The organism is Hydrogenophaga sp. SL48 (assembly GCF_021729865.1).
GTDB lineage: Bacteria > Pseudomonadota > Gammaproteobacteria > Burkholderiales > Burkholderiaceae_C > Hydrogenophaga.
Window position 1 is genome coordinate 4,016,171 of record NZ_CP063400.1, and the last position, 224,386, is coordinate 4,240,556.

Consider the following 224,386-nt stretch of genomic DNA (forward strand, 5'->3'; position numbering starts at 1 on the left):
CCATGCGCGCCGCGTGGCCCGCCGACAAGCCCATGAGCGTGCGCATCTCGGCGCACGACTGGGCGCCCGGTGGCAACACGCCCGACGACGCGGTGGCCATGGCGCGGCTGTTCAAGGCCGCCGGCTGCGACGTGATCGACGTGTCTTCGGGCCAGACCACGCGCCAGGCCAAACCCGTCTATGGCCGCATGTACCAGACACCCTTCGCCGACCGCGTGCGCAACGAGGTGGGCATCCTGACCATGGCGGTGGGCGCCATCAGCGAGGCCGACCACGCCAACAGCATCATCGGCGCTGGCCGCGCCGACCTCTGCGCCGTGGCCCGTCCGCACCTGGCCGACCCGGCCTGGACGCTGCACGAAGCGGCCAGGTTGCAGACCCGTGCGGTGGACTGGCCGCTGCCTTACCTGAGCGGGCGCGACCAGCTCTACCGCGAGATCGCGCGCCAGCAGGCGCTGCAGGGCACCGTCGCCACGCAAGACCCCGCCGAGGCCCAGTGACATGAGCGCAGCACCGGGCCGCCCCCAGCCAGCTCGCACCGCAGCCCGATAGGGCGAAGGAATTTCCATGCTCACCGACACCCTCGATCTCGAAGCCCGCGCCCACAGCGAACACGCGCAGGAGCTGCGCCTCTGGTTGCGCCTGCTCACCTGTTCACAACTGATCGAAAAGCGCGTGCGCGTGGGCCTGCGCGAACAGTTCGACACCACACTGCCCCGCTTCGACCTGATGGCCCAGCTGGAACGCCACCCCGAGGGCCTGAAGATGAAGGAGCTGTCGCACCGGCTCATGGTCACCGGCGGCAACGTCACCGGCATCACCGACCAGCTGGTGGCTGAAGGGCTGGTGGAACGCATGGCGGTCGAAGGCGACCGCCGCGCCTTCCTCGTGCGCCTCACCCCCGAGGGTCGCAGCGCCTTCGAGCGCATGGCGGCGCAGCACGAGCAGTGGATCGTCGAAGCCTTCGACGGCCTGTCACCGCGCGATCTCGACCAGCTGCACAAGCTGCTGGGCAAAGTGAAACAACACCAACGGGACCTGAACCAGCGCACCGTCACAGAAGCAGAGTAAACACGCCATGAAACACCCCATCCCAGATCACAACCCCATGCGTGCGCAGTACAGCGCGATGGCCGGCGCCACCCCCAGGCACTTCGCCCTCAGCGTCGCCGACGGCGTGGCCACCCTCACGCTGAACCGGCCCGAACGCAAGAACCCGCTCACCTTCGACTCCTACGCCGAACTGCGCGACTGGTTCCTCGGCCTGCAGCGCGCCACCGACATCAAGGCGGTGGTGCTCACCGGCGCGGGCGGCAACTTCTGCTCGGGCGGGGACGTGCACGAGATCATCGGCCCGCTCACGAAGATGACGATGCCCGAGCTGCTGGCCTTCACCCGCATGACGGGCGCCCTGGTCAGCGCCATGCGCGCCTGCCCGCAGCCCATCGTGGCCGCGCTCGACGGCGTGTGCGCCGGGGCCGGCGCGATGATGGCGCTGGCCTCGGACCTGCGCCTGGGCACCCCCGGGGCCACGGTCGCTTTCCTGTTCACCCGCGTGGGCCTGGCCGGCGCCGACATGGGCGCCTGTGCCCTGCTGCCACGCATGATCGGCCAAGGCCGTGCGAGCGAGCTGCTCTTCACCGGCCGCGCCATGACCGCAGCGGAAGGCCACGCCTGGGGCTTCTTCAACGCGCTGCATGAGAGCGATGCGCTGCTGCCTGCCGCGCACAAGCTGGCATCCCAACTGGCGCAGGGCCCGACCTTCGCGCACGGCATGACCAAGACGATGCTGCACCAGGAGTGGGCCATGACGCTGGACCAGGCCATCGAGGCCGAGGCGCAGGCCCAGGCCATCTGCATGCAGACGCAGGATTTCACCCGTGCCTACGAGGCGTTCGCCGCCAAGCAGCGCCCGGTCTTCGAAGGCGATTGAGGACAACAACATGCACCCCCACGCTCATCACTTCGTGTATTCGCTGCCCCCCAAAGGGGCGCTGGCCACCCTTGGGGCGGCCCGGCGGGAGTCCTGACATGGTCGCCTTCGAACACCCCCACCCACACGGCGCGCTGGCGCCGACCGCACACCTCGAACTGCCCTTCTTCGATGACGCCCACCGCGCGCTCGCCAATGGTCTCGTGACCTGGGCGCGCGAGCAGCACGTCGACGAGTCCGACGACCGGGCCGCCTGCCGTGAATGGGTGCAACGCCTGGGCGCCGCCGGCTGGCTGCGTTACTGCGTGCCCGAAGCCCACGGCGGCGCGCTGCCCACGCTGGACTCGCGCGCGCTGGTGATCCTGCGTGAGACCCTGGCCTTTCATTCACCGCTGGCCGACTTCGCCTTCGCCATGCAAGGCCTGGGCAGCGGTGCCATCACGCTGGCCGGCACGCCCGCCCAGCAGTCGCGCTACCTGCGCGCCGTGGCCAGCGGCGAGAAGATCGCGGCCTTTGCCTTGAGCGAACCCGATGCCGGCTCCGACGTCGCCGCGATGGCGTTGAGCGCCACGCAGACAGCGACCGGCTGGCAACTGAACGGCCAGAAAACCTGGATCAGCAATGGCGGCATGGCGGACTTCTACGTGGTGTTCGCCAAGACCGATCCGGGCGCAGGCGCGCGCGGCATCAGCGCCTTCATCGTCGACGCTGATGCGCCGGGCCTGGACAGCAGCGCCCACATCCAGGTGATGGCGCCTCACCCGCTGGCCACATTGGCTTTCAGCGACTGCACCATCGCCCATGACGCACTGGTCGGCAGCGTGAACGGCGGTTTCAAGCTCGCCATGCAGACGCTGGACATCTTCCGCGCCTCGGTCGCCGCCGCTGCGCTGGGCATGGCGCGCCGCGCCTTTGCCGAGGCGGTGGCCCACGCCAAGAGCCGCAAGATGTTCGGGCAGACCCTGGCCGACTTCCAGCTCACGCAGGCCAGGCTGGGCGAGATGAGCGCGCTGATCGACGCCGCCGCCCTGCTCACCTACCGCGCCGCCTGGCAACGCGACTGCAGCAGCACCAGCGGCGCCGGCACACCGGCCTACACCGCCGCGGCCGCCAGCGCCAAGCTCACCGCCACCGAGAACGCACAAAAGGTCATCGACATGGCGCTGCAGATGTTCGGCGGCCGCGGCGTGCAGGTCGGCCAGACCATCGAACACCTCTACCGCGACATCCGCTCGCTGCGCATCTACGAAGGTGCGAGCGAGGTGCAGCTGCTCATCCTGGGCAAGAACGCCCTGAAAGCCTGAGTCTGGAGAACAGCATGGAAACCCACCCTTCTGCCCAACCCGACCGTTTCGTCCATGAGCGCCTGCCGTCGCGTGAACAATGGCCCGAGCTGTGCTACGACCTGCCCGAGCTGCAACAGCTGCCCGCGCAGCTCAACGTGGTGCAAAGGCTGTTTGACCGGGCCACGGGGCACGGCCACGCGGACCGACCCTTCCTGCGCAGCGACGAGCGCACACTGAGCTACGCGCAAGCCCGGGCCGAGGTGAACCGACTCTCGAACGTGCTGGCCCAGATGGGCCTGCAACCCGGCAACCGTGTGCTGCTGCGAGGCGGCAACTCGGTCGCGATGGCGCTGGCCTGGCTGGCCGTGGTGCAGAGCGGGCTGATCGCGGTGGCCACCATGCCGCTGCTGCGCGCCACGGAGCTCAAGGCCATCATCGACAAGTCGAAGCCTTCAGTGGCGCTGTGCGACGTGAAGCTGCAGGACGAGCTCAAGGCGGCCCTGGCCCTGAGTCCGGACACGGCAGGCCTGCCGCTGCGCCTGTTCAACACCGGCGACGCGGCCGTGGTGCTCGGCGATTCGCTCGAAGCGCTGGCCCGCCACGCCAGTGACCAAGCCTCCCCCTGCCCCACCAGCGCCGACGACATCGCGCTGCTGGCCTTCACCTCCGGCACCACCGGCAGCCCGAAGGCGGCGGTGCACACGCACCGCGACGTGCTGGCAGCCTGCGAAACCTGGCCGCGCCACGTGCTGCGCGCCACGCCGGACGACATCGTCATGGGCTCACCCCCGCTGGCCTTCACCTTCGGCCTGGGTGGCCTGCTGGTGTTCCCCATGTGGGCGGGCGCCTCGGTCTACTTCCCGGGCATTCCCTACACGCCCGAGGCCATGGTCAAGCTCATCGGCCAGGTGGGCGCCACCATCTGCTACACGGCGCCCACCTTCTACCGCCAGATGGCCGCGTTCGCGAAACAGCACGGCATCGGCCGTTTGCGCATCAGCGTCAGCGCCGGCGAGGGCTTGCCCGACGCCACGCGCCAGCTCTGGAAGGAGGCCAGCGGCCTGGAGATGCTCGACGGCATCGGCGCCACCGAGATGTTCCACATCTTCATCTCATCCCCACCTGAGTCCGTGAAGCGCGGTGCGATCGGGCAAGTGGTGCCTGGCTACCAGGCGAAGATCGTCAACGAGCAGGGGGAAGAGCTGCCGCGTGGCCAGGTCGGCCGCCTGGCCGTGAAAGGCGCGACAGGCTGCAAGTACCTCGACGACGCGCGCCAGGCGGTGTATGTGCAGGACGGCTGGAACTTCCCGGGCGATGCCTTCAGTCAGGACGACGACGGCTATTTCGTCTATCAGGCCCGCACCGACGACATGATCATCACCGCCGGCTACAACGTGGCCGGTCCCGAAGTGGAGGCGGCCCTGATGCAACATCCGGCGGTGGCCGAATGCGGCGTGGTCGGGCGTCCCGACGACGAGCGCGGCATGGTGATCCTGGCCTACGTGGTGCTCAAGCAAGGACAGACCGGCGACGACGCCCAGATCAAGCTCCTTCAGGACCATGTCAAGCACTCGCTGGCCCCCTACAAGTACCCGCGGGAGGTGCGTTTTGTCACCGCCCTGCCGCGCACCGAGACCGGCAAGCTCCAGCGCTTTGCGCTGCGCAAGATGGCCATCGACACCAACGCCTGACGGCACAGAGAAAGCACCCCATGCAAAAACTGCAACCGCCCGGCTGGGCCACCCCCAAGGGCTATGCCAACGGCGTCTCCGCCCGCGGAACACTGGTTTTCGTCGGCGGCCAGATCGGCTGGAACGCCGCTCAGGAGTTCGAAAGCGACGACTTCATTCACCAGACCAAGCAGGCGCTGCAGAACGTGCATGCCGTGCTGACCAGCGCCGGTGCCGGCCCCGAGCACATGGCGCGCATGACCTGGTACATCACCGACCGCGACGAATACAACACCCGTCTGCGCGAACTGGGATCGGCCTACCGGGACGTGATGGGCAAACACTTCCCGGCGATGACCTGCGTGGAGGTCAGTCGCCTGGTGGAAGCGCGCGCCAAGGTGGAGATCGAAGTGACGGCGGTGCTGCCAGATTGAGGCACCGCTCCATTGGGAGCACCACGGGGCAGATCACAGGCCCCATCTGCCATCTCGCAGAAACAACAAAGCCCGCTGAAAGCGGGCTTTGTTGAGGAACTCTGGTCAGTTCCGGATTGGTTGCGGAGGCAAGATTTGAACTTGCGACCTTTGGGTTATGAGCCCAACGAGCTACCAGGCTGCTCCACTCCGCGTCAAGCCTTGTATTCTATCACGCTTTCGCGTCATCTGCCGCCGGAGCAGCTTCTTCTGCGCGATCCACCAGTTCGACGAGCGCCATCGGAGCGTTGTCGCCCACGCGGTAACCCATCTTCAGAATGCGGGTGTAGCCACCAGGACGAGCGGCAAAGCGCGGGCCCAGTTCGTTGAACAGCTTCACGACCACATCGCGGTCACGCAGGCGGTCAAATGCCAGGCGGCGGTTGGCCACGGTGGCCACTTTGGCCAGGGTGATCATGGGTTCGACCACACGGCGCAGCTCTTTGGCCTTGGGCACCGTGGTCTTGATGACTTCGTGCGTGAGCAGCGAGTTCATCATGTTGCGCAGCATGGCGAGGCGGTGCTCGCTCGTGCGGTTGAGTTTGCGAAGTCCGTGTCCGTGACGCATTTCATGTTCCTTTCAGTGTTTTGCCCCCAGCCGGATCAGGTACTGGGAGTTCGTCCGACGTTGATCGACGGGATCAGTGTTTGTCGAGACCGGCCGGCGGCCAGTTTTCGAGCTTCATACCCAAGGTGAGACCGCGAGAAGCGAGCACTTCCTTGATTTCGTTGAGCGACTTTCGACCCAGGTTGGGGGTCTTGAGCAGCTCGTTCTCGGTGCGCTGGATCAGGTCACCGATGTAATAGATGTTCTCGGCCTTGAGGCAGTTGGCCGAACGAACCGTAAGTTCCAACTCGTCCACCGGACGCAGCAAGATCGGGTCAAACTGCTGCGAGCTGCGCTGGGCCGGTGCGTCGAAAGCGGAGAGCTCCACACCTTCGAGTTGTGCAAACACCGCGAGTTGCTCCACCAGAATCTTGGCTGATGCCCGCACGGCTTCTTCAGGACCAATGGAACCGTTGGTCTCGATCTCCAGCACGAGCTTGTCCAGGTCGGTGCGCTGCTCGACGCGAGCGCTCTCAACGGTGTAGCTCACGCGCTTGATCGGCGAGAACGATGCGTCGAGCACGATGCGACCCAGCGAGCGCGACTGGTCGTCGTTGCGACGCAGGCTGCCCGGCACGTAACCACGGCCTTTTTCGACCTTGATCTGCATATCCAGCTTGGCACCGGCCGACAACGTGGCGATCACGTGACCCGGGTTGACAATTTCCACGTCGTGCGGGGTCTGGATGTCGGCAGCAGTGACCAAGCCTTCGCCATCTTTACGCAAGCTCAGGGTGACTTCATCGCGGTTGTGCAGTTTGAAGACCACGCCCTTGAGGTTCAGAAGCATGTTGACCACGTCTTCCTGGACGCCGTCAATGGAAGAGTACTCGTGCACCACGCCAGCGATGGTGACCTCGGTCGGCGCATGGCCGGTCATGGAGGAGAGCAACACGCGACGCAGGGCATTGCCCAGGGTGTGACCATAGCCACGCTCGAAAGGCTCCAGGGTCACCTTGGCGCGGTTGGTCGAGAGTTGCTCGACGTTGATGGTTTTGGGCTTGAGCAGATTGTTCAACATTCAGACTTCCTTCAGTACCCTCGGCTCGTTACACCGATAAGGCAGACGGAGCATGGCCCGGCCACCACCCTCAGGTGGAAACCGGGAACGAAATTAACGGGAATACAGTTCGACGATCAGCGATTCGTTGATGTCGGAACCAAACTCGTCGCGGTCGGGCGATTTCTTGAACACGCCCTCAGCCTTGTCGGAGGCCACGTCCACCCAAGCAGGGAAGCCAATCTGTTTGGCCAGCTCCAGGGCTTCGATCACACGAGCCTGCTTCTTGGATTTCTCGCGCACGGCGATCACATCGCCTGCCTTGACCGAGTAGGACGGAATGTTCACGGACTTGCCGTTGACTGTGATCGCCTTGTGCGACACGATCTGACGCGCTTCAGCGCGGGTCGAGGCGAAGCCCATGCGGAACACGACGTTGTCCAGACGCGCTTCCAGCAGGAACAGCAGGTTGGCACCGGTGTTGCCACGACGGCGATCGGCTTCGGCGAAGTAGCGGCGGAACTGGCGCTCCAGCACGCCGTAGGTGCGCTTGACCTTCTGCTTCTCGCGCAGCTGCAGGCCGAAATCGGAGGTGCGCTGACCCGAGGTGCGGCCATGCTGACCTGGTTTGGAGTCGAACTTGGCCTTGTCGCTGATGGAGCGGCGAGCGCTCTTGAGCAATAGGTCGGAGCCTTCACGGCGGGAAAGTTTGGCCTTGGGGCCGAGGTAACGTGCCACGTTGATGTCCTATGGTTTCTACCGCAACCGAGATGTCGCGGGAGCCGTCCTTCGCAAAGGATGGCGGTGGGCTTAGCAAAAAATGCCACCGCAGGCGACTGCGGTGGCGCTCAAAAAAGCTTTTGATTGTACCGCGTGAGCGGCAGCACCGTAAAACGGTGGGTCAGATGCGGCGACGCTTCTGAGGGCGGCAACCGTTGTGAGGCACCGGGGTCACGTCAGCAATCGAGTTGATGCGGATGCCCAGCGCGCCGAGAGCGCGCACCGAGGACTCGCGACCTGGGCCGGGGCCCTTGATCTCGACGTCCAGATTCTTGATGCCCTGCTCAATGGCGGCACGGCCAGCAACTTCCGAGGCCACCTGGGCAGCGAACGGGGTGGACTTGCGCGAGCCCTTGAAGCCCTGACCACCCGACGATGCCCACGACAAAGCATTGCCTTGGCGGTCGGTGATGGTAATGATGGTGTTGTTGAACGACGCGTGCACGTGCGCGATGCCGTCAGCAACGTTCTTGCGAACCTTCTTGCGAACGCGAGCGGATGCGGCGCTGGAGGGAGACTTGGCCATAAGGGTCCTTCAATCCGATTATTTCTTCAGCGACTGGGCGGCCTTGCGGGGACCCTTGCGCGTACGTGCGTTGGTCTTGGTGCGCTGACCGCGAACCGGCAGACCACGGCGGTGACGGAAACCACGGTAGCAACCGATGTCCATCAAACGCTTGATGTTCATCGTGGTTTCCCGGCGCAGATCGCCTTCGATCGTGTACACGCCGACCTGATCACGGACTTTTTCCAGTTCCGCGTCGTTCAGATCCTTGATCTTTTTGGTGTAGTCGATACCGCAAGCCTCGCAAATCTTGCGAGCGCGTGTACGGCCGATGCCAAAAATTGCCGTCAAGCCGATTTCGGCGTGCTTGTGCGGCGGAATGTTGATGCCTGCAATACGAGCCATGTTGGGTCCTCTGAACTTCCGAATCAGCCTTGACGCTGTTTGTGGCGCGGGTCTGTGCAAATGACTCGCACGACGCCTTTGCGCTTGATGATCTTACAGTTGCGGCACATTTTCTTGACCGACGCCGAAACTCTCATAGTCTTCTCCTAGATATTCAAAAACATTCAACCTCTGACCTGTCACTCCGCGCAGAACCAGATCCGCGCCCTGGTCAGGCCGTAGGGCGTGAGCTCCACTTTGACCTTGTCATCCGGCAGGATCCGGATGGAATGCATCCGCATCTTGCCGGACATGTGGCCCAGAACCACATATCCATCTCATTTTTCAGCTTGACCCCGCCGGTTGGGTTGGGCAGGTTTTCAACCACCACCACCCCTTGCATCTCAATCACATTGTCTCTAGACACATGATCAAAAGCAGGATCAATTTTTAAAGCTGGCCTTCTTCAACAACGATTCGTATTGCTGAGACATCATGTAGTTCTGCACTTGGGCCATGAAGTCCATGGTAACCACCACAATGATCAACAGCGACGTACCACCGAAGTAGAAAGGCACGTTGTATTTCAGAATCAGGAACTCGGGCAACAAACAGACTGCAGTGATGTAAATGGCACCAGCCAGCGTCAGTCTCAGCAAAATCTTGTCGATGTAGCGCGCCGTCTGGTCACCGGGACGAATCCCGGGAATGAAGGCTCCGCTCTTCTTCAGGTTGTCCGCGGTTTCACGGCTGTTGAACACCAGCGCTGTATAGAAGAAACAGAAGAAAACAATGGCAGCAGCGTACAGAGCGACGTAGATCGGCTGGCCCGGCGACAGGGCCGAAGCAATGTCACGCAACCAACGGGTCGAATCACCCGTGCTCACCCAGCTGACCACCGTGGTCGGCAGCAGGATGATGCTGGACGCGAAAATCGGTGGGATCACACCTGCCATGTTCAGCTTGAGCGGCAGGTGCGACGATTGCCCGCCATACACCTTGTTCCCCACCTGACGGCGAGCGTAGTTGACCAAGATCTTGCGCTGACCACGCTCGACAAACACCACGAAGTAGGTCACCAGGACCACCAACGCGATGATGAAAATCGACACCAAGATGTTCATGGCGCCGGTGCGGACCAACTCCAACAACCCGCCGATGGCGCTGGGAAGACCCGCAGCAATACCCGCAAAGATCAGGATCGAAATGCCATTGCCCAAGCCACGCTCGGTGATCTGCTCACCCAGCCACATCAGGAACATCGTTCCAGCCACCAGACTGACCACAGCGGTCAGTCGGAAACCCATCCCCGGGTCAATCACCAGACCGGCTTGACCTTCCAGCGCAAGGGCAATGCCCGTCGCCTGAAAGATGGCCAATGCCAAGGTGCCATAACGGGTGTACGAAGTGATCTTGCGGCGACCTGCTTCGCCCTCCTTCTTCATTTGCTCAAACGTGGGCACCACGTAGGTCATGAGCTGCATGATGATCGAGGCCGAGATGTAAGGCATGATCCCCAGAGCGAACACGGTGAACCGTGAGAGAGCGCCGCCGGAGAACATGTTGAACAAGCTCAGGATGCCGCCCGCCTGGCCCTTGAACAATTGTTCGAGCTGCGCGGGGTCGATGCCAGGCACGGGAATGTGCGCACCGATGCGATACACCACCAGCGCCAGCAGCAGGAACACAAGCCGGCGACGCAGGTCACCGAACTTGCCTGTCTTGGCCAGGGTAGGGGAGGCAGTTGCCACAGCGTTCTTCCGCTCGTGTCCGATCAGGCCAGCGTGCCGCCAGCGGCTTCGATCGAGGCCTTGGCACCGGCAGTGGCGCCAATGTTCTTGAGCGTGACGGCGCGCGTGATCTCACCGGTCTTGATGACCTTGACGCGTTTGGCCAGGTGGGCCACGAGGCCAGCCTGCTTCAGCACCAGAATGTCCACTTCTGCAACATTCAGGGCATTGATGTCGGCCAACGTCACTTCAGCGCTGAACTGCAGTTGCGCAGATTTGAAACCGCGCTTGGGCAGGCGACGCTGCAAAGGCATCTGACCGCCTTCAAAACCCACCTTGTGGTAGCCACCCGAACGCGACTTCTGACCTTTGTGACCGCGGCCGGCTGTCTTGCCCAGGCCAGAGCCGATGCCGCGGCCCACGCGACGCTTGGCGTGTTTGGCGCCTTCTTGGGGCTTGATGCTATTGAGTTCCATGTCTTGCGACTCCGGTTCAGAGTACCTTGACCAGGTAGCTGATCTTGTTGATCATGCCGCGGACGGCAGGCGTGTCCTGCAGCTCACTGGTGCTGTTGAGCTTGCGCAGGCCGAGGCCCCGCACGGTGTCGCGGTGCGACTGCTTGGTTCCAATGGGGCTGCGCACCAGTTGGACCTTGACGGTGTTTTGAGTAGGGGTGGTCATGGTCGCTCCGATCAGCCCAGGATGTCTTCAACCGACTTGCCGCGCTTGGCAGCAACGCTGGCCGGCGTGGTCGAGTTCTGCAGTGCGTCCAGCGTGGCGCGCACCAGGTTGTAGGGGTTGCTCGAGCCATGGCTCTTCGCCACGACGTCGGTGATGCCCAGCACTTCAAAGACAGCGCGCATCGGGCCGCCAGCGATGATGCCGGTACCTTTGGCCGCAGGCAGCATCATGACGTTGGAAGCACCGTGTTCGCCATGCACGCTGTGGTGCAGCGAACCGTTCTTCAGCGACACCTTGATCATGTTGCGACGGGCTTTTTCCATGGCTTTCTGCACAGCCACCGGAACTTCCTTGGCTTTGCCCTTGCCCATGCCGACGCGACCGTCGCCATCACCGACCACGGTCAGTGCAGCGAAGCCGAGAATGCGACCGCCCTTGACCACCTTGGTCACGCGGTTGATCGCGATCATCTTCTCGCGCAGACCGTCGTCGCTCGCTTCGTTTTTTACATTAGCCGTAAATTTAGCCATTTTGTGTATTCCGTTTGATCAGAACTGCAGACCGGCTTCACGGGCCGCGTCTGCCAGGGCTTTCACCCGGCCGTGGTAAGCAAAACCGGAGCGGTCAAACGCCACTTTCTCGATACCTGCGGCTTTGGCCTTTTCAGCGATGCGCTTGCCCACCAGGGCGGCAGCAACGGCGTTGCCGCCCTTGCCAGCGCCGCCGATCTGGGCACGCACTTCCGCTTCGGCCGTCGAAGCCGAAGCCAGCACCTTGGAACCGTCGTCGGAGATGACGCTGGCGTAGATGTGCAGGTTGGTGCGGTTCACGGTCAGGCGGACAGCGCCCTGCTGCGCAATGCGGATGCGCGTCTGGCGGGCACGACGGAGACGTTGCTCTTTTTTGGTCAACATGATCCTGATCCTTATTTCTTCTTGGTTTCCTTGATCGTGATCTTCTCATCCGCATAACGGATGCCCTTGCCCTTGTAGGGTTCGGGGGGGCGCACTGCACGCACCTCAGAAGCGATCTGGCCCACGCGCTGACGGTCCGATCCCTTGATCAGGATTTCGGTCGGCGTCGGGGTTTCCACCTTGATGCCGGCCGGCATATCCATCACCACAGGGTGCGAATAGCCGACCGTGAGGTTGAGCTTGGCGCCTTGGGCCTGGGCTTTGTAGCCCACACCGATCAGCGTCAGCTTCTTTTCGAAGCCTTTGCTCACACCATTGACCATGTTGTTCACCAGCTGACGCATGGTGCCGGACATGGCATTGGCTTCGCGTGATTCGTTCACCGGGGTGAACGACAGCGAACCCGCGTTGTTTTCCACCTTGACCAGCGCGTTCTGCGCCAGCGCCAAGGCACCGAGGGCACCCTTGACGTTGATCAGGTTGTCTTTGACGGCCACTTCCACCCCAGCCGGGACAGAAACGGGCAACTTTCCAATACGTGACATTTCAGTAGCTCCTCAATGCCCGCATCAGGCGACGTAACACAGGACTTCACCACCGACACCGGTGGCGCGCGCCTTGCGGTCGGTCATCACACCCTGTGGCGTGGTGACGATCGCCACACCCAGGCCGTTTTGAACCTGGGGGATGGCATTGCGACCACGATAGACGCGCAGGCCTGGACGGCTGACACGCTCAATGCGCTCGATCACAGGACGGCCAGCGTAGTACTTGAGGGAAATCTCAAGTTCGTTCTTGCCATCATTGCTCTTGACCTGGAATCCGTCGATGTAACCCTCGTCCTTCAGGACCTGGGCAATCGCGGTTTTGACCTTGGAGGCCGGCATCGTCACACTGGCTTTTTCAACCATTTGTGCATTGCGGATGCGGGTCAACATGTCAGCGATAGGATCACTCATGCTCATTTGTGGTTCTCCTAGTGCTTACCAGCTGGCTTTGGTGATGCCGGGAATTTCACCGGCAAAAGCCATTTCACGGACCTTGGCACGGGCCAGGCCGAAGTGGGCGAACGTGCCACGCGGACGACCGGTGATCTCGCAGCGGTTGCGCTGGCGGGTCGGGTTCGCGTTGCGAGGCAGCTTCTGCAGCGCCAGACGGGCCGCATCGCGCTCTTCGTCGGAATGCTTGGCACTGGTCGAAACCGACTTGAGCTCAGCGTATTTCTTGGCGAACTTGGCTGCGAGTTTTTCGCGCTTGATTTCGCGTTGGAGTAGTGCTTGTTTAGCCACGCGCCACCTCAGTTCTTGAACGGGAAACGGAAACCAACCAGCAGAGCCTTGCACTCTGCGTCGTTTTTGGCGGTCGTCGTGATGCTGATGTTGAGGCCGCGCAAGGCATCCACCTTGTCGTACTCGATCTCAGGGAAAATGATCTGCTCTTTGACGCCGATGTTGTAATTGCCACGGCCATCAAACGCCTTGCCCGAAATACCACGAAAGTCGCGCACACGGGGCAATGCCACCGTGACAAAACGGTCGAGGAATTCGTACATGCGGGCACCGCGCAGGGTCACCATGCAGCCGATGGGCTGCTGCTCACGAATCTTGAAACCCGCAATGGCTTTGCGGGCCTTGGTCACCACCGGCTTTTGACCAGCGATCTTGGTCAGGTCGCCCACGGCGCTGTCCATGACTTTCTTGTCGGCAACCGCCTCGCTCACACCCATGTTGAGCGTGATCTTGGTGATGCGCGGGACTTCCATGGCCGACTTGTAGCCAAACTGCTCAATCAGACCAGGGGCGATCTTGTCGCGGTAAATTTCTTGCAAGCGTGTCATGTTCAGGCCGCCTTGATTTCGTCGCCGCTGGACTTGAAGACGCGCACTTTCTTGCCGTCCGCCAGAAGCTTGATGCCCACACGATCAGCCTTGCCCGTGGCGCCATTGAAGATGGCCACATTGGACTGGTGGATCGGCATGGTTTTTTCCACGATGCCGCCGGTCACACCCTTCATGGGGTTCGGCTTGGCATGCTTTTTCACGATGTTGACACCTTCGACAACCAGCTTGCTGTCGTCGGCGCGCAGCACCACTTTGCCGCGCTTGCCTTTGTCGCGGCCGGCAATCACGATGACTTCATCGCCACTACGGATTTTGTTCATGGTGATTCCTCAAAGAACCTCGGGCGCCAGCGACACGATCTTCATGAACTTTTCGGTGCGCAGCTCGCGCGTCACCGGTCCGAAGATGCGGGTGCCAATGGGCTCCAGCTTGGCGTTGAGCAACACGGCTGCGTTGCCATCGAATTTGATCAGAGCACCGTCTTGACGACGAATGCCCTTGGCGGTACGAACGACCACAGCGTTATAGACCTCGCCTTTTTTGACGCGGCCACGGGGCGCTGCTTCTTTGATGGTGACTTTGATGACGTCGCCCACGCTGGCATACCGGCGCTTAGAGCCACCGAGCACCTTGATGCACATCACGGACTTGGCGCCCGTGTTGTCAGCAACATCGAGTCGAGATTGCGTTTGGATCATTTGATTTAAGTCCCAACTTGAATCCCTTCAGCCACCACGGCCGAAAGTGATCAGTCTTGGGCCCGTCGTTGCAAGTCGCGATCGGCCTGCAGACTGACTGCTTACCGAATCACAACCAGCGTCGCTGGGCGGATACCTTCACTTTTTTAGAGCGAAGCCGCAAATTATCGCACTGCGTTATCGACTTGTCAACTAACTCTTGTGTTTTGCACTCACAAATGTGTGGCTGGAGGCAGGTAGTGGGCACACAGTGCCTCAAAACGGTCCAAGGCCGGCGCGGCGCAGCGCTCGTCTTCCAGGATTTCCGCCACAGCAGGGGCCATCGCTGCGGCTCTTCTTGCATCGAGGAACAGGGCGCGCCAGCGTCGGGCCAGGACGTCTTCCACCGTGTGTGCGTGCTCACATCGAACCGCATGCCGGACCATGGCCTCGGTCAGACCCAGTCCCAGGTCGCGCGCGCCACCCGGGCACCGGGCGACCTGGGGCGCCTGGGCACCATACATATGTGGTCCAGGCGCCTGGTGCAAGGGCGTGGTGGGGGTCGACGCATCGGTTGCGCCGACCAGGGTGTGGTGTTCGCTCAATCCGCCTGCGCGCGCTGGCAAGAGCCCACCGGCAAAACAACGCGCGAGCACGTCCTCGGCCATGGCACGGTAGGTGGTCCATTTGCCACCGGTGACCGTGACCAGTCCGTTGCCGTCGACCACGATGGTGTGCTCGCGCGACAGCACCTTGGTGCCACCTTCGGCGGTGGACGGTGGCGCCACCAGGGGGCGCAGCCCCACCCAGATGCTGCGAATGTCCTCGGTGCGAACCGGGCGGCTCAGCACCCTGCCCGCTTCGCCCAGGATGAAATCGAGCTCCTCGGAAAACGCCTGGGGCTCACGCGGCAGATCCTGGCGCGGCGTGTCGGTGGTGCCGAGGATCAGCTTGCCCAGCCACGGCACAGCAAACAGCACGCGACCGTCGCGGGTCTTGGGCACCAGCAGGGCGTGATCGCCCGGCATGAATTCGCGGTCCACCACGACGTGCACGCCCTGACTGGGGCTGACCATGCGCTCGGGCAGCGGGTCCTGCCCCACCCGGCAGGCCTTGGCGCGCAGATCGTCCACCCAGACCCCGGTGGCATTCACCACGCACCGGGCCCTGACGCGATGGAGATCGCCGGTGAACACGTCACGCACGTCGAGTTCGGTCAGGGAGGGAGAGGCATCGGCAAGGCGCTGGATGCCGGTGACCTGCGCGTAGTTGATCACCCGAGCGCCTGCGGCCTCTGCGGTGAGCGCCAGCGCCAGCGCCAGGCGGGCGTCGTCAAACTGTCCGTCCCAATAGCGCACCCCGCCACGCAGACCTTGCGGGTTGACGCCGGGCAGCGCGGCCAAGGTCTCGGCCCGCGACAGGAAGGCGGTGCGGCCCAGGCCCGCACGACCGGCCATGAGGTCGTACAGCTTGAGTCCGGCGCCATAGAACGGTGTCTGCCACCAGCCGTAGGACGGCATGACAAAGGGAAGTGGCTGGGCCAGGTGGGGCGCGATGCGCAGCACCGTGGCGCGCTCGGCCAGGGCTTCGCGCACCAAGGCCACATTGCCCTGGGCCAGGTAACGCACGCCGCCGTGCAGCAGCTTGGTGGAGCGGGAAGAGGTGCCACCGGCGAAATCCTGGGACTCCAGCAAGGCAACAGAAAACCCACGCAGCGCTGCATCGAGCGCGACGCCCAAGCCTGTCGCGCCGCCGCCGACCACCACCAGGTCGAAAACGGGCTGCCGGGCCAGCGATTGGAGCAGTTCTGCGCGTGTCATGAATCAGAAGGTGACCGCATGCGCCCCAAGGCGCATGCGGTGGGTTGCTACAACTCAGTTCAAAGGAGGCACATCAACGCGCCTTGCCGGCCTTCCAGGCGTCCAGCAGCGACTGGTAGGCGATGGTTTCGCCCTTGGGCTTCTCGTTGGCCAGCTTCTTCCAGGGGGCCGCCGCGTCGGTGAGGTACTTCGCAGGGTCGCCCTTGGGGTTGAGCTTGGGCGGGCAGTTGGTCATGCCCGCGCGCTCGAGGCGCGACATCACGTCGTCCATCTCGTCGGCCAGCGTGTCCATGGCCTTCTGTGGCGTCTTTTCACCCGTCACGGCCTGGGCCACGTTTTTCCACCACAGTTGCGCCAGCTTGGGGTAGTCGGGCACGTTGGTGCCGGTCGGGCTCCAGGCGACCCGGGCCGGGCTGCGGTAGAACTCGACCAGACCACCGAGCTTGGGCGCCATGTCGGTCATGGCCTGGCTCTGAATGTCGGACTCGCGGATCGGGGTCAGGCCGACGATGGTCTTCTTGAGCGACACCGTCTTGCTGGTCACGAACTGGGCGTACAGCCAGGCGGCGGCCGTCTTGTTGGCATCGTGGTCCTTGAAGAAGGTCCACGAACCCACGTCCTGGTAGCCGTTCTGCATGCCCTGCTTCCAGTACGGACCGTTCGGGCCGGGGGCCATGCGCCACTTCGGCGTGCCGTCTTCGTTCACCACCGGCAGGCCAGGCTTGACCATGTCGGCGGTGAATGCGGTGTACCAGAAGATCTGCTGCGCGATCTGGCCCTGCGCGGGCACCGGGCCGGCTTCGCCGAAGGTCATGCCGGTGGCTTCCTTGGGCGCGTACTTCTTCATCCAGTCCACGTACTTGGTGAGCGCGTAGACGGCGGCCGGCGAGTTGGTGGCGCCGCCCCGGGCCACACTGGCGCCCACGGGGGTGCACTTGTCGTCGGCCACCCGGATGCCCCATTCGTCGATCGGCAGGCCGTTCGGCGCGCCGATGTCTGCGGTGCCGGCCATCGACAGCCAGGCGTCGGTGAAGCGCCAGCCGAGCGATGGGTCCTTCTTGCCGTAGTCCATGTGGCCGTAGATCGGCTTGCCGTCGATTTCCTTCACGTCTTTGCTGAAGAACTCGGCGATGTCTTCATAGGCGCTCCAGTTCAGCGGCACGCCCAGGTCGTAGCCGTACTTGGCCTTGAACTTCTCCTTGAGGTCGTCCCGGGCGAACAGATCGGCGCGGAACCAGTACAGGTTGGCGAACTGCTGGTCGGGCAGCTGGTAGAGCTTGCCGTCGGGTGCGGTGGTGAACTTGGTGCCGATGAAGTCGGCCAGGTCCAGGCCGGGGTTGGTGTACTCCTTGCCGGCGCCGGTCATGTAGTCGGTCAGGTTGAGCACCTTGCCGTAGCGGTAGTGGGTGCCGATCAGGTCAGAGTCGCTGATCCAGCCGTCGTAGATCGACTTGCCGGACTGCATCGAGGTCTGCAGCTTTTCGACCACATCACCTTCCTGGATCAGGTCGTGCTTGACGGTGATGCCCGTGATCTCACTGAAGGCTTTGGCCAGGGTCTTGGATTCGTACTCGTGCGTGGTGATGGTTTCCGACACGACGGAGATGTCATTCACCCCGGCGGCCTTCAGCTTGGCGGCCGCGTCCACGAACCACTTCATCTCGGTGGCCTGGGCTTCCTTGCTCAGCGTGCTGGGCTGGAATTCCTCGTTGACCCACTTGTCGGCTGGGCCGGCCGCTGCAGGTGCGGCGGCCGTGGGTGCCGGCGCAGCGGCGGGTGCCGGCGCAGGGGCCGGGGCCTCTTCCTTCTTGCCGCAGGCCGCCACGGCCAGTGCGGCCGCCAGCGCAAGCGCGGTGTAGCGAATCTTCATGTGTGTCTCCTCATGGTGTGCTTCCCCGGTGTGAACGCTGAATGCTCGGCCCCGGGGAAGCAATGGGCCGAATTCACGGGAAACCGCCTCAGCCTTTGCGCATGACCCAGGCCAGCCAGGCCATGGACCCGATAAAGCTGATCCAGATGCTGGGCTCCTGCTCCAGCGAAAGCCATTCGGTCACGTGGCCCGCCATGCCGACAAAGGCCAGATTGATGTACGCAGCGCCCAGCAAGCCGATGAAGAGCCGGTCGCCGCGCGTGGTGGCGATCGGCAGAAAGCCCTTGCGCATCGTGGTGGGCGACTTGATCTCCCAGAACGTCATGCCCGCGAGCATGCACACGATGCAGGTGAAGAAAACCGCGACCGGCAATGTCCAGGCCATCCATTCAAACATTTGAAATCTCCAATCCATGTCGAGTGCAGGCCCGCCCAACCCAGGCCGCCGCGGAACCGGCTTTGCCGGGCCGCCAGCGGCGCCCCCTGGAGGGTCGCGCGGAGCGCGGCGGGGGGGACGTCATACCCGTCCCATGGCAAAGCCCTTGGCGATGTAGTGCCGGACGAACCAGATCACGATCGCGCCGGGAACGATGGTCAACACGCCCGCCGCGGCCAGCGTGGCCCAGTCCATGCCACTGGCACTGACCGTGCGCGTCATGGTGGCCACGATGGGCTTGGCGTTGACGCTGGTGAGCGTGCGCGCCATCAACAACTCGACCCAGCTGAACATGAAGCAGAAGAAAGCCGCCACGCCCACACCGGCCTTGATCAGCGGCAGGAAGATGGTGAGAAAGAAGCGCGGAAAGCTGTAGCCGTCGATGTAGGCCGTCTCGTCGATTTCGCGCGGGATGCCCGACATGAAGCCTTCGAGAATCCACACCGCCAGCGGCACATTGAACAGCAGGTGCGCCAGCGCCACCGCGATGTGCGTGTCCATCAGCCCCACGGTGGTGTAGAGCTGGAAGAACGGCAGCAGAAACACGGCCGGCGGCGTCATGCGGTTGGTGAGCAGCCAGAAGAACACATGCTTGTCGCCAAGGAAGCTGTAGCGCGAGAACGCGTAGGCGGCTGGCAGCGCCACGGTGAGCGAAATCACCGTGTTGATGGCCACGTAGATCAGGCTGTTGATGTAACCCGAGTACCAGCTCTCGTCGGTAAAGATCAGCTGGTAGTTGTCCCAGGTGAAGGCCTGCGGCCACAGGCTGAAGCTGGAAACGATCTCTTCGTTGGTCTTGAAGCTCATGTTGACCATCCAGTAGATGGGCAACAAGGCGAAGACCAGGTAGGCGATGAGGAACAGCGTCCTCTTTTTGAATCGACGCTCGTTCACGATTGCACCTCTTTTTCGACTTCGCCGAGGCGTTGCATCCAGTTGTAGAGCACGAAGCAGAACAGCAGGATGATGAGGAAATAGATCAGCGAGAACGCTGCGGCGGGGCCGAGATCGAACTGGCCCACGGCCTTCTGCGTCAGGTACTGACTGAGGAAGGTGGTGGCGTTGCCGGGGCCGCCGCCGGTGAGCACGAAGGGCTCGGTGTAGATCATGAAGCTGTCCATGAAGCGCAGCAGCACGGCGATCATCAGCACGCCGCGCATCTTGGGCAGCTGGATGTAGCGGAACACCGCGAGCTTGCTGGCGCCGTCGATGCGCGCGGCCTGGTAGTAGGCGTCGGGGATGCTGCGCAAACCCGCGTAGGCCAGCAGCGCCACCAAGGGCGTCCAGTGCCACACGTCCATCAGCAGCACGGTGAGCCAGGCGTGGGTCGCGTCGCCGGTGTAGCTGTACTCGATGCCGAGGGTCTGCAGCGTGTGGCCCATGAGGCCGATGTCGGCGCGGCCGAAGATCTGCCAGATCGTGCCCACCACGTTCCACGGGATCAGCAGCGACAGCGCCACGATCACCAGCGTGGCCGAGGCTTTCCAGCCGTCGGCCGGCATGGACAGCGCCAGCGCGATGCCCAGCGGGATCTCCACCAGCAGCACGGCGCCCGAGAACTTCAGCTGGTTCCAGAGCGCGGCGTGCAGGTCTTCGTCGCGCATCACGGCAGCGAACCATTCGGTGCCGACGAAGACGCGGCGCTCGGGCGAGATGATGTCCTGCACCGAGTAGTTCACCACCGTCATCAGCGGCAGGATGGCCGAGAAGGCCACGCAGACCAGGACCGGCAGGATCAGGAACCAGGCTTTCTGGTTGACGGGTTTGGTTGTCACGCTCATGCGACGAGCTCCTCATTCTTGTAGTAGCAGGTGTGCTCGCCCACCACCTGCAAGCCCACGGCGGCGCCGACGGCGGGCAGGGCCGCGTCGGGCGCCAGCCGGGCCTTCACCGCCTGGCCTGCCGCCTCCAGCGTCACCAGGAAGTAGGTGCCGATGTCCTGCACCTGGCGCACGGTGGCGGGCAGCGTTCCGGGCGCGCCCTGGGGGCCGATCACCAGGTACTCGGGGCGGATGCCCAGGCGCAAATCGCCGTCGGGCAGCAGGCGACCGCTCTCGCTCAGGGAGCGGTCGCCCACGTGCACCTGACCACCGCGCACACTCGCCGGCAGGAAGTTCATGCCCGGCGAGCCGATGAAGTGGCCGACGAAGGTGTGGGCCGGGCGCTCGAACAGCGCGTCGGGCGTGCCCAGCTGCACCACCTTGCCGCGCGTCATGACCACCACCTGGTCGGCGAAGGTCAGGGCTTCGACCTGGTCGTGGGTGACATAGATCAGCGTGAGCTTCAGCTCATGGTGGATCTGCTTGAGCTTGCGCCGCAGCTGCCATTTCAGGTGCGGGTCGATCACGGTCAGCGGCTCGTCGAACAGCACCGCCGACACGTCGGGCCGCACCAGGCCACGGCCGAGCGAGATCTTCTGTTTCTGGTCGGCGCTGAGTCCCGCGGCGCGCATGTCGAGCTGGTGGCTCATCTCCAGCATCTCGGCGATCTGCCCCACGCGGGTCTTGATCTGCTCGGCCGGCACCTGACGGTTCTTCAGCGGAAAGGCCAGGTTCTCGGCCACGGTCATGGTGTCGTAGATCACCGGGAACTGGAACACCTGGGCGATGTTGCGCTGCTGCGGCGTGGCGCGGGTCATGTCCTGGCCGTCGAACTTCACCGTGCCGTGCGAGGGCACGAGCAGGCCCGACATGATGTTGAGCATGGTCGTCTTGCCGCAGCCCGAGGGGCCGAGCAAGGCGTAGGCGCCACCGTCTTCGAAGCTCATCTTCAACGGCAGCAGCGCGTAGTCGCCGTCGGCCTTCGGATTGGGCTTGTATGAGTGGGCGAGGTCGAGGTCGATGCGGCTCATTTCGTGACCTCCCGGCGCTCTGGTGCAAACAGCAGATTGCCCGCGTCATCGAAGGCGTAGACCTGCGCGGGATTCACGTGCAACGTGATCGCGCTGCCCAGCGCGAAGTCGTGCACGCCGGTGAGCTGCGCCACGATCTCGCCGACCGCCGTGTGCACGTGCACAAAAGTGTCGGAGCCGGAGATTTCGGCCAGCTCCACGGTGCCGGGCACGGCCACGTCGCCGGGGCGCGCCGCCACGCGCACGGCGCTGGCACGGATGCCCAGGGTCAGCGCGCGGCTGGCGTGGGCGGGCAGCTTCACGGCCAGCAGCAGGCCATCGCTGAGACGCGCGCCGCCCTCTGCGACCTCGGCCGACAGCAGGTTCATCGGCGGGTCGCTGAAGGCGCGCGCCACGCGCAGCGAGTTGGGGCGGTGGAAGACCTCGGCCGTCGGGCCGTACTGCAGCAGCTCGCCCGCGTCCATCACGGCGGTGTACCCGCCCAGCAGCAGGGCCTCGCCCGGCTCGGTGGTGGCGTAGATGACGGTGGAGTCGCCGGCGGCGAAGAGCTGGGTCAGCTCCTCGCGCAGCTCTTCGCGCAGCTTGTAGTCCAGGTTCACCAGGGGTTCGTCGAGCAGCATCAGCGGCGCGTTCTTGGCCAGCGCGCGCGCCAGGGCCACGCGCTGCTGCTGCCCGCCCGAGAGCTCGGCGGGCAGGCGGTCGAGAAAGATGTCGATGTGCAGCCGGTCGGCCAGCTCGCGCACCCGACGCTGGATGTCGGCCCGGGACTGACCACTCAGCTTGAGCGGCGAGGCGATGTTGTCGAACACCGTCATCGAGGGGTAGTTGATGAACTGCTGGTAGACCATGGCCACGTTGCGCTCGCGCACCGGCATGCCGGTCACGTCGCGCCCGTCGACCAGCACGCGGCCCGTGGTCGGCACATCGAGGCCGGCCATGATGCGCATCAGGCTGGTCTTGCCCGCCTGCGTTGCGCCCAGCAACACCGTGACCGCGTCCGGCGCGGGAATCAGGCTCATGGGATAGAGGTGGACCGAGGGCCCGACCGTCTTGCCCACTTGCTCCAGGGATAACTGCATGGATCGTCCAGAAAAGGGCCCAGGGCCGTTGTTTTGTTTTCGTTTCGGCGATTCTATTGTTCGTTTATGTTCTTCTTGTTTCGGTATTTACCCTTAACTGGCGATTTTCCTTTTCCGTTATGTTCGGGTCACAGCATTTCTGACCGCCCTCCCTCCACATGAACCTGGCCCCCCGACACACCCTGCTGCTGGACGTGGTGCGCGCCCACGGCCCGCAAACCATTGAATCCCTGGCCGAGCGCTTCGGCGTGACCCTGCAGACGGTGCGCCGCGACGTGCAGCGCCTGGCCGATGCCGGGCTGCTCTCGCGCTTTCACGGCGGCGTGCGCCTGCCGGGCTCGACCACCGAAAACATCGCCTACCGGCAGCGGCAGGCGATGGAGTCCGAGGCCAAGGCGCGCATCGCCCGGGCCATCGCACAGCGCGTGCCCAACGGCTGCTCGCTGATCCTCAACATCGGCACGACCATCGAGGCCGTGGCCCACGAGCTGCTGCACCACCGGGGGCTGCGCGTGATCACCAACAACCTGCACGTGGCCGCGCTGCTGAGCACCAACCCGGACTGCGAGGTGATCGTGGCCGGCGGCCTGGTGCGCGGCGCCGACCAGGGCATCGTGGGCGAGGCGACGGTGGATTTCATGCGCCAGTTCAAGGTCGACATCGGCCTGATCGGCATCAGCGCGATCGAGGCCGACGGCACGCTGCGCGACTTCGACTACCGAGAGGTCAAGGTGGCCCGCACCATCATCGAGCAGTCACGCGAGGTCTGGCTCGCCGCCGACCGCAGCAAGTTCAACCGCCCGGCCATGGTGGAACTGGCGCGGATGAACGAAGTGGACGTGCTGTTCACCGACGCGCCGCCGCCGGCGCCGTTTGACACCCTGCTGGCCCAGGGCGACGTGGAATGCGTGGTGGCCGGCGGCGACGCCGCCTGAAATGAAACACCCCCCGCGCCGCTTCGCGTCACCCCCCAAGGGGGGCGGCACTGGCCGTCTGGCAGAGCCAGCCCGGCTGTGCCTCTGGGTTGGGCCGCTTCATGCGGCGCGGGTGGCGCTCCGGCGCCATGGAAAGCGCATCCTTTCGACAAAAGAGAAACGAGACATCCCATGACCTATCTGCTGGCCCTGGACCAGGGCACCTCCAGTTCGCGCAGCATCGTGTTCGACCAGGCCGGCCGCGTGGTCGCGATGGCGCAGCGCGAGTTCCGCCAGATCTACCCGCAGCCCGGCTGGGTCGAACACGACCCGCGCGACCTCTGGACCACGCAGCTGGAGACCGCGCGCGAGGCGCTGGCCAAGGCCGGGCTGAAGGCGGCCGACATCCGCGCCGTGGGCATCACCAACCAGCGCGAGACCACGGTGGTGTGGAACCGCAGCACGGGCGAGCCCGTCTACAACGCCATCGTCTGGCAGGACCGCCGCGCCGAGAGCACCTGCGTGGCGCTGCGCGAGCGTGGGCTCTCCGACACGGTTCTGCAGAAAACCGGCCTGCGCATCGACGCCTATTTCTCTGGCACCAAGCTGCAGTGGATCCTCGACCACGTGCCCGGCGCGCGCGCCCAGGCCGAGGCCGGTGAGCTGGCCTTCGGCACGGTGGACAGCTGGCTGATCTGGCAGCTCACCGGCGGCGCGGCCCACGTGACCGACCACAGCAACGCCGCGCGCACCATGCTGTTCAACGTGCACACGCAGCGCTGGGACGAGGAGCTGCTCGCCGCCATGACCATCCCGGTGGCCATGATGCCGACCGCCCTGCCCTCCAGCGCCCACTTCGGCGAGGTGCGCAGCGAATGGCTGGGCGCGCCGCTGGTGATCGGCGGCGTGGCCGGCGACCAGCAGAGCGCGCTGTTCGGCCAGGCCTGCTTCTCCGCCGGCATGGCCAAGAACACCTACGGCACCGGCTGCTTCATGCTGATGCACAACGGCGAGCGTTTCCAGACCAGCCAGAACGGCCTGATCACCACCGCCGCCGCACAGCCGCCCGGCAAACCGCAGTACGCCTTTGAGGGCAGCGTGTTCATCGGCGGCGCGGTCGTGCAGTGGCTGCGCGACGGCCTGCGCGCCATCCAGTCCAGCAGCGAGGTGCAGGCACTGGCCGAGAGCGTGCCCGACGCCGGCGGCGTGGTGCTGGTGCCCGCCTTCACCGGCCTGGGCGCGCCCTACTGGCAGCCCGACAGCCGGGGCAGCATCACCGGCCTCACGCGCGGCAGCACCATCGCCCACATCGCACGCGCCGCGCTGGAGAGCATCGCCTTCCAGAGCGCCGCCCTGCTCGACGCCATGAGCCGCGACGCCGTGGCCAGCGGCGGCGTGCCGGTGAACGAGCTGCGGGTGGACGGCGGCGCCTGCGTCAACGACCTGCTGATGCAGATCCAGGCCGACCTGCTGGGCATCCCGGTGGTGCGGCCCGCCGTGATCGAGACCACCGCGCTGGGCGCGGCCTACCTCGCGGGCCTGCACACCGGCGTGTACGCCGGGCTGGACGAGCTGTCCAAGCAGTGGCGCGCCGAGCGCACGTTTCATCCCACGCTGTCGCGCGAACGGGCGGCGGAAAAGATGGCCGAGTGGGAACACGCGGTGAGGCAGACGACGGCGGCATAGCCGCCTCCCCCGCGCCGCTTCGCGTCACCCCCAGAGGGGGCGGCACCAGAGGCCCGGCAAAGCCGGTTCCTCGGTGCCCTCGGACGCAGGCACCTCGCGCCGAACACATGGTTCTTGGTTTGCCTCGGGCGACAATCCATAGATGAACACCTCCACCCACCCCATCATCACCTTCATCGGCGGCGGCAACATGGCCAGCGCCATCATCGGCGGCCTGGTCCGCCAGGGCCACACCGCCAGCGCCTTGCAGGTGGTCGAGCCTTGGGACGAGCAGCGCGCGAAGCTGGCGCAGCAGTTCCCGGGCATGAGCGTGCTGCCGGCGGCCAGCGCCGATCTGCAACCCTCCGACCTCGTGGTCTGGGCCGTGAAGCCCCAGACCTTCAAAGACGCCGCGCTGGCCGCCGGCCCCTTCCTCGGCCAGGCCCTGCACCTCAGCGTGGCCGCCGGCATCACCAGCGAGAGCATGGCCGCCTGGCTGGGCACGCAGCGCATCGTGCGCGCCATGCCCAACACGCCCGCGCTCGTGGGCCTGGGCATGACCGGCCTGATGGCCCGCGCCGCAGTCTCGGCCGACGACCGCGCGCTGGTCGAGCGCGTGGTCCGCACCACGGGCGAGCTGGTCTGGGTGAACGTGGAGAGCGACCTCGACGCGGTGACCGCGATCTCCGGCTCCGGCCCGGCCTACGTGTTCTATTTCCTCGAAGCCATGCGCGACGCCGGCGCGAAGATGGGCCTCGCGCCCGAGGTCGCGCAGCAGCTCGCCATCGGTACCTTTCTGGGCGCCGCCACGCTGGCGCAACGCTCCAGCGATCCGCTGCAGACCCTGCGCGAGCGGGTCACGTCCAAGGGGGGCACGACCTACGCGGCCATCACATCGATGGAATCGGCGGGTGTGAAGACCAAGTTTGAAGAGGCGCTGTTCGCTGCGCAAAAACGAGCTGCCGAGTTGGGTCAGGAATTCGGCAAATAGTCTTCGCTCGGCTCTCGGATGCGGTGCGCTCTGCTCCGCGGCTGTCCCCCGGCGGCTGGAGCCGCCTCCTCCTTTGTGCCGCTGCGCAGAGCACATCGCATCCGCGAACATTAGTGGTGGGCGAGGACCGGAATGGGCCCGTTGCGGAAGTTGGCTTGGTCGACCCACTTCTGCAAAGCAGACAGTCACAATTGCTAACACAGTCCGACTGGGCGTCCATCCTCATAGGAAAATCGGTATGACCGTTGGTTGAAGTCGACGGCTTCGATGAACTCCGGACGCAGTGCGAAGGCTTCGGAGAATATGTCGGTGCCAGACGTCTGCCACAGAATCGATCCATCTTCGGCGAGCCTGGCGATCTCCAGCTCTCCATGGGAAATCAAGGCATTCCTAGCATCGTCGAAGTAGATGCCGAAGCAAGTGGCCGAATCGACTTGGACTGACCAAACCATTCTGGGAGCTTGCACATCTAAGCAGACCACGCTGTCCCCTATCGCCAAGTAGAGAAGGCCATCCTTGCACAGGGCTGAATGCTCGTGCACTCCACTCGCCCCACCACTATTCGAAAGCACGGCCACCGGCGCATCGTCCAGCAGAACGCCATGAATCGACGAGGGTCGCGATCCGGGTGCGAGTTCTATTTCGAGTGGATAGGTACGAACATTGTCGCGCGACCCGATTGAGTGCGACGGTTCGTCAACGACTCGGATGATTCCAATCGGGCTCGCAAGGTGCATGATCTCGAAGACTTGCTGTCAGAGGTTGAGGGCAACTGTGAACATAGCAGACGCTCATCGAAGGTAGCTCTAGGCCGATAACCGCCATCGCAATGCGCCAAAACCCATGGGACGCCCACCCACCTGCCTGCCCACGGACGCGGTGTGCCCTGCGCAGCGGCATCAAGGAGGAGGGGCCGCAGGCCCCGGGGGACAGCCGCGGAGCAGGGCACGCCGCGTCCGTGGGCCAGCGAGGATCCAAGACCGAAACGCAGCGCACGTCAAACCAAGCCGAGCACCACGCCCACAAACACCGAGAACCCCAACCAGTGATTCAGGCGGAAGGCCTTGAAGCAGCCGTCGCGCGTGCGGTCTTTGATGAGGCGGAAGTGCCAGACCACCTGGCCCAGCGCCACCAGCAGCATGGCGCCCCAGACCACCGGGTTCACCAAGGCCCACAGCGCGGCGGTCCAGATGCCCAGGAAGACCAGGTAGAACGCCGTCACGGCGGGCACGTCGGCGTCGCCCAGCGTGATGGCCGAGGTCTTCATGCCGATGCGCAAATCGTCGTCGCGGTCGACCATGGCGTACTCGGTGTCGTAGGCCAGCACCCAGAACAGGTTGCCCGCCATCAACACCCAGGCCAGCGGCGGCACGCTGTGCCAGACGCCGCTCCAGAAGCCGGGTGACGCCCACGGCGTCGTACCACTGAACAGCTCCAGCGCCGGCCCACCGTCCACCGCCGCAAACGCCATCGGGATGCCAAAGCTGAACGCCACGCCCAGCACCGCCTGCGGCATGGACACATGTCGCTTGGCGTAGGGGTAGATCAGCGCCAGCACCAGCCCCAGAAACGACCACGCGATGGTGGCGACGTTGGTGGTGAGCACCAGCAGGAAGGCGGCGAGAGCGAGCGCCGCACCGACGATCAAGGCCTCCTTCACACCCACGCGCCCGCTGGTCACCGGGCGCTGCGCGGTGCGTTTGACATGCTTATCGAACTCGCGGTCGGCCACGTCGTTGACGCAACAGCCCGCGCTGCGCATGAGGATGGTGCCGAGCACAAACACCGCCAGCAGGTGCACGCCGGGGAAACCACCCGCCGCCACCCACAGCGCAGACAGCGAGGGCCACAGGAGCAACAGCCAGCCCGCCGGGCGGTTCCAGCGGATCAGATCAAGGTAGAGGTTCAGACGATCAAACACAGTCAGCATTCCGGAGGCAAGTGAGCGCACGACAGACCCGCACACACCGCAGAACCGGCTTTGCCGGTCGGCTGGTGTGGTCCCCCTGGGGGGAAGACGCGTAGCGGCGCAGGGGGGAATTCACATCAAGACAACCTTTTCACGCCGGGCAGCTCGCACCCGTAGATCGCGTTGCGCAGTTCGGCGATCGCCTGGTAACGCGTGAAGCTGCGCCGCCAGGCCAGCACCACGCGGCGCGTGGGCGGATCGCCCTCGAACGGCAGGTAATGCACAAAAGACGCGTCGCCCAGGTCCTGCGAGTTGTCGGCCGTGCCGTCGAGCGCCGAACGCGGCACCGACAGGCGCGGCACCAGCGTCACCCCCATGCCGGCGGCCACCATGTGCTTGATGGTCTCCAGCGACGAACCCTCGAAGCTCTTGCGGATGCCTTCGGTCTCGTTGGAGAAGCGCGCGAACTCGGGGCAGACCTCCAGCACGTGGTCGCGGAAGCAGTGCCCGGTGCCCAGCAGCAGCATGGTCTCGCTTTTGATCTCGTCGGTGGTGATGTGTTTGCGCTGGGCCAGCGGGTGGTTGGCGGGCACGGCGGCCATGAAGGGCTCGTCGTAGAGTGGCGCGATGGCGAGGTTGGTGTCAGGGAAGGGCTCGGCCAGGATGGCGCAATCGATCTCGCCCAGGCGCAGCTGCTCCAGCAGCTTGACGGTGAAGTTTTCCTGCAGCATCAGCGGCATCTGCGGCGTGCGCTCGATCACCTGACGCACGAGGTTGGGCAGCAGGTAGGGGCTGATGGTGTAGATCACGCCCAGTTTGAGCGGCCCGGCCAGCGGGTCCTTGCCGCGCTTGGCGATCTCCTTGATGGCCGCGGCCTGCTCCAGCACCGTCTGCGCCTGCCGCACGATCTCTTCACCCAGGGGCGTGACGGCGATCTCGCTCGCGTTGCGCTCGAAGATCTTGAGTTCGAGCTCTTCTTCGAGCTTCTTGATCGCGACAGACAGCGTGGGCTGCGACACGAAGCAGGCCTCGGCGGCCTTGCCGAAGTGCCTCTCGCGCGCCACGGCCACGATGTATTTGAGTTCGGTGAGCGTCATAGGGGAATGGTACCCCCCGCGCCGCCTGCGGCGTCACCCCCCAGGGGGCGGCACTGGCGGCCCGGCAAAGCCGGTTCCGCGGTGCCCTGGGATCAACGCCTCCTCCGGCGAGAGGTGTCCTCCCCAAGGATGCGGTGGAACCGGCTTCGCCGGGCCACTCGCATCGCCCCCTTGAGGGGGTCGCGCGCAGCGCGGCAGGGGTGGATCTCGCCTGCGGCGCGGGGGGTCAGGCTTTCAGGTATTCGGCCTTGCTGCCCAGCCAGCGGGCGATGTGTTTTTCGGCGGCGGCCGGGTGCTGGGCCAGCATCTGGGCAGCGGCCTGGCGTGCCCAGTCGAGCAGGTGGCCGTCGGTGGCCAGGTCGGCGAAGCGCAGCAGCGCGGCGCCCGACTGGCGGGCACCCAGGAACTCGCCGGGGCCCCGGATCTCCAGATCACGGCGCGCGATCTCGAAACCGTCGTTCGTTTCCGCCATCGCCTTCAAACGTTCGCGCGCGGTTTCGCCGAGGCGCCCGCCTTCAGGCGGCGTGTAGAGCAGCACGCAGGCCGAAGCCGCTGCGCCGCGACCGACCCGTCCACGCAGCTGGTGCAATTGGCTCAGACCGAAACGTTCGGCGTGTTCGATCACCATGAGCGACGCGTTGGGTACGTCCACGCCGACCTCGATCACGGTGGTGGACACGAGCACGCTCATGTGGCCGCTGGTGAAGAGCGACATCACGGCCTTCTTTTCCGCGACCGGCATGCGTGAATGCAGCAGCCCGACGAGCACGCCCTGAAGGGACTGGCTCAACTCCGCGTGCGTCTCGGTGGCGTTGGACAGGTCCAGCGCCTCGCTCTCTTCGATCAGCGGGCAGACCCAGTAGACCTGCCGCCCTTCGGCCACCTGGGCGCGGATGCGCTGAATCACCTCGTGGCGGCGCTGGTCGGACACGACCTTGGTGACGATGGGCGTGCGACCGGGCGGCAGCTCGTCGATGGTGGAGACATCGAGGTCGGCGTAGTAGCTCATGGCGAGCGTGCGCGGGATGGGCGTGGCGCTCATCATCAGCAGGTGCGGCTCGCGCGATTGCCCGTCGTCGCCCTCGGTCATCTTGGATCTGAGTGCCAGCCGCTGCGCCACCCCAAACCGGTGCTGCTCATCAATGATGGCCAGCGCCAGGTTCTGGAACACCACCTGGTCCTGGATCACCGCGTGCGTGCCCACCACCAGGGCGGCCTCGCCGCTGGCGATCAGGGCCAGCATCTCGGTGCGCTGCTTTTTCTTCTGGCTGCCGGTGAGCCAGGCCACGCGTTTGCCCAGGGGCGCGAGCAGCGGCTCCAGCCAGCCGATGAGCTTGGCGAAATGCTGCTCGGCCAGGATTTCGGTGGGCGCCATCAGCGCGCACTGCCAGCCCGAGTCGATGGCGATGGCCGCAGCCAGCGCGGCCACCACCGTCTTGCCCGAACCCACATCGCCCTGCAGCAGGCGGTGCATGGGCACGTGGCGCGCCAGATCGCGCGCGATCTCCTCAATCACGCGGCGCTGCGCACCGGTCAAGGCGAACGGCAACACGCCGAGCAATTGTTCATGCAGGCCGCCGGGCAACGTGCGCAAGACGGGAGCGCGCAGGGCATCGCGTTCGCGCTTGGCGGTCAGCTGCGAAAGCTGCTGCGCCAGCAGCTCCTCGGCCTTCAGGCGCTGCCAGGCCGGGTGGCTGCGGTCTTCGAGCGCGTCGAGCGACACGTCCGGCCCCGGGTGGTGCAGGTAACGCAGCGCGTCGCGCAGGGACCAGGTGCCGTGCACCACGCGCTGCAGGCTGCCCAGCAGTTCGGGCGGGATGGTTTCGGACAGGTCGGCACGCCCCAGCCCGCTGGCCACCACCTTGCGCAGGTAGGCCTGGGGCAGCTGGGCGCTGGTGGGGTAGACGGGGGTGAGGGCATCGGGCAGCTCGCCGCCGGCCGCGTGAAAGGCCGGGTGCATCATGGTGCGGCCCATGAAACCGCCGCGGATTTCACCCCGCACCCGCACGCGCGCGCCCACCGCCAGCGCCTTCTGGTGCGAGGGGTAGAAGCTGAAGAAGCGCAAGGTGCAGGTGTCCGAGCCGTCGTCCAGCGTCACCAGCAGCTGGCGGCGCGGGCGCAGGGTGATCTCGCTCGCGGTGACGGTGCCCTCCACCTGCGCGGTCTGACCCTCGCGCGCATCGCTCAGGCGCACGACGCGGGTTTCGTCCTCGTAGCGCAGCGGCAGGTGCAGGGCCAGGTCGATGTCGCGCGTGAGCCCCAGTTTGTGCAGGGCTTTCTGCGGCGCAGAGAGTTCCTTGCGAGGGGCGGGCTTGGCGTCGGGCATGGGACAATTCTGCCTGTAGTTTTATCCACCCCTCTCCCTACTTTCACTTGGAACGGGCCTCGTCCGGCCCTCAAGCAGCATGTCTCACTCTGCCCCCCTGTCGGCTCACGAATTCACCGTCGCCGACTTCGATTTCGCCCTGCCCAACGAACTGATCGCCCAGCACCCCGCCGCCGAACGCAGCGCCTCGCGCCTGCTCGACGGCACCGGGCCACAACCGGTGGACCGCATCTTCCGCGAGCTGCCGGGCCTGCTGCGCAGCGGCGACCTGCTGGTGTTCAACGACACTCAGGTGGTCAAGGCCCGGCTGTTTGGCGAGAAAGCCAGCGGCGGCAAGTTCGAGGTCCTGATCGAGCGCGTGCTGCTGCCGCACGAGGCGCTGGACGGCTCGGGGCAGGAGGTGGTGGCCCACATCCGCGTGAGCAAGAAGCCGCAGCCGGGCGGCCTGCTGCACCTGGCGGGCGGGCTGAAAAGCGGCGGGTTCGATGCGGTGTTCCTAGGGCGCTGGCCCGATCAACAGGGGCAGCTGTTCCGCCTGCGCCTGCAGGGCCCGGCGAGCGAAACACCTTACGAGCTGATGGCACGCCACGGCCACGTGCCGCTGCCGCCCTACATCACACACACGGACGACGCCGACGACGAGCGCCGCTACCAGACCGTGTTCGCGCGCGTGCCCGGCGCCGTGGCCGCGCCCACCGCTGCGCTGCACTTTGACGAAGGCGTGCTGGCCGCGCTGGAAGCACGCGGCGTTCAGCGCGCGAACGTGACGCTGCACGTGGGCGCGGGCACCTTCGCGCCGATGAAGACCGAGCGCATCGAAGAACACGTGATGCACCACGAGCGCTATGCGATCCCACCCGAAACCATCCAGGCGATTGCCGACTGCCGCGCGCGCGGCGGCCGCGTGGTGGCGGTGGGCACGACCAGCGTGCGCACGCTGGAGAGCTGGGCGCGCAGCGGCGAGACACAGGGCGACACCAACATCTTCATCACCCCGGGTTTTAAGTTCCAGGTGGTGGACGTGCTGGTGACCAACTTCCACCTGCCCAAAAGCACGCTGATGATGCTGGTCAGCGCCTTCGCCGGCCACGACCACGTGATGGCGCTGTACCGCCACGCGGTGGCGCAGGGCTACCGCTTCTTCAGCTACGGGGATGCGATGCTGCTGGAGCGGCGTCGAGCCTGACGACAGGGCCTCAAACGATTCCGTTTCAACGCTGCGCAGACATAGAATCGATTTGAGCGCCCGCCCTCCACCAACGCACTGTCCCTTCCATCCGAGCATTTCATCCGTGACTTGACTCTCCATGTTCAGCTCCGCAACGCCGTCAAGGATCGTGCTTTGTCTGACATCCGGCGTGCGCAGAGTTGCTGGCTGCTTGGTGACGCTCGTTGTGTTGTTGTGGCCCATGGCCACGCGGGCCGACCTCGCGCAGTGGTCGTACCTGACGTTCCCGTTCGCCCAGGCGCTGAACGTGAACGCGGTGTATGAGGTGACGCACAGCCCACCGGAGCGCCTGCTCGAGACCATCCACCGCTGGGGGGGCGACGTCAGGCTGGTACGCAGCGAGGCATCCGTCCTGCCCGTGAATCCGCTGCTGGCGGGACTGCCGATGGCAGCGCCGGAACTGCTCCGGCAGGCGGGTTTTCTCGAATCCTACGAAGGCCAGGTGCTTCACGGGAGCTCAAGTTTTTGTGAGGCGGGTCGCAGCTTGATCCTTATCCGAGACACCGCGCAAAGCTACACGCTGATTCACGAATTCGTGCAGTCACTCCTGCGCCCCGTGTGTGCCGCAGAGCCTGATGACCTGCTGGAGACCCGCTTTGGCACCGCCTTCAGGCGGCTCGTGATCTACCAGCGCCGTCTCTATGACGACCCCTACCGGCTGCTGAATCCCCTGTGGCGCAGGGACATCCTCACAGCCCAGGCCGACGTCGCCAAGGACCTCTTCGACCGGATCCGGATCGGTCAAAGCCAGGAAGCCATTGTCGAGAAGTTGCTCAGTCTCTACATCGACGAGCGCAGCCCTTTTTTCGATGCAGTCCGCCGCACGCAAGGGTTGCACTATGGCGAGATCATGATCAACAACGCCATCGACATCTGCGAGGTGCTGGACGGGTCAGCGGTCTTCGTCGACGAGTCTGTTCGCAACCTGCGCCAGTCGATGCGCGATGGTCATATCCAGCCGGGCGATGGCGTGGCATTGACCGACGACGACGAGGCCATCGTTGTCGGCGCTGTCTGGGAAGTTCAGACCCATCTGGCGGTCGTGCGCGCCGAACTGGAGGTGCTCAAGCGGTTCTATCGCCGGTGACGGCGAAGACCCTTGCTTCTGGCCAGCATCCATCCCGGGTGAGCGCCCCGCAGCGCTATGCCAGGCTTTGCTAGGGGCGGGCAGTGCGGCAGAGCGCCGTCATCCCAGATCCAGCCAGACCCGTCCACCCTCGACCTTCACCGGCCAGACCTTGATGGCCTCTTTGCAGGGTGCGAACGTTGGCGCACCGCTGCGCAGATCGAAGCGGCCTTGGTGAAATGGGCACTCGATCTCGTGCCCTTCCACAAAGCCGTCGCACAGCCGGGCGTTGCCGTGGGTGCAGAGGTTGTCCGTGGCAAACACCTCACCGTCCACCGCGAACAGCGCGATGTCACGCCCGCCCGGCGCCACCGGAATGCCCGCGCCTTCAAACAGATCGGCCTCGGCGGCCACGTCGGTCCAGTTGCTCATGAAATCTGCTCCTTTGTTTTGACCATGTCTCCGGCGCGAAACGCCCGAGCCAAGGATGCGGTGGAACCGGCTTCGCCGGGCCACTCGCATCGCCCCCTCAAGGGGGTGACGCCGCAGGCGGCGCGGGGGTGATTCCTACACCGGATAGATGATCGAATTGGGGATCATTTCGCTGTCGTAGACGCAGTGACGTTGAGCGAACTTGAACCCTTGAGCTGTGTTCACCACGACATCGAGGTAGCGGCCCACGTTGAACACGCTGCTCGCGCCATCCAGCTTGGTGCGGAACACGGCGTAGTTCGCTTCGCAATGCCAGCGACCCTGCGCGTCCACCTCGCGCACCACCGGCGCGCCGACCACGTGGCGCTGGTAATACGGGTCGTGGAACAGGGTTTCCTTGATGCCATACACCCGGTCGCGCAGCATGGCCTGGCTGTCGAACGCCAGCGTGGACAAAGGAAAGCCGCGCTCATGGTTCTCGCGCGGTTGCAGCTTGTAGATGCCGTCGGTGGTGAAGAAGTCGGGCCAGAGTTCCCACTGGCCGCTGTCCACGGCAGCCGCGTAGTCGCTGTAGAGCTGCTGCAGCGCCTGCCAGGTGTCGAAGTTCACTTTGACCAGCGCGCTCATGCGACACCTCCTTCGGACGGGGAACCCTCCCGCCGGGCCGCCCCAAGGGAGGGTGACGCCCCCTCGGAGGGCAGTGAGCCACACGCAGTGGGCGAACGTGGGGGCTCGGGACGTTCCATCACTTTCCGCCAGTATTCGTACATGCCGCGGATCAGGGTCTCCGTCACCATGTGATCGGTCTCACCGACCTCGCGCCCGCCCAGCTCGGCCAGGGTGCGGTGCTGCGGCTTGCTCTCGAAAGCCTGCTGCGAGAACTCGATCACCTCGCCGTCGTCGGCGCTCACGAAACCGGCGGGGCCGAACAGGTTGGCCTGGCGCAGGCGGCGCTCGGTCATCTCGGGCGTGTCGTCCTCGAAGCCGAAGTGTGTCCAGACGAAGTCGAAGGCGCCGTGGCCGTCGGGCTGGATGTGGCGCGTGCTCACGCTGTTGACCTGCTGTTGGAAGATGACGCTGGGAAACAGCGTGGTCATCACCGCCGTCGGCATCTGCTCGCCCAGTTGCCACCACGGCTCGGGCACGATGTCCAGGAAACGCGGGTCTTCGAGCTGCATGCTTTCCTTGAAGCTCGACACCTGCGTCACCTGCGAGGCCTGGCCGCTGGCCTGGCCCATGCTGCCGCGCGTGGACACCATGGCGGCGTGACGGTGGTGCGCGTCCATGCGCAGCTCGCTCTTGTTGTCGGCGCGCCAGAGCCCGAAGGTGACGAACCAGGTGTGCAGCAGACCGGGGTGGTAGGGGTCCTTGATGTTCTCCTGCATCAGCTTCCAGTTGCCCGGTATGCGCTGGCGGTTGTAGCCCAGGATCGTGAGCTGGCGGCCGTTGAACAGGCGGTCGAAGTACCGCAGGATGGTCGGCCCCATGTAGTCTTCGAGCGACTCCACGTCGTGGTCGAACGACGCGAACACCACGCCGCCGCGCACCGCCACCTTCAGCTTGGTGAGCGCGTGGTCCTTGGGGTTGAAGTCGGCCGGCATGCCGCCGTTGACCTTGCCGTCCTGCCGCACGCCGCGCCGGAACGGCACGCCCTGCAGGTCGCCGTTGGAGGCGTAGCTCCACTGGTGGTAGGGGCAGACGAATTCGGTCTGGTTGCCGTGGCGCTTGCGGCAGAAGCGCATGCCACGGTGGGCGCAGAGGTTCTCCACCACATGGATCTGGCCGTCGGCCGCGCGGGTCATGATGACCGAGCGCTCGCCGACCACGGTGCGCTTGAAGTCGCCGGCGTTGGGGATCTCGGCCTCCAGGCCCACGTAACACCAGTGGCCTTGGTAGAAGAAGCGATCGAGTTCGCGCTGGTGGCGCTGTTCATCGGTGTAGACGGCGAAGGGGATGCGGCTGGTGCCGCCGCCTTCCCAATGCAGGACGTCCGGCTGGGCTTCGGTGGTCATGTTGTCTCCGGTTCTGGGGGATGCCGGCGCCGATGATGGCGAAGCCACCGCCATCCGGCAATGGAATCCGGGTGATACGCGGTATTCACCAGTGAAATAATGGCCCCCATGGAACTGGCCCAACTGGATCTCAACCTGCTCGTCGTGTTTCAGCAACTGCTGCGCGAACGGCGCGTCTCGCGCGTGGCCGTCACGCTGGGCCTGAGCCAGCCGGCGGTGAGCAACGCGCTGCGCCGCCTGCGCGGCCTCTTGGACGACGAGCTGTTCCTGCGCACGCCCGCCGGCATGGAACCCACGCCCTATGCGCAGCAGCTCGCCGGGCCGGTGGCGCAGGCGCTGGACACGCTGCGCGACGCGCTCAACGTGCGAGCCTCGTTCGACCCGGCCACCAGCTCGCGCTGCTTCAGCCTGGCCATGACCGACGTGGGCGAGACCTATTTCCTGCCGGTGCTGATGGGCGCCTTGTCGCAGCAGGCGCCGGGGGTCACGCTGCGTTGCGTGCCCGTGGCCGACGCCACCCTGCGCGACGACATGGCGGCCGGCCGGGTGGACTTGGCCCTGGGCTCGCTGCCCCAGCTGCAGGCGGGTTTTTTCCAGCAGGCGCTGTTTCGCCAGCGCTACGTGGCGCTGATGCGCGAAGGCCACCCGCTGGCCGCGCGCGGCACCATCACGGCCGCGGCCTACCGCCAGGCCGCCCATGTGCGTGTGGTCTCCACCGGCACCGGCCATGGCCAGGTGGAGGCCGCGCTGGACCGGCTGGGCATCGCGCGCAGCGTCCAGCTCACCCTGCCGCACTACGTGGCGCTCGGCCATGTGCTGGGCAGCACCGACCTGCTGGCCACCGTGCCCGAGCGCTTCGCCGAGCGGGCCTGCGAGCCCTTCGGCCTGGTCGCCCGCCCGCTCACGCTCAAGCTGCCGAGCAGCACCATCGCCCAGCTCTGGCACGCCCACCTGCACCGCGACCCCGGCCACCAGTGGCTGCGCGGCCTGGTGGCGCGGCGCTTTGGCACGGCGGACGCAGGCGCCGCCGGCACCCCCGGCAGGTAGCACAGACCTCGCGCGGCGGCGGGTCACACCGCGTCACAAAAAGGAAGACCTGCATCGGCTGGTGTCAAAACAACGCCAACGTGGCAACCCATCACCTTTGACCCCCGAATTTGAGGCTTAGGGGCAACGAACCCAGGCCCAACGCCAGGGCGCGACGGGCACAATGGCGCCTGTCCTCAACCTCCGCCGAGAGTGCCTCTGTGATTGAAATGCTGTTCCGCCTGGGTGTCGCGCTGCTGCTGTCCCTGAGTCTGGCGCTGTTGCTCGCTTGGGGTTGGGATCGCTCCGACACGGCCCCGCCCCAGCAGCCCACCCCCACCAGCGCGCCGAACAGCCAGCCCGCCCCCTTGCGCTGACCCCACAGCGCCAGGCCACTGCCTAGAATCGGGCGATGCCGTCGCCCCGTGTCCTTCCCCCCCGTCTGATCCCTTGCCTCGCTGCGTTCGGCCTGCTGCTGGGCAGCGCCTGGACGGCCCAGGCCCACGCCGCCGGCGCTTCGGCCTACGCCACCCGGGGCGAATGCGCCGGCTACCCGCGCGTGGCGCTGACCGCGCCCAAAGGCTGGTGCGTGGGCCTCGTGGCCGACGCGCGCGACGGCCTGCTGATGCCGCGGCGCCTGCTCGAGGTGTCGCCAGGGCGTTTCTGGATCACCGACATGGGCACCTGGGACGCGCACCGGGGCCGCCTGCTGGAACTCAACACCGCCGGACAACCCGGCGACAAGGGCCGCGTGCGCGTGCTGGCCAGGGGCCTGGACCGGCCGCACGGCCTGGTCCGGGGCCCCGACGGGCGCATCTACATCGCCGAAGCCGGCACCATCTGGCGCACGCCACTGGCCAACATCGAACGCGAAGACGTGCTGCGCGACCTGCCCAGCGACGGCGCGCACCCGCTCAAGGAACTGGTGTTCGGGCGGAGGGGGCGGTTTTTCCTGAACATGGGATCGGCCACCGACGCCTGCCGCGACGAACAGCAGCAGCAAGCCATGCCCTGCCCCGAAGCCACCGGCCCGCGCCCGCGTGCCGCCGTGTACGAGGTGCACCTGGGCGGCCCCGATTTCAAGCTGCAGGTGTTCCGCCCGTTCTCGCTGGGCTTGCGCAATTCGCTGGGCCTGGCGCTGACGCAGGACACCACCAACGGTGCCGAGCGCCTCTGGCAGGCGGAAAACTCGGTGGACTACATCGACAACCAGTTGCCCGGCGAGGAGCTCAACGAACTGCGTCGCGGCACCCACCACGGCTGGCCCTACTGCGTGAGCATCGAGGCAGGCCGCGGCGTGCCGGCCCGCGGCTACGAAGCGCGCGCGCGCTGCGACACCCCCGATCACCAGGCCCCGTACGACACCTGGCCGGCCCATGTGGCACCGCTGCAACTGCTGGCCGTGCCACCCGTCGCGGCGGGCCAGCCGGAGCTGCCCTGGAGCGGCCGGCTGCTCGCGGTCTGGCACGGCCACCGGGCACCGGGGCACCGCATCGTGGCCTGGCGGCTCGGCCCGGACGGCCGCCCCGCCGGCGAACGCGAGAACATCGTCTCGGGCTGGCTCGCCATGCCCGGGCTGCGCCCCCTGGGCAACCCCGCCGGCATCACGCTCGACAGCCAGGGGCGGCTCTGGGTGGTCGAAGACCGCAACCGCACGGTGCTGGTGGTGGCCCCCGACAGCGCGCCCGGCGCCCCGTAAGCCGGGGGCGTGGCGTGCGGGCCACCGCATGTCTCAAGTTGCGACGGAGGTGGCGCGCCTTGACAAGGATCAATCCAGTGCAGGAACGGGCTGATAGCCTGAGGTCATTCCCTCAAAAACCACTGGAGTTCCCCATGAAACGCAGCCTGCTTTCACTGTCCCTCGTTCTCCTGACCGCGCCCGCCTGGGCCGCCCCCGCCGACGACGAGGCCGCCCTCAAACTCGCCACCGGCAGCGGCTGCATGGCCTGTCACCACATCGAGCCGGGCGCCAAAGGCCCCAACGGTCTGCCACCCATCGGCCCGGCCTGGCGCGACGTGTCGGCCAAATACAAGAGCGTGAAGGGCGCGCAGCAGCAGCTGACCGCCACCGTGCTCGCCGGCTCCAGCCCCTACGAGAGCCACTGGAAAGACAAGGTGAGCGGCCTGGCGATGCCGCCGAACAAGGTCGCCATCTCGTCGGCCGACGCGGCCCAGCTGGTGTCCTGGATCCTCGCGCTGGACGTCAAGAAGTAAAAGACGGCCTCAGCCCGCCGCTCCCTGCGCCGTCTCCATGGCCAGGCACAGGTCTGCCCAGGCCTTGGCCTTGTCGGCCGGGGTGCGCAGCAGGTAGGCGGGGTGGTAGGTGACGATGACCGACACGCCCTCGTAGCGGTGCACGCGCCCGCGCAGGCGACCGATGGGTTCGTCGGTGCGCAGCAGCGACTGCACCGCAAAACGCCCCATGGCGACGATGATCTTCGGCCGCACCAGCGCCACCTGCCGCGCAAGATAGGGCTCGCACTGCGCGACCTCGGCCGGCTGCGGGTTGCGGTTGGCCGGTGGGCGGCACTTGAGCACGTTGGCGATGTAGGCGCCCTGGGCGCCCTCGCCCGAGCGGCCGCGGCCCACGGCGCGCAGCATGTTGTCGAGCAGCTGGCCGGCCGCTCCCACAAAGGGCTCGCCCTGCAGGTCCTCGTTTTCACCCGGCGCCTCACCGACGATCATCCAGTCGGCCTGCCTGTCGCCCACGCCGAACACGGTGTTGCGCCGGCTCTTGCACAGGCCGCAGGCCTCGCAACCAGCGACGGTGGATTGCAGCGTGGCCCAGTCCATGGCGGCGACGTCGGCCGGGCGCTGGCGCTCGGCCGGTGCCACCACGGGTGCGGCGGCGGGTGCGGGCACCACCGGCGGCGCCACGGGTGCTCGCACCGGCGCTGCGACGGCCGCCACCGGCGGGCGAGCGGGTGCTGGCGGCGCGGCATCCGGCCCGGCGACCGGGGCGGCCTCGACGCTGGCCTCCGGCGCCACGGCGCGGGGCGCCCAGACCTTGACGCCCATCTCGGCCAGCATGGCGCGCTGGCGCGCGTCGAGCCGGGGCACGAAGGAGGTGGCGGCCTGATCGTCGTCGGTGGGGGTGTTCATGTCGGTCATCGGGATTCTCCTGCGCCACCGGCGACCAGGTTCAGGCTCATCACCACCGCGTCTTCGCGCTGCAGTTGCCCCGCGGGGTAGTAGGCGCGGCGCAGGCCAACCTGCTGGAAACCGTAGCGCTGGTACAGCGACCGGGCCGGCGCGTTGCTGGCACGCACCTCCAGCCACAGCCACTGCGCCCGCTGGCCGCGCGACCACAGGGCGAGCGCGTCCAGCATGAAGCGGGCCCAGCCCTGGCGCTGCTGCGACGGCGCGACGGTGATGTTGAGCAGGTGCACCTCGTCCACGCCCGGCATGGCCACCAGGTAGCCCAGCAGCACGCGCCCGTCGACGCGACGCGGGTGCGGCGTCTCGCCGGGCAGCGCCTCGCCGAGCAACAGCACGGCCGGGTACCCCGAGGCGAGCGAGTCGGCGAAGTGCCGGCGCGACCAGGGGTGGGTGTAGGCCAGTTTTTCGACCTCGTGCACCGTGTCCAGATCGGCCTCGGTCATCGGTTCGAAGGCCACGCGGCGCTGGGGGTGGGCGTCGGGCGCGGCCGGCCAGCCGCGCAGGGCGGCACCGGGCATGACAACCCCTGAGGAACCGGCGGCCTGGGACTGCGACATCACCTGCGCCTCAAGCACCTAACGGCGCGGGCCGCTGGGCGGCCTGTTCCAGGCGCAGCCGTTCGCGCTCGGCCGTGGTCCGCGCGACCTGGTCGCGCACGTACAGCGGCAAGGCGTCCTGCGCGGCCACGGCCCGGCCGGCGGCCAGCAGCGCTGGCGCGAGTGCCAGCAGGGCCGCCGCCGTGGGCAGCGCGCGCTCGCGCGGCCCGGGCAGGTCGGCCAGCCCGGCGGCGTAGGGCTCGAACACATTGCCCGCCAGCAGGCAGTCGCCCGCCTCCAGCGACACCCCCGCCGGCAGGCTCTGGCGCAGGTGCGCGCCGAGCAGGGCGGGCGCACACAGGCGCGGCGGCTGCAGCGGCGTGGCTTCCAGGCCCAGCGGGCCGCAGGCGTGGAGCGCCACATACATCTCGTCCATGCGGGCGTCGAGCAGGGCCGCGATCACGGTCGGCAGTGGCAGGCCGGCCATCACGCGCTGTTCGCGCGCCGCTTCGGCCAGGGCCAGCAAGGTGTCCACCGGCAGCACCGGCAGACCACCCGCGCCGTACGCCAGCCCCTGGGCCACCGCGCAAGCGGTGCGCAGGCCGGTGAACGAGCCCGGGCCGCGACCGAACACGATCGCGTCCAGGCTGTGCAAGGCCCAGCCGGCCTGGGCCAGCAGGGACTGCACCGTGGGCAGCAGCGTGGCCGAGGACTGCGCCGCACCCGGCCCGCTGTAGCGCCAGACCGGCTCGCCCGGCGCGCCGCTGCCCAGCGCCACCGAGAGGATGTCGGTGCTGGAGTCGATGGCGAGCAGGCGCGGTAAAGAAGGCATGAGGGGCATTATCGGCGAGGGTCCGCGCCCATAATCGCGGCTCCATGACCTGCCTCCCCCCTCTGCGCTTCGCTGCGATCGCCTTGTTCGCCGCCCTCTCCCTGCCCCTGCTCGCGCAGGACAGCGATCTGGGCGCGGGCGAACCGAGGCCGGCACCCGAGGTTGACCTGACGGTGCCGCCGGCCGCGCCCGCGCCCGTGGTCGCCCTCCCCCGCCCGGTCGCGCCGCCCGAGGTCCGGGCGCTGGGAAACACCGGCCTGCCCGGCACCGTGCTCGCGGCGCTGCGGCGGGCGCAGGTGCCGGCCAGCGCCCTGTCGGCCCTGGTGCTCCCGGTCTCGGGCGAGGGGCCCGAACGCATCCGCCACCGCGCCGAGGTGCCGATCAACCCGGCCTCGGTGATGAAGCTGGTGACCACCTACGCGGCCATGGACCTGCTGGGGCCCGACTTCACCTGGTCCACGCGTTTTGCCACCGACGGCGTGGTCGACAAAGGCACGCTGCGCGGCAACCTCTACATCCAGGGCGGTGGCGACCCCAAGCTGGTGCTCGAACGCATCCAGGCGGCCTTTCAGTCGCTGCAGGACAAGGGGGTCGTGGTGGTGCTGGGCGACATGGTGCTCGACCACAGCGCCTTCGAGATCACGCCGCGCGACCCTGGCGCCTTCGACGGCGAGGCGCTGCGCCCCTACAACGCCAGCCCCGACGCGCTGCTGGTCAACTTCAAGTCGGTGGTGCTCAGGTTCATGCCCGACCCGGCGGCCGGCGTGGCCCGCGTGTTCAGCGAGCCGCCCATGGCCGGCCTGGCCATCGACGCCACGCTGCCACTCTCGCGCGGCGGCTGCGGCGACTGGCGCGGCGCCATCGCCGCACGTTTTGACGACGTGAACGCGATCCGCTTCGAGGGCCGCTACCCCCTGAGCTGCGGCGACAAGGAATGGCCGGTGGCCTACCAGGACCCGGCCAGCTACGCCGCGCGTGCGCTCGAAGGCCTGTGGCGCAACAGCGGCGGCGCGCTCACCGGCCAGGTGCGCACCGGCGCCACGCCGGCCCGTGCGCGGTTGCTGCACGAGGCCCGCTCGCTGCCGCTGTCCGAGATCATCGCGGACGTCAACCAGTGGAGCAACAACGTGATGGCCCAGCAGGTGTTCCTCACGCTGGGGCAGCTGGCGCCGGCCCGGGTGAATTCGATGACCGTGCCGCGCGGGCGCCTCACGCCGGTGCGGCCCGGTCGACTGGAGCGCTCGCGCGAGATCCTGGGCCGCTGGTGGAAAACCACTTTCGGCATCCGCCACGCCACGCCGGTGATGGAGAACGGCTCGGGCCTGTCGCGGATCGAGCGCATCACGCCCGACGCCCTGGGCGCGTTGCTGCGCCACGCGGCACGCCACCCGCAGGGCGAGAAATTCGTGCAGTCGCTCTCGGTGGCGGGCATCAAGGGCACGGCCGCGCGCATCGGGCGTTCACCCGACAGCCTGGTGCACGGCAACGCCTGGCTGAAAACCGGCACGCTGCGCGACGTGACCGGCATCGCCGGGTACGTGAACGCGGGCCACGGCGCGCGCTACGCGGTGGTGGGCTTCATCAACCACCCCAACGCGGTGGCGGCCCGCCCGGCGCTGGACGCGCTGGTGGAGTGGACGGCGAATCTGCCTGACTGAGTCCCCCCCCGCAGCGCTGCGCGCTACCCCCCAGGGGGCGGCACTGGCCGTCTGGCAAAGCCAGCCCGGCGGTGCCCTGGGCTGGGCTGCTTCACTCGTTGCGGGTGGTGCTCCGGCAACGTGAAAAACCGAGACGGGATTGCCGTCTGTTTCCGGTTCAGTACAGCCAGAGCGCCAGCGCCACCGCGCCGCACGCCCCCAGCACCCAGAACCCCCGGTGCCTCTGCTGCTGTTTTTCCAGCATGGCGCGGGCCCTGCGGCGGTTCATCGCATCGTCCAGCACATCTTCGTCACACGCCTCGGCCTGCATGGTGCAGTAGTACTGGTGGCGCGTGGTCTCGTTGATGGCAAAGTCATCGTCGGAGGCGCTTCGGACGGTGAGGAAGGAGGGTTTCACGGTGGGCTCGGCGGTGTGCGGGCAGGGTCCGGAGCAACGCCCGGTGCGGCGGACGCTCGACGGTGTCTCCTGCTCCATCGGCCGCGACTGGCGTTTCTTGAACCTTTTTTGCAGCGCGCGTTGCGCCGCGTGCGCCCGCCGGGTCAGGCCGCGGCGCGCTGCAGCCGGTCGCGCACGCCGTCCCACTCCGCGCCTTCGGGCGGTGTTTCCACCCAGATCAGCTTCACGCCGGTGGCGTCCAGCTCGCGCAGCACCGCAAACAGCGCCTGCGCGGCGGCGGCGGCATCGTCGGGCATGCGGCGCTGGGGCACGCTGCGGGCGGCGCGCAGCGTGGCGCGCGCGTACACGGCGATGTGTTTCGCGTCGGCACCGAGCACATCGAGCGCCGCCTGCAGTTGCTGCGCGGGCATGAGCCGCAACCTGGCGCGCGGCGCGTAGTGCGATTCGAGCGTGCCCGACGCGCGCGGAGCGGCCTCGTCACGCTCGCGCACCGGCTCGCCACAGGCGGCTTCGATCTGCGCGGGCGTGATCGCGCCGGGGCGCAGGAGCACCGGTGTGCCACGCGAACAATCGACGATGGTGGACTCGATGCCCACCGGGCAGGGGCCCCCGTCGAGGATGAGCAGCGCCTCGTCGGGCAAGGCCGCGAACTCGTCGGCCACGTGCGCGGCGGTGGTCGGGCTCACGCGCCCGAAGCGGTTGGCGCTGGGCGCGGCCACGCCGTGCACGCCGTGCGCCCGCGCCGCGACCAGCAGGGCCTGCGCCGCCGGGTGCGAGGGACAGCGCAGCCCCACCGAGTCCTGCCCGCCGGCCGCCACCGCCGCCACCTCGGGCCGGCGCGGCAGGATGAGGGTGAGCGGGCCGGGCCAGAAGGCCTGCATGAGCGCGACCGCAAAGTCGGGCGCCTCGCGCGCGAACGGCGCCACGGCGGCGCGCCAGCCGTCCGCGGCGGCGGGCGGCAGGTGCACGATCAGCGGGTGGTCGCTCGGCCGGCCCTTGGCCTCGAAGATGCGCTGCACGGCGCTGGCGTTGCCCGCGTCGGCCGCCAGGCCGTAGACCGTTTCGGTCGGCATGCCCACCAGCGAGCCGGCGGCGAGGCGCCGGGCGGCGGCTTCAATGGCTGCCGGGTCGCTGGCGTTCAGGGTCAGGGGCATGGCAAGGGATCAGGCGAGAGGGGGCAGACCCAGGAGCACCAGCACCTTCGCCGCCGTCTCGCGCACCTGCGCCACCGAGCCGCCGGTGATGTTCAGGTGGCCCATCTTGCGGCCCGGGCGGGCGCTGAGCTTGCCGTAGAGGTGCAGGTGGGTGCCCGGCAGCGCCAGCACCTGCGCCCAGGGCGGCGACACCGGCTGCTCACTGGCCTGGGCGCGCACGCCGTTGGCGTTGAACCACAGGTCGCCCAGCAGGTTGACCATGATGGCCGGGCTGTGCTGGCGCGGGGTGGGCAGCGGCAGGCCGGCGAGCGCGCGCACCTGGGCCTCGAACTGCGACAGGTCGCAGGCGTTCTGCGTGTAGTGGCCGCTGTTGTGCGGACGCGGCGCCATCTCGTTGACGATCAGGTCGCTGCCGCCCGTGCCGTTGTCCACCACGAAGTACTCGACGCACAACACGCCCACGTAGTTCAGGTGGTTCGCGATGGCGACCGTGCTGGCCTGTGCGCGCGCCGCCAGATCGGCCGGAACGGCGCCTTCATGGACTTCGGTGATCGCGAGGATGCCGTCGTGGTGGGTGTTTTTTTGCACCGGGAAGGCGACCACCTGGCCGTCGGCGCCGCGCGCCACCAGCACAGAACATTCGCTCTGCAACGGCATCAGCTTTTCCAGCACGCAGGGCACGCGGCCCAGCTGCTCCCAGGCGGCGGCGAGTTCTTCGCGGGTCTTCACGCGGATCTGGCCCTTGCCGTCGTAACCCAGGCGCGCGGTCTTCACGATGCCGGGCAACAGATCGGCCGGCACCGCCGCCAGCAGCTCGGGCGTTTCAATGGCCGCGTAGGGCGCGGGGTAGACACCGCTGATCGGGCCGCAGGCCACGAAGTGCGCCTTCTCCTGGATGCGGTCCTGCGCCACCGCCACGCACGCCGACGACGGCGCCACCGGGCGGTGCGCACCCAGCGTGAGCAGCGCGGGCGCGGGCACGTTCTCGAACTCGGTGGTGATCGCGTCGCAGCGCTGCATCAGCTGCGCCAGGCCCTGCTCGTCGTCGTAGGGCGTGTCGATGTGGTAGTGGCTGATCAGCCCGGCCGGGCTGGCGGGATCGGGATCGAGCACCGCCGTGAAATAGCCCATGGCCTGCGCGGCCTGCACGAACATGCGGCCGAGCTGGCCGCCGCCCATGACACCCAGGGTCATCTGCTGGCCACGGTCGGAGAGAGCGCCGGGCAAGAGGGGTTTGAGGCTCATGGGATCAGGTCGGCAGGGTCATGTTGCGCGCAGCTTCGGTCTGCGCGGTGCGGAAGGCTTCGAGCTGCGCGCGCAAAGCCGGGTTCTCGCTCGCCAGCATTGCCACGGCAAACAGCGCCGCGTTGGCCGCACCGGCGGCGCCGATGGCGAACGTGGCCACCGGCACGCCCTTGGGCATCTGCACGATGCTGTGCAGCGAATCGACACCCGACAACGCCTTGGACTGCACCGGCACGCCCAGCACCGGCACCACCGTCTTGGCGGCGATCATGCCCGGCAGGTGGGCGGCGCCACCCGCGCCCGCGATGATGGCTTTGAGCCCCCGGCCCACGGCCGCTTCGGCGTAGGCAAACATGTCGTCGGGCATGCGGTGCGCCGAGACCACGCGCGCCTCGTGCGATATGCCGAAGTCTTTGAGGATCTGCACGGCGTGCTGCATGGTGTCCCAGTCGCTGCTGGAACCCATGACCACGCCCACCTGGATGGAACTCATGGGAAGGGGCTTTCTGCCGGGCTCGGACGGGCCGGCGGGTGCGGACGCGGTCGGGAAATCGGCCGCGCTCCGGTAAAGTGTCGATTTTACGTTTGCGCCCCTCCCGCCCCACAACAAGAACACCCACGCCATGATCAACGTCACCATTGAAAACTTTGAAACCGAGGTCATCGAAGCCTCCATGCACACCCCCGTGCTGGTGGATTTCTGGGCGCCGTGGTGCGGTCCCTGCAAGGTGATCGGCCCGCTGCTGGAGAAGGTGGAGATCGACTACGCCGGCCGCTTCAAGCTGGTCAAGATCGATTCCGACCAGGAACAGCAGCTGGCCCAGGCCTTCGGCATCAAGAGCATCCCCACCTGCGTGCTGCTGATGAACGGGCAGCCGGTGGACGGCTTCATGGGCGCGCTGCCCGAGGGCCAGATCAAGGCCTTTCTGGACAAACATGTGCCCGCGGCCGAAGAAGTCGAGGCCGCCGCTGAAGAAGCCGAAGCGCTCGACGCGCTGGCCGAAGGCGATGTGGAGGGTGCGCTCGCCAAGCTGCAGCAAGCGGTGGAGACCGACCCCAACAACGACGACGCGCGCTTCGATCTGGTGAAGTTGCTGCTGGAGCTGGAGCGCGACGACGACGCCAAGGTGGCGTTCGCGCCGGTGATCGCCAAGTCCGCCGCGGTGCGCCGGCTCGACTCACTCAACCGCTGGATGAAGGCACGCGACGCGCAGGACATGGTGACCGACCCCGAGGCCCGCGCCGCCGAGCTCCAGGCGAAGATCGCCGCCAACAAGCGCGACTTCGACAGCCGCTTTGCGCTGGCCCAGTTGCTGCTGGCGCACAGCCAGTTCGTGCCCGCGATGGACGAGCTGCTGGAGATCCTGATGCGCGACAAGGCCTGGAACGAAGAGCTGGCCCGCAAGACCTTCATCGCCGTCCTCGACATCATCGAGCCGCCCAAGCCCAAGGTCGCCGAAGGCCAGGTGCCGCCCGAAGACCCGACGGTGGCGACCTACCGCCGCCGGCTCTCCAGCGTGGTGCTGAGCTGAGCCTCGCCGGTCGTGCACCCACCGGCGCACGACCGGACCGCGGGTCCCACCCCCAGCCCACCGACCGGAGCCCGCATGTCCCGACCCGAACCCTTTTTCCGCGAAGCGGGTGCTGGCCCGGGTGTCGTGTGCCTGCACTCGAACGCCAGCCATTCGGGCCAGTGGCGCGAGCTCATGGACCGGCTGGCGCCCGATTTCCATGTGCTGGCGCCCGATGGTTATGACGCAGGCAAAAGTCCGGCATGGCCGGCGGACCAGCCCATGTGCCTGGACGACGAGGTCGCGCTGCTGGAGCCGGTGCTGGCACGGGCCGGTTCACCGCTGGTGCTGGTGGGCCACTCCTACGGCGCGGCGGTCGCGCTGACCGCGGCACTGCGGCACCCTGGCCGGGTGCGCGCCCTGGCCGTGTACGAACCCACGCTGTTTTCGCTGCTGGAACAGGAAGCTCCTGCGCCCAACGACGCCGACGGCATCCGCCACGCCGTGACCGCTGCGGGCGAGGCGCTGGACCGTGACGACACAGACAGCGCTGCGAGGCACTTCATCGACTACTGGATGGGACCCGGCAGCTGGGCCGCCACGCCCGCACCGCGCAAGCCCGCCATGGCCGAGTCGGTGCGACAGGTGCGGCGCTGGGGCGACGCCTTGTTCAACGAACCCACGCCACTGGCGGCCTTTCGCACGCTCGACGTGCCCGTGCTGTACATGGTCGGCGAGCGCTCGCCCACCTCGGCGCGGGGGGTGGCCCGGCTGCTGTGCGCCACCTTGCCGCAGGTGCAGCCGCTGACGTTCGCGGACCTGGGCCACATGGGGCCCATCACCCACGCCGAGCCGGTGAACGCGGCCATCGCCCGATTTCTGGCCGGGCTCTGACACCCAGATCCGCCGTTCCTTGACGGCCCAAGCGGCCATGGCGTGCCTTGCGCCGGGCGCGGAGACGCGGCACAGCCACCCCGAGCCGGTCACCTGGCGCAACCCCGTGTGCATGGGGGCGTGCTCACCGGGGAAGGGTCTTCCAGTGGCGCAACAGGGTGCGCAAGGCCTCGGGTTTGTTGGTGGGCGCAAGTCCGCCCGCCTGGTTCCGTTCGTTCACGCCGTGGCACGACGCGCACACCCGCACCTCGCCCGGCTGGAAGGTGATCCAGACCCGCTCGCGCACCACCGCGTTTCCGCCGCCGTCGGTGGTCTGCCAGGTCATGGCACGGCGGGCCGGCACGAAGGCGGCGGTCGATCCGTCGGCCGCGATCGGCACGCTGCTGACCGGGCCGGTCGGGTTGGCCGGATGGCTGGCGCGGGGTTCGTGCATCGGCGTGGCAATGGGGCGGCGCCCGGGAAAGCGGTAGCCGCGCACCTGGTCGGCCTGGAAGAGCTGGAAGTGGGCGATGTCGTACACGCGGCCGCCGCCGGGCGCCACGGTGCTGACGCCGCCCGGCACCCGCAGGTTGAACGGCTGTTGCTGGTCGGCGCGGTCGCGCGAGGTCTGGTTGCGGGTGACGATCAGGGCCAGGTCGTTGGCCCGGAGCCAGCTGCGCAGTTCGGCCTCGCTCACGGCCTCTTCGCTGAACACGCTCAGCTCGGGGGTGGCCAGGGCCGGCGCCTGGCGGGTGGCCGGGCGCGCACGCGCCACCACCTCCACCGCCTCCAGCTCCCAGAGCAGTCCGTCAAAGCTGCGTTGGGTGTCCGGGTCCCACCAGGTCACGGCCTCGCGCACGCCACCGGTCAGCGAGATGCCGGCCTGCTGCAGCCCGCCCGCCCCCACCGTCAGCGGCTTGATCAGGAACTGCGTCATCTGCGCGGCCGTCGCGGCGGCGGTGGGCGTGTGCGTGGCCACCAGCGCCCCGGTGCTCAGCGGCAAAGGGTTGCGGTAGCGCCCGCCGGTGATGGAGCCGTCGGGGTTGGAGGGGGCGGTCACGTCGGTCACGGCCATCTGCTCCGGGTTGACGCCGATGCCGCCGTTGAAACGCACGATCTGGTTGGTGGAGAGTGACCCGAACTCGCGCGCGTAGATGCCCAGAAAACTGCCGGGGCGCGCCGGGTCTTCGCGCAGCTGCATCAGCCCACCGTCGCCGCGCAGGTACTTGGTGTTGGCGCGGAAGGCCGGATTGGACGAGTAGGTCAGCGCCGGGTCGTCGGTGAACGACTCGCCGATGAAGCCGAAGGACAGCTCGTGCCGGCCCACGTGGTTCAGCGTTTCTTCGTCGGTGCCGTCTTCGTTGATCTGCCAGGGGGCGAAGAAGTTGTTGGTGTAGCCCGCCACGGCGCCGAAGGCACCGGTGTGATTGGCCCGTCTTTCAGGGAACACCTCGGGCGTCAGGCCCAGCGAAGCCGCTCCGGCCGCTTCGCTGGCGTAGGTCGTGGCGCCGTAGTCGGTGCCGCCGGCGCGCTGCGCATCGGCCTGCTGGTCCTGCTGCAGGTGGTCCCATCGGGTGAAGACCACCCGGCCGGCGCTGTCGATGCTGGGCGAGAAGGCGCCGCTGACGGTGTGGTTGAGCAGGCGCAGGTCGCCGTTGGCCGGGTTCAGGCTCCAGATGCCGGTGACGATGGCCGTGCTCTCGTACTCGTCGAGCTGCGGGTAGAGGTGCGCTTCGCCGCCCCGGGGGCGGTCGGAGGTGAACAGCACGCGGTCGTCGGTGCCGTAGAACGGCGACACGTTGTTGTAGGTCAGCGGCTGGTTCGCCACCTTGGTGATCGAGACCGTCTCGCCCTTCGCCAGGCCGTTCACTTCATAGATCTGCCAGTAGAAGGTCTTGACCTGGTAGCGCACCGCCGGCGCGCCGACGATCATGCTGAACAGCGCCTTGTTGCCGCTCCAGTGCACCGAGGGCTCGCGCACCGCGATGGCCTGCGCGCCCTGGAACCCGTCCATGCCGAAGCCGGCCTCGCGGGTCAGGTTGCGCAGGCTGCCGTCGGGGTAGCGGACATACAGGTCGCCACCGCGCGGCACGTGGTCGGGCCGCGCGAGGTGGTTGGCGAAGGTCGACATGCGTGCGGCGAAGTCGGCGGTGTGGGGCACCTGGGTGACGAACAGGATCGGGTTGATCACCCCCGCCACCGGCTCGACCGTGCCGGGCACGTGATAGGCCACGCCCTCATAGACGTACTGCGGCAGCGTGGTCTTGATGTACGCGGCCTCGGTGGGCGAGGCGCTGTAGAAATGAAAGCCCCTGGTCGCCAGGTAGAAGCGGTGGAGCGGGATCAGCCCGGCCCCGGCCACCTTGCTCGCGTGATACGCCACACCCTCGTAGCGGAACTGCGGCAGCGTGGCCTGGATGTGGTTCTTCTCGTCGTCGCTGATCGTGTAGAAGTGCACCCCGGTCTGCGAGTTGAAGAAGCGGTGCACCGGGCTCAGCCCCGCGCCCGCCGCGCCCATGGCCGAGAAGGCCTCGCCCTCGTACTGGAACTGCGGCAGGGTGTTGCGGATCTGGTCCCGCTCGGTCGCGCTGGTGGTGTAGAAGTGCGCTTGGGTCCGTGTGTTGAAAAACCGGTAGACCGGCACCACGCCGGCCACGGCCTTGGAAGTGGCCTTGGAAGTGGCATTGAAAGAGGCCTTGGGCGGGGCCTTGGCCGACGACACCGTTGAAGCGATGGCCTCCGCCGCCTCCAGCTCAACGGTGTTGAGACGGGCGCCCTCGGCCTGCAACGCGGCCGTCCGCTCGTCGACGGGAACCACGGCGGATGCGGTTGCAATGGACGTTGCATCGGCGGCTTTGCCCTCGCCGCCGCTGGCCCCCGACGAACCCCCACCACAGGCCGACAGCAGCGCCAGGGCCGCAAAGGCCAACACGGCCGCGGGCGCCTTGCGCACCCAGCCAGACGCACCGCGACCGAAAAATGAAGGGGTGACGGAAGCCATGCCGGCTTATAGCCGACACCCCGGCAGGGAAACCTCACCAGCCGTCGGGCGGCGCTGGCGGCGGCGCGAGTGGACGGCCGGCCCGCGCCAGTCTCAGAGCCGCTGATCGGTGGACGGCTTTTTCCAGAGGTTGAGGCCGCCGTCCACCGCATGGCCGTCGATGGCGGCCAGCTCGTCGGCGCTGAAGCTCAGGTTGTCCAGCGCGCCCACCAGTTCCTTGATCTGCTCGGGCTTGCTGGCACCGATCAGCGCGGAGCTCATGCCCGGCTGGCGCAGCACCCAGGCCACCGCCATCTGAGCCAGGCTCTGCCCGCGCGCCTGGGCGATCTGGTTCAAGGCGCGCACATGGGTCAGGTTCTGCTCGCTCAGGTGCTCGGCCTTGAAGGAACCGCCACCGGGGCGGTTCATGCGCGCGTCGGCCGGCACGCCCTGGAGGTACTTGTTCGTCAACAGGCCCTGGGCCAGCGGGCTGAAGGCGATGCAGCCCATGCCCTCGGCCACCAGGGTGTCGAGCAGGTCGGCCTCGACCCAGCGGTTGAGCAGGCTGTACGACGGCTGGTGGATCAGCAGCGGCACGCCCATCTGCCGCAGGATCGCAGCGGCCTCGCGGGTCTTGCCCGCGGAGTAGCTGGAAATGCCCACGTACAGCGCCTTGCCCTGCTGCACGGCGGTGGCCAGCGCGCCCATGGTTTCTTCCAGCGGTGTGTCAGGGTCGAAGCGGTGGGAATAGAAGATGTCGACGTAGTCCAGCCCCATGCGTTTCAGGCTCTGGTCGAGGCTGGCGAGCACGTACTTGCGCGAGCCGCCACCCTGGCCGTAGGGACCGGGCCACATGTCGTAGCCGGCCTTGCTGGAGATGATCAGCTCGTCGCGGTAGGGCTTGAAATCGCGGCGCAGGTGTTCGCCGAAGTTGGTCTCGGCGCTGCCGTGCGGCGGGCCGTAGTTGTTGGCCAGGTCGAAGTGGGTGATGCCCAGGTCGAAGGCGGTGCGCAGCATGTCGCGCTGGTTCTCCATGGGGGTGGAGGCGCCGAAGTTGTGCCACAGGCCGAGGGTGATGCTGGGCAGCTTGAGGCCGCTTTTGCCAACGGTGCGGTAGGGCATGCGCTCGTAGCGCTGGAGGTGGGCGGTGTACATGTTTCGTCTCCATTCAGTCGAAACAGCCACTCTACCCAGTAACCCGGCTGTAACTTTGATCGGCGGGGAAACAACCCCTTCGCTCGCTGGCCCGGTGCGCCGGTCTGCGGACCATCGGCATGGATTGATCAATGTGTTTGAGGCTCTTGCGAACATGCCGAGCCGGACATCCGAACGGCAATCCAATGCCTGGCCAACCTGACCGACCGCCAAAAGGCTGAGGGGCGCGAGCGCCACGGCCACGGCCGCGGCTACTGGCCCGCTCGCATCATGGCGGCCGCTTTCTCGGCAATCATGATCGTGGGCGCATTGGTGTTGCCGGACGTGATCTGTGGCATGACCGAGGCATCGACCACCCGCAGCGAACGCGTCCCTCGAACGCGCAGCTGTGCATCGACGACCGCATCGGCGCCAACCCCCATTCGACAAGTGCCCACCGGATGGTAGATGCAGCTGCTCGTCGCGCGGATTGCGGACTCGATCGATGCGTCGTCGATGGCACCGGGACCTGGAGACAGTTCCCGCACGATGTGCTCCCTCAGGGGAAGTGCTGCGGCGATCTTTCTTGCTGCGCGCAACCCCTCGATCTGCAACGTCATGTCGTCACGATGCGTCAGATAGCCAGGGTCGATCACGGGCGCATCGAGTGGGTCGTCCGAGCGCAGTGTGAGTCGCCCTCTGCTCTTGGGCCGGCACGCTTGCACGGTGATGGCCATAGCCCGAGTCTGTCCTTGCGCCGCCGCGTGGGGCGGCGCAAAGGGCACCGCCAAAAACTGGATGTCCGCAGCGAAACCATCGTTCAGCGCCTCGCTTTTCATGAAAAGACCGGCCTCGGCATGGATGCTCGTCGGTGGCGCCTGATCAGCCTGCCGAAGCGCGAGCACCAGGGGAGAGCCCGGGTGGTCGCATAGGTTCGCACCGACGCCGGGCAGCGCATTGCGCACCACAAGTCCGTGCGACTCCAACTGCAATGGATCGCCGATGCCCGAGAGCATCAGCAGCTTGGGTGAATCGACGGTGCCGGCGCTGAGGATGACCTCGCGCCTGGCCTCGATCCGGCGGACCTGGGCGCCGTCAAAGTAGTCGACGCCGATGGCGCGATCGCCGTCCATCACGATACGCAGCGCACGTGCGCGCGTGATCGTTCGAAGGTTCGGACGTTCGCGCGAAGGGTCCAGGTACGCCTTTGCGGTGCTGCACCGCTCACCATCGCGAATCGTCACCTGGTACAGCCCCGCTCCATCGCGATACGCTCCGTTGAAGTCGGGGTTTCTCCGGTGGCCACAGGCGACCGCCGCGTCAACGAAAGCGTGCGCGAGCGGGCTGGGTGAGGCTTGGTCCGAGACGGCCAGTGGCCCTCCCACGCCATGAAGGCTGGAGGCCCCGCGCGCCTGGTCCTCCGCCTTGATGAAATACGGCAACACGTCAGACCAGCCCCAGCCTTCGTTGCCCAGATCCCTCCAGTGATCGAAGTCACGCGGATCGCCGCGGATGTAGATCATGATGTTGATCGAACTCGTACCGCCAAGCACCTTGCCGCGCGGACACGGGATGCTGCGCAGGTTGTAGCCGGCCTGAAGCGTTGTCGAGTAGCCCCAGTTCTCGGCGCCGTCCCAAAGCAAGGGCCACCGGCTTGGTTGGCGAACACTGTGCGAGCGATCTTCGCCGCCGGCTTCTAGCAGCGCCACTTCACAAGAAGCATCCTCGGAAAGCCTCGCCGCTAGGACACAGCCAGCGGAGCCGGCACCCACGATGACATAGTCTGCGCTTGGCATCAGCATCCCCCAAAATCTCTGTTCGGGATTCTGGCGAAGACATTGCTGCGTCGCAAGACGTCTGGTCGCGAGCGCGGAATCTCATCCTGGTCCGCCGACCGCTTCCACTGACTGCGACCAGCGACCGGAAGGTTGCTGGTGTCCGCAAAGAGTCGCAGCGAGTCCCTTGCGCTGAAGCCAGTGCCACCGCAGAACCGGCTTCGCCGGGCCGCCAGTGGCGCCCCCTGGGGGGGTGACGCCGCAGGCGGCGCGGGGGGTACTTATTTCGCCGTCGGCATCACAAACTCGGCACCCTTGCCAATCGACTCCGGCCAGCGCTGCATGATCGACTTCTGCTTGGTGTAGAAGCGCACGCCCTCTTCGCCGTAGGCGTGCATGTCGCCGAACAGGCTCTTCTTCCAGCCGCCAAAACCCTGCCAGGCCATGGGCACGGGGATCGGCACGTTGATGCCGACCATGCCCACCTGGATGCGCCGAGCGAACTCGCGTGCCACGTTGCCGTCGCGGGTGAAGCAGCTCGTGCCGTTGCCGAACTCGTGGTCGTTGATGATCTTCACCGCTTCGCCAAAGTCGGCCACGCGCACGCAGCTCAGCACCGGGCCGAAGATCTCTTCCTTGTAGATGCGCATGTCGGTGCTCACGTTGTCGAACAGCGTGCCGCCCATCCAGAAACCGCCTTCGCAACCGTCGCCCGTCTGCTTCGCATCGAACTGGCGGCCGTCCACCAGCAGGTCCGCGCCCTGCATCACGCCGGCGTCGATGTAGCCGGTGATGCGCTCGTAGGCCGCGCGGGTCACGATGGGGCCCATTTCGGCGGCGAGGTTGGTGCCGTTGAGCACCTTCAGCGCCTTGGTGCGCTCGATCAGCTTGGGCATGATCTTCTCAGCCACGTCACCGACCAGCACCGCCACGCTGATCGCCATGCAGCGCTCGCCGGCCGAACCATAGGCCGCGCCGATCAGCGCGTCCACCGCCTGGTCAAGGTCGGCGTCGGGCATCACCACCATGTGGTTCTTCGCGCCGCCCAGGGCCTGCACGCGCTTGCCATGGTGGGCGCCGGTCTCGTAGATGTAATTCGCAATCGGCGTGGAGCCGACGAAGCTGATGGCCTTCACGTCCGGGTGCACCAGCAGCGCGTCCACGGCTTCCTTGTCGCCCTGCACCACGTTGAACACGCCGTCGGGCAGGCCGGCCTGCTTGAGCAGATCGGCCATGAACAGGCTGGCGCTGGGGTCGATGGGGCTGGGCTTCAACACAAAGGTGTTGCCTGCGGCAATCGCCACCGGGAACATCCACATGGGCACCATGACCGGGAAGTTGAACGGCGTGATGCCGGCCACCACGCCCAGCGGCTGGCGCAGGGTCCAGTTGTCCATGCCGGTGGACACCTGGTCGGTGAAATCGCCCTTCAAGAGCTGCGGGATGCCGCAGGCGAACTCGATGATGTCGATGCCGCGCGCCACCTCGCCCTGTGCGTCGGTGAAGACCTTGCCGTGTTCGGCCGTGATCAGCTGGGCCAGCTCGTCTTTGTGCAGGTTCACCAGTTCGAGGAACTTGAACATCACGCGGGCGCGGCGGATCGGCGGCGTGTCGGACCAGGCGGGGAACGCGGCCTGGGCCGCTGCCACCGCCGTGTTCACGTCGGCGGCGCTGGCCAGCGAGACGCGGCCGGTGACGGCGCCAGTGGCGGGGTTGAACACGTCCTGCGCGCGGGTGGAGGTGCCGGCCGCGCGGGCGCCAGCGATGTAGTGGGTGATGGCGGTGGTCATGGTGGGTGTCTCGTTGGGATGGGAGGAGCGGCTCTGAGGTACCCAGGCAGTGTAGGAACGGCACCCCGGCGATACAAGGCCAGAAACCTGAATTGATTGTTCAGTTTGGTGAACAATATGCCCCATGAATCAACAGAAAATCCACGAGCTCTGGGGCCACTTCCACTGGCTCAACGTGCTGGCCCAGCAGGGCAGCTACACGGCGGCGGCGGCGCGCCTGGGCGTGAGCAAGGCGGCGGTGAGCCAGCGTTTGGCCGAGCTGGAGCGGCTGGCGGGCGTGGCGCTGGTGCAGCGCACCACGCGCAGCGTGCGCCTGACCGAAGCCGGCCAGCGCCTGGTGGACGACACGCGGGCCTCGTTCGAGCACATCGCCCAGTGTTTTGCCCAGGTGCGCGACGCGGCCGGCGCGCCGCGCGGCCTGTTGCGCGTGACGGCGCCGGTGGCCTTTGCGCGCCAGCAGCTGGTGCCGCGCCTGCCCGACTTCCTGCGCCAGTACCCCGAGGTGCGGCTGGAGCTGGACATGGCCGACCGGCTGTCGTCGCTGGCGACCGAGGGCTTTGACCTCGCCATCCGCCACACGGCCCACCCGCCCGACACGCACGTGGCCTGGACGCTGTGCGCCACGCGTTCGGTGCTGGTGGCCAGCCGCGCCTACCTGCGCAAGCACGGCACGCCCGAAGCGCCCGCCGAACTGGCACGGCACAACTGCCTGCACTACCCGCGTTCGCAGGACACACCGGCCTGGACGCTGGAACCCTTGAAACCCGCAGCGGGCAGCGAGCGGGTGACGGTGCAGGTCTCGGGCTCGCTGGCCGCCAACAACAGCGAGGCCCTGCGCGACGCGGCCCTGGGCGGCCTGGGCATCGCGCTGCTGCCCGACTTCACCGCCCAGGCCAGCCTGCTCGCGGGCAAGCTGGTGCAGGTCTTGCCGGAGTGGAAACCGGTGGGCGCGTTCGCGGAACAGCTCTACGCGATCCGCCCGTATTCGGCCCACGTGCCGCGCGCGGTGACGGCCTTTGTGGCCCACCTGCGGGAGGCGCTGGCGCCGGGGTTTTCGGACGGCCTGTGACCCGTCGCGGGCCCGTCCGGTGTGACTTTTGACGACAGATCGTCAGGAAATAGGCAGAGCACCCCAGCACAAAAACTAGGGTTAACCCTATACTGCAGTGCAACATAGCTGTTACCCGTTTTGAGGAGTGTTCACATGACCACCGCAACCGCCACCTACCCGTCGTCCGGCCACCTTCTGGCCACCCTCCGCGAGCTGTTCGGCACCTGGTTCAGCGCCAGGACCCCCATCCCGGCACGCCCGCTGACCCGCTTCGAAGAAGCCGAACAGCTGCGCGCCATGGCCAACGACCTGCTGTCGTCGGACCCGGCCTTCGCCCAGGATCTGTACGCCGCAGCCGACCGGCATGAATTGGCGTAACCCCCCTGCGCCGCTGACGCGGCTTCCCCCCTGAAGGGGGGACGGCATCTGGGCCCGGCCAAGCCGGTTCCGCGATGCCCCTGGGGTTAGGACACGCACGCCGGTCAAAGCACGGACGCATGCGTGAGGGGAGGTCTTTCAGAGACTCCGTGGAACCGGCTTTGCCGGGCCACTGGAGTCGTCCCCCCTTCAGGGGGGAAGCCGCGTCAGCGGCGCAGGGGGGCTACTCCAGCATCCACTCGTGTGCCGGGTCGTTCTTGAAGACCCAGAAGCGGTTCGGCCCCGCCATCACGTTCAGGTAGTACAGGTCGTAGCCGTGCGGCGCCACCACGGGGTGGTAACCGCGCGGCACCATCACCACGTCGTGGTCTTCCACCGCGCAGGCCTCGTCCAGGCTGCGGTCGTCGGTGTAGACCCGCTGGAAGGCAAAGCCTTGCGGCGGGTTGAGGCGGTGGTAATAGGTCTCTTCCAGCAGGGTTTCCGTGGGCGGCGTTTCCTGGTCGTGCTTGTGCGGCGGGTAGCTGCTCGAATGGCTGGCGGGGGTCATCACCTCCACCACCAGCAGGTGCGCCGCCGTCGGGTCGTCGTGCGGCAGGATGTCGCAGACATACCGCGTGTTGGTGCCCTTGCCGCGCACGCTGCGCTTCATCTTCGCCGGGTCCAGCACGCTGACCTTGCGGTTGCGCGCATCGGCCGGCGCGCTGCACAGCGCCACCTCGGCCGCCCGCACCGCGCGGATGTGCACCACCTTGCCCGGTGGCACATACACCGCGGCCGGCGACACCTCGTCGAACACGCTGTTGCGGATGCCCAGGTTGGCGTGGGTTTCACCGTCGATGGTCACGTCCACCGTGCCGGTGAGCACCACCAGACACAGCTCGCGCTCACCGGATTCCACCGCTTCGGATTCGCCGGACGCCAGGCGCAGGGCGCGAAAGCCCACGTGCGTCCAGCCGGCGCGCTCGGGGGTGACGTTGACGATCTCGCGCCCGGCGGGCGCGGCTTTGGCAAGCAAAGGACTGACCATGTGAAGCTCCTCGTGTTCAGTTCAGCGAGTCCACCAGGCCGCGCAGGGTCCGGTAGCCCTTCTGCGCGTATTCGTAGCTCGGCGCCACGGCCGGGTCCTGCTCGGCCTCGACCACCAGCCAGCCTTGGTAGCCGTTGTCCTTCAGCGTCTTGAGCGTGGCGGCGTAGTCGATGCTGCCATCGCCCGGCACGGTGAAGGTGCCGTTGATCACGCCGTTCAAGAAGCTCCAGCCGTCGTTGCGCGCCTGCGCGATCACGGGCGTGCGCACGTCCTTGCAGTGCACGTGCACCACACGCTTGACGTGCTTGTTCAGCAGGTCCACTGGGTTGGCCGCGCCGCCGAAGTAGGCGTGACCGGTGTCGAACAGCAGGAACACCTTGGCCGGGTCGGTCAGCGCCATCAGCTTGTCCACGTCGGCCGGCGACTCCACATACGCGCCCATGTGGTGGTGGTAGGCGAGCTGGATGCCGTAGGTCTTGAGCAGGTGCTCGCCGAAGGCGTTCAGGCGTTCGGCGTAGGCCTGCCAGAGCGCGTCGCTCGCAAACTGCGGGCGCTTGGACACGGGCGTGTCGATCTGGCCCTGCACGGTGCCGGCGCATTCGCCGTACACCACGACCTTCACACCGTTGAACTGCAGCTTGCTCATGTGGGCTTTGCAGCGTTCGACTTCGGCGGCCACGGCCTGGGCGTTGTCCTGGCCCGGCTCCAGCTCGGCCAGGAAGCCGGAGTACCAGCCCGACACGCAGGCCAGGCCGAACTGATCGAGCTTGGCCTTGAGGCCCGGGCCGTCTTTCGGGAACTTGTTGCCCAGCTCGAAGCCTTCGTAGCCGATCTCCTTGCCTTCCTTCAGCGCGGTCTCCAGCGGGGTTTCGCCGCCCAGGGACGGCAGGTCGTCGTTCATCCACGACAGGGGGTTGATGCCAATGCGGACGTTCCAGCTCATGTGAAGGGTGCTTTCTTGAAAGGGTTGAAGGGTGAAGGGGTGGGCGACAGGCGCCCGGACGGTGGGGCCAGCGGGCGTGTTCAGGGCTTGGGGGGCCGTGGATTCAGGCTCGCCGGCGTGACCAGCTCGAACGGCACATCCACGAAACGGGGAACCGGTTGTTTCTTGATCAGCTGGAGCGCGGTGGCCACCGCGCTGGCGCCCTGCCCCGCCGCGTTCTGCAGCACGGTCACTTTCAGCTCCCCCGCCTTCATGGAGGCCAGCGCGTCGGGGGTGGCGTCGATGCCCGCCACGATGAACCCGGGTGTCCACACCTTGGCCGCCTTGAGGGCTTCGATCGCGCCGAGGGCCATCTCGTCGTTGTTGGCCACCACGGCGTCGAATGTCTTGCCGGTCGTGGCGCTGGTGGCCACGAGGTTGAGGGTGATGTTCCGGGCGCGCACGCGGTCCCAGCTGCCCAGGCGCCTGTCGAGAACCTTGATGCCACGGCAGGCGGGTGTGGCCAGCACGTCGTCAACGTCCTGGGTGCGGGTGCGGGCGGCCTCGTTGGACAGCAGGCCCATCAAGACCACGATGCGGCCCTTGCCGTTCAGCAGGCGGCAAACCTCCTCGGCCTGCAGGGTGCCCGACACCTTTTCGTCGGACGCCACCAGCGCCACACCTGGGGGCCATTGCTCAAAATCGGCCGGCTTCCGGTTCACGTACACCAGCGGAATCCGGGCCTCGTTGACCATGTGGGTGATCACCCGGGTGGCCTCGGTGTCCACCGGAACCACCACGATGGCGTCGACCCGCTGGGCGACCCAGCTGCGGATCTGGTCGAGCTGCCGGCTCTTGCTGCCCTTGGCGTCTTCGATCAGGATGCTCGCGCCGGATTTCTTGCCCGCGTCCACCACGCCGTCCTTCAACAGGCTCAGGAACGTGTCCTGTTCCGACACGGCAAACCCGATCTTCTGGGCCTGCGCGGCCAGCGGCGTCAGCAGGGCGCCGCAGACTACGGCCGTCCACATCGCGCGCCGGGCCCTGCCCCGCCCGGGAAGAAGCTGGTCGGTCATCACAGGCGCTGCCCGTTCTGCGCGATCAGGTGGTTCGCGTGCGCCGCGTTGACCCCGGGGCGCTGAGACACCTCGGGAATCGCCACCTCCCACCAGCAGCCACCGTCGGTGATGCGGGTGTGGGTGGTGTCGATCACGATGACCTGGGTCCGCTTCGCCTGACGGGCTTTGACCATGGCGGCCTTGAGCTCGGCCACGTCTTTCACATGCACCGCGTCGGCCCCCATGGACCGCGCGTGCATCGCGAAGTCGATGGTGCTGCGCTCGCCACCTTCGGGCACGCAGTCGTCGAGCATGTTGTTGAAGCTCGGGCTGCCGGTCTTGAGCTGCAGGCGCTCGATGCAGCCGTAGCCCCGGTTGTCGAGGATCACGACGATCATTTTCTGGCCCAGCATGACCGAGGTCGCCAGCTCGGAGTTGGCCATCATGTAGGAGCCGTCGCCCACCATGACGATGGACTCCTGCCCGGGCCGGGCCATCTTCACGCCCAGGCCGCCGGCCACTTCGTAGCCCATGCACGAGTAGCCGTACTCCATGTGGTAGTTGCCCGGCAAACTGGCGCGCCAGAGCTTGTGCAGCTCGGCCGGCAGCGTGCCGGCGGCACACAGCACCACGTCGCGAGTGCCGCTGTCCAGGCCCAGCTCGGTGGCCGAGTCGCGCACCGCACCGATCACCTCGGCGTCGTAGGGCAGCATGTCCTTGGGCACGTTCGTGGTGAGCTCGGTGATGCGGGCGTTGGCGGCAGCGGCCTGCTGTTTGGCGCGCGCCGTCCAGGCGGCGTCAGCGGTCCAGCCGGCCAGGCCCGTTCCGAGTTGGCCCAGGCCCACGCGGGCGTCGGCCACCAGCGCGGCGCCGCTCCACTTGCCGGCGTCGTAGGGCTGCACGTTCAGGCTCAGCAGCTTCGCCTGTGGGAACAGCGCGTGTGATCCGGTGGTGAAGTCCTGCAGGCGGGTGCCGACGGCGAACACCACGTCGGCCTCGCGCGCCATGTCGTTGGCCCAGGACACGCCGTCGACACCGATGGCGCCCAGGTTGAGCGGGTGGTCCCAGGGCAGGCTGCTCTTGCCACCGTGCGACTCGACCACCGGCACGCCGTGCGCCTCGGCGAAGGCGCGCAGCGCGGCCCAGGCCTGGCTGTAGAGCACGCCACCGCCGGCCACGATGAGCGGGCGTTGGGCGGTGCGCAGCAGCGCGATGGCGTTGGCCAGTTCACGTTCATCCGCGGGCGGGCGGCGGAAGCGCAGCACGCCTGGGTTCAGGAAGTCCTCGGGGCAGTCGAAGGCCATGGCTTGCACGTCCTGCGGCAGCGAGAGGCAGGCCGGGCCGCAGTGGGCCGGGTCCGTCATGGTCTGGATCGCGCGCGGCAGCGCGGTCAGGATGTGTTCGGGGCGCGTGAGGCGGTCGAAGTAACGCGTGACCGGGCGGAAGCAATCGCTCGCGCTCACGTCGCCCTGGCCGAAGCTTTCGATCTGCTGCAGCACCGGGTCGGGGCGGCGGGTGGCGAACACGTCGCCGGGCAGCAGCAGCACCGGCAGGCGGTTCACATGCGCCACCGCCGCCGCCGTGACCAGGTTGGTCGCGCCCGGGCCGATGCTGGTGGACACGGCCATGATGCGCTGGCGGAACTGGGCCTTGGCAAATGCGATGGCCGCGTGCGCCATGGTCTGTTCGTTGTGGGCGCGGTAGGTGGTCAGGCGCTCGCGCTCGGCCACCAGGGCCTCGCCCATGCCGGCCACGTTGCCGTGGCCGAAGATGGTGAACACGCCACCGCAGTAGGGTTCGATCGAGGCGCGGCCGTCAAGGTGTTCCACCTCCATCCGCAGGGCGGCCAGGTGCTTCACCAGCGCCTGCGCCATCGTGAGTCGTTGGGTTTTCATGTCGTCAATCAGGGTATTCAGGCTGCGGCGCGCTGGGCCGTGTGGCGGGTCTTCCAGGCATCAACAAGCACCGCAAAGTTGCGGGCCACTTCGTCCACAAAAGCCGCATCATCCATCTCACCCTTGAACCATTTCATCGAAGCGTCCACCCACAGCGTGCGCCCGACCATGAAGCCTTTGACGATGGGGTTGGTGGCGTTGGCGAAGCTCGCCGCCAGGAAGTCCAGCGGCTGGTTCAGGCCCAGGATCACGGCGCCTCGGCAGTGGCGGTCGCGTTCGCTGATGAGGGCCTCCAGGTCGCGCCAGCCCTGTTCCTGCATGGGCGCGAGTTTCCACCACTCGGGCTTCACGCCCAGGTTGTAGAAGCGCTTGACCGCGCGCAGCACGGCGGCATCGGCGGTGCCGTCGGGCGTCATCGCTTTCGGCGGAATGATTTCCAGCAGCAGCTCGTTGCCGCTCTCGCGCGTGGCTTCCCACAGCTCCAGCACGGTCTGTTCCTGCTGCAGGCGCAATTCAAAGTGATCGTCCGGGTGGTAGTGCACCAGGCACTTGACGACCTGCTCGGTCGGCCAGTGGATCAGCGCGCTGCCCACCGAGCGCGTGCCGTCGAAGCGCAGCGGACGCGAGCCCGGCAGTTCGACCGGGCGGCCGACCCACCAGCCCCGGCCGGTGGCGCTGGCCAGCGCGTCGCGGCCGTAGTCGCCGCCGTCGATCAGCACGCCGGTGTGGCCCTGCAGCTGGCGGCTGCGCTCGACCTGTTCGGCGGCTTGCACCAGCAGTTTTTTCAGCGCGGGGATGCGCGATTCGGCGGCCCCGGCGGCGCGCGCGATGTCGTAGAACTGGCTGCGGTGGTCAAAGGCCATCACGCACAGGTCTTCCCAGCTCGGGCGCGCGGCGGTCACTCGATGCAGGTGCGCCAGCTGCTCATCGGCGTCCACCTGGGGGTTCCGGCTGCCGCCGAACCAGTGGGCCAGCTCGGCCGGCGTGGGCATGGCGGCGGAGCAGGCGTGGCGCGAGACCACGATGGCGCCGCAGGCGTTGGCGACCTGGGTGGACTCGGCCCAGTCCTTGCCCTGCAGCAGGCTGGCCATCAGGCCCGACAGGAAAGCGTCGCCCGCGCCCAGCACGTTGAGCACCTCCACGCGCTCGCCGCGGTAGGTGGGCGCGGCATCGATGTCGTCGGGCACGTCGCCTTCGATCACGCAGCAGCCCAGCGCGCCGCGTTTGACCACCAGCGCGGCCGTGGGGCACAGGGCGCGCACGGCGCGCAGGCTGGCGATGAGTTCGTCGGCCACGCCCCCGGCGATGAAGAACTCTTCTTCGGTGCCGACCAGCAGGTCGAACAGCGGCAGCGAGGCCTGCAGCTGGCGCGTCACGCCGGCGTCGTCCACGAAACGGTTTTCACCGGCGCCCCGGCCGGTCAGGCCCCAGAGCACCGGGCGGTAGTCGATATCCAGCACGGTCACCGTGCCGCTGCGGCGCGCGGCCTGCAGCGCCTTGTGGGCGGCGGCGCGGGTGCCGGGGGTCGAGAGGTGGGTGCCGGTGATGGCCAGCGCGCGGCACTGGGCGATGAAAGCTTCGTCAATGGCGGCGGCGTCGATCGCCATGTCGGCGCAGTTCTCGCGCACGAACAGCAGCGGGAAGGTGTCGCGGTCCTTCAGGCCCAGCAGCACCAGGGCCGTGAGGCGCTCCGGGTCCACCTGCACCTGGCTGGTGTCGCAGCCTTCGGCGCGCAGGCTCTCGGTGAGGAAGCGGCCCATCTGCTCGTCGCCGACGCGCGAGATCATGGCGCTCCTGCAGCCCAGGCGCGCCACGCCGAAGGCCAGGTTGGCCGAGCTGCCACCCAGGTACATGGCCAGGCTGCGCGCATCTTCGAGGCGGCTGCCGAACTGCTGGGCGTAGAGGTCCACGGCCAGCCGGCCCAGGCAGGCCAGGTCGTGGCGGCGACCTTGTGGAAATGGTAGTTGGCTCATCGGCGTTTCGGCCTCCGGCGGGAGGCGTCGGTCAGGGTTTGAAAAAGAGGGCGATGTCGGGCGACTGGCGCAACGGAGGCAGGACCACAGAAGCCATGGCAAAGCCCGCGTGGTGCTGAGTCTATGGTTTTGAGAAAATATTTTCTCTTGGTGTAAACACTTAGAAAATATTTTTCTAATTTGCCTATAGTCCATCCTGCCAACCGAAGAGTCGCCCCCATGCCGGCACAGCCCGACCGAGAGGCGACCCAGGCAATCCACTTCAATCCACCGGAGACATTCATGAAGAAACTTCTCGTCGCAGCCGCCGTGTCCACCACCCTGCTGGCCCCGCTGGCCGCCCACGCCCAGAAAGTCGGCCTGGCCATGGCCGAGCTGGACACCTTCCTGACCCTGCTCAAGAACGGCACGCTGGACGCCGCCAAAAAATCAGGCGCGACCGTGCAGGTGGAAGATGCCCAGGCCGACGTGGGCAAGCAGCTGAGCCAGATCCAGAACTTCATCGCCCAGAAGGTGGACGCGATCATCGTCAACCCGGTGGACACCGACGTGACGCCCAAGATCACCAAGATGGTGACCGACGCCAAGATCCCCCTGGTCTACGTGAACCGCAAGCCGGTGGACTTCGCCAAGCTGCCGGCCGGCGTGGCCTTCGTGGCATCGGACGAAACAGTCTCCGGCACACTGCAGACGCAACAGGTCTGCAAGCTGCTCAAAGGCAAGGGCGACGTGCTGGTGCTGATGGGCGATCTCTCCAACGAAGCCGCTCGCACCCGCACGCAGGACATCGAGGACGTGGTCAAGACCAAGGAGTGCTCGGGCCTCAAGATCGCCGACAAGCGCGAAGGCAAGTGGAGCCGCACCAACGGCCAGGATCTGACCACCAACTGGCTGTCCTCGGGCGTGAAGTTCGATGCCATCATCGCCAACAACGACGAGATGGCCCTGGGCGCGATCAACGCGCTGAAGGCGTCCAAGAAGTGGACCCCCGCTTCCATCGTCGCCGGCATCGACGCCACACCCGACGCGCTGGCCTCGATGAAGGCCGGCGACCTGAAGGTCACCGTGTTCCAGAACGCCGCCGGACAGGGCGCGGGCGCCGTCGAGTCGGCCCTCAAGCTGATCAAGAAGCAGCCCGTGGACCGTTTCGTGAACGTGCCGTTCGAGCTGGTCACGCCCGAGAACCTGAGCAAGTACAGCGGCAAGAACTGAGCGTTCTTCGCCACAGGGCGGCCCGACAGGGCCGCCCTGTTGTCCCTTTCGAGTCCGGAGACCGCTCCATGTCTGATACAGCCACCCTCGAACGACCGGCCCCGGCCGGTCAGGTCGCCCCCCCGCCACTGCTGGAAATACGCGGCATCCGCAAGGCCTTCCCCGGCGTGGTCGCGCTGGACAACGTGGGCTTCCAGCTGCGCGCCGGCACCGTGCACGCCCTGATGGGCGAAAACGGCGCGGGCAAGTCCACGCTGATGAAGATCATTGCCGGCGTCTACACGCCGGACAAGGGCGAGATCCGCCTCAAGGGCCAGCCCGTCACACTCAAGTCGCCCATCGATGCGCTGAGCCAGGGCATCGCCATGATCCACCAGGAACTCAACCTGATGCCGCACATGACGGTGGCCGAGAACGTGTGGATCACCCGCGAACCCAAGAACCGTTTCGGCTTCGTGGACCACACCGAACTCCGGCGCCGCACCGAAGCGCTGTTCGCGCGCCTGAACATCCACATCGATCCGCTGGCCGAGGTCCAGACCCTGTCGGTGGCGAGCCGCCAGATGGTGGAGATCGCCAAGGCCGTGTCCTACAACTCGGACGTGCTGATCATGGACGAGCCCACCTCGGCGCTGACCGAGACCGAAGTGGCGCACCTGTTCGACATCATCCGCACGCTGCGCGCGCAGGGCAAAGGCATCATCTACATCACCCACAAGATGAACGAGCTGTTCGAGATCGCCGACGAGTTCTCGGTGTTCCGCGACGGCCAGTACATCGCCACCCACGCCTCCAGCGATGTGACCCGCGACGACATCATCAAGATGATGGTGGGCCGCGAGATCACGCAGATGTTCCCCAAGGAGACCGTGCCCATCGGCGAGGTCGTGCTCTCGGTCAGGAACCTGAGCCTCAAGGGCGTGTTCGACGACGTGAGCTTCGACATCCGCGCGGGCGAGATCCTGGGCCTGGCCGGCCTGGTGGGCTCGGGCCGCTCCAACGTGGCCGAAACGCTGTTCGGCGTGACGCCGGCCACCAGCGGCAGCATCACCATCAACGGACAAGCCATGGTGATGGACACCCCGGCCAAGGCCATGGGCGCCGGCATGGCCTTCCTGACCGAAGACCGCAAGGACACCGGCTGCTTCCTGTGCCTGGACATCCAGACCAACGCCGAGATGGCCGTGCTCAACCAGCGCTACGTGAACAAGCTGGGCTTTGTGCAGAGCTCGCAGCTGACCAAGGACAGCATCGAGATGGCGCGGCGCCTGCGCGTCAAGACGCCCGACATGCAGGAGATCATCCAGAACCTCTCGGGCGGCAACCAGCAGAAGGTGCTGGTGGCGCGCTGGCTGCTGACCCACCCCAAGATCCTGATCCTGGACGAACCCACGCGCGGCATCGACGTCGGTGCCAAGGCCGAGATCCACAAACTGGTGAGCGAGCTCGCTGGCCAGGGCGTGGCGATCCTGATGATCTCTTCCGAAATGCCCGAGGTGCTGGGCATGAGCGACCGCGTCGCGGTCATGCACCAGGGCCGCATCACCGGCATCCTCGACCGTTCTGAAGCCACCCAGGTCAGCGTGATGGACCTGGCCGCCAAGTGAACCCCGGAGTCCCCATGAACACCACCACCGCGAAGACCACCATGTCCTCCCTCGCCACCCCCGCCAAATTCAAGCTCCCGCAGGAAGCGAGCATCTTCCTCGTGCTGGCCGGCATCTGCCTGCTGTTCGAGTTGCTCGGCTGGGTGATCAACGACCAGAGCTTCCTGTTCAACCTCGACCGCCTGCAGATCATCATCCTGCAAATGGCGGTGATCGGCATCATCGCCATCGGCGTCAACCTGGTGATCATCACCAGCGGCATCGACCTCTCGTCAGGCTCGGTGGTGGCTGCCTCGGCCGTGGTCGCGGCCAGCCTGGCCCAGGTGTCGGACTTCCCGCGCGCCGTGTTCCCGGCGCTGGTGGACCTGCCCATCGTCTGGCCCATCCTGGCGGGCGCGTTCACCGGACTGGTCATCGGCTGCATCAACGGCTCGCTGATCGCCTACACCATGATCCCGCCCTTCATCGCGACGCTGGGCACCATGGTGGCCGCGCGCGGTTTCGCCAAGTGGTTCACCGGCGGCATGCCGGTGTCGATGCTGACCGACGACTTCGCCTGGATCGGCTCGGGCGCCAACCCGGTGTACCTGTTCCTGATCATTGCGGCGATCTTCCACGTCGTGCTGCGCTACACGCGGTTTGGCAAGTTCACCTACGCCATCGGCGCCAACCGCCAGGCCGCCATCGTCTCGGGCATCAACGTCAACCGCCACCTGATCTGGGTCTACACCATCGCCGGTACGCTGGCGGGCATCGCCGGCACCGTGACCGCGGCCCGCGCCATCTCCGGCCAGTCCAGCATGGGCGTGATGTACGAGCTCGACGCCATCGCCGCGGTCGTGATCGGCGGTACCTCGCTGGTGGGAGGCAAAGGCCGCATCACCGGCACCGTGATCGGCGTGCTGATCCTCGGCGTCATGACCTCGGGCTTCACCTTCATCCGCATCGACGCCTACTACCAGGAGATGGTCAAGGGCGCGATCATCGTGGCCGCCGTGGTGGCCGACCAGTACCGCAACCGCAAGCGCCGCGCCTGAGTTTCATTGGTTGTCTTCACAGACTTTATGAGCCACCTTCGGGTGGCTCTTTTTTTCACAGTCCGCTCACACGTTCTCTGCGGTGTACAGCTCAAACGGCAACACAAACGGCTGGCCAAAGGCCACCGGCGCGCCGGGCTCCAGCGCGCGCAGCAGCACCGACACGGCGGTCTCGGCCACCGGGCCGACAGGCGTCTGGATCACCAGGTCGATCACGCCGTCGATGAGCGCCAGCCGGTGCTCGGGCGTGAGGCCGTGGGCCACCACCACGATCCCGCGACCCGCGCCCTCTTCGCGCAACGCCCGCACGATGCCGCGCATGGCGCCGCCCCCGGTGTCGTACAGGCCCACCAGCTGCGGGTGGCGCGCCAACAGGCCGAGCGTGGCTTCGTAGCCCAGTCGCTCGTCTTCCAGGTTCACCCGCGCATCCAGCACGCGCAGCCCCGGGGCCTGTTCGCGCAGCGCGGCGCGGAACGCCATTTCGCTGAGTTCCTGCCCGAGGTAGCGGTGGCTACCGATGAACACCGCCACCTCGCCCTCACCGCGCGAGAGGCGGCGCACGGCCCAGGCTGCCGTGCGCCCGCGCTGACGGTCGTCGATGCTCACGCAGCCCAGGCGCAGTGGTGAACTCAGGTCGCTGAGCAGGGCCAGGCAGGGATGGCCTTCTTCATGCAACTGGCCCACCGCAGCGTTGACATGCGGATGGTCCAGCGCCACCACGCCCAGCGCGTCGCAGCGGCGCCCGAGTTCCAGCAGCTTCTCGCCGATGACCGCCGGCTCCAGGTCGTCCACGAACTCGACCACGGCCGTGCCACGCCCGTCGGTCTGGCGTGCGACAGCGTCGCGCAGGGCCTGCGCGAAGGCCTGGTAGAAGGGCGACGAACGCTTCTGCAGGCAAAAGCCCAGGCGCCGGTGGGCAGCCCGCGCGGGCAGGCGCTGGCGCATCAGGTGCACCGCGTGGTAGCCCAGCCTGTCGGCCGCTTCGATCACGCGCAGGGCCGTGCCTTCGCGCACCGGCAGGCGGCTGTTGAGCACGCGGTCCACCGTGGCGATGCTCACGCCCGCCGCCTCGGCGATGGCCTGGATGGTGACCTTGGGTTTCATGCCGGCTCCTGCCAGAAATGCAAGTTGGAGTGGTGTCATTCTGATAGCTTTTGATGTCATTTGATAGCGAATGATTGGAAAACTTTTTCGAATCAATGACACTCCTGAAAACCATTCAGGAGACCGCTCCCCATGACCACCGCCAGTGCCGCTGCCGCATCGCCAAACCCGTCCACCCGCTCCCGGGACGACTACCGCCTGATCGGCGGCGCTGGCGAGCGCGCCGAGGCCGCTGGCCTGGTGAACGCCCAGTGGTACCAGTGCCCGGTGCCACGCGCCGAACTCAAGGCGCTGATGAAGCGCGACGATGCCCATGCGATCCGCGACACCCTGCTCTGGTATGGCCTGATCCTGGGCTGCGGCGCTCTGTTCGTGCACGGATGGACGGCCGGCTGGAACGGCTGGGCGCTGGCACTCGCCTACCTGGCCTACGCCACGCTCTACAGCAGCCCGGCCGACAGCCGCTGGCACGAGTGCGGCCACGGCACCGCCTTCAAAACGCGCTGGATGAACGACGTGGTCTACCAGCTGGCGTGTTTCCAGCTCACGCGTCGGCCCACCCGCTGGCGCTGGAGCCACGCGCGCCACCACACCGACACGCTGGTGACCGGCCGCGACCCGGAGTTCAACGTCACGCTGCCGCCCGACGTGCCCGCGCTGCTGCTGAACCTCTTCGCGCTCAAGAACGTGCCGACCGAGCTGTGGACCACGCTGCGCCACGCGGTGGGCCACATCAGCGCCGAAGAGAAGACCTACATCCCCGAGATGGCGTGGCCGTCGGCGGTGCGCACGGCACGGGCCTGGGTGCTGGCCGACGGGCTGATCATCGGCGCGGCGCTGGTCACGCAGAGCTGGCTGCCGTTGCTGCTGCTGGGCCCGCTGCCCAGCATGGCCGGCGCCTGGCTGATGCACCTGCTGGGCCTGACGCAGCACGCCGGCCTGCCCGAAAACGTGCTGGACCACCGGCTCAACAGCCGCACCATCCTGATGGGGCCGGTGCTGCGCTTTCTTTACTGGAACATGAACTACCACGTGGAGCACCACATGTTTCCACTGGTGCCCTACCACGCACTGCCGAAGCTGCACGCGCTGATGACGGCCGACTGCCCACCGCCCTGCACCAGCACGCCGCAGGCTCTGGCCGAAGTCCTGTCCGCCATTTGGCGCCAGCGCCGAGACACCGGTTTTTTCATCGCGCGTCCGCTGCCCACCCGCCCCTGAGACCCCACAACCACAAGCTGGAGACCACCCCATGAATCACTGGACCGATGTCTGCGCGCTGGACGCGATCGACGACGAAGATGTGCTGCGCTTCGACCACGCCGGCAAGACCTACGCGGTGTACCGCGTCGAAGACCGGGTCTACGCCACCGACGGCCTGTGCACCCACGAAAAGATCCACCTGGCCGACGGCCTGGTGATGGACCACGTGATCGAATGCCCCAAGCACAACGGGCGTTTCGACATCCGCGACGGCCGCGCGCTGGGCGCGCCGGTGTGCGTGAACCTGCGCACCTGGCCGGCCCGCGTGCACGAAGGCCAGGTGCAGATCCAGCTGGAAGCGGCAGGCCCCCATGACTGACACGACCACACCTGGCATGGTCATCGTCGGCGCTGGCCACTGCGGCGGCCGCGCCGCCCAGGCCCTGCGCGAAGCCGGCTGGACCGGCACCATCCACCTGATCGGCATGGAGCGCCATTTGCCCTATGAGCGCCCGCCGCTGTCCAAGGAACTCCTGACCGGCGAGAAGACCGCTGGGGCCTGCCAGCTGCGCAGCGCACAGGCCTTGATCGACGACGGCGTGCGCCTGCACACGCAGCGCGTGTCGGCGCTGGACACCGCGCGCCGCTGCATCACGCTGGCCAACGGCCAGGTGCTGCCCTACCACCGCCTGCTGCTGGCCACCGGTGGCAGCGCGCGCTGCCTCGACATCCCCGGCGCCGACCTGCCCGAGGTGCTGACGCTGCGTACCGTGGACGACGCGCTGCTGCTGTCGCAACGCCTGGGCGCGGGCCGGCACCTGCTGGTGGTCGGCGGCGGCTTCATCGGGCTGGAGGTCGCGGCGTCCGCGCGCCGCGCTGGCATGGCCGTGACCCTGGTGGAAGGTGCACCGCGCCTGCTCGGCCGCGCCGTGCCGGCAGACATCGCCGCCCGTGCGCAGGCGCTGCACCAGGCCCATGGCGTGGACCTGCGGCTGGGCGTGCTGCCCACCGCCATCGTGCCGCGCCAGCCCGGCGGCGTGCGCGTGCAACTGAACGACGGCAGCCACGTGGACGCCGACACCGTGCTGGTCGGGATCGGCATGAAGCCAGCCACCGCCCTCGCGCACGCGGCGGGCCTGACCGTGGCGCAAGGCATCGTGGTGGACGCGGGCCTGCGCACCAGCGCGCCCGAGGTGTTCGCGGCCGGCGACGTGGCCGAGTTCCCGGGGCCGCTCTCGGGCCTGCCCATACGGCAGGAAACCTGGTTCAACGCCGAGACCCAGGCGCGCGTGGCGGCGCACAACATGGTGGGCGGCCATGAGGTGGTGCACCAGCCGCCCTGGTTCTGGAGCGACCAGTACGACCACCAGCTGCAGGTCTGCGGCGAACCTGCGATGGGCACACACACGGTGGTGCGCGAGCTGGGCGATGGTGACCGCATCGCCTTCCACCTGGACGCGCAGGAACGGCTGGTCGGCATGAGCGCCTGGGGCCTGGCCCCCCGCTGCCTGAAAGAGGTCAAGCTCGCTCGCCTGCTGGTGGAGCGGCGCATCAACGCCCGCCCGGCCGACCTGCACGACCCGGCCGTGAAGCTCAAGGCGCTGGCCGCGAGCACGGCGGTGCTGACATGAACGTTGTGCGCCCGCCGCTGCCCATCGGCATCAACCTCGACGGCGTGCTGGTGCACGACGGCCGACCCACGCCCGACACACCCACGCGACTGCGCTGGGTGCGCGAGGCCGGCGTGTTTGACTACATCGAGAAGAACATCGACCCGCGCGAGGACTTCGCGCCCTACCGCGACTGGGTGGCCGAACACGGCGTGCCCATCGGCGTGTTCGGCGGCATCTTCTGCGCCGGCCGCGACGAGGCGCTGATGCACTGGGGCCTGCGCATCGGCGGCGAGCTGGGCGCTCGGCTGTTCAACATGCAGCTGTTTGCGCGCCACGCCGATGGTCACGAACTGAACGACCGCGAGGTGGCGGACTGGTTTCTGGACGCAATGGAGCACGGCAGCGCCATCGGATGCCTGCCTTCGGTGGAGGTGCACGTGGACATGTGGAACGAGCGCTTCCACCGTGTCGAGGCGGTGGGCGAACTGCTGGCGCGTGCGAACGTGCCGCTGCGTCTGACGCTGGACCACTCGCACCTGGTGTTCAAGATCGGCAACGACGAGGAACTCGCGGCCAGCGGTCTGCAGGGCTCAGCCGATGGCGGAAGATCGCGCCTGGCGCCGAGCCAGGCAAACAGCTTCTACCGCCAGTGGCTGGCACGCGGCTGGGTGGTGCACGCGCACACACGCAGCGTGGCTCCGGGCGTGCCGGGCAACGCTGCCATGCAGCGCGCTGACGGCCGCCCGGGCCGCGCGATCCAGTACCCCTTCACCGAACCCGCACCGGGCAGCTTCCACCTCGATTGGGACGCCCAGGCGCTCACGACCTGGAAGGACGCAGTGCTGGAACTGCTCGCTGAGATGAAGGCGCACCCCGAGCGCACCCCCCAGCAGATCAGCTGCGAGTTCATCCCCTTCCCCGACTACGGCGGCGGCGGGCGCTACGACATCTGGCAGAACAACATCGCCTGCGCGCGCTGGCTGCAGGAAAAATGGCGGTGCCGCTGATCCCGGCACCCGCGCCCAAATGAAAAGGCCAGCGAACGCTGGCCTTTTCCGGGTCAGGGACTGAGCGGACTCAGGCGGCAACCTGCTCGCGCAGCCAGCCCATGCTGTCGGCCAGCGCGGTTTGCGGGTCGGCCAGTTCCTGCACTTCGGTGGCGAAGGGCTCGAAGCTGAACGGGCCGGTGTAGCCCGCCGCCTGCAGCGCGCGGATCTGCGGCACGTTGCCCAGGCGGTCGCGCTTGTCGACCAGCACGCGGTGGGCGTCGAGCATCTTGTCGACCGACACGTCAGCGTCGGCCACGCCGGAGATGTGCACCAGACCGGTCCACTCGGGGAAGAACTCGGTTTCGCTCGCCAGGTGGTGGTGGAAGGTGTCGTGCACCAGCTTGAACCGGCCTTCACCGCCGGCTTCTTTGATGGCGGCGATGGCGTCGGCCTTGCGGCGCAGCGAGGACACCGGGAAGCCCAGCGGCTCCACCAGGCCCTGGATGCCACGCGATTCCAGGATGGGTTTGATGGCCTTGAGCGCGGTCACCACGTCGGCCTGTGAGACCGGTGTGCCGTCGTTGAGCGGGCACATCACCAGGGCCTTGGCGCCCGAAGCAGCGGCGTAGTCGGCGAGCTTCTCGGTCTGCGCGCGGCGCTCGTCGTTCCACACGTTGAACGGGTACAGCGCGTTGATGGACAGCAGGTTCACGCCGGCGGCTTCTGCCGCGGCTTTCACGTCGGCCGGCAGCAGGGTGCCGACCACGTTGGGCGTGTCGTTGCGGATTTCGACGTCGGTCACGCCCAGGGCGCGGGCCATGGCGAAGAACTGGGCGGGCGATTGGCGGGGAGCCAGGATGTGGCTGAGGGAGAAACGCATGGTGTGTCTTTCAAACAATGGGGTCAGTTGTAGAGAGCCGGACGCGTTGGCAGCTCGATGGCGACGGCCTGGCCATCGCTCTCTTGCGCCTTCACGCAGGCATCGGACGTGACCGCAGCGGCATAGCCGTCCCAGGCGCTGGGGCCGGAGGCGCCGCCCTGGGATGCTGCACCGATGAAATCATTCAGCTCCACGTCGTAGCTGGCCACGAAGCGGTCTTTCCAGTCGGTCAGGATGCTGCTCTGGCGTTGGGCGCCCAGGCGCATGTCCACGGTCATGGGTTCGGGCAGCCTGGCGGTGCCCTCTTCTCCGACCACCTCGCACTGGATGTCGTAGCCGTAGGCGCAGTTGACGAAGATCTCGACGTCGATCAGCACGCCCTTCTGCGTTTCCAGCACCACGACCTGCGGGTCGCGCAGCTTGCTGTGGCTGCGCGCGGCGTTGCGCGGGTAGAGCACGCGGGCCGAAACGTAGTCGTCGTTGAGCAGCCAGCGGAACACGTCGATCTCGTGAATCATGGTGTCGTGGATCGCCATGGGCGTGACGTAGGCCTCGGGCACGGCCGGGTTGCGGTGGGCGGCGTGCACCAGGATCGGCGCGCCGGTGTGCCGCTCGATGGCCTGCTTGAGCGCGACGTAACCCGCGTCGTAGCGGCGCATGAAGCCGACCTGCACGAGGCGGCGGCCGAACTTCACTTCGGCGTCCACGATGCGACGCGCGCCTTCGGCCGTGGTGGCCAGCGGCTTCTCGCAGAACACCGGCTTGCCGGCGGCGATGGCGGCCAGCACATAGGGCTCGTGGGTCGCGCCCCAGGACGTGACCAGCACGGCCTGCACCTCGGGCGCGGCGATCAGGGCTTCGCCCGTCTCGTAGATCTTCGCGCTGGGCGCGAGGTCCTTGCGGACGGCTTCGGCGCTGGCCGCGTTCACGTCGGACAGGGCCACCACTTCAGCGCCCGCGAGCACCTGTTGAATGCGACGCGTGTGGTCGCGGCCGATCATGCCGGTGCCGATGACACCAATGTTCAAGGTCATGGAATATCTCCGTAGGGGTCAGTTGTTGGAAAACTTGTCGAGGTGGCGCTGCATCTCGGCGCGCATGAAGCGGGATGAGTGATCGGCGCGCTCTTCCCAGGCGAACACGCAGGACGAGAGCACGCCGTCGAACTTGACTTCAGCGAGCGTCTTGAAGAACAGGTCCCAGTCGATCTCGCCCTGGCCCATGTCCAGGTGCTGGTGCACCCGGACCTGCGTGGAGCCCGGCGGGTTGACGATGTAGCGCAGCTGGCTGCTCTTCTTGTGGTTGAAGGTGTCGGCCACCCGCACGTGGGCCAGCACCGGGGCGGCCTCCTTGATCATGGCGGCCATGTCGTCGCCGTAATAGAAGGTGTGCGGCGCGATGTAGCTGAGCTTCAGCGCTTTGGAGCCGATGTTCTTCACGATGTCGGCCGCGGGCTGCATGGTCTCGATCCAGTCCTCGGGGTGCGGCTCGACGCTGAGCGTGAGGCCTTCCTTCTCGAAGATCGGCAGCAGCTCGTCCATGCTGCGGAACCAGGCGGCTTCGCACATCTCCTTGGTGTTCGCGCCGGGGCGCTCGCCCACCGAACGCTCGGGCGACGAACCCCGGCCGAACTCGGAGATCATGAGTTCACAGCCCATCTCGACCGAGACTTCAATGGCCTTCTTCCAGCAGCGCACGGCCCAGGTGCGCTCGTCCTCGAAGGGGCTGGCCCAGCGGTACATGGGTTGCAGCGTGGCCAGGCCCACGCCGGCGGCGCGCATCGCGGCCTTGAAGCCGGCCATGCGCTCTTTGGTGGCGCGGGGCATGACCCACCAGTCCAGGAAGTCCGAGCGGGGCGAGAGTTCGATCTGGTCGTAGCCCAGATCGGCCACCGCGCCGGGCAGCTGCTCCAGCGACAGGTGCCGGATCATGTACGGGTCTAGGGCGATTTTCATGGCGGGTCTCCTGGTGTTGTCGTTGCGGCACCCACACGGCGCGGCCAGCGCAATGTAGGTTCGCCGTCCGCCAGCGGCGGCGGGATAATTGACGAAAAATCGTCAAATCATGGAAAACCCCAAGCGCCGAAAAAAGACCGCCCGCTTCGCTGAAATCGCCGAGCTCGCGGGCGTGAGCGTGGCCACCGTGGACCGCGTGCTCAACGAGCGCGACACGGCCTCCGTCAAGACGCGCGAGAAGGTGGTGCAGGCCGCGCGGCAGCTGGGCATCCCGCGCGTGCTGCCCGACACGCGGCACGGCCTGGTCCACATCGACATCGTGCTGCCCGACAACCCCTCGCCGTTTTTCCAGCGGCTGAACCTGGCCATGCAGCGCGGCGTGGCCATGCTCGACAAGCGGCTGGTGGTGCACCGCGTCACCACCCCCGAAGAGGACGAAGCGGCCCTGGTGCGCGCCATCGGGCCGCGCCGCTACCCGCGCCAGGCGCTGATCGTCTCGGCGCCGGACACGCCCGCCGTGCGCCAGGCGCTGCAGGCGGCGCGCGCGCGGCGAACACGTGGCGATGGTGGTGACCAACGTCGCGGGCGTGCCGCAGGCCGACTACGTGGGCATCGACAACCACGCCGCCGGCCGCACCGCGGGCTACCTGCTCGGGCGCCTGTGCCACCGCGAAGGCCGGGTGCTGATCCTCTCCAGCCGGCTGGACTACCTGGGCCACATCGAACGCAGCGGCGGCTGCCGCGAGGTGCTGGCGGCGCAGTTCCCCCACCTGCGCTGCGACGGGGACGTGGCCGAGACACACGACGACCCGGACCGTTGTTACCTCGCGCTCAAGAAGGCGCTGCAGGGCCGGGGCGACGTGGTTGGCCTCTACAACACGGGCGCCGGTTCGCCCGGCATCCACGCCGCCCTGCAGCGCTTCGCGCAAGACAAGGTGTGCTGGGTGACGCACGAGATCTCGGACGACCACCGGCAGTACCTGCAGCAGGGCGTGCTCGACGTGGTGATCGACCAGGACCCGGACACGCAGGCCATCCGCGCACTGCAGCACACGCTGGCCGCGCTGGGCATGGCACCACACGCCACCACGCCGGACACGCCGGGTGAGTTCCGGCTGTACTTCGCCGAGAACATGGACCGGCGGCCGTACTTGGCGTAAGCCCCTGCATCCGGGAACTGGGTTTTCATTCAGAATGCTCGGAGAAATCCTTTTCCACATCGCGCGGGCCCACCCACGCGGCACATGAAAGACTCGGGGCAATGGCATCCAAGGGCAACGACCAGACCAGCGTGGACCAGTTCATTGCGCGCATCTCGACCGAGTACGACACGCTGAGCAAGCAGCTCAAGGTCATTGCCAAGTACGTGGAGCAGCACCGGGACCACGTGGGCCTCGAAGGCATCCAGCAGCTGGCCACCCACTGCCAGGTGCAACCCTCGGCGGTGGTGCGGTTTGCCAAACATTTCGGGTTCTCGGGGTTCTCCGAGATGCAGGCCATCTTCCGCGAGGGGCTGACGCGCCAGCTCGCGCCCAACCGCAACTACCGCACGCGCATCCGCGACATCATCGAGTCGGGCTCGGGCAGCCTGTCCAGCGTCGAGATCGCGCGCGAGTTTCTGGCCGGCAGCCAGGCCGGCATGCACGAACTGGAGGCCAACCTGGACGAGGCTGCGTTCAAGAAGGCGGTGGACATGCTGCGCGAGACCGACTGCATCTGGATCGCGGCCTCGCGCCGCTCCTTCCCGGTGGCCGTGTACCTGGACTACGCCTTCCAGCACACCGACAAGCGGGTCTGCCTCATGTCGGGCCTGGGCAGCATGCACCAGGGGCAGATGCGTTCGGTGCGTGAGGGCGATGTGATCGTGGCGATTTCCTTCGCGCCCTATGCCGAAGAAACGCTGGCCGCGGTGGACCTGGCGGTGGAACGCGGCGCCCGCCTGATCGCCATCACCGACAGCCGCATGAGTCCGCTGGCCAAGCTGGCCAGGGCCACCCTGCTGGTGCAGGACAACTCCACCTTCGGCTTCCGCGCCCTCACCAGCACCATGGGCCTGGCGCAGAGCCTGTTCATCGCACTGGCCTACGCGCTGGAACTGCCCTACCGCCCCACGTCGCCCAAGACGGCGACCTGAAACACCTGTCGAAAATTCATTCGACGGGAAAAATATTCTGGAAAATTATTTCCAAATTCGAGAAAGCTCTTTATAGTCCCGTTGCCCGAGCGCCTCAGTGAAGTCGCGCGCGGAGCCCCACAAACGGAGACAGGACTTTCATGAAAAACGCCGCCGTGTTCGGTGCGGGTCGCATCGGCCGCATCCATGCCACCAACCTGGCCGCCCAGTCGGGTGTGCAACTCAAGTACGTCTGCGACGCCATGCCGGCCGCCGCCGCCGACCTGGCCCAGACCCTGGGTGCGCAGGTGGCCGACATCGACACCGTGTTCGCCGACCCGTCCATCGACGCGGTCGCCATCTGCTCGCCCACCAGCACCCACAGCGACCTGATCGCGCGCGCAGCCGCCGCGGGCAAACACATCTTCTGCGAGAAGCCGGTCGACCTCTCGGTGCCGCGCGCCGAAGCCGTGGCGCAGGCCGTGGCCGCGGCGGGCGTGGGCTGCATGATCGGCTTCCAGCGCCGCTTCGACCCCACCTTCAACGAAGCCCGCCGCCGCATGGACGCGGGCGAGATCGGCAACCCCGAGATGCTGGTCATCACCAGCCGCGACCCGGGCGCCCCGCCGGTGGACTACATCAAGCAGTCGGGCGGCATCTTCCGCGACATGCTGATCCACGACTTCGACGTGTTCCGCTGGATCCTCTGCGCCGACGGCGACGAAGCCGCCTGGCTGAGCGCCACCGGCTCGGTACTGACCGACCCGGCCGTGGGCGCGGCGGGCGACTTCGACTGCACCGCCGTCACCATCCGCACGGCGAAGGGCCGCCTGTGCCAGATCAACACCACGCGCCGCGCCGCCTACGGCTACGACCAGCGCTTCGAGGTGCTGGGTTCGTTGGGCCTGCTGCAATGCGGCAACCAGACACCGAGCGAGGTGGTGCAATGGGACGCGAACGGTGTGAAGGCCGACAAGCCCGAGGCCTTCTTCCTGCAACGCTACGCCGCCGCCTACCGTCTGGAGATCGAACACTTCTTCAGCTGCCTGCAATCGGGCCAGCCGTTCAAGACCACGGTGCAGGACGGCGTGCTGGCACAGAAGCTGGCCGATGCGGCCACAAAGAGCGCCACGTCCGGCCAGCCCGTGACCTTCTGAAGGCACGGACCATGAGCACCAAGATCCTCAACGTCGGCATCGCCGGCCTCGGCCGCCTCGGCAAACGCCACGCCGAACAGCTCGCCCGCCACACGCCCGGCGCGCGACTCGTGGCCGCCTGCAGCCCGGTGCCCGCCGAACTGAACTGGGCGCGCACCGAATTGGGTGTGACCCGCTGCCACGACACACTGGAAGCGATGCTGGCCGACGCCGACATTCACGCCATCGTGCTGGTGACCCCCACCACGCTGCACGCCGACCAGACCAGCGCCTGCCTGCGCGCGGGCAAACACGTCTTCGTCGAAAAGCCGCTGTCGCTGGACGTGGCCACCTGCGAGGCGGTGGAAGCCGTTGCGAAGCAGCACCCGGATCTGGTGGCCATGGTCGGCTTCGTGCGCCGCTTCGACCCGAGCTACGCCGAGGCCAAGGCCGCCATCGAACAGGGCGAACTCGGCAGGCCCTTCCTGGTGCGCTCGCAGACCTGCGACCAGAACGACCCCGACGGTTTCTTCGTGAAGTTCGCACCCAGCTCGGGCGGCATCTTCATGGACTGCAGCGTGCACGACATCGACCTCGCGCGCTGGATGCTCGGCAACCCGAAGGCGACGCGCGTGTTCGCCAGCGGCACCATCGCCATCCACGACGGACTCCAGCCCTTCGGTGATGTGGACAACGGCCTGGCCATCGTCGAGTTCGACGGCGGACAACGCGCCGTGCTCTACGCCAGCCGCACCATGCCGCACGGCCACGAAACCACCACCGAAGTCATCGGCACCACCGGCACCTTGCAGGTGGGCGTGGGCGCGCACCTGAGCCGCGTGCAGTACCGCGACGCCTGCGGCGTGGGCCACCGCGCCCTGCCCGATTTCTTCGCGCGTTTCGGTGACGCGTTCCGGCTGGAGATGGAGGCCTTCGTCTCGGCCTGCCGCGGCGAACAGCCCTCACCGCTCACGCTCAACGACGCCACCGAAGCCACACGCATCGGCCAGGCGATCACACAGTCGCTGCGCAGCGGGATGCCGGTGACGCTTTGATCGGCAGCGCTTTCAGGGTCTTTCTTCCTCCAGTGTGGGTGAGCAAGTAGGGCACAGAGCGTCTCACTCGTGGCACCTCGCGAGCCAAGGCGTGTGCGCTCAGGCCTTGGCAACAAGGGTTTGGGTAGTCCGCCGGTAGAGCGCAACACCGCTTCTTTGCTGCGGCAGGCGCTGCCCGGTGGGGGCGATTTTCCGGGGTGGCTGTGTCCGCCCGTCTGGGGCCGGGCGCGCAGGTGCGCGCATCGTTGTCTGACTCGCGGCCACTGTCTGAACGGAGAGAGCGAAGCGAACGCAGAGAGTTTGGCCGCGCCGGCCCCAGACGGGCGGACACAGCGAAGTCGGCGCAGCCGACCACCCCGGATGAGCCCCCACCGGGCAGCGCCTGCCGCAGCACGCGAGGTGCTGCACCCACCAAACGCCCCCAACCCACCCCGTCAGGCAGGATCAAAAAGAGCTTGAAGGGGCTTCGCGCTTTCGATCAACCAGCGCTGGCAGGCGCGGGCGACTGCAGCGGACCCAATCGCCACTGCACATGGAGCGCAAACGCCTCGCCCTGCGACAGCACACGCAGCCCCGGCTGGCCGGCCAAGTGGAAGGCGTCGATGGGCTGGGTGATGGGCTCGAAGCAGAAGGCCGGACCCACCGGCGGGCGGTAGATCAGGCAGTAGTGCTGCGCGACGCCGCCGTCGCGCTCGAAGTCGGGCATGGTGGCGGTGAGCTGCAGGCCGCGTTCGGGCCATTCGATGCGGGCGCTGCCGCCCCAGCCGGTGTAGCCGTTGTCGATCAGGGTGCCGTGGGCGGACACGCCTTCGTTCAGGTTCCAGCCAGGCGGGTACAAGGTGGTGTGTTCGACCGGCATCGGGTCGTCGCCACACAGCCAGACGCCCTGCACCGGCGCGCTGATGCGCGTGGCGGGCGTGCGCGGGAACCAGGGGTGCACGCCGATGCCGTAGGGCAGCGGCTGCTCGCCCAGGTGGCGCACCTCCACCCGCTGGTCCAGCCCGCCGTCCACCAGCCGGAAGGTCTGCACGGCTTCGTAGTCGTGGGGGTTGCCCTGGAAACCCTGCGAGCGCAGCGTCATGACCAGGGTGTCGTCGGCCGGTTGCGTGAGCACCCAGGGCTGCAACCAGCCGTCGCCGTGGATCGGGTAGGGCTCACCCGCGCGGTTGTTCTGCATGGGGTGGAAGCGCCCGCCGTGCGTGAAGCCGCCGCCGCTGATGCGATTGGACCAGGGCACCATGGGAAAGGAGGCGAGCCGGTAGAGGTCCGGGGTGCCATCCCAGGGGCGCCAGAGGTCCAGCGGCCCTTCCGGCCGATCGGCCTGCCAGGCGGCCACGCTGCCGCCGAGCGAGGGGACCAGCCCCAGGTGCTGATCGGCGTGGTGCAGCCAGACGATGGGGTGGGTGGTCTCGGTCATGGGTGCGCTTTCAAAAACAGGGATTGGTGGTACTCGGTGCCGGAGCGCCACAAGCAGACGCATGAAGCAGCCCAACCCAGGGCGCCGCCGGGCCGGCTTTGCCGGACGGCCAGTGCCGCCCCCTTGAGGGGGTCGCGCACTGCGCGGCAGGGGTGTTCCATCTAGCCGCCGAACAGGTTGGCGGGCAGGCCCGGGCTGTCAACGGAAACGGCGAACAGGCCGCCCGCGAGTGGTTCAGCCGCGAGCTGCTCGGGCGTGAGGCCAAAGCGGGCGGTGGTGATGAACAGGGTGTGCAGATCGGGGCCGCCGAAGCTGCAGTTGGTGACGTGGCTGGTGGGCAGTTCCACGCGGCCCAGTTCCTCGGCGGTCACCGGGTCGTGGCAGCTCACGCAGGCGCCGCCCCAGTGCGCGATCCAGACCCGGCCGAGCGCGTCGGTCGTCATGCCGTCGGGCACGCCGTCGCCGGGCGCCATGCGGTTCCACGGCTGGAGGGGCGAGAGGGCGCCGGTGGCGGGATCGCAGTCGCCGCGGTAGGTGCTGCCGTTCACCGTGTCGTTCACATACAGATGCAGGCGGCCTGCGTCCAGCGCCCAGGTGGGGCCGTTGGTCACGGCGAAGCCCAGGGGGTGGCGCGTGCAGCGGCCGTCGGGGTCGTAGCGGTAGAGCGCGCCCGTCGGCGCCTCGCAGGCGAAGTCCATGGAGCCGGCCCAGAAGCGGCCCTGCGCGTCGCACTTGCCGTCGTTGAAGCGGTTGCCTGGCGGCTCGGCCTCGGGCTGGTGCAGGTAGATCGGTTCCTGGTCGGTAGCGGGGTCGAACACGGCAAACCCCCGGCGCAGGGTCACGATCAGGCCCGGCGCCCCGGCGCGCTCGGCCAGCGCCGAGATGTTTTCGGCAAAGGTCCATTCGCGGTGGGTGCCGCTGGCCAGGTCCAGCCGGTGCAGGCGGCAGGCCAGGATGTCCACCCAGTACAGCGCCTGCTGGCGCACCGACCAGAGCAGGCCCTCGCCCAGCTCGGCGCCGCCCTCCCACACACAGTGCACCGGCCCGCACACGGGGCCGGATGGGTCAGGCACGGGCGCGCCAGCGGGTGGGGTGTCCACAGGGTTCAAGCTTGTCTCCGTCTGTTGTTTCTGTACCTGTCCGATGAATGCCACTTGACGCTGCGCATCTTATCGCCGCAAAGTGATGTCTGGAACAGATCTTAAACATATATATCGATATACATATTGCAATGACAAGTGCTTCTTCCACCCCACCGTCCGCCGTCACCGCCCCGGCAACGGCCGGGTTCTCCCGCTTCCCCAGTCTGCGCGGTCGCGCGGTGTTTGTCACTGGCGGCGGCAGCGGCATCGGGGCCGCCATCGTCGCGGCGTTTGCCGAACAGGGCGCGCGCGTCGCTTTCGTGGACGTGGCCCGGGAGGCCAGCGAGGCCCTGGCGCAGCAGGTGGTGGACGCCGGGCATGAGCGCCCGTGGTGGCGCGTGTGCGACGTGCGCGACATCGCCGCGCTGCAGGCCGCCATCGGCGACGCGGCCGCCGCGCTGGGCGACTTCTCGGCGCTGGTCAACAACGTCGCCAGCGACGACCGCCACACCCTGGAGTCGGTGACGCCGGACTACTACGACGAGCGCATGGCGATCAACGAACGCCCGGCCTTTTTTGCGATCCAGGCCGTGGTGCCGGGCATGCGCCGCCTCGGCGCGGGCTCGGTGATCAACCTCGGCTCCACCGGCTGGCAGAGCAAGAGCGGCGGCTACCCCTGCTACGCGATCGCCAAGTCGTCGGTGAACGGCCTCACGCGCGGGCTGGCCAAGCCCCTGGGGCGCGACCGCATCCGCGTCAACACCGTGTCGCCCGGCTGGGTCATGACCGAGCGCCAGATCGCCCTCTGGCTCGACGCCGAGGGCGAGCAGGAGATCCAGCGCAACCAGTGCCTGCCCGACAAGCTGCGTCCCCACGACATCGCGCGCATGGTGCTGTTCCTTGCGTCGGACGACGCCGCGATGTGCACGGCGCAGGAGTTCAAGGTCGACGCGGGCTGGGCATAGCAGGAGCCCCCACGCTCCGCCGCTGCGCGGGTCGCTGCCCCCCGAGGGGGCTGATCCGCCTTGGGGCGGCCCGGCGGCGGATCGCTTTCACCGCCCAAGCGCGGCGGGGGTGTCAATCCAATGCCCGCCCGTACTGAACCATGCTGACCTGCTTCAGCGCCTTCATCATCACCTTGGCCGCGGGCGAGAGCAGGCGGTCGGTGCGGGTGATGATGCCGAAGGCGTCCATGTGGCAGGGCATGGCCAGCGGCAGCACCGAGACGATGCCGTGTGAGGCGTAGTAGTGGGCCACGTCGGCCGCGAGCACGGCCACCATGTCGCTCTGCTGCAGCATGCGGGTGATGAACAGCAGGGCCGAGGTCTCGATGGTGTTGATCGGTGGCGCCAGGCCGTCCTGCTGGAACATCAGGTCGAAGCGGTGGCGCAGCACGCTGCCGGCCGGCGGCACGATCCAGCCCGCCGCGAGCACGTCGCGCAGGGTCAGGCCGCTGGTGCCCAGCAGCGGGTGGCCCGGGCGGGTGATGGCGCAGATCAGCTCTTCGGTCAGTGGCTCGTAGCGCAGGTGGGACTTGTCGTGCTCGGCAAACAGGCGGCCCACCACGATGTCGAGCTTGCCCTGCTCCAGCCGCTCGAGCAGCACCGGGCTGGTCTCGATGTCGAGCGAGATGCGCAGGCTGGGGTGCGCCTGCTTGACCTGGGCCACGGCCGCCGGCAGCAGGGTCAGGCCGGGCGAGGTGATGGCGCCGATGCCCACCTGCCCGTAGTGGCCGGTCTTGAGCGCGTTGAGTTCGTCGTGCGCCTGGTTCAGGCTGGCCAGCGCCATGCGCGCGTGCCGGATCATGGTCTCGCCGTACCAGGTGGGCCGCATGCCCCGGGGCAGGCGCTCGAACAACGGCACCTCCAGCACGTCCTCCAGGTCCTTCAGCAGCTTGGACGCGGCGGGCTGCGTCATGCTGAGCACCTGGGCCGCACGGTGGATGTTGCCCTCCTCGGCCAGCGCCACCAGCAGCAGCAGCTGGCGGGTCTTGAGGCGCGCACGGATGAACCAGTGGTTGTAGGTGCTCATGGGATGGGGGGGGTGAGGTGGGGTTTTCCAGAATCCGAAGACAGATATGTATTTTGTCCAAAAAACGATTGGATTGATATGAAAATCAAACCTAGACTGCAGCCCGGCACATCAGAAGGACCTCCATGAAGCTCGGCGACATGCAGCAGAACCCCCGCCACCTGATCAACGGGCGCTGGGAGATCGGCACCACCACCGGGGTGAGCACCAACCCGTCGGACACCCGCGAGGTGGTGGCCGAGTACGCCCGGGCCGACCGCAACCAGACCGAGCTGGCCATCCGCGCCGCCGCAGACGCCCTGCCCCACTGGAGCCACAGCACCCCCCAGCGCCGCGCCGACGTGCTCGACCAGATCGGCAGCGAGCTGCTGGCGCGCAAGGACGAACTGGGCGCGCTGCTGTCCCGCGAAGAGGGCAAGACGCTGCCCGAGGGCGTGGGCGAGGTGGCGCGCGCCGGCCAGATCTTCAAGTTCTTCGCTGGCGAGGCGCTGCGGGTGCAGGGCGAGCTCATGGCCTCGGTGCGCCCGGGCGTGCAGGTGGACGTGACCCGCGAACCCGTGGGCGTGGTGGGCATCATCGCGCCCTGGAACTTCCCCTTCGCGATCCCCGCCTGGAAGATCGCGCCGGCCCTGGCCTACGGCAACACCGTGGTCTTCAAGCCGGCCGAGCTGGTGCCGGCCTGTGCCTGGGCGCTGGCCGAGATCATCAACCGCTGCGGCCTGCCGGCCGGCGTGTTCAACCTGGTCATGGGCAGCGGCCGCGAGGTCGGCCAGACGCTGGTCGACCACCCGCTGGTCAACGCGCTGAGCTTCACCGGCTCGGTGTCCACTGGCGAGCGCATCCTGCAGGCCGCCACGGCGCGGCGCGCCAAGGTGCAGCTGGAGATGGGCGGCAAGAACCCGCTGGTGGTGCTGGCCGACGCCGACCTGGACCAGGCCATCGACTGCGCGCTGCAGGGCTCGTACTTCTCGACCGGCCAGCGCTGCACGGCGTCGAGCCGCCTGATCGTGGAAGCCAAGGTGCACGACGCCTTCGTGGCCCGGCTGCGCCAGCGCCTGGAGGCGCTCAAGGTGGGCCACGCGCTGGAGCGCGGCACCCAGATGGGCCCGGTGGTGGACGCCAGCCAGCTGGACCAGAACCTGGCCTACGTGGACATCGCGCGCAACGAGGGCGCCGAACACGTCTGGGGCGGCCAGCGGCTGGAGCGCCCGACGCCCGGCCACTACATGAGCCCGGCCCTGTTCCTGGCGAAACCCGAGCACCGCATCGCCCGCGAAGAGGTGTTCGGCCCGGTGGCCTGCGTGCTGCGCGCCGACGGCTACGAACACGCGCTGGCGCTCGCCAACGACACCCCCTTTGGCCTGTGCGCGGGCATCTGCACCACCTCGCTCAAGCACGCCATGCACTTCAAACGCCACGCCGAGGTCGGGATGACCATGGTCAACCTGCCCACGGCGGGCGTCGATTTCCATGTGCCGTTTGGTGGGCGCAAGGACTCGAGCCACGGCTCGCGCGAACAAGGCCGTTACGCGGCAGAGTTTTACACCACCGTCAAGACCGGCTACATGCTGGCCTGATCGCTTCGTCAGACATCGCCCTTCCCTTTCAACCAGGAGACAACACCATGAAACTGAACCGCAGAACCCTCGCCGCCGCCATCGCCTGTGCCCCCATCGCCGGTCTGCTGCCGGCCACCGCCTGGGCGCAGAAGCCCATCGTGCTGGGCTTCAGCCAGGTCGGTGCCGAGAGCGAATGGCGCACCGCCAACACCGAGTCGATCAAGTCCGCCGCCAAGGAGGCCGGCATCGAGCTCAAGTTCTCCGACGCCCAGCAGAAGCAGGAAAACCAGATCAAGGCGATCCGCGCCTTCATCGCCCAGAAGGTGGACGTGATCGCGTTCTCGCCGGTGGTCGAGTCGGGCTGGGAGCCGGTGCTGCGCGAGGCCAAGGCCGCCAAGATCCCGGTGGTGTTGACCGACCGCGCGGTGAACACCAAGGACGATTCGCTGTATGTGTCCTTCATGGGCTCGGACTTCGTCGAAGAAGGCCGCAAGGCCGGCCGCTGGCTGGTCGAGAAGATGAAAGACCAGAAGGGCGAGGTCAACATCGTCGAGCTGCAGGGCACCGTGGGCTCGGCCCCGGCCATCGACCGCAAGAAGGGCTTCGAGGAAATCATCAAGGCCGACCCGAAGTTCAAGATCATCCGCAGCCAGACCGGTGACTTCACCCGCGCCAAGGGCAAGGAAGTGATGGAAGCCTTCCTGAAGGCCGAAGGCAAGAAGATCAACGTGCTGTATGCGCACAACGACGACATGGCCATCGGCGCGATCCAGGCCATCGAAGAGGCCGGCATGAAGCCCGCCAAGGACATCACCATCATCTCGATCGACGCCGTGAAGGGCGCCTTCGAGGCCATGATCGCCGGCAAGCTCAACGTGTCGGTCGAATGCAGCCCGCTGCTTGGCCCGCAGCTGATGGCCGCCGTGAAGGACATCAAGGCCGGCAAGGCGGTGCAGAAACGCATCGTCACCGAAGAAGGCATCTTCCCGATGGAAGTCGCTGCCAAAGAGTTCCCCAAGCGCAAGTACTGATCCGGCCCACGGATCACCCCCAACCCCGCGCGCCCGCAGAGGCGCGCGGTTCAACAGAAGACCGGAGACCCCTTCATGAAACGTGCAACCCTCAAGACCCTGCTGGCCGCCCTGGCGCTGGGCGCCGTCGGCGCCTCGGCGCTGGCGCAGGACAAAGGCAGCATCGGCATCTCGATGCCGACCAAATCGTCGGCGCGCTGGATCGCCGACGGCGACAACATGGTCAAGGTGCTCAAGGAGCGCGGCTACAAGACCGACCTGCAGTACGCCGACGACGACATCCCGAACCAGCTGGCACAGATCGAGAACATGATCACCAAGGGCGCCAAGGTGCTGGTGATCGCCTCCATCGACGGCACCACGCTGTCGCGCGTGCTGCAGAGCGCGGCCGACAAGGGCGTGAAGGTCATTGCCTACGACCGCCTGATCAAGGGTTCGAAGAACGTGGACTACTACGCCACCTTCGACAACTTCCAGGTCGGCGTGCTGCAGGCCAATTCCATCGTCGACAAGCTCGGCCTCAAGCAGGGCAAGGGCCCGTTCAACATCGAACTCTTCGGTGGCTCGCCCGACGACAACAACGCCTTCTTCTTCTACGACGGCGCCATGAGCGTGCTCAAGCCCTACATCGACAGCGGCAAGCTGGTGGTGCGCAGCAAGCAGCTGGGCATGAACAAGGTCGGCACGCTGCGCTGGGACGGCGCGGTCGCGCAGGCCCGCATGGACAACCTGCTCTCGGCGTTCTATGGCAAGGACAAGGTGCACGCCGTGCTCTCGCCCTACGACGGCCTGTCGATCGGCATCCTGTCCTCGCTCAAGGGCGTGGGCTACTGCACGGCGCAACAGCCCTGCCCGGTGGTCAGCGGCCAGGACGCGGAAGTGCCCTCGGTCAAGTCCATCCTCAAGGGCGAGCAGTCCTCGACCGTGTTCAAGGACACGCGCGAGCTGGCCAAGGTCGCGGCCAACATGGTGGACGCCACGCTCTCGGGCAAGCAGCCCGAGATCAACGACACCAAGACCTACAACAACGGCGTGAAGGTCGTGCCCTCGTACCTGCTCAAGCCGGTGTCGGTGGACGCGTCCAACTGGAACAGCGTGCTGGTCGGCAGCGGTTACTACAAGGAATCGCAGATCAAGTGAGCCTCCCCGCCGGTTGACCCCCACCGCCCGCGAGCCCACCCGGCCCCGCGGGCGGCGGATCTTCCGCGCGGGATGTTCCCGGCCTCCACGGACACGTCCAGACCATGTTGCTCGAAATGCGGAACATCCGCAAAACCTTCCCCGGGGTGGTGGCGCTCAACCAGGTGAACCTGCGCGTGCGCGCGGGGGAAATCCACGCCATCGTGGGTGAAAACGGCGCCGGCAAATCGACCCTGATGAAGGTGCTCTCCGGGGTCTACCCCCACGGCAGCTACAGCGGCGAGATCGTCTTCGAAGGGCAGGAACGCCGCTTCGACGGCATCCGCGACAGCGAACACCTGGGGGTGATCATCATCCACCAGGAGCTCGCGCTGGTGCCGCTGCTGTCGATCGCGGAGAACATCTTCCTGGGCAACGAACCGGCCCGATTCGGTGTGATCGACTGGATGGTCGCGCACAGCAAGACGCAGGCGCTGCTGGCCAAAGTGGGCCTGAAGGAATCACCCGAGACCCTGATCACCCACCTCGGCGTGGGCAAGCAGCAGCTGGTGGAGATCGCCAAGGCGCTGTCGCGCCAGGTGAAGCTGCTGATCCTGGACGAACCCACCGCCAGCCTGAACGAAAACGACAGCCAGGCGCTGCTCGACCTGCTGCTCGAACTGAAAAGCCAGGGCATCACCTGCATCCTGATCTCGCACAAGCTCAACGAAATTTCCCGCGTCGCCGATTCCATCACCATCCTGCGCGACGGCAGCACGGTGGAGACGCTCGACTGCCGCGCCGGCGCCGTCAGCGAAGACCGCGTGATCCAGGCCATGGTGGGCCGCGAGATGGCCGACCGCTACCCCCGGCGCCAGCCTGACATCGGCGACACCGTGTTCGAGGTGCGCGACTGGCGCGCCTTCCACCCGCACCACAGCGAGCGCGAGTTCATCAAAGGCATCGATCTGCAGGTGAAGCGCGGCGAGATCGTGGGCATCGCCGGGCTCATGGGCGCGGGCCGCACCGAGCTGGCCATGAGCATCTTCGGCCGCTCGTGGGGCCACCGCATCAGCGGCGAAGTGCGGCTGCACGGCCAGCCCATCGACGTGAGCACGGTGGAAAAAGCCGTGCGCCACGGTCTGGCCTACGTCACCGAAGACCGCAAGGGCAACGGCCTGGTGCTGAGCGAAGACATCCAGTTCAACGTGTCGCTGGCCCACCTGGGCGGCGTGTCGACCGCCACCGTGATCGACAACGGCCGCGAGCACCGGGTGGCCGAGGGCTACCGCGAGAAGCTGCGCATCCGCTGCTCGGGCGTGGACCAGAAAACCCTCAACCTCTCGGGCGGCAACCAGCAGAAGGTGGTGCTGAGCAAGTGGCTCTTCACCAACCCCGAGGTGCTGATCCTCGACGAGCCCACGCGCGGCATCGACGTCGGCGCCAAGTACGAGATCTACACCCTCATCGCGCAGCTCGCGGCCGAGGGCAAGTGCGTGATCGTGATCTCGTCGGAAATGCCCGAGCTGCTCGGCATCACCGACCGCCTCTACGTGATGAACGAAGGCCGCTTCATCGCCGAGATGCCCACGGCAGAAGCCTCCCAGGAACGAATCATGCGAGCGATCGTGAAAGCCAGCTGAGATGAACCAGACCCCCACCCCCACCGCGGTGTCCCCCGACACCAACGCCGTTCCGGCGGCCGCTCACGGCAAGTCGCCGCTGGACCACCTGAAGCACAACTTCCGCGAGTACGGCATGTTGATCACGCTGGTGGCCATCATGGGCTTCTTCCAGTACATGACCGACGGCACGCTGATGCAGCCGCTCAACCTCACCAACCTGGTGCTGCAGAACAGCTACATCGTCATCATGGCGCTGGGCATGTTGCTGGTGATCGTGGCCGGCCACATCGACCTCTCGGTGGGCTCGGTCTGCGGCTTCATCGGCGCGCTGGCGGCGGTGCTGATGGTGGAATACGAATGGCACTTCGTGCCCGCCTCCATCGTGTGCCTGCTGTGCGGCGGCCTGATCGGCGCGGCGCAGGGCTGGTTCGTCGCCTTCTCGCGCATCCCGTCCTTCATCGTCACGCTCGCGGGCATGCTGGTGTTCAAGGGCCTGGCGCTGGCGCTGCTGGCCGGCCAGTCGGTGGGGCCGTTTCCCGATGCCTTCCAGATGCTCAGCTCGGGCTTCATCCCCGACCTGTTCGACGCCGAAGGCCTGCGCCTGACCTCGCTGCTGCTGGGCGTGGCGGTGGCCGCAGCGCTGACCGTGGCCGGCGTGCGCGCCCGCGCCAACCGGCTCAAGCACGGTGTGCACGCCGAACCCGCCGTGTTCTTCCTGATCAAGACCGCCGTGTTCGCCGCGCTGCTGATCTACTTTGCCTACCTGATGGCCTCGTACAAGGGCCTGCCCAATGTGCTGATCGTGATGGCGCTGCTGATCGTGCTGTTCGACTTCGTCACCAGCCGCACCACCATCGGCCGGCGCATCTACGCCATGGGCGGCAACGAGAAGGCCGCCAAGCTCTCGGGCATCAAGACCGAGCGCCTGTCGTTCTACGCCTTCGTCAACATGGGCGTGCTCGCCGCGCTGGCCGGGCTGGTGTTCGCCGCGCGGCTGAACACCGCCACGCCCAAGGCCGGCCTGGGCTTCGAGCTCGACGTGATCGCCGCCTGCTTCATCGGCGGGGCCTCGGCCTCGGGCGGCGTGGGCAAGGTGATGGGCGCGGTCATCGGCGCTTTCATCATGGGCGTGATGAACAACGGCATGTCCATCCTCGGCATCGGCATCGATTACCAGCAGGTCATCAAGGGCGTGGTTCTGCTCGCAGCCGTGCTGGTCGATGTCTACAACAAGAACAAGGCTTGAGGCCGTGCGCCTGTCGACCAAGCCCCCATTGACCATGAACGCGACAACGCCCACCCCCGTGCTGGAACTCACGGGCATCCACAAGCAGTTCTCGGGCATCACCGTGTTGCGCGACGTGCAGCTGCGCCTGTACCCGGGCGAGATCCACGCCCTGATGGGGCAGAACGGCGCGGGCAAGTCCACGCTGATCAAGGTGCTCACCGGCGTGCTGGAGGCCAGCGGCGGACAGATGCGGTTGGGTGACCAGTCCGTGTGGCCTGACTCCCCGCGAGCCGCCCAGCGCCTGGGCATCAGCACCGTGTACCAGGAGGTCAACCTCTGCCCCAACCTCTCGGTGGCGGAAAACATCTTCGCCGGCCGCTACCCGCGCCTCGGCCTTGCGCAGGGCTTCCGCATCGACTGGGCCACGCTGAACCGGCGCGCCCGCGAGCTGGTTCATCGCATCGGGCTGGACATCGACGTGACGCGGCTGCTCTCCGACCACCCGGTGGCGGTGCAGCAGCTGGTGGCCATTGCGCGGGCGCTCAGCATCGAATCGCGTGTGCTGATCCTCGACGAACCCACCTCCAGCCTGGACGACGACGAGGTGCAGAAGCTGTTCGAGGTGCTGCGCCGCCTGCGCGGCGAGGGCTTGGCCATCGTGTTCGTGACCCACTTCCTGAACCAGGTCTACGCCATCTCCGACCGCATCACCGTGCTGCGCAACGGCAGCTGGGTCGGCGAATGGCCGGTGGGCGATTTGCCGGCGCAGGCGCTGATCGCCGCCATGCTGGGCCGCGAGCTGGCCGCGCAGTCCACCGAGGCGCCCGTGTCGCCCGTGTTCGACGAGGCCACGCCGGCCCTGTTGCAGGCCGAGGGCCTGGGTCAGACTGGCCAGCTGCAGGCGGTGGACCTGCGGGTGCGCGCGGGCGAGGTGGTGGGCCTGGCCGGCCTGTTGGGCGCGGGCCGCACCGAGCTGGCGCGGCTGCTGTTCGGCCTGGAGACGCCCGACCGCGGCGTGCTGCGCATCGACGGAAAGACCGTGGCCTTCGCCAACCCCATGGACGCCATCCGCCACGGCCTGGCGCTGTGCCCCGAAGAGCGCAAGACCGACGGCATCGTGGCCGAGCTCTCGGTGCGCGAAAACATCGCGCTGGCACTGCAGGCGCGTTTGGGCGTGGGCAAGTTCCTCTCGCGCGCCGAGCAGACCGCCCTGGCCGAGCGCTACGTGAAGTTGCTGGGCATCAAGACCGAGAGCGTGGACAAGCCCATCGGCCTGCTCTCGGGTGGCAACCAGCAAAAGGCCATCCTGGCGCGCTGGCTCGCCATCGAGCCGCGCCTGCTGATCCTGGACGAACCCACGCGCGGCATCGATGTGGCCGCGAAGCAGGAAATCATGGAACAGATCCTGCGCCTCGCGCAGGCCGGCATGGCCGTGCTGTTCATCTCTTCCGAAATGAGTGAGGTGGTGCGCGTGGCGCACCGCATCGTGGTGCTGCGCGACCGCCGCCTGGTGGGCGAGCTGCCCGCCGGGAGCAGCGAAGACGCTGTGTACGAACTGATTGCTGCCGAACATGAATGAGACCAACCCCTTGAGCGCCGCGATGCGCCACCGCCTGGCCTGGCCGCTGATCACGCTGGCGTTGCTGCTGGTCGTGAACACGGTGTTCAACGACAGCTTCCTGCACATCGAGTGGCGCGACGGCCACCTCTACGGCAGCCTGATCGACATCCTGAACCGCGCCGCGCCGCTGGTGCTGGTGTCGCTGGGCATGACCATGGTGATCGCCACGCGCGGCATCGACATCTCGGTGGGCGCGGTGGTGGCCATCGCGGCGGCGGTGGCGGCCTGGATGATCGGCGGCTCGGTGGCGGGCACCGAGAGCCGCTTCCCGCTGCCGTTCGCCATCCTGGGCGCCATCGGCGTGGCCGCGCTGTGCGGCCTGTGGAACGGTGTGCTGGTGGCCAAGGTGGGCATGCAGCCCATCATCGCCACGCTGATCCTGATGGTGGCCGGGCGCGGCATCGCCCAGCTCATCACCGACGGGCAGATCATCACCATCTACTACAAGCCCTTCTTCTTCCTGGGCGGTGGTTACCTGTTCGGCCTGCCGTTCTCGGTGTTCATCGTGGTGGCCGTGTTCGCCGCGCTCTACCTCGCGGTCACGCGCACGGCGCTGGGCCTGTTCGTGCAGGCCGTGGGCATCAACCCCACCGCCGCGCGCGTGGCCGGCGTGCAGGCGCGGCGCCTGATCGTGGCGGCCTACGCCTTCTGCGGCGTGTGCGCGGGCATCGCCGGCCTGCTGATCAGCTCCAACGTGAAAAGCGCCGACGGCAACAACGCGGGCCAGCTGCTGGAGCTCGACGCGATCCTGGCCGTGACCCTGGGCGGCACCGCGCTCACCGGCGGGCGCTTCAGCCTGGTGGGCAGCGTGATCGGCGCGCTCATCATCCAGACCCTGACCTACGCCATCTACTCGCTGGGCGTGCCGCCCGAGATCAACCTGGTGGTCAAGGCCGTGGTGGTGTTCATCGTGATGCTGCTGCAGTCGCCCGAGTTCCGGGCCGAGATCGGCGTGCTGGTGCGCCGGCCCGGTGTGCAGGGAGCGTCGTCATGAACACGGCTTCGCTCGACACCACCGCGGCGCCCTTGCCACCGACCGTGGCCACGCGCTCGCGCCTGAACCCGAAGTTCCTGCCGCTGATCGCCACGCTCTCGCTGTTCGTGGCCATGGCCACGCTGGGCTCGCTGCTCTACACCGGCTTCTTCTCGGCCCAGGTGTTCCTCAACCTGCTGATCGACAACGCCTTCCTGATCATCGTTGCGGTGGGCATGACCTTCGTGATCCTCTCGGGCGGCATCGACCTCTCGGTGGGCTCGGTGGTGGCGCTGACCACCATGGTGCTGGCCGCGCTGGTGGAGCACCGGGGCTGGAGCCCGGCGGTGGCGATCCCGCTGGTGCTGCTCATGGGCACGGCCTTCGGCGCCTTCATGGGTTTCCTGATCCAGCGCTACCGGCTGCAGCCCTTCATCGTCACGCTGGCGGGCATGTTCCTCGCGCGCGGCCTGTGTTACCTCATCAGCATCGACTCGATCAGCATCACCAACGAGTCGTTTTCCGAGCTGTCGCAGTGGCGCCTGCCGCTGTGGGAAGACGCCTCGCTCTCGCTGGGCGCGGTGATCGCCATCGTGGTGCTGCTGGCCGCGATCTTCATCGCGCACCACACGCCGTTTGGCCGCGCGGTCTACGCCGTGGGCGGCAACGAACACTCGGCCGTGCTGATGGGCCTGCCGGTGCGCCGCACGCTGGTGGGCGTGTACACGCTCTCGGGCTTCTGCTCGGCGCTGGCCGGCGTGGTCTTCACCTTCTACATGCTCTCGGGCTACGGCCTGCACGCCACCGGCATGGAGCTCGACGCCATCGCCGCCGTGGTGATCGGCGGCACGCTGCTCACCGGCGGTGTCGGCTATGTGGCCGGCACGCTGTTTGGCGTGCTGATGCTCGGGATCATCCAGACCCTGATCGCCTTCGACGGCACGCTGAGTTCCTGGTGGACGCGCATCGTCGTCGGCATCCTGCTGTTCGTGTTCTGCCTGTTGCAACGCCTGCTGACGCACCGCACGTCGCGGCCCTCCTGACTCCCCTCTGAGCCCACCCACCATGACCACCCCCAAGCGCAAACTCCGCTCCACCGAATGGTTCGGCACGGCCGACAAAAACGGCTTCATGTACCGCAGCTGGATGAAGAACCAGGGCATCCCGGACCACGAGTTCGACGGCCGCCCCATCATCGGCATCTGCAACACCTGGAGCGAGCTCACGCCCTGCAACGCGCACTTCCGCAAGATCGCCGAACACGTCAAGCGCGGCATCTACGAGGCGGGCGGTTTCCCGGTGGAGTTCCCGGTGTTCTCCAACGGCGAATCCAACCTGCGCCCCACCGCCATGCTCACGCGCAACCTCGCCAGCATGGACGTGGAAGAAGCCATCCGCGGCAACCCCATCGACGCCGTGGTGCTGCTGGTGGGCTGCGACAAGACCACGCCCGCGCTGCTGATGGGCGCGGCCAGCTGCGACGTGCCGGCCATCGTGGTCACCGGTGGCCCCATGCTCAACGGCAAGCTCGAAGGCAAGAACATCGGCTCGGGCACGGCCGTGTGGCAGCTGCACGAATCGCTCAAGGCGGGCGAGATCAACGAACACCAGTTCTTCGCGGCCGAGGCCGGCATGTCGCGCTCGGCCGGCACCTGCAACACCATGGGCACGGCCAGCACCATGGCCTGCATGGCCGAGGCGCTGGGCACCTCCCTGCCGCACAACGCGGCGATCCCGGCGGTGGATGCGCGCCGCTACGTGCTCGCGCACATGTCGGGCCAGCGCATCGTGGAGATGGCGAAGGAAGGCCTCACGCTGTCCAAGATCCTGACCCGCGAGGCGTTTGAAAACGCGATCCGCACCAACGCCGCCATCGGCGGTTCGACCAACGCGGTGATCCACCTGAAAGCCATCGCGGGCCGCATCGGCGTGCAGCTCGACCTCGAAGACTGGACGCGCATCGGCCAGGGCACGCCCACCCTGGTGGACCTGCAGCCCTCGGGCCGGTACCTCATGGAGGAGTTCTATTACGCCGGCGGCCTGCCCGCCGTGCTGCGCCGCCTGGGCGAACACAAGCTGCTGCCGCACCCGAACGCGCTCACCGTCAACGGCAAGAGCCTGTGGGACAACGTGCGCGAGGCGCCGCAGTACAACGACGAGGTGATCCGCACGCTCGACAACCCGCTGCTGGCCGACGGCGGCATCCGCATCCTGCGCGGCAACCTGGCACCGCGCGGCGCGGTGCTCAAGCCCTCGGCCGCCACACCGGAACTGCTCAAGCACCGGGGCCGCGCGGTGGTGTTCGAGAACCTGGAGCACTACAAGGAGCGCATCGTCGATGAAGACCTGGACATCGACGCCAGCTGCGTGATGGTGCTGAAGAACTGCGGCCCGCGCGGCTACCCCGGCATGGCCGAGGTGGGCAACATGGGCCTGCCGCCCAAGCTGCTGCGCCAGGGCATCAAGGACATGGTGCGCATCTCCGACGCGCGCATGAGCGGCACCGCCTACGGCACCGTGGTGCTGCACGTGGCGCCCGAGGCCGCTGCGGGTGGCCCGCTGGCTGCGGTGCGCGACGGCGACTTCATCGAGATGGACTGCGAGCAGGGCCGCCTGCACCTGGACATCAGCGACGCCGAACTGGCCGAGCGCCTGGCCGCTCTGGGGAACACCGACATGGGTGGGCGCGGCGGCTACCAGCGCCTGTACGTGGACCACGTGCTGCAGGCCGACGACGGCTGCGACTTCGATTTTCTGGTGGGCTGCCGGGGTTCCGCAGTCCCACGCCATTCACACTAAATGAAAGCCCCCCTGCGCCGCTTCGCGTCTTCCCCCCAGGGGGACGCTCCTGGTGGCCCGGCGAAGCCGGTTCCACGGGAGCCCTGGATGGACCTGGGCAAGGGAAGCGCTTTTTCATCCTCGATTTCACAACCTTTGATCCGACCATGACTTCCCCCCGCACGCCGCGCTACAGCGGCATCTTCCCCGTCGTGCCCACCACCTTCCATGAGGACGGCACGCTCGACCTGGAAAGCCAGAAACGCTGCCTCGATTTCATGATCGACGCCGGCTCCGACGGGCTGTGCATCCTGGCCAATTTCTCCGAGCAGTTCTCGCTGTCCGACGACGAGCGCGAGACGCTCACGCGTGTCTCGCTGGAACACGTGGCCGGGCGCGTGCCGGTGATCGTCACCACCACGCACTACGGCACCGCCGTCTGCGCCGCGCGCAGCAAGCGCGCACAGGACCTGGGCGCGGCCATGGTGATGGTCATGCCGCCGTACCACGGCGCCACCTTCCGCGTGCCCGAGCCGTTGATCCATGAGTTCTATGCGCGCGTGTCCGACGCCATCGGCATTCCGATCATGGTGCAGGACGCGCCGGCCAGCGGCACCGTGCTCTCGGCCCCCTTCCTCGCGCGCATGGCGCAGGAGATCGAACAGCTGGCCTACTTCAAGATCGAGACGCCGGGCGCCGCGAGCAAGCTGCGCGAGCTGATCCGCCTCGGCGGTGACGCCATCGAAGGCCCGTGGGACGGCGAGGAGGCCATCACCCTGCTGGCCGACCTCGACGCCGGCGCCACCGGCGCCATGACCGGCGGCGGCTTCCCCGACGGCATCCGCCCCATCATCGAAGCGCACCGCAACGGCCACGTCAATCGCGCCTTCGAGCTCTACCAGCGCTGGCTGCCGCTGATCAACCATGAGAACCGCCAGGGCGGCATCCTGACCGCCAAGGCGCTGATGAAGGAAGGCGGCGTGATCGCCTGCGAGGCCGGCCGCCACCCCTTCCCGCCCATGCACCCCGAGGTGCGGCGCGGCCTGATCGACATCGCGCGGCGGCTCGACCCGTTGGTCCTCCGTTGGAGGACTTGATTCCCCCCTGCGCCGCTTCGCGTCTTCCCCCCAGGGGGACGCACCCAGTGGCCCGGCGAAGCCGGTTCCACGGTTGCCCTGGACGGCATCACTGTGCCCCGGCCGGGTCTTGGAGAAAGTGACATGAACCCATCCGACTTGCTCGAAACCCCTGCGCTGTTCGCCCTCGACTGGGGCACCAGCTCGCTGCGCGCCTACGCCATGGGCCTGGACGGCGCGGTGCTGGCCACGCGGCGCAGCGAACACGGTGTGATGCACCTGCCTGCCGGGCCCGACATTCACTCGCCGGCCGCCGCCTTCGAGCAGGCGCTGCAGTTGCTGTGCGGCGACTGGCTGGCCGGCCACCCGCAGGCTCCGCTGATCGCCTGCGGCATGGTCGGCAGCGCGCAGGGCTGGCGCGAGGCGCCCTACCGGCCGCTGCCCAGCCGCGAGGCCGATCTGGCCGGCGCGGTGACCTTGGTCGAACGCCCCGGGGGCCAGCCGCTGCACGTGGTGCCGGGCCTGTTGCAGGACGGCGAGCTGCCCAATGTGATGCGCGGCGAAGAGACCCAGATCATGGGCGTGCTGCAAAGCCGGGCGGACGAGGGCCGCACACCGGAGCGGCTGCTGGTCGGCCTGCCGGGCACGCACACCAAGTGGGCCTGGGTCGAACACGGCGCCGTGACCCATTTCGAGACCTTCATGACCGGCGAGGTGTACGCCGCGCTCACCCAGCACACCATCCTGGGCCGCACCATGGTGCTCGGTGGTGAACTCGACGAACCGGCCTTCGCGCGCGGCCTGCGCGTGGCGCGCTCGCCGCTGGGCGCGCTGGGCGTGCTCTCGACGGTGTTCAGCGTGCGCACCCTGGGCCTCACCCGCCAGCTCACCGGCGGCGCCCAGTCCGACTACCTGTCCGGGCTGCTGATCGGGCACGAGGTGGCGGCGCTGACGCCCACCCTGCGGGACGGTGCCGAGGTGGTGTTGTGCGGCGAGCCGGTGCTGTGCATGCGCTACGCGAGCGCGCTGGAAGCGCAGGGCCTGCCGACGCCCGAGATACGGTCCGGCGTGACGCCCCTGGGGCTGTGGCGCATCGCCCAGGCCGCCGGCCTGGCCTGATCTCCTGGAACACCGACATGAACATTCCACTTCGCTTTCACCAGGCCTTGCAGCAGTGCGGTCTCATCGCCATCCTGCGCGGCCTGCGGCCTGAAGAAGCCGTCGCCATCGGCCGCGCGTTGTACGACACGGGTTTCCGCCTGATCGAGGTGCCGCTGAACTCGCCCGATCCGCTGGCCAGCATCCGCGCGCTGCGCGACGCCCTGCCGGCGGACTGCCTGATCGGCGCGGGCACCGTGCTGCGGCCCGAGCAGTGCGCCGAGATCGCCGCGGCGGGCGGCCAGCTGGTGGTCATGCCGCACAGCGACCCGGCGGTGATCCGCGCGGCCAAGGCCGCCGGCCTGGCCTGCGCGCCCGGCGTGGCCACGCCCACCGAGGCCTTTGCCGCGCTGGCCGCCGGCGCCGACGTGCTCAAGATGTTCCCCGCCGAGGCCCTGGGCCCGGTCGGCCTCAAGGCCTGGCGCGCCGTGCTGACGCCGCCCATCGCCATCGTGCCGGTGGGCGGCATCACACCCGAGAGCCTCGGCGCCTACGCGGCGGCGGGCGCCTCCGGCTTCGGCCTGGGCTCGGCGCTGTACCGCCCGGGCGACACGGCGGCCGACGTGGCGGCCCACGCCGCCGCGTTCATGCAGGTCTGGCGCCTGGCGTACCCCGCAGCCTGATGCCACCCCCACCTTTGTTGTTCACACCCCCATGAAGATCACCCGCCTCACCACCTACATCGTTCCACCGCGCTGGTGTTTCCTGAAGATCGAGACCGACGAAGGTTTCGTCGGCTGGGGCGAGCCGGTGCTCGAAGGCCGCGCCCACACCGTGGCCGCCATGGTCGAGGAACTCGCCGACTACCTGGTCGGCAAGGACCCGCGCCACATCGAAGACCACTGGACGGTGATGTACCGCGCCGGCTTTTACCGCGGCGGCGGCATCCACATGAGCGCGCTCGCGGGCATCGACCAGGCGCTGTGGGACATCAAGGGCAAGGTGTTGGGCGTGCCGGTGTCCGAGCTGCTGGGCGGCAGCGTGCGCGACCGCATCCGCGTCTACAGCTGGATCGGCGGCGACCGCCCCAGCGACACCGCCGAGGCGGCCCAGGCGGCCGTGGCGCGCGGCTTCACCGCCGTCAAGATGAACGGCACCGAGGAGCTGCAGTTCATCGACAGCCACGACAAGGTCGAGCGCTGCCTCGCCAACGTGGCCGCGGTGCGCGAGGCCGTGGGGCCGAACGTGGGCATCGGCGTGGACTTCCACGGCCGGGTGCACAAGCCCATGGCCAAGGTGCTGGTGCGCGAGCTCGAACCCTATAAATTGATGTTCGTCGAGGAGCCGGTGCTGAGCGAGCACCACGAGGCGCTCAAGGAGCTGGCCCATGTGGCGACCATGCCGATCGCGCTGGGCGAGCGGCTGTACTCGCGCTGGGACTTCAAGCGCATCCTGTCCGAGGGCTACGTGGACATCATCCAGCCCGACCCCTCGCACGCGGGCGGCATCACCGAAACCCGCAAGATCGCGGCCATGGCCGAGGCCTACGACGTGGCGCTGGCGCTGCACTGCCCGCTCGGCCCGATCGCGCTGGCGGCCAACCTGCAGATCGACGCCGGTTGCTACAACGCCTTCATCCAGGAACAGAGCCTGGGCATCCACTACAACGCGGCCAACGACCTGCTGGACTACGTGAGCAACCCCGAGGTGTTCGCCTACGAAGACGGCATGGTCATGATCCCGACCGGGCCGGGCCTGGGCATCGAGGTGAACGAGGCCTACGTGCAGGAACGCGCGGCCGAGGGCCACCGCTGGCGCAACCCGGTGTGGCGGCACAAGGACGGGAGTTTTGCTGAGTGGTGAGGCACCGATCCCCCCGCGTGGGCCCATGAAAAAACCCGGGCAAGCCCGGGTTTTTTCATGGTGAATGAGCAGCGGCTCAGCCCATCAGCCGCGTCAGCGCTTCCTGGTATTTCGCCGCGGTCTTCTCGATCACTTCCTTGGGCAGGCGCGGCGAAGGGGCCGTCTTGTCCCAGGGCTTGCCGTTGACCTTGGCGGTCTCCAGCCAGTCGCGCAGGAACTGCTTGTCGTAGCTCGGCGGGTTCTGTCCCACCACGTAGCTCTCCAGCGGCCAGTAGCGCGAGGAATCGGGCGTCAGCACCTCGTCCATCAGCACCACGGTGCCGGCCTTGTCCAGGCCGAACTCGAACTTGGTGTCCGCGATGATGATGCCCTTCTTGAGGGCGATCTCGGCCGCCGCCTTGTAGAGCGCGATCGCCTTGTCGCGGATCTGCGCGGCGACGTCGGCGCCGACCATCGCCACCGTCTGTTCGTAGGTGATGTTCTCGTCGTGCTCGCCCATCTCGGCCTTGGCGGCGGGCGTGTAGATCGGCTCGGGCAGCTTGCTGGCGTTCAGCAGGCCCTCGGGCAGCGGCACGCCACAGACCGAGCGGCTTTCCTGGTATTCCTTCCAGCCGCTGCCGGCCAGGTAACCCCGCACCACGGCCTCGACCGGAATCGGCTTCAGGCGCTGGACCAGCATGGAGCGGCCCGTGACCTGCGGCGCTTCGTCGGCCGACACCACGCTCTCGGGGGCGTCACCGGTCAGGTGGATCGGGCAGATGTTCAGGCCCTTGGGGCCGAGCTGGTCGAACCAGAACAGCGAAAGCTTGGTCAGCAAGGCGCCCTTGCCGGGGATGGGCTCGCCCATGATCACGTCGAAGGCGCTGATGCGGTCAGAGGCCACCATCAGGATGCGGTCGTTGCCCACGGCGTAGTTGTCGCGCACCTTGCCGCGCGCGAGCAGGGGCAGGGAGTGGAGGGCGGAGGTGTGGAGGGCGGAGGTCATGATCGGCGCGAAAGGGTGACAGCCAAGAAAAAAGCCCGGTGACCGAACAGTCAACGGGCTCCGAACCATTCCGGGCGATTATCGCAGGTCGGTCGGGGTGCTTAAACCACCTTCTGAGCCAGCTCGCCCTGGGCGTATTTGGCGGCCATCACGCTGAGCGTGTCGCCCTTGATCTTGCTGCCCTGGCCTTCGCAGCCGAACTCGATGTAGCGCTGCTTGCAGATCGCCTTGGCGGCTTCGCGGGCGGGCTTGAGCCACTCGCGGGCGTCGAACTTCTCGGGGTTCTCGGCCAGGAACTTGCGCACCGCACCGGTCATGGCCATGCGGATGTCGGTGTCGATGTTGATCTTGCGCACGCCGTGCTTGATGGCTTCCTGGATCTCTTTCACCGGCACGCCGTAGGTCTGCTTCATCTGGCCGCCGTACTGGTTGATGATGGCCAGCAGGTCCTGCGGCACGCTGGAGCTGCCGTGCATCACGAGGTGGGTGTTGGGGATGCGGGCGTGGATCTCTTTCACGCGGCTGATCGCCAGGATGTCGCCGGTGGGCGGGCGGCTGAACTTGTAGGCGCCGTGGCTGGTGCCGATGGCGATGGCCAGCGCGTCGAGCTGCGTGGCCTTCACGAACGTGGCGGCTTCTTCGGGGTCGGTCAGCATCTGGGAATGGTCCAGCTTGCCTTCGGCGCCGATGCCGTCTTCTTCGCCCGCATCACCGGTTTCCAGGTTGCCCAGGCAGCCGAGTTCGCCCTCCACCGTGACGCCGCTCCGGTGCGCCATTTCCACCACTTTGCGGGTGACTTCCACGTTGTAGTCGAAGCTCGACGGCGTTTTGCCGTCTTCGTTGAGCGAGCCGTCCATCATGACCGAGCCGAAGCCCAGGGCGATGGCGCCTTCGCAGACCTTGACGCTGGTGCCGTGGTCCTGGTGCATGACCAGCGGGATGTGCGGGTACATCTCGGCGGCGGCCTGGATCAGGTGCTTGATGAAGGCCTCACCCGCGTACTTGCGGGCGCCGGCGCTCGCCTGCAGGATGACGGGCGCGCCGACCTCGTCGGCCGCGGCCATGACGGCCTGCACCTGTTCGAGGTTGTTGACGTTGAACGCCGGGATGCCGTAGCCGTTGGCCGCAGCGTGGTCGAGCAGTTCGCGCATGGAAACGAGAGCCATGAAATCCCCTTGGGAAAAGTTGGTAACCGGTATGTAACTCGGCCGAATTTTAGCGCCCGCGCGCTTGCACGGGCATGACGCGGCGCTCGGCGAAGTGCCGACCGGGGCACGGTGCGGGCATTCAGGCCGGGGGACGGGTGATGAATGCACTCACCCGGTCGAGCACGGGCGCCAGCCCGCGCAGCGGTGCCGCCATGGCGCCGATCAGGGTGGTGTGGCTGACGCCCTCCAGCAGCTCCAGTTCGACCGCAATCCCCCGCTGGCCCAGGGCGCTGGCCAGCGCCTGCGTGTTGCGCCGGGGGTCCACCAGGGTGTCGTTGCGCGCCGCGAGCAGCAGGGTGCGAGGCACGCGGCCCGGGCCGGAGCGCCGGGCGTGGAACAGTGGCTGGGAGTCGGCCGGGGTCTGTGGCCACTCGAACGCGACCCGCACCTCGGGCACGCCGATGGGCAGGAAGTCGTAGGGACCCGCCAGGCCCACCCAGCCGGCCAGGCGCTCGGGCGCCAGCGCCACGGCGCCCAGCCAGCGCGGATCGAGAGCGAGCATGGCGGCGTTGTAGGCGCCGGCGCTGTGGCCCACGGCGAACACGCGCTGCGGCGAAGCCCCCAGGTTCGCGGCGCGGTCCACCGCCCAGCGCAGGGCGAGCGCGCTGTCCTGCACGAACACCGGGTAGCGCACCTGCGGGCTGAGCCGGTAGTCGGCCACCAGGGTGACGATGCCGCGCGAGGCCAGGGCTTCACCCACGAAGCGGTAGTCCTGCCGGCGGCCGCTGCTCCAGGAACCACCGTAGAAAAACACCACGATGGGTGCGTCCGCCACGGGCGGATCGGGCTGGTACACGTCGAGCCGCTGGCGCGCGTCGGGGCCGTAGGCCTGGTCGGCCGTGAAACGGTGCGTGCCGGTCGGCACCAGGGCGTTGATCACGCGCAGCGGCGAGCAGGCCTGCAGCAGCGGCAGCAGGCCCAGTGCGGCCAGCCAGTGGCGGCGAGGGGTGTCCGGCGTGGGGGTCATGGACCGGGTACGCGCCAAAGCCCGGCGCGGATTCAGGCCGCGCGGATGATCTTCAGCGTGTTCGTGCCGCCGGGCGTGCCCATGGGCTCGCCCACGGTGATCGCGTAGACGTCGCCGCTGTGGATCACGCCGCGCTCCTTCAGGTCGGCTTCGGCTTCGGCCAGCGCGGTGTCGCGGTCGGCGCTGGTGTCCACCAGGATCGGACGCACGTTGCGGTAGAGCGTCATCTTGCGCTGCGAGGCGAGCTTGGAGGTGACCGCGAAGATCGGCATGTGCACGTTGTGCCGGCTCATCCACAGCGCGGTCGAGCCCGACTCGGTCAGCGCCACGATGGCCTTGGCCTTGAGGTGGTGCGCGGTGAACAGCGCGCCCATGGCGATGGCCTGGTCGATGCGGGTGAAGGTCTCGTCGATGAAATCGTCGTCCAGCGGATCGTGGTCGGTCTTCTCGGCCGCCTCGCAGATGGCGGCCATCTGTTCGACCGTCTCCAGCGGGTACTTGCCGGCGGCGGTCTCGGCGCTCAGCATCACGGCGTCGGTGCCGTCGAGCACCGCGTTGGCCACGTCGCTCACCTCGGCGCGCGTGGGCACCGGGTTGACGATCATGGACTCCATCATCTGCGTGGCGGTGATGACCACCTTGTCCATCTGGCGCGCCAGCTTGATCATGTGTTTCTGCAGGCCGGGCACGGTGGCGTTGCCGACCTCGACCGCCAGGTCACCGCGGGCGACCATGATGCCGTCGGACACCCGGAGGATGTTGGCCAGCTCGGGAATCGCCTCGGCGCGCTCGATCTTGGCGATCAGGCCCGGCTTGTGGTTGTACTGGGCCGCGGCCATGTTGCAGAGCTGGCGCGCCAGCTCCATGTCGGTGGCGTTCTTGGGAAAGCTCACGGCCACGTAGTCGGCCTTCAGGCTCATGGCGGTCTTGATGTCCTCCATGTCCTTGGCGGTCAGGGCCGGCGCGGTCAGGCCGCCGCCCTGCTTGTTGATGCCCTTGTTGTTGGACAGCTCGCCGCCGAGCTTGACGGTGGCGTGCACCGCGTCGCCGACCACCTTGTCCACCGTCATCACGATCAGGCCGTCGTTGAGCAGCAGGGTGTCGCCGGCCTTCACGTCGCGCGGCAGTTCCTTGTAGTCCAGCCCCACGCCGGAGAGGTCACCCGGCTCGGTGCGCGAGGCGTCGAGCACGAAGGGCTGGCCCGGCTCCAGCATGACCTTGCCGTCGGCGAACTTGCCGACGCGGATCTTGGGACCCTGCAGGTCGGCCATGATGCCGACCTCGCGCCCGGCGCGTTGGGCGGCGGCGCGCACGGTGTTGGCGCGGTCGATGTGGTCCTGCGCCTTGCCGTGGGAAAAGTTGAGCCGCACGACGTTGACGCCGGCGCGGATCATGGCTTCCAGCATCTCGGGCGAACTGGACGCCGGACCGAGGGTGGCGACGATTTTGGTGGCGCGTTGGGGCATGTGTGTCTCCTGTACAGATGAACGGGCAACCGGCCTCCGCACCCCAGTGCAGACGCCGGCCTTGTAATTTGGTTTCAATTATCGACGTAACAGGTTACAAGGGTGCTTCAAGCGCCGCAGCAGATCTTCCGGCGTCTCGCGCATCAAACATCCCCGGCAACATCAGCGCGGGGAACACCTCGTGCAGGTCGGCGGGGGGTTCACGGGGTCCAGCAAGGCCGTGACATCGCGGAAGTAGCCCTTGCGGCCAGAAAAGATCGACTGTTCGCTGTAGACGTGCAGCAGCACATCGGGCTGGAACAGGTCGAATGCGACATGGCGGAGCCGCCGCTTCTGTGCCGGGGACAGCCGCGGGAGGTTGTTCATGGACAGGTACCAGACCTCGGCGAAGTAAGGCGCCAGGGGCTCTGCGATGGCCTCGCCAAATGAATCGCCCAGAATGACCAGGCGCGGCCGCCGTTGCTCCGGCGGCAGTTGCGAGGCCGACCGGAACCGGGCGACCTGAAAGAGCGCGGCCGCTTCCTCGGCCAGTTCCGGGAAGCATTCGGGCGAGTTGCGGCACACCAGCATGTTCACGTTGTTGTACGCGGGCACCTGGGTGGTGTGCCAGTGGCTGAGCCCTGGCGCGAACTGCTGGAGGTCAAACGACTGCAGGACCTCCACCAGCGGCACCTCGACGCGGCGGGGCAGCGACCACCGGGTCTGTGCGAGCCAGTCGGCCACGGGCTGGGCGCCCTGGTGGTCCCAATGCAGGTTCCAGGGGTGGTAGACGGGGCGCACTTGGTCCGCGAGCCTCATCACATCGAAGGGATAGAACACCTGCGGGTCCATGCCCGGGTCCTGTCGGATCTCGGCCAGCAGCGCCTGCACCGGCGGAGCGAACCCGGCGCATTCGTCCTGCAGCCATTGCGGCAGCTTCTCCGGCTTCAGCCTCGACTTGTCCGGCACCAGAAGCAGCTGGGCGACCGGCGCCGCCGCCCGCGACACCGCCAGCAACCGGCGCAGCTGCCCATGGATCACGGCAACGGGCACGGCATCGGCACCGCACAGGGTGCGCAAGGTGTTGCGATGGGCCAGGCCTTTTGAGCCGAGGAACAGGTACCCGTCTTTTCCTGGCGCCAGTTCTCCCGACGTGAAGCTGCCGAAAACCAGGTGGTGGAGGCGGTTGTGGGCCACCAGCAGTTCGTGGCGAAAGCCGAAGTGGTCGTGCAGCCAGGCCTGAACGGCGGCGGGGAGCCCCTTCGCTTCGGCCACGCTGGCCGGCCAGGACACGGCGGGGGCCAGCCGGCGGTTTTCGGCCTGCTCGGGTGGGGGAGAGGACAGCCAGTGGCCGGCCATCGGAAGCCCGAGCAGGCTGAACCACACCACCACCACGCCGACGTTCCACCACCGGATGCTTGCCATGGCCATGCTCAGAACCGGAAGTAGAGGAAGGGGTTATGGCTGCCGGCGGCGAGCGTCATGGCACACAGCAGCAACAGGAGCGACAGGAAGGCGAACCGGGGAACCAGGAACCGGGGCCGCACGAAGTGCCCGCCACCGATCCATTCGCGCAGCGGCAGCATCGAGCAGCCGGCCAGCAACAGCACGGTCAACGCCTTGCCGTCGAGGTAGCGCAGCAGCACCGGCGCGTGGTCGGCGGTGGTGGCCAGCCCGGCCATCGCGGCATAAAAATCGACCGCCTGCGCCAGGTCCTGCGCCCTGAACATCGCCACGCCCACGACAAACACCAGCCAGGCGTACCCCTGTTGAACGACCGTCGGCCACCGCGCCGTGACCTCAGCGAGCTTCAGCCGCTCCAGCACGATGAACAGCCCGTTGTAGGCCCCCCAGAGCACGAAGGTCCAGCCGGCGCCGTGCCAGAGGCCGCACAGCGTGAAGACCAGCACCGTGTTGACCATGGTCCGTGGTGCACCCCGCCGGCTGCCCCCGAGCGGCAGGTACACGTAGTCGCGCAGCCAGGTCGCGAGGCTGATGTGCCAGCGGCGCCAGAACTCCCGCACGGACAGGGAGCGGAACGGGAAGTTGAAGTTGCGCGGGAACGAGAACCCGAGCAGCAGGGCCAGGCCCAGCGCCATGTGGGAGTAGCCGGAAAAATCCATGTAGACCTGAAAGGCGTAGCCGATCGCGCCCAGCCAGGCCACCCCCATCGACAGCGCGTTCCGGTCGAGGGCGTAGATGGCGTCGACCGTGACGGCGAGGTTGTTGGCCAGCAGCAGCTTCTGCGCCAGGCCGATGACCAGCAGCTCCAGGCCGAAACGCCAGCGCGCGGCCGTCCAGTGGCGCCGGACCAGCTGCCGCCGGATGGCGGCATACCGCACGATCGGCCCCGCCAGCAGGTGGGGGAAGAGCAGCAGGTAGTTGGCGAGCCGGAACAGGCTGCGCTCGACCCGCGTGTTCCCTCGGTAGCAGTCCACCAGGTAAGAGATCGCGTGAAAGGTGAAAAACGAAATGCCCACCGGCAAGGCGGGCACATCGTCGATCTGCAGGCCGATGCGGAGGCCGAGGGCCTCCAGCGAGTGAATCAGGAACCCCAGGTACTTGAAGGCAGCGAGCAACAACAGCTGAAACAACACCCCCAGCACCATCACCCGGCGACGAACCACCGGGCGATCCGGAAACCGGTCCAGGGCCAGGCCAGTGGCGTGGCATGCCAGCAAGGAGGCCAGCAGCACCCAGGCGTTCCTCAGTTCGCCCCAGGCGTAGAAGACCGCACTGCCCGCGAGCAGCACCGCGTTGCTGCGCCCGGTGGCCACATAGACCACCAGGAACGCCGGCAGGAAATAGAAGAGAAACTCGACCGAACTGAAATTCATGCCGCCATCGCGCCGGGCTCTTCCGGTTTGAGCACCGTCATCACCAGGAAGTCGGAGCCGATCACCCCCTCCGCCATGAGCCGGTCTTCCAGCGCGAAGAAGCGGTTCAGGTGGGCCATGTCCACCGGGTTGTCCGGGTCGAAGTTCTGCGCGATGTCGCTCAGGCCGATGTGCAGCAGGGCGCCGCCCAGATCGTGTCGCGCCAGCACCTTGAAATGCCGCTCCACGGTGGCCACGATCTGCGACGAACGCACCGCCTCGGTCGGATCGCAGGCGATCACGTCGGCCGCCAGCGGGCGCTCTCTCGGCCCGCGCACGATGCCGTCGGGCAGCCGGTGGTAGCGCTCGGGCAGGGTCAGCAGAAAGCCGTTCATGTGGGACAGCTGCGCATCGGTCCACTGGAACCGGTCGGGCCCGACGTACTCGTGCAGGTGGAAAACACCGCCCGGGCGCAGGGCGCGCCGGACCATCCGGCACAGGCGGTCCAGGTCGCTGATGTGGTGCACCGACTGAAAGCCGAAGATCAGGTCGTACGACGCCTCCGGCAGCTCCAGCCGCTCCAGGTCGGCCACGTGGTAGTGGAGGTTGTCCAGGCCCGCCGCTGCGGCCGCAGCGCGCGCGCCGGCGATCGCGCCGTCCGCGATGTCGTAGCCGTCGATGTGGCTCGCCATCTGGATGCTGGCAAAGCCGCGCTCCAGCGCACCGAATCCACAACCCAGGCTGGCCACGCGCGCCACAGGCAGGCGCCACCCCAGACCCGCGAGCGTGTCCTTGAGGTGGATGTAGACATCCTTCCCTTCGTCGCCGGTCGCCTTGTGGTTGAGGCGGGCGATCACGCGCGGGTGCGCCATCCAGTTCATGCCCTGGGTGGCCTGGCGCTGCACCGGCGACACGCTCCAGGCTTCGGCCGCCCGGGCCAGATCGGACGGTTCGCTGGCCAGGGAGGGCACGGGCGACTGCCCGGGCACCGCCTTGAACACGTCGTTCAGCACCGCCCGAACCACCCCCTGGAAGGTCGAGGGCGCACAGTCGCGGGCCACCGCCGACAGCGCGGCCTGCCGGGTCTGGTCCCACAGCGATGCGTCGAGATAGAGGCGGGCACAGGCCTCGGCAAAGGCCTCGGCGGTCGCCGCGCTCAGCAGCTCGCCCCCGGGGCCCCAGCCCAGCTGCCCGGCCACGAGTTCGCTGGCCACCACCGGCAGCCCGTGGGCGGCCGCTTCCTGCACCTTGATGGGAATGCCCGCCGAAAAGCGGGTCGGCGCGACAAACACGCGGGCACGGTCGTAGAAACCACGGATGTCTTCGATGCGCCCGTGGAAAGTGATCCGGTCACCACCCAGGTCCGACACCAGTCCCTCCGAGTGGCTGCCCACGATGTCCAGCACATAGCCGTCACCGATGCGCTGGTCGAGCCGGGGCATGACCTCGCGCACGAACCAGCGCACCGAGTCGACGTTGGGCGAATCCTCCTCGGCCACCCGCCCGACGAACAGCAGGTGACGGCGTTCGCCGTGCGCCGCCGGTGTGGGCTGCGCGGCAATGCCATGGCCCAGCACCCGGACGTCCTGGCAGCCCGCGTCGCGGAAGTGCCGCGCCTCCGCGTCGCTCACGGTCAGCACGCAGTGGGCCGCCTCGGCCATGCGCAGCTCCCTCGCCAGCTCCACCCCATGGTCCTCCAGCGACGGGGCCGTTCCCAGGACCTCGGCCTTGAGCGCCTCCCGGGTGGCGAAGATCGCCTCGGCGTCGTAGACCAGCGTGGTGGAGGCCAGAAAGGCCGGCGCCTCGTGGCAGGCGAGCAGGAACCGGTCCATGTTGTGGGGGCGGCTGACGATCACGGCGTGGTAGAAGCCGGCCCGCTCGCGCAGGAACTGGGCGAGCCCCGTGATGCCCTGCCCCGCGACGATCTCCACCTCCCGCGGCAGCACGGCATAGGCCTCGTCGAAGTCGACCACCGGACAGGCCATGGGGTAGTGGCTCACGAAGGCACCGCCCTCGTGCAGGCTGTGCACCAGCTCGCGCGCGCGCGGAAACCCCGACCCCAGGGAGGGCACGGGAATGCGGTCATCGACCACCAGGATGCGGGCCTGTTCGCCCGACCGCTGACGCGCTTCGAGGGAGCGCGTCCCTTGAGGCCGGTGCGCCGCCGCCAGCACCTCGGCGTGCCGGGCCACAAAAACCTTCCGGTTCGCCTCCATGAGCGCGGTGGCGGTCTGCTCGGTGTCGGCGCTGCCGAACTCGTAATGCAGGATCTCCACCCGCGGGTCGTACATCACGCTGTGTCCGGCCCGTCGGATGCGCATGCACAGGTCGGTCTCCTCGTAGTAGGCCGGCACGTAGGCCGTGTCCAGGCCGTCGAGGGACTCGAACAGCGAGCGACGCACCATCAGGAACGCCCCCGAGCAGAAATCGACCTCGCGCCGGAACTGGAACTCGGCCTCGCCCGGGTCGCGCCCCCGGCCATGGCCCGTGCAGCTGCCGTCGCTCCAGACGATGCTGCCGGCCTCCTGCAGGCGGCCGTCGAGCAAGACCACCTTGCCGCCGACCGCACCCACCCGGGCGCGTTCGTCCAGCAGCGCCAGCGCGGCCGACACAGCGCCGGGCTGGAGCTGCGCGTCGTTGTTGAGGAACAGCAGGTGCTCGCCGCGCGCCTGCGCCGCCCCGAGGTTGGCGGCGCGCAGGAAGTGCAGGTTCTCCGGCTGCGGCAGCAGCCGCGCACCCTGCACCCGGGCCAGCAGGTCGGCCGTCCGGTCGCTGGAGGCGTTGTCCACCAGCAGGATCTCGCACGGCGCGTCCAGCGCGCCCACCAGGGACTCCAGGCACTTGAAGGTGAGTTCGGCCTGGTTGTGCAGCACGATGACGATGGACACGCGCGGCGCCTCGACCGTCGGCAACACCAGCTGGCGCCCGCTGTCCAGGAACGCGGTCAGCTCCTGCTGGCTGCGTTCCCGGAAAGCCTGCTTCGTGTCGACCACCACCGGGGCGGCCTCCTCGGGCGCGGGGGGCACGGCGGGCGTCAGGGCCCGCATCGGGAAGGCGCGGTTTTCACGCCGACCGTGGGTCTCGTAATGGGCCAGCGCATTGAGCGCCCGCTCGGCCACGTCGGGGTTGTCCTGGAAATAGGTCCGCGTGGAAAACCAGGGACCAGGGTCGCGGTCTTCGAGGCGACCGCCGATCAGCGCGTAGTGTTCGGCGGCGTCGGCCCCGGCCGCCGCCACGTCGGCGTAGGTGGCCAGGTACCAGGCCCCGTCAAAGAAAGGCGAACCCCGCACGACATCGGTGTCCGTCGGCACCGGGGGCGTGTCCGTCGCCCCCGTCAGCCGCCGCCGCAGGCGCTGAAGAAGGCTGGGCGGCGGGCTCGCTTCGCCCGCCACCGGGGGCGCCACCAGCGCGGGGATCAGGCGGCTGGCGACGGTCTCGGTGTCCGTCAGGCTGCGGGTCAGGCGCGCGTTGCCATCGGCCAGCTGGGCGATGATCTTGTGGGCTTCCAGCAGCCCCCGTTCGAGCAACACATACCCTTGGGTCACCCGCCTCACCTCGCTTTGCAGGTGCCCCACCGAACGCAGGGCTTCGTCGCGCTCACCGAGCAGGCGCGGGTCCGGCGATTTCGGCGCCCGCTGAAGGGCCTGGACCCGCGCCAGTTCGGCCTCCGTCTGCGCGGTCATCGCGTGGGCAGCGTCGCGCTCCCCCGCCACTTGGGTGTGGTGAGCGACCAGGGCCTTGACCTGCTCGGCAAACGACCGCTCCATCTCCTGCTCGTTGGCGACGCCCTGCCAGCGGGCACCGACCGCCGCAAACCGGTCGCGAAGGGTCTCGCAACGGTCGGTCCTTGACGCCGCACACAACTGCGCGATGGCCGAGGGCACGTCCGGCCCGTGGGCGATCACGCCCAGGCCATGTCCGTGCAGGAATTCGAAGTGGGGAAACCTCGCCGCCAGCTCACCGAAGAGGCGGTGCACGCCGAAGTCGTCGCGCCGCACATTGGTGTCGTGAAACAGCACCACGGCCCGCGACGACAGCTTGGGCCGCCAGGTCTCGTAGTCGTGCCGCACGGCCTCATAGGTGTGAAAGCCGTCGATGTGCAGGAGGTCGATGGAGCCGTCGGCGAAGTGCCCGACCGCGGTGTCGAAGTCGGCGCGGATGAGTTCGGAGAACGCGCCGAAGTGGGCGTCGTTGAAGGTCTTCAGGTCGCGGTAGACCGATTCGTCGAACAGCCCCGCGTGCGCATCGCCGCGCCAGCTGTCCACCGCGAAGCAGCGGGTGGCCAACCGGCGGTGCTGGACCGCGTCGCAGAAGGCCGCGTAGGACACCCCGTGGTGCGCGCCGAGCTCCACCAGCAGGCCCGGCCGCGTGGCCTCCATCACCCAGAAAGCGAAGGGCACGTGGCCCCACCAGCCGCTGGGTTTGCCCAGTCGATGGGGTCGTCGGAAAAGGCCGTCCAGCGCGGGCGTCAGCAGCGGGTCCAGCAAGTCGGTATCGGAAATGGGCACGTCGGGGGTCCTGGGGTGACTGGGTCTGGGGAGTCTGGGATCAGGGTCTGCGCGCCACGACGGTGAACATGGGGACCATGACGCCGTCGATGTCCCGCAGCTGGTGGTGGACGCTGAGCTGCGATTGCGAGAACCCCAGCAACGCGAGCGAGCGCACGACGAACGCCGGCGTGAGGGCCCACCAGGTGTCCGCCTGCTGGACAGCGGGGTCGGGCAGCAGGCGACACACCGGCAGCTCACCGAGGTTGGCGTCGTAGGGCTCGGTGACGATGATGGTGTCGGTGACGTGACGGGCCAGGTGCTCCATGACGGAGAACGGCGAGCGGCAGTGCAGCAGCACCGAGGCCAGCACGCCCACGTCGAAGGGCCCGGTCGTGACCGGCAGGGTGTCCAGGTGGTCCACGATCAGTCGGGCCCTGGAGTTGTGGAGGTGGTGCAGGTGCTGGAAGGAGTTGCGCACCCGGGTGATGGCGTGGTGGAACGCCTGCCGCCAGGCGATCACATCGAAGCCGGGGCTCGGCGCCACGTCCCACAGGTGTTCCATCGGCGGCTCCAGCGCTGTGACCGCCGCGCCGGCGGCTTCCATGTGGAAGGTGAGAAAGCCGCTTGCTGGCCCCACTTCCAGCACGCTGCGCCCCGCAAATTCGACGTGGCCCAGGTAGGCACCCACGGTGGGTCGGAGGTCCCACTGGCCGCGCATGATCTGGCCCGTCGGCAGCTCCACGGTGTGATAGAAGTCACACCGCTCCAGCGGTGGCGGCGTGGCACCCGACGGCGCCACGGGTTCGATCTGCACCGGCACCGGCGCCACAGGCCGCGGAGGCGCCACCGGTGGGGCCGCGGCCGGGAGGGCGGGCGCGACCGGCACGTCCACCAGGCCCTGGGTCATGCTCCGGTGCTGAAGCCAGCGCTTGAACGCACTCTTGGCGTTCCACCACGGACCATGGTCGGGTTTGCGGCCGATCAGCACCGAGTCCTGCCAGGCGTCGCTGCCGTCGGCGTAGCCTTCCGGTGCCCACTGGGTGGACACCTCCAGCACGTCGAGCTGGGCGAACCGGGCCAGGGTGTCCATGCCGTCGGGGTAGAAGCGCCAGCAGTCCACCGGATAGCGGTGCTCCGGGCCGCTCGACGGCGCGATCAGGCAGCACACGCCGCCGGGCTTGAGGATGCGGGCCACCTCCAGCAGGGTGATCCACACGTAACGCACGTGCTCCAGGGCCTGCCCTGAAATCACCACGTCCACCGAGTTGCTCGCCACCTCGCGCCAGGCGTAGGGTGTCCTGAGCACCAGGTCGACGTTGTCACCGGCCACCATGTCCATGCCGACGTAGCGCCACCGGGGCGCGTCAAACAGGTCACGGTAGGAGCCGTTGACGTCCTGGCTGCCCAGGTCGTGCACCACCAGGGCCTGCTCACGGCGGTGCCCGAGGTGTTGATCGACGAAACGGCGCATCTTGTCGCGCGAACTGGCGTGCATCTCTTTCAGTCTCCGGAAGGGGTCAGGCGGCAGAGCCAGGCGTCGGGCCAGTAGGTGAGGCTGTCGAGCACCAGGTGGTCGTTGTAGCGGGCCAGGGGCCGGCGGATCTCAAACTCCGGGTGGTCGGCGGCAAAGGCCCGCGCGGCGACGGCCGGGTTGTCGTCGCGCCAGTGCGCGTGCCCCAGCGGGGTGTCGCTGAGGTCCTGCATGACACCGTCGGCCGCCACGATGTACGAGCCCGGCGTGACCAGGGGGCCATAGGCCTCCAGCTCCCGCCGCACATGGGCCGAGCTGTGGTCGCTGTCGAGAAACACCAGCACCGACTGGCCCGGCCCCACCTGCCGGCGGACCTGCCCGACCACCTCGGGGGCGGCCGAATCCCCTTCGATCAGGGTGATGAGGTCGCCCAGCGGGCAGGCGGCCACGGCATCGCGCACCTCGGCCGGAATGTGGATGTCGATCGAGATGACCCGGCCCGTTCCGAGCGCCCGGCACAGGGAGGCCAGCAGGACCGCGCTGCCCCCGCGGTTGACGCCGGTCTCGATGATGATGTCCGGGCGCAGGGTGGCCACCACCTCCTGCAGCCGCATCACGTCCTCGGGCAGCTGCCAGAGCTGAAACCCCAGCCAGGAGAACGACTGCCAGTGCAGCAGGCTCCACTCCTGCTTGAGCCAGACGCCGGTGACCAGCCTGAAGGCTTCGCGTGAATACAGGGGGTGCGTCGTCGTGGCGCCGGCGGCGGACCGCAGCGCGACGGTCTGTGTGTCGGTGTCAATGGTGATCTTCATCGTGTTGACGTGCGGTGGGCATCGCCATGCACCGGTTGAGCCGCTCCCTGATGTGTGATTCAACCCCGTCTTGCGCGGGGTGGGGCATGTTATCCCACCCCTTCGCCCCCCCGATGAGCCGAGCCGCCCCGGTTGACGCCCCCTCGGCCCAGGGGCGCCCTGGCATCGCCGCCCTGCGCTCAGCCCCTGGGCCACCAGCCCAGGCCGGCCGAGGTGCCACCGGCCACCGCGCCGCGCGCCGGCCGGTACTCGCAGCCCACCCAGCCCTGCCAGCCGCTGGCGGCGGCCACCTCGTCGATCACGCTGAACAGGTAGGGGTGGTTCAGCTCACCCAGATCGGGCTCATGGCGCATCGGCACGCCAGCGATCTGGAAGTGGCCCACCCGGCCGGTGGGCAGGTACTGGCGGATCTTCATGGCCACATCGCCCTCGACGATCTGGCAGTGGTACAGGTCGAACTGCACCTTCAGGTTGGGCGCACCGATGGCCTGCACGATCCGGTGCGCCTCGTCCTGGCGGTTGAGGAAGTAGCCAGGGATGTCGCGCGTGTTGATGGGTTCGATCAACACGTCGCGCCCGGCACCGGCGGCCTGCCCGGCGGCCCAGGCCAGGTTGGCCTCGTAGGTGGCCTGCAGCAAGGCGCGCTCGACCCCTGCGGGCGCCACCCCCGCCATCACGTGGATGCGTGGGCAGTTGAGCGCCTGCGCGTAGTCCAGGGCCTTCGCGAAGCCGGCGCGGAACCCGGCCTCGCGCCCGGGCAGGCAGGCCAGGCCGCGCTCGCCCGCCGCCATGTCGCCGGGCGGCGCGTTGAACAGCACCTGCTGCAGGCCATGGTCGGCCAGGCGCCGGGCCATGTCCTCCGGATCGAACGCGTAGGGAAACTGGCATTCGACGCCCTCGAAACCATCGGCCGCGGCGGCGGCAAAACGGTCGAGGAATTCGTGCTCGTTGTAGAGCATGGAGAGGTTGGCGGCAAAGCGGGGCATGGCGATCGTGACCGGTGGCGGTGAAATGTCTTTGAAAGAGAGGCCACCCGACCCGGGCGCCACGTGCATGATAGGGACACAACGGCTTCCATCTCACGACACCATGCAGGCACACAACGTCCTGGGCTCTGAACTTCAGGCCTGCTCCTTCGACCCGCTCACCGGCTTCTACCGCGACGGCTGTTGCCACACCGACGAACACGACCAGGGCAGCCATGTCGTGTGCGCGCGCATGACGGCCGACTTCCTCGCGTTTTCGCTGAAACAGGGCAACGACCTCAGCACGCCGCGCCCCGAGTTCCGCTTTGCCGGCCTGCGGCCCGGTGACCGCTGGTGCCTGTGCGCGCTGCGCTGGAAGGAAGCGTTCGACGCCGGCGTGGCGCCCCCCGTGCACCTGGAAGCCACCCACGCGCAGGTGCTGCGGTACGTGACGCTGGAACAGCTCCAGGCACACGCGCTGCCCACGGGCAAACGCCCGGTCTGAGACCGGCCGTTCAGCCCGCCGGCGTGGCGGGGCGCGCCTTGCTGTCGCTGGGCGCCCGGCTCAGTTCGTTGTTCTGGGTCACGAGAATCAGCAGCAGGCGCATGAATTCTTCGCGCTGGCTGGCGGTCAGCGGTGCGAGGATCTGGTCCTGAGCGCGCAACATGCCGGGCACCGCGTCGCTCAGGCCCCGCTCGCCGGCGGCGGTCAGGAACAGCAGACGGGTGCGGCGGTCGTCGGGTGACATGCGGCGCTCCAGCCAGCCCCGGGTTTCGAGCCGGTCCACCACGCCGCCGGTGGTGGACGCGTCCAGCGCGATCGCGCGCGCCAGCGTGCGCTGATCGATGCCGGGCTGGTTGGCCACCACCTGCAGCGCGGCGTATTGCACCGGCGTGACGCCCAGATCACCCAGTTCCTGCAGGAAAACGCCGACGGAGATCTGGTGAAGCCGGCGGATGGCGTGGCCGGGTTGCAGGTCGATGTCGATGGGGATGAGCTTGTTTTTCTTCATGGTCAGAGGGTCGCGGGTTGGCCCTGATGTCGACCAAATCATGTTAGCACCACACTTATCGTAAGCATACTTATAATAGGCAAGCCTTTGTTCTATGGGAGACCATCCATGAACGCTGCGCCTTCGAACCTGCCCATCCTGGTTTCCAACGGCGGCATCGGCGTCCAGGCGCCGGGTGAAGCACTGCTGCACAGCGGGAACACCTGTTGAACCGATCACCCCCGTTCGCCCCGACACACAAGGAGACACCCATGAGCCAAGAACTCGGCCGACTCGAAGACCTGCCGCAGGACTACCGCGACGACCTGAAACAGCTGAACCTGGTGCCGCTGTGGCCCAGCCTGCGCGCCGTGCTGCCGCCGGGCACGCCCACGCGCGCCACGCAGGCCATCCACTGGCCCTACGCCACGCTCAAGCCGCTGCTGCTCAAGGCCGGTGAGCTGACCCCGATCGAGAAGGCCGAGCGCCGCGTGCTGGTGCTGGCCAACCCCGGCCACGGGCTGGAGAACATGAAGGCCAGCCCCGCCATCTACCTGGGCATGCAGCTGCTGCTGCCCGGCGAATGGGCGCCCAGCCACCGCCACACGCCCAACGCGGTGCGCATGGTGGTCGAGGGCGAGGGCGCCTGGACCACGGTCGATGGCGAGAAATGCCCCATGAGCCGCGGCGACCTGATCCTGACCCCCACCGGCCTGTGGCACGAACACGGCCACGACGGCACCGACCCGGTGGTGTGGCTCGATGTGCTGGACCTGCCGCTGGTCTATTACATGGAAGCGAGTTACCACATCAACGGCACGCGCCAGACCGTGAAACAGGGCAGCGGCGACCGCGCCTGGACCCGCGCCGGCGTGGTGCCCACGCAGGTGTTCGCGCGCAGCGACAGGCGCTACCCCTTGCTGCGTTACCCCTGGGTGGACACGCGCGCCGCGCTGCTGGCGATGGCCGGGAACCAGCCCGACCTGGACTGCGTGCAGGTGACCTACGTGAACCCGGAGACCGGCACGGACGCCGAAAACATCCTGGGCTTCTACGCCCTCATGCTCAAACCGGGCCAGACGCTCACCCTGCCCGCGCGCTCGCCCTCGCAGGTGTTTCACCTGATCGAAGGCGGGGTGAATGTGTCGACCTGCGGCAAGACCTTCGGCCTGGTCGAGGCCGACACCTGCTGCGCGCCGGGCTACGAGCCGGTGACGCTGATCAACCGCCAGGCCGACCAGCCTTCGTTCGTGTTCATGGCCGACGAATCGCCCCTGCACCGAAAGCTCGGCGTCTACGAGACGAGGTAACACCCCCGCGCCGCGCTTCGCGCATCACCCCCTCAAGGGGGCAACACCAGCGGCCTGGCAAAGCCAGTTCCGCGGTGTTCCCGGTAGAAGACACCGCCTTCCAACATTGCCACCAACCTCATGACCACCTACCTCTTCACCCCACCCGCCATCCAGTCCCTGCCCATCCGCGGCACGACCGAGCGTTTCCCGATCAACCGCATCTTCTGCGTCGGCCGCAACTACCACGCGCATGCCGTCGAGATGGGCAAGCCGGTCGACAAGTCGGCCGAACGGCCGTTCTACTTCACCAAGTCGCCGCAAACCCTAACGCCCTCGGGCGCGACCGTGGCCTACCCGCCCGGCACCAACAACTACCACTTCGAGATGGAACTCGTGCTCGCCGTGGGCCAGGCCGGCTTCCGCGTCAGCGCGGAGAACGCGCACGAAGTGATCTACGGCTACGCGGCAGGACTGGACATGACCCGCCGCGACCTGCAACTGGTCGCCCGCGACAAGGGCCGCCCCTGGGATCTGGGCAAGGACATCGAAGAAGGCTCGGTCTGCAGCGAGATCGTGCCGATGGAAGGCGTGGTGATCGAGAGCGGCGCCATCGCGCTCGAAGTCAACGGAGCAACCAAACAGTCGTCCGACGTCGACAAGCTGATCTGGAACATCCGCGAAATCATCGCGGACCTGTCCCAGTTCTACCACCTGCAGCCCGGCGACCTGATCTACACCGGCACGCCCGAAGGCGTGGGAGCGGTGGTCAGCGGGGACCGGATCACGGGGCGGGTGGCGGGAGTTGCCGAAGTGACGTTGAACGTCGGACCGGCGTCCTGACCAGCTCCGCTGGCCAGGACAACAGGCGATCAGCCGGGGATCAGCTTACCGGCCGTGCACAGCGCAGAGGTGGCCGCATAGACGCTCACGGCCTGGGTGCTGTCGTTCCGGTACTGCACGGTCCAGCCGCTGCCAACCCCGTCAAAGAACAACGCCGAGTACGCGATGACGACGTTGGCGGGGATCGCAGTGGGCGATCCACCGACGACCGTTTCTCCGCTTCTGCAGGCACTGGATACGCCGCCGGTCTCCCCCGGCCCCAACACGAACGTGCGAGTGGCTTCTCTCAAGTACACCGTCAGGCCAGATCCGGGTCTGGCCTGCGGACTCGCCGCGGCAGAAACCAGGACGCCCGACAGAACCGCACCCATTGCAATCTTGATCAGCTTCATAACGCCTCCCCTCAAAACAAGTGCCAACATCAGCACTTCATGACGATATCAGGCGAATGGCCGTCATCTGTGACTCGGAACCCCCCGCCGCGTCATCATGTCCGCGCTCATCGCCTGCAGCGCCCCACCCCGGATGACCGACCGCGCCGCCGGGTACACCACCCCGTCCTCGTCCAGCAGGTGCCGCCGGTACAGCGCGTCGTAGGCATCGAAGCGCTGCTGGTCTTCCGCAGAAAACCCCGGCCAGCCGTCACCCGCGTCCACCAGACCCAGCAGCGCCGCACGCACCCGCGCCCACAACACCTCCATCTCCCGGTGGTCCTGCTTGAGCTGGATGACCACGGCCACCACGGCCGGGTCGCGCTGCGCCAGCAGGGGCGGGAACACGTGCAGCTCTTCGTCCTGGTGGTGCAGCGGGCCGGCCAGGTCGAAGTAGCGCATCACGTCGCGCGCGGCCTGCCGGGCCTGCTCGTCGGCGCCATGGGTCTTGACGTGTTCGCGCAGCTTGCCCAGCAGGCGCAGCATGCGTTCGACGCGTTCGTGGCAGGCGCCAAGCATCTCGAACGGGGCCTCGAAACCCACGCCGGGGGCGCTGTGGCCGGGCAGGCCAATCTGCACCTTGGCGCCGCTCACGGGACGCCCTCGCCACCCAGCACGCTCAGGTAGGCCGACACCGGCGGCCGCACCCGCGCCGGCTTGCGCGAGAGCACGGTGCCGATGCTGATGAAACACAGCGCCTGTTCGGCCGCGCCGAGGCCGAAGCAGGCGCGCAGCGGGTCCGACTTCAGCGCCTTGCCGCTGGTGAGCGCCGAGCCGAAGCCCAGCGCGGTGGCCATGAGCAGCATGTTCTGCACCGCGCAGCCGGCCGAGAGGATGCGCTCGTTCAGGTCCACCTCGGGGTCGCCGCGCGCGCCGTCCACCACCGCCAGCAGCAGCAGCGGCGCCCGGAAGGCTTTCTCGCGCGCCTGCGCCAGCTGTTCGGGCGTGGCGGCCGGATCACGCTCCCACAGGGCCTGGGCAAACACCTCGCCCAGCGTGGCGCGCTGCCCGGCCGGCACGAGAACGAAGCGCCAGGGCAGCAACTGCAGGTGGTCGGGCGCGGCGGCGGCGGCGACCAGGATGGCCTGGGTCTGCGCGGCGTCCGGGCCCGGCGCCACCAGGCGCTTGGGCAACACGGTCTGGCGCGCCTGGATCAGCTCGCCGGCCACGAAGCCCCAGTCGGGGGACGGCATCTCGGCGGGTGTGTGCAGGAGGGCGGAGGAAGGCATGTCCACAGAAAAAGAAAGGTTCAGCCGGGGCGGCCATCGGCGCGCAGGCGGCCGTACCAGCCGATCAGGCGCAGGCCCCACACGCCCATCACGCCGGCCCAGAGCAGCGCGGCGGCCGTCAGCACCCACGGGGCCGCCCCCTCCAGGGCGCCCGCCACGCGCAGCAGCACCGCCAGCTGGAGCAGGCAGAACACCGCCCAGACCAGCGCATCGGCCACCAGGGTGCGGCCGCTGTGGCCGCACGACACGCGCGTGACCATGGCCACCAGCAGCGAGCCCAGGCAGCCCATGGTGAGCGCGTGCAGCGCGCCCAGGCCCAGCGCCGGCACGCCGGCGCGCAGGCCCAGCAGCTGCGACATCCCCGCCAGCACCAGGGACAGGCCCAGCCACAGAAAACCGAGATGCAGCATCGCGAGCAGGCGCACCTTGAGGCTCTGCACCAGGCCCCAGGCGACGCCCAGCCAGAGCACCACCCCACCGGCCAGCAGCTCGACCAGGCCCTGCACCAGCATCCAGCCCGGGTCGCTGGCCCAGCCGGCCGCGCCGACCCAGACCGCCAGCACCTCGAAGGCCGCCGTGGCCAGCAAGGCCCACAGCACCCAGAACGGCCGCCAGGCCTCAACCATGGGCACGGCGCTGGAGGTGAAAAACGGGATCATGCGGTGCGCCACCACCAGATAGGTCACCACCACGAAGCCCCACAGGCCGGTCAGCACCAGGCTGCGGGCGAGGTCGATCGCGTCGACCAGCAAGGCCAGCGCCAGTCCCGCGACGCACAGCGTGCCCACGGTTCCGGCCACCGCCACCACCGTGGCGTGCAGGCGGTCGTCGAGCGTGCTGCGCCGCACCAGGGCCCAGAAACGCAGGTACTGCGCGCCCAGGCCGGCCGCCGCCAGCGCCGCGCCCGCCACCGCGACGCCCACATGGGTGTGGGCCCCGGCGAGCCAGAGCAGCCAGCCCGCGGCCTGCAGCAGCAGGGTGGGCACCAGTGCCCGGGGGCCGGGGCCTTCCACGCCCAGCCACTTGGGGCCGGCGGTGAACAGGAAGCCGGCAAAAAAGAGCGGCACGAAGCCAAAGCTCATGACCGCGGCATGGGTGACCGTCGGAGACACCGCGTAGCCCAGGCCGAGGGCCCCGGTGCTGCGGTCCACCTGCACCAGCGCCCACCACAGGCCCGAGGCCAGCAGCAGCAGCACCGCGAGGAAAAACGCCAGCCGGTGCGGCGCCAGCAGCAGGTGCTGCGGTCGCCAGGCGCGGCTCGGCTCCTGGCCGCCACCCTGCGCGCCGGCAGGCCCTGGCCGCACCGGGCGCAGGGGCACCACCGGGCGCGTGGCGGAGGTCATCCGCAGCTGCCGAGGTGGCCGCAGGAGGTGCAGTAGTCGCAGCCGTCCTTGCGGATCATGGCGTGCGCGCCGCACTCGGGACACTTCTTGCCGGCCATCACGGCCGACGGGGCCGCCATGCCGGGCAGCTCGGGCGCAGAGGGCGCTTGCGGCGCGGCCACGGCGGCGGCGTGCTGGTTGCGCCGCGCGATGATGTTCTGCAGCGCGAAGGCGATGGCCGCGACCTCGGAGTCGTGCCACATCGGCACGTGCGTGCCGTCGGCCTTCTGGTAGGTGCCCAGGCGCACCGGGCCACGGTCCCAGGCGACCTTGCGCATGTCGGAGAGCGCCCGGCCCAGGAAACCGCCGCGCGCGGCCAGCGACAGCATGCGCATGGTGGAGGTGATCCACTGCTGCGACTCGCCGTTCTGGCCCACGGGCATGAAGAACTCGATGGCGCGCTCGACCGTGCCCACGCCGTCGGCGGCGGGCACCGGCAGGAACGAGACCACGATGTACAGCGTCTTGTGGCCCTCTTGCGTCCAGTACTCGATCTTGTCGGCCACGGCCGAGAGCGCGCCCTTGGGACGGCTTTCGATCACGGTGCGCATCGGGTCCACCGGCGCGGCGGGCACGGGCGCCACTTCGGCCTTGGGTTCGGGCGTGCCGGTGTCGAGCACCGAGCCGAGGATGCTGTTGGGCCGGTAGGTCGCCATGCCCTTGAGGTTGGCGCGCCAGGCCTTCTGGTACAGGCTCTTGAAGTCTTCGAACGGGTAGTCGGCCGCGACGTTCACGGTCTTGGAAATCGCGGTGTCCACGAAGGGCTGCACGGCTTCCATCATGGCGATGTGTTCGCCCGCGCTCATGGCCAGCGCGTTGACGAAGTACTCGGGCAGCTGGTCCACGTCGCCGCCGAGTTCGCGGTACAGGCGCCAGGCGTGGTCTTCCACCGCGTACTCGCTGGTGCTGCCGTCGGACTCGCGCTTCTTGCGGCGGTACATCCAGGAGAACGGCGGCTCGATGCCGTTGGAGGCGTTGTCGGCGAAGGCCAGGCTCACCGTGCCGGTGGGCGCGATGGACAGCAGGTGGCTGTTGCGCAGGCCGTGCTTGCGGATGGCCTTCTTGATGGCCTCGGGCAGGCGGCTGGCGAAGGTGCCGGGGGCCAGGTAACCCTCGGCCTCGAATTTGGGGAACACGCCCTTTTCCTTGCCGAGCTCGACCGAGGCCAGGTAGGCGGCGTTGCGCATGCGCTCGGCGATCTGGGCGGCCACGTGGCGGCCCTCTTCGCGGTCGTAGCGCACGCAGAGCATGGCCAGGGCGTTGCCCATGCCGGTGAAGCCCACGCCGATGCGGCGCTTGGCGGCGCTTTCGGTGCGCTGCTGTTCCAGCGGCCAGAAGGTGACGTCGAGCACGTTGTCCAGTGCGCGCACCTGCAGCGCCACCGCTTTTTCGAAGGCCTCGAAATCAAAAGCCGGTGCCCCGCCGAAACCGAACGGGTTCTGCACGAAGCGGGTCAGGATGATGGGGCCGAGGTCGCAGCAGCCGTAGGGCGGCAGCGGCTGTTCGCCACAGGGGTTCGTGGCCGAGATCGTTTCGCAGTAGTGCAGGTTGTTGTCGGTGCCGATCTTGTCGAGGAACAGGATGCCCGGCTCGGCGAAGTCGTAGGCCGACTTCATGATCGTGTCCCAGAGCTCGCGCGCGGCCAGGGTCTGGTAGACCCACTGGCCGTCGCTGCGCTGGTAGGCGCCCTTGTCGAGCAACGTCTTGCCGGGACGGGCCTTGTGCACCAGCTCCCAGGGCTGGTCGTTGCCCACGGCCTCCATGAAGGCGTCAGACACGCCGACCGAGACGTTGAAGTTGTTCCAGCGGCCGGGGGTGCGCTTGGCGGTGATGAAATCCATCACGTCCGGGTGGTCGATGCGCAACACGCCCATCTGCGCGCCACGCCGCGCGCCCGCGCTCTCGACCGTCGAACACGACTGGTCGAACACGTTGATGTAGCTGCAGGGGCCCGACGCCATGGAGTGCGTGCCCTTGACCTCGGCACCCCGGGGGCGGATGCGCGAAAAATCGTAGCCCACGCCGCCGCCGCGGCGCATGGTTTCGGCCGCCTCGCGCAGCGCTTCATAAATGCCGGGGTAGCCCTCGGCGTCCACGCCCTGGATCGCATCGCCCACGGGCTGCACGAAACAGTTGATGAGCGTGGCCTGGATGTCGGTGCCGGCGGCGCTCATGATGCGGCCCGCGCCGATGGCGCCGGCGTGCAGGTTGGCGAGGAAGGTTTGCTCCCACTCGGCCCGCGTTTCGGGCTTTTCCACGGAAGCGAGCGCTCGCGCCACACGGCGGTAGAGGTCTTCGACGCCGGTCTCGCCGGGCTTGAGGTATTTTTCGGCCAGGACGTCCTGGCTGATGGGTTGGGTTTGTGTCAGGTCCTGCGCGCGCAGGCTGTGGTCACGCTTCATGCGGTGGCTCCAGATTCGATGGGCAAAGGGGCGGTATTCTGCCCCAAAGCCGGGGACAGGCAGCCCCCGATCATCCACCACATCAGGTCGCGCACGGAACGGATGTCCTTGCCGAACGGCAGGGTACCGGCACCCCGGAAAAACAGGCCCTTGTTTTCATCGCCTTCCATGGCGTGGCCCAGCTGCTGGTCGATGCAGAACTGGCCGATGCCCACCACGCCGTCGCGCAGGCCGCAATGGGCCAGGCAGTCGAACGCCATGTTGCACTTTTTCTTGACGTGGGCCGCCGCCTGGAGCTTGGGCTCGATGCGGATGTACTTGTCCAGCCAGGGCGTGCGCACCGCGCGCGCGGGCAGACCGGCCACGCTCACGAACTCCACCACGTCTTCGGGCCGCGCCTCGGCCAGCACACGCTTGAACACCGGGTCGGCGTCGCATTCCTGGGTGACAGCAAAGGCCGTGCCCATCTGCACCGCGCTCGCGCCCAGGGCCTGCAGGCGCAGCAGGTCGTTCCGGGAACTGATGCCCCCGGCCGCGATCAGGGGGATCTGTCCCTCGATGCCGGCGGTCTTGAAGAATTCGAGCACCGCCGGGAGCACCTGATCGAACTCGAAGCGTCCGTCCTGCAGATCCGCCACCTTGGCGGCCCCGAGGTGGCCACCGGCCAGGCGCGGGTGCTCGATGACGATGGCATCGGGCAGGCGGCCCTTCTTTTCCCACTTGCGCACCAGCAACTGCACGCCGCGCGCGTCCGACAGGATGGGGATCAGCGCCGTCTGGGGGTGGTTCTTGGCGATCTCGGGCAGGTCCAGCGGCAGGCCGGCGCCCACCACCACCGCGTCGGCACCGCTCTCCAGCGCCTGGCGCACGTAGATTTCATATGCCGAGAGCGCCTTCATCACGTTGACCGCGATCAGGCCACGGCCCTGGGCGATGCCGCGCGCGCGCTGGATCTCGCGGTCCAGCGCGACCAGGTTGGCGGCGTCGATGCGTTCTTTGGCGTCGGGCTCCTTGCCGCTCTCCAGATGCACCGTCTGCGCCATCAGGTCGGGGTGCAGGCGGCGCAGGTCCACCGACGAGACCGTGCCGACCCCGCCCAGCGACGCCACCGCACCGGCCAGCCCGCCGGCCGACACGCCCACGCCCATGCCGCCCTGCACCACGGGCAGCAGCTCCTTGCCGCCACCGCCCTGGCCGCCCATGCGCCAGGTGCGCAGCCCGCCCTCGCGGGCCAGGCGCAGCAAGGCCTCGGCGTGCGCGGCCACATCGCCGCTGTCAGGCGGCACCGCGCCCATGTCGTCTCGTGCATTCATCGTGTCGTTCCGGTTGTGCGGCGCAAAAAACCGCATCTGGAGCCTACCGGCGAGCGCCCGGAAGCACCTTGTCCTGCATCAAGAACCGCCCTCGGGCGGGCCTTCGCCGCCGCCCAGCCCGTTCCAGGCCCCACTTGCGCCAGATCAAGCCATGAGCCCCTTGACCCAGGTCAACGCCGGGGCGGCGGGCCGCTGATACCTTCGCGCCCGTCTGGCACCGGACCCGTCCGGCGTGCCGCCCCTCCCTTGCACCCTCCCATGGCCAACGACCGCACGCAACCGAATTCCCCCACCCTGGACCTGGTCTGCCCGGCCGGCAGCCTGCCCGCGCTCAAGGCCGCGGTGGACCACGGCGCCAACTGCGTCTACCTGGGCCTGCGCGACGCCACCAATGCGCGCAACTTCGCCGGCCTGAACTTCGACGACGCGGCCATCGCCAGCGGCGTGGCCTACGCCCACGCCCGCGACTGCCAGGTGTTCATGGCGCTCAACACCTACCCCCAGGCCGCGCAGCCGGAGCGCTGGCGAGAGGCGATGGACAAGGCGGTGAACCTGGGCGTGGACGCGGTCATCCTGGCCGACCCCGGCCTCATGCAATACGCCACCCAGCGCCACCCCCGGCTGAGGCTGCACCTCTCGGTGCAGGGCTCGGCGACCAACCCCGAGGCGATCAACCTCTACCACCGCGAGTTCGGCATTTCGCGCGCCGTGCTGCCGCGTGTGCTCTCGCTCGACCAGGTGCGCCAGGTGGTGCAGAAGACGCCGGTGGAGATCGAGGTGTTCGGCTTCGGCAGCCTGTGCGTGATGGTCGAAGGCCGCTGCGCGCTCTCGTCCTACGTCACCGGCGAGTCGCCCAACACGCACGGCGTGTGTTCGCCCGCCAAGGCGGTGCGCTGGCAGGAAACGCCGAGAGGCCTGGAGTCGCGCCTGAACGGCGTGCTGATCGACCGCTACGCCACCGGCGAGAGCGCGGGTTACCCCACGCTGTGCAAGGGCCGCTTCGACGTCGAGAACGACACCAGCTACTACGCGATCGAAGAGCCCACCAGCCTCAACACGCTCTCGCTGTTGCCGCAGCTCTTGCAGATGGGCGTGCGTGCGATCAAGATCGAAGGACGCCAGCGCAGCCCGGCCTACGTGGCCCAGGTGACGAAGGTCTGGCGCGAGGCCATCGACAGTTGCCAGACCCAGCCCCAGCACTACACACCCAAAAGCGCCTGGATGGCCTCGCTCGACCAGGTGGCCGAGGGGCAGCAGCACACCTTGGGCGCCTACCACCGGCCGTGGAAGTGATGGCTCCCCCCTGCGCCGCTTCGCGGCTTCCCCCCAGGGGAACGCACCCAGTGGCCTGGCGAAGCCAGTTCCACGGGTGCCCTGGGCGGGGCACGCGCTCCGGAGACAGAAACGCTCCCCCTGCGCCGCTTCGCGGCTTCCCCCCAGGGGGACCACGCCCTTGGACCGGCGGAGCCGGATCTTCGGCGTGTGCTGGGCAAGGCACGCGCTCCGGAGGCTTGGCATTCACTCCCTCGCCCCTCTGGGGAGAGGGTTGGGGTGAGGGGCCGCCGCACACACTGGAACCACTGAAGTGAAACTTTCTCTCGGACCCTTGCAGTACTACTGGCCGCGCCAGACCGTCTTTGACTTCTACGAGGCCATGGCCGCGACGGCGGTGGACATCGTCTACCTCGGTGAGGTGACTTGCTCGCGCCGCCACGAGCTGCGCCTGTCGGACTGGCTGGACGTGGCCGAGCTGGTGCGTGCTGCGGGCAAGACCGCGGTGCTGTCCACCCAGGTGCTGCTGGAGTCGGGCTCGGACGTGAGCGCGATGCAGAAGATCACCGCGAACACCGGTTTCGACGTCGAGGCCAACGACATGGGCGCGGTGGGCGCGCTGGCCGGCCAGCGCGGTTTCGTCGCCGGCCCGCACCTCAACCTCTACAACGGCCCTTCACTGGCCTGGATGGCGTCCATGGGTGCCACGCGCTGGGTCGCGCCGCTGGAAATGCCGAGCCACGACCTGGCCCTGCTGCAGCAGCAGCGCCCGGCCGGCCTGCAGACCGAGGTGTTCGTGCACGGCCGCCTGCCGCTGGCTTTCTCGGCCCGCTGCTTCACCGCGCGCCACCGCAACCTGCCCAAGGACGACTGCCGCTTCAGCTGCCTCGACCACCCCGACGGCCTGATGCTCAAGACGCGCGAGAGCGCCGAGTTCCTGGTGCTCAACGGCGTCCAGACCCAGTCCGCGCGGGTGCACAGCCTGATCGACGCCTGGGACGATCTGACGGCGCTCGGCGTGGACGTGGCGCGCATCAGCCCGCAGTCCTTGCACACGGCGGAGGTGATCGGCCTGTACGACGCGGTGCGCCGCGGCGCGCTCGACGGGCCGGCGGCCCGCGCGGCCCTGCTGCCGCTGCTGCCCGACCGCGACTGCAACGGCTACTGGCACGGCCAGCCCGGGCAGGACCGCATCGAGCCCGCAGCACCGGCCGCGGTCGCGGCCTGACGCATGGTCGCCGGCGAACGCTTCAACAGCATCAGCCACCTCGTGGGGGCGGTGCTGGCCGTGGCCGCCGCGGTGGTGCTCATCATCAGCGCCTCGCTCAAGGGCGACCCCTGGCGCATCGTGGGCTTCAGCGTCTACGGCGCCACGCTGGTGGCGCTGTATGTGGCGTCCACGCTGTACCACGCGCTGGGCGGTCGCGCCAAGGCCGTGTTCCAGAAGCTGGACCACTGCAGCATCTACCTGCTGATCGCGGGCACCTACACGCCCTTCGCGCTGGTCTCGCTCAACGGCCCCTGGGGCTGGTCGTTGCTGGGCGTGGTCTGGGGGCTGGCCGTCGTGGGCATCGCGCAGGAGATCTGGCTCGCGCGCGGCGCGCGGGTGATGTCGCTGGTGATCTACGTGCTCATGGGCTGGCTGGCGCTGGTGGCGGTGGCGCCGCTGTGGCAGGCGCTGGGTCCGGCCGGCTTTTCCTGGCTGGCCACCGGCGGCGCCCTCTACACACTCGGCATCGTCTTCTACGCCACCGACCACAAGGTGCGCCACGGCCACGGCATCTGGCACCTGTTCGTGCTGGCCGGCAGCGCCTGCCACTTCTTCACCCTGTTGCTGTACGTGGCCTGAACGCCACCCTCCTCCATGAACGACACCTTTGCCTCGGCCTCGCGCCACACCGTCCCCTCGCCCGTCGCCGCCGTGCTCTCGCGCCTGCCGCCGTACCCCGGCTCGCTGCTGCTGGTCACCGGGCTCAACCTGGTGCTGGCGCGGCAGCTGCCGGCCGATGTGGCCGCGCGCCTGCAAGGTCAGCGCATCCGCATCCACGTGCGCGATGCCGGCCTCAAGTTCGACTTTGCCTGGGAAGGCAGGGCGTTCCGCGCCAGCGCGCCACAGCCGGCCACCGAGCTCACTCTGAGCGCCAATGCGCACGACTTCCTGCGCCTCGCGCAGCGGCTGGACGACCCCGACACCCTGTTCTTCAACCGCCGCCTTTCCATGGAGGGCGACACCGAACTGGGCCTGGTGGTCAAGAACGCGCTCGACGCGCTGGAACTGCCGGTGTTTCAGCTCGCGCAGTGGACGCCGTCGGCCGTGTTCGCGCGCCTGCAGCGGCTGCGCCCCTCGGCCGCGCCAGGGTCCCGCCATGCCGGGCGCTGACCCCGGCCGGCCCATCGTGTACGCCTGCTCGGGCTGCTCCAGCGCCGCGCAACTGGCCAACTTTGTGGCCGTTCGGCTCGACCGCACGGGGCTGGCCGAGATGTCGTGCATCGCCGGTGTCGGCGGCGATGTGCCCGCGCTGCTGAAGACCGCACACTCGGGCCGGTCCATCGTGGCGCTCGACGGCTGCCCCCTGGTGTGCGTGAAAAGTTGCCTAGCGCGCCACGGCATCACCCCCGACCAGCACCACCAGCTGCAGACCTATGGCGTGCGCAAGCGCCAGCACGAAGACTTCGACCCGGTGCAGGCCCAGCAGGTGCTGGCGCAGGTGAGCGCCGGTCTGCACCGGCTCGCCGTGGCCGCCGCGACCGCACTGTCAACGGCGCCGGAGACGCAACATGACTGACGCCCCTTCCGCCCAGCGGCGCCTGCTGGTGGCGATCACCGGCGCCAGCGGCGCGGTCTACGGCTGGCGCCTGCTGCAGGTGCTGGGCACGGTGCCCGGCGTGCAGGTGCACGCGGTCGTGTCCGACGCCGGCTGGCTCACGCTGCGCCACGAACTGGCCCTCGGGCCCGAGGCGCTGCGCCCGCTGGTGCACACCCTGCACGACGCGGCCCACCTCGGCGCCGGCCCGGCCAGCGGCTCGTTCCGCTGCAGCGGCATGGTGGTCGCGCCCTGCTCCATGCGCACGCTCGCGGCCATCGCGCACGGCCTGTCGGACAACCTGGTCACGCGCGCCGCCGACGTGATGCTCAAGGAGCGCCGCCGACTGGTGCTGATGACGCGCGAGACCCCGCTGCACCTGGGCCACCTGCGCAACATGACCGCCGTGACCGAGATGGGCGCCATCGTCTGTCCGCCCATGCCCGCCTTCTACCAGCGCCCCCAGAGCCTCGACGACATCGTGGACGCCAGCGTGGCGCGCGTGCTGGATTTGCTGGACGTGCCGCACGCGCTGAGCGAACGCTGGCAGGGCATGGACAAGGTGCCCGCGTGACCTACAGGGACCTGCGCGACTTCATGGCCCAGCTGGAGCAGACCGGCGAGCTGCGGCGCATCAGCGAACCGGTCTCCCCGCACCTGGAGATGACCGCGCTGTGCGACCGCGTGCTGCGCGCGGGCGGCCCGGCCCTGCTGTTCGAGCGGCCCACCGGCCACCGCATGCCGGTGCTGGGCAACCTGTTCGGCACCACCCACCGCGTGGCGCGCGCCATGGGCGTGGACAGCCTGGCCGATCTGCGGCAGTTCGGCGAGGTGCTGGCCGCGCTCAAGGAACCCCAGGCACCGGGTGGCCTGAAAGACATGGTGGGCATGGCCGGCCTGCTCAAGAAGCTCTGGCACATGACGCCGCAGGAGCACGCGTCGGCGCCCTGCCAGGACGTCGTGTGGGAAGGCGCCGACGTGGACCTGGCGCGCCTGCCGATCCAGCACTGCTGGCCCGGCGACGTGGCCCCGCTCATCACCTGGGGCCTGGTGATCACGCAGGGCCCGCACAAGCCGCGCCAGAACCTGGGCATCTACCGCCAGCAGGTGCTCTCGCGCAACCAGCTCATCATGCGCTGGCTGGCGCACCGCGGCGGCGCGCTCGACTTCCGCGACCACGGCCGGCTGCACCCCGGCCAGCCCTACCCGGTGGCGGTGGCGCTGGGCGCCGACCCGGCCACCATCCTGGGCGCGGTCACGCCGGTGCCCGACAGCCTCTCCGAATACCAGTTCGCCGGCCTGCTGCGCGGCGCGCGCACCGGCCTCGTGCGCGCCCTGGGCGTGCCGCTGCGCGTGCCGGCCTCGGCCGAGATCGTGCTCGAAGGCCACATCCTTCCGGACGCGTCGCACGCCAGCGGCTTCCAGCACGCGCTCGAAGGCCCCTACGGCGACCACACCGGCTACTACAACGAACGCGCCGAGTTCCCGGTCTTCACGATCGAGCGGATCACGCTGCGGCGCGACGCGATCTACCACTCCACCTACACCGGCAAGCCGCCCGACGAACCGGCCGTGCTGGCGCTGGCGATGAACGAGCTGTTCGTCCCGCTGCTGCAGCGCCAGTTCCCCGAGATCACCGACTTCCACCTGCCGTCCGAGGCCTGCAGCTACCGCATGGCGGTGGTGCAGATCCGCAAGGCCTACGCCGGCCACGCGCGGCGCGTGATGATGGGCGTGTGGAGCCACCTGCGCCAGTTCATGTACACCAAGTTCGTCGTGGTCGTGGACGAGGACATCGACGTGCGCAACTGGGGCGACGTCATCTGGGCCATGAGCACGCGCATGGACCCGGCGCGCGACAGCTTCACCATCGAACACACGCCCATCGACTACCTCGACTTCGCCTCACCCGTGAGCGGCCTGGGCAGCAAGATGGGGCTGGACGCGACCAACAAGTGGCCCGGTGAGACGCAGCGCGAATGGGGCCGCGTGATGGCCATGGACCCGGCCGTGCGCGAGCGCATGGACCGGCTGGGCGAACAGCTGGGGCTGTAGGCCCGCGCGGGCCGCCCCGGCGGCGGGCGTCACCACCAGAAGAACAGCAGGCCCCAGCCGCCGGCGATCAGCAGCGCCCCTGCGGTCATCGGCACCAGGGCCGCCAGGCGGCGGGGGATCGACGCGCCGTACCGGGCCGTGCAGCGCCACGCCAGCCACAGGCTCCAGGCGGCGGCGCCCGCCAGCAGCAGGGCGCGCGCCGTGCCCACCCAGGGCAGCGCCACGCCCTCGTGCCGCAGCATCGACAGGGTGGTCATCGACAGCCCCAGAAACACCCCGCAGCCGCCCAGCGGCACGTAGGCCAGGGCCAGGTGGTGCCGGGCACCGGGGCGCCCCAGCAGCCGCGCGCCGGCGACGCACAGCGCGTACAGCGCCGCGCCCAGGAGCACGCCCGTGGCCAGGATGTAGCTGGCGATCAGGGCGCCGTCGAGCCACGAGAAGCTGTCGTGGTTCTGGGGGTAGTGCGTCAGCAGCCACCACGGCGCGTTGTCGGCGAGCATCCACACGCCGCCGTGTTCGATCAGCCAGTCGGCGGCCGCCACGCGCAGCGTGACGTACCAGGGGCTGGCCGCCCAGTGGAAGGCCCCCATCGCCACGCCGATCAGGCCGAACAGCAGCAGCACCGTGTCCCAGCCCCCGGCGGCCCGTTGCCCGTTCACCGAGATCTCCACCCCCGGCGGTCGCAGGGCCAGCGCCACGGCGTCGCGCTGGCCGCTGCAGCGCCCGCACATGTGGCAGGCCGACGCGCCCTCCATGCGGCGGATGTCGATCAGGGGGGCGCAGTTGGGCAGGGCGACGATGCCGCCGGTGCGCGCCTCCCAGCGCGCGCGGTCCACCCGGAAGTGCAACGGCGCCAGCCGCGCCAGCAGGCCGAACACCCCGCCGACCGGGCACAGGTGGCGGCACCACACCCGCTTGCCGCGCCCGTACAACAGGCCCACCACCACTGCCGCGACCGTGGAGCCGCCCAGCACGAGCAGCGCCGCCTGGGGGTACTGGTAGACGCTGACCAGCTGGCCATAGACCGTGGTGATGACGAAGGCCGTGCAGGGCCAGCCGCCCCAGCGCATCCAGCGCGGGATGCCGCGCCCGCGCCCGTGGTGGCTGACGGCCTCGCTGAGCGCGCCCTCCGGGCAGAACACCCCGCACCACACGCGCCCCAACAGCACCATGCTCAGCAGCACGAAGGGCCACCAGACGCCCCAGAACAGGAACTGCGCGAACAGGCCGAGGTGGTTCAGGATGCGCGCCTCGTCGTCGGGCAGCGGCAGGAACGCCGGCAGCACCACCAGCACGCCGTAGAACACCACGATCGCCCACTGGATGCCGCGGATCAGGCGCCCGTGGCGGCGCATGGTGTGGCCCAGCGCCGCCAGCGCGCCCACGGGGCGGCCCGGTGCGGCGCTCATGGAACCACCGCGGCAGGACGGACCCGCGCCGGCTGGCCGGCGCGCAACAGCGCCACCACACCGAGCCAGAACCCGGCGTAGGCCAGCACCGTGGTCAGCGCGGGCTGCGCCCGGTAGCCGGTCAGCGCCGCAAGCAGGCCGCCCACGGCGCCGCTGTCGTCCAGGAGGTCCGCGCTGTTCCAGAGCGGGTCCACCAGCGTGGGCAGCACGTCGAGCGAGATCAGCCGGTCCACCGCATTGACCCACAGGGACGCGGCGAGCAACAGCAGCAGGGCCTCGCTGATCTGGAAGAAGCGGCGCCACGACAGCCAGCGCCGGCCCGACCGCAGCAGCCAGAAGCTCGCCAGCGCCAGCCCCAGGCCCAGCAGCGCCGAGGCGGCGAAGCCCAGCCGGCCGGCGCCGGTGTGCCGGCCGGCCACACCGTAGAGAAAGATCACGGTTTCGCTGCCCTCGCGCGCGATGGCCAGCGCCGCCAGCAACGCGATGCCCCAGCCGCTGGCGCGCGCGAGCTGGCCCGCGGCCTGCTGTTCAAGGTCCTGGCGCAGGGCGCGCCCATGGCGGCGCATCCACCACACCATCTGCAGGATCAGCGCCGCCGCGCTCAGCACCATCGCGGCCTGGAACCATTCACCGGACTCGCCGTCCAGCACGCTGGCCGCACCCAGCATGAGCAGCGCCAGCCCGAGCGCGGCGGCCAGGCCCAGCGCCACGCCCGCCCAGAGCCAGCGCAGACCCCAGGCCCGGTCGGGGCGCTCGCTGAGCCAGGCGTGCAGGATGCCGACCACCAGCAGCGCTTCCACGCTTTCGCGCCAGGTGATGAAAATGACTTCGCCCATGCGTTCTTGCCTCAGTGATCCATCACTTCGCCACGATGGCGCCCTGCCCCGTGGTCTGGTGAAAGTCGTCGAAGAAGCGGTAGCGGCCCGCGTCCAGCGGACGGAACACCAGCGACGAGGTCACGCCCGGCGCCAGCACCTTTTCCTTGCGCAGCTCCAGGCTCTCGAACTCCACCGGATCGCGCCCGGCATTCGTGATCTCCAGCCGGAACTTCGCCCCCTGCGGCACCACCAGCTCCGCCGGCTCGAACCGCCCCTCCCGCGCCGTGAGCCGGTAGGTCGGCATGTCGTCCGCCTGCGCCAGGCCCAGGGCCGACAACATGAGCAGCACCGCCACCGGCCGCACACACCAGGTCAACCAGCCGGAGCGCGTGCCACCCCAGCCCAGGACACCGCCGGGCCGGCTTTGCCGGACGGCTGGTGTCGCCCCCCTGGAGGGGGGTGACGCGAAGCGGCGCGGGGGGTGCTCCATTTCAGTACCCGCCTTTCTTGCCCGTGCCCGCAAAGGTGAACTCGTAGCTCACGTCGAAGGGCTTGAACCACGGGCCGACGCCGGTTTCCTTGTCGGTGTGGCGGCCAAAATGCGCCGCGTGGCCGCCGGGCGGGCTGATGCGCAGGGTCAGCTTGTATTTGCCGGGACCCATCAGCTTGACGTTGTCGCCGTAGTGCGGGCCGTCGGAGGCCACCATGGGCATGAAGTGGCCGCTGACCTTCTCGGTCGTGCCCAGCTTGACCAGCTCGAAATGAATGCTGAGGTGGGGCATCCAGGCCCCTTCCTCGAAGCCGTTCGGGTGGTCCTTGAGCGCGTGGATGTCGGCTTCCAGGTGGATGTCCGAGGCCTCGGCCTTGCGCATCATGCCCTCGGGCTCCATCTTGACCGGTGCCAGGTAGACCGCGGCGATCTCCATGCCGGCCACCTTGTGCGGCGTGCCGATCGGGAATTCCTTGGCATGGGACGGCAGGGAGAACAGGACAGCGCCCGCCAGGGCGATCGCGAGCAACGGGTGGTTCATGTGGTGATCCTTAGGGTGGTGAGACAGCCCGATGGCTGAATGCAGCGCGATGCTAAACAAGAATCAATATCATTCAATTGACCCACATCAAGGTTCCGGCCGGAGCCCATGACTAAGGTGCTCACGGACGCTGTTGTCCGGCCCCTCCCCTCACTTCTGCCTGCCTCCATGAGCACCGACCTGCACCGCCGCACCCTGCTGCGCCACACCGCCTGGCTGCTGGCCTCGGGCGCCGTCAGCGCCCCGACCCTGGCGCAAAGCGACACCGCCCCTTCCGACATCATCGGGGCCCCACCCCTGCCATCCCGGGTGCGCCTGGCCGCCGCCTGGCGCAGCCACGGCAACACCCCCGACTGCGGCCGCGACTGCGACCAGGTGGGTGTGCTTGAACTCGACTGGGCTGCGCGCGAGGTGCGCGTGGCCGCCCACCTGCCGGTGCAGGGGCGTGCCCACGGTCTGCTGCCCGAGCCCGGCGGCGGTTTCCTCGCCGTCGCCACCCGGCCCGGCCGCTGGCTGCTGCGCTGCGACCCACTGGGTGAGCTGCAGACCCGGCACCTGATCGACGCCGAAACCCCGCACCGCACCCTGGGTGGCCACGTGCTGGCGAGCGCCGACGGGCAGTGGCTCTACACCACCGAAACCGACACCCGCGACGGCCGTGGCTGGATCGGTGTGCGCGACCACCGCACGCTGCAACGGGTCGCGCAATGGCCCAGCCACGGCCTGGACCCGCACCACATGGCACTGGACGCTGGCGGGGCGCTGCTGGTCGTCAACGGGGGCATTCCGCGCACCGCCAGCGGCCAGAAAACCCGGCTGGAGGCCATGGACCCGTCGCTGGTGCGGCTGGAGCCGCGGAGCGGCGCGCTGCTGGGTCAGTGGCGGCTGGGCGACCCGCGCCTGAGCCTGCGCCATGTGGCCTGGGGCCTGCCGGTGGGCCCCGGCGACGGCACACCGGCGCGCGCGCCGCTGCTGGGCATCGCGCTGCAGGCCGAACACGACGAGGCCGCCCAGCGCCGCGACGCGCCCGTGCTGGCGCTCTGGGACGGGCAGGACCTGCGGCTGGCCAGCCGCAGCATCGCCGGGAATGGCTACGCGGGCGACATCGCGCCCGGTCCCGGTGGTGGCTTCATCGTGAGCGGCCAGCGCAGCCACGAAGGCCTGCTCTGGCACCCCGACGCACCGGACCGCTGGACCACCATCGCACGGCTCACCGAACCCTGCGCGCTGGCGCCCTGGCCGGGAAGCGGCGGGGTGCTGATGGGCGCGAGCCGCGGGGTCGGCTTCTGGCACCCGGCCCTGCCACCGGCCATGCTGGCCTGGCCCGGCGCCATGGCGCCCGACAACCACTGGGTCGTGCTGGGCTGAGCCGCCCGCCAGGGCGGCGCTTCAGCGGCATTCGAACCGGGCAAACCGCGCGGCCAGGGCGGCCAGGTCCTCCGCGTCGAGCACCGGGGCAGCCAGGCCCGGGCTGCGGCAGGTCTGCAGCACCCAGTGCGACACCGCCTGCGCGGCCAACGCGTCGGCCAGGCGGAACAGGTCATCCCGCCCGAACAGGCCGGCGTGCCAGGTGGTGCGGCACTCCAGCGCCACCCCGCTGTGCTGCAGCAGGCGCAGGCTGCGTGCCGCGCGCGCGCCACCGCCGCGTGTGCCGGTGACCTGGTCGTGGCGGTGTTGCGGCGCCTTGATGTCCAGCCCGACCCAGTCCAGCTGCGGCAACACCCGCTGCAGTCGCTCGGGGTACATGCCGCCGGTGTGCAGGCCGGTGGCAAAACCGAGCGCGCGCACCTCGGCCAGGGCCGGGCCCAGCGCCGCCTGCAGCGTGGGCTCGCCGCCCGAGAACACCACGCCGTCGAGCAGCCCGCGGCGCTGCCGCAGGAAGCCGTGCACCGCCTGCCACGACAGGGCCCCCGGAACCGCGGCGTCGAGCAGCCCCGGGTTGTGGCAGTACACGCAGCGCCACGGACAGCCCTGCAGGAACACCACCGCCGCCAGCCGGCCCGGGAAGTCAACCCCGGTCAGCCGCGTGAGTCCGCCGATGCGCAGCGCCTGCGCACCACGGGTCGCGGGTGGTGGTGCGGTGCCCGCGACCTCAGGCGCGGGCGGCCGGCTCGGCAAAGAATCGGCGTTCGGCATGTTCGCCCTGTTTGCCCCGGTTGAAGCTGCTGACCGGCCGGTGGTAGCCCATGACGCGGGTCCAGACCTCGCAGGGCTGGCGTTCGTCGTCGCGCAGGGACATGTCAGCGGCCGTTGACCTGACGGCCGATGGGGTGGATGTGTTCATGGGTGTTTCCTTTTGGGGTGGTTGAAAGACGGGGGATCAAGCGGCCTGCAGCTGGCGTTTGGCGGCCAGCTTCTCAGCGTCGCAGACCGGACAGAACGGGTGCTCGCCCGCGAGGTAGCCGTGGGTGGGGCAGATGGAGAAGGTGGGGGTGACGGTGATGTAGGGCAGGCGGAAGTTCGTCAGCGCGCGCTGCACCAGCGCGCGGCAGGCCTCGCCGCTGCTCAGGCGTTCGCCCATGTACAGGTGCAGCACGGTGCCGCCGGTGTACTTGCGCTGCAGCGGGGCCTGGCGCTCCAGCGCCTCGAACGGGTCGTCGGTGAAGCCCACGGGCAGCTGCGACGAGTTGGTGTAGTAGGGCTGCTCGGGCGTGCCGGCCTGCAGGATGGCGGGCCAGCGCTTGCGGTCTTCGCGGGCGAAGCGGTAGGTGGTGCCCTCCGCGGGCGTGGCCTCCAGGTTGTACAGGTGGCCGGTCTCCTCCTGGAAGGCCACGATGCGTTCGCGCACGTGGTCCAGGAAGCGCAGCGCGAAGGCGTGGCCGTCGTCGGTGGTGATGTCGTGCGCGTCGCCGGTGAAGTTGCGCACCATCTCGTTGATGCCGTTCACGCCCAGGGTGCTGAAGTGGTTGCGCAGGGTGCCGAGGTAGCGCTTGGTGTACGGGAACAGGCCCTGGTCCATCAGCCGCTGGATCAGCTTGCGCTTGGTCTCCAGGCTCTGTTGGCCCAACACCAGCAGGCGGTCGAGCGCGGCCAGCAGGCCGGCCTCGTCGCCCGCGTGCAGATGCCCCAGGCGCGCGCAGTTCACCGTGACCACGCCCAGGCTGCCGGTCTGCTCGGCGCTGCCGAACAGGCCGTTGCCGCGCTTGAGCAGCTCGCGCAGATCAAGCTGCAGCCGGCAGCACATGGAGCGCACCATGTTCGGCTGCAGCTCGGAGTTGATGAAGTTCTGGAAGTACGGCAGGCCGTACTTGGCCGTCATGTCGAACAGGCGCCGCGCGTTCTCGCTCTCCCAGGGGAAATCGGGCGTGATGTTGTAGGTGGGGATGGGGAAGGTGAAGACCCGCCCCTTGGCGTCGCCCTCGGTCATCACCTCGATGTAGGCGCGGTTGATCAGGTCCATCTCGGCCTGCAGATCGCCGTAGCAGAACGGCATTTCCTGCCCGGCGATCACCGGCACCTGTTCGCGCAGGTCGTCGGGGCAGACCCAGTCGAAGGTGAGGTTGGTGAAGGGCGTCTGCGTGCCCCAGCGCGAGGGCACGTTGAGGTTGTAGATCAGCTCCTGGATGCACTGGCGCACGGCCGCGTACTCCATGCCGTCCTGGCGCACATAGGGCGCCATGTAGGTGTCGAACGACGAGAAGGCCTGCGCGCCGGCCCACTCGTTCTGCAGCGTGCCCAGGAAGTTCACGATCTGCCCCACGGCCGAGGACATGTGTTTCGGCGGCCCCGACTCCACCTTGCCCGGCACGCCGTTGAGGCCTTCGTTGAGCAGGGTGCGCAGCGACCAGCCCGCGCAGTAGCCGCTGAGCATGTCGAGGTCGTGGATGTGGAGGTCGCCCTCGCGGTGCGCCTGCCCGATCTCGGGCGTGTAGACGTGCGAGAGCCAGTAGTTGGCCGTGACCTTGCCGGCCACGTTCAGGATCAGCCCGCCCAGCGAATAGCCCTGGTTGGCGTTGGCGTTCACGCGCCAGTCGGCGCGCGTGAGGTACTCGTTGATCGACGATTCCACATCCACCAGCGTCTGCTGGTCGGCGCGCAGCGTGGCGTGCTGCTCGCGGTAGACGATGTAGGCGCGCGCGGTCTGGAGGTGGTTGGCCGCGATCAGCGTCTGTTCGACCACGTCCTGGATCGGCTCGATGCCGGGCGGCGCACCCTTGAAGCGGTGGATCAGCACCTTGACCACCTGGGCACACAACAGCGCGGCCTCGGCGCCGTCGAACTCGCCGCTGGCCTGGCCGGCCCGCGCCAGCGCGGACCGGATCTTGTCGGCATCGAAGGCCTCGCGCAGGCCCGAACGCTTGATCACCTCCCTTGGAAGACTGACCACCATCGCATCTTTCATAGCTCTCGCCTCCTGGATCAAAAACACTACCTATGGTGTTCAAGATACCCGCCAGACACCATAGATAGTTTGATTTGACGCAAGGTCGACGCAGCTTCCAACGCGGTTTCAGGCCTTTCACCGGCTTGATCTGCGTCAACCGGGTGCGGCTGTCACGCGCGTTCTGACAGGACCGCGCCGAGCCTGAAGAATCCCGGCATGGACTTCGATCACAGCCCCCGGGCGCAGGCGCTCCAGCAGCAGCTGGAGACCTTCATGCAGACCTACCTGCTGCCGCACAACGCGGCCTGGCACCAGGCGGTGCAGCAGGGGGACTACCCGCCACCCTTCCTCGAAGACCTGAAGACCCTGGCGCGCGAGGAAGGGCTGTGGAACCTGTTCCTGCCCGGGCTGCGCGAAGACGAGCCCGGCACCCGGCTGGGCAACCTCGACTACGCGCCGCTGGCCGAGGCCATGGGCCAACTGCACTGGGCGGCCGAGGTGTTCAACTGCAGCGCGCCCGACACCGGCAACATGGAGCTGCTGCACCGCTTCGCCACATCCGCGCAGCGCACGCAGTGGCTCACGCCGCTGCTCCATGGAACGATCCGCTCCGCCTTCGCCATGTCCGAACCCGACGTGGCCTCGTCGGACCCGACCAACCTGCAGACCACGGTGCGGCGCGAGGGCGACGACCTCGTGCTCAACGGCCGCAAGTGGTTCATCACCGGCGTGGCGCACCCGGGCTGCCGGCTGTTGATCGTGATGGCGCGCAACGCGCCCGACGACAGCGCCGCGGCCGAGACCCGGCACCACCAGCACAGCATGGTGCTGGTGCCGCTGGACACGCCGGGCGTGGACGTGGTGCGCAACATCAGCGTGGTGCACCACCACGCGCCCGAGGGGCATGGCGAGATCGTGTTCCGCCAGGTGCGCGTGCCGGCCGACCACCTGCTCGGCGGCTGGGGCGAAGGTTTTGCGATGGCGCAGGCGCGGCTGGGGCCGGGCCGCGTGCACCACTGCATGCGCACCATCGGCCAGTGCGAGCTGGCGCTGGCGCTCGCCACCGAACGCGCGCTGGAGCGCCGGACCTTCGGCAAATACCTGGCCGACTACGCCAACGTGCAGGAGTGGATCGCGCTGTCGCGCATCGAGATCGACCAGGCGCGCCTGCTGGTGCTGCGCTGCGCCTGGCTGCTCGACCACCCGGAGCGCACCGAGCCCGCGGCCTTGCGCGCGCAGGTGGCCGCGATCAAGGTGGTGGCCGCAGGCCTGCAGACCCGCGTGGTGGACCGCGCCATGCAGATCTTCGGTGCCATGGGCCTCTCGCCCGACACGCCGCTGGCGCAGTTCTGGACCTGGGGCCGCGCCCTGCACCTGCTCGACGGACCCGACGAGGTGCACCTGCGCAGCGTGGCCCGGCACGAGCTGGAGCGGGCGCGTGAACGCATGGGGTCGTCTTCCGCCTACTTCACCACGCCCGAGCAGATGCGCACGCCACCGCGCCTGAACTGAGGCCACGTTCTACAACCGCGTGGGTCGCGCGCTCATACGTCCAGGGCACCGCCGGGCCGGCTTTGCCGGACGGCCAGTGCCGCCCCCTTGAGGGGGGCGCGCGAAGCGCGGCGGGGGTGTTCCAGTTCAGCGGTCCACCTGGCCCGGCAGCGAGAGGTCGCCCGACGCCACCTTGAACACCTTCGCCACGCACAGCAGCGGCGTGTGCAGGCTGGCGTTCACCCGCAGTGCGGCGGTCACGCCGTCGAACTTCAGGGCCTGCAGCGCCGACACGTTGTCGAAGGGCACGCGCACGTTCACGCTGTCGCGCTCGAACGAGGGGCTCCAGCCGGGGCTGTCGATCAGCAGCGGCAGGCCGGGCCAGGTCTTGGGCAGGCGCGGCCGGCTGCCCTCGGGGATGTCGACCACCTTCAGCGACCCTTGGCCACAGGCCTCGTCGGGCCGCAGCACCACCCAGTGCGAGTGCCACACGCCGCCGTCGTTCTTCAGGTGGCCGTCGCCGTTTTCGTCGAACAGCGGCGTGTCGTCGAAGTCGGGGTGGGCGGTGACGGCGAAGGCCAGGATGCCGGCCTGGGGCTCGAAGCCCACCTCGGCCGGGTCCAGGCTGGTGGGCCAGACGTAGGAGAACACCCGGCTGCCGGCCAGCTGGCCGGACTTCGTCGGCCGCGTGCGCCCGGCCTTGCCCGAGACCTGCATGTGGAACACCAGGGCGTTGTCCTCGGTGCTGATGCGGGTGTGCACCACATCGAACGGCGCGTGCACCGCCTTGGCCGGCGCGGTCGCGATGCCCCCGGTGTGGGCGCGGCCCCCATCGGCCAGGGCAGGCCCGGCCAACGCCAGAGAAGCCACCAGCCAGGTGGCGCGCAGCGGGGAGGAAAGGGAGATGGAACGCATGGAAAACTCCTGGAGTGGGGCTGGGAACAGGCCGCCGGCCGGCGGTCCCGTGGCACCCAGTGTCGTTCCGCCTTCTGTTCAAATGGGATCATTTCGTACACGATGGATACCCATTCGTTCAGCCACCCCATGACCACGACACCCCCACCCGTCGACCGACTCTCTGGCCTGCTGGAGCGTTTTCCCGTGCGCGCCCAGCTGTCGTTCACCGGCACGCTCTGCGGTGTGCAGAGCTTCACCCCCGCGCCCGGCACGGGCTACCTGCACGTGCTGCGCCGGGGCACGCTCAAGGTCACACACCCGGCCCGGCAAGGGGTGCCGCGGCGCCTGCAGATCAGCGAACCCTCGCTGCTGTTCTACCCGCGCGCCATCACCCACCACTTCCACAACCCGCCGGTCGAGGGCAGCGACTTCACCTGCGCGCAGCTGCGGTTCGACGGCGGCCAGGCGCACCCGCTGGTGCGCACCCTGCCCGGCGTGCTCGTCCTGCCGCTGCACCAGGTGGACGGGCTGGCGGCCGCGCTGGATCTGCTGTTCGCCGAGACCGACCGGGTGCGCTGCGGGCACCGCCTGCTGGCCGACCGGCTGTTTGAAGTGGTGCTGATCCAGGCCCTGCGATGGCTGCTTGACCACCCGCGCGAGGCCGGGGTGCCGCCCGGGCTGGTCACGGGCCTGTCGGACCCCCGGCTGGCGCGCGCGCTCGTGGCCCTGCACGACGCGCCCGGCGCGCCCTGGAGCGTCGAGCAACTGGCCGCGGTGGCGGGCATGTCGCGCACCAGCTTCGCCCAGCGGTTTCGGGACCTGGTCGGCCAGACGCCGGCGGGCTACCTGACCGACTGGCGCATCGGCCTGGCGCAGGCGGGGCTGTTGCAGGGCGCGTCCATCAAGCAGCTGGCCAGCGACCTGGGCTACGCCAACCCGTCGGCCCTGAGCCGTGCGTTTGCCGCCCGGTCCGGGCACTCGCCGCGCGACTGGCTCAAGGGGTCTGTGCCCTCGGCGCGCTGACCCGAGGCGCGGCCGGCCCCCGGGGCGCTGCGGGACCTCAGGCCACTCAGGCCGCCACCGCTTCGCGCATCGCCGCCGCCGCGATGTCCAGCGAGCGCAGGCGCAGCGCAGGGTCGAACACGTCGCTCACCAGCATGAACTCGTCGGCCTGCGTGGCCTCGGCGAGCCGCTGCAGGCCGGCGCGCACCGTGTCGGGCCCGCCCACCACCGCGCAGGCCAGGAAGTCGGCGATGCCGGCGCGGGCCTGCGGGTCCAGTCCCGCCAGGAAACCCGCCACCGGCGCCGGCAGCTGGCCGCGCTGGCCGGTGAGGATGCCGAGCACGCGCTGGTAGGTGCTGCTGGCCAGGAAATCGGCTTCCTCGTCGGTGGGCGCGGCGATCAGCGGCACGCCGACGATGGCGTAGGGCTTGTCGAGCACGGCGGACGGCTTGAAGTTGTGGCGGTACAGGTCCAGCGCCTGCAGCAGGTAACGCGGCGCAAAGTGCGAGGCGAAGGCGTAGGGCAGGCCGCGCTCGGCCGCGAGCTGGGCCGAGAACAGGCTCGATCCCAGCAGCCAGATCGGCACGTGCGTGCCGGCGCCCGGCATGGCGATCAGCTTCTGGCCCGGCACCGCATCGCCCAGCAAACGCTGCAGCTCCATCACGTCGCGCGGAAAGTCCTCTTCGGTCTCGCGCCGGTCGCGGCGCAGTGCGCGCATGGTCATGGGGTCGGTGCCGGGCGCCCGGCCCAGACCGAGGTCGATGCGGCCGGGGTAGAGCTCGGCCAGCGTGCCGAAGGCCTCGGCCACCACCAGCGGCGCGTGGTTGGGCAGCATGACGCCGCCCGAGCCCACGCGGATGTGCTGCGTGGCGCCGGCCACGTGGCCCACCAGCACGGCCGTGGCCGAACTGGCGATGCCGCTCATGTTGTGGTGCTCGGCCAGCCAGTAACGCGTGAAGCCCAGGGCCTCCGCGTGCTGTGCGGTGCGCAGGGCGATGGCCAGCGCATCGGCCACCGTGCCGCCTTCGCGCACGGCCACGAGATCGAGCAGGGAGAGGCGGATGTCTTGCAGGGGCTTGGGCATGGGATTCATGGACCGCATTGTCAGATGCTTTGCATCCCGCCGGCCGGTGAGCCCACGAAAGACCCCTGTCCCCCTCCCCTGGCGAGCCGCCTCCACCCACCGGATCAGCGTGCCTTGATGGCACCACCGGAGCGCCAACGCAGGGGAAACGCGGTCAACGCGCCGCCATCCGGCTCACCCGGCGGGCGGGAGCACCCGCAGGGTGAGCGCTTCGAGAGCCTGCACGATGAGGCGCTCGGGTCGGTCGCAGGTGTGGCTTTCACCCGCATCCAGCACGGTGTCCCGCGGGTCGCGGTCATGGGTGATCCAGGCCCGCCCGGCGATGCACTCGATGCGGCAGCCCAGTGGCCGCGTGATGCATTGCAGGGCCCCCCTGGGCAGCACCCAGGTGTCGGCGGCGGGGCGCGCGCTGGCGGCCGGGTGCGGCCGGCGCGACAGGCGCAGGGTGGAAGGCAGGGACAGCGGTACGGTGTGCATGGCTCAAGGCCGGCGGGGCCGGCGAAAGGTGGGAAGGAACGGGATTCAGGCGGTCAGCGCCTCGCGCCGCGCGGGCAGGCGCTGCCGGGCCAGGGCCAGGCGCTCCTGCTCCAGCGCGCGCGCCAGGGCTTTCTGGCCGCTGCGCTGGGCCGCCGCGATCAGCGTGAGGTCGATCAGGTCGCGCTGCGCATGGCTGCCACCGAAACGGTGCGACTGGCTGCGCACCGGGCGCAGCAGGGCCACCGCACGCGCCCAGTCCTGCTGCCCGAAGGCGACGCAGGCCTGCGTGACCGCCGAGCCGACCTCGCGCGTGAAGGCCGCGTTGTCGCCCTCGCTGGCCATCGCAATGCGCTGGGCCTGCAGCAGCGTCTGCAGCAGGTCTTCGCGTCCGGCGGCCACGAAGGCCATGGCCGCGTGCCAGTCGCTGAAGGCGTAGTGGCCGTCGCCCGCGAAGGGCGCCCAGCGCTCGGCCAGGCGCTCCCAGCGCGCGCCCACGTCCGCCCCCTGCAGGTCCAGCCGCCACAACAAGGCGCTCGCGTCCACCAGCTCCACATGGACCTCGGGGCGGTGGCCGTGGATCGGCCCGTCGTACAGCGCCAGCACCTCGGGCAGATCGCCCTGCGCGAGGTGGTGCAGCGCGAGGTGCCACCAGTTGTGCACGGCCAGGAAGTTGTCGGTCTGCCAGCCTTCGTTGCCCCGCATCCACTCGATGCCCTCGTCGCGCCGGCCCTGCATCTCCAGCACGTGGGCCACCGCGTGCTGCGCCCAGGCGTCGCGGGGCTGCAGGTCCACGGCCTGGCGCCCCAGGCGTTCGGCGCGGGCGTAGTCGCCGGTTTCTTCGAGCCCGAAGGCCTGCATGCCCAGCACCGCGTGCCAGCCGGGCAGGGTGGCGGACCACGCGGGCAGGGCGCGCGCGATGCGGTCGCGCAGCATGCGCGAGTCGCCCACGAAGAAGTCGAGCTGCTGGCCGGCCTGCAGGGCCAGCGCGTCCAGCGGGTGGTGCGCGCTCAGGTCTTCCAGCGTGAGCGCGGCGGCGCGCCACTGGCCGTCGCACAGCTGCGCGATGGCCCGCAGGTGCCAGGCCTCGCGTTCGTTGTGCGGCAACTCGCGCGCGGCCGCCAGGGCCTCGCGGGCGGGCGCCACGGCTGCCGCTTCCGAGGACAGCAGGAAAAGCCAGGCGCGCAGCACCTGGGCCATCACCAGGTCGGGGGCTTCGGCCAGCGCCGCTTCGGCGGTGGCCAGGGGGTTGTCGGCAAAACAGCGGAACTGATGCAGGGCCTGCTCCAGCAGGTCGTGGGCGTGGGCGTTGCCGCCCGAGAGGGTGTGGCCGACGGTGTCTTTCGTGGTCATGGGAATGCTCCAGGGTTGGGGTGAGGAAAAAAGGGAAGGAAGGGGATCAGGGCCGGGCGCGCGACACGTCGCGGAACACCAGCATGTCGGGAATGCGCGCAGAGGCGCCGTCGTGGAAACCCAGTTCGGGCCAGGGCGCGTTCGCCGGTCCGTTGCGGAAGGTGCCGAACAGCAGGTCCCACAGCGGCAGGTCGGCGTAGTTGTGCGCGTGCACGCCGCGCTGGTGGTGGATGGCGTGGCTTTCGGGTCGCTGGATCAGGTAGCCCAGCCAGGTCGGTGTGCGCACACGGGTGTGCTGGAACACCGAGAGAAAGGTCAGCAGCGCCACCGCCCAGGCACCCGCTTCGGGGCTCAGGCCGAGCAGCGGAAACAGCACCAGGCTGGAAAGCGTGGTGAACAGCGCCGTGTCCAGCGGGTGCAGGTAGAAGGCACCCCAGGGGTCGAGCGATTCGGCGCTGTGGTGCATCTGGTGGCCCAGGCGCCAGAGGGTGTCGAAACGGTGCGCGCTGCGGTGGTACCCGTAGTGGAAGAGCTGGTACACCAGCACGCCCAGCGCCGCACCGCCGGCGGTGCCGAGGGCGACCCCGTCAAAGACGTGCAGGCCTCCGAAGAAGCGGCTCCAGAGGTGGCCGACGAACAGCGCCAGCCCGGTGTTGACCACGGTGATGGACAGGGCCCGCGAGCGCCAGCCGCGCACGCGACCAGCGTGGGCGTGGGTGATGGCATCGAGCAGGAGGAAGGCGGGCAGCACCGCCAGGGTGAAGATCTCGGGCCAGGACATGGTGTTTCCAGTGAGGGGTTGAAAGGGGTTTGACGGTTCTAGAATCGGTCAGGCACTGTAGGCAGACGGACCGTTTTCACCTGCAGTCAAATCCGACAGCCACCCGACAAAACCGCCATGTCCAACCCCGACGACGCCCCGGCGCTCGCCACCGTGGCCATCCTGGCGCTGCCCGAGGTGGCGGCCTCGATGCTGTTCGGCATGAGCGACATGTTCATGGGCGTGGGGCGCGACTGGCCGCTGGTGGTGGAGGACCGCCCGGGCCGCTCGTTGCTGCGGGTGCAGATCGTCTCGGCCGACGGCCAGCCCCTGACCATTGCCAACGGCGTGCACCTGGCGCCCGACAGCTCCATCGCCAACGCCCCTACCCCGCAGGTCATCTGCATCCCCGAGGTGTTCGTGGTGCCGAGCACCGACCTGCGCGGACGCTATGAGGCCGAAGCGGCCTGGCTGCGCGAAGCCCATGCCCGGGGCGCCATCATCGCGGCGGCCTGTTCGGGCGCGCTGCTGATGGCCGAAGCCGGCCTGCTCGAAGGCGAGGACGCCACCACCCACTGGGCCTATTGCGACGTGCTGGCGCAGCGCCACCCGGGGATCCGCCTGCACCGCCGGCGGGCGCTGGTGACCGCGGGCGAAGGCCAGCGCCTGGTGATGGCCGGTGGCGGCACCTCCTGGCAAGACCTCGCGCTGTACCTGATCGCCCGGCTGGTGGGTCTGGAGGCGGCGATGCAGATGGCGCGCCTGTACCTGATCGACTGGCACGGGAGTGGCCAGCAGCCGTTTGCGCGGCTCTCGGCGAGCCGGCAGTCGGACGACGCGGTCATCACGCGCTGCCAGCTCTGGGTCGCCGACCACTACGGCGAGCCCAGCCCGGTGGCGGCGATGACGCGGCTCTCGGGCCTGGCCGAACGCTCCTTCGTGCGCCGCTTCCAGCAGGCCACGGGTTTATCACCGCTGCAGTACGTGCACCACGTGCGGCTCGAAGAGGCCAAACAGTTGCTGGAGGGCAGCGACGATTCGATCGAGGCCATCGCCGGCCAGGTGGGCTACGAAGACGCGGGCTATTTCGCGCGCCTGTTCAAGCGCGAGGTCAACCTCACACCGGCCCAGTACCGCAGGCGCTTCGCGGGCCTGCGTGAGGTGCTGCAGCAGGGCCGCACGGCCTGATCACAGCTCAGGGGGCGCGCCATCGGGCGGCCCCTTGAGTTCCACCACATTGCCTTCGGGATCGGTGACGTAGAGCGAGGGACCTTCGCCCTCGGCGCCATAGCGCGAGGCCAGCTCGCCGGCCTCGACGCCGTGCGCCTGGAGCTGGGCGCGGATCTGTGCCTCGTCGAACGGCTCCACCCGGAAACAAAAATGGTCGAGGTTGCGCCCCTGCGCGCCCGGCGCCGCGCCGCCGGCGCGACCAAGCGGCCCGTCCACCGGCACCAGGTCGAGCAGTGAGCGCCCGGCACGCAACTGCACCAGCCCGATGCCGTCCTGGCGGCGCTCGATGCGACAGCCCAGCACATCGCAATAGAAACGCAGCATGGCATCGAGATTCACGACGCGCAGCACGAGGTGGTCGATTTCCCGGAGGTGGAACATGGGCCAGGTTATACCGCCTGTCATCGCTTTCTGAAACACCCGCTGTGGGGTCACCGTCCGTCGGCGACCGACCGCGCGGACCGTGAAGCGTAGACTGGGCCACACCACCTACCCAACCCGCCACCCCCACCCATGACCACCCTGTTTGAACCCCTGCAAGTCGGCGCCCTGAGCCTGTCCAACCGCATCGTCATGGCCCCGCTCACGCGCAACCGCGCGCCCGACGCCATCCCCACGCCGCTGATGGCCGAGTACTACGCCCAGCGCGCCAGCGCCGGCCTGCTGATCACCGAGGCCACCGCCATCACCCAGCAGGGCCAGGGCTACGCCGACGTGCCCGGCCTGTACGGCACCGAACAGCTCGACGGCTGGAAGCGCGTGACGAAAGCCGTGCACGACGCGGGCGGCAAGATCGTCACCCAGCTCTGGCACGTCGGCCGCGTCTCGCACACCGACCTGCAGCCGCACTTCCAGAAACCGGTTGCCCCCTCGGCGATCCGCGCCCACACCAAGACCGTGCTGATCAGGGACGGCGTGCCCACCTTCGTCGACACCTCCGAGCCGCGCGCGCTCGACGCCGAAGAGATTCCCGGCATCGTGCAGGACTACCGCCACGCCGCGCTCAACGCGATCTCAGCGGGTTTTGACGGCGTGGAGATCCATGCCGCCAACGGCTACCTGATCGACCAGTTCCTCAAGACCGGCAGCAACCAGCGCAAGGACGACTACGGTGGCAGCGTCACCAACCGCGCGCGCCTGCTGCTCGAAGTGGTGGCCGCCGTGACCGACGCCATCGGCGGCGCGCGCACCGGCATCCGGCTCTCGCCGGTGACCCCGGCCAACGACGTGGTGGACACCGACCCGCAGCCGCTGTTCGACCACGTGGTGCGCAAGCTCGCGCCCTACCAGCTGGCCTACGTGCACCTGATAGAAGGCGCCACGGGCGGCCCGCGCGAACTGCCGGACCGGCCGTTCGACTACGCGGGGCTCAAGGCCAGCTACCGCGCGGCCGGCGGCCAGGGCGCCTGGATGGTGAACAACGGCTACGACCTGACGCTGGCCCAGCAGGCGCTGGCCGACGGCGCCGACCTCGTGGCCTTCGGCAAGACCTACATCGCCAACCCCGACCTGGTGGCCCGCCTGCGCGCGGGCGGCCCGTTCAACGCCCCCGACAAAGCCACGTTCTACGGTGGCGGCGAAAAGGGCTACACCGACTACCCGACGCTGGAAGGGTAAAGGCCCCCACGCTCCGCCGCAGCGCGGGTCGCTGCCCCCCGAGGGGGCTGATCCGGCTTGGGGCGGCCCGGCGCCGGATCGCTGGCCCCCATGCTCCACCGCGGCGCGCCGACCTATGATGCGCACACCATGCCGTCTCCCGAATGGGTCGCCGCCCTCTACCCCTGGCTCCTCCCGCTGCACATCAACCTCGTGACGCTCAGCGTGTCGCTGTTCGCGGCACGGGGCATCGGCGTGCTGGCCGGGCAGGCCTGGCCGATGCAGGCCTGGGCGCGCGGCCTGAGCCCGGTGATCGACTCGCTGCTGCTGCTCGCGGGCGGATCGCTCTGGTGGCTGCGGCAGCTCAACCCCACGCAGGACCACTGGCTGCTCGCGAAACTGGTGCTGCTGATCGTCTACATCGTGCTTGGTACGCTCGCGCTCAAGCGGGCGCCGACGCGGATGGCCAAGGCCGGGTGTTTGTTCGCCGCGCTGGCCGTCGTGGGCTTCATGGCCAGCATCGCGGTGGCGCACCATCCCCTGGGTCTGTTCGCGCCATGAGCGAGGCGCCCACGCCCCACCGCTCGCGGCTGGTGCGCGGCCTGCTGTGGGTGGCGGGGTCGCTGGCGCTGGTGCTGGGCCTCATCGGCGTGGTGCTGCCAGGCCTGCCGACCACACCCTTCGTGCTGCTGGCCGCCGCCTGCTACGCCAAGGCCTCGCCGCGGCTGCACACCTGGCTGCTCAACCACCGCCTCACCGGCCCGATGCTGCGCGACTGGGAAAGCGACCGCAGCCTGACGCGCCGCAGCAAGGCCATCGCCGTCGGGTCGATGCTGCTGATGGTGAGTGTCTCGATCTGGCACTTTCAGGGGCGCCCAGTGGTGCAGCTGGTGCTGCTGGTCGCGGCCGCCATCGGTGCCGGGGTGGTGCTGCGCATTCCCACACGCAAACCCAAATAAGCGCCCCTACGCGCGCGACGCCCTGCGCCGGCGCGGCGGGCCGGTCTGCATCTCGGCGCAGAGGTTGTAGAACTCCTGCGCCGCCGGCGCGAGCACGGTGGATCGCCGCTTGATCAGGCCCACCATGCGTTTGACCACCGGGTCCACCAGCGGCACGCTGACCAGCAGCGGGTGGTCCTTCGCCGGCATGGCCATCGAGGGCACCACCGCCACGCCCAGCCCGGCTTCCACCAGACCGATCATGGTGGTGCCGTGCCGCGTTTCGTACAGGCTCTGCGGCTGACCAACCATGCCGGCCAGGGCCTGGTCGAGCAGCAGGCGGTTGCCCGACACCTTGTCGGCCGCGATGTAGTCGTGCTGCGCGAGCTCGGCCCAGCGCACCTGGCGCTTCTTGGCCAGCGGGTGGTCGCGCCGGCAGGCCGCGACGAACTGCTCTTCCTTCAGCGGCTTGAACTCCACGTCGGCCTCCTGCGAGCCGACAAAATTGAGACCGAAATCGGCCTCGCCGCGCGCCACCGCCAGCAGCACCGCGTTGGCGCTCTCGTCGATGATCTTGATGCGAACGCGCGGGTAGCGCTCGTGGTAACGCGCGATCACACTGGAGAGAAAGTAGTTCACCGCCGAGGGCACGGCCGCGATGGTGACCTCGCCCATGCGCGTGGCCGCCACGCCGCGGATGCCGAGCAGCGTGGTGTCCAGCGCATCGAGGATCTGGCGCAGCTGACGGTCGAAATCGCGCCCCACCACCGTCAGGCTGACGCGGCGCGTGCTGCGCTCCAGCAGCCGCACGCCCAGCGCCTGCTCCAGCTTGTCGATGCGCCGGCTGAAGGCGGGCTGCGAGATGTGCACCGACTCGGCGGCCTTGCGGAAATTGCCTAGTTCGGCCACGGCACGGAAGGCGAACAGGTCGTTGAGATCGAAGTGTGCGGACATGGAAGGGACCGGTCGGGGGCGTTTTGATTGATGCACATTGTGGATCAATCGATCCCAACAATGCAATTCACAGATGCCTTCGATCGCCGGATGATTCACCCACTTTCAACCGACAGGAGACAAACCATGAACATCACACGGACCGCGATCACCCTCGCCCTGACCGCCGCCTTCGCCCCCGCCGCCATGGCCTTCCCCACCAAGACCATCACCATCGTCGTGCCCACCGCCGCCGGTGGCGGCAACGACCTGATGGCGCGCACCATCGCGCAGAAGCTGGGCACGCTGCTGGGCCAGAGCGTGATCGTGGAGAACAAGGCCGGCGCCAACGGCGCGCTGGCCAGCGAGGCCGTGGCGCGCGCCGCGCCCGATGGCCACACGCTGATGCTGGGCTACATCGCCACCCACGCCATGAACCCCGCGCTGCAGAAGCTGCGCTACGACCCGGTGACCGACTTCGAACCCGTGGGCCTGGTGGGCTACTCGGGCACGCTCCTGGTGGCGAACGGCGCCACGCCGGTGAAGGACGTGAAGGACCTCGTGGCCCAGCTCAAGGCCAAGCCCGAGCGTTACGTGTACGCCACCGCCGGCAACGGCACGGCGCCGCACTTCGCGGGCGAGCTGTTCAAGATGAACGCGGGCGTGGAGATGATCAGCGTGCCCTACAAGGGCGCGGCGCCGGCGGTGAACGACACCATCGGCGGCCAGACGCAGTTCATGTTCCCCAGCCTGTTCACCGCGCTGCCGCACGTCAAGGGCGGCAAGCTCAAGGCCCTGGCCATCGCCGGCCCCAAGCGCTCGCCGCTGCTGCCCGACGTGCCCACCATGAAGGAGGCCGGTGTGGACGGCGTCGAGGTGCAGCAGTGGTACGCGATCTTCGCGCCGGGCAAGACGCCCAAGGACGTGGTGACCAAGATCAACCAGGCGCTCAACACCGTGCTGACCGACAAGGAGGTGGTCAAGCGCATGGAGGACCACGGCGCCGACGTGGAGACCAGCACGCCCGAGCAACTCGGCGGACTCGTCAGGAGCGAGCTGGCGAAGTGGAAGGCCGTGGTGGTGAAGGCCAAGCTGACGGCAGAGTGAACTGAATACCCCCCGCGCCGCTTCGGATCCCCCCCCAAGGGGGGCGGCACTGGCCGTCTGCCCTGAGCTTGTCGAAGGGCCGCCCGGCGGTGCCCTGGCGAAAGCACGACCGGCTCTGCGCTCCACCCTCACCCTGCACCACGCCATGTCCCTCTCCATCCCCTGTGTCCTGATGCGCGCCGGCACCTCGCGCGGCCCCTTCTTCCTGCGCGACTGGCTGCCCGAGGGCGATGAGGCGCGCGACCAGGCGCTGATCGGCGCCATCGGAGCGTCGGACCCGCTGCAGCTCGACGGCCTGGGCGGCGGCAGCACGCTCAACAGCAAGGTCGCCATCGTCTCGCGCTCCACGGTGCCCGACTGCGACCTGGACTACCTGTTCGCCCAGGTCGGCGTCGGTCACCGCTCGGTGGACACGCGGCCCAACTGCGGCAACATGCTCTCGGGCGTGGCGCCGTTCGCCATCGAGCAGGGGCTGATCACCGCGCAGGACGGCACCACCACGGTGCGCATCCACAACGTGAACACCGGCTCGCAGATCGAGGTCACGGTGTGCACGCCCGGCGGCAAGGTCAGCTACGAGGGCGACGCGCGCATCGACGGCGTGGCCGGCACGGCGGCGCCCATCCTGCTGAACTTCCTCGACGCCTGGGGCGCGGTCACCGGCCAGGTGTTCCCCACCGGCCAGCGCATCGACCTCATCGACGGGCTGGAGGTGACCTGCATCGACGCGGCCATGCCGCTGATGGTGCTGCGCGCCATCGACCTCGGCCTCACGGGCCGCGAGAGGCCGGCCGAGCTGGACGCCAACACCGCCCTGCTCGCGCGCATCGAGGCGCTGCGGCTGGAGGCCGGCCGGCGCATGGGCCTGGGCGATGTGTCGGGCAGCGTGATCCCCAAGCCGGTGCTGGTGAGCGCGGGCGACACGCTGGACAGCATCACCTCGCGCTACTTCACGCCGCACAAGTGCCACGCTTCACACGCGGTCACCGGCGCCATCGGCGTGGCCACGGCCTTCGCCCTGCCCGGCACGGTGGCCAGCGGCATCGCGCGCCCGGCCGGACGCCATGCGCTGGTGGTGCTGCACCCGGCCGGCCAGATCGATGTGGCGGTGGACCTGGAGGGCGAGGGCGAGCGCATCGAGATCAAGAGCGCCGCGCTGGTGCGCACCGCGCGCAAGATCATGCAGGGCATGCTGCACCTGCCGGGCTACGTGTTCCCGCCCGCTGCGTCCGCCGAGGCCAGCACGACCACGCAGCAGACCCCAGCGGTGCGCAGCTTCCCGCAGCGCGAGCTGCACGTCATCGTGCCCACCAGCGCGGGCGGCGGCAACGACACCATGGCGCGCACGCTCACGCGCAAGCTCGGGCCGCTGCTGGGCCAGCCGCTGGTGGTGGACAACCGCGCGGGCGCCAACGGTAGCATCGCCAGCGAGTACGTGGCCGCCGCCGACGCCGACGGTCACACCCTGCTGTTCGGCTACATCGCCACGCACGGCATCAACCCCGCGCTGCAGAAGCTGCGCTACGACCCGGTGACCGACTTCTCGCCCATCGGTCTGATCGGCTATTCACCCACGCTGCTGGTGGTGCCGGCCGCCCTGCCGGTGAACAGCGTGGCGGAGCTGGTGCGCCTGCTGCGCGACGCGCCCACGCCGCTGGCCTACGCCTCGGCCGGCGAGGGCACGGTGCCGCATTTCGCGGCCGAGCTGTTCCAGCTGCAGACCGGCACGCGGCTCAAGCGCGTGGACTTCGCGGGCGCGGCGCCGGCGATTGCCGACGTGGCCAACGGCCTGGTGCAGCTCATGTTCCCCAGCCTGTTCACCGCGCAACCGTACCTGCGCAGCGGGCGACTGAAGGCCTTGGCGGTGGCCGGCAATGAGCGCCTGCCGGCCTGGCCCGAGGTGCCGACGCTGATGGAGGCGGGTGTGCCCGGTGTGTCGCTCACGCAGTGGTACGCGCTGTTCGCGCCGGCCAGGACGCCGCACGCGGTGACGCGCCAGCTGAACACCGCCCTCAACACGGTGTTGAAGGACCCGGACGTGGTGGCGCGCATGCAGGCCGATGGCGCACAGGTGCAGGCCTCGACCCCGGGTGAGCTGCACGACCTGCTGCTGGCGGAGGGTGAGCGCTGGCAATCGGTGGTGCGTCAGACGGGTTTGCGCTTGGACATGGTGGTGGAATAGGACCCCCCTGCGCCGCCTGCGGCGTCACCCCCCAAGGGGGCGATGCGAGTGGCCCGGCGAAGCCGGTTCCACCGCATCCTGGGTGGGGCACTTCTCGCCGGAGCGCGCGCTGGCCCCCGGTCGTTCTGACCTTCGGCGCTCGGGCTGTTTGGGCAGGGGCAGGTGGTCCGACGTGATGTTTGAGCGAACCCGCAGGCACGCCCTTCTGTCGTTGAGGACGATGGCGGTTCCCCCGGGCGCAGGCCCCATTCGCCGTTGCCACGGAGCTTGCGCGCTGCGACGGTGTTGACGCAGCAGCGGAGGCGCACCTGCCCATTCGACGGCGAGCGTGGCCCGGAGAACGGGGGTGCCGCCATCGGCCTGCGCGAGGTGCAGGCGTTCCCCTTCACACGTACGAGGTGTGACTCAACCGTTGGCGCGCCGCGCGAGCACCTCGAACGCCGGCAAGGTCTTGCCTTCCAGCACTTCGAGGAAGGCCCCACCGCCGGTGGAGATGTAGCCCACGTCCTTCTCGATGCCGTACTTGGCGATGGCGGCCAGCGTGTCGCCACCACCGGCGATGCTGAAAGCGCTCGATTCGGCGATCGCCTGCGCGATCACCTTGGTGCCGTTCTCGAACGCCGCGAACTCGAACACGCCCACCGGGCCGTTCCAGACGATGGTCCCTGCCTTCTTCAGCTGCTCGGCCAACAGCTGCGCGGTCTGCGGGCCGATGTCCAGGATCAGGTCGTCGTCGGCCACGTCGGTCGCGGCTTTCACCGTGGCCACGGCGTCGGGGCTGAAGCTCTTGGCACAGACCACGTCGGTCGGGATCGGCACGGCCGCGCCGCGCGCTTTCATGGCTTCGATCACGGCCTTGGCTTCACCGACCAGGTCGGGCTCGGCCAGGCTCTTGCCGATCTTCAGACCGGCGGCGAGCATGAAGGTGTTGGCGATGCCGCCGCCGACGATCAGGCCGTCCACGTTCTTGGCCAGGGCCTGCAGGATGGTGAGCTTGGTGCTGACCTTGCTGCCAGCGACGATGGCGATCAGCGGGCGCTTCGGGTTGGCCAGGGCTTTGCCGATGGCGTCCATCTCGGCCGCCAGCAGCGGGCCGGCCGAGGCGATGGGCGCGGTCTCGGCGATGCCGTAGGTCGTGCCTTCGGCGCGGTGCGCGGTGCCGAAAGCGTCGTGCACGAAGATGTCGCAGAGCTTGCCGAGCTTGGCGGCCAGCTCGGGTTTGTTCTTCTTCTCGCCCACGTTCAGGCGGCAGTTCTCCAGCATGACCACCTCACCGGGGGCGACCGAGAAGTCGCCATCGACCCAGTTGGCCACGACGCGGATGTGGCGGTTCATCAGCTGGCCCAGACGCGCAGCGACCGGCGCCAGCGAATCTTCGGGTTTGAACTCGCCCTCGGTGGGACGGCCGAGGTGGCTGGTCACCATGACGGCGGCCCCGGCGTCCAGCGCCATCTGGATGGCCGGGATGCTGGCGCGGATGCGCGTGTCTTCGGTGATGTTGCCGGCATCGTCCTGCGGCACGTTGAGGTCGGCGCGAATGAAGACGCGCTGGCCCTGGGCCTTGCCCTGGGCGCAGAGATCGGAGAAGCGGATGAATTGCATGATGAGGCCTCAGCCGGTCAGCGGAACCGCCGGCGCGTTGGATGCGGTGCCACATTGGCACCGGGGCAAATTGTAGGCACTGCGCCGCCCCGCCCCCCACCGCGACACGGCCTCACAGCCCGGTCATCACGAAGTCGGCCTTGCCCACGCCGCACTCCGGGCAGCGCCAGTCGCCCGGCACGTCGGCCCAGCGCGTGCCCGGCGCGATGCCGTGATCGGGCAGACCGGCGGCTTCGTCGTAGACCCAGCCGCACACCACACACATCCAGACGGTCATGGCGTCACCCGCTTTCTGTCATGAGGATGTTGATCAATCGTCATCACCGTCCCCCGACGACACCTGACTCCAGGCGCTGGTGGGCACCAGCCCCCGGGGCGATTGTTGCCATTCCCAGGCGCCGTAGGCCAGCACGGCCATCAGGAGCAGGGCAGCCAGCCAGCCCCGGTTGTGCGGCACCAGGTTCGGACCCGGCCCGTCGACCCGGCCGGTCAGCATGGGCGCCGCCTGGTTCTTTCGGCGCAGCACGCTCAAGGCCAAGATCAGCGCCAGGTGCGCCAGCACCACGAACAGCATCGCCTCGCCGAAGAACTCGTGCAGCTCGCCCAGCGTGTCGTCGCCGGGAAACACGCCCCACTCGTTGAAGGTCGCGTAGCCGCTCAGCGTCAGGGGCAACACCAGCACCAGCAGGGCCACCACCGCCAGCGCCATCAGCAGGTTCTGGCCCTGGCGCCAGTGGATCGCGGCGAGCGACGGCGCGGTGCGCAGCGACCGGAGCCACGCGGGTGCGCTGCCCAGCTTGCGCCAGAGCAGGCCCAGGCCGGCCTGGCGCGGACCGAAGAGGCCGTAGAGCACGCGGAAGACCAGCAGGCCCGCCATCGTGTAGCCCAGGGTGACGTGCAGCATGCGCCAGCGCTCGCCGTCGGCCGTCAGGTAGGCGCCGACAAAGCTCAGCGCGAACAGCCAGTGGAACATGCGCGTGGGCGCGTCGGTGACGCGGCGGCCCGGGGCGGCAGCGGGTGCCGTGGCGGCGGTGGAGAGGGTGGGAGCAACGTTCATGGTGGTGGTCCCCGCTCAGTCGTTCCAGGGCCAGCGCCGGCCCAGGCTCACGCCGGCCGGCAGCCGGATGTGGTCGTCGTCGAAGTCGCCGCGGTCGGCGCCCGTGTGGCAGGCGCCGCAGTTGGCGGCGCTCTTGATGCTGGCGTGTTTCCAGACCGCGGACGGGATCTCGTCGTGCTTGCGCTCGAACCAGGCCGAGCGGGTGAGCCGGTCCTGCGGCGGCGCTTCGTTCACCCGCTTGTAGGTGCCGGCGTGGGTCTGCAGCCAGGTGCTGAGCTGCTTGACCGTCGCGTCGTCGAGCGAGGCGTCGGTGCCGTAGTGTTTGTCCAGACCGGTCATGATGCGCTGCCACGAGCGTGCGGGCAGCAGGCCCGGCGCGTAAGCGGTGTGGCAGGCGGCGCACTCGGCGGTGTAGGCCTTGGGCATGTCGCTGGGCATCATGCGGCCGCCGTCGGCCTGGGCGGCGCCCAGGGCCGTCAGGCACAGCAGACCGGCCAGGCCGGGACGGATCAGGCGGTTCGACAAGGTGTTCATGGCGGGCTCCGGTGGGGTCTTCACTTCAAGCTGTTCAGGTAGGCCAGCACGTCGGCCTTTTCGACCGCGCTGCATTCGCGGCTGAGCACGTCGTTGCAGTTGCGCTTGAACCACTTGTCCACCTTGGCGCTGTCGGTGAAGGCCTTGGCGTTGAAGGCCGGCGCCAGCGGGGCGATCACCTTGCCGGTGTTGGCGTGTTTGCCCTGGGTGGTGGGCGGTGTGCCGTGGCAGGAGGCACACGACCACTCACCACCGTGCTGGGCGTTGAAGAAGGTCTGGCCCCGGGTGGCGTTGCCGGGGGCACCGGCCTGCGCGCTCCAGTGCTGCAGCTGGGCGGTGGGCGTGGTCTCGGCCGCCTGGGCGGCGATGGAAAACACACTGATCAGAAGACCGGCGGCGAAGAGGGAGACGGAGCGGGCGGTGGTCATGGCGGGTTCGATGAGAAGAAGGAAGGAAGCGGACGGAAGAAGGGACGGCAGGTGGGTGGACGTGGGCGGTGTCGCAGGACATGGACCGCATTTTTGGAAGTGCCGCTTGAACCCCGCCTGAAGCCCGCGTTCATCGGCCATTCATCGGCGTTGCTCCACAATGCCGCCATGACCCGCTCCGACCCACCCCGCTCCAGCGCCCTCCTGCGCAGCACCCTGGCCGTGCTGCTGGGCGGGCTGCTCACCGCGGCCCAGGCAAGCGATCACGGCGATCACGAGCGCGCCCGTGAAGCGGTCCAGAGCGGGCAGGTGTTGCCCCTGCGCACGGTGCTGGAACGGCTGGAGCGCGAGCACCCCGGCGAGGTGCTGGAGGTCGAACTCGAACGCGAGCACGACCGGTGGGTCTACGAGGTCAAGCTGCTGCAGCGCCAGGGCCAGCTGGTCAAGCTGAAGGTGGATGCGCAGACGGCCGCCGTGATCCGCAGCAGGACACGCGCCGGCAGCGAACCCGCGCGCCACGCGCCCGCGCACTGAACCGGCCCGGAAAGACGGCATGCGCATCCTGCTCGTGGAAGACGACCCCCAGCTGCGCAGCCTGCTGAACGCGGGCCTGACCGCCGCCGGCTACGCGGTCGACGAGGCCGACAACGGCCGCGACGCCCACTTTCTCGGCGACACCGAGACCTTTGACGCGGTGATCCTCGACCTGGGCCTGCCCATGCTCGACGGCCTGTCGGTGCTCAAGCGCTGGCGCGACGCGGGCCGCAAGGTGCCCGTGCTCATCCTGACCGCGCGCGACAACTGGAGCGAGAAGGTCGCCGGCATCGACGCCGGCGCCGACGACTACCTCACCAAGCCCTTCCACATGGAAGAACTGCTGGCGCGGTTGCGCGCGCTGATCCGCCGCGCCAGCGGCCTGGCCTCGCCCGTGCTGCAGTGCGGCGCGCTGGCGCTGGACACCCGCAGCGGCCGCGTGACCCTGGCGGGCCAGCCGGTGGCGCTGACCAGCCACGAACACAAGGTGCTCGACTACCTGATGCACCGCCCCGGCGCCGTGGTCTCGCGCACCGAACTCACCGAACACATCTATGCCCAGGACTTCGACCGCGACTCCAACACCATCGAGGTGTTCGTGGGCCGCCTGCGCAAGAAGCTGCCCGCCGGGATGATCGAAACCGTGCGCGGCATGGGTTACCGATTGACATGAAGCCCTCCCCCGTCGCTTGCTCGCTTCGCGTAGCCGCATCCCCCCTCAAGGGGGCCACACCGGCACCCCGGCAAAGCCGGTTGTGCGGTGTGCCACGGTGGGATCGGGCGCGATCGACCGGGAAGACCAGGTAGTGACACCACTCGGCCGCTGGGCCGCTTCCCTGCGCTTTCGCCTGCTGGCCGCCACGCTGGTGGCCCTGGTGCTGGCGCTGGTGCTGGCGGGCGTGCTGCTCGGCAGCCTGTTCCGCGAACACGTGACGCGCCAGTTCGAGGCGGTGCTGACGCAGCAGCTCGACCAGCTCACGGCCCGCCTGGATGTCGACGCCACCGGGCAACCCGTGATCGACACCGGCCGGCTGTCGGACCCGCGCTGGCAGAAACCGTACTCGGGCCTGTACTGGCAGCTCGACCGCGTGGTCCCCGGCGGCGAGACGCGCCGCGGCGAACTGCGCTCACGCTCCCTGTGGGACACCGTGTTGACCCTGCCCGACGACGCCCTGGCCGACGGTGCGCTGCACCGGCATGAGGGCCAGGGTCCGCAGGACGCGCCGCTGATGCTGGTGGAGCGCACCGTGCGCACCGCCGAACCACCCGGCGCCGCCTGGCGCCTGATCGTGGCGGCCGACGTGACGGAGAACGCGGCCGCCGTGAGCCGGTTCACCGGCGTGCTGGCCGCCTCGCTGGCCGCGCTGGGCGCCCTGCTGATCATGGCGGCCCTGGCGCAGGTGGGCGTGGGCCTGTCCCCGTTGCGGGCGCTCGGGGGCGCGCTGGCGGACGTGCGGGAAGGCCGCTCGCAGCGCCTGCAGGGTCGCTTCCCCGCCGAGCTGCAGCCGCTGATCGACGACTTCAACGGCGTGCTGGACCGCAACGCCGAGGTCGTGGAGCGGGCGCGCACCCAGGCGGGCAACCTGGCCCACGCGCTGAAAACGCCGCTGGCCGTCATGGACCAGGCGGCCCAGTCCGCCGGCGCCGGTGCGCCCGCGCTGGCGCCGCTGGTTCAGGAACAGGTGGCGCGCGCTCGCCGCCACATCGACTGGCACCTGGCGCGCGCGCGCGGCCGCCGCCCACCGGCTGCCGGGACAGCGCACCGCCGTGGCGCCGGTGATCGAGGCGCTGCTGCGCGTGATGTCGCGGGTGCACGCCGACCGCGGGTTGCGGCTGGAGCGCGGCGACATCCCGCCCGCATGGGCCTTTGCGGGCGAAGAACAGGACCTGCAGGAGATGCTCGGCAACGTGCTGGACAACGCCTGCCTCTGGGCCCGGAGCACCGTGAGGGTGGACGTGCGGGGCGACGCCGGGCCGCTGCTCATCATGGTGGCGGACGACGGCCCGGGCATTGCGGCCGAACAGCGGCAGGCGGTGCTGACGCGCGGCGTGCGGCTGGACGAAGCCACCCCCGGCAGCGGGCTGGGCCTGGCCATCGTGGCCGATCTGGTGGCGATGTACGGCGGCACCATGGCGCTGGACACCGCCGCGCTGGGCGGCCTGCAGGTGACGCTCAGTCTGCCGGCTTCGCCATGACCAGGTTTTGCGCGCTGCACGGCGCCAGCAGGTCCAGCGCGCCCTGACGCACCTGGGTCGAGATGTCCATCACACCGAGCACGGTGTGGAAGAGGTGGTCGTGCGAGACCGGCAGCGCCGAGCGGGCGCGCAGGCAGTCGGTGCGCACGCCGGTGCGCTGCTGCAGGCCGGGCGACAGCCAGGTCACCATGGGCACGTGGATCTGCTCTTTCGGCGCGAACGCGAAGGGCACACCGTGCAGGTACAGGCCGTTTTCCCCCAGCGACTCGCCGTGGTCCGACACATAGATCAGGCCGGTGTCGTAGCTGCCGTTGGTGGACTGGGTCTGCAGCCAGCTCAGGGTGCGGTCCAGGAAGTGGTCGGTGTAGGCGATGGTGTTGTCGTAGGCGTTGACCAGCTGGTCCGGCGGACAGGCCGCCAGCGTCTTGCTCACGCACTCGGGCATGAAGGGCTTGTGCTGGGCGGGCGCGCGCTTGTGGTACGTCGGCCCGTGGCTGCCGATCTGGTGCATCACCAGCACCACGCCGCGCGCGCGGCGCTGCGGGTCGAGGGCGGCGATGCGCTGGTCCAGCCGCCACAGCATGACCTCGTCGAAGCACTCGCCGGCCTCGCACAGGTTGGGCTCCGGCGGGTCGTTGGCGGGCGCGTGCGGCACGCGGTCGCAGACGCCCTTGCACCCCGACTGGTTGTCCAGCCAGAGCACCGCCAGCCCGGCGCGCTGCAGCACGTCCAGCAGGGACTCCTGGGTGGCCGGCGCGTCGCCCCCTTCCTTGCGGGTCAAGGGGGAGAACATGCAGGGCAGGGACACCTCGGTGGAGGTGCCGCAGGGGCTGACGTCGCTGTAGTTGACCAGGTCGCCCTGCGCCTGCCAGCGTGCGAGGGCGGGCGTGGTGGGCCGGGCGTAACCGTTCAATCCCCAGTTCTTCGCGCGCGCGGTTTCGCCCACCACGAGCACCAGCAAGGGCGGACGGGCCTGGGCCGTGTAGCTCGCGCCGAGCCGGGCGTCGGCGCCCACCGGCTGGAGCACACGCCCCATCGCCGTCGCCTCGCGGGTGGCGAGCCGGCCGGCGGCGTACACGCTGTTGAGCGGGTTGACCATGTAGCGCAGGTCCTTGTTGTTGCGCATGAGCGAGGCCAGGCCCTGGTAACCGATGAACGCGGAGGACATCACCAGGCCCAGCGCCAGCGCCAGGCCCAGCGCGTTGCGTCCGGTCTGCGGCACCCAGCCGCGGATCGCCAGCGGCCGGTGCCACAGCCACCACAGCACCGGGCCGCCCAGCAGCAGCAGGGTGAACAGCAGGGACCACGACAGCAGCTCGCCGACCTCCCGGGCGTTGGTGTTGACCACGTTGGTCAGCATCGTGGCGTCGATCACCACCCCGTACTGCCACATGAAATAGCTGTTGAACACCGCGGCCAGGACCAGCGCCGTCGCCACGGGCCTCAGCACGCGCGGCCAGGACAGCAGCGACAGCAGCGCCGCGATCACGCCCGTGATCAGCACACCGAGACTCACCACCAGTTCCACGCGATGCGCCAGCGAGTCGCCCAGCGACAGGACGCGGTGCCACAGGGGCAGGTTGCCGGGCCCGGCGAGCCAGAGGGCCAGTCCCCAGACGGTGGTGCGCATCGAGCGCGGGGCGGCGGCAGGGACAGGACGCTCGGCGGAACCGGCCGCAGCGGCGGAGATCGACATGTTCATCAGGCGAATGGATGGCGCCAAGACACCCTGGCCGCCGGAGCTTGAGCGGGGCACCTTATTTCCGCCTTAAGTGGAGGTGGTCCGGGGCCCGGACCCGCTCACCGGTCGCGGCCAGCGCAGCGTGAAGCGCGTGGTCATCGGCGGCTCGCCGCCGTCCCGCTCCAGCCGGGCGCCCATCTGCTCGGCAATGCGTTCGACCAGGCGCAGGCCCAGCCCCAGGCCGGTGCCGGCCTGGGCGGCCGATCCCGGCGCGTCGGCCCGCTGCCCATCGTCACAGACCGACACCCCCAGCCCGTCGCTGCCTTCCCACACCACCACCGCCACCTGGGTGCCCGGGGGGGTGTGGCGCAGCGCGTTCTCGATCAGGTTGCGCAGGGCGAGCTCCAGCAGCATGGGCTGCACCTGCACCCGCACGGGCGTGTCGGGCTCGACGAGGGAGAGGTCGTGCTGGTGCTCGTGGGCCAGCTGGGCATGGGACGAGATCAGGCGCACCGCCACCTCGCCCAGCTCGGTCCACTGGGGCGCCTCTGCGGCGTGGGCACCGGCGCTGTCGCTGGCGCGCTGGGCGCGGGCGAGGTCGAGCAGCTGGGTCAGGATGCGGCCCGCGCGCAAGGCCTCCTGCTCCAGCCGCTGCAGGCGCTCCGCCGAGGGCTCGGCCTGCGCCGCGCGCGCCTGCAGCGTGATCACGGCCAGCGGCGTGCGCAGCTCGTGGGCCACGTCGGACGCGAACTGCCGCTCGCGCTGGGCCTGGCTCTGCAGCGTGTCCACCATGGTGTTGATGGCCGACACGGTGCTGGAGAACTCGCTGAACCGGTGTTGCGTGTCCAGCCGCTGACCCGCAAACCCGTCGAGCGCCGCCACCTCGTCCGACAACTGGTCCAGCGGGCGCAGGCCGTGCCGGATCGTCCACCACAGCACCAGCGCCACCAGCGGCAACAACAGGATCGCCGGTTCGGCGATGTGTTCGGCGATGTCCTGGGCGAGACCGTAGCGCTGTTTCATGTCGATCAGCGCGGCCACGCGGCGCTCGTGGCCGAGGTGGGCAAAGGTCTCGACGTAGGCGCGCCAGTCGTGCGCGGTGCCCTGCGCGTCCCTGAACACCAGCGACACCAGGCCCTGGGCGGGGATCGCCTTCAAATCCAGCCCCCCGGCCAGCCGGTGGCTGTCGGTCACGAGGCGGCCGTCTTCCCACACGATCACGGCCGCGTCCTGCGCGTACTCGTGCGTGTGGTCCTTGACCACGGGCAGGTTGTTCAGCCCGGTGCCGAAGGTGAACGGCGCCGCCGTCAGCCAGAGCTGGGCCACGGCGATCAGGTGGCCGTCGGTGAACTTGCGGGTTTCGCGCAGGCTGGTGCTCCAGGCCACGGCCACCAGCACCAGCCAGACCACCAGCTGCGCGCCCAGGGTCCAGGTCAGCAGGTGGCGCCAGAGGGTGCGCCGGGTCTCGGTGGCCTGCGGCTTCACGCGCGCCCCGGGTCGCCTGGCACCGGCTCTTGCGGGACGAAATAGCCCACCCCGCGCACGGTCTTGATCAGCGACTCCCCGAGCTTGCGGCGCAGGTGGTGCACGTGCACCTCGATCGCGTTGCTCTCCAGCGCGTCGCCGAAGCCGTACAGCGCCGACTCCAGCCGCGACTTGGACAGCACCTGCGGACGGGCCTGCAGCAGCGTCAGCAGCAGCGCGAACTCCTTGGCCCCCAGTGGCACCGGCAGGCCGGCGCGCTCGACCGAATGGGTCGCCGGGTCGAGCACCAGGTCGCCGTGTTCGATCACGGGCTTGCTGCGCCCGCTGGCACGCCGCAGCATGGCGCGCAGCCGGGCCAGCATTTCGTTGGGGTCAAAAGGTTTGACGATGTAGTCGTCGGCGCCGCTGTCCAGGCCACTGATGCGGTCGCTCACGCCATCGCGGGCGGTCATGATCAGCACCGGCATGTCGCGGCGGGGCAGCAGGTCGGGCTGGGAAGCCCGGTCGGCATGCCCCCGCAGGCGGGCCAGCAGGTCCAGCCCGTCGCCGTCGGGCAGCCCCAGGTCCAGCAGCATCACGTCGAAGGGCTCGACCCGCAGCGCGGTCCAGGCGGAGTGGACGCTGGCGCACACGTCCACCGCGTAGCCGGCCTGGCGCAGCGACTGGCTCAGGCCGCTGGCAATGCCGGGATCGTCTTCCACCACAAGTGCACGCATGTCAGGGTCGGGCGCAGAGCGCGTAGGTCAATGCCCGGATTATCTCGTCCCCCCTTAAGGTTCTCTTAAAGTCACCCTTCGAACATGCGCGCAATGCCCACCCCATTGCGCCCCGCTGCCCCGCACACGCCCGTGTCCCACCGCCTGCCCTGGGTCTGGCTGGGCGGACTCGTGCTGCTCACCCTGGCGTGGGACGCCCTGGGCCTGGACCTGCCGCTGATGCAGCAGATCGGCACCCCGCAGGGCTTTGCGCTGCGCGCCGACACCCTGCTCGAAGGGGTGATGCACGACGGGCTCCGCCAGTCGGCGCTGGGGTTCTACCTCGCCCTGTGGGGCTGGGCGCTGGTGCCCGACGCGCGGCTGCCGGCGCGCTGGCGGGAGCGGCACCCGCCCCGGCGCGAGCGCCTCACGGTCGTGCTGCTGGTCGCCACGGCACTGGCCGCCGTGAACCTGGTGAAGTACCACAGCCTCACCAGCTGCCCCTGGGACCTGACGCTCTTCGGGGGACCGGCCCGGTACGTGTCGCACTGGTCGTTCGGTGCGGTCGATGGCGGCAGCGGACGGTGTTTCCCGGGCGGGCACGTCTCCAGCGCTTTTGCCCTGTTGCCCCTGTGCCTGCCTTGGCTGGCCCCGCCGGCGGGCTGCCGTGGGCGCGACGTGGCGACGGGCCAGCGCTGGCTGGGCGGCATCCTGTTCATGGGGGCGGTGGCCGGCGCCACCCAGACGGTGCGGGGCGCCCACTTCCCCAGCCACACGCTCTGGACGCTGGTGCTCTGCGGCGGCGTCGCGCTGACGGGCTGGGGGCTGGCGCAGCCCTGGCTGCGCGCCGTGACCGAACGGACATAGGCCCTCGGCCACCGCTTCTCGGCGGCGGGCTCAGAACCCGAGGTTGGTTTTCGCGAAACCGTCCAGGACCACCAGGCGGTGCTGGGCCAGCACCCTGTAGAACTCGGCCTCGCCCACGGAGCGCGACAGGTAGGCGTCACAGCCCGCCAGGCCCGCCTTGATGCGGTCCATGCTGCCGGCGGTGGGCGCGAACACCATCACGACCGGTGGCTGACCGTTCGGCAGCTTGCGCTGTTTGGCGCTGCGGCAGACCGAATACGCGTCAGGATCGCCCTTGAGACGGTCGATCGCCACCAGGCGGTACGGGTGGGACTTGAGCAAGGTCAGCGCCTGCGCCGCCTCGCGCGACCAGTCGATGTTGAGCCCGTAGCGTTTGAAGCGTTTGTGCAGGATGCGCCCCTCGACCAGGCTTTCCGCCACCAGCAGCACGTCGCCCCGCGGGGCTTCCGCGACCGGTGGCTTGGGCGCCCGTGTGGCAACGCCCGACCGGGAGGCCGGCGCACGCGAGGGCACCACCGTCCGGGGGGGCGTGGGCATCACGTCCAGCGCGCCGAAGTCGGTGATGCCGACCACCCCCGGGCGCTCGTGCCGTGGCATCTCGGCCTCGCGCCGCGACGCTGCCGGGGCGGGCGGGCGGGCGGGCGCGGCGGTGGACCGCGTCATGGGCCGCGTGGCCGGGAACTCGGATTGGGGTGAACGGGCGCGTTGGCGGGGCGCCGTCGCCAGCGGCACCTGCGCGCTGAGGCCGGGCTCGGTGACCGCGAAGGCCCGATCGGCCCCGCGCTGGGGCGCGACCGGGGGCGTGTGAACGGACGCCGGGCGCCGCACGCCCATCAGCCCGTCCAGCGCGGCCAGCACACCCACGAGCTTGACCGGCTTGCGCTGCAGCGGCCAGCCGGTGCCCCCATCGTTCTGCCCGATCAGCATCACCTTGCCCGGCAGCTCGGCGTAGCGGACCAGGTGAAGCGCCTGGGCGTTGTCGGCGTTGACGATCAGCAACTGAGCGTCCATGACCTCGTCTTGCACGATGTAGGCGGGAGGACGGCGCGATGCCAAACGGAAGAACGACTCGAACGTCGCCGATTCCTTCTCCGCAAAACCGACCAGTGCCACCGAATAAACGCCTGCCATTCACCCTCCGAGTGCATACAAAGGAACTCATTCCCGATCGATTGAGTATGCCCGTTCTGATGAAAATGGCCGCTGTCCGGGGGCACGCGGAGCACGGCACCGTGACGCAGTTCCCCTTTTGTGATCACAGGCAACCGCGATCTGCGATAGTGACTTTCCGACCCAGGAGCCCCCATGCCCAGCATCTACGACTTCACCGCCCAGTCCATCGAAGGCGCCCCCGTCGCCCTGGAGCAGTTCCGGGGCCACCCGTTGCTGATCGTCAACACGGCGAGCGCCTGTGGGTTCACGCCGCAGTTCGGCGGTCTGGAGCGGCTGCACCAGACCTACGGCGCGCGCGGGTTGGTGGTGCTGGGTTTCCCGTGCAACCAGTTTGGCGGCCAGGACCCGGGCAGCGACGGTGAGATTGCCACGTTCTGCCAGCGCAATTTCGGCGTGACCTTTCCGATGATGAGCAAGATCGACGTCAACGGTGCCGACGCCCACCCGCTCTACCAGTGGCTCGCGGCCGAGGCGCCGGGCCTGCTCGGCAGCAAGGCCATCAAGTGGAACTTCACCAAGTTCCTGGTCGGGAAAGATGGCACGGTGCTCAAGCGCTATGCCCCACAGGACGCCCCCGAGAAGCTGGCCAAGGACATCGAGGCGGCTCTGAAGGCGTGAACGCCCCCACACGCTGCCGCTGCGCGGGTCGTTGCCCCCCGAGGGGGCTGATCCGGCTTGGGGCGGCCCGGCGCCGGATCGCGGCCCCACAACCCCAACGCTGCGCCGCTCAGCAATCCGCTTCGACCTGCCGCAGCAGGTCGGCGAGCGTCTTGCCGGGTTCGTCGACAAAGCGCAGGTCCAGCGCCTTCAGCGCCTCGATGCGGTCCACGCGGAAGCTGCGGAAGTCCTGCCGGCGCTCGCACCAGGCCGCCAGCGTCCAGACCTTGCCCCAGAAAAAGCAGCCCAGCGGCCGCACCGTGCGGGTGCTGCGCTGTTCGCTGGCGTCGCGGTATTCGATCTCCAGCACCGTGCGGCGCTGGGAGGCCTCGCGCAGCCGCTGCAGCAAACCGCCCACCCCCGGCGGCAGCCCCACGGGCGGCACGAGCATGGGCATGCGGTCCACCTCGGTGCGCATGGCGGCGGGCAGCACCGACAGCACGCGCGACATGGCGTCACCCGCGGCCCGCGCCAGCGCCGGGTCCAGCCATTGCTGCGCGATGCGCGTGGCCACCGCGAGCGCGCGCGCTTCGTCGGCGGTGAACATGAGCGGCGGCAGGTCGAATCCCTTGCCCAGCCGGTAGCCCACGCCGGCCTCGCCCTCGATGGGCACACCCTGCGCCTGCAGGTCGGCCACGTCGCGGTACACGGTGCGCGGCGAGACCTCCAGCCGCTGGGCGAGCCAGGCCGCCGTGGACAGGCGCCGGCCGCGGATCAGCTGCACCAGGGCAAAGAGCCGGTCGGCGCGGCGCATGGGGTCAGCCCAGGCCCGGCGTGGGCCGCAGGCGCGCGCGCGCCTCGGTCGAAAGCACCGTGGGCTCGGCCACCGGCGCGCCGGACGCGGTGAAAAACGGCGTGTCTTTGTAGCGCCCCGACAGGCGGCTGCCCGCCACCATCGCCAGGATGCGCAGCAACGAGCCGGCCATGCCGAAGGCCTGCGGCATGGGCTCGCCGATCGCGCTGTCGGTGTTGGCGCTCCCTCGCACCGGGCCGAACGCGGCCTCCACCGGCGCGGAGTCGAGGCACTGCACCAGCAGGCCGGTGAAAGGCATGTTGCGGCTGGTCATGGTGTTGCCCACCGGGGTGCGGCAACACGCGGCGTACCAGCGCAACATGCCCTTGCTGGACAGGCGCATCACCGCCAGGTGCGACGCGCCCTGCGTGATCTGGATGCGGTGCGGCGCGAGTTGAATCACGTCCGAACCGCCCTGCGCGTCGAGCACCTGGTGGGCCGGCCCCAGGAACCGCGCAAAGGCCTGACAGTCCTGGCAGTAACACAGCATGCGGTTGCTGCGGCCGTTCAATGCGACGTGGCCTCGCAGCGCGCCGCATCGGCAGCGCAGGGGATGGACGGCAGGGGACATGGTGACTCCGGGGGGGGCGGGTGGCGCTTATTGTGCGGTCGCCTCAGAGGCTGAGAGTTTTTCGGGCGTGTCCGAGCAACGCCCCAAAACGTGCCCGATCAAGGCGCAAAGCACAGCCATAGCTGGCTATGGCGCGCGTTTGCAGAGACTAGCGGGTGCGTTTTGGGGTGGTGAGCGGGCACGAGCGAAAGACTCACAGCCTCTCAGCCTGCACCAGGCCCGGGGACGCCAGATCCGCGCGCATGGCCCGCGCGATCCGGCGCATGTCGTCCGAAGACACCTCGAACAGGCCGAAGCGGAGCTTGTGGCCCCAGCGCTGCCGGTCCTCGACGAAGTCGAGTCCGTCGAGCAGCGGCGCGATGGGCGCGGGCTGCGCGCTCACGTAGCGCACATCACGGCGGTGTGGCACGAAGCCGCCGCCCATGTCGACCGCGTAGGGCTCGCCCGCCTGCACCACACCGAGGCTCACGAAACGCTGCAGCCGGTCTTTGCCGCCCATGGTCCGGGCGGGTGCGTAGCAGGCCACCACGTCGCCGGCACGCAGGCGTTTGAGCGGCGCGCTTTTGCCGTGGCAGACCTGCATGAAGCCCACGGGGGTGTGGTCGCGCCCGCGCAGCGCGTGTTCGGCGCTGGCGACCGCGATCCAGTGGCGGGACATGGTGGGGATCATGGGGCTTCAGGCCAGCGCGTGAAGACCGACGCGGTTGCCTTCGCTGTCGATGATGTGGGCGAAGCAGCCCATGCCCTCGGGCAGGGTCACCTTGGGCAAGGCCACGCGGCCACCTGCGGCGGGGACGCGCGCCAGCCAGGCGTCGAGCGAGGACCCGGCGTTCAGGTAGACCAGCGTACCGTCCGCCGAAGGCTGGAAGCGTGGGTTCTTGAGCAGGGCGCCTTTCACATCGTCTTCGCCATCGACCTCAAACACACCGAGCTCCTCGCCCGGCCCGCCAAAGGCTTCGCGGCGCAGCGAGCGGCCGGTGAGCGCGGCATAAAAACCAAGGGCCCGGTCCATGTCGGCAACGGGAATTTCAAACCAGTTCAGGGCGTGTGCCATGTGTCTCTCCAGGGGGTTGATGGAACAGGCTGCGGATTCTGCGGACCCCCTGCTGACAGCGCTGTGTCAGCAGCCTGTCACACCCTTTCCCGACGTCATGTCAGCTATCCACGGCGCCGGAGCGCCACCCGCGACGCATGAAACAACGCCACCCAGAGGCACCGCCGGGCCGCCCTTCGACAAGCTCAGGACGGACGGCCAGTGCCGCCCCCTTGAGAGGGGCTGAGGACCGCGGCTCCAAGCCGGCCCGCGCAGGCTTGGACGGGACGAAGAGGCATCGGCTCCGACGATGCCGCGGCCTGCAAGGCACGCGAAGCGGCGCAGGGGGTGCTTCTCGCTAGATCCAGCGCAGCAACCAACCCGCCACCACGGGCAGCGCCACCGCACTGAACAGCGCCGTGAGCCCCATCGCGAGGCCGGCGAAGGCGCCCATTTCCTCGCTCACCAGGAACGCGCGCGCGGTGCCGATGCCATGCGCGGCCGTGCCGAGCGCGAAGCCGCGCACCGTCGGGTCGGTGATGCGAAGCGCGTCAAACAGGTGGCGCGCGCTCGCCGCGCCGAGGATGCCGGTGCACACCACGAGCACGGCGGTGAGCGTGGGCAGGCCACCGATCTTTTCGGCAATGCCCATGGCCACGGGCGCCGTGACCGACTTGGGCGCGAGCGAAGCGATGGTGGCCTTGGACGCGCCGAGCGCCCAGCCCACGCCGATGGCCGTGACGGTGGCCGCCAGCGTGCCCACCACCAGCGCGGCGGCCATGGGAAACCAGAGGCGTTTGAGCCGCGCGAGCTGTTCGAACAGCGGCACCGACAGCGCCACCGTGGCCGGCCCGAGCAGGAAGTGCACGAACTGCGCGCCCTCGAAGTAGGTGGCGTAGGGCGTGCCCGTGGCCCAGAGCAGCACACCGAGCACGATCACCGACAGGGCCACCGGATTGGCCAGCGGATGGAAGCCGCTGCGCCGGTAGGTCACGAACGCGCCGTGGTAGACCAGCAGCGTGACCGTGAGGCCGAGCAACGGCGACGCAGAGAGGTAGACCCAGACATCGGCCAGGCGGCCAACGGCCACGCCAGCGAGGGGCAGGCCTTCGTTCATGCCGGGTCGTGATCAGCGGGCGGCGCCGCGCGCTTCATCAGCCACGCCATGGTGAGCGCCGCGCTGGCCAGGCCCACCAGCGTGCTGGCCACCAGCGCCACGCCGATGGCCAGGGCCTCGTCGCCCAGGCGCTGCAGGTGCAGCATCACGCCCACGCCGGCGGGCACGAAGAGCAGCGAGAGGTGTTGCAGCAGGGTCTGCGCCGTGGGCTTGATGGCGCCGAGCAGCGAAGGCCGCATCACCAGCGTCAGCAGCAGCAAGGCCATGCCCACCACCGGGCCCGGCACCGGCGCGGCCAGCGCGCGCACCAGCGCTTCGCCGATCAGCTGGAACACGAGCAGGGTGGCGAGCGCGGGGATCATCCGCCGATCAGAGCAGCTCTTCCGGGATGTTGCCGCCGTTGGCCGCGATGTGGGCCAGCACGTTTTTGTGCAGCCACATGTTCATCTGGGCGGAGTCGGCCATCTTGTCGTCGGGGCAGTACAGCTCCTTGGCCAGTTCCTTGCGCGCGGCGAGGCTGCTGTCCAGGCCCAGCAGCTTGAGCAGGTCGACGATGGAGGTCTTCCAGTTGAGCTTCTCCGGGTGGTTGGCGGCCTTCTCCGTCAGCAGGGCGACCACGTCCACCATGGTGATGGAATTGACCACCGGCTCGGCCGGGGCGGCCGCCACCGGGGCGGGTGCTGCGGCGGGCGCCGGTGCAGCCGCAGGGGGTGGTGTGATGACGGGCGCAGCAGCGGCCTCTTTCATACCCAACTTTTCCAGGATGTTGCTGAAGAAACCCATGTCAAATCTCCAATGGCGTCGTGAACACAAAGCACGGCGCCAGACGCTGATGGTACCGCGGCCCCAGCTTATCGCTGTCCGGCGACAACAGCGTTACTTATTTGTATCGCCGCGGCGGCCCGGTGCCAGCCAGGCCGGCGCCCGTGCGGAAATGCCCACCGGTGTCAGCTCAACGCCTCATCCAGCAGCTCCACCCAGTGCCGCACCGGCGTGGCCGTGCCGCTCTGCAGGTGGGTGATGCAGCCGATGTTGGCGCTGGTGATCACGTCGGGTTTCAGCTCGCTCAGGTGGCCGAGCTTGCGGTCGCGCAGCTGGTACGACAGCCCGGGGTTGAGCACCGAATAGGTGCCGGCCGAGCCACAACACAGGTGCGCCTCGTTCTTCGCCACCATCACCGTGAAACCCATGGCCGACAGGTGCTGCTCCACGCCGCCCCTGAGCTGCTGGCCGTGCTGCAACGTGCAGGGCGGGTGAAAGCCGATGACCTTTTTCGCATCGGGCTGCTTCGTCAGCAGGGGTTTCAGCACCGGCACCAGTTCGGGCAGCAGCTCGCTCAGGTCGCGGGTCAGCAGGCTCACCCGTGCGGCCTTGTGCGCGTGGGTCGGGTCGTCGGCCAGGATGTGGCCGTACTCCCTCACGGTCACCCCACAGCCGGACGCGTTCATCACGATCGCCTCCACACCCTGCTCCAGCAGCGGCCACCAGGCGTCGATGTTGGCGCGCATCTGCGCCATGCCGCCGTCCTGGTCGTTCAGGTGGAACTTCACCGCACCACAACAGCCGGCCTCGGGCGCGATCACGGTCTGGATGCCGGCGGCGTCGAGCACGCGCGCGGTGGCGAAGTTGATGTTGGGCATCATCGCCGGCTGCACACAGCCCGCGAGCATCAGCACCTTGCGCGCGTGGGTCCGCGTGGGCCAGGTGCCGGCGTTTTGCTTCGCCGGCACCTTGTTTTTCAGCGAGGCCGGCAGCAGCCCGCGCACCAGCTGGCCCAACTTCATCGCGGGGCCGAAGGCCGGCGAGGTCAGGCCCTCTTTCAGCAGCCAGCGCACCGCCGTTTCGCCCGCCGGGCGCGGCACTTTTTCGTCCACGATCTTGCGGCCGATGTCGATCAGATGGCCGTAGTCCACGCCACTGGGGCAGGTGCTTTCGCAGTTGCGGCAGGTGAGGCAGCGGTCCAGGTGCAGCTGCGTCTTGCGCGTGGGCTCTGCCCCTTCGAGCACCTGCTTCATGAGGTAGATGCGGCCGCGCGGCCCGTCCAGTTCGTCGCCGAGCAACTGGTAGGTCGGGCAGGTGGCGGTGCAGAAACCGCAGTGCACGCACTTGCGCAGGATGGCCTCGGCGGCCTGGCCGTCGAGGGTGTTCTTGTATTCGGGGGCGAGCTGGGTTTGCATGTGGTTCAGACGATTGAAACCTGGCGCCGGGCCGCCCCAAGCCGGGTTTGCACCCCCTGGGGGGGCAGCGACCCGCGCAGCGGCGGAGCATGGGGGCTCATGTTCTGCCGGGGTTGAAGATGCCTGCCGGGTCGAACTCGGCACGCAGGCGTTGGGTGATGGTGTCGATCACGGCGGACTGGCGGTCGAAGCGCGGCACGCCGGGCGCACCGTCGGCGCTGGCGCGGAACAGCGTGGCGTGGCCGTTCACTGCTGCGGTGGCGCTGCGGATCTCGGCGGCGGCAGAGGCCGGCGCCCAGAGCCAGCGCTGCGCGCCCTGCCATTCGATGAGCTGCGCGTAAGGCAGCGGCAACACCGGCGCGGTCTGCGGCACCGAGAGGCGCCAAAGGCAGCGGTCCGCCGCCGGCGCATTGAAGAACGGCAGGCGCTGGTCGCGGCAGGCGGCCCAGTCGGGTCCGGCCTGGGCGTTGTCCATGCGGGCGCCGCCGGCTTCGCGGCCCAGGCGTTCGCAGGCCGATTCCACCGCCGCCACCGCGCCGCGCAGGCGCAGGAACAGCAGCTCGGGCGCATCGGGCGCGGTGTCGTCTTTCACCCAGCACGAGGCATTGATCGGGAGCGGCTGGCCGCCCCAGCGGTGCAGCTGCTCCAGCGCGTCGTGCTGGTTCAGGGAGAACACCAGCGTGGCTTCGGCCGGTGCCACCGGCAGCACCTTGAGGCTGATGTCGGTGATGACGCCGAGCGTGCCCATGGCGCCGGCCATGGCCCGGCTCACATCGTAGCCCGCCACGTTCTTCATGACCTGGCCGCCGAAGGTGAGCCACTCACCCTTGCCGTTGATGAACTGCAGGCCGAGCACGTAGTCGCGCACACCGCCCGCCGTGGCCCGCGCGGGGCCGGCCAGCCCGGCCGCGACCACGCCGCCGATGGTGGACGCGGCGCCGAAGCGCGGGGGTTCGAACGGCAGGCACTGGCCCTGTTCGGCCAGGGTCGCTTCCAGCTCGGCCAATGGCGTGCCGGCGCGCACGGTGACCACCAGCTCGCTGGGCTCGTGGCTGACGATGCCCGCCCAGTCGCGGGTGGAGAGTGCCTCACCGGTCACGGGCTCGCCGTAGAAGGCCTTGGTGTCACCTCCGGTGATGCGCAGCGGTTGGCGCGCGGCCGTCGCGGCGTGCACCTGGTCGATCAGCTGGCGAGGGGAGTCGGTGGGGCTGGAGCTCATGGCCGCCATGGTAGCGGCGGCATCGTTCAAGGCCTTTGAATTTTTTGCACGGCCTGGTGCAATCGCGGCCGTCCGGTGCGGCGGCTCAGCGCGTGTGCCCCAGGCACGCGCCGGCGTTGGGCCGGCCCTTGCACTCCCGTTTCAACCGTTTGCTGCGGGCTTCGGGGCTTTCGGAGGACGGTGCATCGATGAAGCTGACCTTGCTGGGTGGGCGCTGGGCACCCGACCTGGGCGCGGCCGCAGCAGCCAGCTGCGCGGCGCCAAGTCCCAGGGTGCAGGCCAGGCCGGCGAGCCAGACGACGGATGCACGGGTGCGTTGAGGGGACATGGTCAAGCCTCCTGCCGAGCCGCCTCAAAGGAGGCTTGTGCCCCCTCGGGGGGCAGTGAGAACACGAAGTGTCGAACGTGGGGGTGCATGGCGTGCTCCTGAATGTGATGTGGGTTCAGCCCCGCATGCTGGCCAACGGCCTCCCCTTTGTCTGTGACCCATTCACCAAAAAAAACCCGCAGGCCTTGCGGCGTGCGGGTTTGAACATCCAAAGGAGACACTCGAAAAACGCGGCGCGGGATCGTTCCTTGCGGTCAGGTCGGCGCGCCGCCGGGGGACACTCTTTCGATCAGCGGTTGTAGGCGGTTTCGCCGTGCGAGCTGATGTCCAGACCTTCGCGTTCCTGCTCTTCGGTCACACGCAGGCCCAGGGTCAGGTCGACGATCTTGTAGGCCACGTAGGCCACGACGGCAGACCACACCATGGTGATCAACACGCCTTCGGCCTGGATCAGCAGCTGGCCGCCGATGGAGTAGTCGTCACCCTTGACGCCACCCAGCGAGCCCGCGGAGAACACACCGGTCAGCAGGGCACCGACGATGCCGCCGACACCGTGCACGCCGAACACGTCGAGCGAATCGTCCGCACCCAGCATCTTCTTGAGACCAGAGACGCCCCACAGGCAGAGGAAGCCGGCGATCAGGCCGATGATGATGGCGCCCATGGGGCCCACCGTGCCGCAAGCCGGGGTGATCGCCACCAGGCCGGCCACCGCGCCAGAAGCTGCGCCCAGCATCGAGGCCTTGCCCTTGCCCAGCGCTTCACCCACACACCAGGCCAGCACGGCAGCGGCGGTGGCCAACAGGGTGTTGATGAAGGCGAGCGTGGTGCCGCCGTTGGCTTCCAGGTTGGAGCCGGCGTTGAAACCGAACCAGCCCACCCACAGCAGCGAGGCACCGACCATGGTCAGCGTCAGGCTGTGAGGCGCCATCGATTCCTTGCCGTAGCCGATGCGCTTGCCCAGCACATAGGCACCGACCAGACCGGCCATGGCGGCGTTGATGTGCACCACGGTGCCACCAGCGAAGTCCAGCGCACCCTTGTCGAACAGGTAACCGCCGCCGCCCCAGACCATGTGAGCGATGGGCAGGTAGCTGAAGGTGAACCAGATGGCGCAGAACAGCAGCACGGAACCGAACTTGATGCGCTCGGCGAAGGAGCCGACGATCAGCGCGCAGGTGATGCCCGCGAAGGTGCACTGGAAGGCGATGAAGATGTACTCGGGAATCATCACGCCCTTGGTGAAGGTCGCCGACAACGAGTCGACCGTCACGCCTTTGAGGAACACCTTGTCGAAGTTGCCGTAGATCAGCCCTTCACCGCCGAAGGCCACGCTGTACCCGTAGACGGCCCACAGCACGGAAATCAGCGAGAAGACGACCATCACCTGCATCAGCACCGACAGCATGTTCTTGCTGCGGACCAGACCGCCGTAGAACAGGGCCAGGCCAGGGATCACCATCATGATGACCAGGACGGTGGAGATCATCATCCAGGTGACATCACCTTTGTCGACCGTTTCCTTCACGACCTCTTCCGCCGGAGCGGCTTCAGCGGCAGCGGGGGCTGCTGCATCGGCAGCGGGCGCCGCCGGGGCGTCAGCAGCGGGTGCCGCTGCGGGGGCGGCATCGGCCGCCGGGGCCGCTGCCGCGGGGGCGTCAGCGGCGGGGGCAGCGGTCTGGGCGACGGCGTTCAGGCCGCCAAAGGCCAGGCCCATGCCCAGCAGCAAGGTAGCGAGTAGCTTTTTCATGTTCGAGCTCTTTCGTGTGCGGGGTGGGGATCAGAGCGCTTCTTTGCCGGTTTCACCGGTGCGGATGCGAACCACCTGTTCGAGGGAGGTGACGAAAATCTTGCCGTCGCCGATCTTGCCGGTGCGTGCGGCACCTTCGATGGCTTCGATCACGCGGTCGACGAGGCCGTCGTCCACGGCGGCTTCGATCTTGACCTTGGGCAGGAAATCGACCACGTACTCGGCGCCGCGGTACAGCTCGGTGTGGCCCTTCTGGCGTCCGAAGCCTTTGACTTCGGTGACGGTGATGCCTTGCACGCCCATGCCGGACAGCGCTTCGCGCACTTCGTCCAGCTTGAACGGCTTGATGATGGCGGAAACCATTTTCATGCTGTGTTACCTCTTCTAGATCAGGGGAGATGTCCGGGCCAACCGGCTGACACCACGGGTTGATGCAATCGCTTACAGGGCTTAGCAGGGACCGTGCCAAGTCGTGCGACGGCACTGTCGCGAAAACGCCGGTTTTCCCCCGGGCGGGGGCTGGCTGGTGGCCCGGCCTGTGACATCATGAAAACGTGCACGCGGCCTGCGGCGATCGCCTCGCCGGGCCTTCGCACCAAACAAGTGCAACCGGGAACCCTGTGCTTCCCGAGCCACCGCCAGAAGGCATGCACCGAAACAGGGAGAAACCAACAATGAGTCTGTCTTTGGTGCACAGCCGTGCGCTGCTGGGCCTGGAAGCACGGCCGGTGCAGGTGGAAGTCCACCTCGCCAACGGCCTGCCCAGCTTCACGCTGGTGGGCCTGGCCGACACGGAAGTGAAAGAAGCGCGCGAACGCGTGCGTTCGGCCATCGCCAACGCCGGGCTCGAATTCCCCAGCAACAAGCGCATCACCGTCAACCTGGCCCCGGCCGACCTGCCCAAGGACTCGGGCCGTTTCGACCTGCCCATCGCGCTCGGCATCCTGGCGGCCAACGGGCAGATCAACGCCGCGCGGCTGGCTGGCTGGGAGTTCGCCGGCGAGTTGTCGCTGGGCGGTGAGTTGCGCCCGGTGCGCGGCGCGCTGGCCATGAGCCTGGCGCTGCACCGCGACGCGGGCGATGCCGCCGCGCAGTCCAGGTTGGTGCTGCCGCCCGGCAGCGCCGAAGAAGCGGCGCTGGTGCCGCAGGCGCAGGTCTACCGGGCGCGGCACCTGCTGGATGTGGTGTCGCGGTTCCTGCCCAACGGCGCGGCGGGCGCCGGCGAGGTGCCGCCCGACGACGGCGGGTGGGCGCGACTGGCGCCGACGTCCATCGGCCAGGCCCCGAGTTACGCCGACCTCGCCGACGTGAAAGGCCAGGCCGCCGCCAAGCGCGCGCTGGAGATCGCCGCCGCCGGTGGCCACAGCGTCCTGATGATGGGCCCGCCCGGCTCGGGCAAAAGCATGCTGGCGCAGCGCTTCGCCGGCCTGTTGCCGCCCATGGCGGCCAACGAGGCGCTGGAGTCGGCCGCCGTGGCCTCGCTGGCCGGGCGCTTCTGCCTGGAACGCTGGGGCCAGCGGCCCACCTGCGCGCCGCACCACACCGCCAGCGCGGTGGCCCTGGTGGGCGGCGGTTCACCGCCGCGGCCGGGCGAGATCTCGCTCGCGCACCACGGCGTGCTCTTTCTGGACGAACTCCCGGAATTTCCCCGCGCCGCGCTGGAGGCGCTGCGCGAGCCGCTGGAGAGTGGCCACATCCGCATCTCGCGCGCGGCCATGCAGAGCGAGTTCCCGGCGCGCTTCCAGCTCATCGCCGCCATGAACCCCTGCCCCTGTGGTTTTCTCGGTCACCCCACCCGGGCCTGCCGCGACACGCCCGACCAGATCGCGCGCTACCAGAGCAAGCTCAGCGGCCCGCTGCTTGACCGCATCGACCTGCACGTGGAGGTGCCGGCGCTGCCCCCGAACGACCTGCTGCACGGCGTCGCCGGTGAGCCGAGCGATGCGGTGCGCGAGCGTGTGGTGGCCGCGCGCGAACGCGCGATCACACGACAAGGCGAGGCCAACCAGGCCCTGGCCGGGCAGGCGCTCGACCAGCACGTGCACGCCGACCCGGCCGCGCTGAAGTTCCTCAACACCGCCGCCGCGCGGTTGGGCTGGAGCGCCCGCAGCACGCACCGCGCGCTGCGCGTGGCCCGCACCATCGCGGACCTGGCGGGGACCGATGAGGTGGGCGTGGGGCACGTGGCCGAGGCGGTGCAGTACCGGCGGGCGCTGCGACAGGCGGGTTGACGCGCCGGGCACCATCGGCCCGGGCGCGCCACGTGTCAGTTCGACTGCTGGCGGCGCGCCTCGTCCATCTGGCGGAAGCGCACGCAGACAGGATCGCTGGCGAACGAAGGTTTGCCGCATTCGCGTATCCGGCAGAAATCGCGCGCGAGGAAATTGCCGCTGCCCGCGCAGACCTGGTCCACCGTCGCACCGGTGGATGCCGGCGCGGCAGCCGGCGCAGCCGCAGCTGCAGCCACTGGGGCGGGGGCGGGGGTGGGAGCGGGGGCAGGAGCGACCCCGGCATGCGTCGATTCCGCTGTCACCGGCCGCGGCAGATGAGGCGCTTCAGCGCGGCGTCGGGCGTCCTCGGCCCGTTGCAACTCCCTGACGAGCTTGGCGCGCTGCTGATCCAGCTCCAGCTGGTGCGCGCGGTCCCGCTGGGCCACCTCTTCAACCGACTCGAGCAGGCGCTCGGTGGCCGACACCGCGGCCGGGCTCGGCGCTGGCGCCACCGTTTCGCTCGCCACCGGGGCCGGTGATGCCGCCACGGGCAGCACGTCCGCCAGCAAGGGCTGGGTCGCGGTGGGCGTCAGGGCTGGCGGCACCTGGGGCGCCACCGTGGCAGGCGAACGCCCCAGCAGCCACCAGCCCGCCAGGGCAGCGGCGAGCACCAGCGCGGCCAGCCCGCCGGCCTTCAGGGCGCCACCACGTACCGGCGCCTCATGGCCCGCCATGAGGGGGGCCGCTGACGCGGCACGGCGCCGCCGGGAACGCCGGGCGGGCTCAGGCGTTTCGGCAGCTCGGTCCAGCGCGGCCGCGCAGCCCAGACAGAACCGGGCCTTGTCCCGGTTCTCGACGCCACACGACGGACACACGACAGCCATGAATAACCTGTAGACAGTGATGGGGAAACAATTTTTAGCACATCGGCCGGGGCGAACGGCCCAAGGCGCCCGGTCCCGATCCACACCCGTCTGCCGATCGCCACATCCTCTGCGGGATACTGACGACCCCCACCAACACAGCGCGACCATGCCCATCGAACTCCCCAAAGAAGCCCGCCAGCAGGCCATCACCTCCATCGAACGCTACTTCCGCGAGCACATGGACGAGCCCATCGGCAACGTGGCCGCGGGCGGTTTGCTGAATTTTTTCCTGCAGGAAATCGGCCCGAGCGTCTACAACCGGGCCGTGACCGACGCGCAGGAGCGGTTGCAGGCGCGGGTGATGGAGCTGGACATCGACGTGCACGAAAGCGAGTTTGGTTACTGGAAAACAGCCAAAAGGAAATGACCCCCCGCAGCGCTTCGCGCTACCCCCCAGGGGGCGATGCGAGTGGCCCGGCGAAGCCGGTTCCACCGCATCCTGGGTTGGGGCATTTCGTTCCGGCACCCTTTGAGCGATGACATGCCAACGCAGCGGAGATCCCATGACACTCGAAGACCTGAACGCCGAACACGCCATCGCCGACCAGCTGCGCTTCGTCGCCGGCCCGGGCGGTCTGCCGTTGGTCCAGGTGCGCAACGCCCACGCCGAGGCGGTGGTGTCGCTGCATGGCGCTCAGGTGCTTTCGTTCCGGCCGGTGGGCGCGGGCGCCGATGTGCTGTTCGTGAGCGAGCGGGCGCACTTTCAGGCGGGCAAGGCCATCCGGGGCGGCGTGCCGGTCTGCTGGCCCTGGTTCGGCGCCGACCCGCAGGGGCTGGGCCGGCCGTCGCACGGCATTGCGCGCACCCGGTTGTGGTCGGTCCGGGGCACGGCGTCCACGCCCGAGGGTGAAACAGAGATCACGCTGGGCCTGGTGGACACGCCCGAGACGATGGCGATCTGGCCGCACGCCTTCCACCTCGCGATGGAAATCACCGTGGGCGCCACGCTGCGGCTGGCGTTGACCACGCGCAACACGGGCGAAGCGCCGTTCACCATCACACAGGCGCTGCACAGCTACTTCACGGTGGGCGACATCGCGATGACCACCGTGACCGGGCTGGACGGCTGCCACTACACCGACAAGGCGGCGGGCGGCGCGGTGAAACAGCAGGCGGGCGCGGTGGCGTTTGCCGCCGAGGTGGACCGCATCTACACCGGCGCGCCGGCCGAGCTGGCGTTGGTGGACGGCGCCCTGCAACGCTCAGTGCACATCCACGCCGAAGGCAGCCGCACCGCCGTGGTGTGGAACCCCTGGGCCACCCTCGCGGCCGGCATGGCCGACCTGCAGGACGACGAATACCGGCGCTTCGTCTGCATGGAGACCGCCAACGCGGGCGACGAGGTGGTCACGGTGCCGCCCGGCGGCGAGCACCGGCTGGTGGCAGAGTTCGGGCTCAGCCCCAGAGCGAAACGCTGATGGTCAGAGGTTGGTGCCGAGCCAGCGCTTGAGTTCGGCCACTGCCACGCCGCTGCGCGCTGCCAGATCGTCCACCTGGTCTTCGCCGAGTTTGCCGACGTTGAAGTAGGCGCTGTCCGGGTGGCTCAGGTAGAAGCCGCTCACGCTGGCGGCCGGCGTCATGGCCAGGCTTTCGGTCAGGGCCATGCCGATGTCGTCGGCCTGCAGCAGCGCGAACATGGCGCGCTTGACGCTGTGGTCCGGGCAGGCGGGGTAACCGGGCGCGGGGCGGATGCCCTGGTATTTCTCTTTGATCAGGTCTTCGCTGCTCAGCGCCTCGTCGGCCGCGTAGCCCCAGAGGTCGGTGCGCACGCGGTGGTGCAGGCACTCGGCAAACGACTCGGCCAGGCGGTCGGCCAGCGCCTTGAACAGGATGGCGTTGTAGTCGTCGTGCGCGTCGAGAAACTGCTTTTCTTTTTTCTCGGCGCCCAGGCCGGCGGTGACGGCGAACAGGCCCACGTAATCGTCGGCCGTGCCCTTGGGGGCCACGAAGTCGGCGAGGCAGCGGCTGGGGCGCATCACGCCGTCGACCTCCTGCTTCTCGGTCTGCTGGCGCAGGCCGTGCCAGGTGAGCGCCACCTGGCTGCGGGTCTCGTCGGTGTAGAGCTGAATGTCGTCGTCGTTGACCGTGTTCGCCGGGTAGAGGCCGATCACGCCGTTGGCGCTGAGCCAGCGGCCTTCGATGATCTTCTTCAGCATGGCCTGCGCGTCGGCAAACACCTTGCGAGCCTGCTCGCCCACCACCTCGTCTTGCAGGATGGCGGGGTACGGGCCGGCCAGGTCCCAGGTCTGGAAGAACGGTGCCCAGTCGATGTACTTCGCGATCTCGGCGAGGTCGAAGTTCTTGAACTGGCGCTTGCCGATGAACTTGGGTTTCGTGGGTTTGAAGCTGGCCCAGGCCACGGCGTCCGGCGAGGCTGCTGCGGGCGAGCCCTCACCCCCGCCCTCTCCCAGAGGGAGAGGGAGTGAAGACGGGTGCCACTTGTTGGCGCGCGCCTTGTCCAGCGACCACAGTGGCACCTGTTTCTTGTTGGCGTGTTGTGTGCGCACCTTGTCGTAGTCGGCGTTCAAGTCGGCGATGTACTGCGCCGCCTGGTCGGAGAGCAGGCCCTGCGCCACGCTCACGCTGCGCGAGGCGTCCGGCACATAAACAACAGGGCCGCTGTAGTGCGGCGCGATCTTCACGGCGGTGTGCACGCGGCTGCAGGTGGCGCCGCCGATCAGCAGCGGGATCTGCTTCTCGCGGAAGTGGGCGTCCTTCTCCATCTCGCTGGCCACGTACTGCATCTCTTCCAGGCTGGGCGTGATCAGGCCGGAGAGGCCCACGATGTCCGCGCCCTCTTCCTTGGCCTTGGCCAGCACCTCGTGGCAGGGCACCATCACGCCCATGTTCACGACCTCGAAGTTGTTGCACTGGAGCACGACGGTGACGATGTTCTTGCCGATGTCGTGCACGTCGCCCTTGACCGTGGCGATCACGATCTTGCCCTTCGTCTTCACGTCCTGGCCGGCGGCGGCCTGGGCCAGTTTTTCGGCTTCGATGTAGGGCAGCAGGTGGGCCACGGCCTGCTTCATCACGCGCGCGCTTTTCACCACCTGCGGCAGGAACATCTTGCCCTGGCCGAACAGGTCACCCACGACGTTCATGCCGTCCATCAGCGGGCCTTCGATCACGTTGAGCGGGCGGCCGCCATCGGCTTCGATCTGGCGCCACATTTCTTCCGTGTCTTCGGTGATGAACTCGTTCATGCCGCGCACCAGCGCGTGGCTCAGGCGCTCGCGGATCGGCAGCGCGCGCCACTCGTTTTTCTTGCTGTCGTCCTTGGCCGCACCCTTGGCGTTTTCGGCCACTTCCACGAGGCGCTCGCCCGCATCAGGCCGGCGGTTCAAGACCACGTCTTCCACGCGCTCGCGCAGCTCGGGCTCCAGCTCGTCGTACACGCCCACCATGCCCGCGTTGACGATGCCCATGTCCATGCCCGCCTGGATCGCGTGGTACAGGAACACGGTGTGGATGGCCTCGCGCACCGGGTCGTTGCCGCGGAAGCTGAACGACACGTTGGACACGCCGCCACTCACCTTGGCGCCCGGCAGGTGCTGCTTGATCCAGCGCGTGGCGTTGATGAAATCGACCGCGTAGTTGTTGTGCTCTTCGATGCCGGTGGCGATGGCGAAGATGTTGGGGTCGAAGATGATGTCTTCGGGCGGGAAGCCCACCTCGTCCACCAGCACGCGGTAGGCGCGCTCGCAGATCTCGACCTTGCGTTCGTAGGTGTCGGCCTGGCCCTTTTCGTCAAAGGCCATCACCACCGCGGCGGCGCCGTAGCGCTTGACCAGACCGGCCTGGCGCTTGAACTCGTCCACGCCCTCTTTCATGCTGATCGAGTTGACGACGCCCTTGCCCTGCACGCAGCGCAGGCCGGCCTCGATCACCTCCCACTTCGAGCTGTCCACCATCACCGGCACGCGCGCGATGTCGGGCTCGCCAGCGATCAGGTTCAGGAACTTCACCATCGCGGCCTTGCTGTCGAGCATGGCCTCGTCCATGTTGATGTCGATCACCTGCGCGCCGTTTTCCACCTGCTGGCGCGCCACGGCCAACGCCTGCTCGTACTCGCCGTTGAGGATCATGCGGGCGAAGGCCTTGGAGCCGGTCACGTTGGTGCGTTCGCCCACGTTGACGAACAGGCTGCCTTCGCCGATGCGCAGCGGCTCCAGGCCGGACAGCAGCATGGGCGGCACGGCGGCGGACGAAGAAGGGGAAACGGCGGAATCGGAAACGGCGGTATCGGAAACAACGGACATGAGGCTCACCAGGGTTGCGGGCAAAAACTGGTGAGCGCCGTTGCAGGTCTGTGCGACCGGCCGGGACCGTGTGGCCCCGACGTCTCAAGCCTGACACCGGGTGCGGGCATCTGGTCGATGCCCCCGGCGCTGCAGCGCTCCTTGAGAGGGGGTGATTTTATGCCAACGCCCCCGGCGCGGGGGTTCGACCGAACGCCGCATCAGCGGCGGTTCAGCGGCTGAGCAGGTCGATGTACGCCTGATAGCTGAAGCTGCGGTTCTTCTTCTGCCCGGTGACCTCGGTCACGATCCCCAGTTCCTGCAGCAGTTTGACAGCCGCGCTGGCGGTGGGAAACGTGGTGTTCAACGCCGCCCGGACCCGCTCCACACTGAAGCGCGGCATGGTCGGCAGCAACTCAAACAGCCGGTAGCTGGCCGGGCCTGCCTTGGCGTGTTGCAGCAAACGCCGGCGGTCGGCCGCCACCAGGGTGGCCAGCGCCACGATGTCTTTCTCCGCCTCGGCCGCAGCCACCTCGACGCCTTCCAAAAAGAAGCCGACCCAGCCCTCCCAGTCGCCCTCGGTGCGCACGTCGGACAGGTGCCGGTAGTAGGCACTCTGGTGCCGCTTCAGGTAACCGCTCAGGTAGAGCAAAGGCTCGGGCAGCAGGCCCCAATGCTCCAGCAGGGCCGCGATCAGCAGCCGCCCCATGCGCCCATTGCCGTCCAGAAACGGGTGGATGGTTTCGAACTGCTGGTGCACCAGCGCCACCTTGACCAGAGGCGGCAAGCCGCCCGCGGGCGCATGGATGAAACGCTCCAGATCGGCCAGCAACACCGGCACCCGGTCTGCCGGCGGCGGCACGAACACCGCGTTGCCCGGGCGCGTGCCACCGATCCAGTTTTGTGAGCGGCGCAGTTCGCCCGGTTGCTTGCCGGTGCCACGCACGCCGTTGAGCAACAGGCGGTGCGCATCGCACAGCAGGCGCACGCTGATCGGCAGGCCCGACGCGTCGCGCAGGTTGTCCTGCACCAGCCGGAAGGCCTGCAGGTAGTTGGTGACCTCCTCCACGTCGTCGGTGTTGCTCACCACCAGCCCGGCCTCGTCGTCAAACAGGTCGGTCAGCGTGGCCTGCGTGCCTTCGATCTGCGAGGTCATCAAGGCCTCCTTGCGGATGGCGCTGTAAAGCAGCCAGTCCACCGAAGGCACCAGCCCCGCCACAGCCGACAGGCGCGCCAGCGCCATCTGCGCCGCGCGGTTGCGCTCAACCCAGGCCGATTCCGCCAGAACCGGAGCCGAGGGTGGCAAGGCGTGAGGCACAAACGCTTTGACCGGCTCCCCGAGGGTGGTCTGGGTGATGTAGGTGCCGGTGACGCGCTTCATGTGCAAGTCCTCTTTTGAACACGGCCTTGATATTAAAGAATGCTTTCATTTGAGACAAGCGTTTTAAAGAACGCTTTACAACAGACACCCCTGCAGACCAGCACTCGGCAATCAAACGTCCGCCGATTGGCAGGATGCGTCTGGTGCGATGCTTGCTAACCCACCTGCATGGCCCCCCACCGCACCGACCCCGACGCCCCCGGCACCGACTGGCACGCCCAGGAGCTGCTGCTGATGCGCGAGGTGATGAAGCTGGTGGGCCGCAGCCTGGCGCCGGCGTTTGTGTTGCGCGAGATGCTGCACCTGATGAGCGAGCTGCTGGGCCTGAACCGGGGCCGCATGGTGCTGGCCGACGAAGCCCTGCCCGGCCAGGAGCGCACCGCCTCGATCCGCCACGCCTACGGCCTCACCGCCGAAGAAGCGGCGCGCGGTGTGTTCCGCTGGGGCGAGGGCATCACCGGCCGGGTGCTGGCCAGCGGGCTGCCCGCCATCGTGCAAGACGTGGACGCCGAGCCGCTGTTTCTCTTTCGCACTGTGGCGCGCGCCCAGCTGCCGCCGCAGACCGTGGCCTTCATTGCGCTGCCCATTGAGGTGAACGGCGCGAGCATCGGCGTGCTCGCCTGCCACCGCATCCGCAGCCGCCAGCGGCACCTCAACGACGACCTCGCGCTGCTGCGCATCCTCGCCACGCTGGCCGGCCAGCTGCTGCAGCTGGAGCAGCTGGTGGCCGAGCAGCGGCGCCAGCTCGAAGCGCGCAACGAGGTGCTGGCCCGCGCGCTCGACACCCACACCGCGCGCTACGGGCTCATCGGCCGCTCGCCCGCGCTGCTGCAAGCGCTGGGCGAGCTGGAGCGGGTGTCGCAGTCGCAGGCCACGGTGCTGCTGCTCGGCGAATCAGGCACCGGCAAGGAGCTGTTTGCGCGCGCGGTGCACCTGGCCAGCGGCCGGCGCGACCAGCCCTTCATCAAGGTCAACTGCTCGGCGATTCCCGACACGCTGTTTGAATCCGAGCTGTTTGGCTACGAGCGCGGCGCCTTCACCGGCGCGAGCACGGCGCGCGCGGGCTGGTTTGAGCAGGCCCACCGCGGCACGATTTTTCTGGACGAGATCGGCGAGCTGCCGCTGGCCATGCAGAGCAAGCTGCTGCGCACCCTGCAGGAAGGCACGCTGGTGCGCCTGGGCGGCACGCGCGAGATCCGCATCGACGTGCGGCTGGTCGCGGCCACCAACCGCGACCTCGCGCGCGAGGTGCAGGCCGGGCGCTTCCGGCAGGACTTGTATTACCGCCTCAACGTGATCCCGATCCGCCTGCCCAGCCTGCGCGAGCGGCGCGAAGACGTGCGCGCGCTGGCCCTGCATTTCGTGAGCCGCGCCAACCAGGCGCACCAGCGCAACGTCAACCTCGCGCCCGACGCGCTGGCGCGGCTGGAGGCGCACGACTGGCCCGGCAACATCCGCGAGCTGGGCAACCTGATCGAGCGCCTGGTGCTGCTGGCCGACCACACGTTGGTGACGGCCGCGGCGCTGGAGCGCTTCATGCCCGAGGCCTGGGCACCGCAGACCGCCGCCGAACCGCCGCACGGCCAGCCCCTGCCGGCCGGCCACGTGCGCGACTACCTGAGCGGCCGCTCACACAGCCCGCAGGCGCTGCAAGACGCCCTGCTGCGCCACCACGGCAGCCAGACCCTGGCGGCGCAAAGCCTGGGGCTCACGCTGCGGCAGTTTGGCTACCGGCTGCGCAAGGCCGGGTTGCGGTGAAGGCAAGGGTTGAAGGGATGGACTGAAAACCGGCGCCACCGATGTGTGACAGCATCAGCGCCATTGACCAAGACTTGCGAGAAGCCACCATGAAAACCATCGACGAAATGCTGAACCTGGCCTTGCTGACCCCCGACGAGCACCAGCAGATCAGCAGTTGGATCGCGCAGGCCGACACGCCCGACGAGATTTTGAAGATGCCGCCCTTGCTGTGGAGGGCGGTTGAACGGGCCAGCGCGGTCATGGGGATTGACGAAGACCTGATGCGCCCGCCTGCGCTGGATGATGGTGGTCTGGTTTGCGGATAGACAACGGACTGGAGAGGCAGCGCGCGGATTCACAAACCAAGACTGCTATGGCGAGCATGTCGCTCATCGGCTAGGAGCGGACGGACGTCAGATGGGAGGAGCCATTCGCCGCGAGGGTAACCGGCATGCTATGCAGTATTCCTCTTCTCGTCGCTTGCCTGAGCTATCGCTGCGGTCATCCTCTCCCGAACCTGCTTCTTTACCTCCACCGGCACTTGCCTCTCAGCTTGTTCCTCCGGAGACATGGCCTTCAGCGTCTCAATGTGAATCTTGGCGAGAATGCAAGAGACGGAAGCGGTGTATTTACCCCTAGGCCTCGCATCTTTCTCTTGCCAGACGTGAACAAGATTCGAGCACCGATCACGAATTGACTGATTATCAAAGTCAATGTTTTCCGCGTGATGTGCGAAGTCGTTGCGTATGGAACGTATCGTGTCCAAGTCCTTCCTTTCAGATGGAGCGATCTTCCCTAAGTAGTAGGCCATCTTGATCTTGGCCGAGAATGTGCTGAGTGGCCCCTGCGATTCGAACAGGTCTTCCTTGGCCTTCTTGTTCTCAACGAAGCAGCGCCGTAACAAGTTCTCAAGGCAAACGTCGAGATATGCGGCCGCGAAAAGCGCGCAGCCTCGATCGGACTCCTGTGTGAGCGCCCGTCGGAACTCTAAGAACTCCAGGAACAGTTTCTTACCGAGTGCTTCGCGATCAGCGGAAATGCCTAAAGCGTGACCGGTTTTATCGTCCGCGTGCAAACCTGAGTTGGGCTGCGCCGCGGATTTAGAGGCTTTTGATGTGCACATTGCCTTCATTTTTTAGAGTCTTGTGCTTCATGCGTCAGATCGCGCGTCACCAGCATGTGCGATTACCCATTGCAGTCCGGTGATATCTCGTGCTGCGGACATTTTAATGTAAGCCTTAAGCAGAGGCGTATCTGCACCAAGGTCTTGCAATCCGAATTGCCTGAGTAGCGTGCGGAAGGGCCTTGCCAACGGTGATCGAAGCAGAACCTCTTCAATATCATTAGCTAGACTGGTAACAGCTGATCGAATATCCAACTCTGGACGATGGAGGCTTTTCAGAGCTTCGTCAAATCTAAATGGGTCAAGTCGGACAGGATCACTACACGCCCAAGAGTGAGCGCCGGGTTCAACAAAGGTGTTGCGCTTGTGACCGGCAAGTTCGTGGGAGGGACGAAAATTGGTTCTCGAAATCAGTTGATTGCCTACATATAAGTCAACCAACTCCCCAACATCTTGTACTGCCGGGGCGGCGTATACGATGAGAACCTGATTCGAGAATTTCGTGTGCAAGTGTTCAAGGAGCTTTTGTTGCTCCGGATATATGTCGTAACGAAAGTAGGGCTCATTCCAGTGAGGCCACTCTTCTGCACTGGGTTTGACCATGTACTCCGAACGTTTGTACTGAAATAGGATATTTCCTTGAATATCCGGAATATTTGATATCTCCCGCCCGAGATGCAACTCCATTTCTTCGGCAATCTCCCGGTAAGACATACCTTTAAAGGGCATACGGAACCAATACGGGTGGCCAAGCCGTCGGAACAACCAACGGGACTTGCTCATGACTATTGCATCTGCGCCAATGGACCCCTCCTGTACCTGACCCGGCGGGAAGTAAAAATTACCTCGTCGGGCGAGCTCGGTGTTGAAGTACCCTTCAAATGTTTTTTCTTCGTATTGAATGCGCATCTGCTGCAGAGGATGATGTGTGATTCCTAACGCCCAAGCTAACCGGCAAAAATGCGAAGCATTTTTGCCAGCGCTGAACCGCCAGTTAAGCGCCTTGCGCTTGATGTGGGTATATTCATTCGCTTGAGTCTCTTCGGCTTGCATTCTTGCGAATGTAATCCCTGAATTCGTCTTCGGTCATTTTGTTGTGCCGCGCATCGTAAGTGCGAGGGTCCGCGTTGTATGCAGAGCGAGTGCTGAAGAAGACGAAGCATCCCTTGATATATCTAGATATGGGGCGCGCTGTTGCAGGCAGCGGCTCATCGCTGTATTCATTGCAATTCCAATGATGGTAAGGAATGTACGTGCCAGGCTTTAATTCTGTCAACTCCTCGCGGACTCCCTCCTGATCCAATGCCCCTTTTATTCCAGTTGGCTCGATAGGGGCTACTTCTAGCCGAAAGTAATTCCAACTCGCTGCCGTGCCGAAGGACTCGTATGTGAGTTTTTTGGGTTTAAGGATTTCTGCAGTCATTTCGCCTACATGGAGCTCAATCATTTCTTCTTCAAAGGCACGTGATACACCTGTTATCGTATTTCCGCCACCTGTAGGATAAAACATATGATTCAGCGCCCGTACCTTTGCAACCTCAGATAGAACCGAACATATCGCGTCGATTTGCGTCCAAGTTGATTGAGATGGAGCACCAAGTGGGAATAGCTTCTGTTGGAGTTCGGTCCACTCAATCAGATTTCTCTTGTGGAAATCGCTTACGATATTCAGCCATTCTTCAATGCGTTTTGCAACGTGAGATATTCTTGGGCGGCGCAACGGATCTGTGTCAGTGCATTCAACCAGTAGTTGATCTAGCGTAGTTGTGTAAACCCCCTTCAGGTACTTGTTTAGCGAGAGGGATGAGTCCGGATTGTATTGGCCATCGAATCCGAGGTCTTCCTTGGTAAATGCAATCCAGAGGGACTTGGCAAATGAATAAACATCCGCCATCTCTCCATTCGCTTCTGAGGCGTGCCGCCTCATTTCTGGAGCCATTGTGAATTTGGCACCTACATCACGTTTGGGTGGAGTAATGGGCTGCCTGTTAGGGTATTTAACAAGACCAAAATCGGAAAGGCACAATTGATCGTTGTAGTACAGAAAGTTTGCGGGCTTTATATCTCTGTGAGATATGCCCTTGCTGTGCAATTGGCCCAGAGTGGATGCAAGAGCAATGAAGTCCCGGGCTATTTCCTCAGCGGAGCGTCCGATTCTGTATTCCTTGAAAGGTTGTGCTACAGGCATTGCATACCATGGAGTCGATTCCCCTTTTTCTTTTGGTGTGTGCTTTTCAATGAGCGGCACAATTCCATTTAAAGTACCGAGTTTGCTTAACGCGTCAATTTCAGCTGTGAAGCGTGTATATGACTCTGTGGTTACTGTCTTAAGGAGTTTTATTGCGTGAGGTGCATGTTTTGGGTTGCGCGCTAGCCAAACATCCCCGTTTCCGCCGCCCCCGAGATATTCTTCCAGCGTCCAATCTCCGAACTTATCCCCGCGCTTATAGCCGTTGCTTTGCTTTGATTTTTTGGTCATCGCGAACAGTGAATAATTATTTAAGGAGCGTAACGTAGGCAGTGACTGGGCCACAACGGCGCACTCAACATTGAAGAATGGCGACCGCGCTGGCCGCCGTTGTGGGTCCATTCGACGAACATGTTAAATGTGCACGCTCGACTTCCACGATCAAGAGACTGTCTATGCGCCATGTGGGACAACCCAATCGAACAAGTCCTCAAAGTCCTCGAAACAAGTCGCGCAAATCCATCTGTATCCGTCTGGTGTTGCGTAACCTTCCTGAAGTGTTTCAGGTATAGCCCCAACCATGAACTTTGCAGAGCAGAACTCGCAGTGATCGTGATCGTTCTCTTTTGACCCAGGCGTGTACTGCCGCCTCTCCAGGATTACCCCTTTGAGGTACCTCTCTTGGTTGGTCAGTCGCCAGTCGCTGGTCTCGCGCATAGTGCAATTTAACTTGTGATTTATCCCGAAAAATGCCGGATAACATTTTCGGCAGTCGTTAAACAAAGTTGCATGACACCTCCGAAAGTCTTTTGAAATCAATCCCGTAGCGCACTCATCTGGATGCATGAACAGGTCTAACGGAATCGAGAAAATCTGACCGATCATGGTTGCCGTCTGCATCTCAGTCTAGCGGCGAGTTGCAAGCTTGAGCAACAGAGCTTGCCGCCGACCGCAATACCAATAGCGGCGATCACGCAGCTTCGGGGTGAGCGGTTGTGGCGGATCGCAAAAGAGCGTCCATCAATGTGTTGACATTGTGTTAACCCAATGTCAAACCCCAGCAGGCACACCACCAGCTTCCGAGCGACCAAAGCCCCCATAACCCAACAAAATCAAAGGCTTACGAACATCAGCCTATCCGCCTGCCACCCTGGCACGACCGTTGCAAAAGAGCACCCAGGCCATCCTGCCTTTGCCCTTTTTCAGAGGTCCCCATGAGCATTGAAGCCACCCTGATCGCTCCCGATCAACTCGCCACGCTGCAAGCCGCCGAACCGGTGGTGATCATCGACACGCGCGACGCCGACACCTTTGCCGCCGGCCACATTCCCGGCGCGGTGAACCTGCGCGAGGTGTTCACCTTTCTCGCCACCTCCACGCCCGAGGGCCTGCAGGCGCTCAAGGCCACCTTCGCCGACGCGCTGGGCAAGGCCGGCCTCTCGGGCGCCGAGACCGCCGTGTTTTACGAAGACGCGATGAACAGCGGCTACGGCCAGTCGTGCCGCGGCTACTACCTGCTCACCTGGCTGGGCTACCCCAAGATCAAGGTGCTCAACGGCGGCTTCAGCGCCTGGAAGGCCGCCGGCCTGCCGGTGTCGACCATCGCTGCCACGCCCGTGCCCGCCACCTTCCCCGAGTTGGCCATGAGCGACGTGATGCTGACGCAGGCCGATGTGCAGGCCGCGCTGGGCACCGACACGGTGTTGCTCGACGTGCGCGATGTGGACGAGTGGATCGGCGACAGCTCTTCGCCCTACGGCAAAGATTTCGCGCCGCGCAAGGGCCGCCTGCCGGGCGCCAAGTGGGTGGAGTGGTACCGCTTCATGAAGCCCTCGGCCCAGGGCCCGGTGTTCAAGACGCCGGACGAGGTGAAGGCCGAGTGCGCCACCGCCGGCATCGCGCCCGACGACACGGTCTACCTCTATTGCTTCAAGGGCGCGCGCGCGTCCAACACCTTCCTCGCGCTCAAGCAGGCCGGGTTCACCGACGTGCGCATGTACTTCGGCTCGTGGAACGAGTGGTCGCGCGACGAGAGCCTGCCGATCGAGACCGGTCTGCCCGTGGCCGTTTCCACCAAGTCGAGCAAGAAGCCCGAGCTCGCGCTGGCCGCCTGAACCCGCCGCGCCGCCATGGCCCGCTTCCCTTCGATTCCCCTGTTGTCTGTCCGTCCACCGCACTCCCCGAAAACCCCCATGTCATCCACCGATCTGCTCGAACCCACCGCCCCCGTGACCACCGTGAAGGCGTACCTGCGCCCCATCGACGGCAAGGGCCTCGCCGACTTCGCCGCTGGCGGCAAAGCCAACCCGGCCCGCCGCGGCACCAACAAGGTCCACACCGTGATGGAGGGGCAGTACCGCTCGCTGTCGCACGTGGGCGAGAAGCACGTGGTGGTGGTGGACGAGCCGCTGCACCTGTTTGGCGAAGACACGGCGCCCGCGCCGGGCGAGATCGTGCTCTCGGGCCTGGGCGGCTGCATCGCCGTGGGGGTGACGGCCGTGGCCACCTGGAAGGGCGTGAAGCTGAGCAAGCTGGAGGTCTTCCTCGAAGGCGACATCGGCAACCCGGCGGCCTGGGGCGCGGGCGGCGCGCTGGAGAAGACGCCGCTGGAGATGGGCTTCCAGGCGATCCGCGTGAAGGTGCTGGTGGAGGGCGACGCGAGCCGCGAGGTGCTTGACGAGATCGTGCAGCACGCGAATTTCTACTCGCCGGTGGCCAACACGATGCGCAACCCGATTCCGTTTGAGATCTCGATGGCTTGAAATTTTGAGCTCCCTCCTCCTCTGGGGGAGGGTGGGGGTGGGGGCACGCATGAAGCGGCGTTACCGGCGCGCGGGCCCCCATCCCTGCCTTCCCCCAGAGGGGAAGGAGCGAACTCCCCCGTTCGCCCTGAGCCCTTCGACGGGCTCAGGACAGGCCCTGTCGAAGCGCCACCCCACACCTTGGACCCGTCAATGAACCCCGCCGACCTGCCCCCCGAACTCGCCGCCCAACCCGCGGGCCTCATCGCCGCCGTGCGCGCCATCGCGCAGGGCCCGCTGGCCGAACAGGCCTACGCCATCGACCGCGGCGCCTACCCGGCCGACGTGATGAGGCAGCTGGCGGCAGCCGGCGCGATGAGCGCCCACCTGCCGCAGGCCGACGGCACGCCGGGCGACTACGGCCAGGCGATCCTGGCGATGGCCGAGGCGGCCAAGGTCTGCGGCGCCACCGGCTTCATGATGTGGTGCCAGTGCGTGGCCGGGCTCTACATGCAGGCCTCGGGCAACCCGGCGCTGACGGGCGAGCGGCTGGCGCGCCACGTGGGCGGCGAGACGCTGGGCGGCACCGGCCTCTCGAACCCGATGAAGAGCTTTGCGCAGATCGAGGCCTTCCTGCTCAAGGCCACGCCGGTGGAAGGCGGCTACCTCGTCAACGGCACCCTGCCCTGGGTCAGCAACCTCGGGCCCGACCACTACTTTGGCGCGATTGCGGCGGTGTTTGAAGGCGGCGCCGGCGCGGGCCGCGAGATGATGTTCATGCTGCGCTGCGACGCGCCGGGCGTGGCGCTCAAGGCCTGCCCCGAGTTCTCGGGCATGGAGGGCACGGGCACTTATAGCGTGCACTGCAAAGACCTGTTCGTGGGCCACGACGACATCGTGGCCGACCCGGCCAAGCCCTACATCGCGCGCATCCGTGGCGGCTTCGTGCTGCTCCAGTGCGGCATCGCGGCCGGCATCATCCAGGGCGCCATCGACAGCATGTGGGCGGTGGAGGGGCAGCTGGGCCATGTGAACCAGTACCTGGAAGACCGGCCCGCCGAGCTGCAGGCCGAGTTTGACGCGCTGGTGGGCCGCATCATGAAACTGGCCGAGACACCCTTCGACACGTCCACCGACTACTTCATCGACGTGCTCGACGCGCGCGCCCACGGCGCCGAGCTCTGCCTGCGCGCCGCCAATTCCGCGCTCATGCACCAGGGCGCGCGCGGTTACCTGATGAGCAGCGAGGTGCAGCGCCGCGTGCGCGAGGCGCAGTTCGTCGCCATCGTCACACCGGCCATCAAACACCTGCGCAAAGAGATTGCGCGGCTGAGCGCCGAGGAGATGCCGGCATGAGTTCCCTTTCCAATATCTACGGCGAGGTGCGCGACCTGCCGCGGGCCGCGATCATTCCGGCGGTCGCCGTCGGCGCGCCCTTCATGCAATACATCTGCGACGCCTGCGGCTACATCTACGACGAGGCCGTGGGCGACGCCGACAGCGGCCTGGCCGCCGGCACGCGCTTCGACGATATTCCGGACGACTGGTACTGCCCTCTCTGCGGCGTGACCAAGAGCGACTTCACGTTGTACGAAGCGCCGAGCATCGAAGCGCTGCGCGCCCGCACCAGCAGCGCCGCCCCGGTGGCGAAACGCGGCGGCACGCCGGGCGTGGTCATCGTCGGCGGCGGCCGTGCCGGCTGGCAGATGGCCGAAGCGCTGCGCGCGCTCGACGCGGCCCTGCCCATCACCCTGGTGAGCGCCTGCGCGGCGGACGTGTACGACAAGCCGCTGCTCTCGGTGGCCATGGCGCGGCAGATGGACCCGGGCAAGCTGGTGAAAGAGACCGGCGCCGACGCGGCGAAGCGCCTGGGCGTGCGCCTGCTCGCCCACACCGACGCCGTGCGCATCTGCCCCGACACCCGCAGCCTGCGCACCACGCGCGGCACGCTGCGCTACGACCAACTCGTGCTGGCGCACGGCGCGCAGACCGCGCTGCCGCCGGCGCTGCCCGCCGCGCTGTGCTGGCGCATCAACCACCTGGGCGCGTACCGGAAGCTGCGCGCAGCCCTGGGCGATGCACCCAAAGACGTGGTGATCGTCGGCGCGGGCCTGATCGGCAGCGAGCTCGCCAACGACCTGGCGCTCGGCGGCCACCGCATCACCCTGCTCGACGTGATGGCCCAGCCGCTCGCGCGCTGGCCGGGCGAACAGGCGGGCAGGCCGCTGCTGGAGGCCTGGAAAGACCTGCCGATCCGCTTCTTGGGCGGCGTGCAGGTGGCCGGGGTGGAGCAACTGGGCGGGCACTTGCGCGTGACCACCACCTGCGGCCAGAAGTTCGTCGCCGACCAGGTGATCGCTGCCGCCGGGCTGGTGACGCCACCGCGCCTGGCGCAGAGCGCCGCGCTCGCCTGGAACCAAGGCATCGCGGTGGACGCGGCCACGCTGCAGACCAGCGACCCGCGCATCCACGCGCTGGGCGACTGCATCACCATCGCCGGCCAGGCCAGCCGCTACATCGAGCCGATCACCCGGCAGGCGCGGGCCATTGCGGCCCACCTCTGCGGCCGCGAGCCGGCGCCCTTTGAGGCGAAGCCGGCGGTGGTGCGCGTGAAGACCACCTCGCACCCGATGACGCTGCACTGAATGGGTCTCGCTGGCGAAGAAGGCCGCAGCGCTGGCGATTTCCACTCTGCCGACAGAAGCGGCTGGGCGGACCGATAAAGACGGGTGGATTCCGTTGTCGGGATGACTTTTCATGCAAGGGAATTTGCTGCATTCTTGCGGGATCAATGTTTATCAGGATCAGCCCAGAACATGCCAGCCACAGTCAAACTCTCCAATAGGTTCCAGATCGCCATACCCAAGGCAATTCGCGTCGGGTTGCGTTGGGATGCGGGGCAAGAAGTCATGTTCATCCCAAGAGGCAAAGGAGTGCTCTTGATGCCGGTGCCACAGCTCGATGATCTGAGCGGTCTCGCCCAAGGCGCACGCCACGAAGGCCATCGCGACCGCCACGACCGCTACTGATCTAGGCGCCGAGCTGCTGACCTGCGACGCGCATTTCAAAGGTCTGCCTGGCGTGGTGCTGTTTCCCAAGTCGGTTGCTCGTTGAGGGTCGCGCGGCCGAGATGGACTGACAAGGTGCTGCTGGCCGACGGCTCATACCGCTTTGCCTTCAAAGCATAAATTCCGTTCGGGCTGAGCCTGTCGAAGCCCTGCGCGGTGCAAGCACTTCGACAAGCTCAGTGCGAACGGTTTCTATTGGATCGAACGCAAATCGGTATCAAAGCCCCAGCTCGGTCAACCCGGGGTGATCGTCCGGCCGTCGCCCCAGCGGCCAGTGAAACAGCCGCTCGCTCTCATGGATCGGCCGGTCGTTGATGCTGGCGTGGCGCTGCTCCATGTAACCCAACCCGTTGAACTGCCAGTTCTCGTTGCCGTGCGAACGGAACCAGTGCCCTGAATCGTCGCGCCATTCGTAGACGAAGCGCACGGCGATGCGGTGGCTGTCAAAGGCCCAGAGCTCCTTGATGAGCCGGTAGTCGAGTTCCTTCGCCCACTTGCGCACCAGGAACGCGTGCACCTCGGCGCGGCCCACCGGGAACTCCGCGCGGTTGCGCCAGCGCGTGTCCTCGGTGTAGACCTTGACCACCCGGTCCGGGTCCCGTGAATTCCACGCATCCTCGGCCCCGCGCACCTTCTGCGCGGCGGTCTCGGCGGTGAAGGGCGGCAGCGGTGGGCGGGATTCCATGGAAGCCTCAGCAAAGAAGAAACAAAGGGCGAAAGCGGCTGCGTCCCGCGCGCAGTGCGCGAAACCCAGGGCGCCGCGGAACGGGCTTTGCCAGGCCGCCAGCGCCGCCCCCTGGGGGGTGACGCCGCAAGCGGCGCGGGGGGGTCAATACTGCTTGTAGGGGAGGAATTTCCCGGACATCACGATGTTGACTCGGTCGCCGTTCGGGTCGGCCTGGCGCTGCAGGTCCATCTTGAAATCGATGGCGCTCATGATGCCGTCGCCGAACTCTTCGTGGATCAGTTCCTTGAAGGTCGTGCCGTAGACGCTCACCAGTTCGTAGAAGCGGTAGATCAGCGGATCGGTCGGCACGCTGGTGGGCAACGAGCCCTTGTAGGGCACGACCATCAGCCACTTCTGCTCGTCGGCGGAGAGGCCGAAGATCTTGCCCAGCACCTTGGCCTGCGCGGGTGTGGCGGTCATCTGGCCCAGGCACAGCGCCGTGGTCCATTCCTTGGACTGGCCCACCTTCTTGGACACGTCGGCCCAGCTCAGGCCTTTGCTGACTTTGGTGGAGATGATCTTTTCGGTGACGTCGAGTCGGCTCATGGTGTTGCCTCTTGGTGGTGATGAAGTGGGAAATGTAATCAATGGGCTTTGGCCCTGGATACGAGGAAATCGACTATGTGATTGCGCAAGTCGTAGTAACCGTCCAGGTGGTGCAGCTGCGCGCGCGTGCGGCTGCGTGGCAGCGGGTTGACCACCACTTCGGCCATGCCGCCGGGCCGGTAGCCCTGGTCGGTCTCCTGGCCGTTGGTCATGAGCAGGATGCGGTCGGCCAGCAGGATGGCTTCGTCCACGTCGTGGGTGATCATGAAAACGGTCTGGTGCGTCTCGCGCACGATGCCCATCAGCTCGTCCTGGATGGTGCCGCGCGTGAGCGCGTCCAGCGCGCCGAAGGGCTCGTCGAGCAGCAGCATCTTGGGCTGAATGGCGAACGCGCGCGCGATGCCCACGCGCTGCTTCATGCCACCCGAGAGCTGGCTCGGTTTCTTGTCGATGGCGGGCAGCAGGCCCACCAGCGCGACGAACTTTTCGACGTGTGCGCCGATCTGCGCCTTGCTCCAATCGGGCCAGCGCGACTTGACGGCAAAGGCAATGTTTTGCCGCACCGTGAGCCAGGGCATGAGCGCGTGGCTCTGGAACACCACGCCGCGCTCCAGGCTGGGGCCGGCGATCTCGCGGCCGTCCATGAAGCAGTGGCCGCTGGTGGCGGTGTCGAGCCCCGCGAGCACGTTGAGGATGGTGGTCTTGCCGCAGCCGCTGTGGCCGATGATGCAGACGAACTCGCCCTTGTCGAGGGTGAACGAGACGTCGGCGAACACCGGCTTGTCCGCCTGGTAGGCCTTGGCGAGCTGTTCGACTTTCAGGAAACCGGACATCGGGGAAACCTTTTGAATGGGGGCGCTCAAAGGCGCAAGGGCTGCGCTTTCGCGCACGCTGGTGTCACTCCACATAGGTCACCGCCTTCTGCAGTTGCGCAAACATCAGGTCGAGCAACATGCCGACCACGCCGATCAGCAGCACGGCGAAGATCACATTGGTGAGCGAGAGGTTGTTCCACTCGTTCCACACGAAGTAGCCCACGCCGGTGCCGCCCACCAGCATCTCGGCCGCAACGATCACCAGCCAGGCGATACCCATGCTGATGCGCATGCCGGTGAGGATGGTGGGCGCCGCGGCCGGCAGGATCACCTGGAAGGCCTTGCGCAGCGGGTTGACCTCCAGCGTGCTGGCCACGTTGAGCCACTCGCGTTTGACGGCGGACACACCGAAGGCGGTGTTGATCAGCATGGGCCACACCGAACAGATGAAGATCACGAAGATGCCGCTGACATCCGAGTCCTTCAGCGTGTAGAGCGCCAGCGGCATCCAGGCCAGCGGGCTGATCGGCTTCAGGACCTGCACGAACGGGTCAAAGGCCTTGCGCATCAACGGCGACATGCCGATGAGGAAACCCACGGGAATCGCCACCGCCATCGCCAGCAGGAAGCCCAGGCCGACGCGGCCCAGCGAGTGCGCGAGCTGGATGCCGATGCCCTTGTCGTTCGGCCCTTTGTCGTAGAACGGGTCGGACAGGTGCGCCCAGCTCGCCTTGGCCACCTCGATGGGCGGCGGGAAGCCCGAGCTTTTTTCGGCACCGGGGTCCTTGCCCATCATCTTGGCGTACTCGATCTCTTCGGCCGTCATACCGGCCGACGAGCCGCCGATGGACGGCCCGGTGGTCGCGAGCTGCCAGATGCCGATGAAGCACACGAAGATCAGCAGCGAGACCACCGCCGCGCGCAGGTTGAGGCTGGCGGTTTTCATGGTCAGGCAGCCTTTGAAATCGCAAAGCTCTTGAGGTAGGCGTCCGCCTTGGCCGGGTCGAACTCCTTGCCCATGATGGTGTGCTTGGTGTAGGTCGGGCCGGCCTTGAACTCCATGCCCAGGTCCTTCATGTGCTTGCGCGCGTCCGTGATCAGGAACACCTTTTCGGCCACGGCCTTGTAGTCCACCTCGCCCTTCACGTAGCCCCAGCGTTTCATCTGCGTGAGCATCCACACCGCCATGCTCTGCCACGGCATGGGGTCGAAGTCGGCGCGGTCGGGCACGTTCTGGATCTTGCCCAGGCCGTCGGCGAACTTGCCCGAGAGCACCTGGTTCAACACGGCCTCGGGCTGGTTCAGGTACTGGCTGGGCGCGATCACCTTGGCGATGAGTTCGCGGTTCTTGGGCTGGCGCGCCATCGCGGCGGCGTTGAGCACGGCGCGGTAGAGCGCGGCGAAGGTGTTGGGGTTCTTCTGGATGAACTCGGTGCTGGTGCCGAAGGCGCAGCAGGGGTGGCCGTTCCAGAGGTCTTTGGTGAGCACGTGGATGAAGCCGACTTCGTCAAACACCGCGCGCTGGTTGAACGGGTCCGGGCCGAGGAAACCGTCGATGTTGCCGGCGCGCAGGTTGGCCACCATCTCGGCCGGCGGGATCACGCGCAGCTGCACGTCGGTGTCGGGATTCAGGCCGGCCTCGGCCAGGTAGTAACGCAACAGGAAGTTGTGCATCGAGTAGTCGAACGGAATGCCGAACTTGAAGCCCTTCCAGTTCTTCGGGTCGCGGTTGTCCTTGTGTTTGAGCGCGAGCGTGATGGCCTGGCCGTTGATGTTCTGGATGGTGGCCACGTTCATGGGCGTGGCGTTGCTGCCCAGCCCCATGCTGATGGCCAGCGGCATGGGCGAGAGGAAGTGCGAGGCGTCGTATTCCTTGTTGATCATCTTGTCTCGCACCAGCGCCCAACCCGCGGTCTTGGTGACCGACACGTTGAGGCCCTGCTTGCTGTAGAAGCCCAGCGGGTGCGCCATGATCAGCGGCGTGGCGCAGGTGATCGGGATGAAGCCGATCTTGAGGTCGGTCTTCTCCAGCGCGCCCTGCTTCTCTTGCGCCATGGCCTGCAGGCTCGCCACCGGCAGCACGCTGGCGATGGCTGCCATGGCCGTGCCCTTGCCGACCGCGCGCAGGAAGCGGCGGCGCTCTTCGTCTTGCGGGAAGAGGGCCTTGACCAGCGTGGCCTCGATGAAGGCGTTGCTGTAGGCCTCGAACTCAGCAGTTTCGCTGCGCGCGCGCAGCTCGCGGGCCGCACCGTCGGCCACCGTTTCGGCGTGGTGATCGGCCGGGCTGTGGTCGCGGCCACAGCTGCACTTCATCATGAGCGGACGGTCGGCGTTGTAGGGATCGAAGTATTCGGACATGGCGCGCACCTATTGGTTGATGACGCGGTGGGCATTGCAAGCGACGGGCCAGACGCGGCGCCAACACGCCGTTTGGCGCGCAACGACCGCATTTCGCCGACGCCCCACCGATGCCGTGTAGGGCCAGCCCTACATTCCTGGCCGTTTCGGCGACCGCTCAGCCGCCAGGGCGGGTGCGCGCATGGCGCTCGGCGTACAGCGCGAGCTCCACATCGTTCTTGGTGCCGGTCTTTTCGAGGATGCGCGCACGGTAGGTGCTCACCGTGTTGGGCGCGAGCCCGAGCTGCGCACCAATTTCGCTCACGGTCCGGCCCTGCGTGAGCAGGCGGTAGACCTGGTGCTCGCGGTGCGACAGCGCTTCCGGCCCCGCCTGCGCGCCGCCCTGCCCCACCGCCGCGGCCAGCGCTTCGGCCGTGCTGGCCGTCAGGAACACGCCGCCCGCGGCCACCTTGCGCACCGCGGCCAGCATGTCGTCGGGGTCGGCGCTCTTGTTGAGGTAGCCGCTGGCGCCGAGCTTGATGCAGCGCACCGCGTACTGCTTCTCGGGGTAGGTGCTGAGCATCAGCACCGGCAGCTTCGGGTGCTCGCGCTTGATCTGCTGCAGCACGTCCAGCCCGTCGATGCCGGGCAGCGCGATGTCCAGCAGCACGAGGTCGAGGCCGGCACTGACTTGCAGCTGGGCCACCTGCGCCAGCACCTCGGGGCCGGTCTGCGCCTCGGCCACCACCCGCACGTCGGGCGCGTCGGCCAGGATCTGCTTGAGGCCTTCGCGCACGATGCGGTGGTCGTCACCGATCAGCACGCGCAGGGTTCCAGCGACCACGTCGTTCATGACGGCTCCTGTCCAGGCAGGTGCAGCTGCAACCGCATCTGCGTGCCCTCGCCGGGCGCGCTGGTGATGTCAATCTGGCCGCCAAAGTGCCGCGCCCGCTCGCGCATGCCCATCACCCCGTAAGCGTCGCCGGCCTCGAAGGCCTGCGCCGGCGCGCCCACGCCGTCGTCCTGCACCGTGAGCACCAGCCCGCCCGCGGCCACGGCGATCACCACCCGCAGGTGCCGGGCCTGCGCATGGCGGCCCACGTTGCTCAGCATCTCCTGGAAGATGCGGAACACCGCCATGGCCAGCGGCTCCGGCGGCTCGGGCGTGTCATCCACGGCCATGCACCAGTCCAGTGCCAGCTCGGCCGAGGCCACGAACTCCTGCGCCTGCCACTCCAGCGCCGCCCACAGGCCCTGGTGGTCGAGGATGCTGGGGCGCAGGTCGGTGATGATGCGGCCCACGTTGTCGACCGCGTTCTCGATCAGGCGGCTCATGTTCTGGCACTTGCAGCGCATGCGGCCGCGCATGTCCTCGGCCGCCTCGGGGCTGCGCTGCGTCTGTTCGGACAGGCGCTTGTCCATCCAGTTCACGTCCATCTTGAGCGCCACCAGCAGGCTACCCAGCTCGTCGTGCACCTCGCGCGCGATGCGGGTGCGCTCGTCCTCGCGCACGGTTTCCGACCAGGCCGCCAGCTCGCGCACCTGCCGCAGCGCAGTTTCCAGCGCCAGCGTGCGCTCCCGCACGCGCTCTTCCAGCTGGTCCTTGGCGCGCTGCAGCGCGTCGGCCGCGCGGCGGCGCTCGGTGATGTCGACAAAGGTCACCACCGCGCCGCGCACCTGGGCGTCTTCAATCACCGGGTGGCTGGAGTACTCGACCGGAAAGGCCGCGCCGTCGCGGCGCCAGAACACCTCGCTGTCGATGCGGCAGGGCAGGCCGCGGCGGAAGGCGTTGAAGATCGGGCACTCGGCCTCGGGGTAGGGCGAGCCGTCCGGGCGGGCGTGGTGCGTGAGCTCGTGCATGTTGCGCCCGATCACCTCGTGCGGCTCGTAGCCGATCAGCCGGGCGCCCGCCGGGTTGATAAACACGCAGGCGCCGTCCAGGTCCACCCCGTAGATGCCTTCGCCGGTGGAGGCCAGCAGCAACGCCACCGGGTCGCGCCAAGACCCGACCGCAGGCGAGCGGCTCAGCTGGGCGGGGGCATCGAGGGTCATGACACCCCACAAGCAATCGATGTGCCCGGGCGCTCCCGGTGCCACGCGCCCGCAGCCCACCCACGCAAACCCTGAGCCCGGCACCCCGTCCGCCCATACATAATTGATCACTGATATTTAACCGCGCCCTGCGCCCGCTCCCATGAACCCTCGCTCCTTTGCCCCGCTGCTCTGCGCCCTCTGGGTCGGCCTCACCGGGGTCGCCCACGCGGCCGAGGTGAGGTTCCAGCCGGTCGCCCCGGGCGTCTACGCCTTCATCGGTGAAAAGTCCGGCCGCACCCATGGCAACGAAGGCCTGAACGCCAACATCGGCCTGGTGGTCACGCCGGCTGGCGCGCTGCTGATCGACAGCGGCGCCAGCCTCCAGGGCGCCCAGCAGATCCAGGCGGCGGTGAAGCAGGTCACCGACCAGCCGGTGAAGTGGGTCATCAACACCGGCGGGCAGGACCACCGCTGGCTGGGCAACGGCCACTTCGCCGCCCAGGGCGCCGAGGTGATCGCGCACGCCAGCGCCCGGGCCGACATGCTCGCGCGCGGTGGCGACCACATCGCCAGCCTGAAGAACGAGCTGAAAGAGAAGCTCGACGGCACCGTGCCCACGCTGCCCACGCGCTGGCTGAGTGGCAGCGATGAGACCCTGAACCTGGGCGGCGTATCCGTTGAGGTGAAGCACCGCGGCGGCGCCCACACGCCGGGCGACCTGATGGTCTGGCTGCCGCAGCAGAAGCTGGTGTTCAGCGGCGACATCGTCTACGTCGACCGCATGCTGGGCGTGATCCCGGTCAGCCACACCGGCCGCTGGCTCGCGAGCTTCGCCGCGCTGGAGGCGTTGCAACCGGCGCGCATCGTGCCCGGTCACGGCGACGTGTGCGATCTACCGAAAGCCCAGACGCAGACGCGCAACTACCTGCAAGCCCTGCGCACGCACATGAAGCAAGCCGTGGAGAACGGCGACGACATCGGCGCCGCCATCAAGGCATTCGACGCCCAGCCGTGGATGACCCTGCTCAACGCCGCCGAGCTGCACCCGGGCAACGCGAGCCGCACCTACCTGGAGCTGGAGCGGGAGTGAGGCGGTTCAGGCCGCGTTCACCGGGATCACGCGGCGCGCCGGCTTCTCCGCCCGCGCCCGCAGCTGCCCACACCCGCCGTCCACGTCCTGCCCGGCCGACTGGCGCAGCTTGGTCAGGATGCCGCGGCGGTGCAGGTGGCGCGCGATCTCTGCCGCCTTCTCCCAGCTCGGGCGCTGGAAGGGCATGCCTTCGACGGTGTTGAACGGGATCATGTTGAGGATCGCGTACTTGCCCGTGAGCAGGCGCACGATGCCGTCCAGCTCTTCGTCGCTGTCGTTGATGCCGTCCAGCAGCGTCCACTGGTATTGAATGGGGTAGTCGGTGGCGCGGGCGTAGGCCTCGCCCGCTTCCACCAGCGCTTCCGGCGTCATGCGCGGTGCGCGCGGCAGCAGCTTCTCGCGCAGATCGGCTTTGGTCGTGTGCAGCGAGAGCGCCAGCGCGGGCTTGACCGGGCCTTTGGGCAGGGTCTCGAACACCCGCGGGTCGCCCACGGTGGAGAACACCAGGTTCTTGTGGCCGATGTTGCCGGCCGTGCCCAGCAGCTCGATCGCCTCCATCACGTTGTCGAGGTTGTGCGCGGGCTCGCCCATGCCCATGAACACCACCTTCTTCACCGGCCGCAGGCTGCGCGCCAGCGCCACCTGCGCCACGATCTCGGCGCTGCCCACCTGGCGGATCAGGCCGGTGGTGCCGGTCATGCAGAACACGCAGCCGACCGCGCAGCCGATCTGCGTCGAGACACACACCCCGTCGCGCGGCAGCAGCACGGTCTCGACCATCTGCCCGTCGGCCAGCTTCACCAGCAGGCGCTCCGAGCCGTCTTCGCCGGGGTGGCGCGATTCGATGCGCGCGAGCCCGGCCAGATCGGCCTCGATGGCGGGCAGCTCGGCGCGCAGCGTGGCGGGCAGGAAGTGTTCAATCTGCCGCTTGCCCGCCGTCTGCGGCAGGGCGTTGCTCCAGAGGCGGAGCACGCGGTGTTCATGTTTGGGCAGGGCGCCGAGCGCGCGCAGGCGCTCGCGCAGGGTCTGGATGCGCATGGGCTGGATTGTCGGGCATGGCCCCTGTTCAAACCGCCAGCAGCCGACGCAAGACGCCCTGCTGCGCCACCACGACAGCCAGACCCTGGCGGCGCAAAGCTGGGGCACACGCGGTGGCTGTTCAGCGACCGGCGGAGGCAGGCGAGGTGGCGATGAAGGGTCGGTTTGAAGCGCTGGACTGAAAGCCGATGCCACGGATGTGTGACAGCATCAACGCCATTGACCCAGACTTGCGAGAAACCCCATGAAAACCATCGACGAGATGCTGAACCTGGCCTTGTTGACCCCCGACGAACACCAGCAGATCAGCCGCTGGATCGCGCAGGCCGACACGCCCGATGAGATTCTGAAGATGCCGCCCTTGCTGTGGCGCGCCGTCGAACGGGCCAGCACGGTCATGGGCATCGACGAAGATCTGATGCGCCCGCCGGCGCTGGATGCGGACGACCTGGTTGGCCGATAGGCGACGCGCCGGGCGGTTGGCTGGCCGATTCACCGGCCAGGACGGTCGGGGCGGGCATGTTGCTCTTCGGCCAGGAGCGACCGACCCTCCGTCGCAGAAGCAGACGTTCAACGTTTGACATGAGGGGCGGGCAAGGGCGATAGTCCTTGGACGTCCCTCTCGATGGAAGGGTTAGGCGTCGCGCATGGCATAGCTCGGAACTGCATTTTTCGTTGGGTGACGCTACTGAAAAGCACACGAACCTCACCAGAACGTGCTGTGAGGCAGCGGGGGCTTGCACGACCTGCTTGGGTTTGCCTGGCGAGCATGCGCGAGACATGTGTGGCGGCTACTGATTGGCTACGGGTCATAGAAGCGAACTCTCGCGCGTATGTCGGCTTGCCTCTGATCGAGTTTCTACGAACGAATGTCATCGCCAAGCTCTGACTCGTATACCTCGGCCTCCCATTTGTACTTTCCGTATTGATCCTTGAAGTAGACGATGCAACCTGGTTGCCCGTCTGGGAAGGTCAATCCTTGATCAAGTTCTACAACATCGCCAACTTGCGGCGCACTTCCGTCTGCTGAACGGAAGCGCGTTGCTGGAATCTGCGCGATAAGTGGTGCCCGTTTTGTTTTCATCGACGCCTAACGTGATGTATCCCGCAGAACCTGCGGGATAAGCTGGGCGGTGCGGGATATTCTGGCCACTCAATTCCTCCAAAAACACAACCAAATCAACGTATTACGCGTGACATACCTGACTTTCATACAGGTATAAGTAAACCATGAAACCCGGCAACATCCCTCACTCCAGAGCGGGCCTAAAGGACGGTGCCCCGGGACGTGACAGGTAAGCAGCATGAAGTTGAAAGCCCGCATGGGGTCGAAACCCCATCCATCACCTGGGCGCCTGCCAGCGGCTGCGCGCAGCGCTGGGCACCGCATCACACACACTCCGCGTGATGGCCCATCCGCTTCTTGGGCGGCGTGTGCTGCGGGTCAGGACGGTGCCCCTTCGACGACACAAACCGGCGGGCAGACGGACAATGCGCGTCTTCAGGAGGCCCCACGATGAAATCCGTGTCCCACATCCAGCGCAACCCGCACGGCCATTGGGTCGGCGACGGTTTTCCGGTGCGCAGCATCTTTTCGTACAACGACAACCCGGCCGCGTTCTCGCCGTTTCTGCTGCTCGACTTCGGCGGTCCGACCACCTTCGACCCGACGACCAAACGGCGCGGCGTGGGGGCGCACCCGCACCGGGGTTTCGAGACCGTGACCATCGTCTACGAGGGCGAGGTCTCGCACCGCGACTCGACCGGCGCGGGCGGCACCATCGGCCCGGGCGATGTGCAGTGGATGACGGCCGCCTCGGGCATCGTGCACGAGGAGTTCCACAGCGACGCTTTTGCCCGCCGCGGGGGGCCGTTCCAGATGGTGCAGCTGTGGGTGAACCTGCCGGCGCGCGACAAGATGGCGCTGCCCGGTTACCAGGGCATCACCGCGGCGCAGACGCCCACGGTGGACCTGCCCGATGGGGCCGGCACGGCGCGCCTGATCGCGGGCTCGTTGCTCGGCGAGCAAGGCCCGGCCAAAACCTTCACGCCCATGCAGGTGTGGGACCTGCGGGTCTTGGCCGGCCACACCGTGGCCCTGCCCGCGCCCGAAGGCCACACCACGGTGCCGCTGGTGCTCAGGGGCCGGGTGAAGACGCAGGACGGCGCCGAGGCCACCGACGCGGAGATGATCGTCTACGAACGCGCGGGCGAGGGCGTGACGCTCACCGCCGTGACCGACACCACCCTGCTCTGGCTGGCCGGTGAACCGATCGACGAGCCGGTGGTGGGTTACGGGCCGTTCGTGATGAACAGCGAAGCGGAAATCCACCAGGCTTTTGCCGACTTTCAAAGCGGCGCCATGGGCAGGCTTTGACCACTCAACACAAGGAGAACACGATGCTGGAAATGGTGATCAACGCCCGCGCGGCCGACCTCGGCCACGGCCTGATGGTGCGGCGCGTGCTGCCTTTCGCGAAGCGCCGCAACGTCGGCCCCTTCGTCTTCCTGGACCACGCCGGCCCGGTGCCTCTGCCGCCGCACTACGACCGCGCCGCCGACGTGCGCCCGCACCCGCACATCGGCCTCTCGACCGTGAGCTACCTGCTCAGCGGCCAGATCACGCACCGAGACAGCCTGGGCACGCTGCAAATCATTCGCCCCGGCGAGGTGAACTGGATGACGGCCGGGCGCGGCATCTCGCACAGCGAGCGCTTCACCCACCCCGACTCGTATGCCGATGGCGGGCTGGAGCTGATGCAGCTCTGGGTGGCGCTGCCCGAGGCCGACGAAGAGTGTGACCCTGCGTTCACCCACTACCCCGCCACCGACCTGCCGGTGATCGAATCGGAGGGCGTGTGGATGCGCCTGGTGGCCGGCAGCGCCTACGGCGAGAGCAGCCCGGTGCGCACGCACTCGCCGCTGTTCTACCTGCACACCGAGTGGCAAGCCGGCGCCCGCAAGGCCCTGCCCGGCGGCCACCGCGAGCAGGCGGTGTACGTGGCCAAGGGCGAGATCGAACACGCGGGCGAGGTCTACCAGCCCGGCCAGTTGCTGGTGTTCGGCGACGACGTGGACGCGGTGATCACCGCGAGAACAGCCGCCACGCTGATGCTCTTCGGCGGCGAGCCGCTGGGCGAGCGCCACATCTTCTGGAACTTCGTGTCGTCTCGAAAAGAGCGCATCGAGCAGGCCAAGGCCGACTGGGCGGCCGGCCGTTTTGAGCTGCCGCCGGACGACAAGGACGAGTGGATTCCGCTGCCGGGTTGATGGCCAGTGGACAGGGTTGCCAGCCCCCAGAACAAGTTGGAACCGGTACGAGAGGAAACAAAGTCCTTCGGCGTGCGTGCCCCAACCCAGAACACGGCGGAACCGGCTCCGCCGGGCCGCTCGTGTTGCCCCCCTCAGGGGGGTGACGCCGCAGGCGGCGCGAGGGGGTAATAAGTCCTGTACCAGTCCACAAACCGCTGCACCCCCACCTGGAGGTCGGTGTCGGCCCGCACGCCAAAGCCCCGCTCCAGCGCGGAGGTGTCGGCCCAGGTGTCGGGCACGTCGCCCTGCTGCATGGGCATGAAGTTCTTGATGGCTTCGCGGCCCGTGGCCTGCTCCAGGCAGGCGATGAAGTCCATCAGCGGCACCGGGCCGTTGTGGCCCACGTTGAGCACGCGGTGGGCGGCCAGACCGTCCTGCGCCACCGGCGGCACGCCGGCCACCGCGAGCACGGCGTCGACCACGTCGTCCACGTAGGTGAAGTCGCGGCGCATCTGGCCGTGGTTGTAGACGTCGATGGGGCGGCCTTCGAAGATCGCGCGCACGAACTTGAAGATCGCCATGTCCGGCCGGCCCCAGGGGCCGTAGACCGTGAAGAAACGCAGCGCGCTCGCGGGGATGCCGTAGAGGTGGCTGTAGCTGTGGGCCATCAGCTCGTTGGCCTTCTTGCTCGCGGCGTAGAGCGAGATCGGCGCATCGGTCACCATGTCTTCGCGCAGCGGCATCTGGCGCGCCGCGCCGTAGATCGAGCTCGACGAGGCGTACACGAGGTGCTTCACCCCATGGTGGCGGCAGCCTTCGAGCACGGTCAACATGCCCGCGAGGTTGCTGTCGAGGTAGGCCATGGGGTGCTCCACCGAATAACGCACGCCGGCCTGCGCCGCGAGGTGCAGCACGATGTCGTAGCGCCCCTGGTCAAACAGCTGCGCGGTGGCCTCGCGCTCGGCGAGGTCGAGCCGGTGGAACACGAAACCGGGCCGCGCCTGCAGCAGCCTGAGCCGCGCCTCCTTGAGGCTGGGCTCGTAGTACGGGCTCATGTTGTCCACGCCGTCCACCGCCAGCCCGAGGTCCAGCAGGCGCTGGCTCAGGTGGAAGCCGATGAAGCCGGCGGCGCCGGTGATGAGGATGCGGGGGCGTGGCGCCGAAGTCAGAAGGTTCATGGCAAGACACCACGGATGTCGGGGCGGTAAACGAAACGTTGGGCACGGCTGGGCGCGGCACAGGCCGGGCGCATCGCGTCGGCACCGAACAGCACCCACTCGCGGCGGTGCGCCTCGCCCAGCGAGACGGCCTTGGCCACATCGAAACACTCAAGCTTCGCGTCGGTCGGCACCAGCAGCTGGCGGTTCGGCGCTTCGCGCATCCAGACCCAGGCGTTGCGCTCCTGCTGATCCAGCGGCGCGAGGTAGCTGAAGTGGGTCAGCGGGCGGTGGCTGAACAGCAGGAACTGTTCCTTGAAATAGATGAGGGCCAGCTCGGTGTTCGCCGGCAGCTGCCGCTCGACCTGCTCCATCATGTCCTGCGGCGTGCGGTAGGGGTCGACGCGCGGCCAGACCATGAGCGACACGAACACCCAGAGGACGAGGCTGGTCGCTGCCATGCGCACCAGCAGGTCGCGCCGGCGGATCACGATCAGCAGCACCAGCAGGGTCACGCCCATGGCGATCAGGGGTGTGGCAAGCGTGGCGATCGGCTCGGCGTAATCGGGCGCCTTGCGCAGCAGGCGCTCGGGCGAGAACGTCAACATCAGACCGAGGCCGCCGAGCGCTGCCGCGAGTGCGTACAGGAACCACTGGAAGAAGGCGCTGGTGCGAGCGCCCAGCCCCTGCGCTCGGACCTTGGCCCAGAGCACGCCCACCACCAGCGCCAGCATCGGCAGGGCCGGGAAGATGTAGACCTCTCGCTTGCCCGAGCTGATCGAGAAGAACAGCAGCACCAGGCCGACCCAGGCCAGCAGGACCTTGAGCCGGGGGTCGTCGCGCAACGCGGCGAGCAGCGGCTTGAAGAACACCAGCAGCAGCAGAGGCAGCGGGAACCAGACCGTCGGGATGGCCTGCGTGAAGAAGTAGTGCCAGGGCTTGACGTGGTGCCAGGCGTTGACGAAACGCTCGCCGGTCTGGCGGAACAGCAGGTCGTTGCGGTAGGCCACCATGGTGTCGGTGCCGATGCTGTGCACCTGCCAGAGCATGGGACCCAGCCACAGCGCCACCGTGGCCGCCATCACCAGCACGCCCGCCGCCAGCTTCCAGCGCCACACCGGCGCAGCGCCCTGACCGGCGTTCTTTGTCCACAACGCCAGCGGCAGCAGCATCAGCAGCGGCAGGAAGCCCACGCCCTTGGTCATGATGCCCAGCGCCATCGCGGCCCAGGCCGTGAAGTACCAGCCCCAGTGCGGGCCGGTGAAGAAATGGCGCAGCAGGCCGTAGCAGCCCAGCGTGATCCAGAAGGTCACGAGCGCGTCGATCTGGCCGGCCTTGCCCTGCAGCAGGAACTGCGGCGTGAACACCAGCACCAGCACCGCGAACAGCGCGGCCTGCGGGTTCCACAGGCGGCGACCGAGGTCGTGCACCAGCAGCAACGTGCCCACCGAGGCCAGCGCGCTCGGCAGCAGAAAGGACAGCTTGATGTTGCCCAGCAGCGCAAACGCCGCCGCGCTGAACCACATGAACACCGGCGGTTTGTCGGGGTAGGGCTCGCCCCCACGCGTGGGAAACAGCCACTGCCCGCTCTCGACCATCTCGCGCGCCACCTGGGCAAAACGCGGTTCGTCGGCGGGCCAGGGGTAGCGCAGACCGAGGCCGAGCAACAACACGATGGCGGTGGCGGCGAGCCAGAACAGCGCCTGCCGGCGCGCAGCGTCGTCAGTGGGCAGGGACATGCGGATGCTCTTTGCGGAACCGGTGCAGGCGTTGTTTGAAGCCGTGATGGTAGAGGTACAGACCCAGCCCGGTGGACAGCACCAGCATCACCAGGCTGACCCACAGCTGCGAACTGTCGTGCAGCGCAAAACCCGACCCCGCGTAGGCGAACAGCAGCATCTGCGGCAGGTAGCCCAGCAGGCTGCCGAAGAACACGGCGACCGGCCGCAGGTCGGACAGGGCCGCCGCGATGTTGGTCACGAGGTTGCTGCCCACGGGGATCAGGCGGATCACGCAGATCCAGATCCAGGTGTCTTCGGCCAGCACCGCCTTGATCAGCCCGATCTTCTGCGCGTGTTTCTGCCGCACCCACTCGAAGCCCAGCTTGTGCACCGCGAGCATGGTGAGCATCGCGCCGCAACCGGTCAGCAGCGTGCCGATCAGGCCGCCCTGCCAGCCACCGAACAGGAAGCCGCAGCTGAAGGCCAGCACCTGGCGCGGGCCGCCCAGCGCCGTGTAGACAACGGCGCCGGCAATGAACACCGGCCAGGCCAGCGCCCAGTGCCGCTGGAACAGCTGCTGCAGCAAGACCTCTTCGGTGACCGGCCCCCACCAGCCCAGGTGCAGGGACAGGAAGGCCAGCGTCAGGACCGCCGTGAGCAGCAGCGGCTTAGTGAGGCTTTTCATGCGCGGGGATGGACTGGACCTGCGCGATCACAGGGCGCTTGCCGCGCCGCGACAGCCACATCACCCCCGCCATGTCGACCAGGCCGACCCAGAGCCGGTTCCAGGCGTTGTACTTGGACACGCCCACGTGGCGCGCCCGGTGGTTCACCGGCACGACGCGGATCAGGCCGCCCAGCCGCAACACCAGCGCGGGCAGGTAGCGGTGCATGTGGTCGAAGTACGGCAGGCGCAGCCAGGTCTCGCGCGGGATCAGTTTCAGGCCGCAGCCGGTGTCGGGCACCTGGTCGCTCAGCAGCTTCTGGCGCACGGCGTTGGCGATGCGCGACTGGAATTTCTTCCACTCGGTGTCCTGGCGGTTCTTGCGGTAGCCGGCGATGCAGAAGTGCGCCGACTGCGACTCGGTCTCGCGCGCCGAGCGCAGCAGACCGGGCATGTCGGCGGGGTCGTTCTGGCCGTCGCCATCGATGGTGATGAGGTAGCGGCCGCGGGCCTGCAAGGCCGCGCTGCACAGCGCCGTGCTCTGGCCCACGCTGGCCTGGTGGCGCACCAGCTGGCCGGCCGCGCCCAGGTCGGTGCAGCTCTGCACGAACTCGTCGCCGGTGCCGTCGTCGCTGCCGTCATCGACCAGCACGATCTCGAAGGCGCACTCGGGGCGCAGCGCGGTCACCACCTCGTTCACGAGTTTGCCGATGTTGCCGGCTTCGTTCTTGGCGGGAATCAGCACCGACACCAGCGGGGCATCGCCCGTCTGCGCGGCGCCAGCGGCGTTCGCCGGGCGGGGGTCTGTCATTGTGGGTTCACCAGGGAGATTCGACGCACAGGGTGGGGCTGTGGGTCACACGGCGCAGGAAAGGCGCGAAAGCGAGTTTTGCGGACGATTCTTAAGAAGACCTTAAGTCGGCCCACACCAATCCGCTTATTTTCCCACGCGCGAGCACCGGGCGCCCCCTCACCAGCCCAGGCCGATGTGCAAAGGCAGGTACACCGCCATGCCCGACAAGATGGTGCCGAGCACGCTGCGCTGCCAGACGAACCAGGCCGCGCCCGCCACCGCAGCGAACAGGCGCGCGTCCTGCCAGGTCTGAACCAGGTGGCCCTGCGTCATCACGATCTCCGGGATCACCACGGCCGACAGTGCGGCGATGGGCGCGTACTGCAGGCCACGCTGCGCCCAGTGCGGCAGGCTCCAGGGCTTGCTGGAGAAGAAGAAAAAGCCGCGCGTGATGGCGGTGATGCAGCCCATGCCGAGGATGGTCAGCAGGGTCCAGGGATCGAGGTCAAACATGCTTCGCCCCCGGGGGTGGCGGCGACGCCTTCTCGATCACCAGGCAGATCGCCACCGCCGCCGCGATGGCCACCAGGATGTTGAGCCGCAGCGGCAGGGCCCAGGCCGCCACCGCCGCCGCGCCGGCCACGCCGGCCGAGACGACCCGCAGCTGCGAGCTCGCCAGCGAACACAGCAGGCCCAGCAAGGCCAGGATGCCGGCAAAACCCAGGCCCCAGGCGGTGGGCACGGCGTTGGCCAGCACCACACCGACCACGCTGGCGCTCATCCAGGCCACGTAGTTCACCGCGCAGTTGCCCGCGAGGTAGGCCTGCTGGCGCGCGATGCCGTCGGCGTCGGTGGCCACGTGCGGGTAGCGGCGCACGAAATACACGTAGGTCAGGTCACCGGTGTAGAAGCCGGTCACGATGCGCTGCCAGCGCGGCAGGTGCATCACATAGGGCCGCAGGTGGATGGAGAACACCACGAACCGCAGGTTGACGCAGAACGAGGCCGCCAGGATCACCCACATCGGCGCGCCCGCCACGATCATGGGCACGGCCGCGAGCTGCGCGCTGCCGGCAAACACGATCACCGTCATCAACAGGGCTTCGATCACCGACAACCCCGACTTGACCATGGCCACGCCGGTCATCAGGCCCCAGGCACCGATGCCCACGGCCACCGACGCCTGGTCGCGGAAACCTTCCCAGAATTCCGCGTGGCGGCGGTGTTCGGCCAGAAAAAACATCAGCCGGCGGCTTTCATGGCGGCGTCCAGCACCTGGCCGGGCACGAGCGGAAAGCCGCGCAGGAAATCCGCCGCCGGCAGCCGCTTGCCCCCGGCGCGCTGCAACTCGGTCAGCACCAGCACGCCGTCACCGGTCGCCACGCGGATGCCGTCGGCGCCCGCCGACAGCACCTGGCCGGGCACGCCCGCAGCGCCGACGCCGTCAGCGTGCACGGCCCAGACCTTGATCGCCTCGCCCGCCAGCGCCGTTGCGGCGCCCGGGGCCGGGTTGAAGGCCCGAACCCGCCGCCCGATCTCCTCTGCGGGCAGCGTCCAGTCGATGGTGGCTTCGGCCTTCTCGATCTTGTGCGCGTAGGTCACCCCCTCGACTGGCTGCTTTTCAGCGGCCAATCCGCCACAGGCGGCCAGCTCCAGCGCCTCGACGATCAGGCGACCGCCCAGCGTGGCCAACCGGTCGTGCAGGCTGCCGGTGGTGTCGTCGGCGCCGATGGCCAGCCGTTCCATCAGCAGCATGTCGCCGGTGTCCAGGCCCGCGTCCATCTGCATGACGGTCACGCCGGTCTGCACATCGCCCGCCTCGATGGCGCGGTGGATGGGCGCCGCGCCGCGCCAGCGCGGCAGGAGGGAAGCGTGGATGTTGAGACATCCCTTCACGGGCGCATCGAGCACCCACTGCGGCAGGATCAGTCCGTAAGCGGCGACCACCATGGCATCGGCTTTCGCGGAAAGAATGGCTTCGCGCGCGGCGGTGGCGTCCTCGGGGTATTTGCCGTCCAGCCGCAGGCTGCGCGGCTGCGCCACCGCGATGCCGTGTTCCAGCGCGCACTGCTTGACCGGCGACGCCTGCAGCTTCATGCCACGGCCAGCCGGTCGATCGGGCTGGGTCAGCACCAATGGGATCTCGAACCCCGCCGCGATCAGGCGCTCCAGCGCCACACGGGCGAACGCCGGCGTGCCGGCGAAGACCACACGCATGGCCGTCATGCCTTCTGCGCTTCGCGTTGCGATTTCAGCAACTTGCCTTTGATCCGGTTGCGTTTGAGCGGCGAAAGGTATTCCACGAACACCTTGCCCATCAGGTGGTCCATCTCGTGCTGGATGCACACGGCCAGCATGCCCTCGGCCTCGATCACGCGGCTGTGTCCCTCGGCATCCTGGGCCCGCACCTTCACGGCAATGGAACGCTCCACACCGTCGTAGATGCCCGGCACCGACAGGCAACCCTCCTCACCCTTGCGGGTTTCGGCACTGGCCCAGTCGATCACCGGATTGACCAGCACCAGGGGCTGGTCGCGCGTTTCGCTCACATCGATCACGACCAGGCGCTCGTGCACGTCCACCTGCGTGGCCGCCAGCCCGATGCCGCTGGCGTCGTACATGGTGGCCAGCATCCGCTCGATCAACACGCGAAGGCGGTCGTCAAACGCCACCACCGGTTTCGCCACGGTGTGCAGGCGTGGGTCGGGGTAACGCAGGATGGGGAGCAAATCGGGCGGGTTCATGGCAAAGGCGGCGACGCAGCGGTCGGGGTCTGGGCAAAACGATGGTCACGGCGAACGTGGCGCGGCCGTGACCATCGGGAGGGGTTTGTCGCTATTTTCGCTACTTTTCGCGGATCGCGTGGATGGCCACGTCCATTAATATTGCCTAATCAAGGGCTTGGGCGCAAAATCAAATGCGAATTGTCAAGACTTGAAGCGCCGTTTGTCCGGGTGACCGGGCACGGTTTTCGGCCAGATTGCGCCAGCCCCAGGGGCCCACACATGCCATTGAACACCCGCTCGTCCGCCCTCCCGTCCGCCTTCAGCCTGTCGCGACCCGTGGCTGGCGCCTGCGCGTTGTTGATCGCGATGGCCACCGGCACCGCCTGGGCGCAGAGCCAGACCGTCACGTCCGGACAGCGCGCCACCGCCAACCAGGTGGCCCAGACCGGGGTGCCGCTGTCCGAACTGGCGCCCAACGCGCCCGACAGCCACACGGTCGTTCGCGGCGACACGCTGTGGCGCATCTCCGGGTTGTTCCTGAAGAGCCCATGGCGCTGGCCTGAGCTCTGGGGCATGAACCTGGAGGAGATCAAGAACCCGCACCGCATCTACCCGGGTCAGGTGCTGTACCTCGACAAATCCGGTGGCCGCGCCCGCCTGAGCACCCGCCGTCCGGGCGAGGGTGACACGCCGACGGTGCGTGTGTCGCCACGCACCCGCGTCGAGAGCCTGTCCGATTCGGCGATTCCGCCGGTCAACATGCAGGCCATCGAATCCTTCCTGGCCGAACCCCTGGTGGTGGACGAAGCCACTTTCGCGCGCGCTCCCCGCATCGTCGCCACACCGGAAAACCGGGTGCTGCTCAGCCTGGGTGACCGCGCCTATGCCCGCGGTCAGTACGGCGACGGCGCCATCGCCCAGGAAGCACTGACGATGGAAGCGGGCAAGCCCCGCAATTTCCGCGTGTTCCGGAACGCGGTGGCGCTGAAAGACCCGGCCACGGGCGAAATCCTCGCCTACGAGGCCCAGTACATCGGCAAGGCGTTGCTGGTGCGCCCCGAAAGCCGTCGAGACATCGAGGCCCCGGCTTCGGCCCAGAAGCCCGCTGGCAAGGACGTCTACAAACCCACGTACGACAACACCGCGCACAACCTCGAGCGCGTGCCAGTGGCCGAGAAAGAGCCCGTCAAGCCGGCGGCGACCGGTGAGCTGGTGCCCGCCACCATCGACATCGTGAGCGCCAAGGAAGAAATGCGCGTCGGTGACCGCATGCTGCCCGAACCTCCGCGCGTGATCCCCAACTACGTGCCCCGCGCCCCGGGTCAGGCCCAGAATGGCCTGATCGTCTCGGTCTACGGCAATGCCGTCCGGTATGCCGCCCAGAACCAGGTGGTCGCCATCAACCGAGGCAAGGCACACGGCTTGGAAGACGGACATGTGCTGGCCTTGGTTCGAGATGCCAACACCCTGACCGACAAAACCGACGACAGCCGCCCTCAGTTGCGCCTCCCCGGCGAGAGCAATGGCCTGATGATGGTCTTCCGCACCTTCGACAAGGTGTCTTACGCCGTGGTGCTGAACATCCAGGACGGCGTCAAGATCGGCGACCGCTTCACCAACCCCTGAAGCGCGGCCGATGGACAGGGAGGCCCTGGCCGGTTGGCTCAGGCTGCTGCTCACTCCCGGCGTGGGCAATGACACGGCCCGAAGGCTGCTCACCGCGTTTGGCCTGCCTTCAGGCGTCTGGGCCCAGAGCCCCAGCGCCTGGCAAACCGTCACCAATGCTCGCACGGCGCGTGCAATGCAGAGCATCCCCGAGACGCTGGAACCCGCCGTCGATCGCCTGATGGCCTGGCTGGACGAAAGCCCAGACCACAGGGTGGTCACGCTGGCCGATGCCCACTACCCGGGCGCGCTGCTGAACACCGCCGATCCACCGCTGATGCTGTACCTGCACGGACAGCCCGAGGTGCTCGACCATCCGCGCAAGCTTGCCATCGTGGGCAGCCGCAACCCCACCCCGCAGGGGGAGACCAACGCCCGCCAGTTCGCGCGGAGTCTCGGCGAGGCGGGTGTCTGTGTGGTGTCGGGATTGGCTCTCGGCGTGGATGGCGCGGCGCACGCAGGTGCCCTGGAAGGTGGTGGCACCACCATCGCCGTGGTGGGCACAGGGCTCGACACCGTGTACCCCAGACGGCACGATGCACTGGCCAACCGCATCGCGGAACGAGGGTTGCTGATCAGCGAGTACCCCCTCGGAACGCCGCCTCTGGCGGCCAACTTCCCGCAACGCAACCGAATCATCGCTGGCCTGTCGCAGGGCACGCTCGTGGTCGAGGCCGCCGTTCGATCGGGCTCCCTGATCACCGCGCGTTTCGCGGCGGAGCAAGGGCGTGAGGTGTTTGCCATCCCGGGCTCCATCCACGCGCCGCAGTCGCGCGGTTGCCATGCGCTGATCCGGCAGGGCGCAAAACTCGTGGAATCGGCACAAGACATCCTGGAAGATCTGCGAATCGCCGACCCCTCCGGACATCGCACAGAACCAGACCAGGCTGCCGAGCCGGTGAATGATTTGCTCCGTGCCGTGGGACACGACCCTGTGAGTTTTGACGCACTGCAAGCACGCACCGGCCTGGACACCGCCACATTGCAAGCCCGTCTACTGGAACTGGAGCTGGAAGGCGAAGTGGGGCGGATGCCAGGCGGGCTGCTGCAACGGATCACCCAAGGCTGAAACAGCCTGCCTCACTCGAAGCATCCAGCGCGAAATGCTCTCAGCCGAGGAGTCGGTGGAACCGGCTTCGCCGGGCCACTCGCATCGCCCCCTTGAGGGGGTGACGCGCCGAAGGCGCGGCGCGGGGGTGGGACATCACCCCAACAGCCTTTCGGGATTGGCGTCCAGCTTGGTCAGCGCATCGCGCGTGGCCCGCACGGTCAACGCCTCTTCCTCACTCGGCACCAGCAATCCGGCCTGCAGGTAAGCCGCCACCCGGTTGGCCTGGATCAGGAAGCAGCGTCCGACGTTGGTGACGAAGAGGAACAGCTGACCACGGTCGCTGCGCCAGGCAAACTGCACACTGTTGAGCTTGCCGTTGTGATCCAGACCGAACCACGAACCGATCTGCAGCTCCACCGCCCAAGCGCGCATCGCTTCGCTGGGCTGACTGCCCCCCTGCTTGATCACCTCGATGTTGCTGGCGTCCACGCCTGTGATCATCTCGATGCTCTCGTTGTCCAGGTCCAGGTCCCCCAGTCCGCTGTCGGGCATGTAGTCCTCCAGATGGGTCAGACGCTGCGACAACTTGTCCAGTGTTTCCTGCGAGATGGCCTCGGTGCGCGACATGAAGGCATCGGCCAGCGTATCGCTCACCGCCTTGATGTGCTGGTCTTGAACGCCCGGCGAGTAGCCGAGCAGGCTCATGCCCTGGCGCAAGCGCTGCAGCAAGCCGGGCAGTTGCTGGATCACACGCGCGCGGTCATTGCGGTTGGGTTTGGCGCTGGCCGCCCACAACAGGTCCGAAGCCACCTTCTTGAGCGAAGCGGTTTCCTCGTGCTTCAGTCCGTATTTGACACTGGCCACGGCCAGCACCTCGACCCAGACCTTGAACAGAAACTCGCGCACCTCTTCGCGCACCGCAATGTCATCGAGCAGCTTGCGCAGCTCGATGGTGTACTGCACCGACAGGGTTTCCTTTTGTTCCACCTGCTGCGCGACGCTCACAAAGCGACTGGTGCTGCCCTGCTCGCTCAGGTAAGTGGACAAGAACTTCTGGAACTCGTCCAGCACCAGCTGGAAGACCCGCCGCCCAGTCTCCGGGTATTGCTCGATCACCTGCACCACGCGCTTGATCTCGGCCTCGAGCGCCACCGAGCTGACATTGGACTCGAAACCCATCACGCAAGACCCCATGCGGTCGATGAGGCGCCGTGCCGGGTGTTGCAGGGCGCTGAAAAACTCAGGTTCGGCCAGCGCCACGCGCAGGACCGGGATCTGCAGGCGGGCAAACCAGACCCGCACACTGGGGGGAATGCGCTCTTCGGCCAGAATGCTCTGAAACATCAGTGCCACCACCTCGATGGTGGCCTTCTCGGTCGGTGTGCTGGCGGCCTGCTTGAGTTCGGTCGTGCGCTGCCGCAGGACCGTCGCGGCCCTTTCCACATGGGAATTGTCCATGTAGATCATGCCCGGACGGGATGATCCCATCCCCACGGACACCGGGCTGCCGGAGATAGGTTCGGGCGCCACCCGCTGCATGACCTGCTGAAGCATCGGCGACGGCGGCAGCACCTGGGTGGCCTCAAAGTCGCCCCCCACCTTGTCCATCAACAACCTGCGCAGGCGACCCACGACACCCTGAGCCCGCATCCGGGCCCGCGCCAGCGGCGACGAGTGGGTCATCATGCGGGTTTCGTCGTGAACACCCATGCCGGAAGAGTGCGGGCTGGGGCGACTCGAACCGAAACCTGCGCCCGATTCGCTGCCCACGCCACTGCCACTGTGGGGAGCTCCCGCACCGGTTGCACTGGCTGCAGCTCCGGCTCTCGAAGCACCCGTTCCGCTGAGTCCCCCACCATCGGACGGCACGTGATGGCTGGCGGTCTCCGGAACACTCGGCGCAGGACCCGCCGAACGGCTGCCCGGTGTGCGTTTCACCAGCGCCTGCAGATCGATCTCTTTCATCACCCCGCTGGAGACGAGAAACTCGTTCGCTGCCTTATAGGATGCCAGCATGCTCTTGGCCAGGGCGGACGCGAGAGCCTCCTGCACCAGCAGCCAGCCCTCGCGGGTCATCTGCACGTCCAGCCACTGATCCACCAGAAGGCGTGCGACCACATCGGGCAGCAGCACATCGCCCCGCGGCAACTCCTGGCGTTTCTCCAAGTGCTGAACGCGCAACCTCAGCTCATTGAGCTCAGTAGACACCACATCCAGTACCCGCATCGCCAAGCGCGAGGCGATGATCTGGTCATCAATGGCCCCTTCCGCGAGGAGTTCAAGGCGACCCGACGGAACGCCCGAGCCTTGGCTGGCAGGGGCACCATGGCGCGGCAGCAAGCTGCGCTGCAGGGCCTTGCGGCTCTGGCTCAGCCAGGTGGCCTGGCACTTCTGGAACGCCAGCCATGCGTCTCTACGCTCCTGCATTTCACGCGCTGGGCCTGCCTGATCGAGCACCGATGCCAGCCGTGTTTCACAGGCCTTGACCAACTCGGGCAGGGCGCGCCCCACGTGAACCACAAAGAGCTCGCGTGCCTGCTTGGCCAGAGAGGAAACGTGCTGATCAGAGGTTGCCACAATGGCTCAGTATGACACGAATGCAGACCGCCTTAGCCGACAGAAAGCCGGGTGAAACGGTCCGAAACGGCGGTGCTCAGACCATCGCTCCGCTGTTCGGATCGTCCGGATCACCCGGATTGGACTTGCCCGTCGGTTTGATCAGGTCCTCGCGCTTGATGCCCAGCCACATGGCAATGGCGGCCGCCACGAAGACCGATGAATAAATGCCGAACAGGATGCCGATGGTCAGCGCCATGGCGAAGTAATGCAGCGTGGGACCACCGAAGAGCAGCATCGACAGCACCATGATCTGGGTCGAACCGTGGGTGATGATGGTGCGACTGATGGTGGAGGTGATGGCGTGGTCGATGATCTGGACCGTGGTCTTCTTGCGCTGGCGGCGGAACGTCTCGCGGATGCGGTCAAAAATCACCACGGATTCGTTGACCGAATAACCCAGCACGGCCAGCACAGCCGCCAGCACCGGCAGCGAGAACTCCCACTGGAAAAACGCAAAGAAGCCCAGGATGATGACCACATCGTGCAGGTTGGCGATGATGGCGGACACCGCGTACTTCCACTCGAACCTGATCGCCAGGTAGATCATGATGCCCAGGATCACGAACCCGAGCGCCTTGAGCCCGTTCTCCACCAGCTCCTGCCCCACCTGAGGCCCGACGAACTCGGTGCGGCGCAGCTGCACCGCGGGGTTCTGGGCCTTGAGCGCGGTCAGCACCGCTTCACTCTGCTGACCCGAACTCTGGCCGGCCCTGGCGGGCAGGCGCAGCAGCACATCCTGCGAGGTGCCGAAGTTCTGCACCGGCACATCGACATAGCCCAGCCCCTCGATCACCTTGCGCACCGACTCCAGATCGGCCGGCTGTTCGTAGGCCACCTCCATCACGGTGCCGCCCGTGAACTCCACCGACAGGTGCAGGCCACGGGTGACCAGAAAGAACACCGCCAGGAAAAAAGTGATGGCCGAGATCGCGTTCAGCACGATGGCGTGCTTCATGAACGGGATGTCTTTGCGGATGCGGAAAAGTTCCATGCTTCAAGCTCCTGGGGTCAATCGGCCTTGGCCACTGCGTTGTCGCCGTCGGGGCGCCACACCGTGCCGATGGACACGCTCTTGAGTTTCTTCTGGCGGCCGTACCAGAGATTGACCAGGCCGCGCGAGAACACCACGGCCGAAAACATGCTGGTCAGGATGCCGATGCAGTGCACCACCGCAAAGCCGCGCACCGGGCCGGAGCCGAACGCCAGCAGCGCCACGCCCGCGATCAGCGAGGTGATGTTGGAGTCCAGGATGGTGCCCCATGCGTGGTCGTAACCCACGTTGATCGCGGTCTGTGGCGAGGAACCGTTGCGCAGTTCTTCGCGCACGCGCTCGTTGATCAGCACGTTGGCGTCGATGGCCATGCCCAGCGCCAACGCCATGGCCGCCATGCCGGGCAAGGTCAGCGTGGCCTGCAGCATGGACAGGATCGCCACCAGCAGCACGAGGTTGAAGCCCAGTGCGAGGCTGGAGAACACGCCAAACAGCATGTAGTAGGCGCACATGAAGGTGGCGACCGCCAGGAAACCCCAGATCACGCTGTTGAAGCCGCGCTCGATGTTTTCCTTGCCCAGGCTGGGACCGATGGTGCGTTCTTCAATGATCTCCATCGGGGCGGCCAGCGAACCAGCGCGCAACAGCAGGGCCGTATCGCTGGCTTCCACCGTGTTCATGCTGCCCGAAATCTGCACCCGGCCGCCCCCGATTTCGCCGCGAATCACCGGTGCCGTCACAACCTCGCCCTTGCCCTTTTCGAACAGGATGATGGCCATGCGCTTGCCGACGTTCTCGCGGGTCACGTCGCGGAACACGCGGGCGCCCTTGCTGTCCAGCGTCAGGTGCACGGCGGGTTGTTGCTGGTCGTCGAAGCCCGCCTGGGCGTCGGTCAGGTTCTCGCCCGTGAGCAGCACTTCGCGCTTGACGATGACGGCGCGGCCGTCGCGCTCCAGGTATTTTTCGGAACCGAAGGGCACCGCGCCCGCGCCACCCTCGGCGGCCTGGCCCTCGGAGCTCTCGTCCACCAGCCGCACTTCCAGCGTGGCGGTGCGGCCCAGGATGTCCTTGGCCTTGGCCGTGTCCTGCACGCCGGGGAGCTGCACCACGATGCGGTCGGTGCCCTGCTGCTGGATCACGGGCTCGGACACCGCCAGTTCGTTGATGCGGTTGTGCAGCGTGGTGATGTTCTGCTTGAGCGCCTGGTCCTGCACCGTGATCGCGGCGGCCGGCTTGATCGTGGCCGACAGGCGGAACTCGGCGCCATCGGCCGCCTGCACCACCTGCAGGTCGGGGAACTGGTCCTGGATCACGGCCTGCACCGCCTGCGCCGTCGCGGCATCGCGTGCGCGCAGCTCGATGGTCTGGCCGTTGCGCTGGATACCGCCGTGGCGCACATTTTTCTCACGCAGGGCCGCGCGCAGATCGCCGGCCAGCACGTCGGCCTTGCGCTGCAGCGCAGCGGGCATGTCCACCTGGAGCATGAAGTGCACACCTCCGCGCAGGTCCAGACCGAGGTACATGGGCGAAGCGCCCAGGCTGGCCATCCAGGCAGGCGTGCGCGGCACGAGGTTCAGCGCCACCACGAAGCCAGGATTGGCAGGATCGGCGTTGAGCGTGCGCTCGATCGTGTCGCGCGCCTTGATCTGCACGTCGGTGTTCTCAAAACGGGCGCGCACCGAATTGCCTTCGAGCTGGATCAACGACGGCTGGATGCTCTGCGCCGCCAGCGCCTGCTCCACCCGTGTGACCGTGGTCAGGTCGACCTTCACCGACGAACGGGCCGCCGACACCTGCACCGCTGGCGACTCGCCAAACAGGTTGGGCAGGGCGTACAGCACCCCGATCACCAGCGCAAAAGCGATGACCAGGTACTTCCAGAGCGGATAACGGTTCATGGGAGGGCAACCAAAATGGCGTGAGGTGGAGCTGTCCGGAAATGCGGCGGAACCGGCTCCGCCGGGCCGCTCGCATTGCCCCCTTGAGGGGGGAACGGGCCCACTCGGGCCCGTGCGGGGGTGTTACTTGATGGTTCCCTTGGGCAGCACCTGAACCACGGCCGTGCGCTGCATCTGGACTTCCATGCCGTCGGCCAGTTCCACACCGACATAGGTCTCACCCACCTTGGACACCTTGGCCAGGAAGCCGCCGGCGGTCACGACCTCGTCGCCCTTGGCCAGGGCCTCGATCATGGCCTTGTGCTCCTTCTGGCGCTTCATCTGGGGGCGGATCATCACGAAATAGAGCACCACGAACATGAGCACCAGCGGCAGCATGCTCATCAGGGTGTCCTGGGTGCTGCCACCGGTGGCGGCTTGGGCGTAGGCGGAAGAAATGAACACAGGGCGTCTCCAACAGGGTCAAAAAGGGTCAAGGCAGGGCCCGGCGGGCGAACCCGGCCGGGCCTTGCGGCGCAACCGCCCATTGTATGACGCCCCCTCTCCCCCATGGCGGGCGGGGCCAAGGCCTCTGCTGGCTCCGGATCAGGCGGCGCGCGCCACGTCCGTCGGCCCCGCGCGCCACTGCGCCAGCAACCCGCTCCAGCGACCGCGCGCGGCCGCCAGGTGGCGCTCTTTCACATGGCCGAATCCCTTGATCTGCTCAGGGAGGCGGGCGATCTCCAGGGCCAGCGCGTGGTTGCCGGCGTTCAGGCCTTTCAGCAGCTCCTCGACGCTCGCGCGGTACTCGCCGATCAGGGCCCGCTCGGTGCGGCGCTCCTCGGTGCGGCCGAACACGTCCAGCGCCGTGCCGCGCAATCCCTTGAGCTTCGCCAGCAGCCTGAAGCCGGTGAACATCAGCGGGCCGAAGCGCTGCTTGACCAGCTCGCCCTTGGCGTTTTTCTTCGCGATCAGCGGTGGCGCCAGGTGCACGTGCAGCTTGAAGTCGCCTT

The 224,386-nt window shown here is 68.0% G+C and carries 218 protein-coding genes, 1 tRNA gene, 2 pseudogenes and 1 riboswitch (2 of these 222 cut by a window edge); of the genes and pseudogenes, 86 read left to right on the plus strand and 135 right to left on the minus strand.

Features of this window, described 5'->3' with window-relative positions:
* The 6 genes from IM738_RS18975 to IM738_RS19000 all read left to right on the plus strand — a co-directional run.
* Window positions 1-500 carry the 3' end of a bifunctional salicylyl-CoA 5-hydroxylase/oxidoreductase gene (locus IM738_RS18975; RefSeq protein WP_236962604.1) on the plus strand. It extends 1,966 nt beyond the left edge of the window, so 500 of the gene's 2,466 nt are visible here — the last part of the coding sequence; its start codon lies beyond the left edge, outside the window; its stop codon occupies window positions 498-500.
* A 67-nt stretch (window positions 501-567) separates the two neighbouring features.
* Window positions 568-1,071: a MarR family winged helix-turn-helix transcriptional regulator gene (locus IM738_RS18980; RefSeq protein WP_236962605.1), complete on the plus strand. Its 504-nt coding sequence runs from the start codon at window positions 568-570 to the stop codon at window positions 1,069-1,071.
* A 7-nt stretch (window positions 1,072-1,078) separates the two neighbouring features.
* Window positions 1,079-1,933, plus strand: a complete 855-nt coding sequence (locus tag IM738_RS18985) for an enoyl-CoA hydratase family protein (RefSeq protein ID WP_236962606.1) — start codon at window positions 1,079-1,081, stop codon at window positions 1,931-1,933.
* A 98-nt stretch (window positions 1,934-2,031) separates the two neighbouring features.
* The gene (locus IM738_RS18990) at window positions 2,032-3,237 is read left to right on the plus strand and encodes an acyl-CoA dehydrogenase family protein (RefSeq protein ID WP_236962607.1); all 1,206 of its coding nucleotides are present in this window, start codon (window positions 2,032-2,034) and stop codon (window positions 3,235-3,237) included.
* Window positions 3,238-3,251: 14 nt separating this feature from the next.
* Window positions 3,252-4,910, plus strand: a complete 1,659-nt coding sequence (locus IM738_RS18995; RefSeq protein WP_236962608.1) for an AMP-binding protein — start codon at window positions 3,252-3,254, stop codon at window positions 4,908-4,910.
* 20 nt (window positions 4,911-4,930) lie between these two features.
* Complete coding sequence (locus tag IM738_RS19000) at window positions 4,931-5,323, plus strand: RidA family protein (RefSeq protein WP_236962609.1); 393 nt, start codon at window positions 4,931-4,933, stop codon at window positions 5,321-5,323.
* A 117-nt stretch (window positions 5,324-5,440) separates the two neighbouring features.
* Here the strand turns inward: IM738_RS19000 and IM738_RS19005 are convergent.
* The 26 genes and pseudogenes from IM738_RS19005 to IM738_RS19130 form a co-directional block, all read right to left on the minus strand.
* A tRNA-Met gene (locus IM738_RS19005) sits at window positions 5,441-5,517 on the minus strand.
* A gap of 17 nt (window positions 5,518-5,534) precedes the next feature.
* Window positions 5,535-5,930, minus strand: a complete 396-nt coding sequence (gene rplQ / locus IM738_RS19010; protein WP_236962610.1) for a 50S ribosomal protein L17 — start codon at window positions 5,928-5,930, stop codon at window positions 5,535-5,537.
* Window positions 5,931-6,003: 73 nt separating this feature from the next.
* Window positions 6,004-6,990, minus strand: coding sequence for a DNA-directed RNA polymerase subunit alpha (locus IM738_RS19015; protein ID WP_236962611.1), 987 nt, complete (start codon window positions 6,988-6,990; stop codon window positions 6,004-6,006).
* 93 nt (window positions 6,991-7,083) lie between these two features.
* On the minus strand, window positions 7,084-7,707 hold the full coding sequence (rpsD, locus tag IM738_RS19020) for a 30S ribosomal protein S4 (protein ID WP_236962612.1): 624 nt from the start codon (window positions 7,705-7,707) through the stop codon (window positions 7,084-7,086).
* Between the two features lie 163 nt (window positions 7,708-7,870).
* Window positions 7,871-8,275: a 30S ribosomal protein S11 gene (gene rpsK / locus IM738_RS19025; protein ID WP_077329695.1), complete on the minus strand. Its 405-nt coding sequence runs from the start codon at window positions 8,273-8,275 to the stop codon at window positions 7,871-7,873.
* Window positions 8,276-8,293: 18 nt separating this feature from the next.
* Window positions 8,294-8,659 (minus strand): 30S ribosomal protein S13, encoded by a 366-nt coding sequence (gene rpsM / locus IM738_RS19030; RefSeq protein WP_077329693.1) that lies wholly within the window; start codon window positions 8,657-8,659, stop codon window positions 8,294-8,296.
* Window positions 8,660-8,682: 23 nt separating this feature from the next.
* Complete coding sequence (gene rpmJ / locus IM738_RS19035) at window positions 8,683-8,796, minus strand: 50S ribosomal protein L36 (RefSeq protein ID WP_066157211.1); 114 nt, start codon at window positions 8,794-8,796, stop codon at window positions 8,683-8,685.
* 42 nt (window positions 8,797-8,838) lie between these two features.
* A pseudogene (gene infA / locus IM738_RS19040) lies at window positions 8,839-9,041 on the minus strand (translation initiation factor IF-1).
* A 40-nt stretch (window positions 9,042-9,081) separates the two neighbouring features.
* On the minus strand, window positions 9,082-10,389 hold the full coding sequence (gene secY / locus IM738_RS19045; protein WP_236962613.1) for a preprotein translocase subunit SecY: 1,308 nt from the start codon (window positions 10,387-10,389) through the stop codon (window positions 9,082-9,084).
* Window positions 10,390-10,412: 23 nt separating this feature from the next.
* Window positions 10,413-10,844, minus strand: coding sequence for a 50S ribosomal protein L15 (rplO, locus tag IM738_RS19050; RefSeq protein WP_236962614.1), 432 nt, complete (start codon window positions 10,842-10,844; stop codon window positions 10,413-10,415).
* A gap of 16 nt (window positions 10,845-10,860) precedes the next feature.
* Window positions 10,861-11,049, minus strand: a complete 189-nt coding sequence (rpmD, locus tag IM738_RS19055) for a 50S ribosomal protein L30 (protein WP_236962615.1) — start codon at window positions 11,047-11,049, stop codon at window positions 10,861-10,863.
* 11 nt (window positions 11,050-11,060) lie between these two features.
* A complete protein-coding gene (rpsE, locus tag IM738_RS19060) occupies window positions 11,061-11,579 on the minus strand; it encodes a 30S ribosomal protein S5 (protein WP_077329685.1) in 519 nt (172 codons plus the stop codon).
* A gap of 18 nt (window positions 11,580-11,597) precedes the next feature.
* Entirely contained in the window at window positions 11,598-11,963 is a 366-nt protein-coding gene (rplR, locus tag IM738_RS19065) for a 50S ribosomal protein L18 (RefSeq protein WP_077329683.1), read from the minus strand.
* Window positions 11,964-11,974: 11 nt separating this feature from the next.
* Entirely contained in the window at window positions 11,975-12,508 is a 534-nt protein-coding gene (gene rplF / locus IM738_RS19070; protein WP_236962616.1) for a 50S ribosomal protein L6, read from the minus strand.
* 24 nt (window positions 12,509-12,532) lie between these two features.
* Complete coding sequence (gene rpsH, locus IM738_RS19075) at window positions 12,533-12,928, minus strand: 30S ribosomal protein S8 (RefSeq protein ID WP_236962617.1); 396 nt, start codon at window positions 12,926-12,928, stop codon at window positions 12,533-12,535.
* Between the two features lie 18 nt (window positions 12,929-12,946).
* The gene (rpsN, locus tag IM738_RS19080; protein WP_077329677.1) at window positions 12,947-13,252 is read right to left on the minus strand and encodes a 30S ribosomal protein S14; all 306 of its coding nucleotides are present in this window, start codon (window positions 13,250-13,252) and stop codon (window positions 12,947-12,949) included.
* Window positions 13,253-13,260: 8 nt separating this feature from the next.
* The gene (gene rplE / locus IM738_RS19085) at window positions 13,261-13,800 is read right to left on the minus strand and encodes a 50S ribosomal protein L5 (protein ID WP_236962618.1); all 540 of its coding nucleotides are present in this window, start codon (window positions 13,798-13,800) and stop codon (window positions 13,261-13,263) included.
* 2 nt (window positions 13,801-13,802) lie between these two features.
* A complete protein-coding gene (gene rplX, locus IM738_RS19090) occupies window positions 13,803-14,123 on the minus strand; it encodes a 50S ribosomal protein L24 (protein ID WP_236962619.1) in 321 nt (106 codons plus the stop codon).
* Between the two features lie 9 nt (window positions 14,124-14,132).
* Window positions 14,133-14,501, minus strand: coding sequence for a 50S ribosomal protein L14 (gene rplN, locus IM738_RS19095; RefSeq protein ID WP_056268999.1), 369 nt, complete (start codon window positions 14,499-14,501; stop codon window positions 14,133-14,135).
* A gap of 212 nt (window positions 14,502-14,713) precedes the next feature.
* Entirely contained in the window at window positions 14,714-16,300 is a 1,587-nt protein-coding gene (locus IM738_RS19100) for a glycerol-3-phosphate dehydrogenase/oxidase (protein WP_236962620.1), read from the minus strand.
* Between the two features lie 73 nt (window positions 16,301-16,373).
* The gene (locus IM738_RS19105; protein WP_236962621.1) at window positions 16,374-18,170 is read right to left on the minus strand and encodes an ABC transporter substrate-binding protein; all 1,797 of its coding nucleotides are present in this window, start codon (window positions 18,168-18,170) and stop codon (window positions 16,374-16,376) included.
* 88 nt (window positions 18,171-18,258) lie between these two features.
* Entirely contained in the window at window positions 18,259-18,567 is a 309-nt protein-coding gene (locus tag IM738_RS19110) for a DUF2160 domain-containing protein (RefSeq protein WP_236962622.1), read from the minus strand.
* A gap of 120 nt (window positions 18,568-18,687) precedes the next feature.
* On the minus strand, window positions 18,688-19,500 hold the full coding sequence (locus IM738_RS19115) for a carbohydrate ABC transporter permease (protein ID WP_236962623.1): 813 nt from the start codon (window positions 19,498-19,500) through the stop codon (window positions 18,688-18,690).
* Window positions 19,497-20,387 (minus strand): carbohydrate ABC transporter permease, encoded by an 891-nt coding sequence (locus tag IM738_RS19120; protein WP_236962624.1) that lies wholly within the window; start codon window positions 20,385-20,387, stop codon window positions 19,497-19,499. The genes IM738_RS19115 and IM738_RS19120 overlap by 4 nt, the downstream gene beginning before the upstream one ends.
* Window positions 20,384-21,457, minus strand: a complete 1,074-nt coding sequence (locus IM738_RS19125) for an ABC transporter ATP-binding protein (RefSeq protein WP_236962625.1) — start codon at window positions 21,455-21,457, stop codon at window positions 20,384-20,386. The genes IM738_RS19120 and IM738_RS19125 overlap by 4 nt, the downstream gene beginning before the upstream one ends.
* Entirely contained in the window at window positions 21,454-22,536 is a 1,083-nt protein-coding gene (locus tag IM738_RS19130) for an ABC transporter ATP-binding protein (RefSeq protein WP_236962626.1), read from the minus strand. Before IM738_RS19130 ends, IM738_RS19125 begins: the two co-directional genes overlap by 4 nt.
* Before the next feature lie 158 nt (window positions 22,537-22,694).
* Here IM738_RS19130 and IM738_RS19135 point away from each other — a divergent pair, with 158 nt between their 5' ends.
* From IM738_RS19135 to proC, 3 genes are all read left to right on the plus strand, one after another.
* Window positions 22,695-23,471: a DeoR/GlpR family DNA-binding transcription regulator gene (locus IM738_RS19135; RefSeq protein WP_236962627.1), complete on the plus strand. Its 777-nt coding sequence runs from the start codon at window positions 22,695-22,697 to the stop codon at window positions 23,469-23,471.
* 171 nt (window positions 23,472-23,642) lie between these two features.
* Window positions 23,643-25,136 (plus strand): glycerol kinase GlpK, encoded by a 1,494-nt coding sequence (gene glpK / locus IM738_RS19140; protein ID WP_236962628.1) that lies wholly within the window; start codon window positions 23,643-23,645, stop codon window positions 25,134-25,136.
* Window positions 25,137-25,278: 142 nt separating this feature from the next.
* On the plus strand, window positions 25,279-26,106 hold the full coding sequence (proC, locus tag IM738_RS19145; RefSeq protein WP_236962629.1) for a pyrroline-5-carboxylate reductase: 828 nt from the start codon (window positions 25,279-25,281) through the stop codon (window positions 26,104-26,106).
* Window positions 26,107-27,103: 997 nt separating this feature from the next.
* Here the strand turns inward: proC and IM738_RS19150 are convergent.
* From IM738_RS19150 to recG, 3 genes are all read right to left on the minus strand, one after another.
* The gene (locus IM738_RS19150; protein WP_236962630.1) at window positions 27,104-28,027 is read right to left on the minus strand and encodes a 4-hydroxybenzoate octaprenyltransferase; all 924 of its coding nucleotides are present in this window, start codon (window positions 28,025-28,027) and stop codon (window positions 27,104-27,106) included.
* A gap of 125 nt (window positions 28,028-28,152) precedes the next feature.
* The gene (locus tag IM738_RS19155) at window positions 28,153-29,112 is read right to left on the minus strand and encodes a hydrogen peroxide-inducible genes activator (protein ID WP_236962631.1); all 960 of its coding nucleotides are present in this window, start codon (window positions 29,110-29,112) and stop codon (window positions 28,153-28,155) included.
* A gap of 226 nt (window positions 29,113-29,338) precedes the next feature.
* Window positions 29,339-31,438: an ATP-dependent DNA helicase RecG gene (recG, locus tag IM738_RS19160; protein WP_236962632.1), complete on the minus strand. Its 2,100-nt coding sequence runs from the start codon at window positions 31,436-31,438 to the stop codon at window positions 29,339-29,341.
* Window positions 31,439-31,517: 79 nt separating this feature from the next.
* On the opposite strand from recG, the gene queA reads away from it, so the two are divergent.
* A complete protein-coding gene (gene queA / locus IM738_RS19165; RefSeq protein ID WP_236962633.1) occupies window positions 31,518-32,624 on the plus strand; it encodes a tRNA preQ1(34) S-adenosylmethionine ribosyltransferase-isomerase QueA in 1,107 nt (368 codons plus the stop codon).
* A 223-nt stretch (window positions 32,625-32,847) separates the two neighbouring features.
* Entirely contained in the window at window positions 32,848-33,753 is a 906-nt protein-coding gene (locus IM738_RS19170) for a hypothetical protein (protein ID WP_236962634.1), read from the plus strand.
* A gap of 99 nt (window positions 33,754-33,852) precedes the next feature.
* Here the strand turns inward: IM738_RS19170 and IM738_RS19175 are convergent, their stop codons facing one another.
* The 3 genes from IM738_RS19175 to IM738_RS19185 all read right to left on the minus strand — a co-directional run bounded on the left by IM738_RS19175 (window position 33,853) and on the right by IM738_RS19185 (window position 36,176).
* On the minus strand, window positions 33,853-34,164 hold the full coding sequence (locus IM738_RS19175) for a non-heme iron oxygenase ferredoxin subunit (RefSeq protein WP_236962635.1): 312 nt from the start codon (window positions 34,162-34,164) through the stop codon (window positions 33,853-33,855).
* Between the two features lie 135 nt (window positions 34,165-34,299).
* Entirely contained in the window at window positions 34,300-34,791 is a 492-nt protein-coding gene (locus IM738_RS19180; protein ID WP_236962636.1) for an aromatic-ring-hydroxylating dioxygenase subunit beta, read from the minus strand.
* Window positions 34,788-36,176: an aromatic ring-hydroxylating dioxygenase subunit alpha gene (locus IM738_RS19185; RefSeq protein WP_236962637.1), complete on the minus strand. Its 1,389-nt coding sequence runs from the start codon at window positions 36,174-36,176 to the stop codon at window positions 34,788-34,790. The genes IM738_RS19180 and IM738_RS19185 overlap by 4 nt, the downstream gene beginning before the upstream one ends.
* Before the next feature lie 108 nt (window positions 36,177-36,284).
* Between IM738_RS19185 and IM738_RS19190 the strand changes: the two genes are divergently transcribed.
* From IM738_RS19190 to IM738_RS19205, 4 genes are all read left to right on the plus strand, one after another.
* Entirely contained in the window at window positions 36,285-37,223 is a 939-nt protein-coding gene (locus IM738_RS19190; protein ID WP_236962638.1) for a LysR family transcriptional regulator, read from the plus strand.
* Window positions 37,224-37,423: 200 nt separating this feature from the next.
* Window positions 37,424-37,579 (plus strand): hypothetical protein, encoded by a 156-nt coding sequence (locus tag IM738_RS19195; RefSeq protein WP_236962639.1) that lies wholly within the window; start codon window positions 37,424-37,426, stop codon window positions 37,577-37,579.
* A 35-nt stretch (window positions 37,580-37,614) separates the two neighbouring features.
* Complete coding sequence (locus tag IM738_RS19200) at window positions 37,615-38,901, plus strand: PQQ-dependent sugar dehydrogenase (RefSeq protein ID WP_236962640.1); 1,287 nt, start codon at window positions 37,615-37,617, stop codon at window positions 38,899-38,901.
* A 134-nt stretch (window positions 38,902-39,035) separates the two neighbouring features.
* Complete coding sequence (locus IM738_RS19205; protein WP_236962641.1) at window positions 39,036-39,416, plus strand: c-type cytochrome; 381 nt, start codon at window positions 39,036-39,038, stop codon at window positions 39,414-39,416.
* Window positions 39,417-39,425: 9 nt separating this feature from the next.
* On the opposite strand, the gene IM738_RS19210 is transcribed toward IM738_RS19205, so the two are convergent.
* Genes IM738_RS19210 through tsaB form a run of 3 tightly spaced genes read right to left on the minus strand, consistent with a single transcriptional unit; the run spans window position 39,426 to window position 41,729 of the window.
* Window positions 39,426-40,304 (minus strand): uracil-DNA glycosylase, encoded by an 879-nt coding sequence (locus tag IM738_RS19210; protein ID WP_236966361.1) that lies wholly within the window; start codon window positions 40,302-40,304, stop codon window positions 39,426-39,428.
* 5 nt (window positions 40,305-40,309) lie between these two features.
* Window positions 40,310-40,879, minus strand: a complete 570-nt coding sequence (gene rimI, locus IM738_RS19215; protein WP_236962642.1) for a ribosomal protein S18-alanine N-acetyltransferase — start codon at window positions 40,877-40,879, stop codon at window positions 40,310-40,312.
* A gap of 49 nt (window positions 40,880-40,928) precedes the next feature.
* Complete coding sequence (gene tsaB, locus IM738_RS19220) at window positions 40,929-41,729, minus strand: tRNA (adenosine(37)-N6)-threonylcarbamoyltransferase complex dimerization subunit type 1 TsaB (protein ID WP_236962643.1); 801 nt, start codon at window positions 41,727-41,729, stop codon at window positions 40,929-40,931.
* 44 nt (window positions 41,730-41,773) lie between these two features.
* Here tsaB and dacB point away from each other — a divergent pair, with 44 nt between their 5' ends.
* Window positions 41,774-43,387: a D-alanyl-D-alanine carboxypeptidase/D-alanyl-D-alanine endopeptidase gene (gene dacB / locus IM738_RS19225; RefSeq protein WP_236962644.1), complete on the plus strand. Its 1,614-nt coding sequence runs from the start codon at window positions 41,774-41,776 to the stop codon at window positions 43,385-43,387.
* A 157-nt stretch (window positions 43,388-43,544) separates the two neighbouring features.
* On the opposite strand, the gene IM738_RS19230 is transcribed toward dacB, so the two are convergent.
* The 4 genes from IM738_RS19230 to purE form a co-directional block, all read right to left on the minus strand.
* Window positions 43,545-43,784: a hypothetical protein gene (locus tag IM738_RS19230; RefSeq protein WP_236962645.1), complete on the minus strand. Its 240-nt coding sequence runs from the start codon at window positions 43,782-43,784 to the stop codon at window positions 43,545-43,547.
* A gap of 143 nt (window positions 43,785-43,927) precedes the next feature.
* The gene (locus IM738_RS19235) at window positions 43,928-44,932 is read right to left on the minus strand and encodes an L-threonylcarbamoyladenylate synthase (RefSeq protein ID WP_442908528.1); all 1,005 of its coding nucleotides are present in this window, start codon (window positions 44,930-44,932) and stop codon (window positions 43,928-43,930) included.
* Between the two features lie 15 nt (window positions 44,933-44,947).
* Window positions 44,948-46,183, minus strand: a complete 1,236-nt coding sequence (locus tag IM738_RS19240) for a 5-(carboxyamino)imidazole ribonucleotide synthase (RefSeq protein ID WP_236962647.1) — start codon at window positions 46,181-46,183, stop codon at window positions 44,948-44,950.
* Window positions 46,184-46,187: 4 nt separating this feature from the next.
* Window positions 46,188-46,676, minus strand: a complete 489-nt coding sequence (gene purE / locus IM738_RS19245; protein WP_236962648.1) for a 5-(carboxyamino)imidazole ribonucleotide mutase — start codon at window positions 46,674-46,676, stop codon at window positions 46,188-46,190.
* A gap of 130 nt (window positions 46,677-46,806) precedes the next feature.
* Between purE and trxA the strand changes: the two genes are divergently transcribed.
* Both trxA and IM738_RS19255 read left to right on the plus strand, forming a co-directional pair.
* Window positions 46,807-47,715 carry a thioredoxin gene (gene trxA, locus IM738_RS19250; protein WP_236962649.1) on the plus strand — a complete coding sequence of 303 codons (909 nt, stop codon included), beginning with the start codon at window positions 46,807-46,809 and terminating at the stop codon, window positions 47,713-47,715.
* A gap of 75 nt (window positions 47,716-47,790) precedes the next feature.
* On the plus strand, window positions 47,791-48,588 hold the full coding sequence (locus IM738_RS19255) for an alpha/beta fold hydrolase (protein ID WP_236962650.1): 798 nt from the start codon (window positions 47,791-47,793) through the stop codon (window positions 48,586-48,588).
* A 124-nt stretch (window positions 48,589-48,712) separates the two neighbouring features.
* On the opposite strand, the gene IM738_RS19260 is transcribed toward IM738_RS19255, so the two are convergent.
* The 4 genes from IM738_RS19260 to IM738_RS19275 all read right to left on the minus strand — a co-directional run bounded on the left by IM738_RS19260 (window position 48,713) and on the right by IM738_RS19275 (window position 56,246).
* Complete coding sequence (locus tag IM738_RS19260; protein ID WP_236962651.1) at window positions 48,713-51,568, minus strand: hypothetical protein; 2,856 nt, start codon at window positions 51,566-51,568, stop codon at window positions 48,713-48,715.
* A gap of 93 nt (window positions 51,569-51,661) precedes the next feature.
* Complete coding sequence (gene mgrA, locus IM738_RS19265; RefSeq protein ID WP_236962652.1) at window positions 51,662-52,702, minus strand: L-glyceraldehyde 3-phosphate reductase; 1,041 nt, start codon at window positions 52,700-52,702, stop codon at window positions 51,662-51,664.
* Between the two features lie 251 nt (window positions 52,703-52,953).
* A complete protein-coding gene (locus tag IM738_RS19270; RefSeq protein WP_336886529.1) occupies window positions 52,954-54,483 on the minus strand; it encodes a GMC family oxidoreductase in 1,530 nt (509 codons plus the stop codon).
* Between the two features lie 254 nt (window positions 54,484-54,737).
* Window positions 54,738-56,246 (minus strand): CoA-acylating methylmalonate-semialdehyde dehydrogenase, encoded by a 1,509-nt coding sequence (locus IM738_RS19275; protein WP_236962653.1) that lies wholly within the window; start codon window positions 56,244-56,246, stop codon window positions 54,738-54,740.
* A 124-nt stretch (window positions 56,247-56,370) separates the two neighbouring features.
* Here IM738_RS19275 and IM738_RS19280 point away from each other — a divergent pair, with 124 nt between their 5' ends.
* Together IM738_RS19280 and IM738_RS19285 are read left to right on the plus strand one after the other, a co-directional pair.
* Window positions 56,371-57,315 carry a LysR family transcriptional regulator gene (locus tag IM738_RS19280; protein WP_236962654.1) on the plus strand — a complete coding sequence of 315 codons (945 nt, stop codon included), beginning with the start codon at window positions 56,371-56,373 and terminating at the stop codon, window positions 57,313-57,315.
* Window positions 57,316-57,450: 135 nt separating this feature from the next.
* Window positions 57,451-57,675, plus strand: coding sequence for a hypothetical protein (locus IM738_RS19285; protein WP_236962655.1), 225 nt, complete (start codon window positions 57,451-57,453; stop codon window positions 57,673-57,675).
* A gap of 223 nt (window positions 57,676-57,898) precedes the next feature.
* On the opposite strand, the gene iolB is transcribed toward IM738_RS19285, so the two are convergent.
* From iolB to IM738_RS19310, 5 genes are all read right to left on the minus strand, one after another.
* Window positions 57,899-58,702 carry a 5-deoxy-glucuronate isomerase gene (gene iolB, locus IM738_RS19290; RefSeq protein WP_236962656.1) on the minus strand — a complete coding sequence of 268 codons (804 nt, stop codon included), beginning with the start codon at window positions 58,700-58,702 and terminating at the stop codon, window positions 57,899-57,901.
* A 16-nt stretch (window positions 58,703-58,718) separates the two neighbouring features.
* The gene (iolE, locus tag IM738_RS19295) at window positions 58,719-59,645 is read right to left on the minus strand and encodes a myo-inosose-2 dehydratase (RefSeq protein WP_236962657.1); all 927 of its coding nucleotides are present in this window, start codon (window positions 59,643-59,645) and stop codon (window positions 58,719-58,721) included.
* 80 nt (window positions 59,646-59,725) lie between these two features.
* A complete protein-coding gene (locus IM738_RS19300; RefSeq protein WP_442908447.1) occupies window positions 59,726-60,700 on the minus strand; it encodes a substrate-binding domain-containing protein in 975 nt (324 codons plus the stop codon).
* Window positions 60,700-62,577: a 3D-(3,5/4)-trihydroxycyclohexane-1,2-dione acylhydrolase (decyclizing) gene (gene iolD, locus IM738_RS19305; RefSeq protein WP_236962658.1), complete on the minus strand. Its 1,878-nt coding sequence runs from the start codon at window positions 62,575-62,577 to the stop codon at window positions 60,700-60,702. Before iolD ends, IM738_RS19300 begins: the two co-directional genes overlap by 1 nt.
* A 17-nt stretch (window positions 62,578-62,594) precedes the next feature.
* Window positions 62,595-64,550 (minus strand): bifunctional 5-dehydro-2-deoxygluconokinase/5-dehydro-2-deoxyphosphogluconate aldolase, encoded by a 1,956-nt coding sequence (locus IM738_RS19310; RefSeq protein ID WP_236962659.1) that lies wholly within the window; start codon window positions 64,548-64,550, stop codon window positions 62,595-62,597.
* A gap of 282 nt (window positions 64,551-64,832) precedes the next feature.
* Here IM738_RS19310 and IM738_RS19315 point away from each other — a divergent pair, with 282 nt between their 5' ends.
* From IM738_RS19315 to IM738_RS19325, 3 genes are all read left to right on the plus strand, one after another.
* On the plus strand, window positions 64,833-65,762 hold the full coding sequence (locus tag IM738_RS19315; RefSeq protein WP_236962660.1) for a sugar ABC transporter substrate-binding protein: 930 nt from the start codon (window positions 64,833-64,835) through the stop codon (window positions 65,760-65,762).
* A gap of 68 nt (window positions 65,763-65,830) precedes the next feature.
* Window positions 65,831-67,369: a sugar ABC transporter ATP-binding protein gene (locus tag IM738_RS19320; RefSeq protein WP_236962661.1), complete on the plus strand. Its 1,539-nt coding sequence runs from the start codon at window positions 65,831-65,833 to the stop codon at window positions 67,367-67,369.
* A gap of 14 nt (window positions 67,370-67,383) precedes the next feature.
* The gene (locus IM738_RS19325; protein WP_236962662.1) at window positions 67,384-68,406 is read left to right on the plus strand and encodes an ABC transporter permease; all 1,023 of its coding nucleotides are present in this window, start codon (window positions 67,384-67,386) and stop codon (window positions 68,404-68,406) included.
* 66 nt (window positions 68,407-68,472) lie between these two features.
* On the opposite strand, the gene IM738_RS19330 is transcribed toward IM738_RS19325, so the two are convergent.
* Window positions 68,473-69,510 carry a LacI family DNA-binding transcriptional regulator gene (locus IM738_RS19330; RefSeq protein WP_236962663.1) on the minus strand — a complete coding sequence of 346 codons (1,038 nt, stop codon included), beginning with the start codon at window positions 69,508-69,510 and terminating at the stop codon, window positions 68,473-68,475.
* Window positions 69,511-69,642: 132 nt separating this feature from the next.
* On the opposite strand from IM738_RS19330, the gene IM738_RS19335 reads away from it, so the two are divergent.
* Genes IM738_RS19335 through IM738_RS19350 form a run of 4 tightly spaced genes read left to right on the plus strand, consistent with a single transcriptional unit; the run spans window position 69,643 to window position 73,333 of the window.
* Window positions 69,643-70,731 (plus strand): fatty acid desaturase, encoded by a 1,089-nt coding sequence (locus tag IM738_RS19335; protein WP_236962664.1) that lies wholly within the window; start codon window positions 69,643-69,645, stop codon window positions 70,729-70,731.
* A gap of 31 nt (window positions 70,732-70,762) precedes the next feature.
* Window positions 70,763-71,092 (plus strand): MocE family 2Fe-2S type ferredoxin, encoded by a 330-nt coding sequence (locus tag IM738_RS19340; RefSeq protein ID WP_236962665.1) that lies wholly within the window; start codon window positions 70,763-70,765, stop codon window positions 71,090-71,092.
* A complete protein-coding gene (locus IM738_RS19345; protein WP_236962666.1) occupies window positions 71,085-72,344 on the plus strand; it encodes an NAD(P)/FAD-dependent oxidoreductase in 1,260 nt (419 codons plus the stop codon). The genes IM738_RS19340 and IM738_RS19345 overlap by 8 nt, the downstream gene beginning before the upstream one ends.
* Window positions 72,341-73,333, plus strand: coding sequence for a xylose isomerase (locus IM738_RS19350; RefSeq protein WP_336886530.1), 993 nt, complete (start codon window positions 72,341-72,343; stop codon window positions 73,331-73,333). Before IM738_RS19345 ends, IM738_RS19350 begins: the two co-directional genes overlap by 4 nt.
* A 70-nt stretch (window positions 73,334-73,403) precedes the next feature.
* On the opposite strand, the gene IM738_RS19355 is transcribed toward IM738_RS19350, so the two are convergent.
* Genes IM738_RS19355 through IM738_RS19365 form a run of 3 tightly spaced genes read right to left on the minus strand, consistent with a single transcriptional unit; the run spans window position 73,404 to window position 76,150 of the window.
* Window positions 73,404-74,195, minus strand: coding sequence for a TIM barrel protein (locus IM738_RS19355; protein ID WP_236962667.1), 792 nt, complete (start codon window positions 74,193-74,195; stop codon window positions 73,404-73,406).
* A gap of 23 nt (window positions 74,196-74,218) precedes the next feature.
* On the minus strand, window positions 74,219-75,229 hold the full coding sequence (locus IM738_RS19360) for a Gfo/Idh/MocA family oxidoreductase (RefSeq protein ID WP_236962668.1): 1,011 nt from the start codon (window positions 75,227-75,229) through the stop codon (window positions 74,219-74,221).
* A gap of 18 nt (window positions 75,230-75,247) precedes the next feature.
* Window positions 75,248-76,150: a sugar phosphate isomerase/epimerase family protein gene (locus IM738_RS19365; protein WP_236962669.1), complete on the minus strand. Its 903-nt coding sequence runs from the start codon at window positions 76,148-76,150 to the stop codon at window positions 75,248-75,250.
* Between the two features lie 109 nt (window positions 76,151-76,259).
* Here IM738_RS19365 and IM738_RS19370 point away from each other — a divergent pair.
* The 5 genes and pseudogenes from IM738_RS19370 to IM738_RS19390 form a co-directional block, all read left to right on the plus strand.
* Window positions 76,260-76,364 (plus strand): annotated as a pseudogene (locus IM738_RS19370) (LacI family DNA-binding transcriptional regulator); the annotation flags it as partial.
* 355 nt (window positions 76,365-76,719) lie between these two features.
* Window positions 76,720-77,310 carry a substrate-binding domain-containing protein gene (locus IM738_RS19375; protein WP_236962670.1) on the plus strand — a complete coding sequence of 197 codons (591 nt, stop codon included), beginning with the start codon at window positions 76,720-76,722 and terminating at the stop codon, window positions 77,308-77,310.
* A gap of 101 nt (window positions 77,311-77,411) precedes the next feature.
* Window positions 77,412-78,284, plus strand: a complete 873-nt coding sequence (locus IM738_RS19380) for a MurR/RpiR family transcriptional regulator (protein WP_236962671.1) — start codon at window positions 77,412-77,414, stop codon at window positions 78,282-78,284.
* Between the two features lie 140 nt (window positions 78,285-78,424).
* Window positions 78,425-79,420: an inositol 2-dehydrogenase gene (iolG, locus tag IM738_RS19385; RefSeq protein WP_236962672.1), complete on the plus strand. Its 996-nt coding sequence runs from the start codon at window positions 78,425-78,427 to the stop codon at window positions 79,418-79,420.
* An 11-nt stretch (window positions 79,421-79,431) separates the two neighbouring features.
* Window positions 79,432-80,454, plus strand: coding sequence for a Gfo/Idh/MocA family oxidoreductase (locus IM738_RS19390; protein WP_236962673.1), 1,023 nt, complete (start codon window positions 79,432-79,434; stop codon window positions 80,452-80,454).
* A 478-nt stretch (window positions 80,455-80,932) separates the two neighbouring features.
* Here the strand turns inward: IM738_RS19390 and IM738_RS19395 are convergent, their stop codons facing one another.
* Window positions 80,933-81,871 carry an aldose 1-epimerase gene (locus IM738_RS19395; RefSeq protein WP_236962674.1) on the minus strand — a complete coding sequence of 313 codons (939 nt, stop codon included), beginning with the start codon at window positions 81,869-81,871 and terminating at the stop codon, window positions 80,933-80,935.
* A 161-nt stretch (window positions 81,872-82,032) separates the two neighbouring features.
* Window positions 82,033-82,944: an SMP-30/gluconolactonase/LRE family protein gene (locus IM738_RS19400; protein WP_236962675.1), complete on the minus strand. Its 912-nt coding sequence runs from the start codon at window positions 82,942-82,944 to the stop codon at window positions 82,033-82,035.
* Window positions 82,945-83,102: 158 nt separating this feature from the next.
* Between IM738_RS19400 and IM738_RS19405 the strand changes: the two genes are divergently transcribed.
* A complete protein-coding gene (locus IM738_RS19405; RefSeq protein WP_236962676.1) occupies window positions 83,103-83,918 on the plus strand; it encodes an SDR family NAD(P)-dependent oxidoreductase in 816 nt (271 codons plus the stop codon).
* A gap of 112 nt (window positions 83,919-84,030) precedes the next feature.
* On the opposite strand, the gene IM738_RS19410 is transcribed toward IM738_RS19405, so the two are convergent.
* A complete protein-coding gene (locus IM738_RS19410) occupies window positions 84,031-84,984 on the minus strand; it encodes a LysR substrate-binding domain-containing protein (protein ID WP_236962677.1) in 954 nt (317 codons plus the stop codon).
* A gap of 125 nt (window positions 84,985-85,109) precedes the next feature.
* Here IM738_RS19410 and IM738_RS19415 point away from each other — a divergent pair, with 125 nt between their 5' ends.
* The 13 genes from IM738_RS19415 to dgoD all read left to right on the plus strand — a co-directional run bounded on the left by IM738_RS19415 (window position 85,110) and on the right by dgoD (window position 100,955).
* Entirely contained in the window at window positions 85,110-86,561 is a 1,452-nt protein-coding gene (locus IM738_RS19415; RefSeq protein ID WP_236962678.1) for an aldehyde dehydrogenase family protein, read from the plus strand.
* Window positions 86,562-86,608: 47 nt separating this feature from the next.
* Window positions 86,609-87,574, plus strand: a complete 966-nt coding sequence (locus IM738_RS19420) for an ABC transporter substrate-binding protein (RefSeq protein WP_236962679.1) — start codon at window positions 86,609-86,611, stop codon at window positions 87,572-87,574.
* A gap of 75 nt (window positions 87,575-87,649) precedes the next feature.
* A complete protein-coding gene (chvE, locus tag IM738_RS19425; RefSeq protein WP_236962680.1) occupies window positions 87,650-88,714 on the plus strand; it encodes a multiple monosaccharide ABC transporter substrate-binding protein in 1,065 nt (354 codons plus the stop codon).
* A 104-nt stretch (window positions 88,715-88,818) separates the two neighbouring features.
* Window positions 88,819-90,336, plus strand: a complete 1,518-nt coding sequence (mmsA, locus tag IM738_RS19430; protein WP_236962681.1) for a multiple monosaccharide ABC transporter ATP-binding protein — start codon at window positions 88,819-88,821, stop codon at window positions 90,334-90,336.
* Between the two features lies 1 nt (window position 90,337).
* Window positions 90,338-91,564 carry a multiple monosaccharide ABC transporter permease gene (gene mmsB, locus IM738_RS19435; RefSeq protein ID WP_236962682.1) on the plus strand — a complete coding sequence of 409 codons (1,227 nt, stop codon included), beginning with the start codon at window positions 90,338-90,340 and terminating at the stop codon, window positions 91,562-91,564.
* A gap of 34 nt (window positions 91,565-91,598) precedes the next feature.
* Complete coding sequence (locus IM738_RS19440; protein WP_236962683.1) at window positions 91,599-93,125, plus strand: sugar ABC transporter ATP-binding protein; 1,527 nt, start codon at window positions 91,599-91,601, stop codon at window positions 93,123-93,125.
* Complete coding sequence (locus IM738_RS19445; RefSeq protein ID WP_236962684.1) at window positions 93,118-94,161, plus strand: ABC transporter permease; 1,044 nt, start codon at window positions 93,118-93,120, stop codon at window positions 94,159-94,161. The genes IM738_RS19440 and IM738_RS19445 overlap by 8 nt, the downstream gene beginning before the upstream one ends.
* A complete protein-coding gene (yjfF, locus tag IM738_RS19450; RefSeq protein WP_236962685.1) occupies window positions 94,158-95,183 on the plus strand; it encodes a galactofuranose ABC transporter, permease protein YjfF in 1,026 nt (341 codons plus the stop codon). The genes IM738_RS19445 and yjfF overlap by 4 nt, the downstream gene beginning before the upstream one ends.
* Before the next feature lie 22 nt (window positions 95,184-95,205).
* A complete protein-coding gene (locus IM738_RS19455; RefSeq protein ID WP_236962686.1) occupies window positions 95,206-96,939 on the plus strand; it encodes an IlvD/Edd family dehydratase in 1,734 nt (577 codons plus the stop codon).
* Between the two features lie 146 nt (window positions 96,940-97,085).
* Window positions 97,086-98,015, plus strand: a complete 930-nt coding sequence (locus IM738_RS19460) for a dihydrodipicolinate synthase family protein (protein ID WP_236962687.1) — start codon at window positions 97,086-97,088, stop codon at window positions 98,013-98,015.
* Between the two features lie 123 nt (window positions 98,016-98,138).
* Window positions 98,139-99,113 (plus strand): 2-dehydro-3-deoxygalactonokinase, encoded by a 975-nt coding sequence (locus IM738_RS19465; protein ID WP_236962688.1) that lies wholly within the window; start codon window positions 98,139-98,141, stop codon window positions 99,111-99,113.
* A 17-nt stretch (window positions 99,114-99,130) separates the two neighbouring features.
* A complete protein-coding gene (locus IM738_RS19470) occupies window positions 99,131-99,775 on the plus strand; it encodes a 2-dehydro-3-deoxy-6-phosphogalactonate aldolase (protein WP_236962689.1) in 645 nt (214 codons plus the stop codon).
* Between the two features lie 31 nt (window positions 99,776-99,806).
* Entirely contained in the window at window positions 99,807-100,955 is a 1,149-nt protein-coding gene (gene dgoD / locus IM738_RS19475; RefSeq protein ID WP_236962690.1) for a galactonate dehydratase, read from the plus strand.
* A 76-nt stretch (window positions 100,956-101,031) separates the two neighbouring features.
* On the opposite strand, the gene IM738_RS19480 is transcribed toward dgoD, so the two are convergent.
* From IM738_RS19480 to otnI, 10 genes are all read right to left on the minus strand, one after another.
* The gene (locus IM738_RS19480) at window positions 101,032-101,940 is read right to left on the minus strand and encodes a phosphoribosylaminoimidazolesuccinocarboxamide synthase (RefSeq protein ID WP_236962691.1); all 909 of its coding nucleotides are present in this window, start codon (window positions 101,938-101,940) and stop codon (window positions 101,032-101,034) included.
* 101 nt (window positions 101,941-102,041) lie between these two features.
* Window positions 102,042-103,106, minus strand: coding sequence for a class II fructose-bisphosphate aldolase (gene fba / locus IM738_RS19485; RefSeq protein ID WP_236962692.1), 1,065 nt, complete (start codon window positions 103,104-103,106; stop codon window positions 102,042-102,044).
* Window positions 103,107-103,227: 121 nt separating this feature from the next.
* Window positions 103,228-104,115: an alpha/beta hydrolase gene (locus IM738_RS19490; protein ID WP_236962693.1), complete on the minus strand. Its 888-nt coding sequence runs from the start codon at window positions 104,113-104,115 to the stop codon at window positions 103,228-103,230.
* A 32-nt stretch (window positions 104,116-104,147) separates the two neighbouring features.
* Window positions 104,148-105,581 (minus strand): pyruvate kinase, encoded by a 1,434-nt coding sequence (gene pyk / locus IM738_RS19495; RefSeq protein ID WP_236962694.1) that lies wholly within the window; start codon window positions 105,579-105,581, stop codon window positions 104,148-104,150.
* Window positions 105,582-105,743: 162 nt separating this feature from the next.
* Window positions 105,744-106,985, minus strand: coding sequence for a hypothetical protein (locus tag IM738_RS19500; protein WP_236962695.1), 1,242 nt, complete (start codon window positions 106,983-106,985; stop codon window positions 105,744-105,746).
* Between the two features lie 8 nt (window positions 106,986-106,993).
* Window positions 106,994-108,397, minus strand: a complete 1,404-nt coding sequence (locus tag IM738_RS19505) for an MBOAT family O-acyltransferase (RefSeq protein WP_236962696.1) — start codon at window positions 108,395-108,397, stop codon at window positions 106,994-106,996.
* Complete coding sequence (locus IM738_RS19510; protein ID WP_236962697.1) at window positions 108,394-112,884, minus strand: class I SAM-dependent methyltransferase; 4,491 nt, start codon at window positions 112,882-112,884, stop codon at window positions 108,394-108,396. The genes IM738_RS19505 and IM738_RS19510 overlap by 4 nt, the downstream gene beginning before the upstream one ends.
* 40 nt (window positions 112,885-112,924) lie before the next feature.
* Entirely contained in the window at window positions 112,925-114,361 is a 1,437-nt protein-coding gene (locus IM738_RS19515) for a class I SAM-dependent methyltransferase (RefSeq protein WP_236962698.1), read from the minus strand.
* A gap of 5 nt (window positions 114,362-114,366) precedes the next feature.
* The gene (locus tag IM738_RS19520; protein WP_236962699.1) at window positions 114,367-115,149 is read right to left on the minus strand and encodes a CmcI family methyltransferase; all 783 of its coding nucleotides are present in this window, start codon (window positions 115,147-115,149) and stop codon (window positions 114,367-114,369) included.
* A gap of 179 nt (window positions 115,150-115,328) precedes the next feature.
* Window positions 115,329-116,135, minus strand: a complete 807-nt coding sequence (otnI, locus tag IM738_RS19525; RefSeq protein WP_236962700.1) for a 2-oxo-tetronate isomerase — start codon at window positions 116,133-116,135, stop codon at window positions 115,329-115,331.
* 103 nt (window positions 116,136-116,238) lie between these two features.
* On the opposite strand from otnI, the gene IM738_RS19530 reads away from it, so the two are divergent.
* On the plus strand, window positions 116,239-116,619 hold the full coding sequence (locus IM738_RS19530) for a DUF2237 family protein (RefSeq protein ID WP_236962701.1): 381 nt from the start codon (window positions 116,239-116,241) through the stop codon (window positions 116,617-116,619).
* A 10-nt stretch (window positions 116,620-116,629) separates the two neighbouring features.
* Here the strand turns inward: IM738_RS19530 and IM738_RS19535 are convergent, their stop codons facing one another.
* Window positions 116,630-117,127: a MarR family winged helix-turn-helix transcriptional regulator gene (locus IM738_RS19535; protein WP_236962702.1), complete on the minus strand. Its 498-nt coding sequence runs from the start codon at window positions 117,125-117,127 to the stop codon at window positions 116,630-116,632.
* 251 nt (window positions 117,128-117,378) lie between these two features.
* On the opposite strand from IM738_RS19535, the gene IM738_RS19540 reads away from it, so the two are divergent.
* Together IM738_RS19540 and IM738_RS19545 are read left to right on the plus strand one after the other, a co-directional pair.
* Window positions 117,379-118,416, plus strand: coding sequence for a cupin domain-containing protein (locus IM738_RS19540; protein ID WP_236962703.1), 1,038 nt, complete (start codon window positions 117,379-117,381; stop codon window positions 118,414-118,416).
* Between the two features lie 120 nt (window positions 118,417-118,536).
* Window positions 118,537-119,238 carry a fumarylacetoacetate hydrolase family protein gene (locus tag IM738_RS19545; RefSeq protein WP_236962704.1) on the plus strand — a complete coding sequence of 234 codons (702 nt, stop codon included), beginning with the start codon at window positions 118,537-118,539 and terminating at the stop codon, window positions 119,236-119,238.
* 29 nt (window positions 119,239-119,267) lie between these two features.
* On the opposite strand, the gene IM738_RS19550 is transcribed toward IM738_RS19545, so the two are convergent.
* The 6 genes from IM738_RS19550 to IM738_RS19575 form a co-directional block, all read right to left on the minus strand.
* Window positions 119,268-119,630 (minus strand): hypothetical protein, encoded by a 363-nt coding sequence (locus tag IM738_RS19550; protein WP_236962705.1) that lies wholly within the window; start codon window positions 119,628-119,630, stop codon window positions 119,268-119,270.
* Window positions 119,631-119,693: 63 nt separating this feature from the next.
* On the minus strand, window positions 119,694-120,263 hold the full coding sequence (locus IM738_RS19555) for a hemerythrin domain-containing protein (RefSeq protein WP_236962706.1): 570 nt from the start codon (window positions 120,261-120,263) through the stop codon (window positions 119,694-119,696).
* On the minus strand, window positions 120,260-120,898 hold the full coding sequence (locus IM738_RS19560) for a nitroreductase family protein (RefSeq protein ID WP_442908448.1): 639 nt from the start codon (window positions 120,896-120,898) through the stop codon (window positions 120,260-120,262). The genes IM738_RS19555 and IM738_RS19560 overlap by 4 nt, the downstream gene beginning before the upstream one ends.
* A gap of 20 nt (window positions 120,899-120,918) precedes the next feature.
* Window positions 120,919-122,241 (minus strand): NnrS family protein, encoded by a 1,323-nt coding sequence (locus tag IM738_RS19565; RefSeq protein WP_236962707.1) that lies wholly within the window; start codon window positions 122,239-122,241, stop codon window positions 120,919-120,921.
* Window positions 122,238-124,682 (minus strand): adenosylcobalamin-dependent ribonucleoside-diphosphate reductase, encoded by a 2,445-nt coding sequence (locus IM738_RS19570; protein WP_236962708.1) that lies wholly within the window; start codon window positions 124,680-124,682, stop codon window positions 122,238-122,240. Before IM738_RS19570 ends, IM738_RS19565 begins: the two co-directional genes overlap by 4 nt.
* Complete coding sequence (locus IM738_RS19575; protein WP_236966366.1) at window positions 124,679-125,884, minus strand: NAD(P)H-dependent flavin oxidoreductase; 1,206 nt, start codon at window positions 125,882-125,884, stop codon at window positions 124,679-124,681. Before IM738_RS19575 ends, IM738_RS19570 begins: the two co-directional genes overlap by 4 nt.
* 369 nt (window positions 125,885-126,253) lie before the next feature.
* On the opposite strand from IM738_RS19575, the gene ubiU reads away from it, so the two are divergent.
* The 7 genes from ubiU to ubiD all read left to right on the plus strand — a co-directional run bounded on the left by ubiU (window position 126,254) and on the right by ubiD (window position 132,126).
* Window positions 126,254-127,288: a ubiquinone anaerobic biosynthesis protein UbiU gene (gene ubiU, locus IM738_RS19580; protein WP_236962709.1), complete on the plus strand. Its 1,035-nt coding sequence runs from the start codon at window positions 126,254-126,256 to the stop codon at window positions 127,286-127,288.
* A gap of 292 nt (window positions 127,289-127,580) precedes the next feature.
* Window positions 127,581-128,495, plus strand: coding sequence for a ubiquinone anaerobic biosynthesis protein UbiV (gene ubiV / locus IM738_RS19585; protein WP_236962710.1), 915 nt, complete (start codon window positions 127,581-127,583; stop codon window positions 128,493-128,495).
* Window positions 128,496-128,498: 3 nt separating this feature from the next.
* The gene (gene trhA / locus IM738_RS19590; protein ID WP_236962711.1) at window positions 128,499-129,116 is read left to right on the plus strand and encodes a PAQR family membrane homeostasis protein TrhA; all 618 of its coding nucleotides are present in this window, start codon (window positions 128,499-128,501) and stop codon (window positions 129,114-129,116) included.
* A 15-nt stretch (window positions 129,117-129,131) separates the two neighbouring features.
* Window positions 129,132-129,647 carry a ubiquinone anaerobic biosynthesis accessory factor UbiT gene (gene ubiT / locus IM738_RS19595; protein WP_236962712.1) on the plus strand — a complete coding sequence of 172 codons (516 nt, stop codon included), beginning with the start codon at window positions 129,132-129,134 and terminating at the stop codon, window positions 129,645-129,647.
* Window positions 129,634-130,053 carry a putative zinc-binding protein gene (locus IM738_RS19600; protein ID WP_236962713.1) on the plus strand — a complete coding sequence of 140 codons (420 nt, stop codon included), beginning with the start codon at window positions 129,634-129,636 and terminating at the stop codon, window positions 130,051-130,053. Before ubiT ends, IM738_RS19600 begins: the two co-directional genes overlap by 14 nt.
* Window positions 130,046-130,645, plus strand: a complete 600-nt coding sequence (locus IM738_RS19605; RefSeq protein WP_236962714.1) for a UbiX family flavin prenyltransferase — start codon at window positions 130,046-130,048, stop codon at window positions 130,643-130,645. Before IM738_RS19600 ends, IM738_RS19605 begins: the two co-directional genes overlap by 8 nt.
* Window positions 130,642-132,126: a 4-hydroxy-3-polyprenylbenzoate decarboxylase gene (gene ubiD / locus IM738_RS19610; RefSeq protein WP_236962715.1), complete on the plus strand. Its 1,485-nt coding sequence runs from the start codon at window positions 130,642-130,644 to the stop codon at window positions 132,124-132,126. Before IM738_RS19605 ends, ubiD begins: the two co-directional genes overlap by 4 nt.
* Before the next feature lie 29 nt (window positions 132,127-132,155).
* Here ubiD and IM738_RS19615 read toward each other — a convergent pair whose 3' ends face one another.
* From IM738_RS19615 to IM738_RS19630, 4 genes are all read right to left on the minus strand, one after another.
* The gene (locus IM738_RS19615) at window positions 132,156-133,535 is read right to left on the minus strand and encodes a 4Fe-4S binding protein (RefSeq protein ID WP_236962716.1); all 1,380 of its coding nucleotides are present in this window, start codon (window positions 133,533-133,535) and stop codon (window positions 132,156-132,158) included.
* Window positions 133,532-134,371, minus strand: a complete 840-nt coding sequence (locus IM738_RS19620; RefSeq protein WP_236962717.1) for an FTR1 family iron permease — start codon at window positions 134,369-134,371, stop codon at window positions 133,532-133,534. Before IM738_RS19620 ends, IM738_RS19615 begins: the two co-directional genes overlap by 4 nt.
* 22 nt (window positions 134,372-134,393) lie before the next feature.
* The gene (locus IM738_RS19625; protein WP_236962718.1) at window positions 134,394-134,693 is read right to left on the minus strand and encodes a cupredoxin domain-containing protein; all 300 of its coding nucleotides are present in this window, start codon (window positions 134,691-134,693) and stop codon (window positions 134,394-134,396) included.
* A 151-nt stretch (window positions 134,694-134,844) separates the two neighbouring features.
* Window positions 134,845-135,384, minus strand: coding sequence for an iron transporter (locus IM738_RS19630; protein ID WP_236962719.1), 540 nt, complete (start codon window positions 135,382-135,384; stop codon window positions 134,845-134,847).
* 168 nt (window positions 135,385-135,552) lie between these two features.
* Between IM738_RS19630 and IM738_RS19635 the strand changes: the two genes are divergently transcribed.
* Entirely contained in the window at window positions 135,553-136,752 is a 1,200-nt protein-coding gene (locus tag IM738_RS19635; protein WP_236962720.1) for a DUF1513 domain-containing protein, read from the plus strand.
* Window positions 136,753-136,773: 21 nt separating this feature from the next.
* Here the strand turns inward: IM738_RS19635 and IM738_RS19640 are convergent, their stop codons facing one another.
* From IM738_RS19640 to IM738_RS19650, 3 genes are read right to left on the minus strand one after another with little or no spacing between them, the layout of a single operon-like run.
* The gene (locus IM738_RS19640) at window positions 136,774-137,520 is read right to left on the minus strand and encodes an anaerobic ribonucleoside-triphosphate reductase activating protein (RefSeq protein ID WP_236962721.1); all 747 of its coding nucleotides are present in this window, start codon (window positions 137,518-137,520) and stop codon (window positions 136,774-136,776) included.
* Window positions 137,477-137,668, minus strand: a complete 192-nt coding sequence (gene nrdD, locus IM738_RS19645) for an anaerobic ribonucleoside-triphosphate reductase (protein WP_236962722.1) — start codon at window positions 137,666-137,668, stop codon at window positions 137,477-137,479. Before nrdD ends, IM738_RS19640 begins: the two co-directional genes overlap by 44 nt.
* Window positions 137,669-137,704: 36 nt before the next feature.
* Window positions 137,705-139,726, minus strand: a complete 2,022-nt coding sequence (locus IM738_RS19650) for a ribonucleoside triphosphate reductase (RefSeq protein ID WP_236962723.1) — start codon at window positions 139,724-139,726, stop codon at window positions 137,705-137,707.
* Between the two features lie 198 nt (window positions 139,727-139,924).
* Here IM738_RS19650 and IM738_RS19655 point away from each other — a divergent pair, with 198 nt between their 5' ends.
* A complete protein-coding gene (locus tag IM738_RS19655; protein ID WP_236962724.1) occupies window positions 139,925-141,220 on the plus strand; it encodes an acyl-CoA dehydrogenase family protein in 1,296 nt (431 codons plus the stop codon).
* A 126-nt stretch (window positions 141,221-141,346) separates the two neighbouring features.
* On the opposite strand, the gene IM738_RS19660 is transcribed toward IM738_RS19655, so the two are convergent.
* Window positions 141,347-142,114 (minus strand): hypothetical protein, encoded by a 768-nt coding sequence (locus tag IM738_RS19660; protein WP_236962725.1) that lies wholly within the window; start codon window positions 142,112-142,114, stop codon window positions 141,347-141,349.
* Between the two features lie 129 nt (window positions 142,115-142,243).
* Here IM738_RS19660 and IM738_RS19665 point away from each other — a divergent pair, with 129 nt between their 5' ends.
* Window positions 142,244-143,119: an AraC family transcriptional regulator gene (locus tag IM738_RS19665; protein ID WP_236962726.1), complete on the plus strand. Its 876-nt coding sequence runs from the start codon at window positions 142,244-142,246 to the stop codon at window positions 143,117-143,119.
* 46 nt (window positions 143,120-143,165) lie between these two features.
* Here the strand turns inward: IM738_RS19665 and IM738_RS19670 are convergent, their stop codons facing one another.
* The 4 genes from IM738_RS19670 to IM738_RS19685 form a co-directional block, all read right to left on the minus strand.
* Window positions 143,166-144,191, minus strand: a complete 1,026-nt coding sequence (locus IM738_RS19670; protein ID WP_236962727.1) for an LLM class flavin-dependent oxidoreductase — start codon at window positions 144,189-144,191, stop codon at window positions 143,166-143,168.
* Between the two features lie 165 nt (window positions 144,192-144,356).
* A complete protein-coding gene (locus IM738_RS19675) occupies window positions 144,357-144,659 on the minus strand; it encodes a DUF2917 domain-containing protein (protein WP_236962728.1) in 303 nt (100 codons plus the stop codon).
* A 45-nt stretch (window positions 144,660-144,704) separates the two neighbouring features.
* The gene (locus tag IM738_RS19680; RefSeq protein WP_236962729.1) at window positions 144,705-146,009 is read right to left on the minus strand and encodes a tetratricopeptide repeat protein; all 1,305 of its coding nucleotides are present in this window, start codon (window positions 146,007-146,009) and stop codon (window positions 144,705-144,707) included.
* A gap of 46 nt (window positions 146,010-146,055) precedes the next feature.
* Complete coding sequence (locus IM738_RS19685; RefSeq protein ID WP_236962730.1) at window positions 146,056-146,790, minus strand: sterol desaturase family protein; 735 nt, start codon at window positions 146,788-146,790, stop codon at window positions 146,056-146,058.
* Window positions 146,791-146,907: 117 nt separating this feature from the next.
* On the opposite strand from IM738_RS19685, the gene IM738_RS19690 reads away from it, so the two are divergent.
* Window positions 146,908-147,957 carry a GlxA family transcriptional regulator gene (locus tag IM738_RS19690; RefSeq protein ID WP_236962731.1) on the plus strand — a complete coding sequence of 350 codons (1,050 nt, stop codon included), beginning with the start codon at window positions 146,908-146,910 and terminating at the stop codon, window positions 147,955-147,957.
* On the opposite strand, the gene IM738_RS19695 is transcribed toward IM738_RS19690, so the two are convergent.
* Entirely contained in the window at window positions 147,958-148,380 is a 423-nt protein-coding gene (locus tag IM738_RS19695) for a VOC family protein (protein WP_236962732.1), read from the minus strand. It abuts the gene before it with no gap.
* A 132-nt stretch (window positions 148,381-148,512) separates the two neighbouring features.
* Between IM738_RS19695 and IM738_RS19700 the strand changes: the two genes are divergently transcribed.
* The 3 genes from IM738_RS19700 (at window position 148,513) to IM738_RS19710 (ending at window position 150,554) form a co-directional block, all read left to right on the plus strand.
* Window positions 148,513-149,616 carry an alkene reductase gene (locus tag IM738_RS19700; protein ID WP_236962733.1) on the plus strand — a complete coding sequence of 368 codons (1,104 nt, stop codon included), beginning with the start codon at window positions 148,513-148,515 and terminating at the stop codon, window positions 149,614-149,616.
* Between the two features lie 129 nt (window positions 149,617-149,745).
* The gene (locus IM738_RS19705; protein ID WP_236962734.1) at window positions 149,746-150,156 is read left to right on the plus strand and encodes a SirB2 family protein; all 411 of its coding nucleotides are present in this window, start codon (window positions 149,746-149,748) and stop codon (window positions 150,154-150,156) included.
* Window positions 150,153-150,554: a YbaN family protein gene (locus tag IM738_RS19710; RefSeq protein WP_236962735.1), complete on the plus strand. Its 402-nt coding sequence runs from the start codon at window positions 150,153-150,155 to the stop codon at window positions 150,552-150,554. Before IM738_RS19705 ends, IM738_RS19710 begins: the two co-directional genes overlap by 4 nt.
* A gap of 6 nt (window positions 150,555-150,560) precedes the next feature.
* On the opposite strand, the gene IM738_RS19715 is transcribed toward IM738_RS19710, so the two are convergent.
* Entirely contained in the window at window positions 150,561-151,487 is a 927-nt protein-coding gene (locus IM738_RS19715; RefSeq protein WP_236962736.1) for a LysR family transcriptional regulator, read from the minus strand.
* Between the two features lie 126 nt (window positions 151,488-151,613).
* Between IM738_RS19715 and IM738_RS19720 the strand changes: the two genes are divergently transcribed.
* Both IM738_RS19720 and IM738_RS19725 read left to right on the plus strand, forming a co-directional pair.
* Complete coding sequence (locus IM738_RS19720) at window positions 151,614-152,573, plus strand: Bug family tripartite tricarboxylate transporter substrate binding protein (protein WP_236962737.1); 960 nt, start codon at window positions 151,614-151,616, stop codon at window positions 152,571-152,573.
* Between the two features lie 145 nt (window positions 152,574-152,718).
* Window positions 152,719-154,755 (plus strand): 4-oxalomesaconate tautomerase, encoded by a 2,037-nt coding sequence (locus IM738_RS19725; protein ID WP_236962738.1) that lies wholly within the window; start codon window positions 152,719-152,721, stop codon window positions 154,753-154,755.
* A gap of 405 nt (window positions 154,756-155,160) precedes the next feature.
* On the opposite strand, the gene IM738_RS19730 is transcribed toward IM738_RS19725, so the two are convergent.
* The 5 genes from IM738_RS19730 to IM738_RS19750 all read right to left on the minus strand — a co-directional run bounded on the left by IM738_RS19730 (window position 155,161) and on the right by IM738_RS19750 (window position 158,376).
* On the minus strand, window positions 155,161-156,357 hold the full coding sequence (locus IM738_RS19730; RefSeq protein ID WP_236962739.1) for a phosphoglycerate kinase: 1,197 nt from the start codon (window positions 156,355-156,357) through the stop codon (window positions 155,161-155,163).
* A gap of 112 nt (window positions 156,358-156,469) precedes the next feature.
* Entirely contained in the window at window positions 156,470-156,634 is a 165-nt protein-coding gene (locus IM738_RS19735; RefSeq protein ID WP_236962740.1) for a rubredoxin, read from the minus strand.
* Window positions 156,635-156,667: 33 nt separating this feature from the next.
* Complete coding sequence (locus tag IM738_RS19740) at window positions 156,668-157,414, minus strand: cytochrome b/b6 domain-containing protein (RefSeq protein WP_236962741.1); 747 nt, start codon at window positions 157,412-157,414, stop codon at window positions 156,668-156,670.
* Between the two features lie 15 nt (window positions 157,415-157,429).
* On the minus strand, window positions 157,430-157,948 hold the full coding sequence (locus IM738_RS19745; RefSeq protein WP_236962742.1) for a diheme cytochrome c: 519 nt from the start codon (window positions 157,946-157,948) through the stop codon (window positions 157,430-157,432).
* A gap of 20 nt (window positions 157,949-157,968) precedes the next feature.
* Window positions 157,969-158,376, minus strand: coding sequence for a DUF1924 domain-containing protein (locus IM738_RS19750; RefSeq protein WP_236962743.1), 408 nt, complete (start codon window positions 158,374-158,376; stop codon window positions 157,969-157,971).
* A 168-nt stretch (window positions 158,377-158,544) separates the two neighbouring features.
* Here IM738_RS19750 and IM738_RS19755 point away from each other — a divergent pair, with 168 nt between their 5' ends.
* The gene (locus IM738_RS19755) at window positions 158,545-158,910 is read left to right on the plus strand and encodes a PepSY domain-containing protein (protein WP_236962744.1); all 366 of its coding nucleotides are present in this window, start codon (window positions 158,545-158,547) and stop codon (window positions 158,908-158,910) included.
* A 19-nt stretch (window positions 158,911-158,929) separates the two neighbouring features.
* On the plus strand, window positions 158,930-159,583 hold the full coding sequence (locus tag IM738_RS19760) for a response regulator transcription factor (RefSeq protein ID WP_236962745.1): 654 nt from the start codon (window positions 158,930-158,932) through the stop codon (window positions 159,581-159,583).
* A gap of 454 nt (window positions 159,584-160,037) precedes the next feature.
* Here IM738_RS19760 and IM738_RS26000 read toward each other — a convergent pair whose 3' ends face one another.
* On the minus strand, window positions 160,038-160,613 hold the full coding sequence (locus IM738_RS26000; RefSeq protein ID WP_336886531.1) for a hypothetical protein: 576 nt from the start codon (window positions 160,611-160,613) through the stop codon (window positions 160,038-160,040).
* 193 nt (window positions 160,614-160,806) lie between these two features.
* On the opposite strand from IM738_RS26000, the gene IM738_RS26005 reads away from it, so the two are divergent.
* Window positions 160,807-161,106: an ATP-binding protein gene (locus IM738_RS26005; RefSeq protein ID WP_336886567.1), complete on the plus strand. Its 300-nt coding sequence runs from the start codon at window positions 160,807-160,809 to the stop codon at window positions 161,104-161,106.
* Here the strand turns inward: IM738_RS26005 and IM738_RS19770 are convergent.
* From IM738_RS19770 to IM738_RS19780, 3 genes are all read right to left on the minus strand, one after another.
* Window positions 161,084-162,808, minus strand: a complete 1,725-nt coding sequence (locus tag IM738_RS19770) for a phosphoethanolamine transferase (protein WP_236962746.1) — start codon at window positions 162,806-162,808, stop codon at window positions 161,084-161,086. The two genes, IM738_RS26005 and IM738_RS19770, sit on opposite strands and share 23 nt — an antisense overlap.
* Before the next feature lie 66 nt (window positions 162,809-162,874).
* A complete protein-coding gene (locus tag IM738_RS19775) occupies window positions 162,875-164,272 on the minus strand; it encodes a sensor histidine kinase (RefSeq protein WP_236962747.1) in 1,398 nt (465 codons plus the stop codon).
* Complete coding sequence (locus IM738_RS19780; RefSeq protein WP_236962748.1) at window positions 164,269-164,988, minus strand: response regulator; 720 nt, start codon at window positions 164,986-164,988, stop codon at window positions 164,269-164,271. The genes IM738_RS19775 and IM738_RS19780 overlap by 4 nt, the downstream gene beginning before the upstream one ends.
* A gap of 93 nt (window positions 164,989-165,081) precedes the next feature.
* On the opposite strand from IM738_RS19780, the gene IM738_RS19785 reads away from it, so the two are divergent.
* On the plus strand, window positions 165,082-165,834 hold the full coding sequence (locus IM738_RS19785; protein WP_236962749.1) for a phosphatase PAP2 family protein: 753 nt from the start codon (window positions 165,082-165,084) through the stop codon (window positions 165,832-165,834).
* A 30-nt stretch (window positions 165,835-165,864) separates the two neighbouring features.
* On the opposite strand, the gene IM738_RS19790 is transcribed toward IM738_RS19785, so the two are convergent.
* The gene (locus IM738_RS19790; protein WP_236962750.1) at window positions 165,865-166,965 is read right to left on the minus strand and encodes a hypothetical protein; all 1,101 of its coding nucleotides are present in this window, start codon (window positions 166,963-166,965) and stop codon (window positions 165,865-165,867) included.
* 174 nt (window positions 166,966-167,139) lie between these two features.
* Between IM738_RS19790 and IM738_RS19795 the strand changes: the two genes are divergently transcribed.
* Window positions 167,140-167,625 (plus strand): glutathione peroxidase, encoded by a 486-nt coding sequence (locus IM738_RS19795; protein WP_236962751.1) that lies wholly within the window; start codon window positions 167,140-167,142, stop codon window positions 167,623-167,625.
* Window positions 167,626-167,734: 109 nt separating this feature from the next.
* Here the strand turns inward: IM738_RS19795 and IM738_RS19800 are convergent, their stop codons facing one another.
* From IM738_RS19800 to IM738_RS19855, 12 genes are all read right to left on the minus strand, one after another.
* Window positions 167,735-168,418, minus strand: coding sequence for a helix-turn-helix transcriptional regulator (locus tag IM738_RS19800; RefSeq protein ID WP_236962752.1), 684 nt, complete (start codon window positions 168,416-168,418; stop codon window positions 167,735-167,737).
* Window positions 168,419-168,422: 4 nt separating this feature from the next.
* Window positions 168,423-169,028, minus strand: a complete 606-nt coding sequence (locus IM738_RS19805) for a DUF6151 family protein (protein WP_236962753.1) — start codon at window positions 169,026-169,028, stop codon at window positions 168,423-168,425.
* Between the two features lie 193 nt (window positions 169,029-169,221).
* Window positions 169,222-169,686, minus strand: a complete 465-nt coding sequence (locus IM738_RS19810) for an EVE domain-containing protein (protein ID WP_236962754.1) — start codon at window positions 169,684-169,686, stop codon at window positions 169,222-169,224.
* Window positions 169,687-169,704: 18 nt separating this feature from the next.
* Window positions 169,705-170,082 carry a VOC family protein gene (locus tag IM738_RS19815; RefSeq protein WP_236962755.1) on the minus strand — a complete coding sequence of 126 codons (378 nt, stop codon included), beginning with the start codon at window positions 170,080-170,082 and terminating at the stop codon, window positions 169,705-169,707.
* A 337-nt stretch (window positions 170,083-170,419) separates the two neighbouring features.
* Complete coding sequence (locus IM738_RS19820; RefSeq protein ID WP_236962756.1) at window positions 170,420-171,178, minus strand: LrgB family protein; 759 nt, start codon at window positions 171,176-171,178, stop codon at window positions 170,420-170,422.
* Window positions 171,175-171,540 carry a CidA/LrgA family protein gene (locus IM738_RS19825; RefSeq protein WP_236962757.1) on the minus strand — a complete coding sequence of 122 codons (366 nt, stop codon included), beginning with the start codon at window positions 171,538-171,540 and terminating at the stop codon, window positions 171,175-171,177. The genes IM738_RS19820 and IM738_RS19825 overlap by 4 nt, the downstream gene beginning before the upstream one ends.
* 7 nt (window positions 171,541-171,547) lie before the next feature.
* Complete coding sequence (locus tag IM738_RS19830) at window positions 171,548-171,961, minus strand: DUF3597 domain-containing protein (RefSeq protein WP_236962758.1); 414 nt, start codon at window positions 171,959-171,961, stop codon at window positions 171,548-171,550.
* 164 nt (window positions 171,962-172,125) lie between these two features.
* On the minus strand, window positions 172,126-173,355 hold the full coding sequence (gene glcF / locus IM738_RS19835) for a glycolate oxidase subunit GlcF (protein WP_236962759.1): 1,230 nt from the start codon (window positions 173,353-173,355) through the stop codon (window positions 172,126-172,128).
* Between the two features lie 97 nt (window positions 173,356-173,452).
* Window positions 173,453-174,583 (minus strand): glycolate oxidase subunit GlcE, encoded by a 1,131-nt coding sequence (glcE, locus tag IM738_RS19840; protein WP_236966367.1) that lies wholly within the window; start codon window positions 174,581-174,583, stop codon window positions 173,453-173,455.
* A 76-nt stretch (window positions 174,584-174,659) separates the two neighbouring features.
* A complete protein-coding gene (locus IM738_RS19845; RefSeq protein ID WP_236962760.1) occupies window positions 174,660-174,902 on the minus strand; it encodes a hypothetical protein in 243 nt (80 codons plus the stop codon).
* Between the two features lie 289 nt (window positions 174,903-175,191).
* Entirely contained in the window at window positions 175,192-176,652 is a 1,461-nt protein-coding gene (locus IM738_RS19850) for an ammonium transporter (RefSeq protein ID WP_236962761.1), read from the minus strand.
* Window positions 176,653-176,682: 30 nt separating this feature from the next.
* Window positions 176,683-177,021, minus strand: a complete 339-nt coding sequence (locus IM738_RS19855; RefSeq protein WP_236962762.1) for a P-II family nitrogen regulator — start codon at window positions 177,019-177,021, stop codon at window positions 176,683-176,685.
* Between the two features lie 305 nt (window positions 177,022-177,326).
* Here IM738_RS19855 and IM738_RS19860 point away from each other — a divergent pair, with 305 nt between their 5' ends.
* A complete protein-coding gene (locus tag IM738_RS19860; protein ID WP_236962763.1) occupies window positions 177,327-178,883 on the plus strand; it encodes a YifB family Mg chelatase-like AAA ATPase in 1,557 nt (518 codons plus the stop codon).
* 35 nt (window positions 178,884-178,918) lie between these two features.
* Here the strand turns inward: IM738_RS19860 and IM738_RS19865 are convergent, their stop codons facing one another.
* Window positions 178,919-179,746 carry a zinc ribbon domain-containing protein gene (locus IM738_RS19865; RefSeq protein WP_236962764.1) on the minus strand — a complete coding sequence of 276 codons (828 nt, stop codon included), beginning with the start codon at window positions 179,744-179,746 and terminating at the stop codon, window positions 178,919-178,921.
* 148 nt (window positions 179,747-179,894) lie between these two features.
* Between IM738_RS19865 and IM738_RS19870 the strand changes: the two genes are divergently transcribed.
* Both IM738_RS19870 and IM738_RS19875 read left to right on the plus strand, forming a co-directional pair.
* Window positions 179,895-180,155, plus strand: a complete 261-nt coding sequence (locus IM738_RS19870) for a DUF2164 domain-containing protein (RefSeq protein ID WP_236962765.1) — start codon at window positions 179,895-179,897, stop codon at window positions 180,153-180,155.
* A gap of 136 nt (window positions 180,156-180,291) precedes the next feature.
* Window positions 180,292-181,206 carry a D-hexose-6-phosphate mutarotase gene (locus IM738_RS19875; protein ID WP_236962766.1) on the plus strand — a complete coding sequence of 305 codons (915 nt, stop codon included), beginning with the start codon at window positions 180,292-180,294 and terminating at the stop codon, window positions 181,204-181,206.
* Window positions 181,207-181,209: 3 nt separating this feature from the next.
* On the opposite strand, the gene metH is transcribed toward IM738_RS19875, so the two are convergent.
* Entirely contained in the window at window positions 181,210-184,050 is a 2,841-nt protein-coding gene (gene metH / locus IM738_RS19880) for a methionine synthase (protein ID WP_272907693.1), read from the minus strand.
* A 25-nt stretch (window positions 184,051-184,075) separates the two neighbouring features.
* A riboswitch (S-adenosyl-L-homocysteine riboswitch) is annotated at window positions 184,076-184,199 on the minus strand.
* 62 nt (window positions 184,200-184,261) lie between these two features.
* Window positions 184,262-185,410, minus strand: coding sequence for a Fic family protein (locus IM738_RS19885; protein ID WP_236962767.1), 1,149 nt, complete (start codon window positions 185,408-185,410; stop codon window positions 184,262-184,264).
* Window positions 185,411-185,578: 168 nt separating this feature from the next.
* Between IM738_RS19885 and IM738_RS19890 the strand changes: the two genes are divergently transcribed.
* Together IM738_RS19890 and IM738_RS19895 are read left to right on the plus strand one after the other, a co-directional pair.
* Window positions 185,579-187,168 carry a sigma-54-dependent Fis family transcriptional regulator gene (locus tag IM738_RS19890; protein ID WP_236962768.1) on the plus strand — a complete coding sequence of 530 codons (1,590 nt, stop codon included), beginning with the start codon at window positions 185,579-185,581 and terminating at the stop codon, window positions 187,166-187,168.
* 89 nt (window positions 187,169-187,257) lie between these two features.
* Entirely contained in the window at window positions 187,258-187,476 is a 219-nt protein-coding gene (locus tag IM738_RS19895; RefSeq protein WP_236962769.1) for a hypothetical protein, read from the plus strand.
* 128 nt (window positions 187,477-187,604) lie between these two features.
* Here the strand turns inward: IM738_RS19895 and IM738_RS19900 are convergent, their stop codons facing one another.
* The 3 genes from IM738_RS19900 to IM738_RS19910 are packed head-to-tail and all read right to left on the minus strand — an operon-like array spanning window position 187,605 to window position 190,752.
* Window positions 187,605-188,282 carry an MltR family transcriptional regulator gene (locus tag IM738_RS19900; protein ID WP_236962770.1) on the minus strand — a complete coding sequence of 226 codons (678 nt, stop codon included), beginning with the start codon at window positions 188,280-188,282 and terminating at the stop codon, window positions 187,605-187,607.
* 18 nt (window positions 188,283-188,300) lie between these two features.
* Window positions 188,301-189,326: a hypothetical protein gene (locus IM738_RS19905; protein WP_236962771.1), complete on the minus strand. Its 1,026-nt coding sequence runs from the start codon at window positions 189,324-189,326 to the stop codon at window positions 188,301-188,303.
* Window positions 189,298-190,752 (minus strand): protein kinase domain-containing protein, encoded by a 1,455-nt coding sequence (locus IM738_RS19910; RefSeq protein WP_236962772.1) that lies wholly within the window; start codon window positions 190,750-190,752, stop codon window positions 189,298-189,300. The genes IM738_RS19905 and IM738_RS19910 overlap by 29 nt, the downstream gene beginning before the upstream one ends.
* Before the next feature lie 923 nt (window positions 190,753-191,675).
* Here IM738_RS19910 and IM738_RS19915 point away from each other — a divergent pair.
* The 5 genes from IM738_RS19915 (at window position 191,676) to IM738_RS19935 (ending at window position 196,231) form a co-directional block, all read left to right on the plus strand.
* The gene (locus tag IM738_RS19915) at window positions 191,676-192,575 is read left to right on the plus strand and encodes a sulfurtransferase (protein WP_236962773.1); all 900 of its coding nucleotides are present in this window, start codon (window positions 191,676-191,678) and stop codon (window positions 192,573-192,575) included.
* A 78-nt stretch (window positions 192,576-192,653) separates the two neighbouring features.
* Entirely contained in the window at window positions 192,654-193,223 is a 570-nt protein-coding gene (locus IM738_RS19920; RefSeq protein WP_236962774.1) for an OsmC family protein, read from the plus strand.
* A gap of 192 nt (window positions 193,224-193,415) precedes the next feature.
* Window positions 193,416-194,558 carry an acyl-CoA dehydrogenase family protein gene (locus tag IM738_RS19925; RefSeq protein WP_236962775.1) on the plus strand — a complete coding sequence of 381 codons (1,143 nt, stop codon included), beginning with the start codon at window positions 193,416-193,418 and terminating at the stop codon, window positions 194,556-194,558.
* Window positions 194,555-195,847 (plus strand): FAD-dependent oxidoreductase, encoded by a 1,293-nt coding sequence (locus IM738_RS19930; protein WP_336886532.1) that lies wholly within the window; start codon window positions 194,555-194,557, stop codon window positions 195,845-195,847. The genes IM738_RS19925 and IM738_RS19930 overlap by 4 nt, the downstream gene beginning before the upstream one ends.
* Before the next feature lie 84 nt (window positions 195,848-195,931).
* On the plus strand, window positions 195,932-196,231 hold the full coding sequence (locus tag IM738_RS19935) for an AbrB/MazE/SpoVT family DNA-binding domain-containing protein (RefSeq protein ID WP_236962776.1): 300 nt from the start codon (window positions 195,932-195,934) through the stop codon (window positions 196,229-196,231).
* A 256-nt stretch (window positions 196,232-196,487) separates the two neighbouring features.
* Here IM738_RS19935 and IM738_RS19940 read toward each other — a convergent pair whose 3' ends face one another.
* The 7 genes from IM738_RS19940 to IM738_RS19970 all read right to left on the minus strand — a co-directional run bounded on the left by IM738_RS19940 (window position 196,488) and on the right by IM738_RS19970 (window position 202,747).
* Window positions 196,488-196,955, minus strand: coding sequence for a nuclear transport factor 2 family protein (locus tag IM738_RS19940; RefSeq protein ID WP_236962777.1), 468 nt, complete (start codon window positions 196,953-196,955; stop codon window positions 196,488-196,490).
* Between the two features lie 144 nt (window positions 196,956-197,099).
* A complete protein-coding gene (cynS, locus tag IM738_RS19945) occupies window positions 197,100-197,543 on the minus strand; it encodes a cyanase (protein ID WP_236962778.1) in 444 nt (147 codons plus the stop codon).
* Window positions 197,544-197,581: 38 nt separating this feature from the next.
* Window positions 197,582-198,376, minus strand: coding sequence for an ABC transporter ATP-binding protein (locus tag IM738_RS19950; protein ID WP_442908449.1), 795 nt, complete (start codon window positions 198,374-198,376; stop codon window positions 197,582-197,584).
* A gap of 64 nt (window positions 198,377-198,440) precedes the next feature.
* Window positions 198,441-199,304, minus strand: coding sequence for a nitrate ABC transporter permease (gene ntrB / locus IM738_RS19955; RefSeq protein ID WP_236962780.1), 864 nt, complete (start codon window positions 199,302-199,304; stop codon window positions 198,441-198,443).
* 2 nt (window positions 199,305-199,306) lie between these two features.
* Complete coding sequence (locus IM738_RS19960; RefSeq protein ID WP_236962781.1) at window positions 199,307-200,716, minus strand: CmpA/NrtA family ABC transporter substrate-binding protein; 1,410 nt, start codon at window positions 200,714-200,716, stop codon at window positions 199,307-199,309.
* A gap of 157 nt (window positions 200,717-200,873) precedes the next feature.
* Complete coding sequence (locus IM738_RS19965) at window positions 200,874-201,548, minus strand: response regulator transcription factor (protein ID WP_236962782.1); 675 nt, start codon at window positions 201,546-201,548, stop codon at window positions 200,874-200,876.
* Entirely contained in the window at window positions 201,545-202,747 is a 1,203-nt protein-coding gene (locus tag IM738_RS19970) for a sensor histidine kinase (protein WP_236962783.1), read from the minus strand. The genes IM738_RS19965 and IM738_RS19970 overlap by 4 nt, the downstream gene beginning before the upstream one ends.
* A 142-nt stretch (window positions 202,748-202,889) precedes the next feature.
* On the opposite strand from IM738_RS19970, the gene IM738_RS19975 reads away from it, so the two are divergent.
* Window positions 202,890-203,819, plus strand: a complete 930-nt coding sequence (locus IM738_RS19975) for an MBL fold metallo-hydrolase (protein ID WP_236962784.1) — start codon at window positions 202,890-202,892, stop codon at window positions 203,817-203,819.
* Between the two features lie 6 nt (window positions 203,820-203,825).
* Here IM738_RS19975 and IM738_RS19980 read toward each other — a convergent pair whose 3' ends face one another.
* Window positions 203,826-204,857: an RNA methyltransferase gene (locus IM738_RS19980; protein ID WP_236962785.1), complete on the minus strand. Its 1,032-nt coding sequence runs from the start codon at window positions 204,855-204,857 to the stop codon at window positions 203,826-203,828.
* Between the two features lie 244 nt (window positions 204,858-205,101).
* Between IM738_RS19980 and IM738_RS19985 the strand changes: the two genes are divergently transcribed.
* The 3 genes from IM738_RS19985 to IM738_RS19995 all read left to right on the plus strand — a co-directional run bounded on the left by IM738_RS19985 (window position 205,102) and on the right by IM738_RS19995 (window position 208,127).
* Window positions 205,102-205,320 (plus strand): hypothetical protein, encoded by a 219-nt coding sequence (locus IM738_RS19985; RefSeq protein WP_236962786.1) that lies wholly within the window; start codon window positions 205,102-205,104, stop codon window positions 205,318-205,320.
* 1,053 nt (window positions 205,321-206,373) lie between these two features.
* Window positions 206,374-207,234 carry a pirin family protein gene (locus tag IM738_RS19990; RefSeq protein ID WP_236962787.1) on the plus strand — a complete coding sequence of 287 codons (861 nt, stop codon included), beginning with the start codon at window positions 206,374-206,376 and terminating at the stop codon, window positions 207,232-207,234.
* A gap of 23 nt (window positions 207,235-207,257) precedes the next feature.
* Entirely contained in the window at window positions 207,258-208,127 is an 870-nt protein-coding gene (locus IM738_RS19995) for a pirin family protein (protein WP_236962788.1), read from the plus strand.
* A 134-nt stretch (window positions 208,128-208,261) separates the two neighbouring features.
* Here IM738_RS19995 and IM738_RS20000 read toward each other — a convergent pair whose 3' ends face one another.
* The 8 genes from IM738_RS20000 to def all read right to left on the minus strand — a co-directional run bounded on the left by IM738_RS20000 (window position 208,262) and on the right by def (window position 215,188).
* Window positions 208,262-209,287, minus strand: a complete 1,026-nt coding sequence (locus tag IM738_RS20000; protein WP_236962789.1) for an NAD-dependent epimerase/dehydratase family protein — start codon at window positions 209,285-209,287, stop codon at window positions 208,262-208,264.
* Entirely contained in the window at window positions 209,284-211,005 is a 1,722-nt protein-coding gene (locus IM738_RS20005; protein ID WP_236962790.1) for an ArnT family glycosyltransferase, read from the minus strand. Before IM738_RS20005 ends, IM738_RS20000 begins: the two co-directional genes overlap by 4 nt.
* Entirely contained in the window at window positions 210,989-211,672 is a 684-nt protein-coding gene (locus IM738_RS20010; protein ID WP_236962791.1) for a TVP38/TMEM64 family protein, read from the minus strand. The genes IM738_RS20005 and IM738_RS20010 overlap by 17 nt, the downstream gene beginning before the upstream one ends.
* Entirely contained in the window at window positions 211,656-212,462 is an 807-nt protein-coding gene (locus IM738_RS20015; protein ID WP_236962792.1) for a glycosyltransferase family 2 protein, read from the minus strand. The genes IM738_RS20010 and IM738_RS20015 overlap by 17 nt, the downstream gene beginning before the upstream one ends.
* A 159-nt stretch (window positions 212,463-212,621) precedes the next feature.
* Window positions 212,622-212,957, minus strand: coding sequence for an AzlD domain-containing protein (locus IM738_RS20020; protein ID WP_236962793.1), 336 nt, complete (start codon window positions 212,955-212,957; stop codon window positions 212,622-212,624).
* A complete protein-coding gene (locus tag IM738_RS20025; RefSeq protein WP_236962794.1) occupies window positions 212,950-213,687 on the minus strand; it encodes an AzlC family ABC transporter permease in 738 nt (245 codons plus the stop codon). The genes IM738_RS20020 and IM738_RS20025 overlap by 8 nt, the downstream gene beginning before the upstream one ends.
* Complete coding sequence (gene fmt / locus IM738_RS20030) at window positions 213,687-214,661, minus strand: methionyl-tRNA formyltransferase (protein WP_236966370.1); 975 nt, start codon at window positions 214,659-214,661, stop codon at window positions 213,687-213,689. The genes IM738_RS20025 and fmt overlap by 1 nt, the downstream gene beginning before the upstream one ends.
* A gap of 5 nt (window positions 214,662-214,666) precedes the next feature.
* Window positions 214,667-215,188 (minus strand): peptide deformylase, encoded by a 522-nt coding sequence (def, locus tag IM738_RS20035; RefSeq protein WP_236962795.1) that lies wholly within the window; start codon window positions 215,186-215,188, stop codon window positions 214,667-214,669.
* A 348-nt stretch (window positions 215,189-215,536) separates the two neighbouring features.
* Here def and IM738_RS20040 point away from each other — a divergent pair, with 348 nt between their 5' ends.
* Both IM738_RS20040 and dprA read left to right on the plus strand, forming a co-directional pair.
* Window positions 215,537-216,796 (plus strand): LysM peptidoglycan-binding domain-containing protein, encoded by a 1,260-nt coding sequence (locus IM738_RS20040; protein ID WP_236966371.1) that lies wholly within the window; start codon window positions 215,537-215,539, stop codon window positions 216,794-216,796.
* A 10-nt stretch (window positions 216,797-216,806) separates the two neighbouring features.
* Window positions 216,807-217,904 carry a DNA-processing protein DprA gene (gene dprA, locus IM738_RS20045; protein ID WP_236962796.1) on the plus strand — a complete coding sequence of 366 codons (1,098 nt, stop codon included), beginning with the start codon at window positions 216,807-216,809 and terminating at the stop codon, window positions 217,902-217,904.
* Window positions 217,905-218,039: 135 nt separating this feature from the next.
* Here the strand turns inward: dprA and IM738_RS20050 are convergent, their stop codons facing one another.
* The 5 genes from IM738_RS20050 to IM738_RS20070 form a co-directional block, all read right to left on the minus strand.
* Window positions 218,040-220,463, minus strand: a complete 2,424-nt coding sequence (locus IM738_RS20050) for a DUF1631 family protein (RefSeq protein WP_236962797.1) — start codon at window positions 220,461-220,463, stop codon at window positions 218,040-218,042.
* A 76-nt stretch (window positions 220,464-220,539) separates the two neighbouring features.
* Complete coding sequence (gene secF / locus IM738_RS20055; protein WP_236962798.1) at window positions 220,540-221,496, minus strand: protein translocase subunit SecF; 957 nt, start codon at window positions 221,494-221,496, stop codon at window positions 220,540-220,542.
* Between the two features lie 17 nt (window positions 221,497-221,513).
* Window positions 221,514-223,394 (minus strand): protein translocase subunit SecD, encoded by a 1,881-nt coding sequence (gene secD, locus IM738_RS20060; protein WP_236962799.1) that lies wholly within the window; start codon window positions 223,392-223,394, stop codon window positions 221,514-221,516.
* 123 nt (window positions 223,395-223,517) lie between these two features.
* Complete coding sequence (gene yajC / locus IM738_RS20065; RefSeq protein WP_236962800.1) at window positions 223,518-223,838, minus strand: preprotein translocase subunit YajC; 321 nt, start codon at window positions 223,836-223,838, stop codon at window positions 223,518-223,520.
* Window positions 223,839-223,979: 141 nt separating this feature from the next.
* Window positions 223,980-224,386 carry the end of an indolepyruvate ferredoxin oxidoreductase family protein gene (locus tag IM738_RS20070; protein ID WP_236962801.1) on the minus strand. 3,178 nt of this gene lie beyond the right edge of the window, so the window shows 407 of its 3,585 coding nt (coding positions 3,179-3,585); its start codon lies beyond the right edge, outside the window — the gene reads right to left on this strand; it ends in the stop codon at window positions 223,980-223,982.

Coding starts and splice junctions, on each gene's coding strand:
- IM738_RS18990 (WP_236962607.1), top strand. CDS start 2,032: ATGGTCGCCTTCGAACACCCCCACCCACACGGCGCGCTGGCGCCGACC.
- IM738_RS19820 (WP_236962756.1), bottom strand. CDS start 171,178: ATGAACGAAGGCCTGCCCCTCGCTGGCGTGGCCGTTGGCCGCCTGGCC.
- IM738_RS19680 (WP_236962729.1), bottom strand. CDS start 146,009: ATGACCACGAAAGACACCGTCGGCCACACCCTCTCGGGCGGCAACGCC.
- IM738_RS19810 (WP_236962754.1), bottom strand. CDS start 169,686: ATGTCCCGCCACTGGATCGCGGTCGCCAGCGCCGAACACGCGCTGCGC.
- IM738_RS19965 (WP_236962782.1), bottom strand. CDS start 201,548: ATGAACGACGTGGTCGCTGGAACCCTGCGCGTGCTGATCGGTGACGAC.
- IM738_RS19715 (WP_236962736.1), bottom strand. CDS start 151,487: ATGTCCGCACACTTCGATCTCAACGACCTGTTCGCCTTCCGTGCCGTG.
- IM738_RS19505 (WP_236962696.1), bottom strand. CDS start 108,397: ATGAATTTCAGTTCGGTCGAGTTTCTCTTCTATTTCCTGCCGGCGTTC.
- IM738_RS19800 (WP_236962752.1), bottom strand. CDS start 168,418: ATGCGCCGCGCCGACCGGCTCTTTGCCCTGGTGCAGCTGATCCGCGGC.
- IM738_RS19655 (WP_236962724.1), top strand. CDS start 139,925: ATGGACTTCGATCACAGCCCCCGGGCGCAGGCGCTCCAGCAGCAGCTG.
- IM738_RS19320 (WP_236962661.1), top strand. CDS start 65,831: ATGTCTGATACAGCCACCCTCGAACGACCGGCCCCGGCCGGTCAGGTC.
- IM738_RS19895 (WP_236962769.1), top strand. CDS start 187,258: ATGAAAACCATCGACGAAATGCTGAACCTGGCCTTGCTGACCCCCGAC.
- IM738_RS18980 (WP_236962605.1), top strand. CDS start 568: ATGCTCACCGACACCCTCGATCTCGAAGCCCGCGCCCACAGCGAACAC.
- glcF (WP_236962759.1), bottom strand. CDS start 173,355: ATGCAAACCCAGCTCGCCCCCGAATACAAGAACACCCTCGACGGCCAG.
- IM738_RS19360 (WP_236962668.1), bottom strand. CDS start 75,229: ATGACCTTGAACATTGGTGTCATCGGCACCGGCATGATCGGCCGCGAC.
- rimI (WP_236962642.1), bottom strand. CDS start 40,879: ATGCCCGGTGCCGCCCTGCGCGGCTGGCCGGCCGCGCCCGACGCCCAC.
- IM738_RS19285 (WP_236962655.1), top strand. CDS start 57,451: ATGACCACCGCAACCGCCACCTACCCGTCGTCCGGCCACCTTCTGGCC.
- IM738_RS19530 (WP_236962701.1), top strand. CDS start 116,239: ATGCAGGCACACAACGTCCTGGGCTCTGAACTTCAGGCCTGCTCCTTC.
- IM738_RS19900 (WP_236962770.1), bottom strand. CDS start 188,282: ATGAAGGCAATGTGCACATCAAAAGCCTCTAAATCCGCGGCGCAGCCC.
- chvE (WP_236962680.1), top strand. CDS start 87,650: ATGAAACGTGCAACCCTCAAGACCCTGCTGGCCGCCCTGGCGCTGGGC.
- trhA (WP_236962711.1), top strand. CDS start 128,499: ATGGTCGCCGGCGAACGCTTCAACAGCATCAGCCACCTCGTGGGGGCG.
- IM738_RS19275 (WP_236962653.1), bottom strand. CDS start 56,246: ATGACCACCGCCATCACCCACTACATCGCTGGCGCCCGCGCGGCCGGC.
- IM738_RS19710 (WP_236962735.1), top strand. CDS start 150,153: ATGAGCGAGGCGCCCACGCCCCACCGCTCGCGGCTGGTGCGCGGCCTG.
- rpsH (WP_236962617.1), bottom strand. CDS start 12,928: ATGAGCATGAGTGATCCTATCGCTGACATGTTGACCCGCATCCGCAAT.
- IM738_RS20000 (WP_236962789.1), bottom strand. CDS start 209,287: ATGAACCTTCTGACTTCGGCGCCACGCCCCCGCATCCTCATCACCGGC.
- IM738_RS19455 (WP_236962686.1), top strand. CDS start 95,206: ATGACCACCCCCAAGCGCAAACTCCGCTCCACCGAATGGTTCGGCACG.
- IM738_RS19725 (WP_236962738.1), top strand. CDS start 152,719: ATGTCCCTCTCCATCCCCTGTGTCCTGATGCGCGCCGGCACCTCGCGC.
- rplN (WP_056268999.1), bottom strand. CDS start 14,501: ATGATCCAAACGCAATCTCGACTCGATGTTGCTGACAACACGGGCGCC.
- IM738_RS19690 (WP_236962731.1), top strand. CDS start 146,908: ATGTCCAACCCCGACGACGCCCCGGCGCTCGCCACCGTGGCCATCCTG.
- IM738_RS19695 (WP_236962732.1), bottom strand. CDS start 148,380: ATGTTCCACCTCCGGGAAATCGACCACCTCGTGCTGCGCGTCGTGAAT.
- IM738_RS19395 (WP_236962674.1), bottom strand. CDS start 81,871: ATGACCGAGACCACCCACCCCATCGTCTGGCTGCACCACGCCGATCAG.
- IM738_RS19565 (WP_236962707.1), bottom strand. CDS start 122,241: ATGACCTCCGCCACGCGCCCGGTGGTGCCCCTGCGCCCGGTGCGGCCA.
- IM738_RS19905 (WP_236962771.1), bottom strand. CDS start 189,326: ATGCAAGCCGAAGAGACTCAAGCGAATGAATATACCCACATCAAGCGC.
- IM738_RS19550 (WP_236962705.1), bottom strand. CDS start 119,630: ATGAAGCTGATCAAGATTGCAATGGGTGCGGTTCTGTCGGGCGTCCTG.
- rpmD (WP_236962615.1), bottom strand. CDS start 11,049: ATGACCACCCCTACTCAAAACACCGTCAAGGTCCAACTGGTGCGCAGC.
- rpmJ (WP_066157211.1), bottom strand. CDS start 8,796: ATGAGAGTTTCGGCGTCGGTCAAGAAAATGTGCCGCAACTGTAAGATC.
- rplO (WP_236962614.1), bottom strand. CDS start 10,844: ATGGAACTCAATAGCATCAAGCCCCAAGAAGGCGCCAAACACGCCAAG.
- nrdD (WP_236962722.1), bottom strand. CDS start 137,668: ATGAACACATCCACCCCATCGGCCGTCAGGTCAACGGCCGCTGACATG.
- IM738_RS19700 (WP_236962733.1), top strand. CDS start 148,513: ATGACCACCCTGTTTGAACCCCTGCAAGTCGGCGCCCTGAGCCTGTCC.
- IM738_RS18995 (WP_236962608.1), top strand. CDS start 3,252: ATGGAAACCCACCCTTCTGCCCAACCCGACCGTTTCGTCCATGAGCGC.
- IM738_RS19470 (WP_236962689.1), top strand. CDS start 99,131: ATGAACATTCCACTTCGCTTTCACCAGGCCTTGCAGCAGTGCGGTCTC.
- IM738_RS19155 (WP_236962631.1), bottom strand. CDS start 29,112: ATGACGCTCACCGAACTCAAATACATCGTGGCCGTGGCGCGCGAGAGG.
- IM738_RS19825 (WP_236962757.1), bottom strand. CDS start 171,540: ATGATCCCCGCGCTCGCCACCCTGCTCGTGTTCCAGCTGATCGGCGAA.
- IM738_RS19885 (WP_236962767.1), bottom strand. CDS start 185,410: ATGAAGCGCGTCACCGGCACCTACATCACCCAGACCACCCTCGGGGAG.
- IM738_RS19325 (WP_236962662.1), top strand. CDS start 67,384: ATGAACACCACCACCGCGAAGACCACCATGTCCTCCCTCGCCACCCCC.
- rplX (WP_236962619.1), bottom strand. CDS start 14,123: ATGAACAAAATCCGTAGTGGCGATGAAGTCATCGTGATTGCCGGCCGC.
- IM738_RS19815 (WP_236962755.1), bottom strand. CDS start 170,082: ATGGCACACGCCCTGAACTGGTTTGAAATTCCCGTTGCCGACATGGAC.
- IM738_RS19720 (WP_236962737.1), top strand. CDS start 151,614: ATGAACATCACACGGACCGCGATCACCCTCGCCCTGACCGCCGCCTTC.
- secD (WP_236962799.1), bottom strand. CDS start 223,394: ATGAACCGTTATCCGCTCTGGAAGTACCTGGTCATCGCTTTTGCGCTG.
- IM738_RS19240 (WP_236962647.1), bottom strand. CDS start 46,183: ATGAGCCTCAAACCCCTCTTGCCCGGCGCTCTCTCCGACCGTGGCCAG.
- mmsB (WP_236962682.1), top strand. CDS start 90,338: ATGAACCAGACCCCCACCCCCACCGCGGTGTCCCCCGACACCAACGCC.
- IM738_RS19795 (WP_236962751.1), top strand. CDS start 167,140: ATGCCCAGCATCTACGACTTCACCGCCCAGTCCATCGAAGGCGCCCCC.
- pyk (WP_236962694.1), bottom strand. CDS start 105,581: ATGCCCCAACGCGCCACCAAAATCGTCGCCACCCTCGGTCCGGCGTCC.
- IM738_RS19380 (WP_236962671.1), top strand. CDS start 77,412: ATGGCATCCAAGGGCAACGACCAGACCAGCGTGGACCAGTTCATTGCG.
- IM738_RS19985 (WP_236962786.1), top strand. CDS start 205,102: ATGAAAACCATCGACGAGATGCTGAACCTGGCCTTGTTGACCCCCGAC.
- ubiU (WP_236962709.1), top strand. CDS start 126,254: ATGGCCAACGACCGCACGCAACCGAATTCCCCCACCCTGGACCTGGTC.
- IM738_RS19845 (WP_236962760.1), bottom strand. CDS start 174,902: ATGTCCCCTCAACGCACCCGTGCATCCGTCGTCTGGCTCGCCGGCCTG.
- IM738_RS19535 (WP_236962702.1), bottom strand. CDS start 117,127: ATGAAGAAAAACAAGCTCATCCCCATCGACATCGACCTGCAACCCGGC.
- IM738_RS19190 (WP_236962638.1), top strand. CDS start 36,285: ATGGAACTGGCCCAACTGGATCTCAACCTGCTCGTCGTGTTTCAGCAA.
- IM738_RS19620 (WP_236962717.1), bottom strand. CDS start 134,371: ATGGGCGAAGTCATTTTCATCACCTGGCGCGAAAGCGTGGAAGCGCTG.
- IM738_RS19910 (WP_236962772.1), bottom strand. CDS start 190,752: ATGACCAAAAAATCAAAGCAAAGCAACGGCTATAAGCGCGGGGATAAG.
- IM738_RS19340 (WP_236962665.1), top strand. CDS start 70,763: ATGAATCACTGGACCGATGTCTGCGCGCTGGACGCGATCGACGACGAA.
- IM738_RS20005 (WP_236962790.1), bottom strand. CDS start 211,005: ATGTCCCTGCCCACTGACGACGCTGCGCGCCGGCAGGCGCTGTTCTGG.
- IM738_RS19915 (WP_236962773.1), top strand. CDS start 191,676: ATGAGCATTGAAGCCACCCTGATCGCTCCCGATCAACTCGCCACGCTG.
- IM738_RS19975 (WP_236962784.1), top strand. CDS start 202,890: ATGAACCCTCGCTCCTTTGCCCCGCTGCTCTGCGCCCTCTGGGTCGGC.
- IM738_RS19345 (WP_236962666.1), top strand. CDS start 71,085: ATGACTGACACGACCACACCTGGCATGGTCATCGTCGGCGCTGGCCAC.
- IM738_RS19850 (WP_236962761.1), bottom strand. CDS start 176,652: ATGAAAAAGCTACTCGCTACCTTGCTGCTGGGCATGGGCCTGGCCTTT.
- rplF (WP_236962616.1), bottom strand. CDS start 12,508: ATGTCACGTATTGGAAAGTTGCCCGTTTCTGTCCCGGCTGGGGTGGAA.
- IM738_RS19860 (WP_236962763.1), top strand. CDS start 177,327: ATGAGTCTGTCTTTGGTGCACAGCCGTGCGCTGCTGGGCCTGGAAGCA.
- IM738_RS19740 (WP_236962741.1), bottom strand. CDS start 157,414: ATGAACGTTGCTCCCACCCTCTCCACCGCCGCCACGGCACCCGCTGCC.
- IM738_RS26005 (WP_336886567.1), top strand. CDS start 160,807: ATGCTCGGCAACGTGCTGGACAACGCCTGCCTCTGGGCCCGGAGCACC.
- IM738_RS19390 (WP_236962673.1), top strand. CDS start 79,432: ATGAGCACCAAGATCCTCAACGTCGGCATCGCCGGCCTCGGCCGCCTC.
- IM738_RS19925 (WP_236962775.1), top strand. CDS start 193,416: ATGAACCCCGCCGACCTGCCCCCCGAACTCGCCGCCCAACCCGCGGGC.
- IM738_RS20015 (WP_236962792.1), bottom strand. CDS start 212,462: ATGACAGACCCCCGCCCGGCGAACGCCGCTGGCGCCGCGCAGACGGGC.
- IM738_RS19650 (WP_236962723.1), bottom strand. CDS start 139,726: ATGAAAGATGCGATGGTGGTCAGTCTTCCAAGGGAGGTGATCAAGCGT.
- IM738_RS19805 (WP_236962753.1), bottom strand. CDS start 169,028: ATGTCCCCTGCCGTCCATCCCCTGCGCTGCCGATGCGGCGCGCTGCGA.
- IM738_RS19920 (WP_236962774.1), top strand. CDS start 192,654: ATGTCATCCACCGATCTGCTCGAACCCACCGCCCCCGTGACCACCGTG.
- rplR (WP_077329683.1), bottom strand. CDS start 11,963: ATGTTGACCAAAAAAGAGCAACGTCTCCGTCGTGCCCGCCAGACGCGC.
- IM738_RS19420 (WP_236962679.1), top strand. CDS start 86,609: ATGAAACTGAACCGCAGAACCCTCGCCGCCGCCATCGCCTGTGCCCCC.
- IM738_RS19745 (WP_236962742.1), bottom strand. CDS start 157,948: ATGAACACCTTGTCGAACCGCCTGATCCGTCCCGGCCTGGCCGGTCTG.
- IM738_RS19980 (WP_236962785.1), bottom strand. CDS start 204,857: ATGCGCATCCAGACCCTGCGCGAGCGCCTGCGCGCGCTCGGCGCCCTG.
- IM738_RS19365 (WP_236962669.1), bottom strand. CDS start 76,150: ATGAAAATCGCCCTAGACCCGTACATGATCCGGCACCTGTCGCTGGAG.
- def (WP_236962795.1), bottom strand. CDS start 215,188: ATGAACCCGCCCGATTTGCTCCCCATCCTGCGTTACCCCGACCCACGC.
- recG (WP_236962632.1), bottom strand. CDS start 31,438: ATGCCCGACGCCAAGCCCGCCCCTCGCAAGGAACTCTCTGCGCCGCAG.
- IM738_RS19205 (WP_236962641.1), top strand. CDS start 39,036: ATGAAACGCAGCCTGCTTTCACTGTCCCTCGTTCTCCTGACCGCGCCC.
- IM738_RS19670 (WP_236962727.1), bottom strand. CDS start 144,191: ATGAATCCCATGCCCAAGCCCCTGCAAGACATCCGCCTCTCCCTGCTC.
- IM738_RS19125 (WP_236962625.1), bottom strand. CDS start 21,457: ATGAGCCGCATCGACCTCGACCTCGCCCACTCATACAAGCCCAATCCG.
- IM738_RS19000 (WP_236962609.1), top strand. CDS start 4,931: ATGCAAAAACTGCAACCGCCCGGCTGGGCCACCCCCAAGGGCTATGCC.
- IM738_RS19480 (WP_236962691.1), bottom strand. CDS start 101,940: ATGACCTCCGCCCTCCACACCTCCGCCCTCCACTCCCTGCCCCTGCTC.
- IM738_RS19930 (WP_336886532.1), top strand. CDS start 194,555: ATGAGTTCCCTTTCCAATATCTACGGCGAGGTGCGCGACCTGCCGCGG.
- mmsA (WP_236962681.1), top strand. CDS start 88,819: ATGTTGCTCGAAATGCGGAACATCCGCAAAACCTTCCCCGGGGTGGTG.
- IM738_RS19705 (WP_236962734.1), top strand. CDS start 149,746: ATGCCGTCTCCCGAATGGGTCGCCGCCCTCTACCCCTGGCTCCTCCCG.
- IM738_RS19770 (WP_236962746.1), bottom strand. CDS start 162,808: ATGAACATGTCGATCTCCGCCGCTGCGGCCGGTTCCGCCGAGCGTCCT.
- IM738_RS19270 (WP_336886529.1), bottom strand. CDS start 54,483: ATGCTGATGCCAAGCGCAGACTATGTCATCGTGGGTGCCGGCTCCGCT.
- IM738_RS19625 (WP_236962718.1), bottom strand. CDS start 134,693: ATGTTGTCGGCCCTGGGCCTGGCGCAGGCGGACGACATGCCGACCTAC.
- IM738_RS20010 (WP_236962791.1), bottom strand. CDS start 211,672: ATGAAAAGCCTCACTAAGCCGCTGCTGCTCACGGCGGTCCTGACGCTG.
- IM738_RS19355 (WP_236962667.1), bottom strand. CDS start 74,195: ATGCGTTTCTCCCTCAGCCACATCCTGGCTCCCCGCCAATCGCCCGCC.
- IM738_RS20025 (WP_236962794.1), bottom strand. CDS start 213,687: ATGTTTTTTCTGGCCGAACACCGCCGCCACGCGGAATTCTGGGAAGGT.
- fmt (WP_236966370.1), bottom strand. CDS start 214,661: ATGCGTGTGGTCTTCGCCGGCACGCCGGCGTTCGCCCGTGTGGCGCTG.
- IM738_RS19255 (WP_236962650.1), top strand. CDS start 47,791: ATGTCCCGACCCGAACCCTTTTTCCGCGAAGCGGGTGCTGGCCCGGGT.
- IM738_RS19445 (WP_236962684.1), top strand. CDS start 93,118: ATGAATGAGACCAACCCCTTGAGCGCCGCGATGCGCCACCGCCTGGCC.
- rpsM (WP_077329693.1), bottom strand. CDS start 8,659: ATGGCTCGTATTGCAGGCATCAACATTCCGCCGCACAAGCACGCCGAA.
- mgrA (WP_236962652.1), bottom strand. CDS start 52,702: ATGTACACCGCCCACCTCCAGCGCTACGAGCGCATGCCCTACCGCACC.
- IM738_RS19990 (WP_236962787.1), top strand. CDS start 206,374: ATGAAATCCGTGTCCCACATCCAGCGCAACCCGCACGGCCATTGGGTC.
- IM738_RS19790 (WP_236962750.1), bottom strand. CDS start 166,965: ATGGCAGGCGTTTATTCGGTGGCACTGGTCGGTTTTGCGGAGAAGGAA.
- IM738_RS19735 (WP_236962740.1), bottom strand. CDS start 156,634: ATGACCGTCTGGATGTGTGTGGTGTGCGGCTGGGTCTACGACGAAGCC.
- IM738_RS19970 (WP_236962783.1), bottom strand. CDS start 202,747: ATGACCCTCGATGCCCCCGCCCAGCTGAGCCGCTCGCCTGCGGTCGGG.
- dgoD (WP_236962690.1), top strand. CDS start 99,807: ATGAAGATCACCCGCCTCACCACCTACATCGTTCCACCGCGCTGGTGT.
- proC (WP_236962629.1), top strand. CDS start 25,279: ATGAACACCTCCACCCACCCCATCATCACCTTCATCGGCGGCGGCAAC.
- IM738_RS19310 (WP_236962659.1), bottom strand. CDS start 64,550: ATGAGCCAACTACCATTTCCACAAGGTCGCCGCCACGACCTGGCCTGC.
- IM738_RS19600 (WP_236962713.1), top strand. CDS start 129,634: ATGCCGGGCGCTGACCCCGGCCGGCCCATCGTGTACGCCTGCTCGGGC.
- rplQ (WP_236962610.1), bottom strand. CDS start 5,930: ATGCGTCACGGACACGGACTTCGCAAACTCAACCGCACGAGCGAGCAC.
- IM738_RS19830 (WP_236962758.1), bottom strand. CDS start 171,961: ATGGGTTTCTTCAGCAACATCCTGGAAAAGTTGGGTATGAAAGAGGCC.
- IM738_RS20040 (WP_236966371.1), top strand. CDS start 215,537: ATGGCCACCGGCACCGCCTGGGCGCAGAGCCAGACCGTCACGTCCGGA.
- IM738_RS19500 (WP_236962695.1), bottom strand. CDS start 106,985: ATGGCAAGCATCCGGTGGTGGAACGTCGGCGTGGTGGTGGTGTGGTTC.
- IM738_RS19635 (WP_236962720.1), top strand. CDS start 135,553: ATGAGCACCGACCTGCACCGCCGCACCCTGCTGCGCCACACCGCCTGG.
- IM738_RS19630 (WP_236962719.1), bottom strand. CDS start 135,384: ATGAACCACCCGTTGCTCGCGATCGCCCTGGCGGGCGCTGTCCTGTTC.
- rpsE (WP_077329685.1), bottom strand. CDS start 11,579: ATGGCTAAATTTACGGCTAATGTAAAAAACGAAGCGAGCGACGACGGT.
- IM738_RS19405 (WP_236962676.1), top strand. CDS start 83,103: ATGACAAGTGCTTCTTCCACCCCACCGTCCGCCGTCACCGCCCCGGCA.
- iolG (WP_236962672.1), top strand. CDS start 78,425: ATGAAAAACGCCGCCGTGTTCGGTGCGGGTCGCATCGGCCGCATCCAT.
- IM738_RS19100 (WP_236962620.1), bottom strand. CDS start 16,300: ATGACACGCGCAGAACTGCTCCAATCGCTGGCCCGGCAGCCCGTTTTC.
- metH (WP_272907693.1), bottom strand. CDS start 184,050: ATGTCCGTTGTTTCCGATACCGCCGTTTCCGATTCCGCCGTTTCCCCT.
- tsaB (WP_236962643.1), bottom strand. CDS start 41,729: ATGCCTTCTTTACCGCGCCTGCTCGCCATCGACTCCAGCACCGACATC.
- IM738_RS19415 (WP_236962678.1), top strand. CDS start 85,110: ATGAAGCTCGGCGACATGCAGCAGAACCCCCGCCACCTGATCAACGGG.
- IM738_RS19560 (WP_442908448.1), bottom strand. CDS start 120,898: ATGCCTTCCTCCGCCCTCCTGCACACACCCGCCGAGATGCCGTCCCCC.
- IM738_RS19755 (WP_236962744.1), top strand. CDS start 158,545: ATGACCCGCTCCGACCCACCCCGCTCCAGCGCCCTCCTGCGCAGCACC.
- IM738_RS19175 (WP_236962635.1), bottom strand. CDS start 34,164: ATGAGCAACTGGACCGACGTGGCCGCCGAGGCCGATCTGTTTGAAGGC.
- IM738_RS19950 (WP_442908449.1), bottom strand. CDS start 198,376: ATGTCCGGTTTCCTGAAAGTCGAACAGCTCGCCAAGGCCTACCAGGCG.
- dprA (WP_236962796.1), top strand. CDS start 216,807: ATGGACAGGGAGGCCCTGGCCGGTTGGCTCAGGCTGCTGCTCACTCCC.
- IM738_RS19330 (WP_236962663.1), bottom strand. CDS start 69,510: ATGAAACCCAAGGTCACCATCCAGGCCATCGCCGAGGCGGCGGGCGTG.
- IM738_RS19280 (WP_236962654.1), top strand. CDS start 56,371: ATGAATCAACAGAAAATCCACGAGCTCTGGGGCCACTTCCACTGGCTC.
- IM738_RS19110 (WP_236962622.1), bottom strand. CDS start 18,567: ATGTTTGAATGGATGGCCTGGACATTGCCGGTCGCGGTTTTCTTCACC.
- IM738_RS19685 (WP_236962730.1), bottom strand. CDS start 146,790: ATGTCCTGGCCCGAGATCTTCACCCTGGCGGTGCTGCCCGCCTTCCTC.
- IM738_RS19170 (WP_236962634.1), top strand. CDS start 32,848: ATGGCCACGCGGGCCGACCTCGCGCAGTGGTCGTACCTGACGTTCCCG.
- fba (WP_236962692.1), bottom strand. CDS start 103,106: ATGGCTCTCGTTTCCATGCGCGAACTGCTCGACCACGCTGCGGCCAAC.
- IM738_RS19440 (WP_236962683.1), top strand. CDS start 91,599: ATGAACGCGACAACGCCCACCCCCGTGCTGGAACTCACGGGCATCCAC.
- IM738_RS19875 (WP_236962766.1), top strand. CDS start 180,292: ATGACACTCGAAGACCTGAACGCCGAACACGCCATCGCCGACCAGCTG.
- IM738_RS19105 (WP_236962621.1), bottom strand. CDS start 18,170: ATGAAGATTCGCTACACCGCGCTTGCGCTGGCGGCCGCACTGGCCGTG.
- IM738_RS19605 (WP_236962714.1), top strand. CDS start 130,046: ATGACTGACGCCCCTTCCGCCCAGCGGCGCCTGCTGGTGGCGATCACC.
- IM738_RS19940 (WP_236962777.1), bottom strand. CDS start 196,955: ATGGAATCCCGCCCACCGCTGCCGCCCTTCACCGCCGAGACCGCCGCG.
- IM738_RS19960 (WP_236962781.1), bottom strand. CDS start 200,716: ATGTCCGAATACTTCGATCCCTACAACGCCGACCGTCCGCTCATGATG.
- iolB (WP_236962656.1), bottom strand. CDS start 58,702: ATGGTCAGTCCTTTGCTTGCCAAAGCCGCGCCCGCCGGGCGCGAGATC.
- IM738_RS19575 (WP_236966366.1), bottom strand. CDS start 125,884: ATGGGCGGCCAGGGCGGTGGCGGCAAGGAGCTGCTGCCCGTGGTGCAG.
- otnI (WP_236962700.1), bottom strand. CDS start 116,135: ATGCCCCGCTTTGCCGCCAACCTCTCCATGCTCTACAACGAGCACGAA.
- IM738_RS19120 (WP_236962624.1), bottom strand. CDS start 20,387: ATGAGCGTGACAACCAAACCCGTCAACCAGAAAGCCTGGTTCCTGATC.
- IM738_RS19180 (WP_236962636.1), bottom strand. CDS start 34,791: ATGAGCGCGCTGGTCAAAGTGAACTTCGACACCTGGCAGGCGCTGCAG.
- IM738_RS19260 (WP_236962651.1), bottom strand. CDS start 51,568: ATGGCTTCCGTCACCCCTTCATTTTTCGGTCGCGGTGCGTCTGGCTGG.
- IM738_RS19785 (WP_236962749.1), top strand. CDS start 165,082: ATGCCCACCCCATTGCGCCCCGCTGCCCCGCACACGCCCGTGTCCCAC.
- ntrB (WP_236962780.1), bottom strand. CDS start 199,304: ATGAAAACCGCCAGCCTCAACCTGCGCGCGGCGGTGGTCTCGCTGCTG.
- IM738_RS19350 (WP_336886530.1), top strand. CDS start 72,341: ATGAACGTTGTGCGCCCGCCGCTGCCCATCGGCATCAACCTCGACGGC.
- queA (WP_236962633.1), top strand. CDS start 31,518: ATGTCTCACTCTGCCCCCCTGTCGGCTCACGAATTCACCGTCGCCGAC.
- rplE (WP_236962618.1), bottom strand. CDS start 13,800: ATGACACGCTTGCAAGAAATTTACCGCGACAAGATCGCCCCTGGTCTG.
- trxA (WP_236962649.1), top strand. CDS start 46,807: ATGATCAACGTCACCATTGAAAACTTTGAAACCGAGGTCATCGAAGCC.
- IM738_RS19545 (WP_236962704.1), top strand. CDS start 118,537: ATGACCACCTACCTCTTCACCCCACCCGCCATCCAGTCCCTGCCCATC.
- IM738_RS19130 (WP_236962626.1), bottom strand. CDS start 22,536: ATGCAGTTATCCCTGGAGCAAGTGGGCAAGACGGTCGGGCCCTCGGTC.
- IM738_RS19460 (WP_236962687.1), top strand. CDS start 97,086: ATGACTTCCCCCCGCACGCCGCGCTACAGCGGCATCTTCCCCGTCGTG.
- cynS (WP_236962778.1), bottom strand. CDS start 197,543: ATGAGCCGACTCGACGTCACCGAAAAGATCATCTCCACCAAAGTCAGC.
- IM738_RS19335 (WP_236962664.1), top strand. CDS start 69,643: ATGACCACCGCCAGTGCCGCTGCCGCATCGCCAAACCCGTCCACCCGC.
- IM738_RS19300 (WP_442908447.1), bottom strand. CDS start 60,700: ATGACCGACCAGCTTCTTCCCGGGCGGGGCAGGGCCCGGCGCGCGATG.
- IM738_RS19730 (WP_236962739.1), bottom strand. CDS start 156,357: ATGCAATTCATCCGCTTCTCCGATCTCTGCGCCCAGGGCAAGGCCCAG.
- IM738_RS19570 (WP_236962708.1), bottom strand. CDS start 124,682: ATGAAGCGTGACCACAGCCTGCGCGCGCAGGACCTGACACAAACCCAA.
- IM738_RS19490 (WP_236962693.1), bottom strand. CDS start 104,115: ATGACCCCCACGCCGGACACCCCTCGCCGCCACTGGCTGGCCGCACTG.
- purE (WP_236962648.1), bottom strand. CDS start 46,676: ATGAGTTCCATCCAGGTGGGCGTGGTCATGGGTTCCAGCAGCGACTGG.
- IM738_RS19890 (WP_236962768.1), top strand. CDS start 185,579: ATGGCCCCCCACCGCACCGACCCCGACGCCCCCGGCACCGACTGGCAC.
- IM738_RS19615 (WP_236962716.1), bottom strand. CDS start 133,535: ATGAGCGCCGCACCGGGCCGCCCCGTGGGCGCGCTGGCGGCGCTGGGC.
- IM738_RS19865 (WP_236962764.1), bottom strand. CDS start 179,746: ATGGCTGTCGTGTGTCCGTCGTGTGGCGTCGAGAACCGGGACAAGGCC.
- IM738_RS19465 (WP_236962688.1), top strand. CDS start 98,139: ATGAACCCATCCGACTTGCTCGAAACCCCTGCGCTGTTCGCCCTCGAC.
- iolE (WP_236962657.1), bottom strand. CDS start 59,645: ATGAGCTGGAACGTCCGCATTGGCATCAACCCCCTGTCGTGGATGAAC.
- IM738_RS19210 (WP_236966361.1), bottom strand. CDS start 40,304: ATGAACACCCCCACCGACGACGATCAGGCCGCCACCTCCTTCGTGCCC.
- IM738_RS19995 (WP_236962788.1), top strand. CDS start 207,258: ATGCTGGAAATGGTGATCAACGCCCGCGCGGCCGACCTCGGCCACGGC.
- IM738_RS18985 (WP_236962606.1), top strand. CDS start 1,079: ATGAAACACCCCATCCCAGATCACAACCCCATGCGTGCGCAGTACAGC.
- IM738_RS19185 (WP_236962637.1), bottom strand. CDS start 36,176: ATGACCACCGAAGCCCAGCCGGACGTCCTGCATTGGGAAGGCGGCGGC.
- ubiT (WP_236962712.1), top strand. CDS start 129,132: ATGAACGACACCTTTGCCTCGGCCTCGCGCCACACCGTCCCCTCGCCC.
- IM738_RS19870 (WP_236962765.1), top strand. CDS start 179,895: ATGCCCATCGAACTCCCCAAAGAAGCCCGCCAGCAGGCCATCACCTCC.
- IM738_RS19315 (WP_236962660.1), top strand. CDS start 64,833: ATGAAGAAACTTCTCGTCGCAGCCGCCGTGTCCACCACCCTGCTGGCC.
- IM738_RS19760 (WP_236962745.1), top strand. CDS start 158,930: ATGCGCATCCTGCTCGTGGAAGACGACCCCCAGCTGCGCAGCCTGCTG.
- dacB (WP_236962644.1), top strand. CDS start 41,774: ATGACCTGCCTCCCCCCTCTGCGCTTCGCTGCGATCGCCTTGTTCGCC.
- IM738_RS20020 (WP_236962793.1), bottom strand. CDS start 212,957: ATGTTTGACCTCGATCCCTGGACCCTGCTGACCATCCTCGGCATGGGC.
- IM738_RS19660 (WP_236962725.1), bottom strand. CDS start 142,114: ATGCGTTCCATCTCCCTTTCCTCCCCGCTGCGCGCCACCTGGCTGGTG.
- IM738_RS19780 (WP_236962748.1), bottom strand. CDS start 164,988: ATGCGTGCACTTGTGGTGGAAGACGATCCCGGCATTGCCAGCGGCCTG.
- iolD (WP_236962658.1), bottom strand. CDS start 62,577: ATGAAAACCCAACGACTCACGATGGCGCAGGCGCTGGTGAAGCACCTG.
- IM738_RS19200 (WP_236962640.1), top strand. CDS start 37,615: ATGCCGTCGCCCCGTGTCCTTCCCCCCCGTCTGATCCCTTGCCTCGCT.
- IM738_RS19520 (WP_236962699.1), bottom strand. CDS start 115,149: ATGAAGATCACCATTGACACCGACACACAGACCGTCGCGCTGCGGTCC.
- IM738_RS19135 (WP_236962627.1), top strand. CDS start 22,695: ATGAACCTGGCCCCCCGACACACCCTGCTGCTGGACGTGGTGCGCGCC.
- IM738_RS19750 (WP_236962743.1), bottom strand. CDS start 158,376: ATGACCACCGCCCGCTCCGTCTCCCTCTTCGCCGCCGGTCTTCTGATC.
- IM738_RS19015 (WP_236962611.1), bottom strand. CDS start 6,990: ATGTTGAACAATCTGCTCAAGCCCAAAACCATCAACGTCGAGCAACTC.
- IM738_RS19640 (WP_236962721.1), bottom strand. CDS start 137,520: ATGCCGAACGCCGATTCTTTGCCGAGCCGGCCGCCCGCGCCTGAGGTC.
- yjfF (WP_236962685.1), top strand. CDS start 94,158: ATGAACACGGCTTCGCTCGACACCACCGCGGCGCCCTTGCCACCGACC.
- IM738_RS19675 (WP_236962728.1), bottom strand. CDS start 144,659: ATGCACACCGTACCGCTGTCCCTGCCTTCCACCCTGCGCCTGTCGCGC.
- IM738_RS19855 (WP_236962762.1), bottom strand. CDS start 177,021: ATGAAAATGGTTTCCGCCATCATCAAGCCGTTCAAGCTGGACGAAGTG.
- secF (WP_236962798.1), bottom strand. CDS start 221,496: ATGGAACTTTTCCGCATCCGCAAAGACATCCCGTTCATGAAGCACGCC.
- IM738_RS19540 (WP_236962703.1), top strand. CDS start 117,379: ATGAGCCAAGAACTCGGCCGACTCGAAGACCTGCCGCAGGACTACCGC.
- glpK (WP_236962628.1), top strand. CDS start 23,643: ATGACCTATCTGCTGGCCCTGGACCAGGGCACCTCCAGTTCGCGCAGC.
- rpsK (WP_077329695.1), bottom strand. CDS start 8,275: ATGGCCAAGTCTCCCTCCAGCGCCGCATCCGCTCGCGTTCGCAAGAAG.
- IM738_RS19515 (WP_236962698.1), bottom strand. CDS start 114,361: ATGCACGCCAGTTCGCGCGACAAGATGCGCCGTTTCGTCGATCAACAC.
- IM738_RS19410 (WP_236962677.1), bottom strand. CDS start 84,984: ATGAGCACCTACAACCACTGGTTCATCCGTGCGCGCCTCAAGACCCGC.
- IM738_RS19665 (WP_236962726.1), top strand. CDS start 142,244: ATGACCACGACACCCCCACCCGTCGACCGACTCTCTGGCCTGCTGGAG.
- glcE (WP_236966367.1), bottom strand. CDS start 174,583: ATGGCGGCCATGAGCTCCAGCCCCACCGACTCCCCTCGCCAGCTGATC.